Genomic DNA, 230686 nt, shown 5'->3' with positions numbered 1-230686 from the left:
CCTGGAAGTGAGCGGGCTTGCACGATCAAAGTAAGATCAGTCAGGTGACCTCATGCCCTACGAGAAGAACCGGATCATAACGATTGCCAATCAAAAAGGGGGTGTCGGCAAGACGACGACCGCCATTAATCTAGCAACCGCATTGGCTGCGATTGGCGAAAGAGTATTGATTGTCGATCTCGATCCCCAAGGCAATGCAAGCACGGGTTTGGGAATTGACCGCCGTGACCGCAAATTGTCCTCCTATGATTTATTGATTGGAAGCCATAGCGTTTCCGAAACGGTTATCGATACTGCGGTGCCTAATCTGTCGATTGTACCCTCCACCCTCGATTTGCTAGGGCTTGAGATGGAAATCGCCCAGAAGGCTGACCGGGTGTTTCGCTTAAAGGCTGCTTTGCAGTCTCAGGATGGATTGGCCTATTCCTATGTGCTGGTCGATTGCCCTCCGTCTTTTAATTTGCTGACAATGAACGCCATGGCTGCGGCGCATTCTATTCTGGTGCCGCTGCAATGTGAGTTTTTTGCACTGGAAGGTCTTAGCCAATTGCTTGAGACGATTGGTCAGGTCAGGCGCAACGTTAATCCCACCTTGGATATCCAAGGCATTGTTCTGACAATGTTCGACTCCCGGAATAATCTCGCTCAGCAGGTGGTGACAGACGTCCGTAGCCATTTGGGTGAAAAGGTCTATCACACGCTCATTCCACGCAATGTCAGGGTCTCGGAAGCACCGTCTTATGGCAAGCCGGCTATTCTTTATGACCTGAAATGCGCAGGCAGCCAGGCTTATCTGCAATTGGCGTCAGAAGTTATCCAAAGGGAGCGGCAACGTCGCGCGGCTTAGATCGTCTATCCCGCGCCTATGGGTGTGGTTCTGGCGATTTGAATGATGTAGACGCGGCGAGTGGAAGCCTATTCCAGCGTGAAGAGTGAACGAAGAGGTTCGTGATGAACGACGATATTTCGAAACGGCGTCTTGGTCGTGGTTTGGCCGCCTTGATTGGCGAAATGGATCAACCTGTTCCTGTCGATGAAAGCAGAGCTGTGGTCTCCGCCGACCGGATGGTGCCGATTGAATTTGTGTCCCGTAATCCACGCAATCCTCGTCGTTACTTTGACGAAACGGTTCTTCAGGAACTTGCCGGCTCCATTCGCCAGCACGGCATTGTGCAGCCAGTCGTGGTGCGAACGATTGCAACGGGCCGTTACGAGATCATTGCTGGCGAACGTCGCTGGCGCGCAGCCCAGCTCGCGGGACTGGTGGAAATACCTGTCATCGTTCGCGATGTGGATGATCGCACTGCTCTGGAATTGGCAATTGTAGAAAACGTTCAACGTGCCGATCTCAATCCGCTCGAAGAGGCGATGGGATATGAACAACTGATTGCAGAACACGGATATACCCAGAATGATCTCGGGGAGATTATCGGCAAGAGCCGCAGCCATGTGGCCAACAGCCTGCGGCTTTTGAAGCTTCCTGATCCAGTGCGCGATATGCTTGCAGACGGTTCTCTGTCTGCCGGTCATGCTCGTGCTTTGGTCTCGACATCGGACCCGAATAGCTTGGCCCGCCAGATCGTGTCCAAGGGCATGTCGGTCCGAGATGCTGAACGTCTGGCGCAAAACGACATCAAGGGCCAAGGCCAGCCAAAGCCGCACGTGGCGCCTGCAAAGGATTCTGATACAGTCGCATTGGAGAGAAGCCTGTCGGATCGTTTGGGGTTGGATGTATCGATCAATCACAAAGGTGGCGGTGGCCAGCTTCGAATCAATTACAAAACCCTGGAGCAGCTCGAGGAAATTTGCCGGTTGCTTGAGGCGCGCTAACCTCTGAATGGACTTTTGCGCTGCCGTTTATCTTCCAAATAAAGCAGAAGACAATATTCTTTGCCATTTCCCGAACGTGAAATGGCAAGCAGGAGAAGTTACTGGCGGCTTCTCCTGGCCGATTGCAGGGTAATGGCCAGAAGGGTTTGAAGCGACAGGCTGTCTTCTAACGATGGCTGACGTCTGCTGGCGAGAATAGCGGCCTGTAATCGGCGCATCTCGACTGAAAGGGCGTCGGACGGCCAATTCTTTAAAGATTTTTCAAACAGGGGCTTTCGCTTGAAATGTATCTGACGGCCAAGCGTTTGCATGACTTGGCCAGCCTGTTGGCGTTTTTCATCCATCTCACTTCGCATAATGTCCAGCAACTGAAACTGTCGAAGGCACCCCTGAAGAACGAGGAATATGGGTGTTTTGGAGGTGGCAATTTTCTGGACGGCATGCAAGAGGGCGTCGGAATTGCCAGCAAGCACGGCATCTACCGCTTCGTCCGTCGAAACGGCGCTGGCATCGCCAATAATCTGCTCGACATGGGTTTCATCGACGAGATCGTCATGCAGACAATAGAGCAGCAGCTTGGATATCTCGTTGCGAGATGCGCGGCGGTCACCGCCTAGACTTTCACTGAGCAGTGAACGAGCCGCAGGCGTCAGTCTCTTTCCTGCGGCGCTGAATTCCGCGTCAATCAAGGCATTGATGGCGCGTGCATCGTCCTGGTAGCAGGGAATAACTGCGATATTGCGGGCTGGCTCGGCTATTTTTCGGGTCGCTGATCCCTTTTTGAGATCCCCAGCCTCCAAGATGAGACAACTGGAGTCTGGCGGATCTTTCGCAAGAATTTGCAGCCCATCCAACACACTCTTTTCATTGGCGATACCACGGATCCAGACAAGCCTGTCACCGCCGAATAGACCGAGGGCGTTCATTTCATCCAATAGTTTTCCCGGATCGCTCTGCAGGTCGCTGCTATCCAGCCGAATGACCGAGAAGGGATCGTCAAGCGCAACGCCAGTCGATTTGGCAAGGGCCGCTGCGCGTTCCGCCACAAGGCCAACATCCGGGCCATAGACCAGAAACATCTTGTAGTGGCGGACTGATTTTTGCAGAAAGCCATCGAATTCGTGTGACTTGACTTCAACCATGGCTTCAAGTCTCTCCGCTTGACCGTGTATCAGACAGGCAGTGCAGCAAATTTAAAGTGATAGGGCATCATGCATTTGATTAAACGCATGATGCCCTGGAGTTTGTCAGTGAAAGTAGAATCGGTTTTCCAAAGAGACAAGCGGATTGAGGGATGTCTATAGATTGTATGGTTCGATGTGATCCCAAACAACCTATAGCGCTGTGCCATTGCGATTTTAGGCAACCCCAATCAAAGATACCGGGGTCTTCGTGTTGGCAAAACCCACGTTTATTATTTGCGAACCAGCAGGCTAGCCAAATCTGCAGAGATCAACTCTGCCAATTCCCGCGCAGCGCGATTTTCAGCATCTCTTACAGCGCGAAGCTTGGCAAACTCCTGGGTCGGAAAATCAACCAGTGCGACGGACTGGCGATGGGCAATACGCATAACCGAAAGGTCGCTTGCCTTCTTCAATGTATAGTCTGCGCTGACTGTCACGCGACCGGCTGTCGCACGGTCGGTACTTTCGTTGATCAGAACTTCCGTCGTGTCGGTATGAACGACCAGGGTGACGAGATATTCAGGATGCGCCGGCTCGCCCTGCCCGCCCGCCGCGAGGAAGATCAATCGGTTGCGAACCTCCTGCCCCACCCTGTCCGTTGCTGGAGAGAAGCCAATGGAGGCCATCAGCTTACGGGTGCCAAGAGCCTCCCCATAGAGCGGCCTGACCTGGCAACCCGCAAGGGCGCCAAGCAGACCAACGGACGCGGCAAGAACCGCGCGACGGGATAGATTTACGCGTGAATCAGACGACAATGTTCACAATCCTCTGCGGAACCACAATGATTTTCTTAGGCGTTTGCCCTTGAAGAGCGGCTTTGACGGCATCCAGATCGAGCACCGCTTGGCTGACGGCATTCTGATCCGCATCGCGACCGATTGTCAATTCGGCCTTCTTCTTGCCGTTGATTTGCACCGGCATGACCACTTCGTTTTCTGCCACCAATTCAGCGTGGAAAACTGGCCAGTCTGCTTGCGCCACCATTCCGGAATGGCCCAGCACCGCCCAGCATTCTTCGGCCAGATGCGGCATCATCGGCGCAATGATCTGGATCAGTATTTCCGTGGCGTTGCGCACCGCAGCGACGACGCTGGTATCTGCGTTTCCAGATGCCACCTGCGTCAGCGGTGCTGCCAGCACATTGAGCAACTCGTAAATCCGCGCCACGGCCTTGTTGAAGGCCAGTTTGTCCAGATCGGCACCGACAGCCTGCAGGGTCTTGTGGGCAGCTTGAGAAACCGCCCTGCCCGCACCATCCTTAGCCGGAGCCGATGCAGACGTTCTCAGCACGTCGGCAGCCTCGGAAACCAGCCGCCAAAGCCGCTGGACGAAGCGATGCGAGCCTTCGATACCGGCTTCCGACCAGATCACGTCACGATCCGGTGGCGAGTCTGACAAAACGAAAAAGCGGGCGGTATCTGCGCCGTAGGAGCCCAGAATATCGTCGGGGTCGATGACGTTCTTTTTCGACTTCGACATTTTTTCGACGGAGCCGATCGTCACTTCCTCGCCGGAGGAGAGAAGGAAGGCGCGGCGTGTGCCATCGACATCCTCGACACGGATATCGGCAGGTGCCACCCATTGGCCATTCGCGCCACTGCCAAGGCGGTAGGTCTCGTGGACGACCATGCCTTGGGTAAACAGACCCTTGAAAGGCTCGCTGACGGCCACATGGCCGGTCTCGCGCATGGCGCGGGTGAAGAAGCGGGAATAGAGCAGGTGAAGGATCGCGTGCTCAATGCCGCCGATATATTGATCGACTGGCAGCCAATGATTGGCCACAGCCGGGTCGGTCGGCTTATCTTCCCATGGTGCCGTGAAACGGGTGTAATACCAGCTGGAATCGACAAACGTGTCCATCGTATCGGTTTCACGCCGGGCTGCCTTGCCACAGCACGGGCACGAAACGTTGCGCCAGGTTGGATGGCGATCCAGCGGGTTGCCGGGTACGTCGAAGGTGACGTCATCCGGCAGCTTGACCGGCAGATCCTGTTTCGGAACCGGAACAACACCGCAGTCATCACAGTGAATAACCGGGATCGGGCAGCCCCAATAGCGCTGGCGTGATACGCCCCAGTCGCGCAGGCGGAAATTCACCCGGCGCTCTGCGACAGGTTCATTGCCGAGCTGTGCAGCGGTGAGTTTGCCTGCGACGACATCAAAGGCTTCCTGTGTCGTCAAACCGTCCAGAAAGCGGGAGTTGATCATCACGCCATCGCCGTCATAGGCGGTATCGCCGACGGTAAAGCTTGCAGCGTCACCATCTCTCGGCATGACGACCGGCACGACCGGCAAACCGTATTTCCGGGCGAAATCCAGATCGCGCTGGTCTCCGGACGGGCAGGCGAAGATCGCGCCCGTGCCATAGTCCATCAGCACGAAATTGGCGATGTAGACCGGCAATTCCCAACTGGGATCAAGCGGATGCTTGACCTTGATGCCGGTGTCCAGGCCCTTTTTCTCGGCGGTTTCCAGCGCAGCCAGTGAGGTCCCTGCCCTGCGGCACTCGTCGCAGAAGGCAGCAATGTCGCTGGATGTTTCGGACAGCGCCTTGGCCAGTGGGTGATCAGCGGCGATTGCCAGGAAGCTTGCACCGAACAGCGTGTCAGGGCGCGTCGTATAGACCTGCACGTCGGTAAAGCCCTGCGGGCCGGTGCCAGCGGCGATCTCCCAGCGAATGGCCAGGCCTTCGGAACGACCGATCCAGTTCTTCTGCATCAGCCGAACTTTTTCCGGCCAATGATCCAGCGTGTCCAGCGCGTCCAGCAGATCCTGGGCGAAATCGGTGATCTTGAAGAACCATTGGGTCAGTTCGCGCTGCTCGACCAAAGCGCCGGAGCGCCAGCCGCGGCCATCGATCACCTGCTCATTGGCCAGAACCGTTTGATCGACCGGGTCCCAGTTGACCTTGGACTGCTTGCGATAGACCAGGCCCTTTTCCATCATGTCGAGGAAGAGATATTGCTGGCGTTGGTAATATTCGACATCGCAGGTGGCGAATTCACGCGACCAGTCCAGCGACAGGCCCATGGATTTCAGCTGGGCGCGCATGGAGGCGATGTTCTGATAGGTCCAGTCCTTGGGATGAACCTTGTTCTGCATGGCAGCGTTTTCGGCCGGCATCCCGAAAGCATCCCAACCCATCGGATGCAGGACATTATAGCCGCGCGCACGCTTGTAGCGAGCCACGACATCGCCCATGGCATAATTGCGCACATGGCCGATGTGGATGCGGCCAGACGGGTAGGGGAACATCTCAAGTACGTAGTATTTTTCGCGAGGATCGTTGTTGTCGGTCTCGAAGATTTTCGCCTCAGACCATTTTTCCTGCCAACGAGGTTCCGCATCGCGCGGATTGTAACGTTCTGTACTCATGGGATGCTACGTCCGGATTGCTTGAAAATTTGGGTGGACCTTCACCATGAAACAGCTCTAGCGTCAAGGTTTTGCGCCGGAATCGGGCCATCCTGGGACGCATTCCTTGCTGTGGTGCCTATAATGCGCTTGCAAGGCTCTTGCCTTTCGCGGCCAGTGCCGCGAAAACAGGCGGAATTTCAAAATACGGATTGCTGGCAATGACCATTGAAGAACGACTGGATGAGGTACGGACCCGGATCGCCGCTGCGGCCCACGAAGCCGATCGGACCCCGGAGGCGGTGACGCTGGTCGCCGTTTCCAAAACCTTCGATGCGGAGGCGATCCGCCCGGTCATCCTGCATGGCCAGCGGGTGTTTGGTGAAAACCGGGTGCAGGAATCACAAGGAAAATGGCCGGAGCTGAAAGCCGAAACACCTGGGATCGAGCTGCATTTGATCGGACCTTTGCAATCCAACAAGGCAGCGGAAGCCGTGGCGCTGTTCGATGTGATTGAGACGGTGGACCGGGAAAAGATCGCGCGCGCGCTGGCCGAGGAAATGGTCAAGCAGGGCCGGCAGCTGCGGCTTTATGTGCAGGTCAATACCGGCTTGGAGCCGCAAAAGGCGGGTATTGCCCCGCAGGAAACCAAGGCTTTTGTTGATCTTTGTCGCTCTGAACTCGGTCTGGAGATCGAGGGCTTGATGTGCATTCCGCCTGCGGAGGAAAATCCTGGTCCGCATTTCGCTCTTCTGGCAAAACTTGCCGGGGAATGCGGCGTTTCGCGCTTGTCGATGGGCATGTCCGGCGATTACGAAACCGCAATTGCTTTCGGCGCGACCAGCGTGCGGGTTGGATCGGCGATTTTCGGCCATCGCTGACAGCCCGTTCAATAATCGCCGCTGGCCGTCTGCAAATGGCAATTTCTCCGCTTCCGGTACTCACGTACCTTAAGTACGCTCCGTTCCGGTTCTCGAAATCACCATTTTCGCCAGGCCAGCAGCAATTCTTGAACAGACTGTAAGTGCTGGTGATTTCACCAATAAAACCCGCAGAATAAAACCCCGGGGCGGAGCCACCGGGGTTTGAATTTTCCACAATGAAAGCTGAGGATCAATACTGATCGTCTTCTTCTTCGGGAGTGGTCGATTTCAGCGATTGCAGCTTCTTGAACACGGCATTGGCGTCGATTTCCTTTTCCTCTTCCTGGGCGTAGAAATCGAGATGTTCGGTCTGCGAAGCCGATTGCAGGGTGGCGCCCAGCTCGGCAGCGGTCGGCAGAGGCCGGCCCTTCGAGGCCTTTTCCACTTCCATGTCCAGATCGATCTGGCTGCACAGGCCAAGCGTCACCGGGTCCATTGGGGCGAGATTGGCCGAATTCCAGTGGCTGCGGTCGCGGATCTGCTCGATCGTGCTCTTGGTGGTGCCGACCAGCCGGGAAATCTGCGCATCCTTCAGCTCAGGATGATTGCGCACCAGCCAGAGAATGGCGTTCGGGCGGTCCTGACGCTTGGAGACCGGCGTATAGCGGGGGCCACGGCGCTTCGAATCAGGCACGCGCACCTTCGGCTCGGAAATCTTCAACTTGTGGGCAATGTCTTTTTCGCCGCGCGCGATCTCGTCGCGGGAAAGCTGGCCGGTGGCAATGGGATCAAGACCCTTGATGCCTTGCGCGGCTTCGCCATCGGCAATGGCTTTTACCTCAAGCGGGTGCAGCTTGCAGAACTGGGCGATCTGCTCGAATGACAGCGCCGTATTGTCTACGAGCCATACGGCCGTTGCCTTTGGCATAAGCAGTGTCTGGGCCATGCAATTACAATCCTTCTGTAGGTACGCGCCGTCGGGCGCGAGCCGTGGATACAACCAGAATTTCCGGGAAATCACCGGCTATATACGCCGGTTGACGCAGAAATGCAATTCTTTGAAAGACAAATGACCTTTGTCTAATTGCCGCCATGTGGCGACCTGATAAGAATTGGCAGTATGACACCTATATCATGATGCAGAGCCACTGCACCGCATCATGCCAGGTCGCATGTTGAGAGAGGTGAGGAGCTCTCCGCAGCCTGTCATGGCTGCGTCACATCAGGAGGATTTCATGTCTGCGAAGACCTATCCCGTTTTAAAGGCCGCCAAGGCCCAGGCTTTGATCGATAACGACAAATACCTGAAATGGTACGAGGAAAGCATTGAGGAGCCGGAGAAATTCTGGTCCAAGCACGGCAAGCGGATCGATTGGTTCAAGCCCTATACCAAAGCCAAGAACACCAGTTTCAAAGGCAAGGTGCCGATCAAATGGTTCGAGGACGGGCTGACCAATGTCTCCTACAATTGTATCGACCGGCACCTGAAAACCCACGGTGAGCGCACGGCGATCATCTGGGAAGGGGATAATCCCTATATCGACAAGCGGATCACCTACAACCAGCTTTATGACAATGTTTGCCGGCTTGCCAATGTGCTGAAAGCGCATGGTGTCAAGAAGGGCGACCGCGTCACCATCTACATGCCGATGGTTCCGGAGGCGACCTATGCCATGCTGGCCTGCGCCCGCATCGGTGCGGTGCATTCGGTGGTGTTTGGCGGGTTTTCGCCTGAAGCGCTGGCTGGCCGGATCGTCGATTGCGAATCGACCTTCGTGATCACCTGCGACGAGGGGGTGCGCGGTGGCAAGCCGGTGGCCCTCAAGGAAAATACCGATGTCGCCATCGACATTGCCGCAAAACAGTATGTCATCGTCAACAAGGTGTTGGTGGTCCGCCGTACCGGCGGCAAGGTTGGCTGGGCTCCGGGGCGCGATCTCTGGTATCATCAGGAAATCGCCAAGGTGAAGCCGGATTGCCCACCGGTGAAGATGAAGGCGGAAGATCCGCTGTTCATTCTCTACACGTCCGGCTCCACCGGCAAGCCAAAGGGCGTGCTGCACACGACGGGTGGTTATCTCGTCTATGCGGCGATGACCCACGAATATGTGTTCGACTACAAGGATGGCGAGATATTCTGGTGCTCGGCGGATGTGGGCTGGGTGACGGGCCATTCCTACATCGTCTATGGGCCGCTGGCCAATTGCGCCACGACACTGATGTTCGAGGGCGTGCCCAATTTCCCTGATCAGGGACGATTCTGGGAAATCATCGACAAGCACAAGGTCAATATTTTCTATACCGCGCCCACCGCTATCCGCTCGCTGATGGGGGCCGGAGACGATTTCGTCAAGCGTTCCTCGCGCTCCAGCCTGCGGCTGCTTGGCTCGGTGGGTGAGCCGATCAATCCCGAGGCCTGGGAATGGTATTATAATGTGGTCGGCGATCAGCGCTGCCCGATTGTCGATACCTGGTGGCAGACCGAGACCGGTGGCATTCTCATTAGCCCCCTGCCCGGCGCCACGGATCTCAAGCCCGGTTCCGCGACCCGGCCGTTCTTCGGCGTCAAGCCGGAGCTGGTGGACAATGAAGGCAAGGTGCTGGAGGGGGCCGCCGATGGCAATCTCTGCCTGATCGACAGCTGGCCGGGCCAGGCACGGACGATTTACGGCGACCACAATCGCTTCGTCCAGACCTATTTTTCCACCTATAAGGGCAAGTATTTCACCGGCGACGGCTGCCGTCGTGACGAGGACGGTTATTACTGGATCACCGGTCGCGTCGATGACGTGCTGAATGTGTCCGGCCACCGTCTGGGAACTGCCGAGGTGGAATCGGCACTGGTCTCGCATCATCTGGTCTCGGAAGCCGCCGTGGTTGGTTATCCGCATGGCATCAAGGGTCAGGGCATCTATTGCTATGTGACACTGATGGCGGGCCATGAGGGCAATGAGGAATTGCGCCAGACGTTGATCAAGCATGTCCGTTCCGAAATCGGCCCGATTGCCTCTCCCGACAAGGTTCAGTTCGCTCCCGGCCTGCCGAAAACCCGCTCCGGCAAGATCATGCGCCGCATCCTGCGCAAGATTGCCGAGGATGATTTTGGTGCGCTCGGCGACACATCGACGCTCGCCGATCCTGGTGTTGTCGATGACCTGATTGCCAACCGGCAGAACAAAGCATCCGCCTGAGACTATTTTTCTTAGGTTTTGCAAAGGGGGCGGGGTCTCTCCGCCCTCTTCACCAAGTCGCCAAGATGCTCACGCATTCTCGTCTTGAACGAATAAGAAATATAAACTGTCGGCTTCAATGGCAGTTCATATTTTCCGCATTTTCAAGCGGAACTGGCCGGGTTTTGAATGGCACTCGTAAAGTGCAATTAAACAGACTATATGGGGGATCTTACTGCGGAACGACCCTTACCTGACCTTCGAGCCGGTCGGTGACAGGCCTCCACAGTCCATTCGAGTGTTATGGCGGGTGCGCGATGTCAGTCCTGCGCGGCGCTGTAGTAGGAGTTCCCATGGCCCGGGTAGACCAATCCGACGACTGGCGCGAAAAACACGCGCCGACAATCAGCACGTTCGAGTCGCTGGCGATCGAAGCTTTCGGCAATTTACCGAAGGAATTTCGGGACCTGACCGGAAACCTGATCATCGAGATTGCCGATTTTCCCACCGACGACGTGTTTGAAGACATGGCCCTCGAAACGCCTTTCGATCTGTTGGGCCTGTTCGAAGGGCGCGGCATTTCCGAGCGTTTCAGCATGGAAACCGGCGAGGTGCCCAATAAGATCACCCTCTATCGCCGCCCCATTCTCGATTATTGGGCTGAGAATGAAGAAACGCTGGGCGATATCGTCACCCATGTGCTGATCCATGAGATCGGTCATCATTTCGGCCTCTCCGATGATGATATGGAACGGATCGAGGAAAGTGTTGATGATGGAATGGCCGACCGGTCGTAACGTCTGCAAAATTTCGAAGAAAAAGTTTCCAAGATAAGGGCGGCGCATCCTGATGGGCGCGCCACCTCTCTACAGCGCCGTGCGTTTTATAAAACGCACGGCGCTGTAATACTTTGAATCTGCTACATAATTTTCTCCTTAAATCGATTCTGATTTAAGGAATTATGCAGTAGTTTGTTATGCCTCAAGGCCGATCAGCAGGTCCTTGGCGTCGATCTGGTCACCGGCTTTCACCAGCACTTCGGCAATCTTGCCATCGCGTTCGGCATGCAGCGCGGTTTCCATCTTCATCGCTTCGATGGACAGCAGCACGTCTCCGGCTTTCACGGCCTGTCCGGCCGCGACGAAGACCCGCGAGATGACACCAGGCATCGGTGCGCCGATATGTGCGGCATTGGCGGCCTCCGCCTTGCGGCGGGCGGCGGCCCCGGAGGCTCCATGGCTGCGGTCCGGCACCTTGATACGGCGCGGCTGACCGTTCAGCTCGAAAAACATCGTCACCAGACCCTGGGCATCGGGAGCACTGGCTGCCTGATTGACGATGACAAGTGTCTTGCCTTTTTCGATTTCGGCAAACAATTCCTCGCCATCGCCCATGCCGTAGAAATAGGAATGGGTCGGCAGGACCGAGACCGGGCCATAGGTATCGGAGGCCAGGGCGAAATCGGTGAACACCTTCGGATACATCAGGTAGGACGCGAATTCGAAATCACTGACACTGCGCTCCAGCTTGTCCTCGATGGTCTTGCGTTCGGCATCGAGATCGGCGGGCGGTAAAAGTGAGCCCGGCACAGCCGTATACGGCTTTTCGCCCTTCAATGCCTTCTTTTGCAAGCTCTGTGGCCAGCCGCCGGGTGGTTGGCCGAGATCACCCTTCAGCATCGAGACGACCGAATCGGGGAAGGCAATGTCCTTATCCGGATTCTCGACATCGTCCACCGTCAGATCTTGCGCCACCATCATCAGCGCCATGTCGCCCACCACCTTGGAAGACGGCGTGACTTTGACGATGTCACCGAACATCTGGTTGACGTCTGCATAGGTCTGCGCCACCTCGTGCCAGCGGGTTTCCAGCCCCAGCGAACGGGCCTGTTCCTTCAGGTTGGTGAACTGGCCGCCTGGCATTTCATGCAGATAGACTTCTGAGGCTGGTCCCTTGAGGTCGCTTTCGAAGGCCGCATATTGGCCGCGCACCGCTTCCCAATAGAAGGAAATGCGACGGATCCATTCCGGGTCGAGCCCCGGGTCGCGCTCGGTTCCGGCCAAGGCTTCGACAATTGAGCCCAGGCAGGGCTGGGACGTATTGCCCGACAGCGCATCCATGGCGGCATCCACGGCATCAACACCGGCATCAATGGCTGCCAGCACAGTGGCGGCTGAAATACCCGATGTGTCATGGGTGTGGAAATGGATCGGCAGGCTGGTCGCCTCACGCAACGCCTTGAACAAGACTTTCGCGGCAGCGGGCTTGAGCAATCCGGCCATATCCTTGACGGCAATGATATGGGCGCCTGCTTTTTCCAGTTCGGCGGCGAGAGCCGTATAATATTTCAGGTCGTATTTCGGTCGGGCGCTGTTCAGGAGATCGCCGGTATAGCAGATTGCGGCCTCGCACAGCTTGTTTTCTTCCTGCACGGCATCCATGGAGACGCGCATATTATCGACCCAGTTCAGGCAATCGAACACCCGGAACAGGTCGATGCCGCCCTTTGCCGCTTGGCGGACAAAATATTTGACGACATTGTCGGGGTAATTGGTATAGCCGACACCGTTTGCGCCGCGTAGCAGCATTTGCAGCAGCAGGTTGGGTGCGCCTTCGCGGATCAGTGCCAGCCTCTCCCACGGATCTTCTGTCAGGAACCGCATGGACACGTCAAAGGTCGCGCCGCCCCAGCATTCCAGCGAGAGTAGATTGGGCAGGGCGCGGGCGTAGACGCTGGCGATCCGGGCAATGTCATTTGTGCGCATCCGGGTGGCCAGCAGCGATTGATGGCCGTCGCGCATGGTCGTGTCGGTCAGCAGCACACGCGGTTCGTTGCGCATCCACTCGGCAAAGCCCTTTGGCCCCAGCGCATCAAGCTTCTGCTTGGTGCCATCGGTGATACCGGCATCGATATAGGGAATGACTGGCTTTGCCGCCTTGTCCGAGGGCTTGGGACGGCCCTTGGTTTCCGGGTGGCCGTTGACGGTGACGTCGGCCAGATAGGTCAGCAGCTTGGTTGCCCGGTCCTGGCGCTTGACCTGGGCGAACAGTTCCGGCGTGGTATCGATGAAGCGTGTCGTATAGGTATTGTTGCGAAATTTCGGATGGCCGATGATCGCTTCGAGGAAGGTGAGATTGGTGGCGACACCGCGGATACGGAATTCGCGCAGCGCCCGATCCATCCGGCTAATCGCTTCCTGTGGCGAAGCGCCAGCAGCTGTCACTTTCACCAACAGCGGATCATAAAAACGGGTGATGATCGCGCCGGTATAGGCGGTGCCGCCATCGAGCCGGATGCCGAAACCTGCCGCCGAGCGATAGGCGGTGATGCGGCCGTAATCGGGAATGAAATTATGCTCCGGGTCCTCGGTCGTGACCCGGCATTGCAGGGCATGGCCATGCAGGCGGATGTCTTCTTGGCGGGGAACACCCGATTCCGGCGTGCCGATCGCAAAGCCTTCCAGGATATGGATCTGCGCCTTGACGATGTCGATACCGGTCACCACTTCGGTGACGGTATGCTCCACCTGAATGCGCGGGTTGACCTCGATGAAGTAGAATTTTCCAGTATCGGCATCCATCAGATATTCGACGGTGCCGGCACCGATATAGCCGGTGGCTCTGGCAATTTTCAGCGAATAGGCGGCAAGTTCCTGGCGCTGCTCCTCGGAAAGATAGGGGGCGGGTGCCCGTTCCACGACTTTCTGGTTGCGGCGCTGCACCGAGCAATCGCGTTCAAACAGATGCACGGCATTGCCATGGGTATCGCCGAGGATCTGGCTTTCGACATGGCGGGCATTTTCCACCAGCTTTTCCAGATAGACTTCATCCTTGCCAAAGGCGGCCTTTGCCTCGCGCTTGGCCTCCGTGACTTCGCGGGCCAGATCGCTTTCGGAGCGGATCACCCGCATGCCGCGTCCGCCACCGCCCCAGGAGGCCTTGAGCATCAGCGGATAGCCAATCTCGCCCGCCATTTTGGCCACGGTGTCCATGTCATCAGGCAGCGGTTCGGTGGCGGGCACCACGGGAACGCCGACTTCGACCGCCAGATTGCGCGCGGCGACCTTATTGCCCAATTGCCGCATCGTATCGGAGGTCGGGCCGATGAAAATCAGACCTGCATCGTTACAGGCATCGACAAATTCAGGACTTTCGGACAGAAGGCCATAGCCCGGATGGATGGCGTCCGCGCCTGACAGTTTGGCGACACGGATGATTTCCTCAATGGAAAGATAGCTTTCGATCGGGCCGAGATCCCGCTTCAGATGCGGGCCGCGACCGACCTGATAGCTTTCGTCCGCCTTGAAGCGATGCAGGGAGAGCTTGTCCTCCTCAGCCCAGATGGCGACCGTTTTTATGCCGAGTTCATTGGCAGCCCGAAACACGCGGATGGCGATTTCGGAGCGATTGGCAACTAGGATCTTGGAAATAGACAAATGGGCCTCCTCTTCATCAGGCGCTCATTGTGCGCCTGCGAAGAGAATCCATAGCGGTTTGCAAGACATCGCGCAATTTAGGCAAGTCAGCAGAACGATGAAAATATCAGCTGATCAGGCCGAGTCGATAAGCGATTGCTACCATATGTTGCCGGTTCTTGGCGTTCAACTTATCCTGCAATTCGTTGACGTACCAATCGACGGTGTGGTTCGAAATCTCGAGCAACTTGCTCATCTCGTTCGAGGTCATGCCCTCCCCGAGATAATTGAGAATTTCAAGCTCGCGTCGGGTCAGGCGCACATCGACTTTTTGCACCATCGACAGCAGTTCGTCTTCGCCATTGATTTCCGCCAGCCGCCAGAAGGCGCATTTCGCCACCGTGTCGAACAGCATGATCTCAATCGGGGTCAGTTCCACCGGTCGTCCGCCAATGGTCATGTTGGCCAGCAATCCGCCCCGCCCGTGGATGGGGAAGATATAGCCTTCCTCGAGACCAAAGCGCTGGGCATCCATCATCATCCGCTGCATGCGTTTGAAATGTGGGTCCTGGCTGAATGCCGTCAGCGTTTCGCTCCAACGGAACGGCCGTTGCGCTTGCGCCAGATAGCGAATGGCAGGGTCGATCAGCACGAATTTTTTCGTGATATAGACCTGCGGCCATTTTTCCGGCCAGCGTCCTGCAAGCACCAGCGACATGGGGTTTTGGTCAGGTTTGGGACTGCGCACGAGGCCGTAATAATCGAATTTATAAAATTCGAGGAGTTTCTCCAATTCTAGGATCAGCTCCTCGCGACTTCGGCATCCCTGAGATACAGCCAAAAACTGTATGAGATGATTGACACTCACACGCACCCCCTAGGTCCAGCACCAGACTGAACATTAACATTCTCTAATTATTATCAAACACTATTTCTTAAAATACACGTTAAGCTTATGTGTTTGTTAATTCGGCTACCTGAAATTTTACCCATAGCAAGCATGGTGAAAAAGAGAATTCCAAAACCGGACTTTGCACAACATCTGCGGGTCTGTATAGGCAGCGTTCAGGTTCGTCTCCTTAAAATATCGTGATACGATGCCTCAACCGGCCAATTCGAAGCCGATCAGGAGAAACTGACGCCATGTCCCTGTTACAAATTTACTGGCGAGCCTTGCAATATCTTGCCGCTTACCGTCTGAAGGTAAGCATCGTGGTGGCAGCCAATATCATATTGGCGGTGATCACCATTGCCGAGCCGATCCTGTTTGGTTGGATCATTGACGCAATTTCCAGTGGCAAGCCAGTCAAGGATATTCTGTTCCTCTGGGGCGGCTTTGGCATATTCAACACCATTGCTTTCGTGCTTGTCGCCCGCGAAGCCGATCGGCTGGCGCATGGCCGTCGGGCCAGCCTGCTGACCGAAGCCTTTGGCCGGATCATTTCCATGCCGCTGTCCTGGCACCACCAGCGCGGCACGTCCAATGCGCTGCATACGCTGCTGCGCGCCAGCGAGACGCTGTTCGGCCTCTGGCTGGAATTCATGAGAACCCATTTGGCCACGGCAGTGGCGCTCGTGTTGCTGGTGCCGACCGCCTTTTCCATGGATGTACGCCTGACCCTGGTGCTGATCGTGCTTGGTCTGATCTATGTGGCGATCGGCAAGATGGTGATGGACAAGACCAAGGATGGTCAGGCCTCCGTCGAGAGCCACTACCACACGGTGTTTTCCCATGTCAGCGACACGATCAGCAACGTCTCGGTGGTGCATAGCTATAACCGTATCCAGGCCGAAACCTCGGCGCTGAAGACCTTTACCAGCAAGCTGCTCGATGCTCAGTATCCGGTGCTGGACTGGTGGGCGATTGCCAGCGGCCTCAATCGCATCGCCTCTACCGCTTCGATGCTGATCATCCTGATTATCGGCACGATGCTGGTGCAGAGCGGCGAGTTGCGGGTCGGCGACGTTATCGCCTTCATCGGCTTTGCCAATCTGCTGATCGCCCGTCTCGACCAGATGCGCCAGTTTTCGACGCAGATCTTCGAGGCGCGCGCCAAGCTTGAAGATTTCTACGTGCTGGAGGATTCCGTGCAGGATCGTGATGAGCCGGTCGGCAATCGCGACTTGCAGAGCGTGCGCGGCGATGTCGAATTCCGCCATGTCTCCTTCGATTTTGCCAATACGACACAGGGCGTCAAGGACGTTTCCTTTACGGTCAAGGCTGGGCAGACGATTGCCATCGTCGGGCCGACCGGTGCCGGCAAGACCACCTTGATCAACCTGCTGCAACGGGTGCATGAGCCGCAGCAGGGGCAGATCCTGATCGATGGCGCCGATATTTCCACCATTACCCGCCAGTCGCTGCGCAACTCGATTGCGACTGTGTTTCAGGATGCTGGCATTCTCAACCGGTCGATTGCCGATAACATCCGCATCGGGCGCGAAAATGCGACGGACGAGGATATCGTCAAGGCGGCTGAGGCTGCTGCGGCCACCGATTTCATCGAAAGCCGTCTGTCTGGCTTCGATACCGATGTCGGTGAGCGTGGCAACCGTCTGTCGGGCGGCGAGCGGCAGCGTATCGCCATTGCCCGTGCCATCCTGAAGGATGCGCCGATCCTGGTGCTGGACGAGGCAACCAGTGCGCTCGACGTCGAGACCGAAGAGCGGGTAAAATCCGCTATCGACCGGCTGCGCCAGAACCGCACGACCTTTATCATTGCCCACAGGCTATCGACTGTGCGTGAAGCCGACCAGGTGCTGTTCCTGGACCATGGCCGTATTGTCGAAATGGGTGGCTATGACGAATTGAGCGCCAAGGGTGGCCGTTTTGCAGCCTTGTTGCACACCAGCGGCCTGTTGAACGATGACGACAAGGTCGCGGTGAAGGCCTGATAAATCAATTATTCTATCTGTTGAAGATCGGCGCGGTTCCGCAGGGAGCCGCGCCTTTTGTTTGTCTGCATTATCGCCTTGAACAGAGCGTTTCTGAATATCCTTGGAATACCCTATTCCAGCTTCAGGCGGCTTTCCACCAGTTCCACCCAGAATGCCGTGCCGGTCGGGATGATATCGTCATTAAAATCATAGCGCGGATGATGGAGTGGCGGGTCGTTTTCGGTGCGTTTGGTGCCGAGGAAGAAGTAGGTGCCGGGCTTTTCCTGGAGCATATAGGCGAAATCCTCGCCGCCCATGGTCGGACGCGGCATATCGAAAACCTTGCCTTCGCCGGCAAAGCGTCTGGCAAGATCGCGCACGTAATCGGTTTCCGCCTTGTGATTGACGGTGGCCGGATAGCCCCGCTCATAGTCGATCTCCACGGTCATGCCGTAGCTTGCCGCCTGCCCCTCGGCAATGGCCCGAACGCGGCTTTCCAATTCATCGCGCACATGATCGTCGAAGCTGCGGATTGTCAGGACCATGTCCGCCCGCTCCGGTATCACATTGCTGGCGGCACCGGCATGAAAGGCCCCGACGGTGACGACGACGGGATCGAGCGGGTGGATATTGCGCGAGGCAATGGTTTGCAGCGCCATGATAATGCTGGCACCTGCAACGATGGGATCGCTGGTGCTTTGCGGCTCGGCACCGTGGCCGCCCCGACCGACCACGGTGATCTTGCATTCATCCACCGAGGCCATGATCGGCCCTTCCCGGAAGGCGAAATGGCCGAATGCAATGCCGGGGTCGTTATGCAGGCCAAACACTGCATCGCAGGGGAAGCGCTCGAACAACCCGTCTTCGATCATCAGCCGGGCGCCGCCGAAATTTTCTTCCGCCGGCTGGAAAATCAGATGCACGACGCCATCGAAATTGCGGCGTTCGGCCAGAATACCGGCCGCACCGAGCAGCATCGCCGTGTGACCGTCATGGCCGCAGGCATGCATCAGGCCGGGAGTGAGGCTGGCATAATCGAGGCCGGTCTCTTCAGTGATTGGCAGAGCATCGAAATCCGCGCGTAGTCCTAGGGAACGCTGACTGGTGCCATTGCGCAAGGTGGCGACGATGCCGGTGCGGGCCAAGCCCCTGGTGACCTCATAGCCCATGGCTTCCAGTTTTCCAGCCACATAATCGGAGGTGTGAAACTCCGATAGCCCTAGTTCCGGGTGCTGATGGAGGTAGCGCCTGATCTCGACGACATCTTTCATGGCATTGGAGAAAAAGAGAGACATAGTTAACCTAAAATGTGGATGGTCTGTTTCCGATTCGAAAAGTCCACCTCGGGCGGAGGGTCTTGGATTAGTCCTACGTGGATTTATAGAGGAAGACCCTAACACCCGTTCAGCTTCGGTTCAAACTGCGCATTGCAGGGTGGAAGGCTAGGATGAACAGTCGTGCCGACAAAATTGCCGGGAAGACATCATTTGCAAAGGACCGGCAGATGGATGAGCCCAAGCAAAGGAAGTGGTTATCGTCGTGAAACTCTGTTTAGAGCATCTCCACCCGTCTTCTTGCCGGATTGAAGGATTACCCGGCCTGACGAAGCCTTTTTTTAAGGCGCCTGTCATGGACGTATTGATTTTCCCGCAGCCGCGGGCCTTTCCCTAGGCCCCGTTGCGCATATGTAAGTGCTGCATCCTCCCAATGCAGCAGATTTCACTCTTGCTGGTAACAGATTCGAAAACATGTCCCCATCTATGACGCCGTCCACAGCGCCACGCGATACAGAAACCCGCAATATCGATCATAACGATTCGATCCGGGCCACCTATCTGACAATCGATGAGTTGCAGGAAAAATCCAGGGCTCTCGCCACTTCGGTGATGAGCACGCTTCCGGGTTTCTTCGATTTCGATTTCTTCGCCCGGCATAAGGAAAACGAGCGGGAAATCCTGCGCGTCTATCGCACCACTGCCGCCGATGTCGAAGCGGGAGCGACCATTACGCCTGCTGCCGAATGGCTGCTGGACAATCACTACATTATCGAAGAAGCGATCCAGGAAGTTCGCCGCGACTTTCCCAAGAAATTCTATCGGCAATTGCCGACGGTCAAGGTTGGCGACCGGATTATTCCCCGCGTCATGGCGCTGGCCTGGCTCTATGTAGCTCATACCCATTCCACGGTGACGCGCGAAAGCATGACGGCGCTGGCGGAAGGCTATCAGTCCGAGCATTCGCTTGAAATCGGCGAATTGTGGGCGCTGCCGTCCATGGTGCGCTTCGTGCTGGTGGAAAACCTGCGGCGCATTTCGACCCGGGTGGAAAAATCCAGGCAGATGCGGCGCAAAGCCAATGAAGTCGCCGACGAAATCGTCCGGCTGAACGACGAAGCCGCCTGCCGCGAATATTTGAAGCAGCTGGAATCACTCGCCGACGACAATACATTCGCCACCCAGTTTCTGTATCGCTTGCGCAACGGTTCGCAGACATCCGCCGTTGCCGTCAGCTGGCTGGAGCAGCGGTTGGAGGCCAATGGCCGCACCACCGAAGAGGCGATGGCCGCCGAGCATAACCGGCTTTCGTCCGGCAATGTCAGCATGGGCAGCATCATCAAGGGGCTGCGCACCATCGACGATACCGAATGGTCGGTCTGGGTCGAAGAGGTCAGCCATGTTGACAAGATTCTGCGCAGCCACAGCGATTACGAAGCGCTGGATTTCGGTTCGCGCAACAGCTACCGCAACACGATTGAAAAGCTGGCCCGCCGTTCCGACAAGAGCGAGCTGGAAATAGCCCAGATCGCCATCGATCTGTCGAAGGCCGCTGCATCGACCGGTGATCTCTCCGATGCGCCGTCCAATGTCGGCAGTGTATTGGTGGGCGCGCAGAAGGAAGCGCTGGAACGCGCGGTCGGTTATCGCGTGCCGGCGCATATTGCCGTCACCCGCAGCTTCAAGCGGTTGCACTGGCTGGCCATCGCCCTGCCCGTCCTGGCGCTGACGGCATTGGCGCTGGCGCTCGTTGCCTGGTACCTCTCTTACGCTGGCCTATCGGTGCCGCTGATCACCATTCTCGTCGTGCTGTTTGCCCTGCCGGCATCTGAAGGCGCGACCGGCCTGTTCAACACGCTGTCCACCTTTGTTCTGAAGCCCGCCCGTCTGGTCGGCTATGAGTTCAAGGAGGGCATTCCGGACGATGCGCGTACGCTGGTTGCCGTTCCCTGCATGATCTCCAAGCGCGACCATGTCGATGAATTGGTCCGCAATCTGGAAGTCCATTACCTCACCAATCCGCGTGGCGAAGTGTATTTTTCGCTGCTCAGCGACTGGCCGGATGCCAAGGTCGAAGAGACCGAAGCCGATCTCGAAGTGCTGGAATATGCCAAGCGGGAAATGGCTGTGCTAAACGCCCGCTACAACGAAGACGGCAAGACCCGTTTCTATTTCCTGCACCGCCGCCGTCTGTTCAATCCCCAGGAAGATTGCTGGATGGGTTGGGAGCGCAAGCGGGGTAAGCTGCATGAGTTGAACCTGCTGTTGCGCGGCGACAAGGATACATCCTACCTGCCGGGCGCCAATACGGTGCCGGATGGCGTGCAATATGTGATGACGCTGGACGCCGACACCCGGTTGATGCGCGATGCCGTGACCAAGATGGTCGGCAAGATGTATCATCCTATCAATCGGCCTGTGCATGACCCGGAAACCGGTCGTGTGGTCAGCGGGTATGGGATTCTTCAGCCGCGTGTCACCCCCTCGCTGACCACAGGCAAGGACGCCTCGGTGTTCCAGCGAGTGTTTTCGATCAATCGCGGTCTCGATCCTTACGTCTTTACCGTTTCTGACGTCTATCAGGACATTACCGGCGAAGGCAGCTTCACCGGCAAGGGCCTTTACCACGTCGATGCTTTCGAGCGGGCCATCAAGGGCCAGATCGACGAGAACACGGTTCTCAGCCACGACCTGCTCGAAGGCTCGTTCGCCCGCTGCGCGCTGGTGACCGATGTCGAACTGGTCGAGGATTTTCCGACCCGCTACGAAGTGGAAATTTCCCGCCAGCATCGCTGGGCGCGGGGCGACTGGCAGTTGCTGCCCTATATCCTCGATCCGAAGCGCGGTATTACCTCGCTTGGCCGCTGGAAAATGGTCGATAACCTGCGCCGGTCGCTGACCCCGATTGCCTGGTTCGCCGCGTCTGTCATCGGCTGGTTCGCCATGAGTCCGATCGACACGCTGATCTGGCAATTGCTGTTGATCTTCTCGCTGTTCGTTGCGCCGACAATCTCTCTGATCAACGCGCTTGTGCCACGTCAGACGGATATCGTGCCTAGCGCGCATTTCCAGTCGCTCTGGGCCGATTTGCGCGGTGCCAATGCGCAAGTGGCACTTCGTATCGTCTTCATCGCCGATATGGCCTGCATGATGGCCGATGCTATCGTTCGCTCGATGTATCGCCTGCTGGTCAGCCGCAAGCTGCTGCTGGAATGGCGCACTGCCGCCAGCATTCAGTCGGTGGCGCAAGGCAGTATTCCGACTTATTACCGCACGATGCGTTATGCACCGACGCTCGCCCTCGTCGCCTTCGGCCTTTCGGCCTATGAAGCTGGCTACGGCGCGTTGATCGGCCTGCCCTTCACGCTGATGTGGGTGCTGTCGCCGCTGGTTGCCTGGTATGTCAGCCAGTCCGCCGAGACGGAAGACCGGTTGCTGGTGCCGGAAGAAACCGTCATCGAACTGCGCCGCATCGCGCGCCGCACCTGGCGCTATTATGAGACCTTCGCCAATGCCGGCGAACATTTCCTGCCGCCGGACAATTTCCAGGAAACGCCGGAGCCAGTGGTGGCACGGCGTACCTCGCCGACCAATATCGGCGTCTATCTGTTGTCGATTGTCTCGGCCCGTCACTTCGGCTGGCTCGGTTTCGAGCAGACCATCGAAAAGCTGGAACAGACCATCGGCACTGTCGAGAAGATGGACAAGTTCCGGGGCCATCTTTACAACTGGTATCATACCGATACGCTGAAATCGCTCGGCAACCGTTATATCTCGGCGGTCGATAGCGGCAATCTTGCCGGCCATCTGATTGCGATTTCGTCTGCCTGCCGCCATTGGGCTGAAGCCCCGTCTGCCCATCTCCAGGGCAGCCTTGATGGCATCGGCGATGTCGGTGGCATCCTGATGGAAGCGCTGAAGGAACTGCCTGACGACCGCAAGACCGTGCGCCCGTTGCGCACTCGCCTCTATGAGCGGATCATCGGCTTCAACAATGCGCTGGCCTCGGTCAAGCGCGAGCATGAATTCGCCTCGATCCGGGTGATCAACCTCGCGGTTCTGGCGCGTGACATCCAGAAGCTGGCGGCCAATCTTCACCACGAGCTGCGCTCTGACAAGAGCACGGACCTGTTGCGTTGGAGTGAGGCACTGGTGGCGGTCTGCGAATCCCATATCGCCGATAGCGCCTTCGACCTGTCCAATATCGAGCCGCTGCGCCAGCGTTTGGCCAGCCTGCGTGACCGCAGCCGCGACCTCGCGTTTTCCATGGATTTCGCCTTCCTGTTCCGCAAGGAACGGCGTCTGCTTTCCATCGGGTATCGCGTCGAAACCATGGAACTGGACGAGGCCTGCTACGACCTTCTGGCCTCCGAAGCTCGTCTGACCTCGCTGTTTGCCATTGCCAAGGGCGATCTGCCCACCGAACATTGGTACAAGCTGGGACGTCAGGTCGTGCCGATTGGCTCACGTGCCGCGCTGGTCTCCTGGTCCGGTTCGATGTTCGAATATCTGATGCCACCGCTGGTCATGCAGGAACGGCAGGGCGGTATTCTGAACCAGACGAACAACCTGATCGTCAAGGAACAGATGAACCATGGCAAGCGCCTCAATATCCCCTGGGGTATTTCGGAAGCGGCCTTCAACGCCCGCGACCATGCGCTCGCCTATCAATATACCAATTTCGGCGTGCCCACTCTCGGCCTGAAACGGGGTCTCGGCCAGAACGCGGTTATCGCGCCTTATGCGTCGATTCTCGCCAGCCAGTATGATCCGAAGGCAGCGGCTGAAAACCTGAAAAAGCTGCGGGCGCTTGGCGCGCTTGGTGCCTATGGTTTCCATGACGCTGTCGATTTTACCCCGACCCGTGTGCCGAAGGGCAAGACCTGCGCAGTCGTCTACAATTACTATGCCCACCATCATGGCATGTCGATTGCGGCGATTGCCAACGTCACCTTCAACGGGTTGTTGCGCGAACTCTTCCACGCCGATCCGGTGATCGAGGCGGCAGAACTGCTGTTGCAGGAAAAGGCACCGCGCGAAATTCCTGTGATGAGCGCCAAATACGAGCCGCAGACCCCCGGCAAGGGCCAGGCCGACCTGCTGCGTCCGGAAATCCGCACCATTACCGATCCGCTCTCCAAGGACCGCGAACTGGTATTGCTGTCGAACGGCCATTATTCGGTGATGCTGACGGCTACCGGCTCCGGCTTCTCCCGCTGGAACGGCCTGTCCGTTTCCCGCTGGAAGGCCGATCCGACCGAAGACCGCAACGGCACCTTTATCTTCCTACGCGATACGGCGTCGGGCGAATGGTGGTCAACAACCGCTGCCCCGCGCCGGGCCGCCGAGGAAAAGACCCGTGTGGTGTTCAGCGACGACAAGGCCGAATTTACCAAGACCGTCGGCGATATCACCTCGACTGTCGAATGCGTGGTTGCCACCGAACATGACGCCGAAGGCCGCCGTGTCACCCTTCTCAATACCGGCACCGAGGATCGCTTCATCGAAGTGACCTCCTATATGGAGCCGGTTCTGTCGAGCGACGACAATGACAATGCGCATCCGGTCTTCTCGCGGATGTTCGTGAAAACCGAGCTTGGCCGCAAGGGTGACGTGATCCGCATCGAGCGCAACAAGCGCTCGCCGAGCGATCCTGATATCTGCGTGGCGCACCTGGTCTCCGACACATCGGGACCGGGCCGCAATACTGAATTCGAGACTGACCGCTACAAGTTCATCGGTCGGGGTCGCACCTTGGCCGAGGCTGCGGCCTTCGATCCAAATGCGGTTCTGTCGGGTTCCGACGGGTTTACGCTCGATCCAATCGCCAGCTTCCGCCGCGTGCTGCGCGTTCCCGCCGGCAAAAAGGTCAGCGTGGTCTATTGGACCATTGCCGCCCCGAGCCGCCAGGAAGTCGATGTGGCCATCGAGCGCTATCGTCATCCCGATGCGTTCAACCATGAAATGCTGCATGCCTGGACCCGTACCCAGGTCGAGATGCGCCATATCGGCATCACCTCGCAGCAGGCGGCAGCCTTCCAGCAGCTTGGTCGCTATCTGGTCTATCCCGACATGCATCTGCGGGCCGATCCGGAAACCGTGCGCGCCGGTCTCGCCTCGCAATCGGCGCTGTGGCCAAACTCGATCTCCGGCGACTACCCGATCTTCGCGGTGCGCATTAATGATGAGATGGACACCGAAGTGGTCCGCGAAGCTTTGAGCGCACAGGATTATCTGCAACGCCACGGCGTGGTCACCGATGTGGTGATCCTCAACGAGCGGGCCGCATCCTATGCGCAGGATATGCAGCATGCTCTGGAACAGTTGGCTGAGGGCATGCGCACCAAGCAGGCCGAAGGCGGCCAGCAGCATGTGTTTGCGGTGCGCCGCGACCTGATGGACGAGAGCGGCTGGAATGCCGTGCTTGCCGCAGCCCGCGTCGTGCTCCATGCCCGCAATGGCAAGATCACCGATCAGGTGACGCATGCCGCCGAGCTGTTTGCAGCACCGCGCGGTGTGGATGCCATTGACGCCGATTGGTGTCCGCCGGTGCCAGTCATGGCTGGCCGTGCTGATCTTGTTGCTCCAATCATTGATGGCAGCGATCTGGAATTCTGGAACGGTTACGGTGGTTTTGCCGCCGACGGTGCCGAATATGTGGTGCGGCTTGGCCCCGGCCAATCGACGCCGCAGCCGTGGATCAACGTGATCTCCAACGACAATTTCGGCTTCCATATCGCAGCCGAAGGCTCGGGCTTCACCTGGAGCCGCAATTCACGCGACTATCAGCTGACGCCATGGTCGAACGACGCCGTTACCAACCGCACCGGCGAGGCCTTCTATGTGGCCGATCTCGACAGCGGTGAGGTGGTCAGCCCGATCTCTGCTGCCAGCAACCGGCAGGACGTCGTCTATGAGACCCGTCACGGCCTTGGCTATTCGGTGTTCTCCACCGAGGCTGCTGGACTTGCCGTCGAACTGACGGTCACAGTCGATCAGGTTGAGCCGGTCCGCTTTACCCGGCTTACGATCCGCAATACCGGCGATAGCGCTCGTCGTCTGCGCAGCTACGGTTATGTCGAATGGATTCTCGGCAACAATCCGCAGAAGACGGCTGCCTTTGTGCTGCCGTCCCATGACGCGGAAACCGGGGCGCTGATGGCGACCAACCCCTATAGCATCGACTATTCGGGACGCTTCGCCTTCCTGACCGCCGTGGAAACGGCGTCGGGCTTTGCCTCCAGCCGCCGCGAATTCATCGGTCGGCATGGCGATATCAAGATGCCACAGGCCGTGGCCAAGGGCTCGCCTCTCTCCGGCTCCATCGATCCGGAAGGCGACCCCTGCGCGGCGCTGGCCTTCGACATCACCTTGCAGCCCGGCGAAGAAGCGTCAATCACCTTCCTCTTGGGCGATTCTGAAAGCATCGAACAGGCGCGCAGCGTCATTGCGGCTGCCAAAGCCAAGGGCTTTGACGGCGCGCTTTCCGAGGCCAAGTCCTTCTGGGGTGATTTCACCGGCCACATCAAGGTGAAGACTGGCGATAAGGCCTTCGACCATATGGTCAATCACTGGCTGCCCTATCAGACGCTGGCCTGCCGCATCAAGGCACGCGCTGGTTTCTATCAGGCATCGGGCGCCTATGGTTTCCGCGACCAGTTGCAGGATAGCCTCGCCTTCCTGCTCTACAGGCCGGAACTTGCCCGCGACCAGATCCTCAACGCTGCTTCACGGCAGTTCAAAGAAGGTGACGTCCAGCATTGGTGGTTGCCGCAAAACGGTGCCGGCATTCGCAGCACGATCTCCGATGACGTGGTCTGGCTGGCCTATGCCGTCCATTCCTATGTCACTGCGACCGGCGACAAGGCGATCCTGGATACAGACGTTAGCTTCCTCGATGGTCCGACGCTGGCCCTTGGTCGCCATGACGCCTTCTTCAAGCCGGAAATTTCCGCTGAGAAAGCACCGCTCTACGAACACGCGGCCCGGGCGCTCGATCTTGCCATCACCCGCACCGGCACCAACGGCCTGCCGCTGATCCTTGGTGGCGACTGGAACGACGGCATGAACCGGGTCGGTGTTGCCGGACGCGGCGAAAGCGTCTGGCTCGGCTGGTTCCTGGCCAATGCGTTGACGGTGTTCACGCCCTTTGCCGAGGAGCGCAAGGACAGCGCCCGCGTCAAGGCCTGGGCGAAATACCTCAAGAGCCTGAAGGCCGCGATGGAAAAAGCCGGTTGGGATGGCGATCACTATCGCCGTGGCTATTTTGATGATGGCGATCCATTGGGTTCTGACCAGTCGGACGAATGCCGGATCGACGCCATCGCGCAGTCCTGGTCGGTTCTGTCTGGCTTTGCCGAGCCGGAGCGCCAGCAGCAGGCTATGAACTCCGTGGTCGGACGGCTGATCGATGACGAAGTGGGAATCGTTCGCCTCTTCACCCCGCCGTTCGAAAAGAGCCGTCTGGACCCGGGCTATATCAAGTCCTATCCGCCGGGCGTGCGCGAAAACGGCGGTCAATATACCCATGCGGCAATCTGGACGGGTCTGGCTCTTTCCAAGCTTGGCCGCAACGATGAGGCCTGGAAAGTGTTCTCGATGCTGAACCCGGTTCATCATGCCGAGACCACGGATGAAGCCGATCGTTACCGGGTCGAGCCCTATGTCGTGGCAGCCGATGTCTATGGCGGCCCCGGCTATGAAGGACGCGGCGGCTGGACCTGGTATACCGGCTCTGCTGGTTGGCTCTACCGCTTCGCGCTTGAAGGCTTCCTCGGCATCCACCGCCAGGGTGAGGGCATCAGCCTGAAGCCTGCCTTGCCATCCAGCCTTTCCTTCTACGAGGCAGAGGTCAGCATTGGCGGCAAGGCCGTGGCCATCACCGCTAGCCGCAAGGCTGATGGTTCTGGTTACGACGTCACGGCCAATGGCGCAGCGGTGACTGAAAAGGACGGGGCTTTCGCCATTAGCTTGTAAAAGCTTCATTATCTGACACAAGAAAACCGGCTGAGAGTGTTCTCAGCCGGTTTTTTTATGCAGAATTCAGATTTGATGCTGGATTTTCAGCTCTTCTTATTCGCCGGGTAGGGCGTCGCCAGCAGCAGGACCAGCCCAACACCGAGAAAGATGACCAAACTCGCCATGCCCGCCCGTGACGAACCGGTGGCGGTGGTGATCAGCGAAAACGACAAGGTCGCCATGAAACTGGTGGCGCGGCCTGATAGCGCGTAGATGCCGAAATAACGACCTGCTTCCTCAGGGGCGATGCTGCGGGCGAGATAGGAGCGGGACGAGGCCTGAACCGGGCCGAAGGCAAGGCCGATCAGGATGCCGTAGAGGATATAGACTTTCTCCGCTGCCGTGCCGAACAGGCTGCCGGTACTATCAGGCGAAAGCGGTATCAGGCCGAAGGCGGTGAAGCTGGGGCCGGTGGAAATAATGCCGAATGTGGCCGCCAAAAGCAGGATCAGACTGATGACTACCATGGTTTTCGAGCCAAGCGCCGCATCCAGCCGGCTTGCAAGGGCGCAGCCGAAAATGGCGACGACATTGAGAATAATGCCGTAAATGCCGATTTCCATCGTTGACCAGCCGAACATGCCAGCGGCAAACACCCCGCCGAGGATCAGCAGGCCGTTGACGCCGTCCTGGTAGATCATCCGGGCAATAAGGAACCTCAAAATGCCAGCCCGGTGCCGCACCTCGCGTAGCGTGGCCTTGAGGTCAGTAAGCCCGGCTCTCACCGCCTTGCCAAACGTATCGCCCTTCTTCTGGTCGGGCGTGAAGAAGAACATCGGCAGGATGAACAGTAGATACCAGAGCGCCGAGACCGGCCCGGTGACGCGGGCATCCTCGCCCGTTGCGGGATCAAGCCCGAACAGCGGCGTGCTGCCTAAAATGGTCTTGCCCGTGTCGGGATTGGCCGCAACGAACAGCACGACGGCAATCAGCACGATCATCCCGCCGAGATAGCCGAGCCCCCAGGCCATATTGGAAATCCGGCCGACATCCTTGGCGCTCACTAGCCGTGGCATCATCGAATCGTTGAAGACGATGGAAAATTCGGCGGCGATCGAGGCAAGGCTGAACAGAACCAGCGGAAAAATCACCGGTGAGCCGGGAACAGCTTGCCAGAGCAGCAGAAGACAGGTGATCTTGATGACCGCAAAAAAGGCGATCCAGGGCTTGCGTGAGCCGCTGCGGTCGGCAATGGCACCCAGAACGGGTGAGAGCAGGGCGATCACCACCGAGGCGACGGTGGCGGCATTGCTCCAGGCGGCCTGTGCGCTGACCGGATCGCTGGTGAAGCGGGAGACGAAATAGGGACCGAAAATAAAGGTCGTGACCACGGTGAAGAAGGGCTGGGCGGCCCAGTCGAACAGCATCCAGCCCCATATGCCGGATCTGCTGGTCTGCCTTGTCTGTGTCTCTGATTGCATTGTCGTGCCTGTCGCCACCGATGATCTCGGCGGCGACACTGGCATTATCTCATGACAGCTTCAATGGGGCTGGTTTCCAACCCCATTGAAGCAATGCGCCAATCACAAAAGCGCCTTTCACGCAGCGCCTTGGGCGATGTCCGTCAGCAGGCTGGCGGCAACGGTGAGGCGCGACAAGCTCGGATCACCTTCCGTGAGCGCGATCAACTCACTACCCAGCCTGTTGATCCGTATCGCATCCGCAGACCGCCAGGCGGCAACCGGATCGCGGCTGTCCCCGTGCTGGGTCAGGGCCTGGACGATGATATTGCGCCGCGCCTTCAGCACCAGATCCAGGCTGCGCAGCCGGGCCAGGCTGTCGTAATGGTCGCTGGTCGGGATTTTTTCGACCGAGGACAGCAGCCTGCCAATCCGGAAGATTTCGCTGACCTTGTAATAGCCTTCCGTTGCCTTTTGCAGGCTGGCATCGGCCCGAAGTGCGACGGAAATCACCTCCGGGGTGACCGTGAGGCTCCACAATTCGGCGAGGTCCTCGGCCAGATCTTCCGGCACGCCGGCAGCGGTCATGGCCCTGGTCTCGGCACCGATCTGCGCCGAGAAATCGGCTGGGGTGACCGAGCGGCTGAAGCCTTTGAAGGATTTGATCGCGCTTTTCAACTTGCGCACCACATCCGACAGGTCACCGGCGGCCAATCGTGTATCAATCGCCAGTTTGGTGAAGACGCGGTAGACCGTGGCGACCCGCTGGTAGAGATCGTTCTGCGCTTCGCCGGAAATTTCCCCGTCCAGCGCGTCGATCCGGTCCCAATAGGCCCGCAGATCCAGCCCATCGCGGGTGAGAAGGGCGGCTCTGGCAATATCCTCTGCTGTACCGCCAGTCGCGTCGCTCATCCACGCCATGAAGCCTGGGCCGCCACGGTTGATAATGTGGTTGGCGAGCACAGTCGCAATGATTTCGCGGTGCAGCCGATGCGTGGCAATGTCATCGGCGTAAGGCTTGCGCATTTTCTTCGGGAAGTAATTGCTGAGAATGCTGGCGCAATAGGGATCGTCCGGCAGGCTGGTTTCGACCAGATCATCGAACAGCGAGATCTTGGCATAGGACAGAAGCACGCCGATTTCCGGGCGGGTCAGGGATTGACCGCCTGCATAGCGCTCGGCCAGCGCCGCATCATCCGGCAGGGTTTCCACCTTGCGGTTCAGCCTGCCAGAAGCCTCTAATACGGTCATCAGTCGCGATAGCTCATCGCGATTACCGCTGCCCTGACGCGCCACCAGCGAAATCGCCAGGGATTGGAGATAGTTGTTGCGCAATACCAGTTCGCCGACTTCCTCGGTCATCGAGGCCAGCAGTTTGTTGCGGGCCGGGAGATCGAGGCGACCGCTTGATACCGCCGTTGACAGGGCAATCTTGATATTGACCTCGACGTCGGAGGAATTGACGCCCGCCGAATTGTCGATGGCGTCAGAATTGCAGCGTCCGCCCTTCAGCGAAAAGCCGATGCGGCCCTTCTGGGTGACGCCGAGATTGGCGCCTTCGCCGATCACCTTGGCGCCAACCTCATCCGCCGTAATGCGGATCGGGTCATTGGCGCGGTCGCCGACCTCGGCATCGGTTTCCGACAGCGCCTTGATATAGGTGCCGATGCCACCGAACCACAACAGATCGACCGGCGCCTTCAGGATCGCGGTCATGATTTCAAACGGTGTCGCCACTTTCTTGGCAAGGCCGATTGCCTCGGCGGCTTGCGGGGTCAATGTGACGGACTTTTCCGTCCGTGAAATGATCATCCCGCCCTTGGATAGCAAGGTCTTATCGTAATCCTGCCAGCTGGAGCGGGCGAGGCCGAACATCCGCTTGCGCTCCTGGAAGGATTTTTCCATGTCTGGATCGGGGTCGATAAAGATATCGCGATGGTCGAAGGCGCCAATCAGCCGGATCTTGCGTGACAGCAGCATGCCATTGCCGAACACGTCGCCCGACATGTCACCGACGCCTGCGACCGTGAAGGGCGTCTTCTGGATATCGACGCCTATTTCGCGGAAATGCCGCTTGGCAGCTTCCCAGGCGCCGCGGGCGGTAATGCCCATTTTCTTGTGGTCATAGCCAGCGGATCCGCCGGACGCGAAGGCATCGTCCAGCCAGAACCCGGCCTCGCGGGCCAATCCGTTGGCCGTATCGGAAAAGGTTGCCGTGCCTTTGTCGGCGGCGACGACGAAATAGGGATCGTCTCCATCCAGCCGCACCGTATCGGCGGGGGCGACGACCGCGCCATCCTTGATATTATCGGTGATCGACAGCAGCGTGCGGATATAGGTCATATAGGCTTCCCGGCCCATCCGCAGGTAGTCTTCCCGGTTGGCGGGGCTTGGCAATTGCCGGGGAAAGAAGCCGCCCTTGGCGCCGACAGGCACGATCACCGCATTCTTCACCTGCTGCGCCTTGACGAGGCCGAGCACTTCGGTGCGGTAATCCTGGGCGCGGTCCGACCAACGCAAGCCGCCACGGGCAACCTTGCCGAAGCGCAGATGCACGCCCTCGACCTCTACCCCATAGACAAACATTTCCCGGAACGGGCGCGGTTGCGGCAGGCCGTCCAGTTGCTGGGGGTCGAATTTGAAAGCCAGCATCGGCTTGACATTGCTGCTGCTGTTTTTCTGCGAAGAGAGGCTTTTCTGGAAATAATTGGTGCGAAGGGTCGAATCCACAGCGTTCTGGTAACGCCGCAGGATACGGTCCTCATCCAGGCTCGGCACGGAGGCGAGTGCTGTCTCGATGCCGTCGCGCAGTTCCGCCAGTTTGCGCGGACGCGATTTTTCAGAAAGCTTCGGATCGAAAGACTGGTGGAACAGGGTGAAGAGATCGGCGGTGATCTCAGGATATTTGTTCAGTGTTTCGGCAATATAGGTGAGGGAATAGACCAGGCCCGCCTGGCGCAGATAGGCCGCATAGGCGCGCAGAACAGCCACTTCGCCGACATTCAGCCCAGTGCTCAACACCAACCGGTTGAAGGCATCGTTGTCGACCACGCCGTTGAAGACGGCAAGGAACGTGGCCTCCACACGTGCGCCGTGCCGGGCAATGTCGAAATCCTGGCCAGCGCGAACCGCCAGTTCCATGTCATGCAGAACGACCAGCTGATCTCCGGTCTTGTCGGCTCCTTTGACCGAGATGTCAAAGGTTCGTTCGCTGACGACGCTGAAGCCGAGATTTTCAAGCAGCGGCACGCGCCGCGACAGTGGCAGGTGATGACCGGCGTGGAACACCTTGAGATAAAGCGTCTGGCCTTCCGCCGTCTGGCGATTGTGGAAGGCGATAGAGGCTTTCGCGCCGGACAGGCAGGTCTGGATATGGCTGAGATCGGCGACAGTCTCTTCCGGTGAAAACGCATCCTCGAAAGCGCGGCTGACGACCAGTTGCGGCGATTTCGGCGGAGCAAGGCTGGCGAAGCGGTCATCCCATCGGGCGGTAATGGCCTTGACCGCCTCTTCCAGTTTGTTCTGGGCGATGCGCGGTGTCTTGCCTTCCGAACGGCCGATGATGAAATGCACCCGCGCCACGCCACCTTCCGGGAAAGCCGGATAATATGCCGAGAGGCGGCCATCGTAGACCTTGGTGAAATAGTCGCCGATCTTCTCGCGCACCAGTGAATTATATTCCTCACGCGGCACGAAGACCAGCAGTGAGACGAACCGGTCGAAATGGTCGATCCGTTGCAGCACACGCACCCTTGGCCGTTCGCTCAGATCCATGATCTGCTCGCAGAAGCGCGAAAGCGTTTCGGTATCGATCTGGAACAGGTCGTCGCGTGGGTAGGATTCCAGCGTGTTCTGCAATATCCGTCCGGAGTGGCTCAAAGGGTCGAAATTGAACTGGTCGGTGACCTTCTCGACCTTGGCGCGCAGCAGGGGAATGTGATTGACGGAATGGGTATAGGCGGTGGCTGTGAATAGCCCGACGACCCGCAACTCACCGACAACCTTGCCCGCAGCATCGAAGCGCTTGATACCGATGTAATCCATATAGGCGCGGCGATGCACCACGGATTTGACATTGGCCTTGGTGACGATCAGGTCATCCGGCCCCTGAAGAAAGGCCAGGATTTCCGGCGTGGTCGTCACCGCATTGCGGCCCTGGCGCAACACCAGAACATCGGGATTGGAGAGGATGCCCAGTCCACGGCCCTTGTCGCGCTCCAGTTTGGCGTTCGCGCCATCACCGGAATAAAGATATTCGCGCATGCCGAGGAAGGTGAAATTGTCGTCGCGCAGCCATTCCAGAAAGGCGATGGCTTCGGCTCGTTCTGTCTTGCGCTTGACATTGGACTGCTCGGTCAATTCGGCCATGACGCTGTCGAGCAGCGAGATCATCGGCTGCCAGTCACTGGCAACGGTGCCGACCTGGGCAACGACGGATTGTAGCCGTTCCGCAAGGCCCTTGGCTTGATCCTCGTTCAAGGGCGCCAGATGCAGTTGGATATAGCTCACGCGGTCGCTGGTCTCGGTCTGGGTGTCGGCGAGTGCCCAGCGGCCCTCCGCCTGGACCAGAATCGGATGGATGGTGAGATGAATATCACGAAACTGGCTTGTGACCTCGCCCATGACCGAATCATAGAGAAACGGCTTGTTGCGATCGACGATGGACAGCACGCTGAGGCTTGCGCCATCGGCGGCGATGCCTTCGACGGGGGCAATGCGCACTTGTGCTCCCTTGCCCTGCCAGTCTTGCAGGTCCTGGCTGGCGCGAAGGGCCGCAGCTCGAAGCATCGCGGCATCGTAATGCTGGAGATCGTCATCGCTGGCGCGTCCGAAAAGGGCGCCCGGATCGATGAGGCCAGGCTGGTTTTCTCCGGCTGTGGATCTGGCAAGCTCAAAGAGCTGGTCCCGTTTTACCCGTTTTGCTGCAACCACGACTTTCCTCCAAGGCATTTTGCTGCGGTATCTTCGTCACTATGCACTACCAGTGATTTCAGAATCATATCTGTGAGGGCAAATGTGGGTTCCACAAGCCGAATTTTTGTTTTTTTCATTTTTTTGGAGACAAAATCCCAAAAAGCGGTCGAATTTTCGCCGCTAGCCATCAAAATTTGACAAAACAGCCTCAAAAGCGTCGAGTAGGATCACACGTTCACGAGGTTTCATCCGTCTATGTCCGAAAGCCCAGCCGGTGCCGTCATCGCCATTTCCAGCCATGTCATTCGCGGATCGGTCGGCAATCGCGCCGCCGTCTTCGCGCTTGAAAGTCTTGGCTTCCCGGTCTGGTCGATGCCAACTGTGGTTTTGCCCTGGCATCCGGGCCACGGCCCTTCCACCCGCATGAGCTTTCCCGACGATGTTTTCGATGCGGCCATCGATGACCTGATCCGGGCACCCTGGCTTTCCGAGGTTAAGGCTGTGATGACGGGCTATTTCGGCAGCGCACGCCAGCCATTGGCTGTGGCCCGGCTGGTTCAGGCGTTGAAGCAGCATAATCCCGATCTCGTTTATCTCTGCGACCCTGTCATCGGCGATCTGCAGGGCCTCTACGTGCCGGAGGCAACGGCGGTTGCGATCCGCGATCACTTGATCCCGCTGGCCGATATCGCCACGCCCAACCGCTATGAACTGGCCTGGATGGCCGGTGCAGAGCTGGACACCAATGCCGCGATCATCGATGCGGCCCTGTCGCTCGGGCCGTCGCTGATGGCCGTTACCTCAGCGGTGCCGATGATGGCGGGCAGTATCGGTAACCTGCTCCTGTCGAACCGCAATGCGCTGCTGGCTGAACACCGGGCGATGGACGGGGTGCCGAATGGGTTGGGCGATCTGTTTTCGGCGCTGCTTCTGGCCAGACTTCTCCAGCAGCATAGCGAGGAGAAGGCCCTGCAACTGGCGACAGCCAGCGTATACGAGGTCCTGGCACGATCACTGAAACGCCAGAGTGACGAACTGACCTTGGAACAGGACCAATCGAGCCTGATCACGCCGATGGCGCTGGTGCAGATTCGCAGGCTGCTGCATCCGGCCAGCCGACCGGTTCGCTCATGACGTGTAAAGGTGGCGGGCACTGGTGGTTTTCCTTGCTTGTCAACCGTGCTGCATCGCGATAATCCAAAGCCATGACAGATTTTCCAGCTTCCCTTCTCGCCGGTTACAGCAACTTCATGAACGGCCGCTATAGCGACGAGCGGGACCGGTATCGTGCCTTGGCCGAGCAGGGCCAGAACCCCAAAACCATGATTGTCGCCTGTTGCGATTCCCGATCAGCTCCGGAAACCATTTTCGACTGTGGCCCGGGTGAATTGTTCGTGGTGCGTAATGTCGCCAATATGGTGCCGCCCTATGAGCCGGACGGCCAGTATCACTCGACCTCTGCGGCGCTTGAATTTGCCGTTCAGGCATTGAAGGTCGAGAACATCATCGTCATGGGCCATGGGCGCTGCGGTGGTATCCGCGCTGCATTGGACCCGGATTCCGAGCCGCTGTCTCCCGGTGATTTCATTGGAAAATGGATGAACCTGATCAAGCCCGCTGCCGAGCAGATCCAGAATGCCTCTGTCATGACCGATGCCGAGCGCCAGACGGCCATGGAGCGGATCTCGATCCGCAACTCCATTGAAAACCTGCGCACCTTTCCCAATGTCCGGGCTTTGGAAGACGAGGGCAAACTGGCCATCCATGGTGCCTGGTTCGATATCTCCAATGGAGAATTATGGGTGATGGACCCCGAAAGCCGTGATTTTCTGCGGTTGGACCCGTAATTTTGGTCAGAAAAGCTTCGCCTATCGTCAATGTGTTGAAGGCCTGAGAGCCTCTTCTATGCAACGGGACCGGATAAACCGGTCCCGTTGTTTGTTTGCTGTGGCGTAATTTATTACAGTGTCTTGAGATATTCGAGCAGTGCGGCCTTGTCATTGTCGGACAGATCGGTGCCGAACTCATGGCCACAGCGGCTATTGCCGGAATTTCGCTGGCTGCAATCCGTCGTCTGTGTGACCGTATTCAATCCGGTCTGGGTGGCGGCGATACCGACCAGCTTCGGATCGTAATCGGCGCCGACAGCGAATTTCTGCGGTCTCTGGTCGGTCGATTTCAACAGATCCGCAAGGGTTGGAACCGAACCATTGTGCAGATAGGGCGCCGTCGCCCAGATGCCGTAGAGAACCCGGGACTCGTATTTGAATTCGGTGGTCGGAGAATTCGACGAGTCCGGTGCCTGGCCAGCCGTGGTTCCGGTCGCTTTGAGCGCGGCATTTGCCCTTGCGGTGGAGATTTTTGCCTGGACCGCAGCCAATGTCTGACCCTGCGAGCGCGGGAAGGCATTCTGCAATTCCTTGAGATCCGAGGACAGGTTTAGCTCTGGCAGCTTCGACTCGAAGGCATCGTCGATGGCGCTCTGCAACAACGGAAATTTCAGGTCGCGCAGATCGAAAATGCTCTCGGCATAATGCTGTAGAATGCTGCCTTCGACCGCAACGGTCAGAATATCGATGGACGGCGAGGTTGCGGCGAGTTTGTCGTTGGCGAAGGGAATGCGGGCGCCCGTCATTACACCGGGTGATGCTGTCCAGTTCATGACATTATATTCACGGCTGTCAGTTCCAACATCCACCAGGGGCGTGGCCCAGGTGGCATTACCAAGCGAGGGCGTGCCGGGCTTCTGTCCATGACAATCGAAACAACTGTTGCCGCTTCCATTGGTGCCGCGCCAAGTGTTGAAAAGTGTCTCGCCTTTGCTGGCAAGCGTCGCATCGACGGGAAAGGGGTATTTGGGAGGCCCCATCTGCTTGATCAGATCCTCCAAGGTGCTGAGCCCTTCAAAGTTGAGGGAGTTACCCTTCAAATAATCATAGCCGAGTAGTGACCACTTTTCCTTGGTGGGTTCGAAAACACCGAACACCCCATAGACTTCACCCACATTGCGCGCCAAGCCCAGAATATCGCTGCCATTGGCGGCAAAGCCCGGCCATTGGGTCCGGTCCTGGATGGCAGCATTCCACAGGAACGGATACCGGACCGGCGCATCAGCGGGCTGGATATTGGCTACGATCAACCGTGATGGCGGTGGGCCGAGATCAAGGCCCGTGAGCCGGTTAAAGATCATCCCCACTGCATCCAGTCGACCGACACCCCAACTTTCATGGGGAACGCCCTTGCTGACGATCGCATGGTAGCGTTGCGTCCAAAGCGTAAAGTCCACCTGTAATTGCGCGCGGCTGCTGGGATCTTGATAGTCCGTTCCCAGCACCGTCTTGGTAAAACGATCAAAGGCGGCGGGATCGACGACGAGTTTCTGGGTGGATGCATCCAGATCCAGCAGAAAGCTATGGAAATCCGAGAGCGCTGGCCCACCATCAATGCGGTATCGGATGTTGGAAACGGCAATTTCCCGCGTGTGGCAGGCGGCGCAAGTCATGCCCACCTCCTTGCGGGAATCCGGGCCCGTCACGGTAAAGCCAACCGGAAGCCCGTTGTTCGGGCCATCCATTGTCAGATAGCCATAGCGCGTCAGATTGTCGGCGAGAAACGGTGTGCCATCCGGCAAGGTGAGCGCCTGCATCCAGGAAAGCGGCATCAGGCGCGATCCCTGGTCCTGGGTGTAATAGATCGCTCGATCCATGGCAGACCAATTGGTGCCCTGATCCGTATAGACAAGGCTCTGGGCGCTGGCCGAGCCAGCGACAAGACAGAGTGCTGCGACTAACGATGCCACGACTTTGATATTTTTCACGAAGCCCCCCTCGATCATATCAACCTAAATTTGAAATTTAGAGGGTATTAATGCACGTAATAACTGAAATTACAACCAATAAGGTAATGTCAAATTAGTACACTTCCAAAGAAAAGGGCGGTGCATTTTTCAATGCTCCGCCCTTCATTCATGGATTGTTCTAATTTATAGAAACGAAGCGAAAACCATGCTGGTTTTCTCTACGGTGCTGTAGGTCTCAGGGAGCGTCGATCTGCTTGCCGATATAGGCAATCGCCTGCTGGTAGACCGTTGCCGCATTCCAGCCGCCGATGGCGGAGAAATTCGGCTCGCCCGGCTGATAGCCAAGGCCGGGCTGCCAGCCATGACCCCTCAGGAAATTGGCCGTGGACGACAGGGCGTCGGCGCGGGAATGGATGAGGTCGATATGGCGGTCACCGTCGCCATCGACGCCGTAGAGCGTGACATTTTTCGGCAGGAACTGCGTCTGGCCGATTTCGCCATGGGCGGCACCACGGGAGTTTACGTCCAGATCGCCATCGGCCACCAGTTTCAAGGCGGCGTAAAGCTGCTCCCGGAAATAATCGCTGCGGCGACAATCGTACGTCAGGGTCGAGACAGCAGACAGCGTGTGTTCATTGCCCATGTAGCTGCCAAACCCGGTTTCCATGCCCCAGATGGCAATGATCGGGCCAGCCGGAACGCCGAAACGCCGCTCGATGCTGGCGAAAAGCGGGGCATTGGCCCTTTTCATCGACTTGCCGCGGCTGATGATGGTTTGCCCACCGCGCTTTTTCATGAATTCATCGAAGGAGAGCCTGAAGCTCTTCTGGCCGCGATCGGCTCGGATGGTCGGGACATTGTAGCGGACATTGGCAAAGGAGCGGTCGAGAACCGATTGGCTGATGCCACGGCCGACGGCTTCCCGCTTGAAGCCTTCCACCCATTGCTCGAAACCGGCGGACGTATTGCCGCATTGGGCGGCATTTGCAGCCTGTGCTGTCGCCAGTGTGGCAAGAGCCGTGAAAGCTATGGCAAAAAACGTCCTGGTTCGCATCGATACCTCGTCTGGAAAAGGGAAGGGGGGCAGCCGCCTTTCGGCTGCGTCCGGCTTATCTGCATTCAAGTCGGGCAAGGCAAAACGGCTGAGCGCGATTGCGTCCAGCCGTTGCCGAAATCCTGTCTTCAGGCTGCCAGGGCCTTTGGCTTGATCAAACCGCGGTTGACCAGCAATTCCGCGATCTGAACGGCATTGAGAGCCGCGCCCTTGCGCAGATTGTCGGAAACGACCCAGATATTCAGGCCGTTTTCAACCGTGGCGTCCTCGCGGATCCGGGAAATATAGGTGGCATCTTCGCCAGCGCATTCGACGGGGGTGATGTAGCCGCCGTTCTCGTGCTTGTCGATCACCAGGCAACCGGGTGCTTCACGCAGGATATCGCGGGCCTGGTCGGGAGAAATTTCCCGCTCGAACTCGATATTGACCGATTCCGAATGACCGATGAAGACGGGAACGCGCACGGCTGTGCAGGTCACGCGGATCTTCGGATCGAGCATCTTCTTGGTTTCGGCCAGGACCTTCCACTCTTCCTTGGTATAGCCATCTTCCATAAAACTATCGATATGGGGGATGACGTTGAAGGCGATCCGCTTGGTGAACTTCTTGGATTCGACCGGATCGGCGACGAAGACGGCGCGGGTCTGGGTGAACAGCTCGTCCATGCCTTCCTTGCCGGCGCCGGATACCGACTGATAGGTGGAAATGACGACGCGCTTGATGGTGGCGAAATCATGCAGCGGCTTCAAGGCCACGACCAGCTGGGCCGTCGAGCAATTGGGATTGGCGATGATGTTGCGGTTCTTGAAGGCGGTGATGGCATCCGGGTTTACTTCCGGCACGATCAGCGGCACATCCGAATCGTAGCGCCAGGCTGAGGAATTATCGATGACCACGCAGCCCTGGGCACCGATCTTCGGGGACCACTTCTGTGAAATCGTGCCGCCCGCCGACATCAGGCAAAGATCGGTATCGGAAAAATTATAATTTTCCAGATTTTGGACCTTCAGAACCTTGTCGCCATAGGACACTTCCGTGCCTTGCGAACGGGACGAGGCCAAAGCCACGACTTCGCTGACCGGAAAACCGCGTTCGACGAGGATGTTGAGAATTTCGCGACCGACATTGCCGGTGGCGCCTACGACTGCAACTTTGAAACCCATTTTCCTGCTCTCTTTCTGTCTCTCCTCGGTTTTTTGAGGGGGAAGGCGCGTGACCGCGTCTTCCTTGTCCCCGGCCGTGCCGGGGAGAGAGCGGAGGCCAGAGACGTCAGACGGTTTTGGTCGTCGTTTTGGCCTTGGTGGTTGAGGACATGGCAAACGCCATCATCGCCCGGGCAGATCCTGCCGGTTCCAGATGATCAGCACTGTAAAAGCCGAGTGCGCGCATTCCATGATCCTTTCGTCCTTGCCTTTACCGGGTTTTGTGCCGGTGTCAAGAAATTCACGCTGTAAATAGGGGACACATGCGTGCAAATTCAGGAACGGATTGTCCATTTGCATGCCGACGAACCGGTCATAACATTAGACGAAAGTCATAAGCCCAAAGCATGCCTCTCGATTTTCCCTGAATTCTGTCAGTCTGTTGGTAATTCGGAGCCGCGAATTGAGCCTTGGAGGAAGGTGCGCGGTCATCGGAGAACTCGTTCTGGAGGAACAGCAATGGCAAATGCCACAAGCCTGCACGCCGCGCCGCGCAGCATGACCAAGGAGGAGCGAAAGGTCATCTTCGCCTCTTCGCTCGGCACGGTTTTCGAATGGTATGATTTTTATCTCTACGGTTCGCTGGCGATTTATATCGGCGCGACCTTCTTTTCCCAATATCCTGAAACCACCCGCAATATTTTCACGCTGCTGGCTTTTGCCGCCGGCTTTCTGGTGCGGCCTTTCGGCGCGCTGGTGTTCGGACGGCTGGGCGATCTGGTCGGGCGAAAATATACGTTTCTGGTCACCATCCTGATCATGGGCGCCTCGACCTTTCTGGTCGGTATTCTACCAGGGTCAGCGACCATCGGCATCGCTGCTCCGATTATCCTGATCATATTGCGCATGTTGCAGGGCCTGGCGCTGGGCGGTGAATACGGCGGCGCTGCGACCTATGTGGCCGAACATGCGCCGCATGGCCGTCGCGGTTTCTATACGTCCTGGATCCAGACCACGGCAACGCTTGGCCTGTTCTTGTCGCTGCTGATCATTCTCGGTATCCAGACAGCCATGGGTAAGGAAGCCTTTGCTGCCTGGGGCTGGCGTCTTCCTTTCCTTTTATCGGTCATTCTGCTGGGGATTTCCGTCTGGATTCGTATGCAGATGAACGAATCGCCTGCCTTCAAGAAAATGAAGGAAGAGGGCACCCAGTCGAAAGCGCCGATTTCGGAAGCTTTCGGCCAGTGGAAGAATGCCAAGATTGCTATTCTCGCCCTGTTCGGTGCTGTCGCAGGCCAGGCAGTGGTCTGGTATTGCGGCCAGTTTTATGCGCTGTTCTTCTTGCAGAATGTTCTGAAGGTCGATCCACAGGCCGCCAATATCATGGTGGCGATCGCGCTGGCGTTCGGCACGCTGTTCTTCGTGGTCTTCGGCTGGCTTTCCGACAAGATCGGTCGCAAGCCGATCATCATGGCGGGGCTGCTTCTGGCTATGGTGACCTATTTCCCGCTGTTCAAGGCGATGACCTGGGCTGGCAATCCGGCTCTGGCACAGGCGCAGGATACGTTGAAGGCAACGGTTACTGCCGATCCCAAGGATTGCAATTTTCAGTTCAATCCGACCGGCACAGCAAAATTCACTACCTCTTGCGATATAGCCACGGCGCTTCTGACCAAGAATTCGGTGCCGTATGAAGTGGTACCCGGCCCGGCTGGCTCGGCTGCGACGGTAAAGCTTGGCGATAGCCAGATTGAAAGCTATGACGCCGTCAAGGCCGGCGCCAATGCCAAGGCTCTGGATGCCTCCCTGCAGAAAAAGATCAATGTCGCCCTGCAACAGAACGGTTATCCGCTGGTTCGCGCGCCGGTTCAGGTCCCCGATAGCAAGCTTGACGGCTTTATTGCCGCCAATGCGGAACTGGGTCTGAGTGCCGATACTGTCCGCACTGGGACCAAGACCATGGTGCCCACGACAAAGCTCGTCACTGACAAGTTGCTGACCCCGGAAGAGGCAACAGCTGCCGCTGCCCCTGAAATGGCGGTCTATACTGTTGCCAATGGCGGTGCATTCAGGATGGTGGCGGACCCTGCCCAGGTGAAATGGGTGCCGCTGATTGCCGTGCTGACGGTGCTGGTGATCTATGTCACCATGGTCTACGGGCCGATTGCCGCGATGCTGGTGGAGATGTTCCCGACCCGCATCCGCTACACGGGCATGTCGCTTCCCTATCATATCGGCAATGGCTGGTTTGGCGGCCTGCTGCCAGCAACGGCCTTCGCGATGAGCGCAGCCAAGGGCGATATTTATTACGGCCTCTGGTATCCGATCATTATCGCCGGGATGTCCTTCATTATCGGCATGATCTTCCTGAAGGAAACCAAGAACAACGATATCGACGGCTGATCCTCTTCCCGTCACACGTCAAGGCGCCCGGAAATCGACTTTCCGGGCGCCTTTCTTGTGCGCTAAGATCACGCCGCAGCCGCAGACAAGGACGGGTCCGGTTCCTGTTGGGGTGTCTGGGCCCTCTGCGGCATGTCATACCGTTGGCCACTATCCTGGATCAGCCTTTGCCGTAGAACGAGATTGCCATCGGAGGAGAGGCGGAAAACCAGTCCGCGACGGGCAAAGCCGAGCGCTGCGATCCAGGCGAACCAGGCTCCAAACCCCAGGCCAGCTACCACGTCGCTTGGATAATGCGCACCGACCATCACCCTTGTCATGCCGAGCCAGAGGGCGGCGATGGCAAAACCCAGCCGGTAGCGGGGGGCGATCAGGGCGGCAATCATCATCAGCGCTCCGATGGTGGTGGCATGGCCGGAAGGAAAGCTTTCAAAGCGCGCTGAATTGGCAAAAGGCAGGAAGTCGAAGGCGCCGGCATCGGTGAATTGATCTGGCCGGGCGCGACCGAGGGCGCGTTTCAACAGATTTGCCGCAAGACCTGAACCCGCGATGGTTACAAAGGCGTAGCAGCCAAGCATGGCGATAAACAGCGCCCGGAAGCGCTCCTCCACCGTATTGGCCAATCGCGATTTGGCCGCAGCCTGGACGGCGATCACAAAACTCGCCAAAAGACACCAGTCCGATTGGCCGATGCGGGTCAGAACGGTGGCAATCCGGTAAAAGACCGGGCAGGTCAGGCGGCCCGCATTGCCGATGGCGGTATCGAACAGCAGCGCCATCAACACAACCAAACTCGACCCCGCCAACAGACACAGGCGCGTCCGGCAATCCGGCACACGTCGCCGCCCGCTCTTGATCCTGGCAAGAATTGTCATCGCGACCCCCGTGCGCTGCGTCCCTTATCAGAGAACCAGCACATACAGGCGGATGTCTTCAACTATGTGACACTGTAATCCTGTTCCAGCGCAAGCCTGTGTCTTGCGCTGGAAATCCTTATCAATCCCGTCGATCAGTTCATCAGGGACTGGAATTCGGCGAGGATTGCATCGCCCATTTCGACAGTGCCGACCTGCTTGCAGCCGTCCGCCATGATGTCGCCGGTGCGAATTCCCTTGTCGAGCACGTTGGCAATGGCCTTTTCCAGCTTGTCGGCTTCATCAACCATGGCGAAGGAATAGCGAAGGCACATGGCAAACGAGGCGATCATTGCAATCGGGTTGGCAATGCCGCGGCCAGCGATATCCGGTGCTGAGCCGTGGACGGGCTCATACAGGGCCTTGCGCTTGCCGGTCTTGGCATCTGGTGCGCCAAGCGAAGCGGAAGGCAGCATGCCGAGCGAGCCGGTCAGCATGGCGGCCACGTCCGACAGCATGTCGCCGAACAGGTTGTCGGTGACGATGACGTCGAATTGCTTTGGTGCGCGCACCAATTGCATGCCGCCAGCATCGGCCAGCATATGCTCCAGCTTGACGTCGGAGAATTTGGCCTTGTGCAGCGCTGTTACCACCTGGTTCCACAGCACGCCTGATTTCATCACATTGCGCTTTTCCATCGAGCAGACCGCATTGCGGCGGGTGCGGGCCAGTTCGAAGGCCACGGCAGAAATCCGCTCGATTTCGTAGGTGTCGTAGACCTGGGTGTCGATGGCGCGCTTCTGGCCATTGCCGATGTCGGTAATGGTCTTCGGCTCACCGAAATAGACGCCACCGGTCAGTTCGCGGATGATCAGGATGTCGAGGCCTTCGACCAGTTCAGGCTTCAGCGAGGAAGCAGAGGCCAGCGCCGGATAGCAGATCGCCGGACGCAGGTTGGCGAACAGCTCGAGGTCCTTGCGCAGCCGCAGAAGACCGGCTTCCGGGCGAACGTCGTACTCGACGGCATCCCATTTCGGGCCACCGACGGCACCGAACAGCACGGCATCCGCCGCCATCGCCTTGGCCATGTCAGCCTCGGAAATTGCTGCCCCATGAGCGTCGTAGGCGCAACCACCCACCAGACCTTCATCGGTCTCGAAACCGGCACCCAGCGCGGAATTCATATAGGAAACGATCTTGCGAACTTCGTTCATGGCTTCAGGCCCAATGCCATCGCCAGGAAGAAGGAAGAGTGTGCGAACTGTCATGAGCCGACCTCGTTTGAAACAGGAGTGCGGCGGTTTTATCGGGCGATCAAGGGCAATTCAAGGACGCCAGCGCTGCTAACGGTACGGTTTGGCCATGCGACATGGCAAAGAAAAAGGCGGAACCTGCGTTCCGCCTAAGCTATGACTGCCACGGGTTGTGGCGAATGACTTCAGATCAGGCCCAGGGGCGCGATGCGGCGTTGGACGTCTCGAACGAAGCAATCGCGCTGGATTTTTCCATGGTAAGGCCGATGTCATCGAGGCCGTTCAGCATGCAATGGCGCTTGAACTCATCGATTTCGAAGCTGATGCTGCCACCATCCGGGCCGGTGATTTCCTGGGTTTCCAGATCGACGGTCACCACGGCGTTGGAGCCGCGCTGCGCGTCATCCATCAGCTTTTCCAGGTTTTCCTGGCTGACGACGATCGGCAGAATGCCGTTCTTGAAACAGTTATTGTAGAAGATATCGGCAAAGCTGGTGGAGATCACGCAACGGATGCCGAAGTCGAGCAAAGCCCACGGCGCATGTTCACGCGAGGAGCCGCAGCCAAAATTATCGCCAGCGACCAGGATCTTGGCGTTTTGATAGGCTGGTTTGTTGAGCACGAAATCCTGATTGATCGAGCCATCCTGATGATAGCGGGCTTCGGCAAACAGGCCTGTTCCAAGGCCAGTGCGCTTGATCGTCTTCAGGTAATCCTTCGGAATGATCATATCCGTATCGATATTGACGACCGGCAGCGGTGCCGCGACCCCGGTGAGCTTCGTGAACTTTTCCATAGACGTTACCTTCACTGGACCTGAATGAGATTGGCTCTTCGCATAACCGAAAAGCCTGTCGATTTGAAGGAGAATCTTGGAGCCACTTGCTTCATCGACGCATGGTCTCACGCGTATACGGCGACCTATTACATATCGATGATGGTGCCGCGCCCGTCATTCCAAATCCGCACTGGCTGTTGTTCTTCGGACTGACCTGGTTGGCGCTTGCGGGCGTGGACGGCAACCGGCTTCGGCTTGAGCGTCAAGGCGCGCCAAGCCAGCGTTCCCGTCAAAACGGCACCGAGCACAAGCGTCAGCGAGAAAGTCAATAAAGCTGCCGCAGTCAAGGCGATGACCCCAAGGCCGAGCAATCCAAGAGCACGAAGGTTCTGCATCATAGTGTTCCTTTCAATGGTTTGAAGGTGGGGCTTCTCCTGACGCTTTACAAGAGTTATTGAGGTCGCAACCCTTGTCGCAATAAATGTCAAACAACCGAAAGGCGAAGCGCCATGCAGACCAATCCGCCCAATCGCAGGCCGCGTTTTCGTCGCTCGTTGATCAGCGTTCCCGCTATCAACCTTCGTGCATTGGAAAAATCCCTGTCGCTTCCTTGCGATGGAATGATTTTCGATCTGGAGGATTCGGTTGCAGATGCTAGCAAGGCCGAGGCACGCGACACCCTGCGGCGGTTTCTACAACACGCGGATTTGAACGGTCGTGAAGCCATTATTCGCGTCAATAGCGGTGATACTCTTTGGTTTGCCGAGGATTTGGCCCTTGTCGAGGCGATCAAGCCGGATGCGGTTCTGCTGCCCAAGGCTGAACGGGTGGAAGACCTGCACCGGCTTCGCAGTGCAGCCGGGGTGGGGCCTGCCCTCTGGGCGATGATCGAGACACCGAAGGCCGTCCTGGCGGCGGTGGAGCTTGCCAGTGCGGGTGCGGCACTGGGGCTGGAATGCCTTGTGGTCGGGCTGAACGACTTGCGCAAGGAAACCCGGGTGCCACCGGGCCTTGGCCGTCAATATCTGGTTCCGTGGCTGATGCAGGTGGTCTTGGCTGCCCGTGCTTACGGACTTGAGGTTATCGATGCAGTTTCCAATGATTTTCGCGATCTTGACGGTTTTGCAGCCGAATGCAGCCAGGGCCGTTCGATGGGCTTTGATGGAAAGATGCTGATCCACCCGGCCCAGATCGAGGCGGCTAATCGGTATTTCGGCCCATCTGAAGCCGACATTGCCGAGGCGCGGGAGATTGTCGCGGCTTTTGCGGCGCCGGAGGCAGCGCATCTCAATGTCATCAATCTGGATGGCCGGATGATCGAGCGGCTGCATGTCGCCGAAGCCGAGCATCTTCTGTCCAAGCTGTCTCTTCTTGAACCACGACCATCATCTTCAATCCAGAAAGGATGATCCCCATGAAAGTCTATCGTTTTCTCACCGGTCCCGACGACGCCACCTTCTGTCACCGGGTGACCGATGCCCTTAACAAGGGCTGGGAACTGCACGGCTCGCCCAGCCTGACATTCAACCCTGCCGTCAACCAGACCTTTTGCGGCCAGGCGGTGGTGAAGACCGTCGAGGGCAAGACCTATGATCCGTCCATGAAACTGGGTGAACAATAAGCGTTTAAGTCGCTGGCCGGATGCGAAAATGCATCCGGCTGGAAGGCTGCCTTGAAGGATTGTCGTTATCTCGAATTCGATACGAATGTTTTGCAGAATTTACCTGTCATTCTTGAATTGGAGCTAATGTGCCGAAATATCGCTCTTGTGAGGTGTATTCGTGCGACCAGTTTTCAAGGCCCATTCGACCGGCAATTCCCACTCCGATTTTGAGGTGAAGCTTGCCTCCGCCCATTCGCGGATCGAGAAGTCCTTTCTCGATGGCGGCGCCGTACTGGTATCGGTGATGGATAATCTCGGCAGTCTGGTGGATAGCCTCGACCAGTTGACCGGCGTTTTGGATGGCAAGACGACGACAGATACCGTCCAGGGTCTTCGCAAGACGGTTTCCGATCTCGCCTTGCTGCCCGCACGGGCATCGGCGCGCCAGGACTCCTTCAGCCAGATCTCCGATCAATGTGCCTCGACATATTCCCATGTCGAGGAAATGCGTGAGACCATTCGCTACCTGCGCACATTCGCCATCACCGTGAAGATAACCGGGGCGGGGCTTGCCGAGTTTTCGGGCTTTGCCGATGAAATCCGTGAACGTATCCAGTCCGGTGCCGAGGAAATCGACCGGTTTGCCGAGCAATTGGCGGGTATGCGCGGCCAGCTAGACACGGCACGGGCGTTTTCCGATGGCATCTTGTCGGATTTCAGCAACACCATTCCCACCATTGTCAGCTCGCTGACCCTAAGCTCCGACCAGTTGGCAACCCAGCACAAGACGATGGCTGGCATTGCCAATGATGTGAAAGGGCTCACCCGCGCCATTCAGGGCAAGATCGCCAACGTGCTCTCGGCCTTGCAAATTGGTGACATTACCCGTCAGCGCATTGAGCATATCCAGAGTAGCCTGGATTATCTGGAGGAATTTTTTGCGGCTGGCGGATTGCGTGACCCGGCTGAAAAAGAGGCGCTTCGTCAGGCTGTTCTGCATCTTGCCCACGCGCAATTGCAGGAATCCCTGGATGATTTCCGGCAGAAATGCACATCGATTGCCGCCAATATGTCGAGCTTTACCAGCGATGCTGCCCGCGTTCTGGCGCTGCGTGACGAATTGAACCAATCGGGCGGTGACAATGACCGCAGCCTGCTACGCAAGATGGAAAGCGATATCAGCCATGCCTGCGCGCTTTCGGCGCGGGTACAGGACCGCAGCCATGAATCGGATGCTGTCGTCAGTTCCGTTACCCAGTCCGCTCAGGCGCTCCAGGAAGGCATTGAGACGATCCGGTCGATCAAGACCGATATTCACTATATGGCGCTGAATTCCAATCTTCGCTGCTCCCGTCTTGGTGATGCCGGCCGGTCCGTCAATGTCGTCAGTGGTGAATTGCGCACCTTTGCCGCCAAGCTGGAAACCCCAGCCGATGCTATTGTCGAGGACATGCGCTGTGTCGAAGAGGCGACGGCGTCGCTGACCCGCGACGACAATGACGACATCAACCATATTCATGAGCCGCTGAACCTGGCGCTGGATAAGATCCGCGTTGTTGCGACGGATATGGAAAAGGGTCTTGAGGCCTTTGGGGCTGAGGGTCAGCTGGTGTTCAGCCGGATCAGCGCGGCGGTGACCAAGCTTGATTTCGATGGCGAATTGGGTGGCCTGCTGCTGGATTGCCTGGCAATCGCCGACCGCGCCCGCGGGCATATGCCGTCGCTATCGGCTATTCCCGCTGCTGCGCTGCCGCTCAGCCAGAAAATCTTCGCCATCTACACGATGGCGCAGGAGCGCGATATTCATCAGCGTTTCCTGCCCTTGCAGGCTGGCTTTGACATGGTCGTAGATCAGGCCGAGGTTTTTGAAGACGACGAACAGTTGTTTGCCGGAGCATTGTTTTAGCGTTTGCCTGAGGAAAAGTTGAACCCGATTTTCCCGAAAAGACAAACAAAAACAAGAGAGTTTAGCCTCTGTCTGGTTCAATATGAACCTGACAGACTCTAGAGCATCACACCGAAAGCTGGACATTGGGTTTCGGAAGATCGGCTGTAAAAACCAAAGCCAAATCATCCATGGATGTGCAGAAGACATAAAAAAACCCGGCAATGCCGGGCTTTTTTATGTTGGAGTGAGCAAGCTTACGCTGCTTCTTCCTGAGTTTCGTCTTCTTCCACGGACTTGCCGCGCTTCGGGCCTTTGGCAAGATTGACTTCCACCAGCCGGACGGCTTCGGTTTCAGACATCTTGTTGACGGCGGCGATTTCACGCGCCATGCGATCCAGTGCGGCTTCATAGAGCTGACGCTCGGAATAGGACTGTTCCGGCTGGTGCTCGGCACGGAAAAGGTCGCGTACCACTTCGGCAATGGAAATCAGGTCGCCGGAATTGATTTTCGCATCATATTCCTGTGCCCGGCGTGACCACATGGTCCGCTTGACACGTGCCTTGCCCTGAACGACTTTCAAAGCCCGATCAACAAAATCGGTTTCCGAAAGCTTGCGCATTCCGATGGTGACAGCCTTGGTGACCGGCACTTTCAAACGCATTTTATCTTTATCGAAATCGATTACAAAAAGCTCAAGCTTCATGCCCGCGACTTCCTGCTCTTCAATGGCGGTAATCGTACCGACGCCATGGGCCGGATAAACGATCGCCTCACCTGTCTTGAAGCCCTGACGCGTCGAGGATTTTTTCTGCTGGGTCGTCATTCGCTCTAAAAACTCCCTGTTACTGTATCGGCGACAGCCGACCCCAGGCCGAAAGACCCGGATGAGACGGGGGAACCGTCGGGTGACTCCATGCTGATCCAGTTACGATCAAACGAATAAAAGCACATCAGCGACAGAACCGGCGAGGTTTACATGTCACAAACATAACTTTCGTGGATTTTTCGGCTTTCGCGGTAGGTTTGGGCACACAAATGCCCTCACGTGTGGATCAGTTCTATAGGCTTAACATAAAAAAGTGAGGAAATCAATATTTTGCTGCCTTGCGACAGCTTGACGGCGGAAACTGTTCTTCTTTATGGGTGCGGTTTGACCTGTCATTGGCCAGCCTCGCCAAGGTAAAATAAAATATCTTTTAACCTATTGATTTTTTTAGAAATTCAGAAAATCGTCAAGCTGCGGTAACGATTCCTTTTGCGCGTTGACGCCGCCCCGGTCTCGTCAATTCGTTCACAATGACACGCAATTGCATGGCTGCTGTCATAAAAAACAGAAGCTGCTATGCAGTTTTATCCCAAGTCTTAAACAGGTGAAGCGGAAGGCGTTTCAAATATCTCAAATGCGGCAAGGGCTTGAGACATTTGAAAAGGAATAGGACGATGTGATCGTCAACAGGCAGCCCATCGTCCATTGCCGCCCAATGGGCGGCACCAGGGGGGGCGGCACCGGGGGCGGCATCCGGAATCGGGTGAGACCGCGTCGCAACTCGCCAATCAGTCGCCCGTCCCAGGCTTTTCCGAGAAATAAAGCTCGAACTTGCCTTCGACGCCATCCATTTCCTTGGCTTCCGGCAAAGCATCACGCTTGGTGGTGATATTTGGCCAGATCTGGGCAAACTCCGCATTGATTTTCAGCCACTTATCGAGACCCGGTTCCGTGTCCGGCTTGATGGCTTCCGCTGGACATTCCGGCTCGCATACACCGCAATCGATGCATTCATCGGGATTGATGGCCAGAAAATTCTCACCTTCGTAAAAACAGTCGACCGGGCATACTTCCACGCAATCGGTATATTTGCAGCGTATGCAGTTGTCAGTCACGATATACGTCATGCGGTACTCCAGAGATCTCTCGATGGCGAGTGCGACGCCGCGTCTTGCAGGAACGGATTAGGCAAGGAAAAATCGACTGTCCCATATCATGCACAGCTTTTTCCACAAGGGCAGTGAGCTACTGCTTTCCAGAACTGTTAGCAAGGATAAATCATCCCTATCTCGCTGCGATAGAGGTCGATTTTCCTAGTGTCCGTCAGGCGCTTCCCAAACCAGACCGCCCAGCTCTGATACCAGGCATGAAGATACGGCGTATCCTTGCCTTCCGCAGATTTCGAATATCTCCAATGCATCAAAGGCTTGAGATATTCGAAAATGGAAAATGGCCGGCTATTTTCGGTGGCCCTTCGTGTCAATCGTCGCCATCCATCAGGCGGTCCACTTGCCGGCGTTCGCGCTTGGTCGGACGACCGGAGCCGGGAAGTCTTTGTGCCTGTTCGAAAGCGGTCATGGCGTCACGGGGCGGGCGCGGTGGTGACTGGTCTTCATAGAGCAGTTTCGCCTGCTCGTAAGGGCCGCGATGCGTGCCGGGCTGGCGAACGACAAGTTTCATGTCGTGATTTGGAAGGGTGATATCCAGCACGTCGCCGGGCCGGACAATGATGCTGGGCTGCTTGGCGGATTTGCCATTGACCCGTACCCGGCCCGAGACGATCTGTTGCTGGGCTAGCGTTCGGGATTTGAAAATTCGCGCAAAAAACAGCCACTTGTCGATCCGTTGAGAGGGTCCGGCGAGTGGCTGTTGTTCGCTCATGGCTTACTTCTTCATCTGCTCCTTCAAGGCAGCCAGTTTGGCGAAAGGAGAATCCGGGTCGATCGGCTTTTCCTTGCGCGGCGGCTTTGCCTCGAAACGCTGCGGCTGGGTTGATTTTGTATCCCTGTCGCGGTCCTTACGCGGACCGCGATCATCGCGGTCGCCCCGGTTTGCGTGCTTGTCGCGGTTGCCGTCCCGGTCGCGGGGCTTGCCGTGATGGCCACCCTCGCGGCGCTTGTCATCGCGGTCACGGCCACCTTCTGTACGGGCACCTTCGGGACGAGCGTCCGGTTTCTGCTCGCCCTGCTGCGGGGCGCGCTTTGCACCCTGCGGACGGCGGTCGCCCTGTTGTGGACGTCCGGCCTGGCGCTGGTTGTCGTTGCGTCCACCAGGACGCCACAGCAGAACCGGCTTGGGTTCCGTTGGTCCTTCCGGATTGGCAAGAAGGTCAGCGGATGGAGCCTCGGTCGCTGCAACTTCGGCCTCTTTGACCTCCGCTGGTGCTTCTAGCGTTGTTTCGGCGCTGATCTCAGCACTTGGGACGGTCTCGAGCGCTGCCGGTTCAGCAGCGACAGTTTCCGTCGCTGTGGATTCGCCATGCTGATCCGCATCGTCTTCGTCGGTTTTTTCGACGCTTTCGGCTGTCTGCGTTGGTGCATTGGCGGCTGCGGCGGCAGGCTTGTCGTCCTGGGTGCCAAGGAAGGCCTGGGCCTCTTCTGCCTTGACGGCATCGGCACGGTAGCCGAGGCCTTTCAGGATTTCTTCCATGTCATCGGGTGTCGCACCGAGGATGGAGAGCATGGCCGTGGTGGTGGTGAAGCGGCGGCCATCGTAAGCGCCGTCCGGGCGCGGCGTGGTGCCTGGCTTCCATTGCAGCAGTGGACGGATCAGATCCGCCAATCGCTCCAGAATATCGATGCGCACGGCGCGCTTGCCCAGGAAGCGGAAACCGGCCAGCTTATAGAAATTGCGCTCAAAGCTCGGATCAGTCACCACTGAGGTGCGGCCTGCGGCCAGGACCGGGATGAGATCGCCATAGCCGGGCTTGTCCAACCCGTCATTCTTCAAGGCCCAGAGCAGGGTGATCAGCTCCGCCGGAGCGGGCTTCAACAGCGCTGGCATGAAGATGTGATAGGCACCGAAGCGCACGCCGTAGCGGCGCATGGAGGCGCGTGCATCCTGGTCCAGCGATTTCACCTCTTCGGTGACGTCGCGGCGGAACAGAATTCCAAGCCCTTCCACCAGCTGGAAGGCCAATCCCTTAGAGAGGCCCTGCAAGTCCTCGGCCCGCGACAGATCGTCGAGTGGCTTCAGAATGGTCGAGATATGATGATTGACGAAGCGCTCGATGCGGGCGACGACGTGATCGCGGGCATTGCCGCTCAACGGTTCGTCCGCCAGCAGCAGAATGCGGGGGCGCATGATGTGATCCGAGCCGGTCAGCCGGGCGACGGGATCACCCAGCCACCGGACGAGACCGTCGGAACTGAGCGCCAGATCCCCATTGCCCGAAGCATGCAATCTTGCAGCCCGCGCTTCGAATTCCAGGCCAAGCGCCTTTTGGGCAGCAGTTTGCACCGCCTTGGCGTCCGGCCCCTCGGTTCCAGAGATCGGCGTAAACCGGAATCCGGAGAGTTGGCCCACGTGATGTCCTTCGACGAAGACATCACCGTTCACACTGATTTCAGCTTCCAGCATCCCATTCTCTCTCAAGCGCTTCATAAGCACAGATGTCCTGCGATCAACAAAGCGTTTCGTCAACCTTTCATGTAACGCGTCAGACAATCGATCTTCGATTTCCCGCGTCTTTTCTTGCCAGTGTGTCGGATCGGCAAGCCAACCTGGCCGGTTCGACACATACGTCCAAGTTCGGATCTGCGCAATGCGCGCAGAAAGAGTATCTATCTCGCCGTCTGTCCGGTCGGAGCGATGCACCTGCTCTGCCATGAAATCTTCATTCACACTACCGTGCCGGGCAAGGTCGGAATAGAGGGTAAGAATCAGATCGGCATGTTGTGCCGGGGTAATTCGCCGATAATCCGGTAATGCGCAGGCATCCCACAGCAGCGAGACCCGATTTGGCGACGAAGCCAGGTCCTGGACTTCCGGATAGCGGGCCAGATAATCCAGCGCCTGCTGATCGATTGCTGGCAGCGCCCGCACCAGTCCCGCCACCTTAGGGGCGGCATCCAGGCTGCGGCGCAGGTTGGCAATCGAGGAAAAATCGAATTGGGCGGTGCGCCATTGCAGCACCTTGACCGGATCGAAATGATGGCTTTGCAGCCGTTCCACCAGTTCTGGCTCAAAGGGATCGACCCGTCCTGTGACGCCGAAAGTACCATCCTTCAGATGGCGTCCGGCGCGCCCAGCAATCTGGCCCAGTTCTCCGGGGTTGAGATTGCGGAACTGATAGCCATCGAATTTGCGGTCCTGGGCAAACGCAACATGATCGACATCGAGGTTGAGGCCCATGCCGATCGCATCGGTTGCGACAAGATATTCGACATCGCCGGATTGATAGAGGCCGACCTGGGCATTGCGGGTGCGCGGGCTGAGTGCGCCGAGCACCACAGCGGCCCCGCCGCGCTGGCGACGGATCAATTCAGCAATGGAATAGACCTCGTCGGCGGAGAAGGCGACGATTGCCGTGCGTTGCGGCAGCCGGGTGATTTTCTTTTCGCCGGCATAAAACAGCTGCGACAGGCGTGGACGCTCAACGACAGTAACACCCGGCAGCAGATGCTGAAGGATCGGCTTCATGGTCGCCGAGCCAAGCAGCAGGGTTTCCTCGCGTCCGCGCAAATGCAAGAGCCGGTCGGTAAAGATATGGCCACGCTCGAGATCGCCCGCCAACTGGATTTCATCAATGGCAACGAAAGCGACTTTGGTCTCGCGTGGCAGCGCTTCAACGGTGCAGACAGAAAACCTTGCATTGGGCGGGGTGATTTTTTCCTCGCCCGTAATGAGGGCGACATGCGCCGCGCCGACCCGCTCGACCACCCGCGTATAAACTTCGCGCGCCAGCAACCGCAAAGGCAGGCCGATCATACCCGACCCATGGGCAACCATGCGCTCGATGGCATAATGGGTCTTGCCCGTATTGGTCGGCCCCAGCACAGCAATCACGCTGCGGCCGCTCAGGATCATGGGTTGCGAAGTCAAATCGTCGCTCCGGACTGCACTGTCAAAAGAGGATGGCAACAGCCTATCTTCCTTCGCGACCACACATGGCGATGCCTTGGAGCAAAGGCAAGAAAAGAATTGCCCTGGAGCTGCTTTTCCGGTTCCAGAGGCGAATAGGAGGGAAATAACCTCCGGTTGTGGTGGATTTTGGTTGTTTTGCGCACCGGGCTTTGATTCGGAACAGCTAAAGAACGAATCGGCGACGAATCACTGACTCCTCCTCTTTCATGTTTTGTTCCAAGCTTCATCTTGTGGGTCATTGGCCTGAGGAGAGCAAGATGATGGAGGCCACTTACAACCGGAACCGTTGCCGGTCTCCGTAATGCGAAGCGATGAGATGAAAGGGCAGGCCGGGCGGAACAATACGGTGTCTGGATCATTATAGGGACACATGAATTAAGACATGCTGAAAAGTAAAGGGAAACACCATGCTAGGCACAATTCTCGTCATCATCCTCATATTGTTGCTGCTTGGGGCGCTTCCGACTTGGGGTCATAGCCGCAACTGGGGCTACGGTCCGTCCGGCGGCTTGGGTTTGGTTGTGGTCATCATCATTATTCTGCTGCTTATGGGCCGTATCTGACGGTTATCCAGGCCAGGAAGAAGAGGAAGTTTTCATGAAAAAGACAGTGATTGCAGTCGCCATGCTCTTGCCGATGATTGCGTCTTGTACGCCGACGGAGCGCGGTGCCTCGATTGGTGCAGCATCCGGCGCGGTCATCGGTGGCGTTGCTACCAATTCGGTTGGTGGTGCTGCGGTGGGTGCCGTCGGCGGTGGTGTGATTGGCGCTTTGATTGGCCAATCAACAGAGCGTCGTGGCTACTGCGTTTACCGTGACCGTTACGGTCGCCAATACGAGCGCCGTTGCCGTTAAGCGGCATAGATTTGAATGTGAAAAGCCGCCGGATCGCTCCGGCGGCTTTTGTTTGTTGGGATAAGGCAATAGCGGGTGGAGCAAAGCCGATGCAGTCAGACGAAGAATTGGCCACCATTGGCGGAAATCGTTGAGCCGGTGATGAAACCGGCGTCATCGGAAGCGAGAAACACCACGATACGGGCAATTTCCTCCGGTTCGCCGAGGCGTCCGACCGGAATTTGCGGAATGATCCGCTCGTTCAAGACTTTTTCCGGGATCGCCCGGACCATTTCCGTGCCGATATAGCCCGGGCAAATGGCGTTGACGGTAATATTCTTCGCCGCACCTTCCTGGGCAAGCGCCTTGGTAAAGCCGAGATCGCCAGCCTTGGCGGCAGAATAATTGGCTTGGCCCATCTGGCCCTTCTGGCCGTTGATGGAGGAAATGTTGATGACGCGGCCAAAGCTGCGGTCGCGCATGCCCGTCCAGACCGGGTGGGTGACATTGAACAGACCACTCAGATTGGTGCCGATCACATCGTTCCACTGTTCAGGCGTCATTTTATGGAACATGGCATCACGGGTAATGCCAGCGTTGTTGACAAGGATTTCAACCGGCCCGAGGGCCGCCTCGACTGCGGAAATGCCCTGCTTGCAAGCCTCGTAGGAGGAGACGTCCCATTTAAAGACTGGAATGCCGGTTTCGGCTTCAAATGCCTTTGCGGCCTCGTCATTGCCAGCATAATTGGCGGCTACCGTATATCCAGCTGCCTTCAATGCCGTTGAAATTGCTGCGCCGATGCCACGTGTTCCGCCGGTTACCAAAGCTACCCTGCTCATTCCAGTCTCCTCTCAATAAGTGTTTTCTTGTGTTACGTCTCTCCGTTACCCTAGGGGGCAAGGAGTGACATCCCCCAATTCAATGGGTGTTTCTGCGAAATACACAGAGAACGCCAGTCACTACGGTTTGACGCCGGAAACATTGAACTGGAATGATGCAGGTAAAATATGGCCGGATCGGTTCCCGGCTCGTTTATTGTCTTGGCGGTGCGGATGCGGTCCGCTGCTGAAACCAGTTCCGTTGATTCCATCCGGTAAAAGAAAAGGGTGGCGATCAGGCGATACCCTCGCCGTTTACGATATCAAAGCCCGATGGTTTCCCATCGGGCTTCTGGCTCGATAGGTCTCAGAGACCTTCGATGCACATGGCAACGCCCATGCCACCACCGATGCACAGGGTCGCCAGACCCTTCTTTGCGCCGCGCCGTTTCATTTCAAACAGCAGGGTGTTGAGAATACGGGCGCCGGATGCGCCGACCGGGTGGCCGATGGCAATGGCGCCGCCATTGACATTGACGATTGACGTATCCCAGCCAAGATCCTTGTTGACGGCGCAGGCCTGGGCGGCAAAGGCTTCGTTGGCCTCGACGAGATCGAGATCGTTCACGCTCCAGCCAGCCTTTTCAAGCGCCTTGCGGGATGCGGGGATCGGACCTGTGCCCATGATCTTCGGATCGACGCCAGCTGTGGCCCAGGAGGCGATGCGCGCCAATGGCTGGATGCCGCGACGGACGGCTTCAGCTTCGGTCATCAGCAGGGCGGCGGCGGCTCCGTCATTGATGCCAGATGCATTCCCGGCGGTGACGGTGCCTTCCTTGTCGAAAGCGGGACGCAGCTTGGTCATGCTGTCCAGGGTTGCACCTACGCGGATATATTCATCCGCATCGACGATCACATCGCCCTTGCGGCCTGGCACAGTGACCGGGACGATTTCGTCCTTGAACCGGCCTGCTGCCTGGGCGGCTTCGGCCTTGTTTTGCGAGGCAACCGCAAAGGCGTCCTGCTCGTCGCGGGTCAACTGCCACTGGCGGGCAACATTTTCGGCGGTGACACCCATGTGATAGCCGTAGAAGGCATCGGTCAGGCCGTCCTTGATCATGGTGTCGATCATTTTCATGTCGCCCATCTTGGTGCCAGCACGCAAATGGGCGCAGTGGGGAGCAAGCGACATGGATTCCTGGCCGCCAGCAATGATGATGGAGGCGTCGCCGGTGGCGATCTGCTGCATGCCGAGTGCCACGGCGCGCAAGCCGGAGCCGCAGAGCTGGTTTAGGCCCCAGGCAGTTTTTTCCTGCGGAATGCCGGCCTTCATGGCGGCCTGGCGGGCGGGGTTCTGGCCCTGGCCGGCGGTCAGGATCTGGCCGAGGATCACTTCGTCGACTTCGGCTGCCTCGATGCCTGCGCGTTCCAGCACGGCCTTGATCGCGGTCGCACCCAGATCATGCGCGGCAACGTTGGCAAATGCCCCGTTGAAAGAGCCAACTGCCGTTCGAGCCGCGCTGGCAATGACGATGGAAGGCGTAGACATGGGTATCTCCTCGATAGTGTTCTTTGCTGCGGCTGAGACTGTCAAAGCTTCCCTGAGAAGTCAAACTCAAAGCATTGGGAAATTTCAGTCTTTGGTTGCATTTCAGCGGATGGCTATCGCTGCTTTCGATAGCGCAATCCCGCGACGCACAAAGAGATTGTCACGCCCGTCGATTTGCGATTACACTTCCCTCTCAGGGAAGAGCAATAATAACGACATAAGCCGGGTTAGGAGACACAATGGCCAAGACCGATGGCGAAATCATCATTAAGAAATATGCCAATCGCCGCCTCTACAACACGGGGACCAGTACCTATGTAACGCTGGAAGATCTGGCCAAGATGGTAAAAAAGGGCGAGGAGTTCACCGTGCAGGATGCAAAATCCGGCGAGGATATTACCCATTCCGTCCTGACCCAGATTATTTTCGAGCAGGAAGCCAAGACCACCAATACGTTGCTGCCGATTTCTTTCCTGCGCCAGTTGATCAGCTATTATGGCGATCAGATGCAGATGGTGGTGCCGAGCTTTCTCGAACATTCGATGAAAGCCTTTACCGAGCAGCAATCCCAGATGCGCGACCAGATGACCCGCGCTTTTGGTGAGACACCGCTTGCTAAGAATTTACAGGCACCGATCCAGCTGATGGAGGAGCAGGTCAAGCGCAATACCGAGATGTTCCATCAGGCCATGCAGATGTTTTCGCCCTTCATGACGCCGACGCCAGCACGCGAGACGAAGCGGCCGGAAACCAAGGATATCGACGATCTGAAGGAGCAGTTGCGCAATCTGCAAACCAAGCTCGATAAACTCTGACAACTGGTGCCGCAACGGCGTTGTGCAGGGGTGTTTTCCTGCACCGCGCGGTTTGTAATATCTGTAGAGGACGCTACAAGCAGGCGGTTTAATCAAAAAATGGCAAAGAAAAAGGCCGGAAAACCGGCCTTTTTATATAGTCATATAGAAAACGCTTATGCGCTTTCCTTCGGTGTCAGAACCTGACGGCCGCGATACATGCCGGTCTTCAGATCGATGTGATGCGGACGGCGCAGTTCGCCGGAATTCTTGTCTTCGACATAGGTCGGAGCCTTCAGACCGTCGGCAGAACGGCGCATACCGCGCTTGGACGGGCTTGTTTTTCTTTTTGGTACAGCCATTTTAATTACTCCACGTGACGGTCGAAAACCGATGAACCGGCCCTTTTGGAGCCGAACAATCACTCATCCGATCTTCGAATTTGGCGGCCTTATACATGCCGCCCAGGGGTTTGACCAGTCCCCGGTGGGATTTTTTTGACATCGTGCGGTCGCAAAACGTCGCCTCTGCCCGGCCTTTGCAGGCATCGAGCAATCGGTTCAGGCTTCGTCCTCCGGCACGATCCAGGGTTCAGCCAGGGCAGCATCGCGCCATTTGATCCAGGCGGAATGGGCCTGCATGCGATCCATATAGGCAAGACTAACCGGATCGACGGTCAGTTGATAGGCTGAAAAACGGTTGACCACAGGTGCATACATGGCATCCGCTGCGCTGAAGGCGCCAAACAGGAAAGGACCGCCGGAGCGAGCCAATTGCTCGTGCCAGATGGTTTCGATGCGGGAGACATCCGCCATCACCGCTGCCTTTGTCTCAGGGCTGAAGGCAAGCGCCTGTGGCGGGCGACGGAAATTCATCGGGCAGGCATTGCGCAAGGCCCGGAAGCCAGCCAGCATTTCGAGCGAAATTGCTCGAGCAACAGCCCGGTCCGACTGCGCCGATGGCCAGATACCGCCATTGGGGAAAAGCTCGGCGGCATATTCAATAATGGCCAGCGATTCCCAGACCTTCACATCCCCATGCACGAGGACTGGCACCTGGCCGGTCGGAGATATGGCTTTGATGCCGGGATTGCCAGCCGGAAAGTCGAAGCGGATCAGCACCTCTTTGAAGTCGATCCCGGCTGCGGTCAGAGCGATCCAGGGCCGGAACGACCAGGAGGAATAATTCTTATTGGCAATATAGAGTGTTAGGTCCGTCATTGGTTTTGTCTCCTGAAATGTCCGCAATCCTAACAGGCGCATACGGCTCAAAGCCAATGCCAAGTTTTGACATCACTTATCAATGCAGCTGATATATGGATCGGCGCCCCGGGCGCGGCGCTCCACCATGGCGGCGAGCCGCCGTAGACCGGGGCCAGGCTTGCCAGCATTGCGGTCGATAGGATTTGGCAGCGAAACGGCGAGCAGGGCAGCCTGGCGGGCTGAAAGCCGGGCGGCCGGGATTTTGAAATGGTGGAGTGCTGCGGCCTCTGCACCGTAAATGCCTGGTCCCCATTCAGCGATATTGAGGTAAATTTCCATCGTCCGGCGTTTCGACCAGACCTTGTCGGCGGTGAGAGCCAGGGGGATTTCCATGCCCTTGCGGATGAAGGACCGGCTGTTCCACAAAAACAGGTTTTTCACTGTCTGCATGGTGATGGTGCTGGCGCCACGGGTTTCCTCGCCGTCTAAGGCATCGTCGATCACCGAGCGCATCTGCACCCAGTCAACGCCGCTATGGCTACAGAATTGCCCGTCCTCCGACATCATCACGGCGCGGATCAGATTGGGCGATATGCGCTCCAGCGGCACCCATTGCCGGTCATAGCCACGAAACAGGACGAGATCGGCCAGCATCAATGTGGACGGCGGGTGAATGAAGGGCAGCAGATAGAGCGCCATCAGTGCGAAAGGCAAAAGGGCAACAGCAAGCAGTGCCTTGGCTATTCGATGCAGCACCAGCCGCCGGTCTCCTTTTTCGCCCTCCTGGTCGAGGTGCTCGTCTTGTCCGGGCACAGTCGCGTCCAGAGGGTCGATAGCATCAGGTGCGTTGTCCGTCGTCAATCCTGTCACCTGCCCCGACGCCTGCTTGATTTGCGCATTTGTTTTCTTAGCCGTGAATAAGGCTAAGCGCCAGACCAAGGTACTTTGGCGGGCCGATACCCCACAGATAGTCCCCAATAGTCATTGTATCTTGCGCCTTCTGAAGGCGCATGGCAAAGAGCAGCCGGCAAACCTGAGGCATGCGATGTTTGACGATCATCTCCGCGATACAGCCGCGCGCGTCCAGGCGCTGCTGACCGAGCTTTTGCAGCCTGAGCCTCTATCGGATGAAATCGCCAGGCCCGGTCAATTGCTGGCGGCAATGCGCCATGCCGTGCTGAACGGCGGCAAGCGGCTACGGCCATTTCTGGTGGTGGAAAGCGCCCGGCTGTTTCGCGGCCAGGACGATGCCGCCCTGCGGGTCGGGGCGGCGCTGGAATGCCTGCATTGCTACTCTCTCGTGCATGATGATCTGCCCGCCATGGATGACGACGATATGCGTCGTGGCCAGCCAACTGTGCATATCGCCTTTGACGAGGCGACGGCCATTCTGGCCGGTGACAGCCTGCTGACTTTTGCCTTTGAGATCATTGCCGCACCACAAACCACACTGCCGGACGCTGCCAAGACCGCGCTGGTTCTGGCGTTGGCGCGGGCTGCCGGGCTTGGCGGCATGGCGGGCGGGCAGGCGCTGGATCTGGCTGCCGAGAAACACGCTCCAGATGAGACCGGCATCGTCACATTGCAGGCGATGAAAACCGGCGCGCTGTTGCGCTTTGCCTGCGAGGCTGGACCAGTGATTGCCGGGGCATCGGACGAGGACCGGCAGCGGTTGCGCCAGTTCGGCGAGTTGATCGGCCGGGCCTTCCAGCTTGCCGACGATCTCCTCGATTTGACGGCTGATGCTGCGACCATGGGCAAGGCGACAGGCAAGGATGCCGGGCGCGGCAAGGGGACACTCGTCGCCCTCAAGGGCCAGACCTGGGCGGAGGCCGAGCTGGATCGGCTGGTCGATCAGGCGGTCGCGTTGCTGTCTCCCTATGGCGAACGCGCCGCAGTGTTGATGGCTGCCGCCCGTTTTGTCGCCAATCGCAAGAATTGAATTGCCACTGTGACAGGTTTTTAGGTGCGGACTCTGGTTTGATGTTTTATACGGACGACCATTGAAAATGACCGTTCGTATTCCATTTGCAAATATCTCAAGCGGTGCAAGCATTTGAGATATTTGCAATGCCTTCAAGGCGAGGATGCGTGAGCATGTCAGAGCCTGGGTATGACCAGTCACTGACCGTTATTCTCTCCTGAAAGCGCCTGACATGATTGCCGATCATTTTGCGCCGTTTTTCTCCGCCTATCTCGTCTATCTGGTGGCGGTGATCAGCCCCGGCCCGGCCAATATGGCGATTATCTCGACGGCCATATCGCAAGGGCGCAAGGCTGGTCTGGTGATTGCGCTTGGCATATTTGCAGGTTCTTTTACCTGGGCCATGGCTGCATCCTTTGGCCTTGCCGCGTTGCTGCATCATTACGGCCAGGCCCTCATCCTGCTGAAAATCGCAGGCGGGCTTTATCTTTTCTACCTCGCCATCAAGGCGGGATTGTCTGCTTTGCGAAAACAACAGCCTGCCGGGGAGCAGGTCGGGGCGGTCAAGCGGGGCCGTTATGGGTCAATCTTTTTGCGCGGCTATCTCATTCACTTGACCAATCCGAAAGCGATTTTCGGCTGGCTGGCGATTATTTCGCTAGGCGTGCCAGTGGATGCCTCACTGGGGTCCGTGGTGCTCGTGGTCGGTGGATGTCTGGTGACCGGGTTTTCAGTCTTCTGCGGCTATGCTCTGGTGTTTTCGACCGCCCAGGCCGTGCATGTCTACAGGGCCAGCAGGCGCTATGTGGATGGCGTTCTGGCGCTTCTGTTCGGGGCGGCGGGCGTGAAAATGCTGACAACCAGCTTGTGATAGGCCAGCTTATAACAAGAAAGCCGCCTTTCGGCGGCTTTCTTTGTTTTTGAATGGACTGCGGCCTTGGCTGCGATCAATTGTCCTTGAGCGGCGAAATCGCCACTTCGACGCGACGGTTCTGAGCGCGGCCTTGTGGCGTGGCATTGGTGGCAATCGGCTGGCTGGGGCCAAAGCCCATGGCCGACATGCGGCGCGGATCGACGCCCTGCGAGCCGAGATAGTTCAGCACCGAATCGGCGCGGCGCTGCGATAGATCCTGATTGTGCTGCAAGCCGCCGGTCGAGTCGGTATGGCCGTTGACGTCGACCAGGGTGCGGTTGAACTTCTTCAGCACGATGGCGACCGAGTTCAGCGTCGGGTAGAATGGCGGCAACACCTGGTCCTGATCGGTCGGGAAGGTGATGTTGGACGGCATATTGAGGATGATCCGGTCGCCCTGACGGGTGACGGACACGCCGGTGCCTTGAAGCTGGGCGCGCAGTTCGGCTTCCTGATTGTCCATGTAACTGCCGATGGCACCGCCTGCCAGCGCACCGATGCCAGCGCCGATCAGGGCGGCATTGCGCTTGCCATGGCCGCCGCCGCCAACCGCCAGGCCGCCGAGCGCGCCGAGGCCCGCGCCAATCATCGCACCACCGGCGGTGTTCGACATTTTCTGTTCGCCCGTATAGGGATCGGTGGTGGTGCAGGCACTCAGATAGGTGGCAGTCAGGGCAAGAAGGACGAATTTCTTCAGCATCGGGATAGGACTCCGTAGGTTCATTTCATCCTGAACAGAGCAATTGCGGCAATATGAAGAAAACATCCCACCTGCTACAGAACTGCTTGCTGACAGAACGGCTCTCTTACTCTGCCGCCGACCGCTGACCGTAGCGTTTTTCGATATAGTCGATCACCAGAGCCTCGAAATCCTCGGCGATTTTCGGACCACGCAAGGTCAACGCCTTCTCACCGTCGATAAACACCGGTGCCGCCGGGTTTTCGCCGGTGCCGGGCAGGGAAATGCCGATATCGGCATGCTTGCTTTCCCCCGGGCCATTGACGATGCAGCCCATGACCGCGACATTCAGCCCTTCAACACCAGGATATTTTTCCCGCCAGACCGGCATGTTCTTGCGGATATCGCTCTGGATCTTCTGCGCCAGCTCCTGGAACACCGTAGAGGTGGTGCGCCCGCAGCCCGGACAGGCAGCAACGACCGGGATGAACTGGCGAAAGCCCATGACCTGCAACAGTTCTTGTGCCACCTGCACTTCGCGGGTCCGGTCGCCGTTCGGCTCTGGCGTCAGCGAAACGCGGATCGTGTCGCCGATGCCCTGTTGCAGCACATAGCCCATGGCCGCTGATGAGGCGACAATGCCTTTCGAGCCCATGCCCGCTTCGGTCAGGCCCAGATGCAGCGCATGGTCGGAGCGCGAGGCCAGCATGGAGTAGACAGCGATCAGATCCTGAACCTGGCTGACCTTGGCCGACAGGATGATGCGGTTGCGCGAAAGGCCGATCTCTTCGGCCAGTTCGGCAGACAGAAGCGCCGATTGGCAGATCGCTTCACGTGTTACCTGCCGGGCCGAGAGCGGAAATCCCTTGGCCTGGTTCTCGTCCATCAACTGGGTCAGCAATTCCTGGTCGAGCGAGCCCCAATTGACGCCGATGCGCACCGGCTTGTCATAGCGGATCGCCATCTCAATGATATCGGCAAACTGCTTGTCTTTCTTGTCCTTGAAGCCGACATTGCCCGGATTGATCCGGTATTTGGCCAGCGCCTCGGCACAGGCTGGATGATCGGCCAGAAGCTTGTGGCCGATATAGTGAAAGTCGCCGATCAGAGGGACATCAAGGCCGAGCCGCTCCAGACGGTCGCGGATTTTCGGCACGGCAGCCGCACTCTCGTCGCGGTCCACGGTGATGCGGACGATTTCCGATCCGGCTTTATGCAGGGCTGCGACCTGCGCCACCGTGCCGTCAATATCGGCGGTATCGGTATTGGTCATCGACTGGACGACGACAGGCGCGCCGCCCCCGACAATGACGCCGCCGACATCGACGGCCACGGATGCGCGGCGTGGTTTCGGGTCAAAGTCTTCGGCTGGCGCCATGGTGGTCATCCCGATCTTGCGGATAATTCGCTTTCAGGTGGATCAATCATGTTCGCTTGTCAACATCGTGACAGCGGCTTGTGTCGATCAAACTTGGGGCCGGTCGGCATGCCGGGCAAGGCCGGAGAGCAGCAGGGCAACCAGGATCAGCACTGGGAGCACGCGAAACACCAGCGCCAGCGACGTATGCTCGGCGACAAAACCGATCAGCGATGGGGCCACCAGAATACCGGAATAGCCCATGGCACTGACCACCGACAGGCCGACGCCTGGTGCCATGCCCGGCAGGTTGCCAGCGGCGGAAAAGGCGATGGGAACCAGGTTGGAAATGCCGATGCCCATGATGGCAAAGCCGATGACGGCGGTCCATGGATCGGCAGCAAAACCAGCAATAGCCGTGCCGATCATGGCGATCAGGGCGCAAATCCGCATGGTTGTCACCGCCCCCAGCCTGTCGCGGACGATGTCGCCGGCAAAGCGCATGATTGCCATGGTCAAGGAGAAGCCGGCATAAGCATAGCTTGAGGTGGCAATGGAGCCGCCCAGTTCATTGCGCAGATAAAAAGCACCCCAATCAAGCACCGCACCTTCCGGGATCATGCAAAACAGCGCGACGAGGCCGAGAAGCCAGGGCAGCGGCGTCATCGGCAGGCGCGCCCTGCGATGCTCGGCATCGGGATGGGGCTGGTCGCGAAGGGTGATCGGCCAGGCAGCAAACAGCATCAGGGCGGCGAGGACCGTGGCGACAAGGCTATGCACCGTCGATCCGGCCATGGCCAGCAGCGGTCCGCCTATGCTGGCGCCAATCAGGCCGCCGAGGCTCCAGAAGGCATGGCAGGACGACATGATCGAGCGCCCCATCTGTCTTTCTGTCTCGACCGCATTGGCATTCATCGCCACATCCATGGCACCCATGAAGCCGCCAAACAGGAAAATCGCCAGGGCCGCCAAGGGAATATTGGGCGCAACCGTCAGCAGGAGCAGCGTCGGTAGAAATATCAGCGCGCAGGCGAGCGTGACCCGGCGTGAGCCGTAGCGGGCGATCTGGGCACCAGCCACCGGCATGCAGGCGAGCGAGCCGAGTCCCAGAACGAGGATCATCAGACCAAGCTGTGCTTCGCTCAGGTCGAGATTGCGGGCAAATTCAGGGACTTTGGGCGCCCAGGAGCCGATAATGAAGCCGTTCATCAGGAACAGAAGTGAAACGGCCAGACGTTCCCTGGTGAAAAATCCTTGCTGCATGTCTGCACTCCTCCGAATGCGCGAAAACTCTCTTAAATCGATTAGAGTTGCAAGCGCAGACCGGGTTTGCGCTGTCACGAATCGTATCGTCCTGTTGGGAATGTTTGTTCAGGTGGGTGTTGATACCGACATTGCAATTTGGCGGCGTCCTTTCAAAGGTCTAAAACCGCCATCCTTTTTGTCAAGAAACGACGAAATCGTCCATGAGGACAAAGGCACGAACGGTATCGGATAACCTGCTCATTTTAAGAGGAAATTCGGAACGGGCATGTGGGTTTTCGCTCTCATATCCGGCAGGATCGAAGTGGTTTGCGGGGCGGGTTTCTCTCTGGCTGCCACGTCTCATCAGGTTAAAAAAATCGTTCTACGCCATAAGTTTCCGGCGTTTTTCTTTCATGAGGCGGAGGCCTGCCTATGTGAATCCTGATTGACGCCCCTATGTCGCTTCTCTAAGTGAAGGATAATTATATCTGAGGACATCTGAAAGGCTATCAGACCTCGCTAAACTGTTGAGATCCGTACGAATAGATGACAGTAGAGATTATAGGGCGTGCCTGCGTGGCACCGGGGGCAAGATCTCCCGAAGAGTTGTTTGATCTTTTGCGTGCCGGCGCATGCACTGTCTCGACCTTGCCCGGGGATCGTTGGGATATTGCGCGCTACTGGCATCCCGAAATCGGCACGCCTGGAAAATATTACACTTTCGCTGCCGGTGTGATGGATGGAATCTATCAGTTCGATCCCGCCCTGTTTGGCATGTCACGGCGCGAGGCGGCTTTTATGGACCCGCAGCAGCGCATCCTGCTGGAATTGACCTGGCGGGCGCTGGAAGACGCCAATATCCCCGCTAACAGTTTGGCTGGCCAGAATGTCGCGGTCTATGTCGGCGCCTCCAGTTTCGACCATGCCAATCTGGCGGCGGAAGATCCGGCTGGTCCCGGTCCGCATTTCATGACCGGCAATACGCTATCGGTGGTCTCCAACCGTATCTCGCATGTCTTCGGCCTGAATGGTCCGAGCATGACGGTCGATACGGCCTGTTCGTCATCGCTGGTCGCACTCGATCACGCGGTGCGCGCGATTGCGTCTGGCGAGGTTGACACAGCGATTGTTGCCGGTGTCAACGTGCTGGTCCATCCCCTGCCTTTCGTCGGCTTCGCGCAGGCGCGGATGCTGTCGATAGACGGTTTGTGCAAGGCCTATGCCAATGACGGTATTGGCTATGTTCGCGCCGAAGGCGGTGCCGTGCTGGTGCTGCGCTCTAGCGATAAGGCCCGGCGCGAAGGCGACCGCAGCCACGCGACTATTGTTGCCAGCGGCACCAATGCGGCCGGGCGCACGAATGGTATTTCGCTGCCGTCGCGCGAAGCGCAGGCCGTTCTGTTGCACGCCGTCTATGACGGCAATGGTCTCGACCCGGATCGGCTGGCCTTTATCGAAGGGCATGGCACCGGCACCAAGGTCGGCGATCCCGCGGAAGTCTGGTCGCTTGGCACGGTCATCGGCCAGCGCCGCAAGGAGCCGGTGTGGATCGGCTCGATCAAAACCAATATCGGTCATACCGAACCCGCATCCGGCCTGCTTGGTGTGCTGAAGGCGATGATGGCCTTGCAGCACGATCTGCTGCCAGCCTCGCTGCATTTCAACGAGCCAAATGACACAATTGATTTCGATGGCCTGAATGTCCGTGTTGCCTCCCAAGCCGTTGCACTGGAGCGAGATGGCTTGCCGCGCCTTGCCGGTATTAATTCCTTTGGCTTTGGCGGCGCCAATGCGCATGTGGTGATTGCCGATCCGCAGAGACCTGATTTGGTGCAAGACGCGGCTAACCCAGCCGGTGCCGGTCGTCTGTTCATGGCCAGCGCCCATTCTCAGGAAAGCCTGAAAGCGTTGTTGGACAGTTACGACAAGGCCTTTGCTGCGGCTGGCAGCGATGGTGATCTGGAAGACCTGATCTCGACTGCCGCTTCAAACCGTGCGCCGCTCCGGCACCGCTTCGTTGCCAGTGGCAGCGCGGATGCCATCGTCAAGGCGGTGCAGGAACGGCTTGCCACAGCGAAGACCGGCGGCGAAATCGGTGAAGCCTCGTCGCGCAACGGTAAGCTCGCGTTTGTGTTTTCCGGCAATGGCGCTCAATGGGCGGGCATGGGCCTCGATGCCTACCGGGCAAATGCCCGATTCCGCGAGAGCTATGAGCGGATCGCCGCGCTGTTTACGGCGCATTCGGCTCTTGATCTCGTTGCGGCACTGACCGATCCGGATCTGGAAGCCCGATTGAAAGATACCAGGCTTGCCCAGCCCATGCTGTTTGCCATCCAGGCCTCGCTGTCGGATGCGCTGCAACTTGCCGGTCTGGTGCCGGATGCTGTTTACGGTCATTCGGTCGGTGAAGTTGCTGCCGCCTATGTATCGGGTGCGCTGTCGCTGAAGGATGCCGTCTGTGTGATCGCCAAACGGTCGCAGCATCAGGCGGTGTTGGCCGGTGAAGGCACGATGGCGGCCCTGAAGCTTGGCGAGGCCGATGCGCGCGCCATGCTGGCCGAGCTTGGCTTTGATGACCTGACGATTGCCGCGATCAATGCACCCAATTCGGTGACCGTGTCTGGTCGTGAAGACGCGGTCCGGGCACTGAGAGAACATGCCCGCAAGCAGCGAGTGCCAGCCCAGGTGCTGGACATTGATTATCCCTTCCATCATCCGCTGATCGATAAGGCGAAGGCTGCTTTTTCGGCCGATCCGCCGCTGATTACCCCGCGCCAGACCACCCTTCCATTCATCTCCACGGTGACGGGCGAGCAACTGGAGGGCACCGCGCTAACCTCGGACTACTGGTGGAAGAATGTCCGCCAGCCGGTGCAGTTCCAAGGGGCGACGGAAGCGGCCATCGCGCTTGGTTGCAGTGTATTCGTTGAAATTTCTCCGCGTGCGATCCTTGGCGGCTATGTGTCGGAAACGGCGCAGCATGTGTCGTCGACGGTTGCCGTCAGTGCCAGCCTTAGCCGTGAGGCTCTGGATGAGACGGTCGACCCGGTGGCGCGGGCTTTGGCGCGCGCTGTCGCCAGTGGCGCCAAGGTGGATGAGGCTAAGGTCTTCGGTCCGCGCCGCGCCGATATCGTCCTGCCGGGCGTGCCTTTCGAGCGGGCAGATCTGCGGCCGGAGCCGACCAGCGACCGCGTCGATCTCTATGGCCGGTTCGGCCAGACGGCCTATCGGTTAAGCGGCTGGCGAGTCGATTTGAATGGCGGGCATTGGAAAAACCATCTCGACGCGCATCTATTTCCGGATCTGGCCGAACATGTGGTCGATGGCCGCGCTATTTTGCCGGGCAGTGGTTTTGTGGAAATTGCCATTTCGGCGGCGCAGGCGCATTTCGGCTCCGACCAGCTTGAGATCAGCAATGTTGAGATCATGCGACCGCTGGAATTGAGCGACAGCCGGATCGTCGAACTTTCCACGCTGATTTCCGCCGCGACCGGCGATCTTCAGATCCGCTCACGTGAGCGTTTGAGCGATGACGACTGGACGGTCAATGCGGTTGCCCGGGTTCGCAAACTCACGGCCTCCGAACTGGACGATGCGGTTGATTTCGACCTGTCCAGCCCGACATCGGAGCTGGATAAATCTGCCGCCTACCGGACGGCGCGCAATTTCGGCCTGGATTACGGGCCGCGCTTCCAATTGCTGGAAAAAGCGATCTGCCATGGCGAACGGCTTGTCGAAGTGTTCCTGAAGCCGGCAGCCGCGCCGGGTCACCCGTTGCTGCGCTATAATCTCAACCCGATGTCGGTTGATGCGATGTTCCACGGGTTGGTGGCGCTGTTTGGCCGCTTCAGCGGCGAGCAGGGCGGAGCGCCTTATATTCCCGTGCGTTTCGGACGTGTCCGCACGCGTGTTCTCGGTGCTCCGGTCCATCGGGCGGTGATCGAGATCGAGCGGATCAGTGATAGTTCGATCAAAGCCAATTTTCATCTCTATGGTGAGACGGGCGAGCGGATCGCCAGCTTGAGCGATAGTCGGTTCCGACGCACCTATCTGAAGCAGCACAAGACGCTCGATGGACTTGCCTATCATTATGAAACCATCGCGCTACCCCTGGTGAAAGATCAGGGTGTGGCCCTGGTTGCACCGTTGGGCGATGTTTTCGCCTGTCAGGAACGTGAGCTGGACAATGCCACGGTGCTGATCCAGGCCTGCGTGCTCAGCGCCTTCTATGCGCTGGCCGAGCGCCTTGCCGGTCAAGATCGGCGCGTGTCGCTGGTCGATCTGCCGGGCGATGTGCGGTTGCGGCGGTTCCTGACCAATGCCCTGCACAGTCTGACCGATAGCGGCTTTGCCCAGTATGCGGATGGCAGCTGGACGCTTGAAGATGGCAGCGATCTTCCGCCCGCTTTCGAGCTGATCCGGGAACTTTACCGGGATTTCCCGGAACGCACCGTTGAACTGGTGATGATCAATGACGTGCTGACAGCCGTTAATGCAAAGCTCGATCAACCTGCAGGTGTTGTGGACGAGGTTCCGGATTGGGACGGGGTGATCAGCGAAGCGACGCTGGACCATTTCGCCGTTCATTCCACGCTCGCCACCGAGAGTCATAGGGTGTTGTTGAAGGCGGTGGTCGACTGTCTCTCGACGCTGGATGCCGATGCGCCGCCGCTGGTGGTCGAGCTTGGCGCCAGCTCGCTTCATCTCAGCCGCAAGCTCGCCGATCTGGTTCGTGCGGCTGGCGGCAATCTGGTGATTTACGAGCCTGAGGCAGGCCTGCGCCGTAATCTGGAACTGTCTTTCGAGGCTGATCCGCGCGTCACTGTCGTGGACGCAAAGGGATTGGACCAACTTTCTCTGCTGAAAGCGCCGGTCGATCTAATTGCCAGCGCCCATGCCGATCTTTGCCGCTTGCTGGATGGTGAAATGCTGGCACGGCTCAGTCATGGCGCCTTGGCCTCGGCCCGTCGCCTTGTCGCCGTGCAACCAGCGCCCGGCCTATTGCATGATTTCGCCTTCGGTCTGCTAGATGGCTGGTTCGACAGGACGGTTTCGGAGGAATTTCCGCTCGGCCGATTTGGCGGTAGCGAAGATTGGATGAAATCCCTGCAACAGGCCGGTTTTGCTGCGGCCCATGCCCGGCAAGTGCAGGTGGATGGCGGTAGCCTTATCGTGGCGGAAGCCCAGGGCCGGGCTGACGTGGCTGAGCCATATGATGCGACGCGTCAGGACGGTGGGTCGGTGGACGAGGTTGTGGCCAGCGGGCCGGTGATCATCGTTCATGAAAAAACTGCGGATCTTGCCCGGCTTTCGGCGGCAGCAAGAGCACTGGGCGGCTCCCAGGTTTCTTTGCTGTGTCTGTCAGGCAGCTTTGAAACGGACCGGTCGATGCTGGCCGACGCAGTGGGCAAGGCTGGATCAGCCTTGGGCGGAATGGTCTGGCTGATGCCGGATACCGATGCGGCTGTGGATGGATCGTTGCTGTTGCAGGACCGGGTCGGCGCTCTTAGTGCGCTGGCCATGGCGCTTGGCGACGTTGCGGCATCAACGTCTGATGCTGTGAGGGCGCTTCCGGTCACTCTGGTTCTGCCCGGCGGTGCGCCCGTCACCGGCATTACCGGCAAGGACTTGACCCGCTCCAGTCACGCCGGGCCTGTCAATGCAGGCCTTTGGGCCTTTGCCCGTGTGTTGCGCAATGAGTTCGACCTGTTCGACATGCAGGTCGTCGATACCGGACCCTCCAGCAATACGCTGGAAATCATGCTGGACTGGGGCATGCGCTTGCTGGCCGCCAAGAGCGACAACCGCGAATGGCTGGTGGAGCCGGAAACCGGGCGGATGGCCGAGATTCGCGCCGTGCCTGGTCCGGCCCAGCTGACGGCGCAGCGTACCGATGCTTTTGAGGCGGCGGTCATTCGCCAGCAGGTGCCGTCGCAGGTCGCCAGTATTCGCTGGGAAAGCTGCCCGGTCCCCGTCATCGGCCCGACCGAGGTGCTGGTGAAGACCGCAGCGACAGGCTTGAATTTCCGCGACGTGATGTGGGCCATGGGCTTGCTGCCGGAAGAGGCGCTTGAGGACGGCTTTGCCGGGGCTTCGATCGGCATGGAATTTGCCGGTGAGGTGGTCGCTGTCGGCGCAAAGGTGAGCGACCTTGCCCTCGGGGACAAGGTGATGGCGATTGCCGCAGCGGCTTTCGGCACCCATGTCAAGGTTGAGCGGGCTGGCGTGGCCAAGTTGCCGGATGGCGTGGACCCGGTATCGGCGGCGACCATTCCGGTGGTCTTCCTGACCGCCTATTATGCCATCCATGAGCTTGGGCAGGTACGTCCGGGCGAAACCATCCTTATTCACGGTGCCGCTGGCGGCGTCGGGCTTGCGGCTTTGCAGGTCGCCCGGCATTTCGGCGCCAAGATCATTGCCACGGCAGGCACCGTCGAAAAGCGGCGCTTCCTGGAAACGCTGGGGGCGGACCATGTGTTCGATAGCCGCTCGCTCGGTTTTGTCGGCGATGTGCTTGACGTGACCGGCGGTGAAGGTGTCGATCTGGTGTTGAACTCGCTGTTTGGCGAGGCGATGGAGAAATCCCTGTCGCTGGTCAAGCCGTTCGGGCGCTTCCTGGAGCTTGGCAAGCGCGATTATTACGCCGACAGCAAGATCGGCCTGCGGCCATTCCGTCGCAATGTCAGCTATTTCGGCATCGACGCCGACCAATTGCTGGTCCTGCATCCCGATCTGTCGCGCCGTATGCTGGCCGAAATCGGTGGCTTGTTCGAGCAGGGCGTGTTCACGCCGCTGCCGTTCCGCGCCTTCGAACACGATGAGATTGGCGATGCCTTCCGGCTGATGCAGAATGCTGGCCATATCGGCAAGATTGTCGTGCTGCCGCCGGTTGCGGGACGCGACCGCGTGGCGGTAAAGTCGGCACGCCGGATGGTGGTCGATGCGGATGGCATGCATCTGGTTGTCGGCGGTATCGGCGGTTTCGGCCTTGCCGCGGCCGATTGGCTGGTAGAGCAGGGCGCGCGCCATATCGCCTTGTCGACGCGGCGCGGGCTTGTTGATGCCGAGACGCAAACCGTGATCGACCGTTGGGCCAAGCAGGGCGTGACGGCCTATATTCGCGGCTGCGACGTGACCAGTGAAGCGGCCTTGTCAGCGCTTTTGGCCGAGCTGCGCACTATTGCGCCGTTGAAGACTATCATCCATGCGGCGATGGTGCTGGATGATGCCTTCATCTCCAACCTGACGCGCGTGCGCAACCAGCCGGTGATCGACGTCAAGGCCAAGGGTGCATCCCTTCTGGACCGGTTGACCCGGCAGGATGGCATCGACAATTTCATTCTGTTTTCCTCGATCACCACCTATGTCGGCAATCCCGGCCAGGGCAATTATGTCGCTGCCAACGGCTTCCTGGAAGGCTTGGCGCGGGCGCGCCGCGCCGAGGGGCTGGCTGGTCTTGCCGTCGGCTTCGGGGCAATCGGCGATGCCGGTTATCTGGCCCGTAATGCGCAGGTTAATGAACGGCTTGGACGCCGGATTGGCAAGACGGCGCTGGATGCCCGCGATGCGCTGTCGGCGGTCGGGCGCTATATCGCTGCCGATACCGGCTCCGTCGATGCAGCTGTGGTGATGATTTCCGAATTCGACTGGGCTGCTGCGCATTCGCTTGCCGTGGTCAACGAACCCTTGTTTTCGCTGATCATGCGCCGCAGCAACCAGCATGTTGGCAGCGGTGAGGGTGGCGAGATTGATTTGGTGGCGCTGATCGACGGCAAGGCACCGGCTGCGGCCCAGGATGTGCTGTTTTCGGTGCTTGCCGGTGAAATTGCCGATACATTGCGGGTGCCCAAGGAAAGCATCGGGCTGAACAGCGTGCTGAAGGATATCGGGCTGGACAGTTTGATGGCTGTCGAGCTGGGGATGAATTTCGAGCAGAATACCGGCTTTGACATTCCCCTCAGCAGTCTTGCCGACAATGCCACTGTCGGCGATCTGACGCGCCGCCTCTATGAGAAGGTCAGCCTGCGCGGACGGACGGGCGACAAGGACGAGGCGATACCGCAAGACAGTAAGATCATGGACGATCTGCATCGTCGCCACAGTGGGCAGGACCAGTAAAACTGGCCCAGTTTTTGCCGTCCGTTACGCCGTTGTTCATGTTTGTGTTGATAAACATCGTTCTGTTCGGCATAGGTGATAGACGATTGACTAAAATTCTAGGGTTTTCTGCGGATGAATGAGAACAAGCGTCAGGATCTGCTGGCCCGTATGCGTGGCGTACAAAAGGATGTGGACCGGAGCCGGGCCAGCCGCAGCCAGCAGAGCGTGTCGCGCAGCCAGCCTGGTTTTGCCGAACTGCCTGAATATAAGCAGGTGGTGATGCAGAAGCTTGTCAGCGAGCAGCTGAATATGCCCAATCCGTTTTACCGGGCGCATGAGAGCGCCTCCGGGGCAACGGCTGATATCGACGGGCGCGCCTATGACAATTTTGCCTCCTATGACTATCTCGGTTTGAACAGCGATCCGCGCATTCGCGACGCTGCCATGGCAGCCATCGACCAGTTTGGTATCTCGGCCTCCGCCAGCCGGCTTGTTGCCGGTGAGCGCACCATTCATGCTGAGCTGGAAAAGGCCTTTGCCAAAAATTACCAGACCGAGGACGCCATCTGTTTCGTCAGCGGCTATCTCACCAATGTCACCACCATCGGCAGCCTGATGGGGCCGAAAGACCTGGTGATCCATGACGAGTTCATTCACAACAGCGCCCTGACGGGCATCAAGCTGTCGGGCGCCAATCGCCGCTTCTTCAAGCATAATGACATGGCGGATCTGGACCGTATCCTGGCCAGCCTTGCGCCCCTGCATGAACGGATCCTGGTGATATCAGAGGGCATTTTCTCCATGGATGGGGATGTGGCCGATCTGCCGGGCCTTCTTGCCTTGAAAAAACAGTATAATTTCTGGCTGATGATGGACGAGGCCCATTCGTTGGGCGTACTTGGACAGCGTGGCCACGGCATTTTCGAACATTTCAATCTCGATCCCGCCGATGTCGATATCTGGATGGGGACGCTGTCGAAAACCACCTGTAGCTGCGGCGGCTATGTTGCCGGCAGCGAGGCGCTGATCACGCTGTTGAAGGCGCAGGCCGGTGGTTTCGTTTATAGTGTCGGTCTGGCGCCTGCGCTGGCGGCGGCAGCCATCGCCAGCCTGTCGGTGCTGGACGAGGAGCCGGACCGGGTAGAGGCTTTGCGTCGCAACAGCCAGCTTTTCCTGGAGCAAGCAAAGCTGCGGGGGCTTGATACCGGTCTTAGCGAAGGTTTTTCGGTGGTGCCCGTGATCGTTGCGGATTCGGTGCGCGCTGTGCAGCTTTCCAATGAATTGTTCGAGGCAGGCATCAATGCGCTGCCGATCATCTATCCCGCAGTGCCGGAAGGGCTGGCGCGCCTGCGGTTCTTCATCACCAGTGCCCATACGCCGGAACAGATTACCCGCAGCGTCGATAAAGTGGCTGACATTCTGGATCGGCTGAAGGCCGAGAATTTCGGCATGGGCTCGATGGATGTCCAGAAGGTCATGCTGCAATTGGCGCAGCGCTGAAGGACAAGAGCATGAACAGCCGCAACCCGCCGCGTCATGTGATCATTACCGGCGGATCGAGCGGGATCGGGCTGGCCTTGGCGAAAGCCTATCTGTTGGCGGGGTCAAAGGTCAGTCTTGTTGCTCGCTCGCTGGTGCGACTTGAGACGGCACGTGACAGCCTGCCACAATCCTGTTTTTCACATATTGGACTTCATGCAGCGGATGTGACGGATTATCACGCCCTGTCAGCGGCCTTGCTGGCGGCTGAAGACAGTTTCGGACCCTGCGATCTGCTGATCACCTGTGCCGGCATCGTGCATCCGGCCAGCATGGAGGCCATGGACGTGGCCGATGCGCGCCAGCAACTCGACATCAATGTGATGGGAACGATCCATGCCGTTAAGGCCCTATGGGCGGGGATGAGCGTACGGGGCGGCACCATGCTGTTGGTTTCCTCCGGGGCCGCATTCATTGGTCTGCATGGCTATGGTCCCTATTGCGCCTCCAAGGCGGCGCTGGTGGGGCTGGCCGATTCGCTGCGCATGGAAGCGGTTGGCACCAAGCTGACGGTGGCGATCTGTTTTCCACCCGATACCGATACGCCGCAACTGGCTGCAGAATTGCCCATGCGCTCGCCCCAGGCACAGCGCGTTATGGGGACCGTTAAGCCCTGGAATGCAGATGCTGTGGCGGCACGCATCATTCGTCAGCTGCAAAAAGGCCGTCGCGAGATTTTTTTCGGGATGACGCTGCTGTTGCTCGCCCGCTTCGGCTCGCTGGTGCGGCCGGTTTTATATTGGTGGTACAGCCGCCGTTGACGGCTTGCAGTCACTGCGCGCCAATCTCGTCCTTGAGCACCTGAACTCGTCCGGCGCTGATGTCAACGATCATGCCGAGGGTTGCTTCTAGCCGTTCCTCCGGGATGGCGAGGGTCAGTTCAGCACCGGTATCGGTAAAGATTTCCTGGACGATAAGCAGATCTGCGACCGTGGTCAGCCGCGCCTTGACCAATGCCAGATCGGAAAAGCCGACGCGGATGCTCCTTGTCGCCCGCAGGATGATTTCCACCTTCTCGGCTTGTCGTAGGCATTGCGCCGCCGTGCCGCCATAGGCCCGGATCAGGCCACCGCTTCCCAGAAGAATGCCACCGAACCAGCGGGTAACGATGACCAGCACGCCATCCAGCGTCTGGCCATCAATGGCTTGCAGGATCGGTTTTCCCGCAGTGCCGGAAGGCTCACCATCGTCGTTGAAGCGATAGGTCTGCCCCAGCCGCCACGCCCAGCAATTGTGGTTGGCGCTAGCATCGGATTGGCCCTCCAGAAGGGGGCGGATGTCATTTTCATGAGAGATCGGAAAAGCGGTGGCGCGAAACCGGCTCTTCTTGATCTCCTGTTCATAGCTGTGTAGGCCGGGAAGGGTAAACATCGCCTTTTGTGACGTGATTTGAGTCGCAAGAAAAGACCGATCGTTGCCGCGATAGCGGCTCATCAGAGAAAAGGAGACGATCCAGTTCCACGCAAGCGAAGGCTTCTAGGGTTATCAGGGAGAGCTTGGAGATCCGGCTCGGGTTTTGGGCTTTGATCCGGCAGTTTGACTGCCTGCCTTGGCCGGCCTGATCGAACTCCTTGGAAAATGACAGTGTTGCGGCGTCTTTTCGCGTCATGAGGACGTTGGTCGCCGCCAACGGAAAGCCGGGATGATCCCGGGGAAACAGGATAGGCCTATGTCTGACGATTTCGAACCGGAAGCGACCATCGAAACCTCCAATCTGGCGGCTCTGGTTCTGAGCCAGGAAATCGACTCGCTCACCGATGTCCTCGTCAAGGCGCTTTACGAAGTCTATCGCATTCTCGACGACAGCCATCAGCAGCCCGGCACCGTGCACTGACGGGCAGGGTCGGCAAGACAAAACCGTTACCGCCCATATTCCTTGACCGCCTGCATGACGACGAAGGTCGATGTGCTCGCCACATGCGGCAGGCTGGAGATCTTCTCGCCTAGAACCTGCCGATAGCGACGGATATCGCCGGTGCGCACCTTCAACAGATAGTCGAAGGCGCCGGCGATCATATGACATTCCTCAACTTCCCGGATTTTGCGGACCGCTGTGTTGAATTCCGTCAATGCCGTTTCGCGGGTGTCGGACAGTTTCACCTCGGCGAAGGCGATGTGGTCGAGGCCGAATTTGCGGGCATCCAGCACGGCGCGGAAGCCGAGAATATAGCCCTCATCCATCAGCCGTTTCAGGCGCACCTGGCAGGGTGTTTTCGATAGTCCGACACGCTCCGACAAGTCGGTAATCGACATCCGGCCATCCTGCGAGAGGGCCTCGACAATTTTCATGTCGAATTGGTCGATCCCACTGTCCGATTCCATTTTGGCCATCATATCTCCTGAAAACCTGCAATTTTTTAGAGAATTTACCTAGATTGTCCATGAATTCAAGTTCGCTGATTTTACTGGCCCCATGGTATGATCCGGTCATCGCCCAAATCTCCGTCGAGCCAGGATAACAGTGATGAACCAGACCGTTTCCGTCGCATCGCAGGCCGTTTCATCCTCTCCAGATCCAATCTTTGCCGCTTTCGCGCCGCCGCTGCGTCAGCCAAGCCCTTTGCGCCAGGCGATTACGGGGGCTTATCGCCGCCCGGAGCCGGAATGCCTCTCACCGCTGCTGGAGGCGGCCCGCTTGCCGGATGCGATGCGCAGCGCCGTTGAGGGCACCGCCCGCACATTGATCGAAGCCCTGCGCGCCAAGCACAGCGGCAGCGGCGTTGAAGGGCTGGTGCATGAATATTCGCTGTCCAGCCAGGAAGGCGTGGCGCTGATGTGCCTGGCCGAAGCGCTGCTGCGCATTCCCGACCACGCCACCCGCGATGCGCTGATCCGCGACAAGATAGCCGAGGGGGATTGGAAAGCCCATCTCGGCGGTGGCCGGTCGCTGTTCGTCAATGCCGCCACCTGGGGACTGGTGGTGACTGGCAAGCTGACCTCGACCGTCAATGATCGTGGTCTGTCTGCGGCATTGACCCGGTTGATAGCCCGTTGCGGCGAGCCGGTCATTCGCCGAGGCGTCGATATGGCCATGCGGATGATGGGGGAGCAATTCGTCACCGGCGAAACCATCGAGGAGGCATTGAAACGCGCCCGCCCGCTGGAAGCCAGGGGCTTTCGCTATTCCTACGATATGCTGGGCGAGGCGGCGACCACGGCTGGCGATGCGGCGCGGTATTTTCGGGATTACCAGCAGGCCATTCATGCCATCGGCAAGGTTTCGGCGGGACGCGGCATTTATGACGGTCCCGGCATTTCCATCAAGCTGTCGGCCCTGCATCCGCGCTACAGCCGCACCAAGGCTGAGCGGGTGATGGGTGAATTGCTGCCGCAGGTCAAGGCGCTGGCGCTGCTGGCCAAGCAGTATGATATTGGCCTCAATATCGATGCCGAAGAGGCCGACCGGCTGGAACTGTCGCTGGATCTGCTGGAAGACCTGTGCCTCGATCCAGCCTTGTCGGGCTGGAACGGCATGGGCTTCGTGGTGCAGGCCTATGGCAAGCGCTGCCCCTTCGTGCTGGATTTCATCATCGATCTTGCTCACCGCGCAGAGCGCCGGATCATGGTGCGGCTGGTCAAGGGGGCCTATTGGGATGCCGAGATCAAGCGGGCGCAGGTCGATGGGCTGGAGGATTTTCCGGTCTATACCCGCAAGGTTCACACCGACGTCTCCTATATCGCCTGCGCCAAAAAGCTGCTGGCGGCGCGGGATGTGATCTTTCCGCAATTTGCCACCCACAATGCCCAGACGCTGGCGGCGATCTATCATCTGGCCGGACCGGATTTCAAAACCGGCTCCTACGAGTTTCAGTGCCTGCATGGCATGGGCGAACCGCTCTATGACGAAGTGGTGGGCAAGGCGAAGCTGGATCGTCCCTGCCGGATCTACGCGCCTGTGGGTACGCATGAGACGCTGCTGGCCTATCTGGTGCGGCGCCTGTTGGAAAACGGCGCCAATTCTTCCTTTGTCAACCGGATCGCCGATCCGGCTGTCTCAGTGGATGCGTTGATTGCCGATCCGACTGAAACCGTGCTCGCCATGGCGCAGCCGGGTGCAAAGCATGACAAGATTGCTTTGCCCGCCGATCTTTTCGAAGGCCGCAAAAATTCCGCGGGCCTTGATCTTACCAATGAAGCGGTGTTGCAGGCGCTTGGCGAGACCTTGCGCCAGACCAACAGCGGGTCTTGGGATGCAGCGCCCGCTTTGATTGGGGGGACAAGTGCCGGGCCTGTCCGTCCTGTCCTCAATCCCGGCGACCACCGTGATGTGGTTGGCAGTATCAGGGAAGCAACCGAGGAAGAGTCGCGCCAGGCCGTGGCCGATGCCGCGCTTCATGCGCTGACCTGGGCGAAGACGGCACCTTTGGAGCGGGCCCGGATGCTGGACGAGGCTGCCGACCTGATGCAGGCGCGGTTGCCGGTTCTACTGGGGCTGATCATGCGCGAGGCGGGCAAATCGGCGGCCAATGCCATTGCCGAAGTGCGCGAGGCCATCGACTTTCTGCGCTATTACGCCGAGCAGGCGCGTCGCACCTTAGGGCCGGTACATGCGCCATTGGGGCCGATCGTCTGCATCAGCCCCTGGAATTTTCCGCTGGCGATTTTCACTGGACAGGTGGCGGCAGCACTGGTGGCAGGCAATCCGGTTCTGGCCAAGCCCGCCGAGGAAACACCGCTGATCGCCGCTGAGGCCGTGCGCCTCCTGCATCAGGCGGGCGTCCCCGGTGCCGCCCTCCAACTTCTGCCCGGTGACGGGCGGATCGGGGCGGCATTGGTCGCCTCGCCGCAGGTGGCGGGCGTGATGTTTACCGGCTCGACCGAGGTTGCCAAGCTGATCCAGAGGGAGCTTGCCGCGCGTCTGCTGGCCAATGGCAGGCCGATCCCGCTGATTGCCGAGACCGGTGGCCAGAATGCGATGATCGTTGATTCCTCGGCGCTTGCCGAACAGGTGGTGGCGGATGTGATTGCCTCGGCCTTCGACAGCGCCGGTCAGCGTTGTTCAGCGCTCAGGGTTCTGTGCCTTCAGGACGAGGTGGCGGATCGCATTCTTGCCATGCTGAAAGGCGCGCTGCATGAACTGACCTTGGGCCGCACCGACCGGCTGTCTACCGATATCGGCCCGGTGATTACCGCCGAGGCCAAGGGCGTGATCGAGGCACATATTGCTGCCATGCGCGCCAAGGGCAAGGCGGTGGAGCAGATCGGTGCGGGTGATGGCACTGAGCACGGCACCTTCGTTGCACCGACCATCATCGAGATCGGTGCATTGTCTGATCTTAAGCGGGAAGTATTTGGCCCGGTCCTGCATGTGCTGCGCTACCGGCGCAACGATCTCGATCGCCTGATCGACCAGATCAATGCCACCGGCTATGGCCTGACCTTCGGCCTGCATACACGGCTGGATGAGACCATCGCCCATGTGACATCGAGGGTGAAGGCGGGCAATCTCTACATCAACCGCAATGTGATTGGTGCGGTGGTCGGCGTGCAGCCGTTCGGTGGCCGTGGCCTGTCCGGCACCGGGCCGAAGGCTGGCGGGCCGCTCTATCTGGGCCGCTTGGTTGAAAAGCCGCCGGTGCCGCCGCAGCATAGTTCGGTTCATGTCGATCCGGGCCTGCTGGATTTTGCTAAATGGCTTGACGAGCAGGGTGAAACGGCAGCGGCTGAGGCAGCGCGCAACCTCGGCAGCCTTTCGGCGGTCGGTTTGGTTCAGGATCTGCCTGGGCCAGTCGGCGAGCGCAATCTGTATGCCCTGCATCCGCGCGGCAACATTCTGCTGCTGCCCTGCACCAGGCAGGGGCTTTACCGGCAAGTGGCCAGCGCGCTGGCGACGGGCAACAGCATGGTCATCGACACAAGCGCCGGTCTCCAGGAAACGCTGGCGGGCTTGCCAGATGGCGTGCTTGCCCGTGTCCATTTCGTCCAAGCGTCAGGCTGGGCTGAGGCCGGTCCTTTCGCAGGCGCATTGCTGGAAGGCGAGGGGGAGCAGATTATCGAGCAGGCAAGAGCCATTGCCGCCCTGTCCGGTCCACTGGTCCTGACCCAGGTGGCTTCCAGTGATAAGCTGGCTAAGAAAATTGGTGTTGATGATGCCTACTGCCTGAACTGGCTGGTGGAGGAGGTTTCGGTGTCCACCAATACGGCTGCTGCCGGAGGCAATGCCAGCCTGATGGCCATCGGCTGAGGGTTCCGCTTGCTTTTAACCTGTGCTTTGCCCAAAAACGCCTGATAGTCGAACGCAAGGCACGGGCATGACAGGCAAGACGGTTGCGATCATCGGTGGGGGGCCAGCGGGGCTGATGGCGGCGGATAGTCTGTCGCGGGCTGGTCTGACCGTGACGATCTATGAGGCTATGCCGACACTGGCCCGGAAATTTCTTTTGGCCGGGAAATCGGGCCTGAATATCACCCATTCCGAAGAGTATGCGCGGTTTTCGAGCCGCTTCGGGAAGGCAGGAAGCCATTTAAAGGCAGCTCTCGATGATTTTACGCCGGATGATGTGCGTGCTTGGGCGGCTGACCTTGGAACGGAGACCTTCATCGGCTCCTCAGGCCGGGTCTTTCCAAAGGCGATGAAGGCCTCGCCACTGCTTCGGGCCTGGATCAAGGCATTGCAGGATCGGGGCGTGATGATCCGCACCCGCCACCGTTGGACCGGCTTTTCGGAAAATGGCTATCGGTTTGCAACGCCGGATGGCGATGTCACTGTTATGGCAGATGCGGTGGTTTTGGCGCTGGGCGGGGCGAGTTGGCCGCGTCTGGGCTCGGACGCCGCCTGGGTGCCGTGGCTGCGCGGCACCGGCGTTGCAGTCACGGATTTCAAGCCTGCCAATTGCGGCTTCGACGTCGCCTGGAGCGATGTGTTCCGTGAAAGGTTTGCCGGCCAGCCGATCAAATCGGTTGTCGCCACGTCTAGGTCGGGTCAGAGTCAGGGCGAATTCGTCATTTCCCGGCATGGGATCGAGGGTAGCCTGGTCTATGCCCATGCGGCAGCCCTGCGCGATGATCTTCGCCATCATGGCAAGGCAGAGCTTCTGCTCGATCTTGCACCCGGCAAGCGGCTTGAAAAACTGGCGGAGGATCTCACCCGTCAACCCGCAAAGGCCAGTCTCTCGACAAGGCTTCGTAAGGCAGCCTCTCTGGATGGCGTCAAGGCAGCGCTGTTGCGGGAGGTCGCACCCGATATCGCCACCCGGGATGCCACATCGCTTGCGGGTCTCATCAAGGCTTTGCCGGTGCCGCTGCTGCGGCCAAGACCGCTGGCGGAAGCGATTTCCTCGGCAGGTGGTGTCAACTGGAGTGGGATCGACAGCAATTACATGCTGGTGGATCGGCCTGGCCTGTTCCTGGCCGGAGAAATGCTGGATTGGGAAGCGCCAACCGGCGGCTATCTGTTGACCGTTTGCTTTGCCACCGGCCGGGCGGCGGCTGTTGGCGTGATTCGCTGGCTCACCGATGATGCAGGTGGTTGAGGCAAAGTATGGTATGCCACAATTGGCGGGTCTGATCCTGTCTGTTTTCGGGGCATGTGATCCGTCGACGTCAGGAAGTTTTTTACGCCCATTGGTTGTTTTTTGTCAAAAAAATATGGGATGAATCAACGAAAACAACGCGTTAATAAACCCCAAAATCCTATGGCTTATTAGAGCTATCAATTAAATATAGTTGTGGCCTAACAGTGTTAGCTCTATCTTAACTTACTAACGTGAGAATTCGATTCAGAAATCTGGAAATATTTAGGGCTCTGCCACAATGTTCCGGAATTCGCTCCCCGCATGATGCGGAATGGTCCCAAAAAATTCACAGATATTAACAGTGCTTGAGATGGCTTGTCGCATCGCATGGGAACATGCGCATGTCACCGTGCCTGCCCAAGCCGTCATGGCGGAATGGAGCTTCCCTTGCATGCCGTTGTGATAGACGACAGCCGATCCACATTGCTGGCACTGCGTCTGGAACTCCTTGAAATTACAGGTCTGGAGGTGGAAACTTTCGCCGATCCAGAGGAAGCCATTCGCGTTTGTGAGACCCGGCAATTCGACCTGGTGCTGGTGGATTACAATATGCCGAAGCGCTCCGGTCTCGAGGTGATTACCGCTTTGCGTGCCATGCCGACCTATGAGCTGGTGCCAATTTTGATGATCACTTCGGAAACTGAAACGGCAGTCTGCTTGAATGCGCTGGAAGCTGGGGCGACGGATTTTCTGCGGAAATCCGCCGATCCGGTCGAGTTGAAGGCCCGTGCGCGGAACCTTTTGAGCCTGCGGCGTGCCCAGGTGGAACTGTCGTTGCGGGCTGATGGCCTTGCTGCTGCCGTGACGGCGAAATCCGCGGCACTTGTTGCCAGCGAAGAGGAACTGATCTGGCGTCTGGCCCGAGCCATGGAATATCGCGACGGGGAAACTGGTGATCATGTCTCGCGTGTGGCGCAGATCTCCAGGCTGCTGGCGCAGGATCTTGGGCTCGATGAGGACCGGCAGCGCAAGATCTATCTGGCGGCTCCGCTGCACGATGTCGGCAAGATCGGCATTCCCGATGGTGTCCTGTCCAAGCCCGGTCGGTTGACCGACAGCGAACGGGACATGATGCGCAGGCATGTCGATATCGGCGTGAAGATCCTGGAGAACGGGACCTCCGATCTGTTGCGGGTCGCCGAGCGGATTGCTGGCGGGCATCATGAGAAATGGGATGGAACCGGCTATCCCAAGGGATTGTCTGGACGGGACATTCCGCTGGAAGCGCGCATTGTCGCGCTCGCGGATGTGTTCGACGCTTTGTGTTCGCCCCGTGCCTACAAGCCAGCCTGGTCGCTGCAAGACGCGCTGGATCACATCAGGTGCGAAAAGGGTCGTCATTTCGATCCGGACTGCGTCGAAGCGTTTGAGCGGCAATGGTCAAAAATTGCCTCAGTCATGGGAGCGCGTGAGACAGATATGAGGATCCATATGAAAGGGGCGCCGTCGCTAGATGCCGCCCATCCTGAAAACGCCCTTTGCCTCCAGAGGCAGACGAAATACCGATCAACACCCCAGCCAGCAGGACGGGAATGACGATGATAACGCAAACATTGCCGCATGAGACCATTGCCTTGCCACAGGCGCTGACCATTCGCACTGTGCAGACCACCCGGGATCAGCTCCTGACAGGCCTTTCGACTGGTCAGGCCGTCGTTATCGATATCCCCGCAGACGCGGAGGTTGACCTGAGTTTTATTCAATTGATTGAAGCGGCACGCATGTCTGCGCAAACGAATGGCCAGGACCTCACGCTGCAAAGCGCTGCGGCTGGTGGTGTTCTGTCCACGCTGGAGCGTAGCGGCTTCTTGACCGACATGGATCCGTCGGCTCGATTTTTCTGGTTACATGAAAGGTAATGCCATGAGTGCCCATATTCTCACCGTTGACGATTCCGCCAGCATCCGCATGACAACGAAGATCGCCTTGACCAATGCCGGCTACAAGGTGACCGAAGCCGTCGATGGATTGGATGGTCTGAACAAGGCCAAGTCATCGCAGTTCGATCTGATCGTTACCGACCTCAACATGCCCAACATGAACGGTTTGGCGATGATCGAGGCTCTGCGCCGGTCTCCGGCCCATACGGGTATTCCGATCATCTTCCTGACAACCGAATCCGACGCCGACATGAAAAACAGGGCCAAGGCCGCTGGTGCGACCGGCTGGATCACCAAGCCGTTCGATGCCGAACAGCTGGTGAAAATTGCTAGAAAGGTTCTCGGCAAATGACCAATCTGGATCCCATTCAGGTTTTCAGGACAGAAGCAGCAGAGCTGTTCGAGCAGATCGAAAATGGCCTGCTCGACCTCTTGCATGACCTGTCCAATCAAGATCAGATCGATTCGGTGTTCCGCGGTCTTCATACCCTGAAGGGATCCGGAGCCATGTTTGGCTTCGAGGCTCTGGCCGCTTTCACCCACCATTGCGAAACCGCTTTCGACCGCGTCCGCAAGGGTGAAGTACCGGCAACCGCCGAGCTTGTTGCAGCCGTTCTCGACGCCCAGGACCATATGAAGGCTTTGGTTGCCACACCCAATGGCGATCATGAAGCCGCTGGAGAGCGGCTGCTGGCCAAGTTGCAGGACGCGGTCGGCGACCATGGTGGCAATGCGCATGCGGTGCCGGCTGCAAAGCCCGGCAATGGCGGAGCCGCCAAGCCGCAGCCGGCAGCCCGGTCGGCAACGACGACATGGCGGATGAAATTCCGCCTGCCAGCCAATTCCATGGTCAATGGCACCAATCCACTCGGCCTTCTGAATGAGCTTCGCGACCTTGGAAAATGCACCGTTAAAGCGGATTTGAGCGCTATCCCGGGTCTTGAAGAGATTTCACCTGCCGATCTTTATATCGGCTGGAGCGTGGAGCTTGTTACCGAAAAGCCGAAGTCGGATATCGAGGATGTCTTCATCTTCGTCATGGATGACATGGATCTCGAACTGACTGAGGATGCGACCGCTGTCTCTTCCGAGACCATTGCCGCCGATGATCCAGTCGAACAGGCCGTTGCCGTGCCGGTGGCATCTGACAACAAGCAGCCGCCAAGCCAGGCTCAGGCCGCTCCACCTGCCGCTGCTCAGACTGGTTCCAATGACGCCAAGCATGGCCGTGCCGCCGAAAATGTCCGCGTTCCGGCTGAGCGGCTTGACGAATTGATGGACAGGGTCGGTGAGCTGGTGATTGCTCAGTCCCGCCTGTCGCAGCTGGCCAATACCAGCGCCGACATCATGCTGCGATCCGTTTCGGAAGACGTTGAGCGGCTCTCCGGGGAGTTGCGCGATACGATGATGGTGCTGCGCATGGTGCCGGTTGGCAGCCTGTTCACCCGCTTCCGTCGCCTTGTCCACGATCTTGCTCGCGAGACCGGCAAGGTCATCGAACTGGAGACGGAAGGCGAAACCACGGAAGTGGACAAGACCGTTATCGAGCGGCTGGCCGATCCACTGGTGCATCTGGTGCGCAATTCCATCGACCACGGGCTCGAGCCGCCGGAAGAACGATTGGCGGCTGGTAAGAACAAGGCGGGCAAGGTGGTGCTGTCGGCCCATCAATCCGGCGGCGAAGTGATCATCACCATCAAGGACGATGGCCGTGGCATCAACCGTGACCGGGTCCGGGCCAAGGCGGAATCCTCGGGGCTGATCCAGCCGGGCCAGCAGCTGATGGACCAGGAATTGTTGCAGCTGATCTTCCAGCCGGGCTTTTCCACCGCCCAGACGATCACCAATCTTTCCGGACGTGGCGTCGGCATGGATGTGGTGAAGAAAACCGTCGAGGCCCTGCGCGGGGTGATCGACATCCGCAGTGAAAACGGCAAGGGCTCGGAAGTCTCCCTGCGCATTCCGCTGACGCTGGCGATCATTGACGGTCTTTTGGTGCGCGTCGGTACCGGGTGCTACGTCATTCCGCTGTCGGCGGTTGAGGAATGCCTGGAACTGTCGATCGAGGACGATCTGCGCTCCAGGGGCCGCAGTTTCATTTCGCTGCGCGACAGTCTGGTTCCTTTCCTACGGCTCAGGGATCTGTTCCGCACGGGAACGCAGCCTGATCCGTTCCAGAAGGTCGTGGTGATTTCGACCGGCGATGAGCGCGTCGGCCTGGTGGTCGACCAGATCATTGGCGATCACCAGACCGTCATCAAATCCATGTCCAAGCTTCACCACGACGTCGTGACTTTCTCGGGTGCGACCATTCTGGGTGACGGCAGTGTCGCGCTGATCCTGGATGTGACGCATCTGGTCAACGCAGGCCAACAGCAGGAGGCGCAATTGCGTGTAGCAGGATGAGCATCGTACCCGGCAAACATGATTTCCAGCATTTCTGGGCGGACCGCGACGAAGTCGCCGTGCTGACGTTCAATCTGAACGGTGAGACGTTTGCGATTGAGGCCATCACCGTGCAGGAGATTATCGATCTCCTGCCGGAAACCAAAGTGCCCGGCGCAAAGCCTTTCGTCTCCAGCGTCATCAACTTCCGCGGCAAGGTCATTCCGCTGGCCGATATCCGGCTGGCCTTCGGCATGGAAGCGACGGAGCCGACCATCGACAGCCGTATCATCGTCATCGAGCTTGATCTCGATGGCGAAACCACCCTGACCGGCATTCGCACGGACCGGGTGTTCGAAGTCACGACATTGGCGCACTCCGCCAGCGAACCGCCCCCCAGCGTCGGCATGCGTTGGCGTCCCGACTTCATTGAATGCCTGGTCAAACGGGATGGAGAGTTCATCATTCTCCCCAATCTCCAGGCAATTTTCTCCAGCACCAGTGACCGGATCGCCGCTTCAGCGACTGGTCTGGCAACAAATTGAGGTCTGTTATGCGGTTTACAATAAAAATGAAGCTGGGGTTGGCTTTCGGCATCGTCGTCACGTTGCTGATTGCCAGTTCGGTTCTCGGAATTCAAAGTCTGGGCTCGATGAACGATGCCATGGGCAATACGCTTGAAGGTCCTGTGGAACGGTTGCGCTTGGCTCAACAGCTCCAGATGGAGCAACTTCAGCAATTGCGTCAGCAAAAGAATGTTCAGCTGGCGCAATCCGAGGACGAAATAAAATCCAGTATCGTCAAGGCCAATGCGTCGCGTGCCGAATTCGACCAGGCTTTTGCAGCCGTCATGGCCAAGGCGACGGAAGAAGGCAAGGTATTCTGGAACAAGCTTGCCGTCGTGGAAGCCGACTTCCGAAAGACCGACGACCAGATCAAGGCTTTGACAATCGCTGGCGATACTGCGGGCGCACTGAAAGTCTCGACGGGTGAAAACCGCAAGGCTGTCAATGAAATCGACGATCTCCTGTCGCAAGTCGTCAGCCTGGAACAGTCCCGCCTGCGCGATGCTGACGCTGCCGGCGATGCCGAATATGCCAGCACCCGGTTGATGCTTTTGTCCCTGTCGATTGCCGCCTCCGTTATTGCCGTTATGGCAGCGGTCTGGATTGTCATCAGCGTCACCGGCGGTATCAATCGTGCGGTTGTGGCTGTGCGCAAGGTTGCCGATGGCGACCTGACGGAGTTTGCCCAAATCCGCTCGCGCGATGAAATCGGTGACATGCTGCAATATGTCAACACGATGATCGAGCGTCTTCGCGGCGTGGTTGGCGATGCGCTGTCAGCATCCGACAATGTGTCTTCGGGTAGCCAGCAGCTATCGTCTGCCTCCGAGCAGGTCAGCCAGGGCGCAACGGAACAGGCGTCATCTGCCGAAGAAGCTTCTGCCTCGATGGAAGAGATGGCGGCCAATATCAAGCAGAATGCTGACAATGCGGCCCAGACTGAAAAGATCGCCCGCCAGTCCTCCAAGGATGCAGAAACCTCTGGCGAAGCGGTCAACCGTGCGGTTGGTGCGATGCGCACGATTGCCGAGAAGATCTCGATCGTCCAGGAAATCGCTCGTCAGACCGATCTTCTGGCCTTGAATGCGGCGGTTGAAGCCGCCCGTGCGGGTGAGCATGGCAAGGGCTTTGCAGTAGTTGCCTCTGAAGTGCGCAAGCTTGCCGAACGCAGCCAGGCAGCAGCGGCTGAAATCAGCACGCTATCGGGCCAGACGGTACAGGTGGCAACGGAAGCCGGTGAAATGCTGACGCGGCTTGTTCCTGACATCAGAAAGACGGCGGAACTGATTTCCGAGATTTCGGCGGCTTGCCGTGAGCAGGATATCGGGGCCAGCCAGATCAACGAAGCGATCCAGCAGCTCGACAAGGTGACGCAGCAGAATGCGGGTGCCTCGGAAGAAATGTCGGCAACCTCTGAAGAACTGGCTGCTCAGGCCGAGGAACTGCAAACCTCCATCGCCTTCTTCAAGGTCGATGGTGCGCATCAGAAGAAGCCTGCACCACAGACCCGGACTGTTGCTGCTCGCGCAGCGCCAGCCCGGACGGCTGCACCGGCAAAACCCCGCACACCGATGTCGTCTCAGACGGTTGCTGCCCAGCAGGCGAGAGCCAAGGGCTTTGCCCTCGATCTCTCCATGGGCGGTCCGGATGAGGAGGATCTGGATTTTCGTCAGTCGGCATGACCTAGGCTCCTATTCGATTTCGCATCGGGCCGATTAGCGGCCCGATGGCACCCGACAGGCATGTATGTGCGCCGAGCCGGACCTTACCCGCTTTGAACGAATGATGTTGTTCGGCCCGGGCTTGCTTCTCAAATTAATTTAGGGATGACGCACATGCGCTTCACAATAAAACTCAAACTTGCGTTGGCTTTCGGGCTTATGATCGCCATGCTGATTGCGGTCGCATTGTATGGCATCTCCAGCATCGGGACGATCAACCAGGCTGCGTCTGATATTATCGCCGGACCGGCTAAACGGCTCGAATACGCATTGTCGGCTTCCAGCAAAATGTCAGAAGCCATTCGCGCCCAGAAAAATGCCCTGCTTTCCAAGGATGATGCGGAAGCCAAGGCATATTATCTGGCATCCGACACCAACATCAAAGATATGATCGGCTTGGGACAGGCAGGTCTTGCGATTGCAAGTCAGCAGGGCAAACCCTACTGGGAGTCCGTGATCAAGAATGCTCTGGATTTCAGAGAATCTGCGGCTCGTCTTCCAGATATCCAGGCGGCCGGCAAAGTGAATGATGCCATAGCGCTTTCGAATGGCGACCTGCGAGCTTTGGCGACCAATATGGCTGAAGCCATTACAAAACTGGTCGAAATTCAGAAGCAGGGCATGGCCAAAGCGGATGAGGATACAGATACTCTCTATGCCGAGACGAGGACCATGGTTCTCGTTGTCGCGGGGATTGCTACGCTTCTCGCAATTGCGGCTGCCTTGTGGATTGCTTTTGGCATCAGCGCCGGGCTTCGCAAGATCGAAACTGTTGCCAATGCCGTTTCCATCGGCGATCTGGACCAGACCGTTGAAGTGAAAACCAATGACGAGATCAAGGATCTTGTCACGACGATTAACGGGATGACGGAAAATCTGCGAGCAACTGCCGCTTTGGCAAACCGCATCTCCGAAGGTGATTTGTCTCAGGATATCACGCCCCTCTCGAGCAAGGATTCATTGGGCATCGCTATGCGATCCATGACCGTCAATCTGCGTGAAACGGCAGCTACTGCCGATAAGATTGCCAATGGTGATTTGACGGTGACGACGACGCCGCGCTCCAATGTCGACACGCTGGGCCTTGCCTTGCAGAGCATGGTGGAGCGTCTTCGGGGTGTTGTTGCCGATGCCTTGTCGGCGTCTGACAACGTCTCTTCCGGCAGCCAGGAACTGTCCTCAAGCTCCGAACAGCTGTCGCAGGGCGCAACGGAACAGGCGTCGTCTGCTGAAGAAGCTTCCGCCTCGATGGAAGAGATGGCGGCCAATATCAAGCAGAATGCTGACAATGCGGCCCAGACTGAAAAGATTGCCCGCCAGTCCTCCAAGGATGCGGAAGCATCCGGCGAAGCTGTGAACCGGGCTGTCGGTGCGATGCGCACGATTGCCGAGAAGATCTCGATCGTCCAGGAAATCGCCCGTCAGACCGATCTTCTGGCCTTGAATGCCGCGGTTGAAGCCGCCCGTGCCGGTGAGCATGGCAAGGGCTTTGCAGTCGTTGCCTCTGAAGTGCGCAAGCTTGCCGAACGCAGCCAGGCAGCAGCAGCTGAAATCAGCACACTGTCGGGCCAGACGGTACAGGTGGCAACGGAAGCCGGTGAAATGCTCGGCCGGTTGGTTCCTGACATCAGAAAGACGGCGGACCTGATTTCCGAGATTTCGGCTGCTTGCCGTGAGCAGGATATCGGCGCCAGCCAGATCAACGAAGCGATCCAGCAGCTCGACAAGGTGACGCAGCAGAATGCGGGGGCTTCGGAAGAAATGTCTGCAACCTCTGAAGAACTGGCCGCCCAGGCCGAGGAGCTCCAGGCTTCCATCGCCTTCTTCAAGGTTGATGGACTGAAGGCGCAGAAGAAGGCGGCCCAAAACTATACGTCGCAGCCTGCAAGACCGGCCAAAATCACGACAGCGGCGGCTGTTGTGCGCAGGCCTTCGGCAGCACAGACCGTTTCCGCTCAGCAGGCGAGAGCCAAGGGTTTTGCCCTCGACCTCTCCATGGGCGGACCGGATGACGAAGATCACGATTTCCGCCAGCACGCGTGAAATCGGCCTACAACAAAGACCGGGACAGGCGAGAAATTGGCTGTCCTACCACGCTTAAATACGCGGAAATATCTGGGGGACTACCATGCGATTCACGATCAAACTGAAACTGGCCGTAACGTTCGGCTTAATGATCATTATGCTAGGAGTGATGGCATTCTATGGCATAACGAGTCTTTCGACAATCAATCAGGCCAGTACGGATATTATCGCGGGTCCGGCCAAGCGCCTAGAATATGCGCTTACCGCTTCAAATGAAATGTCGGAAACAATCCGCGCCCAGAAAAATGCCCTGCTGTCTAAAAGCGTGGATGAGGCGACAAAGTATTATCAGGCGGCAGCGCAAAATATTGAGGATATGCTTCAGCTTGCTGAATCTGGAAAGACTATTGCCAGTGTTGAAGGCAAACCATACTGGGAGGCTTTGATTGCGACCGGCGCTGTTTTCAAGGAAGCTTCGAACCGTCTTCCCTCTGTGCAAGCTGCGGGCGATTTAGATGCTGCGATCGCATTGTCTAACGGATCAATCCGTGAGAGTGCAGCAAAAATGGGAGAAGCTGTCGCAAAGCTTATCGATATCCAGAAAAAGGCCATGGCTAAGGCCGATAGCGACACAGACATTCTTTATGACCAGACGAAGACCTTGATGATATCCATCGCCTCAGTGGCAATGCTTGTGGCGTTTATCGCGGCCATCTGGATCGCCTTGAGCATCAGCTCGGGCCTGAAAAAGATCAAGTCCGTTGCAGATGCCGTTGCCATTGGCGATCTGGATCAGGATATCGACATCAGAACCAATGATGAAATCCGCGATGTCGTTGAAAGCGTCAAGGTGATGACCGGCAATCTCAGGGAAACGGCAGCTATTGCCAATCAGATTGCCGATGGCAATTTGACGGTGGCGCCGAAATCCCTGTCCGACAAGGACACTCTTGGCCAGTCTCTTCAGTTGATGGTTGAGCGCCTTCGCGGCGTGGTCGCTGATGCCTTGTCGGCGTCCGACAATGTGTCTTCGGGTAGCCAGCAGCTATCGTCTGCCTCCGAGCAGGTCAGCCAGGGCGCAACGGAACAGGCGTCATCTGCCGAAGAAGCTTCTGCCTCGATGGAAGAGATGGCGGCCAATATCAAGCAGAATGCTGACAATGCGGCCCAGACTGAAAAGATCGCCCGCCAGTCCTCCAAGGATGCAGAAACCTCTGGCGAAGCGGTCAACCGTGCGGTTGGTGCGATGCGCACGATTGCCGAGAAGATCTCGATCGTCCAGGAAATCGCTCGTCAGACCGATCTTCTGGCCTTGAATGCGGCGGTTGAAGCCGCCCGTGCGGGTGAGCATGGCAAGGGCTTTGCAGTAGTTGCCTCTGAAGTGCGCAAGCTTGCCGAACGCAGCCAGGCAGCAGCGGCTGAAATCAGCACGCTATCGGGCCAGACGGTACAGGTGGCAACGGAAGCCGGTGAAATGCTGACGCGGCTTGTTCCTGACATCAGAAAGACGGCGGAACTGATTTCCGAGATTTCGGCGGCTTGCCGTGAGCAGGATATCGGGGCCAGCCAGATCAACGAAGCGATCCAGCAGCTCGACAAGGTGACGCAGCAGAATGCGGGTGCCTCGGAAGAAATGTCGGCAACCTCTGAAGAACTGGCTGCTCAGGCCGAGGAACTGCAAACCTCCATCGCCTTCTTCAAGGTCGATGGTGCGCATCAGAAGAAGCCTGCACCACAGACCCGGACTGTTGCTGCTCGCGCAGCGCCAGCCCGGACGGCTGCACCGGCAAAACCCCGTACACCGACGTCGTCTCAGACGGTTGCTGCCCAGCAGGCGAGAGCCAAGGGCTTCGCCCTCGATCTCTCCATGGGCGGTCCGGATGAGGAGGATCGCCTCTTTCAGGAAAGCGCGTAACATGAGTGGACAATCGTCAGAATCGCAATTTGTCACCTTCAGCCTTGGTGAAGAAGTGTTTGCCGTGCCCGTTACCGTGGTCCGGGAAATTCTCGATCACGAGGATCCGTTCAAGATCCCGCATGGACCGGATTATCTTCTGGGCCTGCGGGATGTCCGGGGCCAGGGCGTGCCGGTCATCGATCTTCGTCTGCGGCTCGGCATGTCGCGCACGGTGAAGACGCCGCACACCCGGATTCTGGTGATGGATGTGCCACTTTCCGATCGCAGTCTTGCGGTCGGGGTGGTGGCCGACAAGGTCTTCGAGGTCATTCCCTTCCGGCATGCCGACATCGAGCAGGCGCCCGATATCGGCATCCGCTGGCGCTCAGATTATATCCAGGGCGTGGTGCGCCGTGAGGCGGGCTTTGTGGTGATCATTGATCTGGCGCGGTTGTTTTCGGGCGATGAAACTGCCCTTGCCTCTTCTTCTGCACCGGCTTTTGCCGTCGCGTGAAAAACCATTACAGGGAGGCCGCCAGCGTGAATGCATTGGCAGAAGCAGTTGTTGGAGACCACAGAATCAGCCCGAAAAATTTCAGGCGTCTGTCGAACTACATTTTTGAATATAGCGGCATCAAGATGCCGGAAACCAAGACGACGATGCTGGAAGGCCGGTTGCGCAGGCGCTTGCGCGCCACCGGCTTTACGGACTTCGACAGCTATTGCCATTATATCTTCGAAGAGGGCGGCCTTGCGACCGAATCCGTCCATCTGATCGATGCGGTTACCACCAACAAGACGGACTTTTTCCGCGAGCCCAACCATTTCGACTATTTGACGCAAAAGGCCTTGCCGGATCTGGAGGCCAGGGGCGTGCGTCGGGTTCGCATCTGGAGTTCGGCCTGTTCGATCGGTGCGGAGCCCTATACGCTTGCCATGGTGCTGGCGGAATATATGGAACGCCGCAGCGGGATGGACTATCATATTCTGGCAACAGATCTGTCGACCGACGTGCTGCAGAAGGCTCGCCGGGGTGTCTACCCTGCCGAAATGCTGGAGCCGGTGCCGCGCACCATGGCGGCACGATACGTGATGCACGCGCGTGACAAACAGCGGAACGAGGTACGGATCGCGGCGGCACTTCGCACCCATGTCGGTTTCGCCCGGCTCAACCTGATGGACGACAGCTATCAGGTGGGGGAGCCGATGGATATTATATTCTGCCGTAATGTATTGATTTATTTTGATAAAAAGACGCAGTTCAATGTGCTGCGACGCCTATGCGATTGCCTTGGCCAAGGGGGCTATATGTTCATAGGCCATTCCGAATCAATTACTGGGTTGGATCTTCCGCTCAAGCAATTGGCCAATACGGTTTTCAGGAAGGTATGATTGTCAGATGCCGAAGAAAATTCGCGTCCTTATTGTCGATGATTCAGCCAGTGTCCGGCAAATCCTGACAAATGTCCTGCAATCCGATCCGGACATCGAGGTGATCGGAGCGGCTTCCGACCCCTTCGTCGCCGCCCGGCGCATTGCCGAGGAAATTCCGGATGTGATCACGCTGGATGTGGAAATGCCGCGAATGGATGGCATCACCTTCCTGCGCAAGCTGATGTCGCAGCGCCCCATTCCGGTGGTGATGTGCTCCTCCCTGACGGAGGCCGGCAGCGAAACTCTGATGCAGGCCATGGAGGCGGGCGCGGTCGACATCATTCTCAAGCCGAAAATTGCCGCGGCGGATCACTTGGCTGAGCAGGCCGAACGGATTTGCCAGGTGGTGAAAAGTGCGGCCCAGGCGCGGCTCGGGACGCGAAAGTCGATTGTCACGGATCGTGCCTCCGCCAGCGGTGAGCCAGCAAAGAAACTGACTGCGGATGCCATGCTGCCACCACCGTCAGGCCGTGCCATGGCCAAAACCACTGAAATGGTGGTCTGTGTGGGGGCATCGACCGGCGGCACCGAGGCGCTTCGGGAATTCCTGGAAAAAATGCCCGCCAACGCCCCGGGCATCGTCATCGTGCAGCATATGCCGGAAAAATTTACGGCGGCTTTTGCCAAGCGACTAAACGGCCTGTGCGAAATGGAAATCAAGGAAGCCGAAAACGGCGATCCGGTGCTGCGCGGCCATGTGCTGATTGCGCCCGGGGATCGCCATATGATGCTGGAGCGCCAAGGGGCGCGGTATCATGTGTCGGTCAAATCAGGCCCGTTGGTGTCGCGCCATCGTCCGTCGGTGGATGTGCTATTTCGCTCGGCGGCCCGCTCGGCAGGCGCCAATGCCATGGGCGTTATCATGACCGGCATGGGGGATGACGGCGCGCGCGGCATGCTGGAAATGCACCAAGCCGGAGCCTTCACGCTTGCCCAGGATGAGGCAAGCTGCATTGTTTTCGGCATGCCCAAGGAAGCCATCGCCCATGGCGGCGTGGACCGTACCGTGCCGCTGCACCAGATTGCGCCGGAAATTTTGGCGGAGGACCGGAGGCGCTAGAGTTGGTCTTCGGACAATTGGCGACCGGTTTTCCCGATAAGACAAACGAAAACAGAAAGCTATAGCATCGGACTTTTTCAGTTTTCATAGTATACGACGCAACTTGATCAATTGGCTTCGCCCCCCCTCATCCCCCTGCCGGGGACTTCTCCCCGTTGGGGAGAAGAGGTCAACACGACAACACTGAGCCTCATCTTAAGGCTGCGGACAAAGGAGTTTATCGGCCTTTGCTGCGCATAGAAGGCACAAGAGGATGCCGCAGGTTTCTTCTCCCCATCGGGGAGAAGGTGGCGGCAGAGGCAAGAGGGGGCGGCAAAGCCGAGAACCGTTTGTGTCGTGTACTCTAGAGTCCGATTTTCTGCACGATACAATCGCTCACGGTGCCGGGGCGTTCCGCTCGGTATCATGATCCAGGAAGACCTGTCGCGCACTATGCAGCGCTTCTTCCGGGGGGCGGTTGTTGCGGTATTTTTCGACAATGATCTGGTGAATTTGGCTGCGGATCTCTTCATTGTCTCTGGCTGCGGGAGGCAACGAGGGTATGAGAGCGTGTCCGCTTTTCATTGAGCCGCCCAAATTCTCCCTCTCTTTGTTTTCAGGCATTTCCGAACGCAAAATCGCTTCACACTTGTCCTGGAAATGCTTCAGATCCGGGTGCTGGAGTGCTTGCTTTGCCTCCTCCAGCCGGGCTTGCAAATCCATCAGCGAATTCAGCAGGAGCATGTCGACTGTTTCAGCGGCGATGCTGTCTCCAGTCGGCTGCTCCTTCATCCACTGATAATGGCCTGACAAGGGCGGCTCTGTTTGCAACCGCGCCCGGTGGCGCAGCAGCAGCCCCAACACGCCCAATCCGAAAGCAGGCGGGGTGATAATCAGCAAAGCCTTGATCCAATTGGATGAGGATTGCCATGTATCGAAAAGATCAGCCCAGAGATTGTAATCGGTCATTGTCCATCCTCCCGCACCTGGAAACCGATCGACCACCGGAGGCGTGAGCCTCTGGTGGCCGGGGAGCTAGAAAAATCGCGTACAAACGACCGCCCCGACCTTTAAGCCGAAGCTCTGGACATACATCGAGGCCTCCCCGACCATAAAGAATGGTGGGAAGTGGACCTTATAGACACAGGCCCACCGCCTCAGCCACAAACCTATGGCTGAGGGGTGTCATTTAACGGCCGACACCGGCCGTTGCACGAGGAGTTTTCTAGGCTCCGGGATTGGCCCCGTTCCGACCAATCCTGATGCAACCATAGGGTATTGTTGACGGGAGGGGAACAGGGAATTTTGGGGGGCGGACGTAAAACAATGCAGTCGAGTTTGAAGTGCTCGACGAGGTTAAGGAGCCTGCACGATGCGACCGCTGCCGTTGATTTCTGAACGCCGCAATGTCGGGTGACCGGAGAGATCAACATTGCCGCTCCCGGAAATCGACACATCCGCATCTTTCAGCGCGGTCATGTCTGCGTTCCCGCTGCCAAGGATCACGATCCGTGCGGACTGAGCCGTCAGCCTCCTGAGCTGGGCGGTACCCGACCCTGAAATGTCCACATCAACCGTGTCGGCAGCTCCCGTCGCCGAAACGTTGCCGCTCCCTTTGATATCCAGTCGCAATTGAGGCTGGTTGATGTGCGATAGGGATAGGTTGCCGCTTCCAAGCAATTTCCAGTCTGTTATCGCAGGTCCCGACACGCTGATATCGAGTTTTGATTGCGACCAGCCCAGATGGCAATCCAGGCTCAGCCGATGGCCATCCATTCGAACATGCCCAACCAGGGTAGGGTCGCCACTAACGATGACTTCCGCCTTATCACCTGGCTGATAGCGGACCGAAGCCGGCAAATCGATGGTGAGACTGTCGCTGGCGGTAAAGGGCAGCGTGACCTGCTGGCTGGTGGATTGGCCCGATCCGCAGGTGGAGGAGGTTGTTGCCCACAATTGCCGGGCTCCACCCCAATTTTCTCCTGAAATCCCGATACCCAATGTTAGAAAAACCACTGCACCAATCAGTCCCGTCGTTGCAACGAATGCCAATTTTCTCGTCATTGTCCGTTCCTTCAATGAGGTGTCAGGGAAAGTTCAAGCGTGATCCGGGCTTAATTGAGCCAGGCGAAAATGCAGCCGCGCATAGTGGCCGAGTATGCGGATACCGGTGCCTAGCCCCATCAACAACAACGCGCCACCGCCCAGGAACCCGCTGACAAGGCCCGCGCCGATCAGCAGTTGCGACAGTGTTTCTGTTGTTGGTCCATCAAGCTGAAACAGCATCGTGGTAATGATGATCTTCACGCCCGCCGCTCCGATGGCCGTGACCGCAATCCCAAGGCCGAACACGGTAAAGAACGCAGCGGTGAGCAGCGGTAGTAAAAACAGGATATCAACGATGGCGAGCCCCGCCAGCGCCATCATGGCCGCCAGCATGTTCGACAGGCTCCAATGGGATTCGAAACGGCGCAGCCCCATTTCGGCTCTGAGTTCCCTGGCAATTCTGGCCGGATTGCCCAAAGCCACCGCAACCTCCTGTTCACTGCGACCGGAGGCGGCTGATTCGGCAAAATGAGCTTGATAATCGGCGACGATGTCGTCCACTTCTTGAGCAGGCAACCCGGCCAGCCCCAGTCTCAGCATGCGTAAGAAGGCATCCTTGGTCATGGCAAATCCTCAAGAAGTGTATCGACGGCGCTTGCAAAGGAGCGCCAGTCGCGGCGATGAGCTTCGAAAATTGTTCGGCCCTGTTCCGTGAGCCGATAATATTTGCGCGGTGGCCCATTGCTGGACTCAACGATGCGGGTGGCCACCAATCCGTCATTCTGCATTCGACGCATCAGCGGATAGATCGTGCCTTCTCCCATGCCGACGGCGCTGACCAATGTACTGGCGATTTCATAGCCATAGCTTTCGCCGTGAGACAGCACAGCCAGGACGCAGAGGTCGAGGGCACCTTTCCGCAATTGAACCTGGATCGAGTCAGTCATGGGCACCTCAGCTTTGTATTTTGAATATAACAAGCTATCTGCTTATGCAAGGTAGTGGTTTACGTTTTTTGGCGAGGATGCGTGCGTAAAGGATAGGGGCTTATGGCTGGAAACGAACTTGGCGCGCTCCGGTCTGTCGTCGCATTTTGTCTAATAAATAACCTCCGGTTAACCATGTCGCGTCACAATGGATCTGCCCGATGCGAATGGGTTGCCCGATGTGTTTGGGCCTTGGGGAGCGATGCCTGGCTCCATTACGGCTGACCGAGGTTTCTCATGCCCATCATTACCTTCGCCAATACCAAGGGCGGTGCCGGAAAGACCACGGCGGTTCTGTTGCTTGCGACGGAACTGGTGCGCCGGGGTTATAGGGTCTCGGTGATCGATACCGATCCGCAGCGCTGGATTTCCCGCTGGTTTGAGGGCGCGGACGGTCATGCGGGCAATATGCGTGTCGCTACCTATATCTCCGTCAATGCCTTGGCACGCACCATCGAGGCTTACCGTGGCAGCTCCGATTATGTGATCGTCGATCTGCCCGGCGCGCAATCACCCTTGCTGGCGACGGCGCTTGGTCTTTCCGATCATGTGCTGATCCCCATCCAGGGCAGTGCCATGGATGCCCAGGGCGGCGCGCAGGTGATCGAACTGCTGCAATATCTCTACAGCAAGGGCAATATTCGCATTCCCCATTCCGTGGTTCTGTCACGGGTCAATTCGCTGGTCACCACCCGCGCGCTTCGCGCCGTCAAACTGCTTCTGGCGGAACGGTCGGTGCGGGTTCTGGCGACGCCGATCATCGAGCGCGCCGCCTATCGCGATATGTTTGAATATCGCACCAGCCTGCACCGCCTGGACCCGGAGCGGGTCAGCAATCTCGACAAGGCCATCGCCAATGCCGAGCGCTATTGCGACGAGGTGGAAATGCTGGTGCCGACCATCCGCATGCCGGTTGCCGATAACCTGACGAATAGCCGGGCCGATAACGGCAATCGCGGCTTTATGGAAATGCCGCTGTTGCGAGCCGCCTACTGATAACCGTCAGGCATTGGCAGGGGAAAGATGCCGGAAGGCGGCGACCACCTGTTCGTAGACACCGCGTTTGAACGGCACAATCAGGTCCGGCAATTCCGCCATTGGCTTCCAGTGCCATTCATCGAATTCGGCATGCTGGCTGGTCGGCGGCGGATTGATCTGGATTTCGCTTTCGTCGCCCTCGAAGCGAAACGCAAACCAACGCTGCGTCTGGCCGCGAAATTTGCCGCGCAGACCGATGCCGATCAGGGCTGGCGGCAGGTCGTAATTGATCCAGTTCGGCGCTTCAGCCAGCAGAGTGACGGTTTTCATGCCGGTTTCTTCGTAAAGCTCGCGATAGGCCGCCTCTTTCGGGTCTTCACCCGGGTCAATCCCGCCCTGCGGCATCTGCCAGAGCTGCGGCGAGCCATCATATTCGGAATTGAGCAGCGGAATGCGGCGGCCAGCCCAGACCAGTCCTTGCGCATTCAGCACCATGATGCCGACGCAGGGGCGATAGGGCAGATCCTCGGCTTTGACGGTGGTCTGGGTCATGGTGTCCTCATTGGGGGTATTGTGTGACTGTAAAAATCACTGTTGCGCTTCCATGGCAAGGGCGGAAACGCCGACGATTTCGATGCCGCGCCCCTTGGCGCCTTCCGCCCATTTGGCAATGGCATTGACGCTTTCATCAAACGCCGAGGCAACACCGATGGCAGAGCCATTGCGCCGGGCAATCCGCTCCAGCTCGTCCAGCCGTTTCAGGATGGCCTGTTCCTGTATCTGGTCGTCCAATTGCAGATCGGCGACGGAAAACGGCATGTTCATCGCCTTGGCAAACGTCGCTGTCAGGGATCTTGCCGAGGAGCCGTCATCGAGAAACAGCAGGCCCCGCGCCGCAATATCACGCATGACAGGGTCCATCGCGCCGCTATCGGACAAGAAGCGCCCGCCCATGTAATTCATCAGCCCGGTATAATTGGTTATACTGGCCATGGCCCTATGCAGGTCACGCAGATTGTCGGTGGCAGCGCGCCCAACCTGCAATGTGCCTCGGCCCGGATCGTTTGCCGGATAACCAACCGGCTCCAACGGCACCTGCAACAGGATCTCATGGCCGCCGCGCCGTGCCTCCTGCATCCAGCGCGACAGGCTGTTGCCGCTGGCGGCAAAGGCTAGTGTCACTTGTTCCGGCAGGTGCTTGATCGCCCGTTGCGTGCCGGTTTGGCTGAGGCCGAGGCCGCTGACGACGATGGCCACTCGCGTTCCATGCGCGCCGGACCAGGGCCGTGCATATTGCTCGACGGGTCGAAGTCCATCGCGGCCCGTCACCGGGATTTGCCCTTCTGGAGTGTTTTCCAGAAGGTCCGGATTGGGCGTGGCCGCCACACGCGGGTCCTGGCCCACATGCGGAGTGGTGACCAGGGCCGGGCCGGAGCCGTCCCGGCTGGCGGGTGAATATTTGGTGACAACCGAACCGTCCGGCAGGGTCGAGCGCTCGACTGTAGCGCCAGAGGTCGGGGCGCGGGCTTCCATGCTGCGCGACGGGCCAGGCGCTTTCGCGGCTGGCTCCTCGGCAGGGACGGCAGCCGCCACCGGTGGGGTGGTGGCGAGCGGTAGCGGATTGCGCAGCGGAAGCGGCGTGAGTGTTGTGTAAACGGACAGGCCGAGAAGAGCGACCGAGCTTGACGCTGTCAGTGCCTTGAAGGGAGAGATTTTCGGACCGCCCGTGCGGCGCTTCTTGCGGTTCTGGCCCAAAGCTGCGTGCAGATCAGCGCTCAATGTCATGTCCTTCGACACATTGGATTGGACTGTCCTCTCCATGCCGCGAATCACTTCGCCATGTCGATGACCATGCCTTTCCCTTCCATACGGTTCAAGCTTTGCCTGCGTGCAACGGGAAGGGCGCTGTAAACGAAAAATGCCGGCCATGAGGCCGGCATTTCGAGGACCGTCAACCGATCCTTACTTCTTCTTGGCGCTTTCCAGCACGGCCTTGCTTGGGTCGGGCGGGAAGGACGGGTCTGTCTTGGCGCCGCGCAGCAGGTCGAGTGCGTAGTTAAGCTGCACGTCATCCTTCGGATCCGGCGGCACATAGGCAACCGAGCCGGAGCCTTCTTCCGTCTCGCTCTGGCCCTGGATATGGCCCGGCAGCGAGGATTCGCCCTCGGTGCGCAGCTTGCCCTGCAGATCGGCGGGCAGCGGCTCTTCCACCTTGATATCAGGATGGATGCCAGTCCCCTGGATCGACTTGCCTGATGGCGTGTAATAGAGCGCCGTCGTCAGGCGCAGCGCGCCCTTGTCGCCCATCGGGATGATGGTCTGCACGGAACCCTTGCCGAAGCTGCGGGTGCCGACCACTGTTGCCCGCTTCAGATCCTGAAGCGCGCCAGCGACGATTTCAGATGCCGAGGCCGAACCACCATTGACCAGCACGATCAGCGGCTTGCCATCGGTCAGATCGCCAGCGGTGGCATTGAAGCGGCGGGTATCTTCCGGATCGCGCGAGCGGGTGGAGACGATTTCGCCCTTCTGCAGGAAGGCGTCGGAGACGTAAATCGCCTGATCGAGCAGACCGCCCGGATTGAGGCGCAGGTCGAGAACGAAGCCCTTCAGCTTATCGGCTGGCACTTCCTTCTTGATCTTGTTGATCGCGGCTTCCAGGTCGTCATAGGTCTTTTCGGTGAAGGAAATCACCCTGACATAGCCGACATCGCCATCGACGCGAGACTTGACGGCGCGGATCGGGATGATTTCGCGCATGACGCTCATCTCGATCGGCTTGTCAGCACCCTTGCGCAAAATGGTCAGCTTGATCGGGGTATTGACCGCGCCGCGCATCTTTTCAACAGCGTCATTCAGCTGCATGCCGCGCACGGGGGTGCCATTGATCTCGGAGATCATGTCGCCAGCCAGAATGCCGGCCTTGGCGCCGGGTGTGTCATCGATAGGCGCGATGACCTTAACCAGGTCGTTTTCCATCGTCACTTCGATACCGATGCCACCAAATTCACCCTTGGTCTGGGTCTGCATGTCCGCCGCTTCCTGGGCGTTCATGTAGCTGGAATGGGGATCGAGAGAGCTCAACATGCCATTGATGGCGGCTTCGACCAGCTTTTTCTCGTCAGGAGGCGTGACATACTGAGCGCGGACACGCTCGAACACGTCTCCAAAAATCGCCAGTTCCTTGTAAGTGGAATTGCCTGCCGCCTGGGCAGGAACGCCAGCCGAATAAACAACGCTCATCGCCGTCGCGCCCATCAGCGCGCCAACCAGCATTATAGAAGCCCTACGTATCATTGCGAACCTTTCCGGCGTCCTTCGCCCACCATGGTCGGGAATCAACCGAGTTACCGTCTTTTCTGAATTCTATGTAAAGGGTTGGGCGATCTGTTTCCAGCGCGAAAGCAGCTGCGCTGACGACTCTCTTTTCACCCATAGCACCAATCGGCTCGCCGGACAGCACGAATTGTCCGGCATGCACGTTGACACGGTCCATGCCGGACAAAACTATGTGATATCCGTTGCCTGTGTTGAGGATGGCCATTTTCCCGTAACTGCGGAACTGTCCCGCATACACCACCGTGCCGTCGGCGGGCGCAATCACCACGGCTGCCGGCGCGGTGGCAAGAACGATCCCCTTGGCCTCGTGACCGGTGCCGTCGGGATCGCCGAATTGCCGCAATACATCGCCCACAGCCGGAAGTTCCAGCTTCGCTTTCAGCTCTTCAAAGGAAAATGCCGGGGCAATACGGTTTTTATCGGGCGGCGTAGTCTGGGCCTGAAGGCGGGCCTGATCCCGTTGCGCATCGGTCATCTGACGGCGCTTTTCCTCTTCCAGCTTTGCCTGGTCGGTAGCCTGCCGCACAGAGGCAATTTCGTTTTCCAGGCTGCCGATCAGGCCCTGGAGCGATGAGGATTTCTGCGCAAGCTCCTGCGAGCGCGCCAGTTCTTCTTGCAATTGGGCGTTATTCTGTTGGCTCAGGCGGGCGTTTTCAGCCAGAAGCATGTCCATGCGGGCTTCTTCTTCCTGGCGGCTCTTCAGGCTGGCGACCATGTTTTCGCGCTCATCGATGCTTGCCTTGCGCAGGTTGGTCAGTTCCTGCAAGTCACTGGCGAGCTTCTCGGTTTCCTTGCGCATGCCAGGCACGACAGCGCCCAGCAGAATGGCGGTGCGCACCGCTCCCAAGGCATCTTCCGGCGTGACCAGCAGAGCTGGCGGCGGATTGCGGCCCATGCGCTCCAGTGCACCCAGCACCTCGGCCAACACGGCGCGCCGCGCCCGGAAGGACTTATGAATGACGTCTTGGCGGACACCGTAGTCCGCCAGCTTCTTTTCGCCATCGGCGATCTTTTGCTCCAGATCCTTGCGTCGTGCGGCAGAATCGATCAGCGCCTGGCGCAGGCTGGTGCTGCTCTTGTCCAGCGCGTCGATGCTCTTGCGCAACTCCTCGGATTTTTCCGAGGAAAGCTGCATGGATTGCGACAGATCCTGCAACTGACGGGAAACATCCTCGCGCTTGGCCCGCAAGGCCCCGGCGGGATCGTCGGGGACGGGAGTAGCAGGATTGCCCGGCGCGGGCGTATCGCCATTTGCAGCCGGTGCCACGTTGATGTCCGGTTTCCCGGCACCCTGCTGGCTAATGGCAGGCGGTGTCGAGGCCGGATTCTCCGGGGCGGGTGCTGGCAATTGCTGGGCTGTGGCAGAGGAAAGAGCGCTGACCCAAATGATTGCGATTGTCCCGCACCACATTGCTCTAGCGGCCAGAGGCCCGGATGCGAAGGAGTGGGATGTCATCGCTCTCTTTATCGTGCCTCTGCATGTTTGCCCTGCCGCTGTTTTTATCGGGTGCGGGAAGGGCTCTCTTTTCCCCGGACGCTTTCGGAATGTCTCAAGCGACAAACCAAACTAACCGATTTACGGTTGGGCGAAAAGGACAGGTGTTTCAATAAAAATAAGGCCTGCGTGTAATATCCACGCGCAGGCCTCAAAATAATGGGCCATGCGTGTCATCACGCATGGCCCATGGCAGTGTAGAGCCCGTGTAAATTCTGCGCTCGATCCCGTAGGATTTCAGCAGCTACAGCCAGCCTTTATCTTTCATCATTAACGGCAGACCCGCACCCTCTTGACGATTTTTTCGCCATGGTGCCAGCGCACGACTTTGCGAACCTTGCAATGCGGCGGCGGTGGCGGCGGGCGCTGCATATGGTGAGGCGGACCACGACGATCATCGTCCGGTGGGGGCATTCTCGGCGATTGCGCCTGAGCAGGGACGATATTGGCGATAATCGTCGTCAATGCAAACGCCGTAGCAAGAACAATTTTCTTCATAGTCTACCTCTGACACTTCCTAAGTTCCGCTCGATAAACGCAGACTATGGCAAAATGTTTCATGAAATAATTGTTTCACAAAGATGTGAGTGGTGGCAGGATCGCACGCTTGGAGCAAACGCACTCGTGGAATGAATTTGACATTTGATTCCCCCTTGCTGCACCCTCGAGGATCAAATGTCGGAATCGGACCACTAGAAATCGATGGCGCGGCCGTTGATTTCCCAATCACCAAACCGGGCCGGGTCCGCGCCGCCGCGTCCGCCGACTTCCGGCGCCGGTTTTTGGGCCTGCTCGGCCTTGCGCCGCTCCTCGGCTTCGGCCAGCGCGCGGGCTGCGGCAGGCGACAGCGTTTTCAGTGCGGCGTCGGTGCCGTCACTGTTTGCCGTGCCGGGGTCTTGTCGGTCGTTCTGGTGCTCGTCCATTCGGCATCCATCCTGTAGCAATTGAAAATGATCGATGGTCTTTACATATGTAGGACATCGCAGCGAGCTGGAAAACCCTCTCCGTTGCCGGACCCTTTTGGAGGACCCGATGAATATCATGCGCACCGCCATGCTTCTGGCTTTCATGACAGCCCTGTTCATGGGCGTCGGCTTCCTGATCGGCGGCAAGGGCGGGATGATGATCGCGCTGGTCATCGCTGGGGCGATGAACCTGTTTTCCTATTGGAATTCCGACCGAATGGTGTTGTCGGCCTATCAAGCCCAGGAGGTTGATCCGCGCAATGCGCCGGAATTTTATGAGATCGTTCGTGGTCTCACCCAAAATGCCGGTCTGCCGATGCCCAAGGTCTATATTTTCGACAATCCGCAGCCCAATGCCTTTGCCACGGGCCGCAATCCGCAAAACGCTGCGGTGGCCGCCTCGACCGGCCTGTTGCAGGCGTTGACGCCGGAAGAAGTGGCGGGCGTCATGGCCCATGAGCTTGCCCATGTCGAGCACCGGGACACGCTGACCATGACGATCACCGCGACGCTGGCCGGGGCGATTTCGATGCTGGGCAATTTTGCCTTCTTCTTCGGCGGTCGCCGCGACGAAAACGGCAATGGCGGTGGCATTATCGGTCCGCTCGTGGCGATGATTGTCGCGCCCTTTGCCGCCATGCTGGTGCAGATGGCCATCAGCCGAACCCGCGAATATGCCGCTGACCGGCGTGGTGCGGAAATCTGTGGCAATCCGCTGTGGCTGGCCTCGGCACTGGCCAAGATCGCCGGGGCGCATCAGCCCAATTATCAGGCCGAGCGCAATCCGGCCACCGCCCATATGTTCATTATCAATCCGTTGTCGGGCCAGAAGATGGACAGCCTGTTTTCCACCCATCCCGATACCGGCAACCGGATTGCAGCGCTGCAAGCCTTGGCGCAGGAGATGGGCGCGCGTCAGCAAAATGTCTACCGCCCGCAGCATAGCAAGCCTGCTGCTTCAGGCCCCTGGGGCAGCAGTGCGGAAAGATCGACGGATGATCCCTGGGGTGTTAAGGGAGGCGCAAGCACGCGCTCCGTTCCCAAAATCGGGCGGCGCGGCACGGATAATGACGCCCCGAAGGGACCATGGAATTGAACGAAAGACGCGGCAAACCTCCAACCGATACACCATCTTCCAGCCATCGGGAGTCCAGCCTGGGGACCCCTGGCAAACACGATGGCCAATCCAGGCAAAAATCCGATAGACCACGCCGACCGGCGCATGACGACAAGCCAGGGTTGGAAGCGCGCATGGCCGCGAGCCGCCTGCTGGCGGCGGTGATCGACCGCAAGACCTCGCTGGATGGCATGATGGATGGCGACCATGGCAATCCGGCCTATGCCGCCCTGTCGGAGGCCGATCGTGGTCTGGTGCGCGCCATTCTCAACACCTCCTTACGCTTTCTGCCCCGCATCGAGGCCATGCTGGCTCGGTTGCTGGATGCGCCTTTGCCTGACGGTGCGCGTGCGCTCTATCATTCGCTGATCGTTGCCGCCGCGCAAATGGTCTATCTCGATGTCCCCGATCATTCCGCCGTCGATCTTGCCGTCGAACAGGCCAATCGCGATCCGCGCAGCCGCCGGTTTGCCAAGCTGGTCAATGCCGTTTTGCGCAGGCTGGGCCGTGAAAAACAGGCACTCTTGGCGGATGTCGAAGATGTTATCTGCATGCCTGACTGGTTCTTTGAACGGCTGATCGCAGTCTATGGGGAGGAGGAAGCGCGGCGGATCGCGCAGGCCCAATTGACCCCGGCTGCCATCGACCTGACCGTCAAGGCCGATCCGGCCGTTTGGGCCGAAAAGCTCAACGGTGTGGTGTTGCCGACCGGCAGCATCCGGCTGGCAAGCTTTGCCGGTGCCGTCTCTGCGCTTCCCGGCTTTGAAGAGGGCGCCTGGTGGGTCCAGGATGCGGCGGCTGCCCTTCCCGTGCGGATGTTCGGGTCCCTTGAAGGCAAGCGGGCCGTGGACCTCTGTGCCGCGCCCGGAGGCAAGACGGCGCAATTGGCTGCCGCGGGCGCGGTGGTGACGGCGGTCGAGCAATCGGCCAACCGGCTGAAGCGGCTGGATGGCAACCTGCAACGGCTGGGGTTTTCAGCAGAACTGGTTCACCGTGACCTGATGGAGTTCAATCTGGACGACGACCGTCCGGGCTTTGACGCCGTGCTGCTGGATGCCCCCTGTTCTTCCACCGGCACGACGCGTCGGCACCCGGACGTGTTTTATACCAAGGGTCCGCAGGATATCGTCAAGCTGGCGGGCGTGCAGGAACGGTTGCTGCGCCACGCCGTGACGCTGCTGGCGCCGGGCGGCTCTATCGTATTTTCCAATTGCTCGCTCGATCCGCAGGAGGGTGAGGATGTTGTGGCTCGGGTTCTTGCCGATCATCCGGAACTGGAGCGGGTTGCGATGCAGGTCGCCGACTGGCCGGGGCTGGAAGACGCGATCACGCCGCTTGGCGAATTTCGCACCACACCTGCTATGTTACCGGGGCCTGCTATGTTACCGGGCGGCGATAGCCATGCGGGCGGGCTGGATGGCTTTTATGCCTGCCTTTTACGCCGGGTTTAAATAAATCTTTACACAATTGGCGGCTGATAAACTGACATCCTTCGATTTCGGTTTATCAGCCTCATAGTTTTATCGCGCAAGGCCAAAGTGGGATTGCGCGCGCAACGGAATGTCGAATGCCACAGAGACAGGGCCAGAGTTTGCCGGTGCTCTACGTCCGCGAAGGCTGGCGGCGATGGAAGCGGCGCGGCTGGTTGCCTGTGCGCGCTGCTTTTTCGCGGCTGCATCGTCGGCAGGTGCGCCTGCTGGTAGCGCCGACCGATCTGCGGGTCGTGGATTCCCATGTGGCGACAGAGATTTTTGAGGGGCGCTTTCCGCTCGCAGGACGCTTGCTGGAATGCGGACGCGCCTCGCCCTTCACCCTGGAACTGCCGTCGCAGGTATTTGCCGCCAAGCTCCATTCCTTTTCCTGGCTCAGGCATATCCGCGCCAACAAGACGCCGGAAGCATCGGCCCATGCCCGCGCCATTGTCGATAGCTGGATCAAGCTGAACGGCAAGCGGGTCGGGATCGGCTGGGAGGCTGGGATACTGGGTCAGAGGATAATTGCCTGGCTGTCCCATTCGCCGGTTGTGCTTCAGGATTGCGAGAGCGGGTTTTACCGGCGTTTCCTGAAAAGCCTCAGCCGTCAAGTTGCCTATGCCGGACTGATCGCTGACCTTGCCCCTGACGGAGTGGACCGGCTGAGACTGCGTATCGCTCTGGCCATGGCCTCGATTGCCATGTCGGCCTCGGCGCGCCAGATCCGCAAGGCGGCCCATTTCCTCGACCTGGAACTGGAGCGGCAGGTGCTGGCCGATGGCGGGCATATCTCCCGCAATCCGCAGGCAGCACTCGACATCCTGTTCGATTTGCTGCCGCTACGGCAGACCTATGTCAATCTTGGTCATGACGTGCCGATCAAGCTGATTTCCACCATTGATCGGATGTTTCCCGCCATAAGGTTTTTCCGTCACAGCAATGGCGATCTTGCACTGTTCAATGGCGCCACGGCAACGCTTGCCAATGATCTGATGTCGGTGCTGCGCTATGACGAGAGCGGTGGCCAGCCTTTCCGGGCCTTGCCGCACAGCCATTACCAACGGCTGGCGGCGGGCGGTGCCGTTGTTCTGGTCGATACCGGCGTGCCTGCGCAAGGCGATATCAGCCGTAGCGCCCATGCGGGTTGCCTGTCTTTCGAGCTGTCCTGTGGGCGCCATCGGTTGGTGGTCAATTCCGGCACGCCACGTTTTGCCGGCGAGCGATACCGGCAGATGGCGCGGGCAACGGCGGCCCATTCGACCCTTGTCATCGCCGATCAATCCTCTTGCCGTATCTCGACCTCGCAGTTTCTGGGGCCGGTCATTGTCGGCGGCGTCTCTTCGGTGGAGGTGATGCGCAGGGCCGGTGACGATGGCAGCGACCATCTGACCGCGCGCCATGACGGCTATCTCAAGGGTTTCGGCATTCTTCACGAGCGGGATCTGCGTCTTAATGCGGCGGGCACCAAGCTGGTGGGGCATGACCGGCTGCTCTCGGACAAGGAACAGCCGCTGGCCGTTATGCCGAAGGGCGGGACGATCATTCGTTTTCATATTCACCCCTCGGTGCGCCTCACCCAGGAGGATGACCATAATATCCGGCTGACCGCCAATGGCGGTAGTGAGACCTGGGTGTTTTCCTCACCGACCGGCTTTCCTGTCATTGCCGAGGACGTGTTTTTCGCGGGCCTTTCCGGCATTCAGGCTTCCGAGCAGATCGAGCTTGTCCTGGAGACGCCGGAAATCTGGTGGTTTTTTTCAAAGCTGGGATAAGGCTGTTTCCTCCATGAACGGGCTGTGCTAGGCGGGCAGGCATCATGCTTGCCGCCGGTCTGCGGGCTGTCTCGGCTATTTTTGTTCACGCAATTCCACCTCTGGGATGCTTTTGAAGTCCATCCAGGAATTGCTCTTTCGGAGTGAAGGCCATGGCTGTTGTCTCGAAGAAAATTCCTGTTCCGGACAGAGTGCAGGTTCGCACCGCCCTGCTGTCGGTGTTCGACAAGAGCGGCATTGTCGATCTTGCCCGGGCCTTGAACGATATGGGTGTGCGGCTGCTCTCAACCGGCGGCACCTACAAGGCGCTGATCGAGGCAGGCCTGCCCGCCACCGACGTGTCAGAAGTGACCGGCTTTCCGGAAATCATGGATGGTCGGGTGAAGACCCTGCACCCTTCCGTGCATGGCGGCCTTCTTGCCATCCGCGATGATGAAGACCATGTGAAGGCTATGCAGGCCCATAAGATCGAGGCCATCGATCTCGCCGTCATCAATCTTTACCCGTTTGAGGCGGTTCTGGCGGCGGGCGGTGACTATCCGACCACGGTCGAAAATATCGATATCGGTGGCCCGGCGATGATCCGCGCCTCTGCGAAGAACCACGCTTATGTCACCGTGGTGACGGACCCTGTCGATTACGCCCAGCTTCTCGAAGCTCTGAAAGCGGACGATTGTCATACGCCTTATGCCCTGCGCCAGCAATTTGCCGCCCGCGCCTATGCCCGTACCGCCGCTTATGATGCAACGATTTCCAACTGGTTTGCCGAGGCGCTTGCCATCGAGACGCCGCGCCACCGGGTGATCGGTGGCAGCCTGCGCGAGGAAATGCGCTATGGCGAGAACCCGCACCAGAAAGCAGGCTTCTACGTCAATGGCGATCAGCGTCCCGGCGTTGCAACAGCCACGCTTTTGCAGGGCAAGCAGCTTTCCTACAACAATATCAATGATACGGATGCCGCCTTCGAACTGGTCTCGGAATTCCTGCCTGAAAACGGCCCGGCCTGCGCCATCATCAAACACGCCAATCCATGCGGTGTCGCGGTCGGCAAGACCCTGGCCGATGCCTATCGCCGGGCGCTGGCCTGCGACAGCGTTTCGGCTTTCGGCGGTATTATCGCGCTGAACCAGACGCTGGATGCGGAAACCGCCGAAGAAATCGTCAAGCTGTTTACCGAGGTGATCATCGCCCCTGACGTCACGGAAGAGGCAAAGGCCATCATTGCCCGCAAGGCCAATCTCCGGCTGTTGACCACCGGCGGCCTGGCCGACCCACGCGCGCCTGGCCTGACGGCCAAAACGGTATCGGGTGGCCTGCTGGTGCAAAGCCGCGACAATCTGGTGGTAGAAGATCTGGACCTGAAGGTCGTCACCAAGCGCGCACCGACCGCAGCCGAGCTGGAAGACATGAAGCTGGCCTTTAAGATCGCCAAGCATGTGAAATCCAACGCTGTCATCTATGCCAAGGACGGCCAGGCTGTCGGCATTGGCGCAGGCCAGATGAGCCGGGTGGATTCCGCCCGGATCGCCGCGATGAAAGCCGAAGATGCTGCCAAGGCCATGGGATTGGCCGAGCCGCTGACCCGTGGCTCTGCCGTCGCCTCCGAAGCCTTCTATCCCTTTGCCGATGGATTGCTGGCCGCAATCGCCGCCGGTGCGACGGCGGTGATTCAGCCGGGCGGTTCCATGCGTGATGCCGAGGTGATTGCCGCTGCCGACGAGCACAACGTCGCCATGGTCTTTACCGGCGTGCGCCACTTCCGGCACTGATTGGCCGTTGTTGGTCAAAAAAGGGCGCGGAGTTTTTCACTCCGCGCCTTTTTTTATGAAGTCCTTGTTTTATGAAGGATTAGCGAATTCAGCGGATTGGGCCGGACCGCGCATAGGTCATATCAGGCACCGCCGCGTCTTCTTCCCAATCGAGTTCGACGGGTCTTCCCAGAACCGTCAGGATACCCTTGGGCGAGGTAAGCCGCGGTGGCGGATCGATGAAGGCGTCGGGCATGTTGACCGTTCCCTCTATAACCCGCTGCACCATGGCGCCAATGGCCGCCTGACGGCCTGCCTTGTTGAAGAAGTCGCCCTTGATCTGAATGGTCGCGGCCATGGCTTTGACGAGATCGCGCATCAACTCCGGATCGACCGGCTCCGGCCGCTTCCAGAAATCATCCAGCCGGCCCTGATGGGTCAGCCCCGGCACGTCAAACACCGCGCAGCCTAGCACGATGGTTGGCTTTTGGGCGCGCAGGCTGTGAAGGCCAACCGTCGAATTGACGATGACAACGCCCGCCGTCTTTTCCAGAATATCATGCAGGTCGCCTTCTTCGATAAAGACGACGCGGTCCTCGATCTTGAACTCACGGGCGATATGGCGAAGCACCTTGTGCCAACGCTCCAGGCCATTGTCGAGCGGATGCTGCTTGAACAGCAGCTTGCTACCCGCTGGCGCATTTTTGACGAAGGAGGCGATCACCTGCCGCATCATGTCGCGCAGATGCCGATAGGGTGAATTGGCTCGGATCTGATAATCGCTCTGCAATTGCAGGGCGACGAGATAGAAAGGCGACTGCCCGTCCTCCAGAAATCCCTCCGGCAGGCGGGCAGGCTTGACGCCCGCTTTGAGCAGCCAGGGCAGATAATCCACCAGAGCGGAATAATATTTGTCGGCGTTATAGAGCGGATAGAAGGGCCTGCCGAAGAAATTCAGCAGGTTATAGATCACCTCGTTGAAGGCTTCTTGGCCAAACGTATGCGGATATTTCACCGCGATATCCGGTTCTTCCACCTTGGCGGCAATGGCGCGAATAGCCTTCGGATCGTTGGGAAAATGCGAGAAGCGCCCCATGCCATCACGCTCGAAGGTCAGCCAGTCCGGCCGCAGATACCCCCATTCAACCGCGTGACAGCGGACACCAAGCTCCTCACCAATCTCGGCGGCTTTGGCGTGATAGGGCAGGCGGTCCGCATAATAGACGATATCGGTAATTCCCTTTTCGGCAATCAACCGCCGCAGATAGGCTGGCCATTTGGAAAAGGAACCGCGATAATTTTTAGCGCCACGTTTGCGCCAGAACAGAAAATCGCCCAGCGTAAAATTCACATGGTGGGTTTTTACACCCGCTTGTTCAAAAGCTCTTGCAAATTCCGTCCAGAGAATGGAGGGAGGCCCCTGAAGGAACAATACAGCCTTTGTCGGCTCAACTGATGTCATTGCGGACGCGACCCCTCGTCTCAATTTCCACGCAAGTTTTTCAATTCAACGGCCCTTATAGGCCATGTTATAAATTTGTCGTATGACTTAAACACCACAGAAGGCAGGGATTCGTTAGAGAATCGTTTATATCGAGTGACAAAGCGACGCACATTTCTGTTTCTCCAAGGCCCGGCCTCGCCGTTTCTCCCAGCGCTCGCAAGAGCATTGGAAACGCGCGACGTAGCCGTGCGTAAGGTCAATTTTTGTTCAGGTGATGTCCTTTTTTGGCAAAAATGGCCTTTTGATTTTTTTCGTGGCCGGGATGATGCCTGGCCCGGCTTTCTTGAACGGCTCATTCTGCGCCACGGCATTACCGATGTGTTGATGCTGGGCGATGGCCGCCCCAAACATGCCGCCGCCGTTGCGCTATGCACCAGGCTTGGCCTGCGCGCCCATATTTTCGAACATGGCTATCTGCGGCCCGACTGGCTGACGCTGGAGCCATTCGGCATGTCCAGCCAGTCGCGGTTTCCAGTCGATCCGCAGGCAATTGTGGCGTTGGCGCAGGGCGTCGAGGCTCCTCAGCCGCGCAGTCCCTATCCCTCCAGCTTTCTTACCTATGCGCTTTATGACCTGATCTATCATATCCCGAATGTCGCGCTCGGCTGGTTGCTGCATCCGCATTACAAGGCGCATGGTCCTGTCCATCCCGTCGTGGAATATAGTGGCTGGATCATTAAGGGCCTGACCGCACGCAGGCGAAAGGCGCAAGCAGTGCGCCTGCAACAGCGCTATCTGGCGACGGACAGAGAGTTCGACTTCTATCTTTTTCCCCTGCAATTGCCGGGGGACTATCAGATCCGCCGCCATGCGCCGATGGGCGACCTGTTTCGCATCCTGCAAGCCGTGATCCGTTCCTTTGCCGACCGTGCGCCATCCGGCAGCAGACTGCTGTTCAAGACCCATCCAATCGACAATGGCCTGCGCGACTGGTCATCAGACATCGCCCGCATGGCGGAGCGCTGTGGTATCGCCCATCAGGTGGATGTGATCGATGGCGGTGACCTGACGACCCTGATAGGGGCCAGCCGCGGCTTGGTGACGGTAAACTCCACGGTCGGCCTGACGGCGCTGCAACAAGCCATCCCGGTCATGGCGCTCGCACCGGCAATCTACGACGTACCCGGCCTCACGCACCAACAAAGCCTCGCCAGCTTCTGGCAGGCACCCGAATTGCCTGACGCCTCCCTGCTCAATCACCTGATCCACGCCATGGCCGCCACCATCCAACTCCCCGGCGGCTTCATCGGCAAGCAGGCGATTACCGACGGTGCCACGGCAATGGCCGACAGACTGCTGGCCGAAACAAAACCACTTGCCCACGAACCTTCACCCGAACGCAGCCGTTTTCGGTATGAGAGTGAGCTTTTGGAACTGGAAGCAGGGGACTGAGGTAATATGGCGGAGAGGGTGGGATTCGAACCCACGATACGGTTGCCCGTATGCCGCATTTCGAGTGCGGTGCTTTCGACCACTCAGCCACCTCTCCGCGGGTCTGGTCGGCGCTTGTGTAGCGCGGGCTGTCTCATAGCGGCGATTGAGGGGGCTGGCAAGAGCGAAAAAAGCATAATTCCCTGCTGCGTGGTGGAACGCCCGGATGGATCGTCTGCGAGGCTTTGCCGCCCGTCTGTTGCAGGAAAGACAATAGGTGACGTGATTTGATGCGCGGGTGGTCTATCGTCAGGAATTCTCTTTGTGTTTATGGGGTGTTCGCCTTGACAGGTTGGGGCTTCTCACGTATGCGACGTGCGACTTTAGATATGGGTGATCCCTATTTGTGGATTCTCAAGTCTATAATCGCTTCTCGCTTTGCCGAGAGGTTTCCACCGGCAGATCTCAAGATCTGCTCTCCGACTGACAAAAAGACGGTCGTCCGGCATTTGCCGGTCAGAACCGGTAACGAACATGGAAGGATAAAATATGTTCGCAGTCATCAAGACCGGCGGTAAGCAGTACCGCGTAGCCGCCAACGACGTGCTGACCATCGAAAAGCTGGAAGCCGAAGCTGGTGCTATCGTTGAATTCACCGAAATTCTCGTTGTTGGCGTTGGTGCCGACGCGACGATTGGTGCGCCTTTTGTTGCTGGTGCAACCGTGAAGGCTGAAGTTGTCGAGCATAACCGTGGCAAGAAGGTCATCGCGTTCAAGAAGCGCCGTCGCCAGAATTCCAAGCGGTCGCGCGGCCATCGCCAGCACCACACAGTCGTTCGCATCACCGACATCGTCGCTGCGTAATCGGTCAACGGGAAACCAGGTTTTAAAGGAGAACTCCAATGGCACATAAAAAAGCTGGCGGTTCGTCGCGCAACGGTCGCGATTCCGAGTCCAAGCGCCTTGGCGTGAAGAAGTTCGGCGGCGAAGTCGTCATTCCAGGCAATATTATCGTTCGTCAGCGCGGCACGCAGTGGCATCCGGGCGCAAACGTCGGCATGGGCAAGGACCATACGATCTTTGCACTCACCACCGGCAATGTCACCTACCGTACGAAGTCCAACGGTCGCGTCTTCGTGTCCGTCATGCCGAAAACGGCGGAAGCCGCAGAATAAAAGCCGGTCGCTTATCAACAGCCGGCGTCTCATCGACCCGGCTGAGCGAACAGGTTCAGTCAGACAAAAAGGGAAGATGAGGCGCCACCTCTCTTCCCTTTTTTCTTACCTCCAAAGGAGACTGAGCCATGGAACGCTTATTACTGAGGGATGACCAATTACGGTCACCCGACGATCGGTTGAGGCCGGATCGGTTAAGGCAAAGTTGCCCTGTCCTCTTATCGCAGCGGCTGGTTATGCGCGCTCCGCATGTAGAAGACATTGACGCCCTTACCCATCTCGCCAATAACGCCGCCGTTGCGACCATGGTGTCGCGCATGCCACATCCTTACACGGCAGCCGATGCCGCCGATTTTGTGCGACGTTCCAATCTCGGCGAGATCGGTAAATGCGTCTATGCGATTACAAAAGGCGAAAACGGCGAATTCCTCGGGTGCTGCGCGCTGGAGCCGCATACGGATCTGGAGACGCTTGAAATCGGCTATTGGCTGGGCGAACCCTATTGGAACAACGGCTATGCGACGGAAGCAGCCCATGCCCTGATCGATATGGCCTTCCGGACCCGTGACATCGCCTTTATCGATGCCCGTTGCCGCGTCACCAATGTGGCTGCGCGCCGCGTTATCCAGAAATGCGGTTTTCAGTTCCAGGGCTCCGGCATGGTCGGCCATCTGGCTGCCCGTGGCATGGTGCCGGTGGAATGGTACCGGCTGGATCGCAAGACCTGGATGTCGCTGAAGAGCTGGGGGGAGATGCGGTGATGGCTGCTCTTGAAAAGCCCCGGCTGCAAACGCGGTTCCCCTCGCTTGGGCCTTGCCTGGTGATTGAAACGCCACGATTGGTCCTGCGTCCGCATCGGCTTTCCGATGCGGACGCCATTGCCGCCTCGCTGAACGACTGGCAGGTGACGCGGATGCTAAGCCGGGTACCAATGCCCTATGACCGGCAGGATGCTTGCGACTGGCTGAATCGCATCGGTGCCGGTGTCATGCCGGATTGGCACCTCGCTATCACGTCGGGCGATGATGTCCACATCGGCATGGTCGGCCTGGAGCTGCGCCATGGGCTTTGGCATCTCGGCTATTGGCTCAACCGCTTCTATTGGGGGCAGGGGTTGATGAGCGAGGCGGCCCAGGCTGCGGTGGAACGGTTCTTCCGGCGGATGCCGGAGGCGGTGCTACATTCCGGTGCCTTTGCCGATAATGCCGCATCCTTGAAGATCCAGGAGAAGCTGGGCTTCACCCTGACGCGCTGCGCCGATCTCTACAGCCTGTCGCGCAATGCTATGGCACCGCATATTGAAACCCGCCTGACGCAGGACGGGTTTCAGAGAGCGAAAGCGTTTTAAAGACAGGTGCGGCGGCCGGACAGGGCCGCCGCACCCTCAATCCAATTCCACCCAGACCGGAAAATGGTCTGAGCCGACCGCATCGGTATCGACGCTTGCCGCTTTCAGGCGGTGAGCCAGAGAGCCGCTTAGGAAACAGTAATCGAGATGCATGCGCATATCCGGCTTGCCGACCTCTTCCCAGCTGTAACTGCCGGCATTGAGTTTGCCGAGCCGGGCCAATGCGTCCAGAGGGGCGTCGGCGCGGGCGGTGCGACCGTAATAAGCGTCGATGGTTCCGACCATCTCCCGATATTCCGGCGATTCCGGCTGCATGTTGAAATCGCCCATCAGCAGAAAATCCTCCGGCAGCGGCGGTTGCGGCAGGGCAAATTCCTGTCCACCGGTCATTGCGCCGCCTTCCTGGATGAAGTTGATGGCGCGGTCCTTCAGAAACCGGATCTGGGCGATGCGTTCGTCCGGTGCGACATGGTCGAGATGGACGGAATAGACCCGGAGCGCCCCGCCGGGCGCATCGATCACCGCTTCGGTGGCGGCGCGCTGATTGTTGAGCTTTTCGAAGGTTCGGGTGCGCGGCAACAGCAGCAGCCGGTTGGCCAGGATCGGCCAGCGCGACAGCACCATATTGCCGAACTGGAAGCGCTTGTCGACCCGGCGGCCCTTGATCAGCGCCGAAGAGGCGTGCAGGTCGCAGGCGGGTCCATAAACCCAATGGTATTCGGGAAAATGGTTGGCGAAAATCTCCGGCAGGTCGGCCCCGCCATTGGCGGGATAGCCACGGGTGACTTCCTGGAGGGCGATCACATCGGCGCCCTCGAGGTTTTTGGCGATCCTGATCGGGTCGAATTTGCCGTCCAGGCCGATCCCGTATTGAATATTGTAACTGACGAAACGCACGATACTCTTTGACCTCCGCGTCAAGCGGCGATAACGATGGCCGCATATATGATATGAGTATCCTGACACAGGAAGTATGGCAGCGACATGAAATTTCTCGACGAGGCAAAGGTCTATATTCGATCAGGTGACGGCGGCGCAGGTGCTGTCTCGTTCCGCCGCGAGAAGTTCATCGAGTTCGGCGGGCCGGATGGTGGCGATGGCGGGCGCGGTGGCGATGTTTGGGTGGAGGCCGTCAATGGTCTCAACACCCTGATCGATTTTCGGTTCCAGCAGCATTTCAAGGCCACGGTCGGCACCCATGGCATGGGGCGCAACCGCACCGGTGCCAATGGCGAGCATGTGACGCTGAAAGTGCCTGTCGGCACCCAGATCTTCGAAGAAGACGCCGAAACGCTGATTGTCGATATGGTCACCGAGGGCCAGCGCTTCCGGCTGGCGGCGGGCGGCAATGGCGGCTTTGGCAATGCGCATTTCAAATCGGCCACCAACCAGGCGCCCGATTGGGCCAATCCTGGCCTGGAAGGCGAAGAAAAGACCATCTGGCTGCGGCTGAAATTGATTGCCGATGCCGGTCTGGTCGGCCTGCCGAATGCCGGAAAATCCACCTTCCTGGCGGCGGTGACGCGGGCTCGCCCGAAAATCGCCAATTATCCCTTCACCACCCTGCATCCCAATCTGGGCGTGGCGACCGTGGATGAGCGCGAGTTCATTCTGGCCGACATTCCCGGCCTGATCGAAGGTGCCCATGAAGGGGTTGGCATTGGCGACCGCTTCCTCGGCCATGTCGAGCGCACGCGGGTGCTGCTGCATCTGGTCTCCGCCCAGGAAGACGATGTCGCCAAGGCCTACACCACGGTTGCCCATGAGCTGGAAGCCTATGATGGCGGCTTGGAAGATAAGCCTGAAATCGTCGCCCTGTCGCAGATCGATGTGCTGGACGAGGATGAGCTGAAAAAGAAGCTCAAGGCCCTGCAAAAGGCCTGCGGCAAGAAGCCAATGATGATTTCGGCGATTACCGGCAAGGGAATGCTCGAAGTTCTGCGGGCGTTGCGCGACGTGATTGTTGAAAATCGCAGCTATGACGATGAGACGATTTCGCAGCGGCCGAAGAAACATCGCCACAAGCTGGAAGATCGGCCCCAACACGAAAATGAACCAGAGGAGAGTGAGGAGGGCGAGGAATGAGCGCGCCGCTTGCCTCTCTCTCGCAGTATAAGCGCATCGTCATCAAGATCGGCTCGGCCCTGCTGGTGGACCGGGGTTCCGGCCTGAAACATGCTTGGCTCGATGCCGTCTGTGACGATATCGCCGCCCTGCGCGCCAGGGGGGTCGAGGTGCTGGTCGTGTCGTCTGGCGCCATTGCGCTTGGCCGCACGGTGCTGAACCTACCAGCCGGTGCCTTGAAGCTGGAGGAAAGCCAGGCGGCGGCCGCCGTGGGGCAAATTGCTCTGGCGCGGCATTGGTCGGAAAGCCTGTCGCGGTCATCCATTGTTGCAGGCCAGATCCTGCTGACGCTGGGTGATACGGAGGAGCGTCGCCGCTATCTCAATGCGCGCGCCACGATCAGCCAGTTGCTGAAGCTTGGGGCGGTGCCGATCATCAACGAAAACGACACGGTGGCGACCACCGAAATCCGCTATGGCGATAATGATCGGCTGGCGGCCCGGGTGGCAACGATGACCGGTGCCGATCTGCTGATCCTGCTCTCCGATATCGATGGTCTTTATACCGCACCACCACATCTCGATCCTGACGCGAAACTTCTGCCTGTCATTGCCGAAATCACCCCGGAAATCGAGGCGATGGCGGGCGGTGCGGCGTCGGAATTTTCGCGCGGCGGCATGCGCACCAAGATCGACGCGGGCAAGATTGCCACAAGTGCCGGGTGTGCGATGATTATCACATCGGGCAAGCTGCTCAATCCGTTACGCGGCATCGATGAGGGGGCGGCCCATTCCTGGTTTGCTCCGTCTGCCATGCCGGTGACGGCCCGTAAGACCTGGATTGCCGGACAATTGCAACCCGCCGGTATTCTGAGCGTCGATGCGGGTGCTGAAACAGCCCTTCGGGCTGGCAAGAGCCTGTTGCCCGCAGGCGTGCGCGAGGTCTCCGGCCACTTTCATCGTGGTGACACGATTTCGGTTGTTGGGCTTGAGGGACGGGAAATTGCCCGTGGCCTGGCGGGTTACGATGCCGATGAGGCGCGCCGCATTGCCGGGCATAAATCGGCGGAGATCGAGGCGCTGCTCGGCTATGCCGGACGCTCGGCGATGATCCACCGGGACGATCTGGTGATGACGGAACAGACCGGCAGGAAAGCCGGCAAGAGTATAAAGAAGAAGGACGAGGCCCATGCTTGACACAGTCGCCAAGGCGGATGGTATTGACGCACTGATGCTGGACATCGGCGCCAAGGCCAAGGCTGCTGCGCGACCGTTGGCCATTGCCTCGGCTGACCAGAAAAATGCCGCGCTGATGGCGATGAGTGAGGCGATCCTGACCGGGAAAAGCCAGATCATCGCCGCCAATGCCATTGATCTCAAGGCTGCCGAAACGGCAGGGCTGGCGGCCTCCTTCATCGACCGGCTCACGCTGAATGAAGAGCGGATCACCGCGATGGCCAAGGGCCTGCGCGAGGTGGCCGAGTTGAAAGACCCGGTCAGTGAAGTCATCGCGGCCTGGGAGCGTCCGAATGGTTTGAAGATCGAGCGGGTCCGCACCCCTCTTGGCGTGATCGGGGTGATTTATGAAAGCCGTCCGAATGTGACGGCGGATGCGGGGGCGCTTTGCCTGAAATCCGGCAATGCAGTGATCCTGCGCGGCGGCTCGGACTCAGTCAATTCCTCGCGCGCCATTCATGCCTGCCTGGTGGCTGGGCTTGTGGCCGCCGGGCTGCCGGACCATGCCATCCAGCTGGTGCCGGTTACGGATCGCGCTGCGGTTGGCGCGATGCTGACCGGGCTGAACGGCACGATTGACGTGATCGTGCCGCGTGGCGGCAAGAGCCTGGTGGCGCGGGTGCAATCGGATGCCCGGGTTCCGGTCTTTGCCCATCTGGAAGGTCTCTGCCACGTTTATGTCGATGGCTCCGCCAATCTCGACATGGCGAAAAACATTGTCGTCAATGCCAAGATGCGCCGGACCGGCGTTTGCGGCTCGGCGGAAACCCTGCTTGTCGATAGTGCTGCCATCGGCAGTCATTTGATGCCGCTCCTCGAAGCCCTGACCGAGGCCGGTTGTGAGATTCGCGCCTCGGCGACTGTGTTGAAAGTCTTTCCCGGCCTGAAGGCTGCTGTGGACGAGGATTGGCGTACCGAATATCTCGATGCGATCATCTCGGTTGCCGTTGTCGATGGCATCGGTGGGGCCATCGACCATATCGCCCGCTATTCTTCCAACCATACCGAAGCGGTGATTGCTGAAGATCCTGCTGTGGTCGAGCGGTTTTTCAATGAAGTGGATTCGGCTATCCTGTTGCACAATGCCTCAACCCAATTTGCCGATGGCGGCGAATTCGGCATGGGCGGGGAAATCGGCATTGCCACCGGCAAGATGCATGCGCGCGGGCCGGTTGGCGTCGAGCAATTGACCTCATTCAAATACCGGGTGCATGGCACCGGGCAGATCCGGCCCTGACGTGAGCCATTCCGGGGTCGCGGCACACTATCTGCGCATGCCGCATACCGAGCGCGGTATGGTGGTGGGCCTGTTCGGCGGATCGTTCAATCCGCCGCATCAGGGGCATGTGCTGGTGGCTGAGATTGCCCTTCGCCGGCTGGGCCTGGATCAGCTGTGGTGGATGGTGACACCCGGAAATCCGCTGAAGAATCACAGTCAGCTGGCACCTTTGGCCGAGCGGCTGGCGCTTTGCGAAGGCTTGGCGCAGGACCCACGCCTGAAGATCACCGCCTTTGAGGCGGAGCTGGGGACGAGCTATACCGCGCGCACGCTGGATCATGTGAAGCGGCTGAACCCGCATGTACATTTCATCTGGATCATGGGTGCGGATAATCTTCGCTCCTTTCACCATTGGCAGGATTGGCAGAAGATCGCCATGACCTTTCCGATTGCGGTGATTGATCGGCCCGGTGCGACCCTGTCTTATCTGTCATCGAAAATGGCGCAGCGGTTTGACTTTGCCCGGGTTGATGAAAGCGATGCCGGTGTGCTGTGGCGCAGGCAGGCACCCGCCTGGACCTTCATTCACGGACCGCGTTCAATGCTGAGTTCGACGGCGCTTCGCACAGGGCCTGTCTTGAAAGATTAACTATTCAGTGCCACCTTATTATTGGCTCACTGGCAATGGGTGCCTCTGAGTCGTTTTCGTGCTGTTACCGACGGAAAGGACAAACTCTGACAACAGTACACACCAAGGGCCGCGCCACTGTCGCGATCCCGCAAAGCCCGGAACGTGGCGTCGATGCCGCAGCCCGCGCGCTTGAGCTGGTCCTCACAAGCCTTGAGGACTCGAAAGCAGAAGATATCGTCTCTATCGACATTGCCGGAAAATCGGCGCTGGGCGACTACATGGTGGTCGTGTCCGGTCGCTCGTCCCGTCACGTCGTGGCGATCTGCGAACATCTCGTTTCCGATCTGAAGGATGAAGGCTTTGGCGCCCCGCGCGTCGAGGGTCTTGAGACCGGCGATTGGGTACTGATCGACGCAGGAGACATTATCATACATGTCTTCCGCCCTGAAATCCGCGAGTTCTACAACATCGAAAAGATGTGGGCCGCTCCGGATATCGAGGAAAGCCGACTGCACTAACCCTCACAGGCGGTATATTTGCCGGTCTGGAGATGGTATCGAGCCCGATAAAGGCAATGATCGTCGCGTGTTTTCGACGGGATGATCCTTGTCTGCCAAGAAAGCGAGCGGGTTTCCGTTCAGCTGGTGTTGGTTTTGCGGATCGAACCCTCAAGAGGATGGGATGCGGATAGGCATTGTTGCCGTTGGCCGGTTGAAAGCCGGGCCAGAGAAAGATCTTGTGTCACGCTATCTGGACCGCTTTGCCAAGGCCGGTCCGGCGAGCGGGCTAGAATTTTCTCGTGTCAACGAGCTGCCGGAAAGCAGAGCCTCGAATTCGGCCACCCGCAAGCGGGAAGAGGCGGTGCAGATTGAAAAATCCCTGCCGGACAATCCTCTTGTCGTGGCGCTGGATGAGCGCGGCAAAAGCTGGGACAGCCAGGAATTCGCAGCCTATGTCGGCGACCACAAGGATCGCGGTCGTCGTGACATGGTCATCGTTATCGGTGGGGCCGACGGGCTTGACCCGGATTTTCGCGACCGGGCCGATCTAGTGCTGAATCTTGGAAAGATGACGTGGCCGCATCAGCTGGTGCGCATCATGCTGGCCGAACAGCTCTACCGCGCCGTTACCATTCTCTCCGGCCATCCCTATCATCGTTCCTGACGCATTTCATGCGCATAAAACAACTTCCCTGTGATCGGTATGTTTTTTCTTGACAGATAGCCTCTTATTTAGCCATAAAACGAGAGAGTAGATGTCATGTTTGTTTGACGGGCTGAAGCCGATGCTGGTGTGCAGTTGCAATTTCATCACCGAGAAAGAAATCCGCGATACGATCACGGAATTTCTTGAGCAGGACTGTTGGCAGTTGATCGTGCCTGCAAAGGTCTATCACGCCATGGAAAAGCGTGGTCGCTGTTGTGGGTGCTTCCCGAATGTCGTGGATATCATCGTCTCGACGACCAAGGCCTTTCACGCTCAGCGCAATAGCGATGGCGAAAACCTCGTGAATTTCATGGAGCGCCTGAAGCGTTTCCAGGAAGAGCAGAAGAACGAACTCATCGAACGCCGCAATCGTATCAGTCGGACAGCCTAACGGGCGTCTGATCTGGGGGGCGGACTTATTGCATAATTTCCTGCTGAAATCGGAATTCATTTAAGACATTATCGAGCAGATATAAAGAGCGACATTGAGCCTTTATGCGCCATATATGGCGCAACGGGCCGCGGCTATTGCCCCAATTAACTTCGTTGCAGCGTGAACCTTGCCTTTTCAACCCCGCGCGTGCGGGGTTTTTCGTTTGTGCGGAACGCATGACCGGTTCGGTGGAATCTGAGCTTTCTTCAATCTTTTTGGAATCATTCTAAGATAGCGCTCGACTTGACGGTACAATCCTGCTTTTATCATGACATTACCGGTGCAAATCGCGAGAGCGAGGCGCAGTGGATTGTAATCTATCAGGCTGCATGGATAATTCTGGTGATCATCCAAGATCTCGGCAATTCTCTGTGCCGGTCACTGTCAAAATAGGGGTCCGCCGATGAAGGGCGATGCAAAAGTTATTGAACGTTTGAACCAGGCTTTGTTTCTGGAGCTGGGTGCCGTCAACCAGTATTGGCTGCACTACCGTCTTCTTGAAGATTGGGGCTATACCAAGCTTGCCAAGAAGGAACGGGCGGAATCCATCGAAGAAATGCAGCATGCCGACAAGCTGGTCGAGCGCATTATTTTCCTGGAAGGCCACCCCAATCTTCAGACGCTGGCGCCCTTGCGCATTGGCCAGACGGTCAAGGAAGTTCTGGAGGCCGATCTGGCTGGCGAATACGAAGCCCGCACGGCTTACAAGGAATCCCGCGACATCTGTTATCAGGCTGGTGACTATGTCACCATGAAGCTGTTCGAACAGCTGCTGATGGATGAGGAAGGCCATATCGACTTCCTCGAAACTCAGCTCGAGCTGTTCTCCAAGCTTGGCGCCGAAAAATACGGCCAGCTCAACGCTGATTCCGCCGACGCTTCGGAATAATCTTCCTTCATCAAAAAAGGCCCGGTTTGCAGATGCGAACCGGGCCTTTTTTCGTTAGTCTTCACTTATCAGGCGCGAAGCGCCTTTTCGAACAGCCGTCCCATGCGCTCCGCAAAGGCCCGGGCGTCGGCTGGCTTTTCACCATCAAGAATACGGGCCTGATCATACAGCAGATGGATCGCGTCATTTTGCAGGGCAGGCGTATGCTGGGCACCCGCCATGGCCTTCACCAGCGCGTGATCTGCATTCAGCTCCAGCACCGGCTTGGAGGTCGAGGCAAGCTGGCCTGCTCCGGCCAATATTTTCTCCAGTTGACGGTCATAACCGCTTTCCGGCGCAACGAGGCAGGCGGGGCTTTCCGTCAGCCGGTCTGAGGCGCGGACATCGGCAACCAGATCTTTCAACTGTTCCTTGGCGAGCGCCAGAAAGCCGGCAATATCGGCTTTTGCCTGGTCGTTGCTATCCTGTTCGCTATCAGCACCGGCGTCGGCCTTGGCGAATTTTGCAAGGTCGGCTGCCCCCTGGCTAACGGATTTGAAGGTCTTGCCCTCAAACTCCGGAGCATTCATCACCCAGAAACTGTCGATCTGGTCTGAGAGCAGTAGAACCTCGATGCCACGAGCGCGAAAACCTTCCAGCTGCGGCGAGGCTCTCAGCTGTTCGATGTTGCTCCCGGCCAGGTAATAAATGCTGTCCTGTTCCGGCTTGAGGTCCTTGAGATAGTCGGCAAGGCTACGCTGGTCGTCGCCTGATGTCGTGGTGCGAAAACGGGTAAGTCCCAGCAATTGGCTGCGCCGTTCGAAATCCTCATAGAGCCCTTCTTTCAGCACTGCGCCGAAATTTTCCCAGAGCGTCTTGTAGGTTTCCGGCTCGTTCTGGGCCAGTTTTTCCACGGAGGTCAGGATGCGATTGGTCACGCCCTTGCGAATGGCCGACAGGATCGGGCTTTCCTGGATCATTTCACGCGATACGTTCAGCGGCAAGTCGGCGGTATCGACCAGCCCGCGCACGAAGCGCAGGTAACGCGGCAGAAGTTCGGCATCGTCGGTGATGAAGACCCGCTTCACATAGAGCTTGATGCGGCCTTTGCGGTCGGGATCAAACAGGTCGAAAGGGGGTGTGCCGGGCACGAAGGCAAGGGCGGTATATTCATGCCGGCCTTCGGCGCGGAAATGCACCGTCAAGGCCGGTTCGTCATATTGACCGGAAATGCCGCGATAAAAATCGGCGTAGTCCTCTGTGCTGATCTCCGTTTTAGGGCGGGTCCAGAGTGCAGTGCCTTCGGTGATCCGGGTTGGTTCGTCGCCGGGCTTTTCAACCAGGGTGATCGCAACCGGGACATGGCCTGACTGCTGCTTGACGATCCGCTCGACGCGGGCGCGGGTAGCATAGTCCTTGGCATCCTCCATCAAATGCAGAGTGATGCGAGTGCCACGGGCTGGCGCGTCGTCGGCATTGATCTCGCTGATGGAATAGCTGCCCTTGCCGTCGGAGGACCAGATCCAGGCCTGCGTCTCACCGGCACGGCGTGTTGCCACATCCACCTTATCCGCCACCATGAAGCAGGAATAGAAGCCGACACCAAACTGGCCGATCAGCTGGGCATCCTCGCCGGTCTTGCCAGCGTCCGCCTTGCTGGCCTCGATCCGCTCCATGAAGGCACGGGTTCCTGAGCGGGCAATCGTCCCCAGGGCTTCGATCAACTCGGCCCGGCTCATGCCGATACCATTGTCTTCGAGGATCAATTGCCTGTTATCGGCATCGAGCCGTAGCTGAATGCGGGGATCGGTATCGGTGGTGAGAAGGCCCGGCGTGGTAATTGCTTCATAGCGTAGTTTCTCGCAGGCATCAGCGGCATTGGAAACCAGTTCCCGCAGGAACACATCCTTGTCCGAATAAACCGAATGCACCATCATATGCAGAAGGCGCGCCACATCGGCTTCGAACACATGTGATTCTGGCGTAGTTTCGCCCGGCTTTTCGGCTGTTTCTGTCGACATTGTAACTCCCGTATCACGTCAGGCAGCATGCCTGGACGGGCACTGCGACCTGTCCCTCAGCATGCGGCAAAAAGAGTATTTTGCTGGCGTCGCAAAGGGTGTCCCACCTGCGGCCCGCAACCGCCTTCAGGTGGCGAAAGATCAGGTGAAATTCAAGAGCTGAGATGTTGGCGAGATGATCGACATTCGCTTTTTTGCGCTGCGCAGACCCATTGATGCGTGCGGATGCGGGTATCTTGGGCGCGCAACAGAATTTGTCCAGCCCTATAGCTGGAACATTCCGCAGCTTTAAGCGTTACAGCGACGTTGGTACGGGCAAAACACCATCTCATGACTGAGAACATTAGTTAAATCTACAAAAGATATGTCGCGCAGTGATCCGTTTGGCAAGTCCCATCGTAAAAGAATGAAACATTCATTGCCGTGGTTTGAACCTTTAAATTGCTCTCGACGCGGCGCGTGGTGCCGCGCGAATGGAGGTCGTAATGAATTCCCTGCAGGCCGATAAGAAGCTCATCAGGATTGCAATGGCCGCACCGTATCTGGAGCGCCAGGAGGAGCATGATCTGGCGGTACGCTGGAAACACGGCAACGATCAGGTGGCCCGAAACCAGATTGCCCATGCCCATATGCGGCTGGTGATTGCCATGGCTTCCAAGTTCCGTGGCTTCGGCCTGCCACTCGGCGATCTCATTCAAGAAGGCTATATAGGGCTGTTGGAAGCTGCGGCAAGGTTTGAGCCGACCCGCGATGTGCGTTTTTCGACCTATGCCGGCTGGTGGATTCGCGCGTCCATGCAGGATTATATCCTGCGCAACTGGTCCATCGTGCGCGGCGGCACCAGTTCCTCCCAGAAGGCACTATTTTTCAACCTGCGCCGGTTGCGGGCAAAGCTGGCTCAAGGCGATCAGCGCTTGACCGATCAGGCCATCCACCAGGAAATCGCCACCGCGCTTGGTGTCAGCCTTGCCGATGTCCAGTCGATGGACGCCCGGCTCTCTTCCAATGATACCTCCCTGCAAGCACCGATTTCCAACAATGGTGAAGAGGGTGCCGAACGGCTGGATATGCTGGCCAGCGATGAACCGACACCGGACGAGCAGGTGACGGATATGATCGATACCGAGCGTCGTCTGGATTGGCTACGTGGCGCCATGGCCCATCTGAATGAGCGTGAAATGCGCATCATTCGTGCACGGCGACTTTCGGAGGATGGCGCGACACTTGAGGAACTGGGCTGTGAGCTCGGTATTTCCAAGGAGCGGGTGCGCCAGATTGAGACCCGGGCGATGGAAAAGCTGAAGGTCGCGCTGGTTCAGGCCAATCCGCAGATGGTGGCCTGACCAGACCCAATAGATCGAACCAAATCTCTACAGCGTCCTTTGTGCGTTTTATAAAACGCACAAAGGACGCTGTAACGCTTTAAATCTGCTGCATAATTTCTCCTTAAATCGATTCCGATTTAAGGAGAAATTATGCATAGGTTATTCCGAGACGATCTTGACCCGGCTGCCGAGCGCCGGGCTTTGGCCGGCGGGAATGGCATTCAACACCTTGAACAATTCCAGCTTTCGATCCGTTCCCATCATCCTGGCTGACAGGCTGGCCAGCGTGTCGCCTTGTCCAACGGTGACGACCCGGACGCGCAGTGGTTTTAGCGTCTTGGCTTCCTCGGGTGTGATGCGGCGGAAGGTTTGGCGCAGAAGATCGGATGTCGGCGCCAGCTGGCCGCTGCCTTTGGGAACGGCGGTCAGGAAGCGGAAAATCTGGTTGCCCAGCCGCACCACGGTGACGTCGAAATCCCAGCGATCCGCAGACGCCCTGGCGGTCGCAGCCTCCATGCCATTGATCTTGGTTTCGTGAATGCTGTCCGGCAACAGGCCGGTGACCCAGCCGCTGGAAATATAGTTTGTCAGGCTGCGGTTCTGAGTATCGGCCACGCCGTCGAAGCGGATGGCGACATCGCCCGGCCCGGTGGCCATGACCGCCTCCACCTTGTTGTCGATCTGAAAACCGTCCGGCACGTCGAAGCGAATGCCGAGGCCGCCATGCAGGAACGTGTGGCCACGGACATAGCCCTCCTGCGGGCTGTCGCCATACAGCATGCCATCGATGCCATCGAAAAAGTAATCGCGGCCCTTGTCGCCGGTCGATCCATCAGGCCCAAAGGCGCGGGCATGGTCGCGCGCCAATTCCACCCGCTGCGGTGTGCTGGGGTGACTGGACAGGAAGTCCATGCTCTGGTCGGCATTCGGGTCGGATGAGCTGTAATGCTGGTAGGCGGCCATGGAATCCAGGAAGCGCGCCGCCGCATAGGGATCGTAACCCGCTTCGCCCAGCGTCCGCACCCCGATCGTATCGGCCTGTAATTCCTGCTGGCGTGAGAAGGCGGCCAGCCGCAGCTTGCCGCGGGCCAAGGCCTGCTTGCCGGCCAGATCGCTGGACAGGACTTCGGCCACCACCCGGCTGGCAATGACCTCGGCTTCTTCGCGCCGCTGGCGCTCGATGCCATGATTGGCGGTGACATGGGCCATTTCATGCGACAGCACGGCGGCGACTTCCGAAGCGTCATTGGCCAGCGCCAGCAGGCCACGGGTGACATAGAGATAGCCGCCCGGCAGGGCAAAGGCATTGATAGCCGGAGAATTCAGAATGGTGATGCGATAGGACTGCTGCGGGTTTTCAGACACCACCGTCAGGGCACCGGCAATTTTCGCCACCAGCCGCTCGGTTTTCTCGTCGTGATATTCGCCGCCATAGCTTGCCACGATGCGGGGATGCTCGCGCGCACCCATCTGGGCGCGGGGATCATCCTTCTGCACTTCCTGAACGATCTGCGGCGAAGACGAGGGCGAGATATTTGGCTGGTAGGACTGCTCAACCATCGACTGGCAGCCGGCAAGCGACAGGGCTGCAACAAGGCCGAGGCTGGCTTTTAATCCAGGGCGCATTTTTCCCACCACCATTCGCGTGGTTTGCCAGGTGCCTTGCTGTGCAGGGGCCATCAGGATCATATTGCAGCGCATCCTAGAAACGTCTTCGTCCCCTTACCTGTTCAGTCACACCCGCCATTTCGCTGATATTGCGATGCGGGACGTCTCACGATTTTCATCCAAATCCTTAACAGCATATTATTGATTTGGATAAAACTGCGCATCGCACAAGATCAGCCAATTGGATAAGAAAATGTTAATGATCGCATTGATTTGTGCTTTGTATGCATCACGCCATGCCAGCTGGTCGCGTCGAAATCATGGCCTCAAAGCCGGTCACGATCATGAAAGGGACCGAGGAAGGTCTTGAGTGCCGCCGGGCCTTCGCCGGAAAGGAAGGTTTTTGTGTCGCAATGCAGTGAAATCCGGCCTTGATCCAGAAACAGCACATCATCAGCCAGACGGCGCACATCCTGGGGATCGTGGCTGACGATCAACACGCTCTGGCCGGTTTCGCGGTGCAGGTCCAGCAGCAGATCAGCCATGCTGGCGCGCAGGCCGGGATCGAGGGCGGCAAAAGGCTCGTCCAGCAACAACACCGGCTTGCGCCGCACCAGCGCACGGGCAAAGGCGGCGCGCTGTTTTTCGCCGCCGGAAAGCGTGGCGGGTTTGCGTCGGTCATAGCCGCCAAGCCCCACTCTTTTCAAAGCTTGGCTCACCGCCAGCCGATCCTCTGCGCCAAGCCGCAGAGACGGATCGATGCCAAGGCCGATATTGGTGGCGAGATCGAGATGGGCAAACAGGTTATGGTCCTGGAACACCAGGGAGACCGGACGTTTGGCGGGTGGCAGATCGGTGATGTCTTCCGAGCCAATCCGGATGCGGCCCTGATCGGGTGCCTCGAACCCGGCAATCAGGTTCAGCAGGGTGGATTTGCCTGAGCCCGACATGCCGGTGATCGCGGTGATCTTTCCGGACGCGATCTGATCGTTGAACTCAAAACTCTGGTTTCCCAGACGCAGTTGCACCGTGTCGAGGACAATTGAGGCAACGGGTGCGGCATCCGGAATATTGGCCGTCTCGCTCAAGGTCGCTCCTCCGGTTTGCTGGTGCTTGAGCCGCCCGCCGTTCCAATCATGGTCAGCACAAGGCAGACAAGGCCGAGCAGCAGCGCCAGGCCATCCGCATCGGCGGTGCGGTAGCTGCCCATCCGGCTATAAATCAGCCATGGCAAAGTCGCCAGATTATTAGCCCCGAACAGGGCCACCGCCCCAAGGTCTCCAAGCGATAGCGCCATGGCAAAGGACAGGGCCGTCAAGATCGGACGGCGCAGGCCCGGCCAGTCGATATGGCGGATCTTGGCCAGTCCGCCAAGGCCGAGGCTTGCTGAAAGGCGTGCCGTGCGGTGGCGATGGGTGGTGATGGCCGGTGCCAAGACCCGCATGGTAAACGGCAGTGCCATGATCGCGTTGATCGCCACCACCACCGGCCCGGCAAACCCCGCTGCATTGCCCATCTGGCGCAGCAGTAGGAACCAGCCAGTGGCAAGCACGATCACTGGCACCAGCAGAACCAGCGAGGATGTTGCACCAATCAGCCGGGACAGAGTGGTTGCGGTCAGGGTTTTTTGCCGCAGGCCGGATAGTGCTGTCCGGGCATTGATGAAGACGAGGCTGAGGCCCAGTGCCATTAGAGCGGCGGGAAAGGCGATGGCAAGGCTAAGACCGGCAGCCCGCCAGACCGAGGGATCATCCAGCAGTTTCAGGAGATCGGCTTTGACGCCGGCAAAAGCGATATTGGCAAGGGGCGTGACCAGGAAGAGCAGAGCGAGCAGCAGCACGGCGCCATCCCAGGCCCGCGCTGCCAGTCCCTTGCCATCGAGCCGCAGCACAGGTCTTTCATCCGGCAATGCCTGGTCGTCCGGTGCCGGAAACAGCGCCAAAAGGCCAAGCAACAAGGCCGTGACAACCAGTTGTAGCGTGGCTAGGGACACAGCAAGGGGCGGGTCGAAATCAAAGCGCAAGGCCTGATAGATCGCCACTTCCAGCGTGGTCGCGCCCGGTCCGCCGCCCAGTGTCAGTACCAGCGTGAAACTGGTGGCGCAGAGCATGAAGATCAGCCCGGCGATGCCGGGAAGTAAGCCGCTGAGGGCGGGCCATTCGATCATCCGAAAAATCGCAATCGGACCCATGCCAAGACTGGCCGCCATGCGCCAATAATCCGGTGGCACTCGTTCCAGCCCGGCAAGCAGCAGGCGGCATGCCAAGGGCATGTTGAAAAACACATGGGCGATGAGAATGCCGGTCAGTCCGTAAATGCTGACCGGTGTCTGACGGCCGAGCAGCGCCAGCAGATCATTGGCAAGCCCGTTGCGACCCCAGATACCGATCAGGCCCAGCGCTCCGATCAGCACCGGCAGACCCATGGGCAGCGCCATGAGCCGGATCAGCCAGCGACGGCCCCAGAAATGCCTTTGCCGCGCCAGGGCCAGAGCCACAGGCAGGGCAAAGGTAATGGACAGCAAAGTCGATAGCCCGGCCTGCACCAGGGTGAAGCGCAGGATGGACAGGGTGTAACTGTCCAGTGCCAGCGGCACGTTGCCGCCGGTTGTGAGCAGCAGGGCGAAGACGGCCAATCCGATAAAAGCAAAAAGCCCGGCAAGGCCGATGACCCCGCCAGCAATCGGCATCAGGTTTTGCCGTTTTAGAGCCATGGTGAGCCTTACTTTGCCGCCATCGCCGCCTGCCATTCCGCGATCCAGGCCTTGCGGTTGGCGGCAACCTCCTGCGGGCTCATCAGGAAGGTCTTGGCTGGCTTGACCAGACGGTCGAAAGCCTCTGGCAGCGGGGTCGAGGTCTTGGTAACCGGCATCATCCAATTGTTGGTTGGGATCTCATCCTGGAAGCCGGACGTCAGCATGAATTTCAGGAAATCCTCGGCCAATTGCTTGTGCTTGGCACCTTTCAACACTCCTGCCACTTCAATCTGGATGTAATGCCCTTCCGAAAAGGAAGCGGCTTGATAGCGCTCGGTGTTCTCAGAGACCATGTGATAGGCGGGTGAGGTCGTATAGGAAAACACCATCGGCACTTCGCCCTTGGTAAACAGGCCATAGGCCTCCGACCAGCCGGGAGTGACGGTCAGCACCCGGTCTTTCAATTTTGCCCAGGCGGCGGGCGCGTCCTTGCCATAGACGGATTTAACCCAGAGCAGCAGGCCGAGCCCCGGCGTCGAAGTGCGTGGGTCTTCGATGACGATCTTCTGGGCAGGGTCGCCTTCCACCAGTTCCTTCAGGCTTTTGGGTGGGTTTTTGATGGTCTGGGTGTCGTAGACGACGGCGAAATGTCCGTAATCATAGGGCACGAACATATCGTCCTTGAAGCCGCCAGGCACCTGGGCCGTCGACGCATCGATGCCGTGGGGCGCAAAAAGCCCGGTCTGCCTGGCTTCCTCGGTGAGATTGGTGTCCAGCCCCAGCGCCAGATCCGCCTCGCTGGAAACGCCTTCCAGCTTCAGGCGGTTCAGCAGTGCCACGCCATCTTCCAGCCCGACGAACTTGACGGTGCAGCCGCAGGTCTTTTCAAACGTGGCTTTCACCTTCGGCCCCGGCCCCCATTCAGAGACGAAGCTTTCATAGGTGTAAATGGTCAGCACCTTGTCTTCGGCCTGCGCGGCGTGCATGCTTATGGTCATAAGCGCGGTTGCCAGGATTGACAAGAATATGCGTGGTGGCAGGGCAGCCATGGCTTTTCCTCTTCAATTTCAATAGTGCGCGAGACGGGAAAAGGCGGTATGGCAGCCGCGCATCTAATCCCTCCGCCGGTGTTAGCCGGATCAGGTTCCGCGGGTTGGCGGCGTCGCCTCTCAGCAATGGCAGACACCATTGCACCCCGTTAGATCTCTAGGAGGTTTAGCGGTGGGGAATGAAACTGACAAGGGGTGATTGGGTGGGACGGTGAGTGACCCTTCATTGATCTTGGAGGGTCAGTGGATTTCAATCGTCACGGATCAGTATCGTCATTCATATTGCGCCGAATTTGACGCAAATGAGATATTTTGTTGACGCCATGTCTAGCCTTCTGGTTTACTGCGGCTCTTAAGCTTCGAGAATTATACGCTTGCTTGCCTTGGTTGATGGAGGAACATCGCATGCCATTGGAAAAAAGTGATATTGATTTTGTCTGCAACAGTGTGCGGTTTACCGGAAAATACACAGACCATGGTCAGACATGGTCTGACCTGCAGATCATGACGCTTGCCAAGGCAAGAACCATGGATAAAGGCGGTCGGGCAGAACAGTTCCTCAATCACTATCTGGCGGGCTCGGGTGAGCCGATCCATTTTTCGCTTCGGACATTGATGGAAGAGGACCCGGGGGTACGTGCTCGCATCTTTGGTGCAATCAATGCGGCGCGGGCGCCGTTGAAAAATTCAAAGGGGGAAAATTCAAGGACTGCGCCAATCCTGTCCCCGTCATCTCACCCTGCCTCTTCCGGCATCGTGGATATTCCGCAAACCAATTTTCGAAATCACGATTGGCAGTTTGCGACGGGCTCATTGAATGTGAACTGGCAGTTTATTGAAGAAATCAATCGCAATGGCGTGATTATGATGAAAGTCGAGGTCTGGACGACCAACATCTACCGGTGGCATCCAGAGGATGATCGACGGACACAATGCGTGCATGAGGCGGCCGCCAACCTTCAACATCCCAAGCAGGAAAGCTATTTTCCGATTGATGATCGTATCCACGGATCTGGAATGCTTCCTGGCATGGTGACGCCGAATTATTCCAAGAAGAAGACCACGAACTATAAGCCAGCCAAGGATTTTCTGATGGTGGCCAAACCCGAAGCCGTGCTTATTCCCAAGGTGGCGCCTCCGCGTTGATCTTGTGCGGTTCAGCGGACGGGGATTTCTCTAAGGCTTTTTATGGTTGGGGAGTAGCACAACAGCGCTATCGCGGGCATGATGGGAAGCAGAACTTCTTTTCATGGCCGATCACCACTGATGACCGCATCCAAGACCACACTTCCGGACAACGAACCCGCCGCGCCGGACCTGACATTTGCCGAACAGATGCGCATGGCTGGCCAATCCTTCTGGTCCAGCCATGTCCGAGGGCGTATTCTGCTGCTGGCGCTTTCGCTGCTTGCCGTCATTCTGCTTCTGACCTATGGCCAGATATTGCTCAATCGCTGGAACCAGCCATTCTACAACGCCTTGGAAAATCGTGATCTCCAGGCTTTCTGGCGTGAATTGCGCAATTTCTTTTTCATTGCCGCTTTTCTGCTGGTCATCAATGTGGCGCAGACCTTTTTTAGCCAGATGACCGCGCTTTACATGCGCGAGGGATTGGCCCGCGATATGGTCGATCAATGGCTGAAAGGCAGGCGCGCCTATCGGCTGTCGGTGTCCAGCCCGCTTGGCGTCAATCCAGACCAGCGCCTGCATGAAGATGCGCGCAAGCTGGCGGAATCGACGACGTCGCTCACCGTCGGTCTGGTGCAATCCACCATTCTGCTCGTCAGTTTCATCAGCGTGCTCTGGAAATTGTCCGGGGATTTCTCGCTGACCCTGTTTGGTCATCAGATCGCTATTCCCGGCTATATGGTTTGGGCGGCGCTGATCTATGCTGGCGGCGCGGCGGTGGCCAGCAATCTGGTCGGCGCCACGCTGACCCGTCTCAATGCCACCCGCTATGCCCGCGAGGCCGAGCTTCGCGCTGCCCTGATGCGCAGCAACGAGCATCTGGAGCCGATTGCGCTGGCGCGGGGTGAGGATGTCGAGCGCGGCCAGATCCATGCCACCATCGACCGAGTGCTGGCGATTATTTCCAAGCTGGCGCTGGCGCTGACCAATCTGACCTGGGTGTCGGCGGCCTTTGGCTGGCTGGCGTTGATCGTGCCGGTGCTGATCGCTTCGCCAGCCTATTTTGGCGGGACGATGACCTTCGGCGGCCTGATGATGGCGGCTTCTGCTTTCACGCAGGTCTATACGGCCTTGCGCTGGTATGTCGATAATTTCGGGGCGATTGCCGATTGGAAGGCAACGCTGCTGCGGGTGATGGTGCTGCGCGCCGCTCTGATCGAACCGGCGCTGACCGAGACGGTGGAGGGCCAGATCCGGGTCGAGGCCGGAAAGCCGGGCGAGCTGGCTTTCGAGGATGTCTATATCCGCACGCCCGTCGAGGCGGAGGCCCATTGGGGCGGTTATCATCTGAAAGAGGACAATCCCGTCATCCTTGCCGGTGAACATGTGATGGTCAACGGTGATCCCGGCATCAACCGGCGGCAATTCTTCAATGCCATCGCTGGACTCTGGCCCTATGGCGAGGGCCTGATCCGCCTGCCGCAGGAAGATCATATCCTGTTCGTGCCGCAGACCCCCTATCTGCCGGAGGGGCGGTTGCGGGACATCCTGGCCTATCCCGAGGATGCCTCCACCTATGGTGACGAGGCGATGACGCTGGCACTGAAGACGGTCAAGCTCAGCCGCCTTGCTAGCGCGCTGGACGAGCGGCAGCGTTGGGACCGGGTGCTGGACAAGGATGAGCAGATGGCGCTGGCTTTTGCCCATATCCTGTTGCGCAAGCCTCATTGGGTGGTGTTCAACGATGTGCTTGATGGGTTGGAGCCGGAAACGGCGACGATCCTGACCAGCGTGATGACGCAGTTACAAGAGGCGACGCTGATCTATATCGGTCGCGCCCAAGGCTTTATCGATGCGGTATCGCCGCGCATCCTGCATCTGGAGCGGATGGACGTGCCGGTGCCGGAATAGACCTTCTCGACGGCTTAAGGCCTGAAAGCGGGCATCATGTCGTCCGATTTAAGGAATTATCCAGTAGACTCTCTGCCCGCAGAAGCTTACTGCATAATCTTTAAACCAGATATGGATTAAAAAAGCGAAATTGCGCGCCAAGCAGACTGTGACATCGCCCTTGGGGCGCTCTGCACAGGCGCTCGCAATATCAGAATTCATTGGGCCGTTTTCCGCGTGCCGCCGCATCATGCCAATAGCCGTTAACAATGGCAGTCGGTATTCCGTTGCGACTATCTCAAGCCTTTAAGGCACTTGGGATGGTCGTTTTTTTTTCAAGGCAGGGATGCATGTGCGTCTTCGGGCCTTGCTATAACACAAAAGAGACAGAGCATTTCCTGGAGCGTCCTTGGCGCTGGAAATGGTCCCACTAGAGGCTGGATATGATCGAATTGACACCCACGCAGATCCGCGGATTAAAGCTTGCCAAGGAAGGCGATCTGTATCCCCAGCCGCTGAAGAAATGGACGCATCTGAACGCAGAGGTGACCTATTCCCGGACCGACCGTTTCAAGGAACGGCCGCAGAAGATCAAGTTTCTCACCACCACGACCGTGACGGAACTGACGGACCTGGGCCTGCTGGAACGGTGCAATACCGCAGAAGAAGCCGAGCAAGATTCGCGCCGGATTACGATGGCCGGCAAGATGTGGCTGCTCAAAACCAAATAATGGTTACTGCATCATTCTTTAAACCGGAATCTGTTTAAAGAGAAAATTATGCAAAAAATATAAAGAGCGACGGTGAACCTTTGTGCGCCATATAGAGCATGTCGCGCAAAAGTGTGCAGCGGTTTTGCGGTAACGACATGCGTAAAAACAAAAACTTAAAGCGTGTTGCTTGAGGCTGATAAGCCGCAACACGCTTTAGAGTTTGTCAGGGAAAAGTGGAATCCGGTTTTCCCGAAAAGACAAACGAAAACAAGAGAATCTAGAGTCTGTCTGGTTCAATCTGAACCTGACAGACTCTAGGGCGCACGGCGCTGTAGTGATGCCAATGCCTGGAGATGTCTTTGCGCATCCAGGCATTGGGAATGCACGGCTTCATGCCACACATGTAAAGCGCTACAGCGATCTTTGCGCAGGCTGCTATAGAGCGCTTGGGTTACCCCTCCAGTTCTTCGCGCAGCATTTCCAGCTCCAGCCATTCCTCTTCCATGCGGGTGATGGACTGACGTAGCGCTTCCATTTCGGCGGCGAGCTTGTTGAACGTGGCGGGGTCCTTCACGAACAGATTGGGATCGGCCATTTTTGTCTCGCGCAGCGCGATCTCTTTCTCGGCCTTTTCCATTTCCTTCGGCAGGTTTTCCAGCGCAAATTTCTGCTTGAAGGACAGTTTTCCCTTGTTCTTCGGCGCCGTATCACCGCTTTTGCCGCCACCCTCCTGCGTTTTGGCTTTTTCCGCCTTTTCCACGCGCTTGCGCTCGTCTTCCACACCCCGGCGCTGCGCCAGCATGTCGGAATAGCCGCCGGCATATTCGATCCAGTGGCCATTGGGGGCTTCCGGATTGGCGGGGGCGATGGTCGAGGTCACGGTGCGGTCGAGGAAATCACGGTCATGGCTGACGAGGATGACGGTGCCGGAATATCCGGTGACGATTTCCTGAAGCAGGTCCAGCGTCTCGATATCGAGGTCGTTGGTCGGCTCGTCGAGGATCAGCAGGTTGGAGGGTTTCGCCATGATCCGCGCCAGCATCAACCGGGCGCGCTCACCGCCGGACAGGTTGCGGATCGGGGTGCGAGCCTGTTCGGGCTGAAACAGGAATTCCTTCATATAGCCGGTGACATGTTTCTGTTCGCCATTAACCAGTAGGTTCTCGCCGCGCCCATCCGTCAGGTAATTGGCCAGCGTGTCATCAGGGTTCAGGTCCTCGCGCTTCTGGTCAAGCGTGGCAATTTCCAGATTGGTGCCGAGCTTGATCGTGCCTTCATCGGGCGAAAGTTGGCCGGTCAGCATTTTCAACAGCGTGGTTTTGCCAGCACCGTTCGGGCCGACCAGGCCGATACAGTCGCCGCGATGCACGCGGATTGAAAACGGCGCGATAATCGTCCTCTCACCATAGGCCTTGGTGATCTTCTCGGCCTCGATCACCAGCTTGCCGCTTTCCTTGCCCTCGGTGGCACTGGCAAGGATCGTTCCCTGCGGACCTTTATGGCCGCGATAGTCGGCGCGCAGGGTCTGGAGGTTGCCAAGCCGGCGCATATTGCGCTTGCGCCGTGCCGTTACGCCGTAGCGCAGCCAATGTTCTTCACGCTCGATGGCTTTGCCGAGCTTATGCTGTTCGATCTCCTCTTCTTCCAGCACCTTGTCGCGCCATTCCTCGAAATGTCCAAAGCCGCGCGCCAGTCGGCGCGACAGGCCGCGATCCAGCCAGACGGTGGCGGTCGAGCATTTCTCCAGAAAGCGACGGTCATGGGAGATGAGGACAAGGGCGCTGCGGGTCTTGCGCAACTCTTCTTCCAGCCATTCGATGGTCGGCAGGTCGAGATGGTTGGTCGGCTCATCCAGCATCAGGATGTCGGGTTCCGGTGCCAGCACCCGGGCGAGGGCTGCGCGGCGCGCTTCCCCGCCCGACAGGCTTTTCGGATCTTCCTGGCCGCTCAGGCCCAGATGTTCCAGCAGATACGTAACCCGGTAGGGGTCGTCGCCGGGGCCAAGCCCTGCCTCGGCATAGGCCTGCACGGTGGCGTGGCTGCCGAAATCCGGGGCCTGTTCGAGATAGCGGATGGTGGCCGAGGGATGGCGGAACACTTCGCCCGACTGGGCCTCGACCAGACCCGCAGCGATCTTCATCAGGGTGGACTTGCCAGAGCCGTTGCGGCCGACAAGGCAGATTCGGTCGCCCGGTTCGACTTGCAGGCCAGCGCCATTCAGCAGCGGTGCGCCGCCGAAGGACAGGAAGATATTGTCAAGTTTCAGGATTGGCGGTGCCAAGGGTCACGCTCCGGTCATGTCATAAGGGCGGGCAAGGATCACGGCGTCGCCGCTGCCAAGCGACAGCGTTACCGGACCTTCGGCCACATTGGAAATAGTGCGGGACGATCCGAACGGCAGATCGAAACCCTGCAATGGATAGCGGGCACCGACGATGGTCAACCCGGTCAGCGCGGAAAAGCCGAGAATGGAAAACAACGAACCCTGCGGCAGGTCCAGTGTCATGGTTTTACCCGGCAGAAGCGGCCATGCTTCCTCCTCACCGGATGTGAGGTGCAGATCAAATCCCTGGGCCGCCAGCGCCACCGCCAGCAGCAGATGCATCAGCGCATGGTCGGATCGCTCTCCCCCAAGCGCGCCAGCCAGCAGAAGGGATGTCGCGCCGCGCTTGCGGGCTTCTTCTATGGCGATTTCGCCATCGGTGAGGTTCTTGCGGGCCGGATAGGGAAGGCGCGGGATATTCGGAAACCGGTCTGCGGGCAGATCGTCGGAACTGTCGAAATCACCCACCCAAAGCTCAGGTGTCAGTCTCAGCGGTTCGGCATGGCGCATGCCGCCATCGGCGGCAATGGCGCGGGTTCCTGCAACAGTGCCGAGCAGCCGGGGCGTGATGGCGAGGGGACCGCCGAGCAGAATGGTGAAGGTGCTTTCCGTCATGGCCATGCCATAACGCATCTGAGGCCAAATGCAAAAGGCGTTCCGTGATCAACGGAACGCCTGCGGCATTTTCCAGTCCGATTGCCCGAGGCATAATTGCCTGGAACATAATTGCCTGGAACAAGGGATTCGAGACCTGCACGGATTTGCCCGGTCTCGATTTTATGGCGAAGGGCGATGTGTCCCTTGCCCTTCGGCCCTTACCCTTGGGCGCGCGGTGCAAAAACTTTTTTCTTCGGCGCAGGCAGAAGGCCCTCGCGCTGAAGCTTCTTGCGGGCCAGCTTGCGGGTGCGGCGCACGGCCTCGGCCTTTTCGCGGGTCTTCTTTTCCGACGGCTTTTCATAGGCCGAACGGGCCTTCATTTCACGAAACAGGCCTTCGCGCTGCATTTTCTTCTTCAGCACGCGCAATGCCTGCTCAACATTGTTATCCCTGACGAGTACCTGCACTGTCTCTCCTTTGATGGTTGAGGATGATAATCTGGTTATTTCGAATTGACTGGCGTTGCCCAGGCCCCGCCGGCCTTTTGTATTTTTGAGGCGGTGCCGGACCGTGGCGAACGGCTGACATCGATCTCGTCCTCGGCAATCGACCGGTCGAACGTTTCGCTTTCGAAGCGAACCCGATACCGGCGTGCGCCCTGGGATTCCGGCAGGGTGGCAAGCACCTTGCAGACGCCGACCGACCGGGAGAGCCTGACGGGACCGTCTTTCAGGACGACCATGTCGCCTGTCTTGTATAAATGCGCCGTCATGCCGGTCTCCTTGCAGGATTACTGCTCGCGGATCAAATGCCGAAACGAAAATGCGCCGGGAAACCGCTTTGGTTTCGCCAGGGCGAAAAGATGCGGACAACAGTGCGAACGGCGCGGTGCAGATTTTTGTAGCGCTGTGCGCCCAAACCGGCGCTCACGTGTCGCTGCAAAAACGGATAGTCCCTGCCCAATACTGCCATCAAACCGCACCCGGTTCAGCGGCACAGACAAAAAACCGGAACGTCCGGCCTTGCAGTTCAGTCAGGCAGAGGAAAGTTTAACTCATGCCCATTCGGGGCCAAAGCGCTTTCCTGCCGGAAAAGGTGACCCCATCCTGAATGGTCGAGCAGGATGTGGGGGCCAAACTGGCAGATTTCAAACAAAATACAAGCTTTATTTGTGAAGAGATTGGCCTGCACCGGCTTGTCGCTGGCTGTGCCGCTGATTACTTTCACCGAAATTGACGATGAATTGGAGAGATCATGCCATTTACCGGGCAATTCACCGGAAGCGCCGATTATATCGCCGACAAGGATCTGACGGTGGCCGTCAATGCGGCTATTGCGCTGGAACGGCCGCTGCTGGTCAAGGGTGAGCCGGGTACCGGCAAGACCGAACTGGCCCGTCAGGTTGCCGCGGCTCTTGGTCTCGACATGATCGAATGGACGATCAAATCCACCACCAAGGCGCAGCAGGGGCTTTACGAATATGATGCCGTGTCGCGCCTGCGCGATAGCCAGCTGGGCGATCCGCGTGTCAGCGATATCGGCAATTATATAAGGCGCGGCAAGCTCTGGGAAGCCTTTGCCGCAGGCCGGAAAACCGTGTTGCTGATCGACGAGATCGACAAGGCCGATATCGAGTTTCCCAACGATTTGTTGCAGGAACTGGATCGGATGGAGTTTCACGTTTATGAGACCGGTGAGCGGGTGAAGGCGCAGGTGCGCCCGATCGTCATCATCACCTCCAACAATGAGAAAGAGCTGCCCGATGCCTTCCTGCGTCGCTGTTTCTTCCATTATATCCGCTTTCCGGATGCCGAGACGCTGGCGCGGATCGTTGAGGTTCACTATCCCGGCATCAAGCAGCAGTTGCTCCAGGCGGCCTTGACCCGGTTTTACGAGATCCGCGAAACGCCGGGCGTGAAAAAACGTCCATCGACCTCGGAAGCCCTGGACTGGATCCGCCTGTTGGTGGCCGATGAGGTCGATCCCGCCGATCTGCGCAGCGATGCCGCCAATGCCCTGCCGAAACTGCATGGCGCGCTTTTGAAGAATGAGCAGGATGTGCATCTGTTCGAGCGGCTGGCCTTCATGGCCCGCCGGGATGGAGCGCGGGACGGGCGCTGATCCTTGCTGCGGTGCAGCTTATGTTTTCATTGATTCGTAACGGGTGAAGGCGTAAATAACCGTCTTATACGAAGGTTCATTGAAAATGATTCTTCGTATTCCTTTTGAAAATATCTCAAGCCTTTGACGCATTTGAGATATTTTCAATGTTTCAAGTCGAGGATGCGTCAGCATCTTCGAGACTTGGTATTATCGTGGTGATTTGGCCGGCCGGCTTGCAGCCACGTAAAATAAATTGCTAAAGGGCCGAGGCAAGTTATCCAAGACTTTCCGAGGCCGATGGCGATAGCAAAGCTGCCGCACCGTGCCGTGACAGGAAAGTTTAAAGCCGATGCCGATCAAGATTCCCGATACGCTCCCCGCCTTCGACGCCCTTGTACATGAGGGTGTGCGGGTGATGACGGAAACCGCAGCGATCCGTCAGGATATTCGCCCGTTGCAGATCGCCCTGCTCAATCTCATGCCCAATAAGATCAAGACCGAGGTGCAGTTTGCCCGGCTGATCGGCGCATCGCCATTGCAGGTGGAACTGACCCTGGTGCGGATCGGCGGGCATAAGGCCAAGAACACGCCCGAAGAGCATCTCCTGTCCTTCTACCAGACCTGGGAAGAGGTGAAGCACCGCAAGTTCGACGGACTGATCATTACCGGTGCGCCGGTGGAAACGCTGCCCTTCGAAGACGTCACCTATTGGAGCGAGATGCAGCAGATTTTCGACTGGACGCAAACCAATGTCCACACGACAATGAATGTCTGCTGGGGGGCGATGGCGGCGATCTATCACTTCCACAAGGTGCCGAAACATGGGCTGAAGGAAAAAGCCTTCGGCGTGTTCCGCCACCGCAATCTGGCGCCGTCCTCCATCTATCTCAACGGTTTCTCGGATGATTTTCAGGTGCCGGTCTCACGCTGGACCGAAGTACGCCGCGCCGATATCGAAAAAGTGCCGAACCTGAACATCCTGATGGAATCCGATGAAATGGGTGTCTGCCTGGTGCAGGAGGACAAGGGCAATCGGCTCTATATGTTCAATCACGTCGAATATGATTCCACCTCGCTGGCGGATGAATATTTCCGCGACGTCAGCGCCGGCATCCCGATCCGCCTGCCATATGATTACTTTCCCCATAACGATGATACACTGACGCCGCTCAACCGCTGGCGCAGCCATGCGCATCTGCTGTTTGGAAACTGGATCAACGAGATGTATCAGACCACCAGCTATGATTTGAATGATATCGGCAAGGGGCGCGGCATATGAGCAGCGATCTTCTGGTCCGTCCTTTGACTAATGACGACGAGGCAGACTGGCGCCGCCTGTGGCGCGCCTATCTCGCCTTTTACGAAACGGAACTGCCCGAAGAGATCTATGCGACCACCTTTGCCCGGCTGACGGGGCAGGGAGCTGGCGAATTTCGCGGGTTTCTGGCTGTGGCCGGAGGGAAGGCTGTCGGCCTCAGCCATTATGTCTTTCATCGGTCCTGCTGGTATATTGCCGATGTCTGCTACCTTCAGGATCTCTATGTCGATCCTGAGGTGCGTGGGCTTGGCATCGGTCGGGCGCTGATTGCAGCGGTCAATGCGGCGGCGGCGGAAGCAGGCGCAGGTAAGGTCTATTGGATGACCCAGGAGTTTAACAGCACGGCCCGGCGCCTCTATGATCAGGTGGCGGACAAGACACCCTTCATCATCTACCAGCAACCGCTCTGAGTGCCGATGTTCCTGCCCTTCTTCCTCAAGCTCAAACAAGAAAAAGTCCCGGTCTCCCTCGGGGAATATCTGGCCTTGCTGGAAGGGGTGGAGCGCGGCCTTGTCGATTTCGACATTGAGGCTTTCTACTATCTGGCGCGCACGACGCTGATCAAGGATGAGCGGCATATCGACCGTTTCGATCTGGCCTTTGCCGAATGTTTTAGGGGGTTGGAAGCGACTGGTGGGCCGCAGGCGGGTGTGTCTGAGACCGCTCTGCCGGAAGAATGGCTGCGCAAGCTGACCGAAAAACACCTGTCCGAGGAAGACAAGAAACTGATCGAAGCCATGGGTGGTTTCGACAGGCTGATGGAAACGCTGAAACAGCGGCTGGCCGAGCAAAAGGAGCGCCATCAGGGCGGCTCGAAATGGATCGGCACGGCGGGGACCTCGCCCTTCGGGGCCTATGGCTACAATCCTGAAGGGGTGAGGATCGGTCAGGACGGATCGCGCCATCGCCGCGCCGTGAAGGTGTGGGACCAGCGGGAATTTCGCAATCTCGACGATTCCGTCGCGCTTGGCACCCGCAACATCAAAGTTGCCCTGCGCCGGTTGCGGCGGTTCGTGCGGCAGGGTGCCCCGGACGAGTTTGATTTGAGTGGCACGATCCGCGCGACGGCAGAGCATGGCTATCTTGACATTAAGACCCAGGCGGAACGGCGAAATGCCGTCAAGCTGCTGATGTTCTTCGATATCGGTGGCTCCATGGACGATCACGTCAAAGGCGTGGAGGAGTTGTTTTCGGCAGCCCGGTCGGAATTTCGGCATATGGAGCATTTCTACTTCCACAATTGCCTTTATGAGCGGGTGTGGAAAGACAATCGCCGCCGCCGGACCGATGTCATCCCGACGGAAGAGATTATCCGCACCTATGGGCCGGATTACCGGGTGATCTTCGTCGGAGATGCGGCGATGAGCCCCTATGAGATCACCATGATCGGCGGATCGGTAGAGCATTGGAATGGCGAACCCGGTGCCGTCTGGCTTTCGCGCATCACGGCGCATTTTCGCAAATGTCTGTGGCTGAACCCGATGCAGCAGGAGCATTGGGACTATACCCATTCCATCGGTTTGATTTCGCGTCTCATGGGAGGACGAATGCATCCTCTGACGCTTGGCGGGTTGGAGGATGCGGCACGCGAGCTGTCGCGCTAATCCGGCCTGCATCGTCTATGGTGCGTTGATGTTTGCTGTAACGCCTTATGGTTGCTGGATATTTTATCTCTAATCGATTTCGGTTTGAGGAATTATGCAATAAACCTATGTGACACGGCAGAAACGATGACGCGCCCGCCTCAGGCAGGCACCGTCGATGCAAGGGTGAGGAAGCATATGCAGCGTCTGGAATTTGGCACGACCACCAAGGGTGAAACAGTAGAGCAGGTCACGCTGCATGGCGGTGGCCTGAAGGCCAAGGTGCTGACCTGGGGAGCGGTGATCCAGGATCTCAGGATGGAAGGCCATGTGGCACCGCTGGTGCTGGGTTTCGAGCGGTTCGAGGATTATGCGATCCATTCACCCTATTTCGGAGCGACGCCCGGGCGGTTGGCCAATCGCATCGCCAACGGACGTTTTACCCTTGATGGTGAAGACTATCAGCTGGAATGCAACGAGCGCGGCCTTACCCATCTGCATGGCGGCAGCGATGGTATAGGCAGGCGCAATTGGACGATTGCCGATCTTGAGCGTGACCGGGTGGTGCTTGAGATCACCGATCCGGCGGGCCGGGCGGGCTATCCCGGCAATGCCTACATCCGGGCGACCTATCACCTCCAGGATGACGGTGTGCTGTCGGTGGTCTATGAAACCACCACGGACGCGCCGACCCTCGCCAATCTCTGCCAGCATTCCTATTTCAACCTGGATGATTCGCCTGACATGCTGGATCATGAGTTGATGATTGCCGCCGACCACTACCTGCCTGTCGATGACCGTCTGATCCCGACCGGAGAGCAGCGCCCGGTGATCGGCACGCCGTTTGATTTCCGGCAGATGGGTGTCATGCGCCGGACAGAGGACGGCGTTCAGGTGCCCTTCGACAACAATTTCTGTCTATCGCAGACACGGGTGGCCAAGCGCAGCGTCGCCATGGCTCGCAGCCTGAAATCCGGCGTTTCCATGGAAGTGCGCACCACGGAGCCTGGCGTTCAATTCTACGCGGGCGTCTATCTCAATATTCCGGTTTCCGGTCTTGAGGGCCGTCGCTATGGCGCTTATGCCGGTTTCTGTTTGGAAACCCAGATCTGGCCGGATGCCATCAACCAGGCCGGTTTCTCAAGTGCTGTCCTGCGGCCCGGTGAAACCCTGCGGCAGGAAACAGACTACGTGTTTTCAGTGAGTTGATCCTCTTCTGAGCGCATTTATCTAAAGTTGTTCTTGGAACAATCAAGGCGTAATCATGTTTATATCACCCGTCCCCCGCAGCAGCTGGCGGGGAGGGGACGGTTGTGGGAGGACATGACTTGGTTTCCGAAAAAGCACTGATTTCAAAAATCACCCGGCGGCTGATGCCGTTTCTGGGGCTTCTCTACCTGATTGCCTATATTGATCGGCAGAATGTCAGTTACGCCAAATTGCAAATGGTCGATGCGCTGGGCCTGAGCGAATATGCCTATGGGCTTGGGGCGTCGCTGTTCTTTATTGGCTATTTTCTATTTGAAGTGCCGAGCAATCTCTTTCTCGAACGGTTCGGCGCCAGCCGGTGGTTTGCCCGCATTCTGGTGTCCTGGGGCGCTGTCACCATTGCGCTTGCCTATACCCAGAACGCGACGATGTTCTACATCCTGCGCTTTCTGCTGGGCGTCTGCGAGGCGGGGTTCTTTCCGGGCGTGCTCTATCTGCTGACGCTGTGGTTCCCAAGGGATTATCGTGGCCGGATGGTTGGCCTGTTCATGATTTTCAGCGCCCTTGCCAATGCCATTGGTGCGCCCTTGGGCGGCGTATTGCTCGATCTCGATGGGTTCCTGGGCTATCAGGGTTGGGAGTGGGTGTTTCTAGCGACCGGTATTCCCGCGGTTCTGGCTGGTATCGTCACATGGTTTTATCTCGCCGATACGCCAGCCAAGGCACATTTTTTGACGGATGCGGAAAAAGCCTGGCTTCAGGCCCGGCTGGATGCCGAAAACACCGGAATGGACGCCAATGCCGACAATGGCTTCAAGGCATTGATCAATCCGCGCGTGTTGCTGATGTCGCTCTGCTATGTCGGCTTTCCACTCGCCGCTTATGGCTTGAGCTATTGGCTGCCGACCATCGTCAAGGGGTTTGGCGTGTCGAATACGGTGAATGGCCTGATCAACATCATCCCTTGGGTTGTGGTGGCCATTGCACTCTATGTCGTGCCGTCTGCTGCTGACCGGACCGAAAACAAGACGCCTTATATCGTCATCCCGGCCTTTGTTGGGGCTTTCAGCCTGGTGATGTCGGCAGTGCTGACAGACCAGGTGTTGCAATTTGCGTTTCTGTGCCTTGCCGCCGCCGGGATCTTCGCTGGCCAGCCAGTATTCTGGAGCCTGCCATCGCGCTTCCTGAAAGGGGCCGGTGCCGCCGCAGGTCTGGCCGCCATCAATTCGGTCGGCAATCTCGGCGGTTTCGTTGCCCAGAATGTCGTGCCATTGATCCGCGACCAAACGGGCAGCACGATTGCTCCGATGTTCTTTCTGGCGGCCTGCCTCGCCATTGCCGGCGTGCTGGTGATTGTTATCGGTAGGGTGATGGGACATAAGCCGATACGGGCGACCTGACGCAGCATTCCTGGGTCGCCATTCGGAGCGCGTTTGGCGACGCCAATTTGCTAAAGGCACATTTTAAGAGCTTATCAGGGAAGGGTTTAACGCAGTCGGTTTTGCAGCCCAAACCACGCAGCCGGACACGGAAAATAGAGATCTCCCTTTCGGGAAATCATATATTTATCTTTGGAAAATTGGAGCGGGCGAAGGGATTCGAACCCTCGACCCCAACCTTGGCAAGGTTGTGCTCTACCCCTGAGCTACGCCCGCTCATATTCCATCGGTCCGGGGTAGTACGCTGAACCGTGGGTCGCTGTGTTGCGGCGACGGGCGGTATATGGCCCAACTGCTTTTCGATTGCAACAGGGAAATGACGGCAGCTCCAAGATTTTTTCCAATCTCGGCCTAAGCTATTCTGCGACAATGAAAATTTTGAACGTTTGATGAGAGGGCACGATAAGGGTTTGTCGAGGGACATTTGAATATCCGATTGGCGCACAAAACAGTTGAAGGATATCCCTTGATATCGTTTAACCGCAGCGTCGCCGAGACTTTATTCTGAAGCAGGACCATGATGACAGAGATTGTGCCGAAATCGCCCGCAGACCTGTTTGCATGCCTCGATAGCCTGGGTATCGAGCACCGGACAGTGTCACATCCGCCAGTCTTTACCGTGGCAGAATCGGTCTCCCTACGCGATGAGATCCCTGGCGGTCATACCAAGAACCTGTTCGTCAAGGACAAGAAGGATCAGTTCTTCCTGCTGGTGGTCGAGGAAAACGCCATTGTCGATTTGAAGACCGTCCATACGCTGATCGGTGCAGCCAGCAAGGTTTCCTTTGGCAAACCGGAAAAGCTGATGGAGTATCTGGGGGTTGTCCCGGGATCGGTAACTGCTTTCGGCGCAATGAACGATACGGGCAACAAGGTGACATTCGTTCTGGATGCAGACCTGATGCAGCATGAGATCATCAATTGCCATCCGCTGTCGAATGACGCTACAACCTCGATTGGCCGCGACGACCTCTTGCGCTTTCTGATGGCGACTGGACATGAGGCAATCGTCTTGAAAGTCACGGCTTGAGGCACGATTTAAACGCTTGCAGGGTTCATTGAAATCCAAGGAACCCTGTAAAGATCATGTGGCCGGGACAAGGGCTGCGATATCTGTTGCGGTATGAAACGGAACTTGCGGACGGTGGAAATAAGGCGGCACCTGGAATGCGTTTGCAAAACGCCCGGGCTGTCATGAACAGGCGGGAGATGGTGATGAGCAATTCTGGTAATCCATATGGCGGCTCCTATGGCGGGCAGATGACGGCGAATGCGCAATTTGGCGCAGCACCTGCTGCGGCAGCGCCAGTGTCTGCAGGAGCATCGCCCGCTGGTGGTCTGATCAAGGATACGACGACCCAGGGCTTTGCCAAGGATGTGCTGGAAGAATCCCGCCGCCAGCCGGTTCTGGTGGATTTCTGGGCGCCCTGGTGTGGCCCTTGCCGCCAGTTGACGCCGATCATCGAAAAGGCGGTCAATGAGGCAAAGGGCAAGGTCAAGCTGGTCAAGATGAATATCGACGACCATCCGGCCATTGCCGGTCAGCTTGGTATCCAGTCCATTCCTGCCGTCGTCGCTTTTGTCGATGGCCGTCCTGCCGACGGCTTCATGGGCGCGCTGCCGGAAAGCCAGGTCAAGCAGTTCATCGACAAGCTGGGTGGACCAGACGGCGGTGCCGATCAGGCGGCGGAAATCGAAGCGGTGCTGGAAGAGGCCAAGGGGCTTTACGATGGCGGCGATTTCGATGGCGCGGCCCAGCTCTATGCGGCGGTCATGCAGGCCGATCCGGAAAATGCCAAGGCGGTCGCCGGCATTGCCGAATGCATGCTGGCCCTCAACCAGCATGAACGGGTGCGCCAGATTATCGATGGCCTGCCCGAAGAATTGGCTAAAGCCGCTGAAATCCAGGCTGTGGCCAAAAAGCTGGAGCAAATCGAAGAGGCCCGCAAGCTGGGCGATCCGGTGGCGTTGGAACAGCAGCTGTCGCTTAACCCTGACGATCACGAGGCGCGGCTGAAGCTTGCCAAAATTCGTAATGTCGAGGGCAAGCGTGAAGACGCAGCCGATCATCTGCTGTTGATCATGAAAAAAGACCGGACCTTCGACGATGATGGTGCCCGCCGTCAGCTGGTCGAGTTTTTCGAGGTCTGGGGCCCGAAAGACCCCGCCACCATTCAGGCCCGTCGCAAGCTGTCTTCGATCCTGTTTTCGTAACGGGCTTGAAGGCAGAGAATGGGACGAGCCCTGTTCAAGGACTGAACCCTATACGTTCGGACGGGCGGAAGTTGTGTTCTGTGGCAGGCGCATCTTGAGATTTGCCGGGCGCATGCCACATTATAAGGAATTAAAGAGCGACAGGGCATTGGCTCGGTGCTCTTTCAGGAGGGTGGAATGCAGGTCGGCAATGCGCGATATCTGACGGCGGCTGATTTTCCGGAGACATTGCCGGTTTTTCCGCTGGCAGGAGCTCTTCTGCTGCCCGGTGGGCAATTGCCACTGAATATATTCGAGCCGCGCTATCTGGAAATGTTCGATGCCGCGCTGCGCAGCAATCGGCTGATCGGCATGATTCAACCGGCATTGACCGAGCCGTATGAGATTGCTACCGGCATTCCGGCCCTCTGCAGCATGGGATGTATCGGTCGGATCACCTCTTTCGCCGAGACAGGCGATGGCCGCTATATTCTGTCGCTGGGTGGAATCTGCCGTTTCCGGCTGAGCGAAGAGCTGAAAACCACCCATCCATTCCGCACGGTACGAATTTCGCCGTTCATGGCCGATCTGGCGGCTGAAGGCCAGGAAAACAACGTGGATCGGGAGCGCTTGCTCGCCGTGTTCCGAGCCTATCTCGATGCCAACAAGCTGGAAGCGGATTGGGAGAGCGTCCAGCGCGCCAGCAATCTGACCCTGGTCAATTCTTTGTCGATGATGTCGCCTTTCACACCTGCTGAAAAACAGGCCTTGCTGGAGGCTACCGATCTGCATAGCCGCACGGAAACGCTGATTGCCATTACCGAAATTTATCTGGCACGCGGTTTCGGTGATGTGGAGCCGGTTTTACAGTAACGGTGAATGGGCAAAGAGTGAAGGAGCGCAGCCATGGATCAGCGGATGAACGGTGTCGATCCGAAAATGCTGGAATTGCTGGTCTGCCCGCTGACCAATGGCCGTTTGACCCTTAACCGGGAAAACAACGAGTTGGTTTCGGAAAAGGCAAGGCTTGCCTATCCCATTCGTGATGGTATTCCGATCATGCTGGTCTCGGAAGCCCGCAAGATCGAAGACTGAAGGCGCTGGTTAGGGCCATTTGTCTGCCAAACCGGCCTCTTGATCCTTTGTCAGATCGACTGACCGGTCAGAAGTTTCGGGCCGCCCTTCACCGATGTTCCGGCAGCCTCGGAAATGAAATAGCTTTTCAGTTTCGGCAACCGTTCCACCAGGCCCAGCCCGAAATCCCGGGCGATTCTTACCGGCGTAATATCGTTGGAAAACAGCCGGTTCAACACGTCGGTGGTAACACCCATCCGGAACGTGTCGAAGCGCCGCCAGGTCTGGTAGCGTTCCAGAACCGTGAGGTCGCCGATATCGAGGCCGAGGCGATCGGCATCGACGATTGTTTCTGCCAGCGCCGCCACATCCTTGAAACCAAGATTGAGGCCCTGGCCGGAAATTGGATGAATACCATGGGCCGCGTCGCCTGCCAGCGCCAGTCTTGGCCCAATGAAAGAGCGGGCCAGCGTCAGTCCCAGCGGAAAGGCCCGGCGGTCGCCGGTGGCACGGATTGCACCGAGTTTGTGGCCGAAACGGCGCTCCAGTTCGGTTTCGAACATCAGATCGTCCTCGGCGACCAGCCGGTCCGCATCCTCGCTGCGCTCGGTCCAGACCAGCGATGAGCGATTGCCGGTCAAGGGCAGGATAGCGAAGGGTCCGGCTGGCAGGAAATGTTCCTCTGCCACCCCTTCATGCGGACGCTCGTGTTCGACCGTGGTGACAATCCCGGACTGGCCATAGGCCCAGGTGACGGTCTTGATCCCCGCCATGTCCCTGACGCGCGAGCGTACGCCGTCACAGGCAACAACCAGACGGCAGTCAAGGGTTGTGCCATCGGAAAGCGCGACTTCGGCCTTATGGCCTTTCACGGAGAAGCCTGCGGCTTTCACGCCATGGCGGATGGAAATTCCCGCCACACCGGCAGCATCGAGAAGCGCGCCGACCATGGCGACATTGGGCACCATATAGGCGAAGGGCTTGCCCTCCTCGACATTGCCGTCAAAGGTCAGGTAGACGGGCCGGACCGGATCGCTGGTGCGCGAATCGGTAACGATCATCCGGTTGATCGGCTGAGACTGCGGTTCGATCGTGCTCCAGACGCCGAAAACCTCCAGCATTTTGGTGGCTGCCGCAATCACCGCCGAGGCCCGTGGGTCCTTGCGCCACTGGCCTTCGGGGGCTGCTTCGATTACCGTCACGTCCAGATGCGGCGCGGCGCGCTTGACGGCGAGCGCCGCCGAGAGACCGACATATCCGCCTCCGACTACAACCAGATCCGCCATCATCTACTCCCTTACAGCTTGTATCGTGCTTCGGGTCTTATATAGATCAGTTGGACCCGACTTCCTACCGCCGGAGCTTTTCCAAAATGCCGCAGACAGAAAATTCCGCCACACCGATGGAAAAACTGATCGAAACGCTGAACCTGGAGGCATTGGAAGTCAATTTGTTCCGAGGCACCAGCCCGCAGGTCGGATGGCAGAGGGTATTCGGCGGCCAGGTCATCGCTCAGGCCTTGATGGCAGCCCAGCGCTGTGTCGATGGCGAGCGGTATGTTCACTCCTTGCATGCCTATTTCTTGCGTCCCGGCGATCCGACGGTGCCAATCCTCTATCAGGTCGAGCGGACCCGTGACGGCGCCAGCTTTTCGACGCGCCGGGTCGTTGCTATCCAGCACGGCCAGATGATATTTTCGATGTCGGCCTCTTTCCAGCAAGAAGAAGAAGGCTTTTCCCACCAGCTCGTCATGCCGAATGTGACGCCGCCGGAAGGGTTGATGGGCGAGCGGGAATTTCGCGAAATGTTTTTGTCGCAAGCGCCCGCCCATATCCGGGCCTATTGGGCAAGAGAGCGGCCGGTGGAATTTCGCCCCACCTCCTTCCTGCATTATCTGACAAAGGACAAGCTGGAACCAAAGGCCGATATCTGGGTGCGTATGACCGGTGTTGTGCCGGATGATCGCCGCTTGCAAGCCGCCGTGCTGGCCTATCTCTCGGACATGACGCTGCTGGATGTCGCGCTCTATGCCCACGGAGTGTCCGTCTTCGACCAGCGGATCCAGGCCGCCAGCCTCGACCACGCCATGTGGTTCCATCAGCCCACCAAGCTGGATGACTGGCTGCTCTATTCACAGGACAGCCCCAGCGCGTCGGGTGGCCGGGGAATGACCAGAGGCTCAATTTATACGCGGACGGGCCAGCTGGTTGTTTCCGTTGCCCAGGAGGGCTTGATTCGGAAAAAGGCAAATGATTAAATTTTGTGCTGTTTTTTGATTTTGCACAAAAAAAACCATGTTTTCGCCCATTCCGGTGCCTTTTTTTTGGCGCTCTCCATTATAACCCTTGTATTTCAATATCTTAAATGCCGCTTGAAACTTGGCACACGGTTTGAATGTAGGATGACAGTCGCTGCCCCCTGTCGTAGGTCGGCGTCGAGGAGAGACGGCGTTATTCGCCGAGGATAAACCAGAGGATGGGAAACCAGATGAAGATTGTGATGGCCATTATCAAGCCGTTCAAGCTGGACGAAGTGCGCGAAGCACTGACGGCTGTCGGTATCCAAGGCCTGACCGTCACGGAGGTCAAGGGATATGGGCGGCAGAAGGGGCACACGGAAATCTATCGCGGCACGGAATATGCCGTGAGCTTCCTGCCCAAGCTGAAGATCGAGGTCGCAGTGGCGACGGATGTTGCCGACAAGGCGGTGGAAGCGATCGCCTCGGCTGCCAAGACCGGTCAGATCGGCGATGGAAAGATTTTCGTCTACGGAATCGATCAGGCGGTGCGTATCCGCACCGGTGAAACCAATACCGAAGCCTTGTAAGACCGGCCGTCAAGGGGAGTTCATATACATGTCGTTTTCCACATTCAAATCTCAAGCCTTGCGCCTCGGGGCTGCATCGGCGGCCTTGATGGCGCCAGCGATCGCCTTTGCGCAGGATGCAGCGCCAGCCGTTGCGGCGGCAGCTGCTCCGGTTCCCGACAAGGGCGATACCGCCTTCATGTTCCTGTCCACCATCCTCGTTCTGTTCATGGCCGTTCCCGGCCTTGGCCTGTTCTACGGCGGCCTGGTGCGCGCCAAGAACATGCTGTCCGTGCTGATGCAGTGCACCGTCATTGCCGCCATGGTGATGATCGTCTGGGTCATCTATGGCTATTCCTTCGCCTTCGGTGGCGGCGAAAGCCCGTTCTTCGGCGGCTTTGCCAAGATGTTCCTGGCTGGCGTCGACACCACAACAACGGCTGCTACTTTCAGCAAGGGCGTCGTCATTCCTGAATATATCTTCATGCTGTTCCAGATGACCTTCGCGGCCATCACGCCTGCCCTGATCATCGGCGCCTTCGCGGAACGCATCAAGTTCTCGGCTGCGATCCTGTTCTGCCTGCTGTGGGTTACCTTCGTCTATTTCCCGGTCGCCCATATGGTCTGGGATGCCAAGGGCTATCTCTTCGGCCTCGGCGCCCTTGATTTTGCCGGCGGCACGGTCGTTCACATCAATGCCGGTGTTGCCGGCCTGGTTGGTGCGATCCTGGTCGGCAAGCGTACCGGTTATGGCAAGGACATGATGGCCCCGCATTCCATGACGCTCACCTATGTCGGTGCCGCCATGCTCTGGGTCGGCTGGTTCGGCTTCAATGCTGGCTCCAACCTCGAAGCCTCCGGTGGTGCGATGCTCGCAACCGTCAACACCTTTATTGCCACGGCTGCGGCTATCCTGTCCTGGTGCGTGGTTGAATCCTTCACCCGCGGCAAGGCCTCGATGCTGGGCGCTGCCTCCGGTATGATTGCTGGCCTCGTTGCCATCACGCCTGCCGCCGGTATTGTCGGCCCGATGGGCGCAATCGTCATGGGTGTGATCGTTTCGCCGCTCTGCTACTTCTTCGTCTCTGTCGTGAAGAACAAGTTCGGCTATGACGACACGGCTGACGTGTTCGGCGTCCACGGCATTGGCGGCATGTTCGGCGCTATTTCCACCGGCATTTTCGCCAGCGCTTCGCTGGGTGGCGTCGGCTATGTCGGCGAACAGACGATGGGCGGCCAGGTCATGGTACAGCTTCAGGCCGTGGTCATCACGGTCCTGTGGACCGGTATCGGCTCTGCGATCCTCTACAAGATCGTCGATGTGATCGTTGGTCTGCGCGTCCCTGTTGAAGCCGAGCGCGAAGGTCTCGACCTCGCTTCTCACGGTGAAGCTGCTTATCACTCCTGATCCCTGTTGCTCCCCTTCGGGGGGCCGATCAAGGTGCTTCGTTATCAGAAAACCAACCCGGGCCTCGTGTCCGGGTTTTTTGATTCTGGAAAATCGCGCTCTATATACCCTCACAGCAAAAGACTGGTTGCACCAGGTTGGCAATGCTGGCTTTCGCCCGGATGGGTTATCCATGGTTAAAGGAGCGTTAACCCGTGTTCTGGTAATCTCACTTTTCGCAAGCCGGTTCGGGTCCTGCCCGGCGTATCCGGTTTCCAAGTTTTGTTGAAATTGCACTGGCAGGCGAACACCTATGAGCAGAAGCACGCTGGCAATATTGGAAGAGCGGTCGCCTCGGATGATCGTGATGGGTTTCATCATGCGGCAATGCCTGGCTCTGCTAGGCTTTGCCCTTTTCCTTGGGCTGGTGGCGGCCATTGCCGCGCTGGCCACCTGGAATGTTGCCGATCCCAGCTTTTCCTATGCGACAAGCCGCGCGCCCACCAATATTCTCGGTTATCCCGGTGCCGTCTTTGCCGATCTTGCCATGCAGTTTTTCGGACTGGCTTCGGTTGCAGCACTTTTACCCATTCTGGCCTGGTGTCTTTCGCTGATCTCCGGCCGTAAGATCACCCGCCTGCCACGTCGGCTTGCCGCCTGGGGTACCGGTGCTGTTGCCGGTGCTGCCGTGTTCGGCTGTTTTCCGCCGCCCGGCACCTGGCCCATTCCCAACGGGATCGGTGGGGTGATCGGCGACATGATCCTGCGCTTTCCCGCACTGTTTGTCGGAGCCTATCCGACCGGAACCTTTGCCATGGTGCTGGGGGTGATCTTCATCGCCCCGATGCTATGGCTGATGCTGTTTGCCGCCGGTATCATCGGCAATGAAGAGGATGATTTCGAAGCGGAAATTCTGGCTGCCCGTGCAAGCTCACAGGCGGGGTCTCGCAAGAGCAAGGCCGTGCCTATCGTCGATGAGGATGACGACGATGATGACCGCACCGGGCCTTTTGCGCTTGCTGCCGGTGCGCTCGCCCATGTCTGGTATACCGGTCAGGCCCGGATGCGGCGTCTCGCCGGTCTGAAGCCAAAAAGGCGCGAGCGGTCGGATTTCGACCAGCCCTATGACTTCAATGATGATGAGGTTATGCCGGTTCAGGCTGGACGCCCGGACCACCGCGCCGACCCGTCCTTTGAGCCGGGTGAGCGGAGTGCGGGCCGTCGCCGTATCGCGCCGCCGCCGGTGTCGCCGGATGACGCGCATGACGAGCCACCCTTTGACCTGCGCACCCGTGGTCGCTCGGCTGATGACATCCTATTCGACGATGAAGACGAAGACCGCGCTGCAAAGTCGTCTGCCCGCCGTGTTACCCCTGCCGCAGAGCGTCCGCGCCCGGCGCCGGTCGCTGGTCCAAGGGGTGCGCGCGGCTTTCAACTGCCGTCGGTTCAGCTTCTGGCCGAACCACGTGCGGTTGCCAAGGATGCCAGCCTGTCGGCTGACCAGCTTGAACACAATGCCCGGACGCTGGAAGGCGTGCTGGAAGATTTCGGCGTCAAGGGTGATATTATCGAAGTGCGTCCCGGCCCGGTCGTCACACTTTACGAGCTGGAGCCAGCGCCAGGGATCAAATCGTCCCGCGTTATCGGTCTTGCCGACGATATTGCCCGCTCGATGAGCGCCATTGCCGCCCGTGTCGCCGTGGTGCCGGGTCGCAATGCCATTGGCATCGAATTGCCGAACCGCACCCGCGAGACCGTGTATTTGCGGGAAATGATCGGTAGCCGCGACTTCAACGGCTCGACAGCCAAGCTGCCGATGGCGCTGGGCAAGACCATTGGCGGTGAACCTGTGATTGCCGACCTCGCCAAGATGCCGCATCTGCTGGTCGCTGGTACGACCGGGTCGGGCAAGTCGGTGGCGATCAACACCATGATCCTGTCGCTGGTCTACCGTTTGCCGCCGGAAAAATGCCGGTTGATCATGATCGATCCGAAAATGCTGGAATTGTCGATCTATGACGGCATTCCGCATTTGCTCTCGCCTGTTGTCACCGATCCGAAAAAGGCCGTTGTCGCCTTGAAATGGACGGTGCGCGAGATGGAAGAGCGCTACAAGAAGATGTCGAAAATCGGCGTGCGCAATATCGACGGCTTCAACAGCCGCGTAGAGCAGGCCATTGAAAAGGGCGAAGTGCTGACCCGCACCGTGCAAACCGGCTTCGACCGGCAGACCGGCGAGGCCATGTACGAGACCGAGACCTTCGATTTGCAGCCCATGCCCTATATCGTTGTTATCATCGATGAGATGGCCGACCTGATGATGGTGGCGGGCAAGGATATCGAAGGCGCGGTGCAGCGCCTGGCGCAGATGGCACGCGCGGCGGGCATCCACGTCATCATGGCGACGCAGCGGCCTTCTGTCGATGTCATCACCGGTACCATCAAGGCAAACTTCCCGACCCGGATTTCCTTCCAGGTTACGTCCAAGATCGACAGCCGTACTATTCTGGGCGAGCAGGGCGCTGAACAGTTGCTGGGCATGGGCGACATGCTCTACATGGCTGGCGGCGGGCGCATCCAGCGCGTCCATGGTCCGTTTGTTTCGGATAATGAGGTCGAAGACATCGTTGCCTATCTGAAAACCCAGGGCGCGCCGGATTATCTTGATGCCGTGACTATTGACGAGGACGACGACGAAGGTGGCGGACCGGCAGGAACCGGCAATCTGGCCGAATCGGACGATCCTTACGACCAAGCCGTCGCCGTCGTGCTTCGGGATGGAAAAGCCTCAACCTCCTATGTTCAACGTCGGCTGGGCATCGGCTATAACCGCGCCGCATCGCTGATCGAACGCATGGAGCAGGAAGGCATTATCGGCCCGGCCAACCACGCGGGCAAACGCGAAATCCTCGTTCCGACGGAAGCTGACATCGAGCGGTGACGGCGACAGGCTGGTGTGGAACGTCCAGACGCCTGCAAGCGTTTTGGCGTTCACGATCCGGTGTGTGTCACCATGGCGCCCGGTTTGCGCCTTATGGAACAGGGGCAAAAGGAGAAAAGAATGCAAAAGAAGACGTTTGCCCCGGCAGGCATGACAGGGATGATGAGCCGCCGGGGATTTATCAGCCTGGCGGCTGCGGGGATCGCTGTTGCGGCCATGGGCGCGACATTATCGCCCGCATACGCTCAGGCCCAGGCCAGCGCCGCGCAGAGGATCGCCGATCATTTTGCCTCGGTGAAAACCATGATGGGCGAGTTCGTGCAGTTTGGCCCGCGCGGTGAACAGACAGCCGGAAAATTCTATATCGAACGACCCGGCAAGCTGCGCTTCAACTATGAGCAGCCCTCACCGATGCGGGTGATTTCCGATGGCCGTAACGTGGCAATCGGCAACCTGAAAATGAAGACCTGGGATGTCTATCCACTGTCGAAGACGCCGCTGAGCCTGCTTCTGTCCGACCGCATCGATCTCGGCCACCAGATGGTGCGGCAGGTCAAGGAAGAGCAGGACCTGACCACCATCGTGCTGGGTGACAAATCGATTTTTGGCGACCAGACCATCACCCTGATGTTTGATCCGAAGACCTTTGAGCTGCGGCAATGGACCGTCACCGATGCGCAGGGCAAGGACACGTCGGTAATGATCTTCAACGTCCAGCAGGGCGTCAATTTCGATGAAAAAGTCTTCGAAGTTCCCTATGACGACATCCGCAATCGCGGCTGAGCGGCGGTTGATTGACCTTTACCGGATCGAGGCTCGAAATCTGGAGATTTCGGGCCTTTTCACTGTCAAAATTCTGCGAGTTTGCATAAAGGGATGAGCAATGCCGGATCTGTTCGGCGCTGAAGGATCTCGTCATGACTTTTTCCCTGACCACCTGGAATATCAATTCGGTTCGGCTGCGCATGCCGATTGTCGAGCATTTTCTCAAACTGCGTCAGCCGGATATTCTCTGCCTTCAGGAAATCAAATGCCAGAACCATGAGTTTCCGTTGGAGGCGTTTCAGGCGCTGGGCTATCCCTATGCCATTCTGCATGGCCAGAAGGGTTATCACGGCGTTGCCACCGTCTCGAAATTTCCTTTGACCGAAGACCACCGGCAGGATTTCTGCGGCGTCGGTGACAGCCGCCATATCTCGGCGATTTTCGAGTGGAACGGGCGGCGCATCCGCCTGCATAATTTCTATGTACCCGCCGGAGGCGACGAGCCCAACCGGGACATCAATCCAAAATTCGGCCACAAGCTGGACTTTGTCGAGGAGATGAAGGCGCTGTCGGCCAGTGCCGAGCCGGAGACTTCGGCCATTCTGGTCGGCGACCTGAATATCGCGCCGCTGGAGCATGATGTCTGGTCGCACAAGCAGCTGTTGAAGATCGTGTCCCATACGCCGGTGGAAACCGCAGGCCTGCTTGAGGTGATCGATCGGGGTGGCTGGGTGGATCTGATGCGGGAACTGGTCGATCCATCGCAAAAACTCTATACGTGGTGGAGCTACCGGGCCAAGGACTGGGACAGCGCCGACAAGGGCCGTCGCCTCGACCATATCTGGTCGTCACCGGATCTGTTACCGTCGCTGAAAACAATCGAGATTTTGCGCGAAGCACGCGGCTGGGAAAAGCCGTCCGACCACGTGCCGGTAACAGTGCAGTTCGCGCTTTGATGTCGATTTGAGGTGAACGGAGGGGTGGATGGATCAGGACCGGCTCAATCATCTGCCCGCCCGCAAGCAGCGCGAGCTGGAGCGGGTGGTCCGCATTCTCTTCGACGAGTTCGAAGCCGCACAAAAGGGCAGGCTATCCGATAAAAACAAGGGCGGTCGTATCCTTAAGTTGATCCTGTTCGGCTCCTATGCCCGTGGCGACTGGGTCGAGGATCATGCCAGCGGCTATTATTCCGATTATGACCTGCTGGTGGTGGTCAATACCGAGGTTTTTGCCGAAGAGGATAAGTTCTGGCGCGGCGCGCAGGAATATCTGATACGGGAGGAAATCGCCACCAAGCGCTTGAAAACCCCTGTCAATTTCATTGTCCACTCCCTTGATGATCTGAACAATCGACTGGCTCGCGGCCTGCCTTTCTTCATTGATATCGCCCGTGACGGCATCCCGCTTTATGAAGCGCCGGGCTTTCCGCTCACCACGGCCAAACCGCTGGCTCCAGAGGAGAGGCAAGCTCAGGCGAAGACTTATTTTGAGGATTGGTTTTCGAGTGCCGAGGCCTTTCAGGCCGCAGCCGGATTTTTGATTGAGCGTGGTAATTTTAATGAAGCCGCCTTCCAGCTTCATCAAACGGTTGAGCGGCTTTACCACTGCGTTCTGTTGGTGCTGACGCTCTATAGCCCGCGGTTGCACAATTTGCGAAAATTGCGACCGCTGGCCGAAAATTTGGATACCCGTCTGATTGATGCGTGGCCGAGGAAAAACCGCCTTGCCCGTCGTTGTTTCGACCGCCTGCACCGCGCCTATGTCGAGGCTCGTTATTCATCAGAATATGAGATTACCGCCGAGGAATTGGCGTGGCTGGTGGAGCATATCAAACAGTTGCAGGATGCTGTCGAACTGGTCTGCAAGGAGCGGCTGGAGAACCACGATCTATAAAAGTGTCAGTAAACCGCTATGATTGATTGGCGACGGTACATAATATTATCGCTTTGATATGCCGTTTACCCCCTCTGTCCTGCCGGACATCTCCCCCTCAAGGGGGGAGATCGGATAGACGTAGCCGCTCATTCTTCGGATAGGTTGGCGACTTTCGTCGCTGTGTACAGATGACGTGAATCGAGCGGCCAACTCCGGTTCGATCTCCCCCCTTGAGGGGGAGATGCCTGGCAAGGCAGAGGGGGGTGAGCCTCACAGTAAAACGATGATGCAATCTTGCCGCCCAACCGGACAACGCGGTAAGCGTTACCGAAACCGCTCTTCCATGCCTTTTGCCCCGGTCGCCAGTGCGACAAGGTTTTGCCGGATGCGCTCCTGCATGACAAGGCCGAGCTTTGGATATTCCTCCAGCAGCCGGTGGAACAGCGGGCGGGGAATGCGCAGCACTTCGGCATCCTCCAGGGCGATGGCGGTGTATTTGCGCTCCACCATGGTGGCCAGCGCCAGTTCCGACAGCATGGTGCCGGGACCGGCAACAGCGGCGACTTGCGGCTTGCCATCGCGGCCTGTGTTGGAAAGCTCGAACCGGCCCCGCACCACCACATAGGCGCATTCAGCCGGGGAGTGTTCCCGAAATAGTGGCTGGCCCTGGCCGATGGGCCTGTGTTCAGCACCAAAGGCAATCAGCCGCAATTGGTCCGGCTCCAGCCCCTGAAACAGCGCCAGAGATGAAAGCAGTTGCATGTCATCGCTCAGCGCCATCGAGAATGCTCCGGTTCAGGGTCCGTTCAATGTCCGTTTAGGGAATAATCTTGTAACCGCCGTTTTCCGTGACCAGAATTTCGGCGTTGGACGGGTCCCGTTCTATCTTCTGGCGCAGGCGATAGACATGGGTTTCCAGCGTATGGGTGGTGACGCCGGAGTTGTATCCCCAGACTTCTTCCAGCAGCACGTCGCGGGTGACGACTTTCTGCCCGGCGCGGTAGAGATAGCGGATGATGGCCGCTTCCTTTTCCGTCAGCCGGATTTTCTTGCCGTCCTCGGTGGTCAGCAGCTTCTGGCTCGGCTTGAACAGATAGGGACCGACGGTAAACGTGGCGTCCTCGCTCTGCTCGTGCTGGCGCAACTGCGCACGGATGCGGGCGAGCAGAACGGCAAAGCGGAATGGCTTGGTAACATAGTCGTTCGCACCGGCCTCAAGCCCCAGAATGGTGTCGGAATCGGTATCGTGACCGGTCAGCATGATGACGGGGGCCTTGAAGCCGCCCTTGCGCAGCAGTTTCACGGCTTCGCGGCCATCCATGTCCGGCAGGCCCACATCCATGATCATCAGGTCCACCTGGCCATTGCGGGCCGCCTGCACGCCCTTGGTGGCGTTGGATTCCTGCTGGATCGAAAACTCCTCGTAAAGGGAAAGTTGTTCCACCAGCGTTTCGCGCAGGTCATCGTCGTCATCGACCAGAAGGATCGTCCGAGCAGCCATACCTGATATACTCCCAAGCAGCGAACAGGCCAGATTGCACTGTTCTTGAAATCATTGTCTTATCTAGCCAACTCACTCTACAAGAAAAGTGTTCGACAAAGCAAAACTCCGTGAGCGAAATGCCAAACTCACTTTCCAGAGCCGGGTCTCAACCGCGCCAAGGTCTTCGCAGTATTGTGGTGCGCCGCAAGCCCGGTTGCAAGAGCCAGGCCATCGTTCAGGCTGGACCGCTTCGGTTTCCCGCCGCCATCGGACGGTCGGGCATCACGGCTTTCAAGCGTGAGGGCGATGGCGCAACCCCACGGGCATCGATGCGGTTGCTTTGCGGCTACTTTCGGGCGGAGCCTCGTGCGGCCATAGGCTCGCGCCTGCCCTTGAGGTCGATTCGTGCTGACATGCTGTGGTGCGATGCACCGGGCCATCCGGCCTATAACCGTCCGGTCAAGGCGCCGTTTACTGCCAGTCATGAGCGATTGCAGCGACAGGACCGGCTCTATGATATCTGCCTGGTGATGGACTGGAACATCACCTGCCGCAAACAAGGCAGGGGTTCAGCGATCTTTTTCCATATCGCCCGCCCGGACTATGCCCCGACGGAAGGCTGCGTGGCGATCAGCCCCGCCGACATGCGTCGCCTGCTGGCGGTTGTTTCACAGACCACCATTGTCACGGTTTTGTGAAGACATACCTCCCTGATACAAACACCGGGCTGCCGGGGTGGGAAACACATTGCCCCTGCCTATCTATAGACCCGGCATTATGGAATGCGCCTTCTCAAGGTCGTCGCGGTTCTTGCCCGATCTTAAACCTCGATCTCGAATGGGAGACCCTTACGTGGCAGATCAATCCTACATTTCCTTTTCCGACGGCAACAGCATCCCGCAGGTGGGTCTCGGCGTCTGGCAAACACCCAATAGCGAAGCGGCACCTGCGGTACGGTCCGCGCTGTCGGCGGGTTATCGCCATATCGATACGGCTGCTGTCTATGAAAACGAGGAGGGTGTCGGCGAAGGCATCCGCTCGTCCGGCATCGACCGTGGCGATATTTTCCTGACCACCAAGCTGTGGAACAATGAGCAGGGCTTTGACAATACCCTCAAGGCCTTCGATGCCAGCCTGAAGCGGCTTGGCACCGATTATGTCGATCTCTACCTGATCCATTGGCCATCGCCGCATCGCGGCCTGTTTGTCGAGACCTGGAAGGCCTTTATTCAATTGAAGGAGGAGGGCAGGGCGCGCTCCATCGGCGTGTCGAATTTCTATCCGGAGCATCTGAAGACGATCATCGATGAAACCGGCGTGGTGCCGGTCATCAACCAGATCGAACTGCATCCGGATTTCCAGCAGAAGCAAGCCCGCGAATTCCACCAGGCCCACAATATCGTGACCCAGTCCTGGAGCCCACTTGGTCAGGGCAAGCTGTTGGACAATCCGGTGATCGATAAGATCGCTACCAAGCATGGCCGCACGGCAGCCCAGATCATCATCCGCTGGCATATCGAAAGCGGGCTGGTGGTGATCCCGAAATCCGTCACGCCGTCGCGCATCGAGGAGAATTTCAAGGTGTTCGATTTCAGCCTTGATCCACAAGACATGACTGAGATCGCTGCGCTCGACAGCTCATCGACCCGCATTGGACCCGATCCGATGACCGCCAGCTTCTGATTTCACGTGAATCATTGAGTGAAAACAAGAAAGGCGGCTCTTGAGCCGCCCTTCTGATCAAAAGTTCGAGACTATCTCACTTCCACTCGCGGATATCGACGAAGTGGCCGGCAATGGCAGCAGCAGCGGCCATGGCGGGGGACACGAGGTGGGTGCGGCCCTTATAGCCCTGGCGGCCTTCGAAATTGCGGTTCGAGGTCGAGGCGCAGCGTTCCTCCGGCTTCAGGCGGTCGTCGTTCATCGCCAGGCACATAGAACAGCCCGGCTCACGCCATTCGCAACCGGCATCCAGGAAGATCTTGTCGAGACCTTCGGCTTCCGCCTGTTCCTTGACGAGGCCAGACCCCGGAACCACCATGGCAGAAACCGTCGATGCCACCTTGCGGTCCTTCAGCACGGCGGCTGCGGCGCGCAGGTCTTCGATGCGGCCATTGGTGCAGGAGCCGATAAACACACGGTCGATGGCGATATCGGTGATCTTGGTGCCGGGCTTCAGGCCCATATAGTCGAGCGCCCGCCACTTCGACGTCCGCTTGTTTTCATCAGCGATATCGTCCGGGTTCGGCACGACGCCCTGAACCGAAATCACATCTTCCGGCGAAGAGCCCCAGGAGACGATGGGCGGCAGGTTGGCGGCATCCAGCACGACGGTGCGGTCGAAATGCGCGCCTTCATCGGTATGCAGCGTCTTCCAGTATTGAAGCGCCATCTCCAGCTCTTCACCCTTCGGCGCGCGGGGCTTGCCCTTGATATATTCGAAGGTCTTTTCGTCAGGCGCAATCAGGCCAGCGCGGGCGCCGCCTTCGATCGTCATGTTGCAGACGGTCATGCGGCCTTCCATCGACAGGGCCTCGATAGCCTCACCGGCAAATTCGATGACATGACCGGTACCACCAGCGGTGCCGATTTCACCGATGATGGCCAGAATGATGTCCTTGGCGGTGACGCCCGCAGGCAGCTTGCCATCGACACGCACCAGCATGTTCTTGGCTTTCTTCTGGATCAAGGTCTGGGTGGCCAGAACATGTTCCACTTCCGACGTGCCGATACCATGCGCCAAAGCACCAAAGGCTCCGTGGGTCGAGGTATGGCTGTCGCCGCAGACAATGGTCATGCCGGGCAGGGTGAAACCCTGTTCAGGGCCGACGATATGCACGATGCCCTGGCGCTTGTCTTTTTCGGAATAATATTCGACGCCGAAGTCAGCGGCATTCTTGGCCAAGGCCTCGACCTGGATGCGGCTTTCCTCGTTCTTGATCCCTTCGGCCCGATCCGGCGTGGTCGGCACGTTATGGTCAACAACGGCCAGAGTGCGGGTTGGTGCATGCACCTTTCGGCCAGCCATGCGCAGACCTTCAAAGGCCTGCGGGCTTGTCACCTCGTGCACGAGGTGGCGATCGATATAGAGAAGACAGGTGCCGTCATCCTGGCGATCCACCAGATGGTCATCGAAAATCTTGTCGTAGAGGGTACGGGGTGCGCTCATGGCTGTTCATCCGTCGAAGGGTTGAAAAGGGATTGGGTCATATGACCGTGTCAAAGAATGTTTGCAAGACTATCGCAGTTGCAGGCCGCACCGCGAGGAGCGACTTAAGTCAGCTGATTGCCAAGCGCTCCGGCAACGCGCGCAAAGAAACGTGCCGGAAGACGCTTGTGGTCTTGCAGCACGAATATGTCAGGCGCGAGACATCCGAATTTAGATCCCATGGCGGTCTGTTACCAGTTTTCAAGCGAAACAGCAATTCAAAGATTGAAGGCTTCGCCTTGGGTTTCAGGAAGGACGCCAGCAACGTTTAGAGGACTGGAACTGAAAAATCCTGCGGCTCAAGGCCCGTTGCGGCCCGCGCTGCCATGGTGTGATAGGCGGCTTCCAAGTGGCGGATAAAGCCTGTGATATCAAACAGAGGCGATCTTGGACACTGTGCGCGAATAGTCTGTTTCAAGGCGTTGCGGGCGCTCTTATCGCGGGCCAGATCGATACACAGAGCCACATAGGCATCGGCGTCTCGGGCAATCAGCTTTTCTAGCCCACAAGCCTGCAATAGGCTTGCCGTGACACGACTGGCGAAATTTCCGCCCGAAAAAGTTGGCACGGGTAAACCGGCCTGCAAGGCGGCAAGCGTCGAAAATCCGTCGTTATAAGGGAAAGAATCGAGGGCGATGTCGGCGAGGGTCATCCAGCCAACTTGCTCCATGGGCCTGGCGGGGTTGCGAAAAACCAATCGGTTTTCGGCTATGCCCTGACGGTTCATCCAGGTGCTGAAATTGTTTCGGGCGTAATTGCCGCAGGATATCCATAGCAGGCTATTTTCCGTCTGCCGCAGAATATCGACCCAGAGATCGGCGGTTCGTGGAGATATCTGTTCGGTGGGATGAAAAGCCGCGAAGATCACTCGGTCTTCGGGCAGCCCGAGTTGTCGGCGCGACAGCGAAGGCGGCTGTTGCATGGGAGAACTGACGAGAAAAGTCTCCGGCAGATGGCAGATCGCCCGGCCATGGAGGCGGAGGTCGTCCTTCGGCAGAACTGCGGTGTTTGCGAGCATATAGTCGCATATAAGCCCGGCTCTTGCCCCCGGGTGACCGGCCATTGCTACATACAGCGGCGCGATCCGGTGCCGCAGCAGATCAGGACGGGCGGCGTCGCTATGGCCAAGCGGATCGATCAGGATATCGATGTCAGCGGCGCGCAGAGCGGCCACGGCCGTGTCCTCACAGAGATCCTTGAGGCCGAGAGCCTTTATGTCTGCATTCAATTCGTCCGGTCCCGGCGGCTCGTTGCAAATCAGCAGAACGTCGAAATCGGTCGGGTTGTGTCGGGCGGCAAGCGACAGGGTAAGCCTGCGAAGTGGGTCGTCGCTTGGCCCATCGGCAAGCAGATAGGCGAGTTTGAGTGTCTCGCCAGCCGGTTTTTTCCACTCTTGCGAAGCCGAGATAGGAGCTGGCAAGTCATTGTTCCAGCGGCTGTTCAAGGTCTCGTCATCGCACCAGCTCAGATGCACGGTTTGGCTATCGACCGAATAATAGTTCTCCTCCTGCCGGTTCAACCGGTCCCGAACCGCCTGGTCGCTCATGCGCATTTCGTCGATATTGAGCGTGTGCCTCAAAGCCGTCCGATAGGTTCGCCAGGATTGGACATCAAACGGACCGGAGCGAATAGCCCGCCTGGATGTTTCGAGGGTCTGGATTTCCTGCGCACTTGCCTTTTCAATCCCGGACCGTTCCATTTTTTCCGCGAGTGTGACCAGGGTGAGAGCTTGAGCAGGGATGATCTTGGCTGCCTGCCGGTAAAACACGGCGGCTTCGGTGAAATGGTCGAGCTTGGCACAGCACTGGGCCATGACCAGCAGGGCTTTCGGTCCCGGAGCGGGGTCTTTGGCCAGGGCGCTTTTCAAGGCGGCATAAGTGCCCGCCAGGTTTCCAGAGGCGTAAAGCGCCAATGCTGCGGCAAGATTGTCGGACATTGCGTCTGCTGTCACTCCTGTTGATCGCTCGGCGATATACCGTTGGTCTGGCGCAGGGCTTGTCTTTCGTTCAGGCTTGCAGCATCGGACTGCAAAGGGGCAGCTAGTTTTCTGCATGGTGCGGCGTACAAGCCATCCAGCCTGGGGAAACACTGCTTCTCTATGCGAATACAAAGTCTCGAAGATGCTAATGCATCCTCTCTTGTAAAATTCTGCTGCCCTGTTTTCGGAAAATCCTGCATGTCCCAGCTTTCAATTGTTGTTCCAAGCCGCCGGTCGCTGGAGAAGAGCCGATTTTCCCTGGAAAGTGCGTTGATCTATGCGGAAAAGCTGGATGCCGTGCTGATCGTGTCCGACAATTCCGGCGATCCGGCCAAGGCGGAATGGCTGCAAAGCCTAGGCGCGCGCGTCCGTTACCTGCATTCCACCGCAGAAGATGCCGTCGCCAATCTGGTCAACGCGCTCAACCACGTGGAAACACCGTTTCTCATGCCGTTTGCTGATGATGACACGATTTATGTTCTCGACGGCCTGCCGGTGGCGGATCTTTCCTCTCTGCCGCAGGATGTGATCGGTGTGCGACCGCAAACGATGATATGGCGCGACGATGCGGGTGTGGCCGATGTGGTCACGACCAATCTGGATGCGGAGACGCCATCGGGGCGGATACAGCAGTATGTCAATAAGACCGGTGGCAATAATGCGCTTTATTACAGCATTTTTCGCACTAGGCTATTTACAGGGGTCCTGAAGACTTTCAATGCGCATCATCCGACGCGGGGCGCCTATTGCGACTGGAGTTTCGTCGCTACGTTTCTGTGTTGTGGCAAGGTGTTGTATGATCCGGCTTTGATCTATTGCTATGATCTCGGGCAATGGAAGTCTGCCGCAGGTTTGGACACCTCGTTTGACACGCTGCTGTTGCAAGTCGGTCTGCCGGAAACGGCGCGCTATTATCATGAATTTCTGTTGTTTCTGGATATGCATAGCCTGTTTGGCTGGCGCGACCTGCCTTTGGCCGCCGCCGACCGTGCTGATGCGGTCAGCGCCAATATCCGGTTCAATTTGCAGGTATTCTGCAATCGAGTCGCCCGCCAGCCGGATCTTTATCCGCAAGCGGTCAAGGATGCTGTGGCAGCACTTGGCACTATCGCCGATCCGGAAACGCTCTTTGCGACGATCCTGCCGGTGGCCGACAGTCTGAGACCTGGTCTTGCCGAGGAGTATCGCCGGTATCGGGCGGTGATTGGCGACATCTAGAGTTTGCCATAGGAAAAACGGAAACTCAGCACATCGTACGGTCGGGGCCTTCGGCAGCTCTCACGCAATACGTTCAAGAGTCGCAACTTTAAGGTTTTTTAAAGTGAGGCAATTGCAACCAATTGGTAAGTTTGAAGCATTAGCAATCGATCGCTTGCGCTTCCATAAAGGGCCAGAGAGTATTGGACTTACTGAAGATATTTATAGAATATTAGGAATTTAAAAAATGAACGATGCGCTTCAAACATTGAAATATTGGTTTGATGTTGAGGCGCTGACGGCACCGGATGCCGAAGAGGACGATGACAAAAGTGAAAACCACTTTGTCACCTATGTCAGGGACAATGTGTATCCTTGGGAGCCGCATTTTCCATCCCCAAAACAAGATCAACAGGAGCGGCAGTACAAGCACTTTGTGCGCTTTGGTATTCTTGCCAGAGCATCCTATGATCAGGAGCTTCTGGCGACATTACGAACAGAAGCGGCACCGGATTACGATTCAGGTGGCCGACAAAATACCAGTGCTTTCACCTTCTTGGGCGTGTTTGAAGTGAGCACAGGGGGTTATGTGCAAGCCAAAACACTGAAAATGGCGTCTTTCGCGCAAGCCTTCTCTGAGTTGAAGAACAATCAAGCGCTTGAATTTGCCGACTATAGCGCCACGCTAATAGAATATTTCGACAAAGAAGCAGGACGATTGGCAGAGGAGCAGTTTCCCGCATCAGGCCTCTTTATCCAGACATTGCAGGAAAAAGCCATTCAGTTGCTAAAGTGGGTGCCTGTTGGCATCGATCAAGGGCCGCAAGCGATTGTCGTTAGCAAGGCGACCGTTGGAAAAGACGAAAAACCTCTCACCCCGCGTATCCCGCCAATAAACAGCTTTTTTCTGGACGATATTGAAGCTGCGATCAACAGTGTGAAAAACAAGCAACCTGCGGGCCTTGTGCTTCCTTATCTGGTTGAGCCGAGCGAAAGCGGTCGGGTTGACTCGACAAGCATTGAGGCAATCGACAAGAAACTCTCGCTGGACCTGCTGCCAGATGGTCGTTGGCCATCACAATTTTCGCTCACCCTCATGCAACAGGTCGCAGTCAATGAGGGATTGCGCGCCCTGCATTCTGGCGGATTGTTCTCTCTTAATGGGCCGCCGGGAACAGGAAAAACAACATTGCTGATGGATGTGGTTGCCGCTATTCTTGTTGAACGGGCAAAAATTCTCACCACGTTCTCCACACCCAACAAAGCGTTCACCAGATACACAGATCATGAGGTGAAATACCCAAACCAGCCCCATTCAGCCAATATTTATAAGCTGGACGCGCGTTTGCATGGCTTTACCATGGTCGTCACCAGCGCCAACAATGGCGCGGTCGAGAATGTGACGCGAGAATTTCCAAACCAATCCAAAATTGATCCGCAATATCATAGCATTGCCGAGTATTTCTCTCCAACAGCCACGGCTTTATTGAAGAAAGGCAGTGATGATGAGGAGAGCGAAGACACCACTGGTGAGCACGACACTGCAAAAGCCTGGGGATTGATTTCCGCCGTGCTCGGCAACGCCAAGAACATGAATAGATTCGATTCCATATTGAAGGCAAAAACAAAAGACGATAAAGAAGATTTCAGCAATATATTTCGTCAGTTGAAAGACAAGAGCGAAGCGGTGGACTGGGCGACTGCCCGTCGGGATTTTGACGACGCGCTCGCAACGGTTTCTCGTCTTAAAGGCGAGATGAAACAGGTTGACGCTATTTCCCGCGAGGTTTATCGCCTCAAGAAGCTCGCGGACGTTTGTGAGCAAAAATACATCAAAGCGCAACAAACCGTCGAAGAGGCAAAAAAGAACATCCCTCAGGCAGCCATCACTCTGAAGGATGCTGAGGATGATCTTCGTTCGGCTGATAAGAACGCGGAGCTGCTCCAACCTGGAAAATGGACAGGCTTTTGGGCAATGTTGCCCGCATCCTGGGCGATTTGCCGTTCCGCACGAAGCCGGATTTCCTTGTTTGAGGCGGCTGTCAAACACCGGGCACAGTGCGATATTTTGAGAACCAGCGCCCGTACCAACCTTCGGGCATTGGAAGCGCTTGTTGAAACAAACACGAAGGTTATGGAAGAGGCGCAACAAGAGAGAGATCACGCGCGCCAGGCCCTGTCGATCAAAAGCGCCCAGCTCGAAACCTTGAGGTCCAAACGATCAGGTCTGGTGAGTTTCGAGGATGCGCTCGTGGCAACAGACGCGGACCGCCAGCAGATGTTGCCACGCATGTGCGATGCGCTGAATGACGCCCGCGCCATGCTGTTTATCAAGGCAATGGTCCTGCATCGCGCCTTTTTGCAAGGGGCCGGAAAGGTCTTCTCTCAAAATTTGAGCCGTGCGCTCGGAATGTTAACGAGAGATCCCTATTTAACGCCTGTCATCAAAGATGTCGGCATCGATCTTTGGGCAACCTTATCCCTGCTTGTTCCGGTGGTGTCGTCCACATTTGCCTCCTTTGCCCGCTGTTTCGAGCATATGCCAACTGGCGGCATCGGTTGGCTGTTCGTTGATGAAGCCGGTCAGGCCGCACCACAACAGGCCGTTGGGGCTTTGGCGCGGGCCAAAAGAGCCTTTATCGTCGGTGATCCGCTGCAAGTGGAGCCTGTGGTCACACTGGATAAAAACGTTGATGCGAAATTGCTTGAGCGCCACAAGGCCCCGATCAGACATCTCGCAACAGCAACCTCTTTGCAGGTCATTGCTGATCAGCACAATACATTCGGCTCCTATCTCATTTCGCACCAGAATGAGCCGGTGTGGGTGGGTTCACCTCTGAAAGTGCATCGGCGCTGCGTGGAGCCAATGTTCTCCATTTGCAACAAAATTGCCTATAATCAAACCATGGTGCTTGGGCGCGGCAAGGTCGAGCAGGAAAGCAAAATCACGACAGGAAGCGAAACCGCACCGCCGAGACCTTTGCTCGGTCCAAGTTGCTGGATCGATATGCCGGGAACGGAAGGATGTGAAAAACACCATATTCCGGCACAGGCCCATTTGGCGCTCGATCTGGTGAAGAGCTACATGCAAAATGGCTGGGTTAACCCACACACGGAATTGCCTGACCTTTACATCATTTCACCGTTCAAGACGGCGGCCGCAGGAATGCGAGAGCTGCTGAAGAAGACCCAGAGGGATTGGGCCGATCATATCACTGTGAAAAACCTCACAAAGTGGGTGAATCAGTCTGTTGGAACGGTTCACACGTTCCAGGGCAAAGAGGCAGAGAGCGTTATTTTCTTGTTGGGCGGCTCCACGTCCGGCGCAATAGAATGGGCCGCTTCGACGCCCAATATTCTCAATGTCGGTGTCAGTCGCGCCCAGCGACGTCTTTACATTATAGGTGATTGGAACGCGTGGAGAAAACATGATCTGGTGCGGAACACCATGGGTATAGAAGGCTGGCCGCTGTCTCGAGATGCGGCCCTTAAGCGGTTGAATGTCCGCTAGAGACGAAACCACTTCCATCAAATGCAGGGACTGAACATCTAGGTTCGCTGGCCATCGCGGGACCGCATCCGTTTTTCCAAGCGCCGCAGGATGAGGGACAGGCCGATGGTGAGGATCAGATAAATATAGGCGACGATGGAATAGGTCTCGAAAAACCGGAAGGACCCGGAGGCATAGATCTTTCCTGCCTGGCTGATATCGGCGACGCCCAGCACCGAGACCAGCGATGAATCCTTGACCATGGCGACAAAGTCGTTGGAGAGCGGCGGGAAAATCACCCGTATGGCTTGAGGCAGTATCACCAGGCGAAACCGCTGCGTCCGGTTCAGTCCCAGCGATTTGGCGGCCTCGATCTGTCCCTTGTCGATGGATTCGATGCCGGCTCTGAAGATTTCGGCGATGAAGGCCGAATAACCGATGCAAAGCGCAAAAATCGTCCGCCACATCAGCGAGACATCGCGCACTTGAAGCGGTTCCAGCGAACCGGTGGAAACAAGCGGGGCGGTGAGGGTATTATAGAGAGCAACGAAGCCGGGCGCGCCGACGAAGGCCACGTAAAACAGCAGGACCAGGACCGGAATGCCCCTGACGATCTCGATATAGAATCGCGCGGCCTGACGCAGCACGATGCTATCGGCCATGCCCGCCAGCGCAATTAGCAGGCCAAGCATGGAGGCGAGCGCAAAACCGGTCAGCGTCACGAAAACGGTGACGCCGATACCGCGTGAGACGGTTTCGAACACCTGCCTATAGAGGTCGTTGACGGCGATGGTGATGGCCAGCGCCAGCGCCAGCAGGCCAAGCGCCACCAGCCACCAGGGGAAATCCTGCTTGCTACCGTTCGGAAGGGTCTGAAAGGCCATGGAAAGACGCCTGGCCGTCAATCACCCAGCTTGTAATCGAGGAACCATTTCTTGTTCAGGGCGTCGAACGTGCCATCGGCCTTCAGGGCAGCGATGGCGGCATTGATCGGCTTGACCAGATCCGAACCCTTTGGAAAGATGAAGCCGAAATCTTCCGTACCCAGCGGTTCGCCGATGATTTTCAAGGCGCCACCGGAGGCATCGACATAGCCTTTGCCCGCCGTGCTGTCGGTGAGCACCAGATCGACATCGCCGGTTTTCAAGGCCTGTACGGTCGCGCCAAAGGTTTCGAACAGTTTGATACGTGGGTTCTGTTCGTTGCCGTCAAGCACTTCATAGACGGCGGTGTAGAACGGGCTTGTGCCTGGCTGCGCGGCGATCAGGCCCTTGTCGAAGGCTTTGAAGCTCTTGGCGTCGGTAAAGCGGGCTTCATCGCCGCGCACCAGCATCAATTGCTGCGAGCGCATATAGGGATCGGAGAAATCGACCTTTTCCTTGCGGTCTTCCTTGATGGTGATGCCGGTCATGCCAATATTATATTGGCCGTCGGAAACCGCCTGGATCATCGCGTCCCAGGACGTGTTCTGATATTCAACTTTGAAATTCAGCCGCTTGGCGATCTCGTTCATGGCGTCGTATTCCCAACCGATCGCCTTGCCACTCTTCGGGTCGACGAATTGCAGTGGCGGATAGGCATTTTCCGTGACGACGACAACGGTCTTGCCACCCAGATCCGGCAGGTCGGCGGCAATAGCGGCGAAGGGGGCAAGGAAAAGCGCGGAAAGACCGGCAAGGATGGCGCGGCGCAAAGACATGAAATATCTCCTGGATCGGGTTGGCAAGACACTGTCACAGGTGATCCATGCATTTCAAGGGATTACAGCATGACCTCTGTCCTGGGAGTGTTGCAATTGCGCCGTTATCCAGGCGGCATCGTTCCAAAGGCGGATACCAGTGCCACGGCGATCAGGCCAAGCGCGCATTCCGCCAGCGTGCCAATCTTGATGGCCCGTACGGCCTGAACCGGGCTTCGATGCAGTTGCGGCACGAAAACATAACGGTTGACGACGGCAATCGTCACCATCGCAGCGACGGCGGCTATCTTCAGGGCCAGCCATTGTTGATAGGGTGCCGCCATGTCGAGTGACAGACCAGTGATCAGCCAGACATTCAGCATCCCGCTGACCAGCGTCAGTGCCACGGCGACATGGCCGATGGTGGAAAATCGCATCAACGCAGTCAGGGCCGGTGTCCGGGTTCGAGGATCCTGCATGGCGTTTAATAGCAACAGAACGGGCGGTAAGGCACCAAGCCACAGGCTTGCGGATAGCAGATGCAGGCTATGATTGGCGCGGTGCAGCAGGCCGATCAAGCCTCCTTGCGCCACCGCATGGCCGCTGAGGCTAAGGCTCATCAACAGGGGTGCACCCAGCAGCGTTACGACAGGCCCACGATGGCGGGGTAATGTATAATAGCCAAGGACCAGCACCAGGGCGAGCCCGGCCTGAAGCCCGAACGCCCTGCCGCTTTGCGTGGCTGTTAGCAGGTCAATCATCAATGTCGAGGTCACGCTCTGCCAACCATCACCGAGCATGGCACTCTGGGCGGCGATCTTGCCAGTTCCGGCTATTGCCAGCAACCAGAGGGCAGGCTGATAAAACCGGGCAAGGTGCTGCGCGATGCCTGCCGAAAGGTTTTTCGGCACGGCGAGCCACAGAAAACCATGCGCGCCCCAGAGGAAGAGCGCGCAGGCGTCGAACACCAGGCGGCAGAGGATGTTGACCTGTTCGGGTGTCACGGCTTGACGGTAAAGCTGGTCGTACCGTTGGACTTATGACCATCGACCGACAGAACATGCCATTCGACACTATAGGCGCCAGGAGCAAGCGGCTCACTGAGCGGAACGCTCAGGCCCTTGCCGTCCTTGCTGACCACGGCTTCACCGGTCTTGATCTTTTGCTGTTGCGGGCCGGTGATATCGACGCCGGAAAATTTCGGCTCAAGCCCTTCGGTAAAGCTGAGGTCGATGGTTTTCGGAGCGCTGGCAATGGTCGCCTTGTCCGCCGGGGCGACGGTGGCCAGATGAGCGTGGGCGAAGGCTTGGCCTGCCAGGGCCAGGGCGCCGAAGAGGGCAAATGTGGCTAGTGTTCTGGATGTGACAGTCATGATCATGTCCTTTGGTTTTGGGTGGGATGGATTGCTGGCGGCTTTCGATGCGCCGCCTTTGAGTGTCGGTTTAGCTCAATGCCCTTTTCAACGGCCTGATCCGGCGGATCAGCACCATATCGAGCAGGAGTACAGCCAGCAGCGCCGCGCCCGTCAGCGGAAACAGCAGGGAGGTGAGCAGCATGACGATCGCTCCGGTTTTCCAGAGGCGCATGTCGGATGGATAGGCAGGCGCCATCAGCCGTGACGCGCCTTTCGGACGGCGTATCCACCACATGACGATGCCGCTGACGCTGAGGAAAATCACCGCCAGACAGTAAACGGTGACCAGTGCCAGATTCCACAGGCCAATCGTGCCCATGTGAAAGGAAACGCCCACGGCCATGGCCTTGCCAGCCAGACCATAGTTTTCATATTTGATATCGGCCAGCACCTTGCCGCTATAGCGGTCGATATGCACGGTGCGGTCCAACAGCGGGTTGGTGCTGTCATTGCTCATCGTATCGCGCGAAATACTCCAGACGCCGGTTTCGTCCTTGGGGAAATTCAGCTGGAAGCGGTGATCGAAGCCGATGGCGCGGGCAAAGGCGATGACATTGTCCAGCGTCACCGTCTGTCCACCCGGCAGGCCGGCATGACCGGCGGCGGAGCCGGACATCGGCATGGGGGCCTGTTCCAGCGTCCAGGGAACATCCTTGATACTGCCATGGTTCATGGTGGCGTGGGTCGCATCGGATAATGGGGCATCGCTCCATTTGCCAATCGGGAAGGTGCTCCAGGCCTGAGTGAATTTTTCGCCCCAGATGCCTGCCCAACTCAAACCCGAGACCAGAAAGACCAGAAGCAGGATCGAAGCATAAAAGCCGATGGTGCGGTGCAGGGATTTCCACAGCTGGCGACCCTTTTCGGCAAAGCTTGGAATGAGCAGGCGCAAATAGCTCTCGCCTTGACGCGGCCACCACATGTAAAGCCCGGTGATGATCAGCACCACGCCGAACCCGGCGGCGATTTCGATCAGCCGGTCGCCGAGCGTGCCAATCAGCAGGTCGCCGTGAATGCTTTCGGCCAGGTCGTAGAGCGCGGTGCGGCGGCTCCATTGACCCAGCACTTGCGCGTCATAAGGATTGATGGCGACCATCATAGACTCTTGGCCCCGGTTAACCCGGAAAACCGCCACACTCTCTGGCGTGGCTGGTGCGATATATTGAGCGATAACCCCGCCTGGAATGGCGGAAAGTGCGGCGTCTGCCTGTTGTGAGACAAGCGTCTGGGCAGATGTGGGGGTGACGGTGAAAGCCTTTTCTCCGTCGCGTCCGACCAGGGTAGCGCTCCACATCATGATCAGCCCGGTCACGGCCAGCACAATCAGGAAAGGAGCGACGTAGAGCCCGGCATAGAAATGCCAGCGCCAGGCGGCAAAATAAAATCCTTTGGTTGAGACTGCTACCGGCTTTTCGACCGGCAGGGATGTGATGGTGGACATGGTTGAAACCTTGGAAGGATGCCTGATGGCTTGGCTTGCTGGACATGCAACGGGCGGACCTGCAAACGCATGTGATCCGGCAAAGCCCGCAGGGCCATAGGCATGAAATCTGATGGAGCTGAGCGTCAGTCGAAGGAAAAACCCTGTTTGACCAAACCCTGCTGCCGATGATGACCATGCGTTCCTCGCCCTGCTGCAAGAGAGGCAGGGCGCAACAGAAGCATGGCCGGATCAGATGTTAGCCAAGGGGTGGGGCGCGGGGCGCGCTATTGGGGGGAAAGATCCGGGCGATAACCGGTTCTTGTACAGGCGGACTTGCCGTTTCAAGACTGGCTCGGGCCGTCACGCCAATCGTATCCGCAGGCATGGGCAACAGAATGGAGGCGCCGATACGGCAGGCTTCGCAGCCGCTTTGGGATAGATGCCCGTGGGCTTTGCCGTGATCTTCAGGCGCAAAGGAGGTTTGGCTGGAGATGCACAGGACCGGTAGCGAACCATCCGGCAGGGTATAGGCGGCAAATTCCGTTGGGATTTGCGGTGTTGCAAAAGCCTGAGGGGCTTTATGGGCAAAGCCAATGGCGACAACAGCGATCATGCACCAGACGTGCACCGCCATTTGCCATGTCATTCGCCTTGCGCGCATCCGCTTTCCCTTGATCGTGCCGGTTCTTGCCGAACCGCCACAGCCTGATCAGCAGTAAGGGGGAGACCGCAATGTTTCAAGATCAATGTCTGGCAACGGCCCTGCGTCGCGTGGCCGCAGGGTTATTCCTGTGCTGCCCCTGTGTTGCCAATGTGTTGAATGAGCGGATGGCAACAAAAAAGGCGGCCCGAAGACCGCCTTTTTCAGAAAGACTATGCCAGACTTATTCAGCCGAACCTTCGGCAGCCTTTGCTGCTTCGGCTTCAGCGGCGGCAGCCTTTTCGGCGGCTTCTGCTGCGGCCTTTTCAGCGGCGAGAGCCTGTGCTGCTGCAACCTTTTCAGCTTCCAGGCGGGCCTTTTCCTCGGCCAGTGCTGCGCGCTCGGAGTCGTTCAGCTTGCGGGCGCGGGTGCCGGTGTTTTCAACGATACGGGCAGATTTGCCGCGACGGTCGCGCAGGTAGTAAAGCTTGGCGCGACGGACCTTACCGCGACGGACCACTTCGACGCTTTCGACCAGCGGCGAATAGACCGGGAAAACGCGCTCGACGCCTTCGCCGTAGGAAATCTTGCGAACGGTGAAGCTTTCGTTGATGCTGCCGCCGGAGCGGGCAATGCAAACGCCTTCATAGGCCTGTACGCGGGTACGGTTGCCTTCCGTGACGCGGACGTTGACGCGCAGCGTATCGCCAGGAGAAAATTCCGGCAGGGTGCGCTTGGCTTCGATCTTGGCGGCCTGTTCGGCTTCCAGCTGCTGAATGATGTTCATCGGTTTAACCTTTTCAAGTTCTTCTGAAACAGCCAGAGCGCTCATCACTCATCCCTGGGTCATAGCCTCGGGATGACGCCTTGCGGCGGGAGCGGTTTCGCAGTTCTTTGTTTTCGGTCTTTTCAGTCTCGTCGACGGGATTACACCCGTTTCTGCGCCTGCCCTTATACCAATCGGTCCGGCTTGTCATCCCTTGCTCCCAAGAATTTTGCTCGGGTGATCGGCTTGCGCGGGCCGCAGCCTCTTGCAATAACGGCGCGGGGGGAGCCATTCATGTCAATCGAAATCATCAGTCTGATGTTTGTCGCCGGGTTTTTCTCGGCGGTGGTCAATGCCATTGCCGGTGGCGGCACGTTTCTGACCTTCGGGGTGCTGACTTTGGCGGGCCTGCCATCGGTCACGGCCAATGCAACCTCCTCCATCATCCAGTTTCCCGGCTATATCACCTCGACGCTCGCCTATCGGCGTGAAATCGCTGCCCATTGGAAAAGTGCTGCGCTACTGTCGTTCATCTCAGCCGTTGGTTCGCTGGTCGGCGCGTTGATCCTGATCTCCCTCTCCAATCCCACCTTTAGCCGCTTGGTACCATGGTTGTTGCTGATGGCAACGCTGGTGTTTGCGCTTGGTCCCCGGCTGAGGCGCAAGGCTGATCAGCAGCACCCCGCCAACCTGCTCGGATTGCTGTTGCAGGGCATCACCTCCGTCTATGGCGGATTTTTCGGGGCGGGCATGGGCATTATGATGCTGGCCTCGCTGCAATTTGCCAGCGGCGGCGATTACCACCACCTGAACGCGCTGAAGAACCTGCTGGCTATTGTCATCGCCGCGATTGCCATCCTGGTGTTTGCAACGGCTGGCGCGGTGTCGTGGCTGCATGCGGGCATCATGCTGCCTGCGGCGGCATTGGGTGGCTATGCTGGCGTGCACATGGCCAAGCGCGCACCGCAGACATTGCTGCACTGGCTGGTGATCGCCGCTGGCTTGTCGCTGGCGATCTACTACTTTTTTAAAGGCTGATTGGCCTGGGGTTGATTTGCTGAGGGCTGAGAAAGCAAATCGGGCCGCCGCTCGCGGGTCAGATTTATAGATTGCTCCTGGCGCCAGGTCTCGATGGCACCGTGATTGCCCGAGGTCAGCACCGCCGGGATCTCGCGTCCCTCAAAGACTTGCGGACGGGTATAATGCGGATGTTCCAGCAATCCGCCCTCGAAGCTTTCATGCAGGCCGGACAGGTCATTGCCCATCACGCCGGGGATGATGCGCACCACGGCATCCAGAAGCGTCAGGGCCGCTGGCTCTCCGCCTGAGAGAATATAATCGCCGATGGAGACTTCCTCCAGATTGCGGGCCTCGATGACCCGCTGGTCGACACCCTCAAACCGTCCGCAGACGATCACCACGCCGCTACCGCCAGCGATTTCGCGGACCCGTTTCTGGGTGAGCGGCCTGCCCCGTGGGCTCATCAGCAGGCGGGGGCGCTCATCGTTTCCCAGACTGTCGATCGCTCTGGCCAACACATCCGGCTTCAGCACCATGCCTGCACCGCCGCCTGCAGGCGTATCATCAACGCTGCGGTGCTTGTCACTGGCGAAATCGCGGATCTGCACCGCCTCCATGGCCCATTGGCCGCGTTCCAGCGCCCGGCCTGCCAGCGACACGCCGAGGTGGCCCGGAAACATCTCCGGGTAGAGGGTCAGCACGGTTGCCTGAAAGGTCATATCAACGGCCGCCGCTCTTCGGCTTGCCGTCGGCGCTGAATGGTTCCTCGCTCCCGTCGTCCTTCAGGCCCGCGGCCTCCGGATCGATCAACAGCTTGCCTTCCTCCAGATCGATTTGCAGCACGGCGGCCTCGGAAAACGGCACAAGAACGGGGCGTTTGCCCGGTCCTTTTACTTCCAGCAGATCGCCTGCGCCGAAATCGAACACTGCCGTCACGGTGCCATAGCTATTGCCTTCGGCATCCACCACCGCCAGACCCTCCAGATCGGCATAGTAGAATTCGTCATCATCAAGTTCTTCATCGGGCAGGGCGCTTCGCTCGATAAACAGTTCCAGCCCGTTCAAGGCCTCGGCGGCATTGCGGTCATTGACGCCGCGAAAGCGCACCACGACAACGGTTTTCGCCTCACGAATATCCAGCACCTCAAAGACCCGGCCATCACCGGCATGCAGTTTGCCGTAATCGCCAAGCGCCATCGGATCGGCGGTGAAGGACTTCACCCGCACTTCGCCACGGAGGCCCTGGGCGGCACCGATAACGGCCATCAGCACGGGATTTTCAAGCTTGGTCATGGCGGATGAAGGTCCTTGGCGACAGTCTGGGGCTGTTTGAAAATGGGTAGACGCGGAGGAAGAATAAACGACAAACGGGCGACATGAAACCATGCCGCCCGTCGGTCAAATCATTTCAAACCGATTATTCAGCGGCTTCGGCAGTGGCAGCAGCCAGGGCATCAGCCTTCTGCTTCTTTTCAGCCAGACGCTCGACAGCGCGCTTGCCGGGCTTTGCCTTTTCAGGGTTGCTGCGTGCAGCGCGTTCAGCCAGGCCAGCTTCTGCGAGGAACTTCAGAACGCGGTCGGTCGGCTGTGCGCCCTTGGCAATCCATTCCTTGATACGGTCGGCGTTCAGTTCAACGCGCTTTTCATTGTCCTTGCCGAGCATCGGGTTCCAGGAACCAACCTTTTCCAGGAAACGGCCATCGCGTGGGCTGCGGGCGTCGGCGATGACGATCTGGTAGTAAGGACGCTTCTTGGAACCGCCGCGGGCGAGACGAATCTTGAGGGACATGGGTATACTCCTTGGTTTTTAACCGGCGCGGTCTGTGGCGTCCGGTCTGTTGTTGAGGCCGCCGTCAGGCGGTCTGTTCCGTTTGACTGCTATGTTCAGCCGCAATGGCTTCATGATGCCGGATAACTTCCTTGATGATGAAATTCAGGAAAGTCTCGGCAAAATCCGGGTCGAGTTGGGCGTCCTTGGCAAGTTGCCGCAAACGTTCAATCTGGTATTCCTCCCGCGCCGGATCGGCGGCCGGAAGGTCGTATTTGGCTTTCAGCACGCCGACTGCCTGTGTGCAGCGGAAGCGTTCGGCCAGCATATGCACCAGTGCCGCGTCGATATTGTCAATCGACTGGCGGTAACCGGCAAGTTCCTGTCTGATGGCGGTATCAAACACGGGAAGGGACATCGGCAGCTATCCTCACTTCTTCTTTGGGAGACCGGGAAGACCGGGAAAGCCTCCACCAAGTCCGGGCAATTTTCCACCACCCAGGCCGGGAAGGCCGCCACCCATGCTACCACCAAGGCCCGGCGGGGGCTTGATGCCGGCGGCTTCAGCCTGGCGCGCCAGCGCTTCGAGCTGCTTGGGGTCCATGGAGCTGAGATCCGGCATGCCACCCATGCCGCCCATTCCACCCATGCCCATCTTGCCGGCCAGACCGCCCATCAGCTGCTTCATCATGCCGCCGCCCTTCTTGCCGCCCATCATTTTCATCATGTCGGCCATCTGGCGATGCATTTTCAAAAGCTTGTTGATCTCGGACGCATCGGTGCCGGAGCCCTTGGCAATGCGCTTCTTGCGGGAATGCTTGAGAATGTCGGGATTGGTGCGCTCGGCCTTGGTCATCGACGAGATGATGGCGATCTGGCGACCGAACATCTTGTCGTCCATGCCTGAGGCGGCCATCTTGTCCTTCATTCCGGCCATGCCGGGCATCAGGCCCATAATGCCGCCCATGCCGCCCATTTTCTGCATCTGGCGCAGCTGGTCGGCGAGGTCGTCGAGATCGAACTTGCCCTTGGCCATCTTGGCGGCCATGGCGGCGGCCTTTTCGGCGTCAATATTTTCAGCGGCCTTTTCGACCAGCGAAACGATATCGCCCATGCCGAGAATGCGGTCGGCGATCCGGCGTGGATGAAATTCATCCAGCTCCGTCATCTTTTCGCCGACGCCGATCAGCTTGATCGGCTTGCCGGTGACGGCGCGCATGGACAGGGCCGCGCCGCCACGGCCATCGCCGTCCATGCGGGTCAGGACCAAGCCGGTAATGCCGACGCGCTCATCGAAATTGCGGGCGAGATTGACGGCGTCCTGACCGGTCAGCGCATCGGCGACCAGCAGAATTTCGTGCGGCTTGGCATTCTTCTTGATGTCGGCCATTTCGACCATCAAGGGCTCGTCGATATGCGTACGGCCTGCGGTATCGAGGATGACGACGTCATGCCCGCCGAGCTTGGCCGCCTGCACGGCGCGGCTGGCAATATCGGTCGGTGACTGGCCTACAATGATTGGCAGCGTGTCGACGCCGGTCTGCACGCCCAATTGCCGCAATTGTTCCTGTGCGGCTGGACGGCGGGTGTCCAGCGAGGCCATCAGGACCTTTTTGCGATCGCGGTCGGTCAACCGCTTGGCGATCTTGCCGGTCGTCGTGGTCTTGCCCGAGCCCTGGAGGCCGACCATCATGATGACAACCGGGGCCGGTGCGTGCAGATCGATGGACACGCCCTCAGCACCCAGCATGTCCACCAATTCGTCATGGACGATCTTGACGACCATCTGGCCGGGCTTGATGGCTTTCAGAACGGCGGCACCAACCGCCTTTTCCCGCACCTTGTCGGTAAAGCTGCGCACCACTTCCAAGGCGACGTCGGCTTCCAGCAGGGCGCGGCGAACCTCCCGCAGGGCGGCGGAAACATCGGCTTCCGACAACGCGCCACGGCCGGTCAGTCCATTCAAGATGGAGCCAAGGCGGTCCTGCAGGTTCTCAAACATCGCATCATCCTCATGGGTTGGGTTGCCCCAAACCTCGGGTTTTCCTGTGCCGAAAACAAGACGCAAAGCCAAAAATCACCCGAGGGCGCATCGCGCTGTCGGGTGTTGACCTCCGGGAACTCTTTATACCTTTACGGGTCCCGGTCGGCGGCTCGGAGTCATGTCTCGTCGCAGATTTGGGAGCGGTAAACAGCAAAATGCCGCAGGAGTCAAGAATGCTTTGCCTTGAGCAGTGCGGATGAGGGCTTCGGGAGGGTATGCCTCACGGTTTTGCATAACCCTTGCTGTATTCTTCTTCATAGAAGGCCAGCCTGTCGTGCCACTGCATGATCGACTGGCCATCGCCACCGGCTTTTGCCTGGGCTGCGAGCTTTTGAACCCATTGTCCGGCTTCCTGCGAGAATTCGTAGACGGTAAGGCCGTGTTCCTCGAGAACCTTCTGTGGGTCGATGCCGAATTTGACAGCCGCTTGCAGGTGGCCTTGAACTCTCGCATAGTCTTCAAAGGTCGTAAGCCTGCCTTTCTGTGCCACCTGCATCGGGGCCTTGGCAAATCGACCGCTGTTGGGATTGGCAAATGCCTCGCCATAGAGACGGGAGAATTCGCGTTGCGGGTCGGGCGATTCTTTCCATGCCTTGGTAAAGCCAGCATCGACCTCCTGAAATTGCGTTTCGGTCACGCCCAGTATGTTCTCAACCTCGCTTTTGTCCATATTGTTGGCGATACGGGCGTTAGCGGCTGCCCATTCTTCAAAGGTCACGCCGTGAATGGGGGCGGGGATATTTTGCGCCCATGTCGGCGGGGCAAAAACAAAAGCCCAGGACGTAATCAGTACCGCTATTTTTATCAAATACATCCATATGTCCTATTTGCCAAAAAACGGTTGTAATCCATATCTAGGTGATCGTGACTTTCTGGGAAGTCATCGATTTTAACAATTGAAGATGTCATGACAAAAAATCCCTATTATCGCGGTCCCGTTTCCGACCATTTTGATGGAACCCGTTTTTTCAATCCTGGCGGTATCGCGCCCTTTGGCTTTAACTCCGTGATGCGCTGGAAGCTCAAAGGGCAGCGTGCTCGCTGGCCCAAGCAGGTCGAGTTGCCGGAAGGGCAGGCTCGGCCACTGCCGCGTGTCGAGGGTAAAGATCTGCGGGTGACGATGATCGGCCATGCCTCGATGCTGATCCAGGTTGGCGGGCTTAATATTCTGACCGATCCCGTCTGGTCCGACCGGGCCAGCCCGGTGGCATTTGCCGGGCCGAAGCGAGCGATCGCTCCGGGAATTCGGCTGAACGACTTGCCGACCATCGATGTGGTGCTGATCACCCATAATCATTACGACCATCTCGATGGAAAGACGCTGGCGCGCCTGCATCACGCATTTGCGCCGCATTTCGTCACGCCATTGGGCAATGATGTCACCATTCGCCGTGCCGTGCCTCTGGCTCATGTCAGCGTGCTGGATTGGGGTCAGCATCTGGCGGTCAGCGCCGATACCCGTGTCACCGCAGAACCCTGCCATCACTGGTCGGCGCGCGGGGCAAGGGATCGGCGCATGGCGCTGTGGGCTGCTTTTGTGCTCGAAACGCCTGCCGGCAAGATCTACCATATCGGCGATACCGGCTTTCACAATGGCATCAATTACCGGGCTGCAGCACGGAAATATGGAGGGTTCCGGCTGGCTAACCTGCCAATTGGCGCCTATGAGCCGCGCTGGTTCATGCGCGGCCAGCATCAGAACCCGCAGGAAGCGGTGGAGGGTTTTACGCTCTGCAATGCCTCTTTTGCCGTTGGCCATCATTTCGGAACGTTCCAACTGACCGACGAGCCGATCACGGAGCCGGTGGACCATCTGGCCGCCGCGTTGGAAGCGGCGGGCATTGCGCCCGAACGGTTCCGGCCTTTGCGGGCTGGCCAGGTGTTTGATGTGCCCGTTGGTTGAACCGCGCCGCCACTGGTAATTCCAGTGAAATTGCGCCATATAGCGCTCAACAACCGCAGGACAGGAAGGCTATGGGCAATCGGGTCGAATTCGCGAAGATGAACGGGCTTGGCAACAAGATCCTTGTCGTCGACATGCGCGGTCGCACCGACCGGGTCACGCCGCAGGCGGCCATTGCGCTGGCGGGTGATACTGAAACCCATTTCGACCAGATCATGGCGATCCATGATCCCAAGCTGACGGGTACTTTTGCCTATATCGACATTATCAATTGCGATGGCACGCTGGCGCAGGCCTGTGGCAACGGTACGCGCTGTGTGGTGCAGGCGCTGTCGGCGGAAACCGGCCTGAAGGCTTTCACCTTCCAGACGCTGGCCGGTATTCTCAATGCTGTCGAGCATGACGATGGGACGGTGTCCGTCGATATGGGCTCACCCGTGTTCGACTGGAACCGCATCCCGCTGTCGGAAGAATTTCACGATACCAGCCGGATCGAATTGCAGATCGGGCCGATTGATGCGCCGGTGCTGCATTCGCCTGCCGTGATGTCGATGGGCAATCCGCATGCGGTGTTCTGGGTGGACCGTGATCCGATGTCCTATGATCTGGAACGGTTCGGGCCGCTGCTCGAAAACCATCCGTTGTTTCCCGAAAAGGCCAATATTACTTTGGCGCAGGTGACATCCAGGACTGCGATGACGACCCGCACCTGGGAGCGCGGCGCTGGGCTGACGCTGGCCTGCGGTTCCGCCGCTTGTGCTGCGGGCGTTTCCGCTGCGCGCACCGGGCGCACCGAGCGCAAAGTGACGATCACCGTCGCCTCCAGCCCCAACCGCCAGGCCCTCGACATCGAATGGCGCGAGCGGGACGGGCATGTGATCATGACCGGTGCGGCAGAATGGGAATGGGCTGGACAGCTCGATCCGCAGACCGGCGACTGGCAGCGCGAGCAACAGGCTGGCCAAGAGGCTTCGGTCTCGTGAGCGACATAAACGTCATCACCTTCGGCTGCCGTCTCAATACCTACGAATCGGAAGTGATGAAGGCGGAGGCCGAAAAGGCGGGCCTTGATCAGGCCATTCTAGTCAATACCTGTGCGGTGACGGGCGAGGCGGTGCGTCAGGCCCGCCAAGCCATTCGCCGGGCTCGGCGTGAAAACCCGCAAGCGCGGATTATCGTCACCGGCTGTGCCGCCCAGACCGATGCCGCAGGCTTTGCCGCCATGCCGGAAGTGGATCTGGTGCTGGGCAATGAGGAAAAGCTGAAGGCCGAACATTACCGCGCCTTGCCGGATTTCGGCGTGGCAGCGGCGGAAAAGCTGCGCGTTAACGACATCATGAGCGTGACGGAGACCGCGCCGCAGATGGTCAGTCATATCGACGGCCATGTGCGTGGTTTCCTTCAGGTGCAGAACGGCTGCGACCATCGCTGCACCTTCTGCATCATCCCCTATGGACGCGGCAATTCGCGCTCCGTGCCGATGGGGGCCGTGGTGGATCAGGCGCGCAAGCTGGTGGAAAACGGCTACCGCGAAGTGGTGCTGACCGGCGTGGATGCCACCAGCTACGGCGCTGATCTGCCCGGCCAGCCCAGCCTTGGCCTGCTGGCAAAGACGCTGTTGAAACAGGTGCCTGACATTCTGCGCCTGCGGCTGTCGTCCATCGATAGCATCGAGGTTGACCGCCACTTGCTCGACCTGATCGCCGAAGAGCCGCGTTTCATGCCGCATCTGCACCTGTCGTTGCAGCATGGTGACGATATGATCCTGAAGCGGATGAAGCGCCGTCATTCAAGGGCGGATGCTTTGGCGTTTGCGACACAGGTCCGCGCCCTGCGGCCCGATTTCAGCTTTGGTGCGGACATGATTGCCGGTTTTCCGACCGAAACCGAGGAGATGGCGGCAAATTCCGCCCGGTTGGCGCAAGAGATCGGCATCGCCCATCTGCATGTCTTTCCCTATAGCCCACGGCCCGGCACACCGGCTGCCCGGATGCCGCAACTGGACCGCGCCTTGGTAAAAGCGCGTGCCGCCAGCCTTCGCGCGGTTGCCGAACAGTTGCATCATGCCCATCTTGAACACTTGGTTGGCTCACAGCAAAAGCTGCTGGTGGAGCGCAACGAAATGGCGCATACGCAGGACTTCACCCTCGTGGCCGCTCCGGGCCATCTGCCGGGTGCCCTTGTGGATGCGGTAATCGGCGGTCACAATGGGCGTCACCTGATTATGGAACAGACAGCCGCCGCTGCGGCCTGAACGTCGAAAAGCAAAGAACATCATGGCGCTTGGATTCATCAAAAAAGTCTTCACCTTTGGCAAGGACAAGCCAAGCGAACCAGGTGTGCCAAGCGAAACAGGTATACCAAGCGAAACAGGTGTCGATGCCGGGCTTTCCGCCGAGGAAAAAGCTGCCATTGCCGCCGAGAGCGAGCCGCATGACCGTGTGGAGCAATTGCCGCTCGCCGAAGATCCTGTTCTCGCCGAGGAGGTCGATACGGCGGGCGGGCCTTCCGATGATCTGACTGAGGATCAGGCTGATGAAGACGATGTGACGGCGGATGATCTGAGCCTGTTGCCACTCTCGCTGCTGGAAGCGGAAGAGGCTGCCGATGAGCACCCCTCTGACGCGACGCCTTCCTTCGACGAGTTGCTCGACGAGGCGGAAGGTGCTGCGCCCGGCACTGAGATCGCGCTGCCCAGGGGGTTTTCGACCGTGGTCGAGCCTCAGCCCGAGCCGGAAACGCCTGAGGTGAAACAGAGCTGGTTCCAGCGCCTCAAAGCCGGGCTGTTTCGCACCTCCTCGCAGCTCACCGGCCAGATCTCAGCGCTGTTCACCAAGCGCAAGCTGGACGAGGAGACACTGGAAGAGCTTGAAGATCTGCTGATCCAGGCCGATCTCGGCGTCGAGACTGCTATGCGTGTCACCGCCACCCTGTCGTCTGAGCGCTATGGCAAGGATGTGACCGGCGAGGACGTGACGCGGATCATGGCGGCCGAAATCGTCAAGGTGTTGAAGCCGGTGGCCAAGCCGCTGGCACTGGATCTCAATCACAAGCCGCATGTCATTCTCGTTGTCGGTGTCAACGGTACGGGCAAGACCACGACCATCGGCAAGCTGGCCGCCAAACTATCCGGCTCCGGCTTGAAAGTGATGCTGGCGGCGGGCGATACCTTTCGGGCGGCGGCCATCGAGCAGTTGAAAATCTGGGCGGATCGCACCGGCTCCACCTTTATCGGCACCAAGCTGGGCGCCGATGCTGCGGGGCTGGCCTATGATGCTTTCGAGAAGGCCAAGGCGGAGAAATCCGACGTGCTGATTATCGATACAGCCGGTCGCTTGCAGAACAAGACCGAATTGATGGATGAGCTGGAAAAGATCGTCCGGGTTCTCTCCAAGCTTGACCCGGATGCGCCGCATACCGTGTTGCAGACGCTGGATGCGACCACCGGCCAGAACGCCATGAACCAGGTGGAGATTTTCCGCAATGTCGCCGGTGTCAACGGCCTGATCATGACCAAGCTGGATGGCACAGCGCGCGGCGGTATTCTGGTCGCCATCGCCGCCAAGCACAAATTGCCGGTCTATTTCATTGGCGTTGGCGAAGGCGTGGATGATCTCGAACCCTTCGAGGCCGAGGATTTTGCCCGCGCCATTGCCGGTTTCGGCCCCTCAAGCTAAAGCACCCACCTTTAAATTCGACGCAATTTCACGTTAATCACCGTATTGAGCCCAAAGAGCAAAGCAGGATACCATGACAGCAGGAAACGCAGACCAGCAACCAAGTGCGGCAGAACAGCATCACCCCTTGCTGAAGCTGGCTTTGGAGCTTGGGCCGCTGCTGGTGTTCTTCTTCGGCAATCTGCGCGGCGAATGGCTGGCGGCGCATTTTCCGGCCCTGACCGCCATCGGCGGGCCGCTGCTGATTGCGACGGCGCTGTTCATGGTCGCCACCGTGGTGGCGCTGGTGGTGTCCAAGATCGTCTTCAAGCATTTGCCGGTCATGCCTTTTGTATCCGGCGTGGTGGTGCTGGTGTTCGGATCGCTGTCGATTTGGCTCCAGGACGACACATTCATCAAGATGAAGCCGACCATCGTCAACGCGCTGTTCGGCCTGGTGCTGCTTGGTGGATTACTGTTTGGCAAATCCTTGCTCGGCTATGTCTTCAACGCCGCCTTTCAGCTCGATGACGAGGGCTGGCGCAAGTTGACCCTGCGATGGGGTATTTTCTTCCTGTTCCTGTCGGTGTTGAACGAGGTGGTCTGGCGCAATTTCACCAATGATGTCTGGGTGAATTTCAAGGTCTGGGGAACGATGCCGATCACCATCCTGTTCACGCTGGCGCAGATGCCGCTGATCATGCGCCATTCCCTGGAAAATAAGGCGGAAGAGGGCGGCAAGTGAAGGCTGTAGCGGGAGCGCCGAAAACCCATCATGCCGCCTCGTTCTGGCTGGTCGTTCCCGTCATCATTCTGGCCGTGCAGATCTTGGCCGAGCATTTTATGGGCAGGATCTGGATCTGCTCCTGCGGCTATGTGAAGCTGTTCGAGGCGGGCGTGAATACATCGGGCAATTCCCAACACTTGGCTGATTGGTACACGCCCTCGCATATCATCCACGGATTCCTGTTTTATGGTCTCGGCTGGCTGGTGCTGCGGCGCGGGTCGTTCGGTCAGCGCCTGACGCTGGCAACCTTGATTGAGGCCGGTTGGGAATTGCTGGAAAATTCCCCCATCATCATCAATCGTTACCGTGCTGCGACCATGGCGGTTGGCTATGAAGGCGACAGCATCCTGAATTCGGCGATGGATACCGTGTTCATGGCGCTCGGCTTCCTGTTTGCAGCCCGTGTGCCGGTGTGGCTAACGATTGTCGTTGCCGTATTTTTCGAGTTGCTGACGGGGTATTTGATCCGCGACAATCTGACCCTGAATGTCATCATGCTGGTCTGGCCGGTGGATGCGATCAAGGCCTGGCAGGCGGCTTTGTAATGGCTTTGACGGCAAGCGCCCTATCGATAGCCGGATAAAGACCCTTTTCAATCGACTGCGCATCAAAAGGCCCGACCCGCTTATAAACAATCGTGCCATCCGGGGCGACAAGATAGCTTTCCGGGATACCGTACACGCCCCAATCAATCGCCGCCTTGCCGTTCGGGTCGATGCCGATGGCCTTGTAGGGATTGCCAAGCTCGCCCAAAAACCTGAGCGCGTTGTCGCTCTTGTCCTTGTAGTTGATGGCGACGATCTGGATGCGGGGGTCATTGCTCAACTGTTTCAGCAGCGGATGCTCATCCCGGCAGGGGACACACCAGGACGCAAACACATTGACCAGTGTCAGCTTGCCCGTGATGGCGGAAGAGGTCAGCGCCGGAAGGTTGGAGCCCTCCAGCGGTGGCAGGTTCAGGGGGGGCGCTTTGGTGCCGATCAGTGCGGAGGGAATATCGCTGACATTCTTGCCGTTGAAATCCTGATTATAGAGCATTTTTCCGGCAGTACCGGCGATCAGCGCAAAAACCGCAAGCGGAATGGCCGCCAGCAGGTAACGGGAGAGCCCGCGTTTTTCAGCGGTTTCCAGCCTGTTCTCAGCCATCAGAGCGCCTTTTCTGTCGATGGATCGGAACGACGGCGGATGCCGGAGGCTTCCAATGCCTTCAATTCTTTCTGACGGGCGCGGCCCTCCAGCCAGATCCAGAAGACCATGAACAGGATGGCAGCAGCGGTCAGCCCGTAGGCGGTGCCGATATAGAAAGCATATTTCATGATGTGCTCTCCTGCGAGGCGACCCGGGCGGCAAGACGGCGCTGGGCCATGATTCGCCGCCGCCAGATCTCGTTACGCATCGCCATCAAATGCAGAGTGAAGAACAGCAGCGTGAAGGCCAGCGCCATGATCAGCAAGGGCCGCAGAAACTCCGGATCGACGCTTGGACCGCCAAGCTTCATGATGCTGGCGGGCTGGTGCAGCGTATTCCACCATTCCACGGAAAATTTGATGATCGGAATATTGACGAAGCCGACCAGGATCAGCACCGAACTGATCCGTGCCGATTTTGACGGATCGTCCATGGCCCGGTTGAGGGCGATCAGGCCCAAATACATCAGGAATAGAATGAACACTGAGGTCAGGCGGGCATCGCCCCAGGCCCACCATGTTCCCCACATGGGCCGACCCCAGAGCGAGCCGGTGACCAGCGCGATGAAGGTGAAGGCTGCCCCCAGCGGTGCCGCGGCCCGATGGCTGACATCGGCCAGCGGATGACGCCAGACCAGCGTGCCGATGGCGGAAATCGCCATGACCGAATAGCACATCATCGCCAGCCAGGCGGCGGGCACATGAATATACATGATCCGCACCGTATCGCCCTGCTGGTAGTCGCCCTCTGTGGTGAAGGCCAGCGTCAGGCCGATGGCCAGCAGAATAACGGTTATTCCTGCCATCCATGGCAGGACACGCGCTACCAGTGCCAGAAACCGGGTCGGATTGGCCAGCGTATTTAATCGGGCAGTAAGCTTGGTCGAAGCAAGGCTATTGTCGGTCATGCTGCTTTCTACCCTGAGGATGGTGTTGCTGCAATTGATCGCAATCAATTGCAGGGGATCAAGAACGATCAATCCGCTGTGTTTCTAAGCGCCAATGCGGCTGCCGATGGCCCGATGACAGCGAAGAATAAAGTAAGTGCCGATAAAAACAGAAAGGGCGGCAGAAAAGGGGCCGGGTCTTCCACAGCCGCATAGGAGGCGCTGACACCGAAAATCAGCACCGGAATGGCCAGCGGCAGAACCAGGATCGATACCAGCAGCCCGCCGCGCGGCAGGGCCACGGCGACGGCTGCCCCGGCAGCGCCGATGAAGGTGAGCGCAGGAGAGCCGACCAGCAGCGTCAACATCACCGCCCCGATGGCCATTTCGCTCATATTCATGAACAGGCCCAGCAGCGGCGAAGCGATCACCAGCGGCAGGCTGGTCGCCGTCCAATGGGCCAAGCATTTAACGAAGACGGTCAGCACCAGCGGCGTTTCCTGCATCAGAAGCAGATCCAGCGAGCCGTCATCACGGTCGGCCTGAAACAGCCGGTCGAGGCCAAGCAGCGCCGACAGCAGCGCGCCGATCCAGACAATGGCAGGACCAATGCGGGCCAGCAGGTTCATATCCGGGCCAACGCCGAAGGGAATGACGGCCACCACGGTCAGGAAGAACAGCACACCGATCAGCGCGCCGCCGCCCGCCCTGACCGACAGTTTCAAGTCGCGCAGAAAAAGAGCGATCACGCCGCATCCTCCAGATCGCCGTAGTCGAAGCCCTTCATTTCCAACTGTTTCGGGCTTTCCAGGCCCAGTGGCTGGTGGGTGGCGGCCAGCACCATGCCGCCTTGGGCCAGATGGGCGCGGATCAGGCTTGAAAACATCTCATCGGCCTTCAAGTCCAGCGCAGCTGTCGGTTCATCGAGAATCCAGATTGGGCGGTAGGATACCAGTAGCCGGGCCATGGCGAAGCGCCGCTGCTGCCCGGCGGACAGATAGCCATAGGGCAGGTGGGTGATGCCGCCCAGCCCGACCTGATCGGCGGCCTCTTCGATGGAGATGCCCGAACCGCCTTGGGCCTGTCCGAGAAATGCCTTCCAGAATTGCAGATTTTCGACCACCGTCAGTTCCGCCTTCATGCCGTTGCGGTGGCCGAGGTAGTGGCTGATCTCGCGTGGTGGTCGTGGTTCTGTGCCGGGTGATTCGAACAGGACGGAGCCGCGCTCTGGCCGGATGAAGCCGGCGATGACCCGCAGCAAGGTGGATTTTCCCGATCCGTTGCGACCGGTCAGGATCAGCGCTTCGCCAGATGACAGCGTGAAGGAGACGTTGCGAAACAGCAGATCTTCCCCGCGTTTTGCGGCCAGTTCCAGGGCATTTAGCCGGGTGATTTCCCCTTTGTTTAGCAAAGCTTATCGCCTTTAAAAAATTGTGCCATTTGGCCTTCTACACTCTGGAACAGTTCTTGGAAATTCTCTATAAGACCTGCAACCACGCCAGCGACCGGCGTGTCCATCATCCTAGCGCCGAACTTGAATGTTGCGTAAAGCGATTTTCACGGGCGGACAGCGGAAATGGTCGCACCCGCATCCTGATGTGCATGTAGTGCATAGGCGTCCGCACGTATGTGTTGGCTATCAGTATCAGCGGGGTTCTATCCGTGTCCAAATCGCTTGACAGTTTCAATTGCCGGTCGACGCTTTCCGTCGATGGCAAGGATTATGTCTATTACAGTATCCCCAAGGCCGAGGCCAATGGCCTGACCGGCGTCTCCAAGCTGCCCTATTCCATGAAGGTGCTGCTGGAAAACCTGCTGCGCAACGAAGACGGCCGCTCCGTCACCAAGGCCGACATTGAAAACGTCGCCGCCTGGCTGGTTGACAAGGGCACGGCTGAAAACGAAATCGCCTATCGTCCGGCCCGCGTGCTGATGCAGGACTTCACCGGCGTTCCCGCCGTGGTCGATCTGGCTGCCATGCGCGATGCCATGGTGTCGCTGGGTGGTGATCCGGAAAAGATCAACCCGCTGGTTCCTGTCGACCTCGTCATCGACCACTCGGTCATCGTGGACGAGTTCGGCACGCCAACCGCTTTTGCCCGCAACGTTGAGCTGGAATATGAGCGCAACGGCGAGCGTTACCGCTTCCTCAAGTGGGGTCAGCAGGCGTTTAAAAACTTCCGCGTTGTTCCTCCGGGCACTGGCATCTGTCACCAAGTCAACCTTGAATATCTCGGCCAGACAGTCTGGACCAAGGATGAAGACGGCGAAACCACTGCCTATCCTGACACCTGCGTTGGCACAGACAGCCACACCACCATGATCAACGGTCTGGGTGTTCTGGGCTGGGGCGTGGGTGGTATCGAAGCGGAAGCGGCCATGCTTGGCCAGCCGGTTTCCATGCTTCTGCCAGAAGTTATCGGCTTCAAGCTGACTGGCAAGGTCAAGGAAGGCGTCACCGCCACCGACCTCGTGCTGACCGTTGTTCAGATGCTGCGCAAGAAGGGCGTTGTGTCCAAGTTCGTTGAATTCTTCGGCCCCGGTCTGGATTCGATGTCTTTGGCCGACCGCGCCACCATTGGCAACATGGGCCCAGAATACGGCGCGACCTGCGGTTTCTTCCCGGTTGACGGCGAAACCATCAACTACCTGACGATGTCGGGCCGCACCAAGGACCGGATTGCACTGGTCGAAGCCTATTCCAAGGCGCAGGGCATGTGGCGTGATGGTGACGGTTCCGAACTGGTGTTCACCGACACGCTGGAACTCGATCTCGGCGACGTTGTGCCGTCGATGGCCGGTCCAAAGCGTCCGGAAGGCCGTCTTGCCTTGGAAACGATTGCGCCAAACTTCGCAACGGCTCTGGAAGGCGACTATAAGAAGCCTGGCCAGTTGACCAATCGCTACGCTGTTGAGGGCACTGACTTCGACCTCGGTCATGGCGATGTGGCCATTGCCGCTATCACCTCCTGCACCAACACCTCCAACCCGAGCGTGTTGATTGCGGCTGGCCTTCTGGCCCGCAATGCTGTTGCCAAGGGTCTGAAGTCCAAGCCTTGGGTCAAGACCTCGCTGGCACCTGGAAGCCAGGTTGTTGGTGAATACCTGTCCAAGTCTGGTCTGCAAGTGTCTCTGGATGCACTCGGCTTCAACCTCGTTGGTTTCGGCTGCACCACCTGCATCGGCAACTCTGGCCCGCTGCCAGCGCCGATTTCCAAGACCATTAACGACAAGGGCCTGATCACCGCTGGCGTGTTGTCGGGCAACCGTAACTTCGAAGGCCGTATCTCGCCGGACGTTCAGGCCAACTATCTGGCCTCTCCGCCACTGGTTGTGGCTTACGCGCTGGCCGGTTCGGTCCAGAAGGATCTGACCACCGAGCCTCTGGGCGAAGATCAGGACGGCAATCCGGTTTTCCTCAGGGACATCTGGCCGACCTCGAAGGAAATCCAGGAATTCATCCTGAAATACGTCACCCGCGAACTATACGAAAGCAAATATGCCGACGTGTTCAAGGGCGATGAAAACTGGCAGGCCGTTCAGATTCCGGCTGGCCAGACCTATGCCTGGGACGACAACTCCACCTATGTTCAAAACCCGCCTTACTTCGTGGGCATGGGCAAGAGCGGCTCCGGTCTGAAGAACATCACCAATGCGCGCGTTCTTGGCCTGTTCGGCGACAAGATCACCACCGACCATATCTCGCCAGCTGGCTCCATCAAGGCGGCGTCGCCTGCAGGTGCCTATCTGCTGGATCACGGCGTTGGCGTGGCGGACTTCAACCAGTACGGCACCCGTCGCGGCAATCACGAAGTGATGATGCGCGGTACCTTCGCCAATATCCGTATCCGCAACCACATGCTCGGCCCGAACGGCAAGGAAGGTGGCTACACCATCCATTATCCGTCCAAGGAAGAGATGTCGATCTACGATGCGGCCATGCAGTACAAGGCCGAGGGCGTTCCGCTGGTGATCTTTGCAGGCGTCGAATACGGCAACGGTTCCTCGCGTGACTGGGCTGCCAAGGGCACCAACCTGCTCGGCGTACGCGCCGTGGTCGCCCAGTCGTTCGAGCGTATTCACCGCTCCAACCTGGTCGGTATGGGCATCGTGCCTTTCGTGTTTGAGGACGGCACCACCTGGGCCAGCCTCAACCTGAAGGGCGACGAAACTGTCACCATCGAAGGCCTCGAAGGCGAGATCAAGCCACGCGAGAAGAAGATCGCCAAGATCACCTATGCCGATGGCACGGTAAAGGATCTGCCGCTGATCTGCCGCATCGATACGCTTGACGAAGTGACCTATGTGAATAACGGTGGCATCTTGCAGACCGTTCTGCGCGATCTGGCCGCTTAATCCGGTCGATTCCTATTGAAAATACCAGCCGCCGGCGCAAATGCCGGCGGCTTTTTTGTTTTCTCTTCGCTTTCAGGTTGTTCTCACCCCAACGTGACTTGGTGTTGAAGTAGGTCCTGTTTATCCTCTCGACCATGAGCAGACAGATCGATGGTGTGGCGGGGCTTAAGACCAGGTTCATGTGACCGGTTTAAACTGCTTTGACATGTTTATGCAGTATGGACAGCGTAAGCCGGGCTGGCTTCGATGACCGGCTGCAAAGGGGGGGCGGGTCCGAGCAGCATCGGATTGGCGGCTCGAGACGCTTAGACTGCGATTATCGGCGCGATGCCGTGCTATCGTGGCCGGGCTTTAAGGGTTGAATAAAGGGGAGGGTTGAAGAATGGGGCAGTATCGGTGGTTTCGATGAAGGTTACGGCAATCCCTGGAAAAGGCCTCCTTATGGGCCTGATGTTGTGCTTGGCGGGTGCCTCGGTCGTCAAGGCTGAGGACGCGCGTTCGCCGAAGGGGGTTGTCGAGCTTTTTACGTCGCAGGGCTGTGTGTCCTGCCCACCCGCCGACCGTGCCTTTGAAGCGCTCGCCAAACAACCTGATGTGATCGCACTGGCCTACCATGTCGATTACTGGAACTACCGTGGCTGGACCGATACGCTCGGGTCCCCTGGCAATACCGCTCGCCAATATGCCTATGCACGAAGCTTCGGCAGGAGCGGGGTCTATACGCCCCAGGCTGTGGTCAATGGAACGATGCAGATGAAGGGTACCGATGCGGCGACGCTTTCGGGAAAACTGGATGGGCTGCGGGCCAGCGGCAATGGATTGTCGGTCAAGGTTGACGCGGCCATTCAAGGCGACGCACTGTCGGTGTCGATCGGTAGTGGGCAAGGCCGCGCTGATGTGATCGTCGTCTATTTCAAGCGACGAAAAGATGTCGAGGTCCTGAAGGGTGAAAACAAGGGTCAGCGCATGACCTATTGGAACAGCGTCAGCGACATTCAATCTGTCGGCATGTGGCATGGCGATAGTTTGAAGCTGACCCTGCCATCCAAGGTTCTGCGCAGCAATGATTGCGATGGATTTGCAGTCTTGCTTCAGTCTTCGACGCAAAATGGAGAGCCTGGCCGTATCGTCGGCGCAGCGATGGTAATGGCTCAATCCGTAGGAAATGAGAGCGCTAAGCAGCTCAATCCCTGATTGGAAAACAGTCTGCGCATGGCGCGCCGACAGGTCTCACATACAATATTATGTCTTCAGCGGGTCCGGCCGGGAACATTGGGGGGCTGGGGGTAAGGGGTCAATGCGCCAGACCGGACCCTTGACGCTGACGCGTCAACTGAAGACGGTGCAATCTCGTCTGCAATTGGGGCGCTGTTTTGACCGAAATACGGCGAAGGAAAAAAACCTTCCGAAATGGTGCAGGTTGCGCTTTTTGGCGCAAACCGCTTACGCAGTTACGCTCTTGCAATTTGATGCCTGTCAGGCAAACTGTCACCGGCTTGTCATGAAAAGCACGAAGGAGCCCCAATGACCGATCAGCCGGATTTACCTCGCGAAGTCCCGCCCGTCACTCCTGAAACTGGCCAGCGCCCAGGCAACAGACCCGCTCCCGTGGTGGATCTGAGGGATTACAAGCAGAATCTCGATCCGCTGCCGGTCACTTTTCATCGTACGGAATTGGACGCGATCTTATGGGTCTATGGCCGGATGGTCGGGGAAGGGGAGTGGCGGGATTACGCGCTCGACCACCTGAAAGACAAGGCGGTGTTTTCCGTTTTCAAGCGCTCCGGCGAAATGCCTTTGTACCGGATCGAGAAAAATCCGAAGCTCGCGGCAAAGCAAGGGGCCTTTTCGGTGGTCAATACCCATGGCATGATCCTGAAACGCGGCCATGACCTGCGCCAGGTGCTGAAAGTGTTCGACAAGGTTTTGAAACTGGTCGAATAGAGCATCCTTATCCTTTAAACAGGCTGCCTGGATAGGATTTTTCATCGGGGAGGGTTTGGTTGCCCTCGCCGAGCGCGCGTTGCATGAAAACGGTATCGAGCCAGGTTTCGTGCTTGAAGCCGGAGCCGTTGATACCTCCGGCATGGGAAAATCCCAGGCTGCGATGGACGCCGATTGACGCGGGATTAGCGCCGCCGATTACCGCGATCATCTGCCGGAAACCCAGTGCTGTGCATTGCGCCACCAGATCGGTCAGCAGCGCCTTGCCGATCCCCTTGCCTTGGGCTGCCTCTGCCAGATAAATCGAATCCTCCACCAGAAAGCGATAGGCGGGCCGAGTGCGGAAGGCCGAGGCATAGGCATAGCCGAGCAGACTGCCATCATCATCCTCAGCGACGATATAGGGATAGGATTGAGAGGTGATCGTTTCCATCCGGTGCGCCATCTCGGCCTCGTCAGGCGGCGTGATCTCATAGCTGGCCGTGCCGGTCAGAACCGAATGGCGGTAAATCACGGTTATGCGGGGGATATCGGCTGGGGTGGCGGCGCGAATTTGCACGGGCATGGGACTTTCTACGCTGAGAAACAGTGTAGATTTCGTCTTGCATAGCCAGACGCTTACGGCAAGACGGCGCATGAAAAAGGGCGACCTGAAGGCCGCCCTGATGTGATCCTGTTGCTCTGTTCCGGATTAGCGGCGGTCGCCCATGAAGCGAAGCATGAACAGGAACAGGTTGATGAAGTCGAGGTAAAGGGTCAGCGCACCCAGGATGGCCTTGCGGCCAGCCGTATCGGCACCATCCTGCTCGAAATACATTTCCTTGATCTTCTGCGTGTCGTAGGCGGTCAGGCCTGCGAAGATCACAACACCGATAGCCGAAACAGCAAAGGCCAGCGCTGAAGACTGAAGGAAAATATTGACCAGCGAAGCGATGATCAGGCCGAACAGACCCATGATCAAGAACGAACCCATCGCGCTCAGGCTACGCTTGGTGGTGTAACCGTAGAGCGACAGGGCACCGAACGAGGCAGCCGTAACGAAGAAGGTCTGCACCACGCTCTGGCCGGTATAGATCAGCAGGATCGACGACAGCGACAGGCCCACCAGACCGGCATAGACCAGGAAGGTGGTGCGGGCTGCCGATACGCTCATCGACTGGATCTTGAAGCTCAGGAAAAATACCAGGCCGATAGGAGCCAGCATTATCACCCATTTCAGCGGGCTACCGTAAATGGCAGCGCCAAGGCTGGTCAGCATGATGCCGTTGCCGAACTGTCCGACAGCCTGGGATGGGTCGGTCGTGGTGGCAAGCATGGCGATCACGTAAGCCGCAACGCCGGTAATCGCCAGTCCAAGACCCATCAGGTTATAGACCTTCAGCATGTAGCTGCGCAGGCCCTGGTCGATCATCTCGGCCGAGCCTACCCCAGTACGCGCCTGATAATTGCGAAAATCAGACATGGTTTCCTCTCATTAAGCCCCGGATTGTTCACGGTGCGGGACAATGTCCCAAGCGCCGCTGCGGGGCTCCAGCATGCGTAGCGTCAATATGGGAGCAATAACGCTATAGAACAAGGGCTTTTGCGTTAAACCTCGGTAATGTGGCCTCTGGTCATTCAGTTCGGTTAACGGCCAAGGCCACATCCCTGTCAGAGTTCCCGCAGAACCGGCGCTGCCTTCTGACCCAGAACCCGCCATGTTCCGGCAAGACCGATGCCGATCGTCGTCACCAGCGCCAGCGCGACGGTGGAAACGGCGACTCCGGGCAGGAAGCTGGCGGGCAGTTTCATGATCTGGCTGACCACATACCAACCGGCAACGCTTCCGGCCAGCAGCGCAAAAATCGCCGTGGCAAGGCCAAGCAGCAGATATTCATAGGTGAAGGCGCGGATCAGCATCGGGCGGGTCGCCCCAAGCGTTTTCAGCACCACCGCATCATGGGTGCGACCCCGATTGCCTGCCGCAAGCGCACCCGACAGCACCAGAACGGAGGAAATCAGGGCGATGGCGGCGGCGGCCCTAATGGCGACAGCCAATTGGCCGACCAGCGAATTGACCATGTCCAATGCATCCTTGACCCGAACGCTGGTAATGGTGGGATAGGCCTTGGTGACGGCACGCAGGATGCTGGCTTCCTGCTGCGGGCTGGCGGATGGCTCGGTCAGGGTGGCGATCCAGGCATGGGGGGCGCCAGCAAAGGTATTGGGCGAAAACACCATGACGAAATTGATCGACAGGGATTGCCAATCCACCTTGCGGAAATTGGCGATTTTCGCGGTGATGGTGCGGCCCAGCACATTGACAGTTACCGTATCGCCCAGCTTCAGGCCCAGTTCGCTGGCTTCCTGGGCTGAGAAAGACACCAGCGGTTCACCCTTGTAATCCGGTGTCCACCATTGCCCCTCGGTCACTGTGGCATTTTTCGGCAAGTCGGTCGCATAGGTAATACCCCGGTCGCCGCGCAGGACCCATCGGCCCTGCGGCGGCACGTTCATCTTGGCAACGTCCTGACCATTGAAAGCGGTGATTCGTCCGCGCAACATCGGCACTTCAACGACCTGTCCCTCTGGAGCCTCACGGGTAATGATCTGACGGAAACTGTCGAGCTGGTCGCGCTGGATATCGACGAAAAAGAAATTCGGGGCTTTTTCAGACAGCGTTCCAGTGAGATTGCGCCGCAGATTACCGTCGATCATCGACAGCGTCACCAGAAGTGCTAAGCCAAGGCCAAGCGACAGAATGACCGAGGGCGTCAGCGCGCCTGGCCGATGGATATTGCCGACCGCCAGACGAAGTGCAGGGGAAGGAAGCCGAGGGCTTTTGCGGGCAAGTGCGGCAACGCCATAAGCGACCAGCCGCAGCACCACAAAGCTGGCGGCCATGGCAATCAGGAAGAATATCGCCAGCCGCCGATCATAGGCAGTCAGAATGGCCAGCGCGGCAAGGGCGAGGATAGCCAGCGCCGCCACCAGCACGTAAGGCCAGGAGGGCAGGCGGCGGGTCTCAAAACCCTGCTCGCGAAACAGCGCAGTAGCCGGCACTTGCCGCGCGTGGCCGAGCGGCATGACGGCGAAAGCCAGCGTGGTCAGCCCGCCAAACAGCAGGGCGAGCAGCAGCGAGCGTGGGTAAATGGCGAAATCCGCCTGGATCGGCAGGAATTGCGCGAGATAATAGCTGGCGATCCAGGGCGCGATGGCCCCAATGGCGAGCCCCAGCGCAATACCGATGCTGGCGACCATCAGGATCTGGAACAGATAGACCATAACGACGACGGAGGCCGGTGCGCCCAGGCATTTCAACGTGGCGATGACGCTGCGTTTGCTGTCAAGAAAGGCGCGCACCGCATTGGCGACGCCGACACCGCCGACAATCAACGCCGTCAGCCCGACAAGTGTCAGGAATTGCGAAAACCGGGTGATATTTTCGGTCAGGTTGGGGGCTGCCCGGTCGCTGGTGCGGATTGACCAGCCCGCATCAGGGAATTGCTGTTTAGCCTGATCCTGAATGGCCGCGAGCGACGGGCTGCCGGGTTTCAGCTTGATTTTGTAGACCTGTTCGACCAGGCTGCCGGTCTGGATCAGGCCGGAGGCGGCAAGCGCTTCGCGGCTGGTGATGATGCGCGGTGCAAAGCCGAAGCCTTCGGAAATGGCATCGGGCTCGGTGGTGATGGTGCCGGTGATCACCAGCCGGACGGAGCCGACCAGCAGGCTATCGCCGATCTTTATCCCCAGCCGATCGAGCAACAAAGGGGCTGCCACTGCGCCATAAGCGTCACCGGTTTTTGTCAATAGGTCAGCCAAGGGCTGGTCCGGCGTGGCGACGAAAGTACCATAGAGCGGATAGGCGCTATCGACCGCCTTGATTTCGGCCAGAGACTGATCGGACCCATCCGGCAACCGCGCCATGGAGCGCAGGCCAGTGGAGGCTGAGACGGTGCCGAGCCCCTGGAGGAAGGCACTCTCCGCCGCATTGGCCTCCCGGTTGTTCAGCTCAAACCGGATGTCGCCGCCCAAAAGCGATTGCCCCTGGCTGGCGATGGACCGGGTAATCGATGTGGAGACGGAATTGACGGCGGCAATCGCTGCCGTGCCGAGGGCAATGCATGCCAGGAAAATATAAAATCCGCCAAACCCGCCGCGCATTTCGCGGGCGCTGAGACGCAAGGCGGTTCTGAGACGTTGCAAAAATCCGCTCATGCCGAAACGGTCTCGTCGGCAAGTGTTTTGCCCGCTTCATCGCCCGACTCGATCTGGCCTGAGCGGACGCGGACCTGTCTTGAGCAGCGACCGGCCAGCGCGGTATCGTGGGTGACAAGAACCAATGTGGTCTTTCGCTCGGCCTGTTTGGCAAACAGAAGATCGGCAATCTGGCGTCCGGTCGCGCCATCCAGGTTGCCGGTCGGCTCATCGGCAATCACCACGGCGGGCGAGGGGGCAAGGGCGCGGGCAATGGCGACCCGCTGCTGTTCGCCGCCAGACAATTGGCCGGGATAATGGCTGAGCCGCTCGCCTAGGCCGACGGCGCGCAATTCCCGGGCGGCAATGTCGAAAGGATTTTTGATATTGGCCAGTTCCAGCGGCACGGCGACATTTTCCAGCGCCGTCATATTGGCGATCAGGTGGAAAGACTGAAAGACGATGCCGATATTGCGGCCGCGAAAATCGGCGAGCGCATCTTCGCTCAAGCCATGCAGCGCGGTGCCGTTGATGTGGATTTCGCCGCTGTCCAGCCGTTCCAGCCCGGCCAGCACCATCAGCAGCGTCGATTTGCCCGAACCGGATGGACCGACGATGCCGATTGATTCGCCTTCTGAAATATCCAGGTCCATACCCTTGAGGACGTGGACCGAGGCTGCGGCATTGCCAAGGGTGAGATCGGCTTTTCTGAGCTGAATGATGGTTTGTCTCACGCGGTTTTCGTCCTATATGAGGTTCAAGGGCTTTAACGCCTTGGCGATGTCCGGTCGGGCATCATGATCGTCTACGCGAATTTAGGAAAGCCATCATGGGTTTTAAACCTGTCCCCCTTCAATTCGCCGTCATAGTGGTGGCTAGCCTGCTCGCAGGCGGTAGTTTTGCCCTGCCGAGCGGCGCTCAGGAACAGGCTCCGCAAGGCCAGCCAGCGGAACAGTCCATGCCTGACCAGCCTCCCGCGGACCAGTCCATGCCAGAGGATGCAACGGGGGATACGCCGGTGGCGGAAGCGCAAGTACAATTGATCGGGCTCGGCGACAGCCTGATGGCCGGCTATCAGCTTCAGGGCGACGAGGCCTTGACGAGCCAGCTGGAAAAAGCCCTGCATGACAAGGGTATGAATGTCAGCATCGGCAATGCTGGCGTGTCCGGCGATACCACGGAAGGCGGGCTGGCGCGCGTTGACTGGTCGGTGCCTGACGGTACGCAGGGCGTTATCCTGGAGCTTGGCGCCAATGATGCGCTGCGCGGTATCGCGCCGGAAGAGAGCGAAAAGAACTTATCTGCGATCATCGAAAAATTGCAGGCCCGCAAGATTGGCGTGCTGCTGGTGGGCATGATCGCGCCACCCAATATGGGCGCAGATTACGCCAAAAGGTTCAATCCGATCTATCAGCGCCTGGCTGAAAAATATAAAATTCCGCTCTATCCCTTTATCCTTGAGGGCGTCGTGACTGATGCCACGTTGAAACTGGGCGATGGCATGCATCCCAACGCCAAGGGCGTGGGGGTGATGGTCGAGCATATGCTGCCCGCCGTCCAGAGTTTCGCGAAAGGTTTGGAGGATAAGGTCAATTAACGACTTGCTTACCCTTTGCAAGCATGATTCGTTGTTAGCATCTGCAAAAGATTCGGGGAGCTCTCCATGCCGAGATTGTTCACTGCCCTCGAAATTCCGCGCAACGTGGCCTTGAGCCTGTCTTTGCTGCGCGGCGGGCTTCCGGGAGCCCGATGGATCGATGTGGAAAATTACCACATCACCCTTCGGTTCATAGGCGATATCGACGGGCGAACCGCCGATGAGATCGTCGATAGGCTGGATCGCATCGACCGGCCGGAATTCCAGCTCAGTCTGAACGGCATCGGGTCCTTCGGGTCGAAGAAACCGCATTCCATCTGGGCAGGTGTTACGCCACATCCGCAGATGACGGCGCTTCAGGGCGAAATAGAGCGGATCTGCCAACGCGTGGGGCTGCCACCCGACCCCCGAAAGTTTATGCCGCATGTGACACTGGCGCGGCTGAAGTCATCGAGACTGGATGACGTTGTTCATTATTTATCAGGGCGCGGTAATTTCCAGACCGCGCCCTTTTTCGTTCCAAGATTCGTGCTGATGTCCTCCAAGGAATCGGTGGGGGGTGGCCCTTATCTGAAGGAGGAAATCTTCCCCCTCTATGAAGAGCGCTCAGAGGTCAGTTTTTCAGAACATGCCGAGCATTCGCTGAACGGATAAGCCCAATCTGAAAACGGACTTCAAAGGAACTTTTTGCGCTCGAATGGCTTGTCTCACGAGCGCTCCTCGTCATGTGGGCGAGTGATATGCTGCGGCGGTCAGATTGGAATTGATCATGCGATATGAACGACTTGCGCCGGAGGCGATTCCCGGCGCTCTGCGCGACCTGGATGGGTGGAGCCTGTCTGAACAGGGCGACGCGATCACCAAGGAATTTTCCTTCGACGATTTTGCCCAAGCCTTCGGCTTCATGACGGAATGCGCCATCATTGCCGAAAAAATGGGCCATCATCCGGAATGGTTCAATGTTTACAGGCGTGTCGATGTGCGGTTGACCACCCATGATGTCGGTGGATTGACCGGGCATGATCTGAAGCTGGCAGCTGCCATGGACCAGGTCGCAAAGCGGCGCGTTTGACAGAAACACTCGCCATTCCCATATCAGGGTCCACAACCCACGTTGGAGAGTGAGAAAGAGGCAGGTCATGGTCGAGGCGAAACTGGACGATGTGAAGATTGGTGAAATTCTTCTGCCGGGCGATGAAGCCGAACAGCAAAAGCAGGAGCAAAAGCTGAGCCGCACCTTCTGGCCGAAGATGCGCAAAGCCATTCGCCACATCCCGTTTTCCCGGGATGTGATTGCCGCCTTCTACTGCGCGACGGATCGGCAGACGCCGCTTAGGGTGCGGGGCATCCTGCTGGCGGCGCTTGGCTATTTCGTCCTGCCGTTTGATGCCATTCCCGACATGCTGGCCTTTGTCGGCTTTACCGACGACATTGCCGTGCTGACGACTGCGCTGGCGATGATCAACGGCCACATCAAGGAACGTCATTACGATGCAGCCGATGCCGTTTTGGCCGATGACGGCGATCCGGTGCAAGGTGGGGAAAAAAGCGCACCACATGGGCAGGCTGAGCGGGGCTGATTGCGACATTTTCAACTATGGCGCCAGTCTCTTGCGCCATAGTCCAATTCCTGCCTGATTCCTTGTGTTCTACCAGAGGGCCGGTTGATCTGCCGGTGCCTTCAATCTGTACCATTTTCGGAAAAGGACTGACTGGAAGCATGGATTTGTCGGCTATAAGCTGTGCATTTCATGTCTCGTTGACGGTTTGGTAACCAAAATTAAGTCAAATTGAATGAGGTTTCGAGGCTGGACACGAGACTGTTTGTCTTGGCGTCCGACGAAAAAGCGGCAGGAAGAAAATGTTTGTAAAAAGAATCGCAACCGCAGTCGCAATCATGCTGGCATTCGCTGATGTGGCCGCAGCGCAATCGCCAAGCCCGACGCGGATCGAGCAGTTCAAGGCTTGGGGTGCTTATTCCTACAAGTCCGGCAATAGCACGGTCTGCTATGTGCTGTCGGTGCCGACCACGAAGGAACCGCCCTCTGTCAATCACGGCGATATTTTCTTCATCGTCTCGCAGCGTCCCGGCCAGAACATTTCCTACGAGCCGCAGGCGATGATGGGCTACACGCTGAAGACCGGTTCCAAGGTGACGGTGAAGATCGACGCCAAGAGCTTTACGATGTTTACCAAAGACAGTGCTGCCTGGGTGGAAAACGCCGCGGAAGAGCCAGCTTTGGTCGCCGCGATGAAGGTCGGCAAGACCATGAGCGTCCAGGCCGTTTCCGGTCGTGGCACGCCAACCAATTACGCCTATTCGCTTCAGGGTATTTCCGATGCCTTGAAACGCATTGAAAAGTGCAAATAATATTTGCTTCATGATGCGACGAAGGCCGGGTCTCCCGGCCTTTTTGCGTTTTGGGATGACGTCGCGGCATTTTGATGATAAAGGCCCGGCAAATGCGGTCTTGAAGGCTGCCGCGCCGTTGTCTGCTGATGATGGGGCGTTATCGATTTCTTGCACACAGCAAAGTTGAAAAATAGAGTGCGAAGGCCCGCGTCATTTTATGGCTGCTAGGCTGTCGATCACTTGGTTTTGATGAGGTTAAGCGATGGCTGCCACGGAAATTATCATTGAGCGGACGCCCCAGGCGCGGCCCGCCGCCATGACAGGCGCTACCAAGCCGACCCTGATCGGCCAGACCCGTGAGGAAATGGGCGAGATGCTGCGCGAGATCGGCGTGGCCGACAAGCAGGTGCGGATGCGCGTCGCCCAGTTGTGGAACTGGATCTATGTGCGCGGCGTCTCCGATTTCGACCAGATGACCAATGTCGCCAAGGACATGCGCGAGAAGCTCAAGGCGCATTTCACCATTGCCCGGCCTGAAATCGTTGAGGAACAGGTCTCCAATGACGGCACCCGCAAGTGGTTGCTGCGCTATCCGCCGCGCGGTGCCGGGCGTCCGGTGGAGGTGGAATGCGTCTATATTCCGGAAGAGGGCCGGGGGACGCTCTGCGTTTCCAGCCAGGTGGGCTGCACGCTGACCTGCACCTTCTGTCACACCGGTACGCAAAAGCTGGTGCGCAACCTGACGGCGGAAGAAGTGCTGTCGCAACTGTTGCTGGCCCGCGACCGGCTGGGCGATTTTCCCGACCGCGATGCGCCTGTCGGCGCGATGGTGCCGAATGAGGGCCGCAAGATCACCAATATGGTGATGATGGGCATGGGCGAGCCGCTTTATAATTTCGAGGAAGTGAAAAAGGCGCTGCTGATTGCCTCGGATGGCGATGGGTTGTCGCTTTCCAAGCGCCGCATCACGCTTTCGACCTCCGGCGTCGTGCCGGAAATCTACCGCACCGGCGATGAAATCGGCGTGATGCTGGCGATTTCACTGCATGCGGTGCGTGACGAATTGCGCGACCTGCTGGTGCCGATCAACAAGAAATATCCGCTGAAGGACCTGATCGAAGCCTGTCGCAATTATCCGGGCCTGTCCAATGCCCGGCGCATTACCTTCGAATATGTGATGCTGAAGGATGTCAACGACAGTCTTGAGGATGCCAAGGGCCTGATTCAGCTGTTGAAGGGCATTCCGTCCAAGATCAATCTCATTCCCTTCAATCCCTGGCCGGGCACCAACTACCAGTGTTCCGACTGGGACCAGATCATGAAATTTGCCGATTTCATCAATTCGGCAGGCTATGCCTCACCGATCCGCACGCCGCGCGGCCGCGATATTCTGGCTGCTTGCGGACAGTTGAAGTCGGAATCGGAACGGATGCGCAAGACCGAGCGTCTGGCCTATGAGGCGATGATGATCGTTGGCCATGGCGAGGATGATTAAGGTGAGGACGATTGATGGAAATTGCCGTTCGCAATGAACGAACCAAGCTAACGGCAACCTATATCAATGGCGTTGCTATCGCGATTTTTGCCGTTGGCGGTTTTGCGCCCGTGATCTCGACGGTCAATAGCGGCCATGGTCCGAACGGAAATCTCGCTCTTGTCTGTTCCATTTGCATTTTAGCGTCTGTGGCATTACATTTGTTAGCGCGGAAGATATTGAAAGGTCTGAAGCCATGAGCACAGAGCAATTTCTGACAATGTTGATCATGCCCGTCGGTGGATTGATGATTGGCTTTTTCATGCTCTTCATCACCCGCAAGGATCGTATTGACGCGGAAAAATCGCGCAAACACGTTCATTGATCTGCGTTATCGGGCTTTTATAATCCCGGCCCCTGTTGTCGCGGCCTATGTCATCGCGCCTGGGTCATGAGGATCTTGGCGGCAAAGACTGAAAACACGCCTGCAAAGGTGTAATCCATTCCCCTCAGCACTTTCGGATTGCGTTGCAGCCAGCCAGCCAGTTTGTCGGCGGCCAGCACGATGGCGACCGTGACCGGGAGCGATACCAGCATGAACCAGAAACCGAGGAAGATCAGCTTGCCGGTGACATCAGGGTCATGGGCGGTGACGAATTGCGGCAGGAAGGTCATGAAGAAAATGATGACCTTCGGATTGAGCAGATTGACCCAGATTCCGTTGAGAAACGCCGCCTTCACGCTGCCCTTTGCGCCCGCTTCAGGCGTGGCGACGAATTTTGAGCCGTGGCGGATTGCCTGGAAGGCGAGCCAGGCCAGATAAGCCGCTCCACCGCTTTTCAGGATCAGAAAGGCCGTCGGTGAAGCGACGATCAGGGCCGAGACCCCGAAAGCCACCAGCATCGTATGGACCGCAATCCCGAGATTGGTGCCGATCAGCACGGCAAGACCCGCCGCCTTGCCATCGCGCAACGCACGGCTGATCGAGAGTGTCATATCCGGCCCCGGCGTCGCCGCCAGCAACAGGCAGGCGGCTGTGAAGGCTAGAAGGGTCGGTAGGCCCGGAATGAAGGTCATGACTATCTCGCATAGCATATGAAGAGGGTTCGCGGGTCATGTTACGATCCGCGCTCCCTTTTCAGCAAGCGGATGCGAGGCTTATTTTTGCTCTCTGGTGGGGTCCAGCTGTGATGGATGAACCAGTTTCACCCGTTTTTCGGGGTTAATGCCGAAGACTTTTTCAAAATCGGTTGCTCCGAGAAGGTCCGCGGCCTGATCCAACATGTGCTGGTTACGCGCGTTGATCAGCTCAATCGAAGGCGCTGCCGTGCCTGGCAGGTCCATTGCCATGTAGGATGCGACCGTGTCTCGCAAGTCCAGCAGCTTTTGCAGTTTTTCGGGCTGGTCGCCGAGTGTCTGGCGGGCATGGTCGAGAAAATCATCTGGCAGGTCGCTCATCGCATCCTCTTCCCGGATCGCTCCGCTGGTCTCACCCGCTGTGCAGGTGGCGATCTTCTTTGCCCATGCGGCTTTACGGGTGCCATAGGTACCATAGAGAAAGGTACTCAAGGCATATCCGGCGGCGCCCTTGACCGTCAAAGGCGCTGTCGTTGCCGTTTTCGTCGCATACAGCACCTGGTTGGCAATCTGATGGCAAACGCCATTCACACCATAGACCAGAATGGTTCCGTTCGGGGGCGAATTGGAAAGCGATCCCTCGACATTGGGTTCGACAAGGCAGGTGGCAACAGCGGTGTTGCCGTCCTGCTGGGCAAGCAGGCCGTTTGGATAATCATCGGTGGAGCCGGTGGCGTGAAAATCACCCCAGCAATACCAATAGGTTTGTCCGGCCTGTGTCACTGCATCGATTGTCGCATAGGGGGTAACCCTGTTGTCATAGGTCGTGACCCAGGTGTGATCGAGAGGATTGCCTTCGAAAAATGCGGGATTAACCCAGGCGTAAAAAATTGTCATGAAACACCTCCATAAGAATGGAGATATTTATGCACGCATAACGAGAAATTTAAATAGAATTCTCGTAAATTTAGCCAGGCCGTGGCAGATGTCGAGAGCCACCTGTCACAGCCTGACGCTTAACATATAAAGGCCATTCAGCCTTTCAGATGTGTCTTGAAGGCCTCTTCATAATCCGGGTGCCAGCGTGACAGCGGTGGACGGTTTTCGATGATGTCACCGGCAGCCCAGGCGATACGCTTCTCATCCGTCGCCCGTGCGACATCGTTGTCAGGGCAGAGAATGTAGAAATCGCCGCGTTTGAGGCTGTCCAGCATGAAATCCACCGTCTGTTCCGGCGTCCAGGCCGCGTCGGGCTTTGTCGTCCGCTCGCCAGCCGTGAGACCGGTGAAGACGAAGCCGGGGATCAGCAGATGGGCGCTGACATTACAGTCCGGCGTGTTGCGCAGTTCATGCTGCAAGGCCTCGGTGAACGCTTTGACGCCTGCTTTGGCAACATTATAGGCGGGATCGCCCGGCGGGGTGGTGATGCCCTGCTTGGAGCCGGTATTGATGATGATGGCCGGGTCCCTGTGGGCGATCATATCAGGCCCGAATACCCTGGTGCCATGGATGACGCCCATCAGGTTGACGGCAAACACGTTGTCCCAGTTGACCTGTGGCCCGAACAGGCTGCTGCCTGGCTGGATGCCAGCATTGTTCATCAGCAGGTGGACGCGCCCGAAGCGTTGAAGCACGGCGCGCTCCAGGGCTTCCAACTCATCCAGCTTGCTGACATCTGTCTCGATGGCGACGATATCGCTCTCGGGATTTTCCGAGACTGTTGCGACTTCGCTGCGTGCATTGGCAAGCGCGTCCCCACCGAGATCGGCGAGCACGACGCACATGCCCTGGCTGGCGAAAGCCTTGGCGGCGGCAAGGCCGATGCCTGAGGCTGCCCCGGTGACGACCGCGACCTTGCCCTTGGCAATTACCGATTGAATGTCGGTCATGTCTTGCTCCTTTGATGGCTCGGAAAGGCCCATGCTGGAAGAGCATGAACCTTTCCAATTCTATCGTTTCTATGCAATTCCTGGCTGAAATGCTTGAATCTACCCGTGGAATTGTCGCATTCACGACATTCGGCATATGGGACAGAGGGCCTCCAAGTCAAATCACGCCCGGTTTTTTGATCTGCCTCCTGCCTTTCCTCTACCCGCATCGACAATGTCCGGTGGCTTCACCCTTGCATGGCGCGCCAATCCGGCTAAAAGTGCCTCCAACCCGAGGAGGCCCGGTTCAGTGGCCTCGCCCAGACACACGGACTTCGCACTCATGGTACTTCCGAAAGACGTCAAAAAGGTCGTTCTCGCCTATTCCGGCGGTCTCGATACCTCGATCATCCTGAAATGGCTCCAGACCGAACTCGGTGCTGAAGTCGTGACCTTCACTGCCGATCTCGGCCAGGGCGAAGAACTGGAACCGGCCCGCAAGAAAGCGGAAATGCTGGGCATCAAGGAAATCTTCATCGAGGATGTCCGCGAGGAATTCGTCCGCGATTTCGTCTTCCCGATGTTCCGCGCCAATGCCGTCTATGAAGGCGTCTACCTGCTCGGCACGTCGATTGCCCGCCCGCTGATTTCCAAGCATCTGATCGAGATTGCCAAGAAGACCGGCGCCGATGCTATCGCTCATGGCGCGACCGGCAAGGGCAATGACCAGGTCCGCTTCGAGCTTTCGGCCTACGCGCTGAACCCTGATATCAAGATCATCGCCCCTTGGCGCGATTGGGCTTTCAAGAGCCGCACCGATTTGCTGGCCTTTGCTGAAGCAAACCAAATCCCGGTCGCCAAGGATAAGAAGGGTGAAGCGCCGTTCTCCGTCGATGCCAACCTGTTGCATTCCTCTTCCGAGGGCAAGGTTCTGGAAGACCCGTCCCAGGAAGCGCCGGAATATGTGCATATGCGCACGATTTCGCCGGAAGCCGCTCCCGATAAGGCGACCGTCATCAAGGTCGGTTTTGAAAAGGGCGATGCCGTGTCGATCAACGGCGTGCGGATGAGCCCGGCGACGCTGCTGGCCGAACTCAACACCTATGGCCGTGACAACGGCATTGGCCGTCTGGACCTGGTTGAAAACCGCTTCGTCGGCATGAAGAGCCGTGGCGTTTACGAAACCCCCGGCGGCACCATCCTGTTGACGGCCCACCGCGCTATCGAATCGATCACGCTGGATCGTGGCGCTGCCCATCTCAAGGATGAGCTGATGCCGCGTTATGCTGAGCTGATCTATTACGGCTTCTGGTTCTCGCCGGAGCGGGAAATGTTGCAGGCGATGATCGACAAGAGCCAGGAACATGTCGAAGGCGAAGTGACGCTGAAGCTCTACAAGGGCAATGTCATGGTCATCGGCCGCGAATCGCCAAAGTCGCTCTATTCCGACCAGCTCGTCACCTTCGAAGACGACCAGGGCGCCTATGACCAGAAGGATGCAGCGGGCTTCATCAAGCTCAATGCACTCCGTCTGCGCACGCTGGCCAAGCGCAACCTCGGCAAGTAAATATTCGCTTTGAAAGATTTGAAACCGCCGCCGGGAAACTGGCGGCGGTTTTTTATTGGACCTGTTTCCATGCGTGAAGGAAGCCGACATAGGCGACAATCGCCATCCATTCCATCAGCGGAATGATGGTGCCGAAGGCGGTGAGCGGATCGCCGAGCCAGGAAGCGGCAAGCCCGCCCAGGAAACCGCAGCTCATCTGCACGAACCCCATCAGGGCCGCCGCCGACCCCGCCAGTTTTGGATGTGGCAACAGACCTGCGGTGGAGATGTCGGGAATGACGAAGGCCATGCCGAAAGAGCAGACGGCGACCGGTCCCATGATGGACAGATAAGTCGGGGTCAGCAGATGGGTGGACAAAAAGATCAGCAATCCGCCGTAACCAGCCAGCGTCAGCCCGAAGCGCAGCGCCTGACCGGGCCGCAAACGGCTCGATACCAGCCGCAGCGCCACTGAACCGGCGAAATAGGAGCCGGTCTGCATCAACATGCCAAGGCCGAATTGCGCTGGCGACAACCCGACCTTGTTGATCAAAACGAAAGGTAGCATGGTCGATTGCGCATAAAGCGCGCCGACACAGCCGCCCAGAACCAGGGCCGAGCATAGCACCCGCCGGTCGGCAATCAGGGTTGCGTAAGAGGCGATGAGCCGTGCCGGGCGGATCATCTGCCGGTCCGGCACCGCCGTTTCCGCCATTAGCATAGCGACCGTGACGATACTGATCGCCCCGAACCCGACCATCAGCAGAAACACCGATTGCCAGCCGAAGGCGACAAGCGCCAATCCGCCGACGGTCGGCCCCATGGCGGGTCCGATGGCCAGCATAATGCCGATCATATTGACGATCCGCGACGCCTGCTCCCCGACGAACTGGTCGCGGACCATGGCGCGCGACACCGTGACCCCGACGGATGCGCCGATGCCCTGAATGATGCGCCCGGCCAGCAGCAACTCGACAGAGGGCGCAAAGGCGGCGGCCAGGCTGCCGAGGAGGTAGATGCCAAGAAAGCCCAGCGTTGCATGGCGTCGTCCGAACGCATCCGAACACGGGCCGGACAGCAATTGCGCGCAGGCAAAACCCGCGAAATAGAGTGACAGGCTAAGTTTGATGGCCGCATCCGTGGTGGAAAAGGCATGGACCAATTGCGGCATGGCGGGCGTGTAGATCGCCATGGACAGCGGCCCGATCATGGTCAACAGCGCACCAAGCAGGGAGGTGCGGTTCTCGCTCATCCGGGACGGCGGGGTGGCGGATCTCGTCATGGGGCGGGGGCATATTCAACGGGCATGGGTCATTGCTAAGCCAGCCGGGGTACAATTGAAATGAAAAATTCTTCAGACCGCTGCGGTCATTGCCATCGGCGATCCCATTGATGCCCACACCCGCGCAACAGAGGGGTGGCATAGGGGTGACAATAGCGGGAGTGATCGCCTATATCTTTGTCATTGATGAGAAGGATTGCTTCGTGATGACATCTCCAGACCGTAATCTTGGCCCCAACGGCGCCTTTGCCACCGTCACCGAATGGAATGGGCCGCATGGCCTGCCGAATTTCACCGCCATCGCCGATGAGGATTTTGCCCCGGCTTTCGACATGGCGCTGGCTGAACACGACGCTGATATCGACACCATCGCCCATTATCCGTCAGAGCCGACATTCGACAACACCATCGTTGCGCTGGAGATCGCCGGGGATGGCCTGTCGCGGGTCTCGGCGCTGTTCTGGAACAAGGCCGGTGCCGATACCAATAAGGTCATCCAGGCGCTGGAGCGCGAAATTGCACCGAAAATGTCGCGCCACTATTCAAAGATCAGCATGAATGCGGCGCTGTTTGCCCGCGTCGATGCCTTGTGGGAAAAGCGCGACAGCCTGGGCCTGACGCTGGAGCAGACCCGGGTGCTGGAGCGGCACTGGAAAGGCTTCGTCAAGGCTGGTGCCAAGCTCGCCAAGCCCGAACAGGAGCGGTTGGCGGCGATCAATGAGCGGCTGGCCAGCCTTGGCGCCAATTTCGGCCAGAATGTGCTGGGCGATGAGACCGATTGGGCATTGCCGCTGACCAGCGATGACGAGCTGGCGGGCATTCCCGATTTTCTGAAGGATGCGATGGCCTCTGCCGCGCAAGCCCGTGGCAAGGGGGAAGCCTATGCCGTGACGCTGTCGCGCTCGGTCATCGTCCCCTTCCTGACCTTTTCCGAACGACGGGACCTGCGCGAAACAGCCTTCAAGGCCTGGGTGGCGCGTGGTGAAAACGGTGGTGAACGTGACAACCGCGCCATCGTCACCGAAACCCTGACGCTTCGGGCGGAAAAGGCCAAGCTGTTGGGCTATAAGAATTTTGCCGCCCTGAAGCTCGACAATACCATGGCCAAGACCCCGGAAGCGGTCAACGGCCTGCTGATGCAGGTCTGGGAACGCGCTGTCGCCCAGGCGGCCATCGAAGAGCAGGAATTGGCGGAGCTGATTGCCAAGGATGGCAAGAACCACGCTGTTGCGCCATGGGATTGGCGTTTCTATGCCGAGAAGCTGCGCTCCGACCGGTTCAATTTTTCGGAAGCTGAACTGAAGCCCTATCTGCAACTGGAAAAAATTATCGAAGCCTGCTTTGCCGTGGCGCAAAAGCTGTTCGGCATCACTGCTGTTCCACTGAAAGATGTGAAGGGCTATCACCCGGATGTGCGGGTGTTTGAAATCCGCCAGGCCGATGGCACGTTGAAGGCGCTGTTCCTTGGCGATTATTTCGCCCGGTCCTCGAAGCGCTCCGGTGCCTGGATGAGTTCCTTCCAATCGCAGCACAAGCTGCCGCTGAAGAACGGTGCGCAGGGCGAATTGCCGATCATCTACAATGTCTGCAATTTCGCCAAGCCTGCCGATGGCAAGCCAGCTCTGCTGTCGCTGGACGATGCCCGCACGCTGTTTCACGAATTCGGCCATGCCCTGCATGGGATGCTGTCGGACGTGACCTATCCGTCCGTGTCGGGTACCGCCGTATCGCGTGATTTTGTGGAACTGCCCTCGCAGCTCTATGAACATTGGCTGACGGTGCCGGATATCCTGAAAACCTATGCCGTGCATTACCAGACCGGTGAGGCCATGCCACAGGCCTTGCTCGACAAGGTTCTGGCAGCACAGACCTTCAATGCCGGGTTCGATACGGTCGAATTCACCTCTTCGGCGCTGGTCGATATGGCGTTTCACACCCGGGAGGATCGAGTGGCCGATCCGATGGCGGTGCAGGCCGAGATTCTCCAAAACATCGGCATGCCGTCCTCCATCGTCATGCGTCATGCCACGCCGCATTTCCAGCATGTGTTTTCCGGCGATGGCTATTCGGCTGGCTATTATTCCTACATGTGGTCGGAAGTGCTGGATGCCGACGCCTTCGAGGCTTTCGAGGAAACCGGCAATGCCTTCGATCCTGATATGGCCGAGCGCCTGAAGGACAATATCTACGCCATCGGCGGTGCAGTGGACCCGGAAGAAACCTACAAGGCCTTCCGTGGTCGGTTGCCGAGCCCGGAAGCGATGTTGAAGAAGCGCGGGCTTGCGGCATAAGCCCTTCGGCTGCTGTTGCAGGAAATTTAACGAAACTGTCACGGTGCAGTTAAGCGCATGACATGTCTCTCTGTTTGGCTCCGACGTCGGTTCGATGCAACCGGCGTCGTTTTCCAAGGAGAGGTTTGATGTCCACATCCTTCAAGGCGCTGAGCCGCCGTTCGTTTCTGCTCGGCACCAGTGCTGCCGGGCTTGCTGCCGGGTCCGGCCTGGCGCTGCCGTTTTATGCCCGGGCGGCGGACCGCCCTGTTTTCACCCACGGCGTCCAATCCGGTGATGTCGATTTGAATTCCGGGATGATCTGGACGCGGGTAGACCGCCCTTCGCGGATCATGATGGAATATTCCACCACCGAAAGCTTTGCCAATCCGGTGCGTCTCACCGCCCTCAATGCCCTGCCGGACAGCGATTATGCCGTGAAGCGGCTGCTGGCCGACCTGCCTGCCGACCAGGAGATTTTCTATCGGTTCACGGCTGCTGATCTTTCCCATATCAACAGTGTTTCCGAGCCGATTACCGGACGGTTCCGCACCGCACCCGCCTCCAGGCGCAATGTCCGATTCGTCTGGTCGGGCGACACGGTGGGCCAGGGCTGGGGCATCGATGAAACCGGCATGAAGACCTATGCCACGATGGCCAAGCATCAGCCGGACTTCTTCCTGCATTCCGGCGACACCATTTATGCGGATGGTCCCCTCAAGGAAGAGGTCGATCTGAAGGACGGCACCAAATGGAAAAATGTCGTGGTCACTGATGAAAAGCGCAAGGTGGCCGAAACGCTGGACGAATATCGCGGCCAGTGGAAATACAATATGATGGACAAGAACTTGCTGGAACTGTCGGCGATTTGTCCAACCCATTACCAGTGGGACGATCATGAAGTGCTGAACAACTGGTCGTCGGGCAAGGATTTGACCGCCGACAATCGCTATAGCGAAAAATCCATCGCTCTTCTGTCGGCGCGTGCCGCCCGTGCCTTCCATGAAATGACGCCGATCCGCTACACGCCTGCCGAGCCGGGCCGGGTTTATCGCAAGATTTCCCACGGTCCGCTGGTCGATGTGTTTTTCCTCGATATGCGTAGCTATCGTGGTTCCAATCACGACGGCATGGAAACGGTCCAGACGCCGGAATCGCGCATCCTCGGGGCCGAGCAAGTGGCCTGGCTGAAGCGGGAGCTGACCAATTCCAAGGCGACCTGGAAGATTATCGCCGCCGACATGCCTTTGGGCCTGATCGTCTGGGACGACTTTCTCAACAAGAAAGGCACGGAAGCCGTGGCCCAGGGCCATAATGGCGAGCCGCGTGGCCGCGAGCTGGAAATTGCCGAACTGCTGCGGCATATGAAGATGACAGGCATCCGCAACACCGTCTGGCTGACAGCGGATGTGCATTATACCGCTGCCCATTATTACAATCCCTACAAGGCGGCTTTCCAGGATTTTGACCCGTTCTGGGAGTTTGTCTCCGGTCCCCTGCATGCGGGCACGTTCGGACCGAGTGATCTCGATATGACATTCGGGCCGGAGCTTAAATTCGTCAAGGCACCGACGGCAGAGCAGGGCCAGAACCTGCCGCCATCCGCGGGGCTTCAGTTCTTCGGCATCGTCGATGTCGATGGCGTGAGCGAACAACTCAGCGTGCGGCTGATGGACCGGGACGATAATGAGCTTTACAAGGTCGTGCTCGATCCGGTGCGCAGCGCCTGATTCTGCGGTGAAAATGCGGCAGAGCGTCATCAAGACGCTTTGCCTCTTTCGCAAATGCAAAAAACAGGGTATGAGCGCCCCAAAGTAACAGGCGCGGTCTTTGGTTTCATCAACGGCACCGGCATGGACTTCGCGCCAGAGCCATCAGAGATCCTAATCATGAAGATTCGCAATATCGCGATCATCGCGCACGTTGACCATGGGAAAACTACCCTCGTTGACGAACTTCTGAAACAGTCCGGTTCGTTCCGCGAAAACCAGCGCGTTGCAGAGCGCGTCATGGACAGCAACGATCTGGAAAAAGAGCGCGGCATCACCATTCTCGCCAAGGCAACCTCGGTTGAATGGAAGGGCGTTCGCGTCAACATCGTCGATACCCCCGGCCACGCCGACTTCGGCGGCGAAGTCGAGCGTATCCTGTCGATGGTGGACGGTGCTATCGTTCTCGTCGACTCCTCGGAAGGCCCGATGCCGCAGACCAAATTCGTGGTCGGCAAGGCACTCAAGGTTGGTCTTCGCCCAATCGTTGCGATCAACAAGATCGACCGTCCCGATGGCCGCCATGAAGAAGTTATCAACGAAGTCTTCGACCTGTTCGCCAGCCTCGACGCCACCGATGAGCAGCTCGACTTCCCAATCCTCTACGGTTCCGGTCGTGATGGCTGGATGAATATCGCCCCTGAAGGCCCGAAGGATCAGGGCCTTGCCCCGTTGCTGGACCTCGTTTTGCAGCATGTTCCTGAGCCAAGCGTTGGTGACGAAGACGGCGCGTTCCGCATGATCGGCACGCTGCTGGAAGCCAACCCCTTCCTTGGCCGCGTCATCACCGGCCGTATCCATTCCGGCTCGATCAAGCCGAACCAGTCGGTCAAGGTTCTGAGCCAGGACGGCAAGGTCATCGAAACCGGCCGTATTTCCAAGATTCTCGCGTTCCGCGGCATCGAGCGCACCGCGATTGATGAAGCCCATGCTGGCGACATCGTGGCGATTGCCGGTCTGTCCAAGGGTACGGTTGCCGATACATTCTGCGATCCGTCCGTGACCGAAGCGCTGGAAGCCCAGCCAATCGATCCGCCGACCGTCACCATGTCTTTCCTGGTCAATGACAGCCCGCTGGCTGGCACCGAAGGCGACAAGGTCACGAGCCGCGTTATCCGTGACCGCCTGTTCAAGGAAGCCGAAGGCAACGTTGCCCTGAAGATTGAAGAATCGGAAGGCAAGGATTCGTTCTTCGTGTCTGGCCGCGGCGAATTGCAGCTGGCCGTTCTGATCGAAACCATGCGCCGCGAAGGCTTCGAGCTGGCCGTGTCGCGTCCGCGCGTCGTGATGCACAAGGACGAGAACGGCACCCTGATGGAGCCGATCGAAGAAGTCGTTATCGACGTTGATGAAGAGCATTCCGGCGTCGTCGTGCAGAAAATGTCCGAGCGCAAGGCTGAAATGACCGAGCTGCGGCCTTCCGGCGGCAATCGCGTTCGTCTGGTGTTCTATGCGCCCACCCGTGGCCTGATCGGCTACCAGTCGGAACTGCTGACGGATACCCGTGGTACGGCGATCATGAACCGCCTGTTCCATAACTACCAGCCGTTCAAGGGCGAAATCTCTGGCCGTAACAACGGCGTTCTGTTGTCCAACCAGTCCGGTGAAGCCGTGGCCTACGCCATGTTCAACCTGGAAGATCGCGGCCCGATGATTATCGAGCCAGGCGAAAAGGTTTATGCAGGCATGATCGTCGGCATTCACTCGCGCGACAACGATCTGGAAGTCAACGTTCTCAAGGGCAAGCAGCTGACCAACATCCGCTCTGCCGGCAAGGACGAAGCCGTCAAGCTGACCCCGCCGATCCGCATGACGCTGGACCGCGCGCTCTCCTGGATCCAGGACGATGAGCTGATGGAAGTGACGCCGAAGTCGATCCGTCTGCGCAAGTTCTACCTGGACGCCAACGACCGCAAGCGCTTCGGCAAGGCCCGCGTCGCCCAGGCTTAATTGCCACTTCTGCTCTTTCATTTCTGAGAGATCATCAACCCCGGCCTGTTGGCCGGGGTTTTTTTGTGCATAGGCCTTTAAGACGATTCTGATCCTCGGAATTTTACAAGGACCACTCTTGCCTGATTGTTTAAGAAAGCGTTAATCTCCGCTGTGGCTATGAGGCAAGTACGGGGAGGGGGCGGACTTGCTGGCGGGAATGATCCCGCACTGATTGTCATCACCCCAGTCGGATGAGAGTGACGTTATGAAGACGTTATCGATTGATGTACGTCCGGCTGCGCCGGATGATGGGAGAGCGCTTTCCGAGGCGCATCGGGAAGCCTGGCAGTCCACCTATAGCGGTCTTATCCCGCATCAAGCTTTGATCCGGATGATGGAACGCCGTGGCGAGACATGGTGGCGCAAGGCCACCAATGGACCGGCGACAGTGCTGGTGGTCGATATCGGCGGGGTGATTGCCGGATATGCGACGCTCGGCCTCAACCGGGCCAGGGGCCTTCCTTATGATGGCGAGATCTACGAGATCTATATGCGGCCGGCATACCAGGGCGTTGGCCTGGGTTTCACGCTGTTTACCGAATGCCGCCGCCTGCTCAAATCGCTTGGTTGCAGGGGACTGGTGGTCTGGTGCCTGGAGGACTGTGCGGGCGCCGTCAATTTCTTCCGCTCGAATGGCGGCACGGACAGTGTGGAGGGCATGGAGGATTTCGACGCTGTCAGTTTGAAAAAGCTAGGCTTTGTCTGGGCCTGATCGGCTCTGGTGGCAGGCCCGCAATGTTTACCTTGATTGCGTCCTTTATTGGGGCCGCCTGTCGCAAATGGTTGCTTTGGTTTAAGAAACCCTTTACGACACCCGGGATTTCAACCATCCCATGGGGTTAGACATGCGTATTGATGCGATTGCGATCGGCAAGAATCCGCCGGAAGATATCAACGTCATCGTTGAGGTGCCGGTCGGTGGCCAGCCGATCAAGTATGAGATGGACAAGGAAGCCGGTACGCTGATCGTCGACCGCTTTCTCTATACGCCGATGCATTATCCCGGCAATTACGGTTTCGTGCCGCATACGCTGTGCCTGGATGGCGACCCGCTGGACGTGTTGATCTGCAATACCCGTCCGCTGGTGCCCGGCTGCGTCATCAATGTCCGCCCAATCGGCGTGATGATGATGGAAGATGATGGCGGCATGGACGAAAAGATCCTGGCCGTGCCGGTTCCCAAGCTGACCCGTCGTTATGACAAGGTGCAGAATTATACCGATCTGCCGGAAATCACACTGGCTCAAATCAAGCATTTCTTCGAGCATTACAAGGATCTGGAGCCCGGCAAATGGGTGAAGATCGGCGATTGGGGCGATGTCAATGTTGCCAAGAAGCTGATTGTCGAATCGATTGAGCGCGCCAAGAAAGAAGCGTGATTTGCCTCATGCGGCAGTGATCGTTTCCAGCCTACCAATCAAATCCTCCGGGTCGCCATCGATCCGGAGGATTTTTTGTCTGGCGGTATCTCCTGATATCAGGCTGACGGCGGATTTAGCGATGCCGAGGCGCTTGGCCAGAAGGGCGATCAATGCCTTGTTGGCACGGCCCTTTTCCGGCACGTCGCTGACCCGCACTTTCAGGTGGGCTTCGCCATTCGCATTGACGTCGACACCATCAATCCCGTCGCGCCCGCCATTCGGCGTCAGCCGGACGGCAAGGCGGATGTGATCATCGAAACGCCGATAGCAATGGCTCACAGCAGCATGGGGGCAATCGTGTTCCACATCAGCGAGCGGATGAAGAAGATGATCAGCAGCAGGATGATCGGCGAAATGTCGATGCCGCCAAGATTGGGCATGATACGGCGGATGGGGCGTAGCGCCGGTTCCGTGACGTTGAACAGAAACAGGCCGATCTGGTTGACGAAGCGGTTGCTGGAATTGATCACGTTAAAGGCATAGAGCCACGAGAAGATCGCGCTGGCGATCAGGATCCAGGTATAAAGATTGAGGGCGAGATCAATCGTCTGCAACAGGGCAAGCATGTCTGTCTCCATTTGTCAGTTGACAGACATGTAGACATTGAGGCCGAAACGGGCAAGTGTCGCCTTGCCAGCTATCGCCATTCATGTTTAACGCAAGTTGCGCAGAGAATGCCGGACCCATCCGGCCAGGAAAATAGCTGATGTCCATTTCCCAGTCCGAAGATCGTTTCGCCGCCTTTCGCCATTCCGCCTATACGAAATTCTTCTTCGCACGCTTCCTGGCCGCTTTTGCCATGCAGATCGTCAGCGTGGCGGTGGGTTGGCAGATGTATGAGGTCACTGGCAATGCGCTCTATCTCGGGCTGATCGGGCTGGTGCAGTTTCTTCCAGCGCTGTTGCTGGTGCTTGTGACGGGGACGGTCGCGGACCATTTCAATCGACGGATGATCGTCGCAATTTGTTTGGGTGTGAGCGCGGCCTGTGTCGCCCTGTTGTTGGTTATGACGATCAACAGCGCTTTTGCGCCCCTTCCTGTTTTGATCATCATGACGATTTTTGGCATTGAGCGGGCTTTTATGGGCCCCGCAGTGCAATCCCTGGCGGCCAATATGGTGCCTGAAAAGGACCTCGCCAATTCCTTTGCCTGGAATGCATCCTCCTGGCAGATAGCGTCCATCCTGGGGCCGGTCGCAGGCGGTTTGCTTTATGGGTTTGGGGCGAATGTTGCTTATGGCGTGTCACTTGCGTTCATGGCAGCAGGTCTGGTGTTTATTATATTGGTGCCAAAGTCTGCGAAAAAAACATCCAATGAGCCAAAGACCCTGACGTATCTGCTGGCTGGATTTAAGTTCATCCGCCATGAGAAAGTGGTTTTGGGGGCAATTTCACTGGATCTTTTCGCAGTCCTGTTGGGCGGTGCGCTGGCGCTGATGCCGATCTATGCATCTGACATCCTGACCATGGGACCTCTCGGGCTTGGAATTTTGCGCTCTGCTCCCGGTATCGGTGGGATCTTGATGGCAACTTTCCTCGCGACCTTTCCTATTCGCCACAAGGCTGGACTGCTGATGTTCGTCGGGGTGGCGATTTTCGGCATCGCAACGATTGTTTTCGGTGTTTCCAAAGTCTGGTGGATTTCAGCCATAGCCCTTGCCGTGCTTGGTGCGGGCGACATGATTTCGGTCTATGTGCGCGAAACGCTGCTGGCGCTCTGGACGCCGGATCAGGTGCGTGGCCGGGTCAATGCCGTCAATTCGGTGTTCATCGGCGCATCCAACGAACTGGGCGAGTTTCGGGCCGGTACCATGGCCCATCTGATTGGACCGGTCGGAGCGGTGGTTGTCGGCGGCGTCGGAACGCTGGCCGTCTCGATCATCTGGGCGCTGACCTTTCCGAAACTGCGCACCATCGACACGCTGGAAGCCCCGGACAAGACCTGATTACGATCAGGCTGGTTCTTTATCAGTCTTTTGACGCTGATTGGCGGACTGAGCTTCCTCAGCAAAGACCAGATCAAGAAAATCCGACAGCCAGGCCTTGAGCGGGGCATCGAACAGCATGCGTCCTTCCAGATGGTCGCGGCCAGCCTGGGCATTGGGCATGGAAAAGCGCGACGCGCCATGCACCACCCAGCGCTGCATCATCGCTCGGGTCAGTTCTGCATGAAATTGGATGCCGAAGGCCTTTTCGCCGTAGCGGATTGCCTGGTTGGGATAGACGTCGCCGGTGGCCAGCAACGTTGCGCCATGCGGCAGGTCGAAACCTTCGCGGTGAAAATGATAGACCATTTTCGGCCATTTCATCAGCAAGCGGCCATGGGTGGTCGGCTGGATCGGATACCAGCCGATCTCGACCAGTTCCCGGTCATGACCCCTGACCTTGGCGCCCAGATGCCGGGCCAGCATTTGCGCACCGAGACAAATGCCGAGATAGGGCCGATTCTCCTTGAGCGGCACGGATAGCCAGTCGATTTCGTCATGCACGAAACGATCAGGATCATTGGCACTCATCGGCCCGCCGAACACGACGGCACCGCTGTGACCGCTCAGCGAGTCGGGTAGGGGATCGCCAAGGGCCGGGCGACGGATGTCGAGGGGGAAGCCTTTTTCCACCAGCAATTGGCCGACACGACCGGCGCTTGATCGCTCCTGATGCAGGACGACTAGGACAGGACGCTGCGCAGGCCGTATTCGTGTCGGATCATCAAGCATCCGCATCTCCGGCGACTGCTTCATCTCCGGCCTGGCCATCCGTATTTTGTCCGGCCCGCTCCGCCGCCTTTTGTCTGGCGAGAATTCGATCCCGGTCCGAGACGCCAAGCAGGTCGGCGACCCGCCAAAGGATATGATCTTCCATCTCGTTGCGCATGCCATCGGCATACACGATGTCCCAGAGTACGCTGACCAGTTCCAGCCGCTGGTTTTCATCAAGACGGCGCTTCAATTCCGAGGTGAAGCGGTAATAGTCCACCGCTTCGCTTTCCGCCTGCTGACCGGCCTCCAGCAAGGCGTCGATCTTGCTGCGGTCCAAATCGTAGTGAGCCTTGATGCTTTTCTTCAAGCTTTTCCGTTCGGCGGCACTGATGGTTCCGTCGGCTTCCATCACCTGGAAACACAGGGCGACAATCAGCACCCTCGTGTCGTTGCCGTCGAATTCATTGTCCTGTTCGCCAGCGATAAAGCTTTGGAAAAAGGTATTGAGGCGCTCCAGCATGAATGGTCCTTAAAACAGGTTGAGCCGGGTTTTCTCGTCCGAACTACGGCTGGCATCGCGCACGCCCGGATCATCCGGTGGGCCGCCGAAGAATGGCTCCGGCTCGTGGTTTTTCGGTGCTGGCTTCGGCGATGTGGATGGCTGGCTGGGCGTGGCTGCTGCGGCCTCAGGTTGTTCCGGCAGCGTGTCGATCTTGCGTGCCGGAAGGGAGGATGCGTGTTTCTCGCCCTGTCCAAGCGGCGGCAATTCGGCCAAGGCGGCAGCACCGCTGATCACTGTGCCGTCTTCGACGGGTCCAGAGAGCTGGGCGTAGGGGATCTTCCATTCGAAGGCGTCGAGCCTGCCGCTGACGGGCGAATAGGGCAGCCATTTTTCCGAGACCTGGCCATCGGCCACCCAGGAGGGATCGCGGGGGGCTTTGAGAGCCTGCGCCATCCAGTAGCGGATGCGGGCCTGGTCGCCGGTTTCGGCATCCTCGATATCGGCCAGCAGCAGGAAAACCCGTTCGCTGGCCTGCATCCGGGCTGCCGCTTCAGCCTTGGCGCGTGCCTTGGTGAAGTCCCGCGCCTCAAGCGCCATTTCCGCAACCACCAGCAGCGAATAGACATTGTTGGGCTTGACCTGTTCCAGCCGCTCGGCCCGCTTCAAGCGGTCAACCGCGCCGTCACCACCCCGTGCCCGCACATAGAGGCTGGCGATGTCTGGATGGGGAGCAAGCTTCCAGGCGGTTTCCAGCACCGAGCCCGCCTTGCGCAGATTATCCTCCCGCAGCAGGGCGCGGGCGGCGGTTACGGAGGCAGGCACGAGATCCTTGGCGAGTTTCAGCGCATTCATGGCATTGTCGCGGGCCGCTGCCGGATCGCCGTCCAGCTGGTCCATGGCCTTTGCGGTCAGCAGCACGGCTTTCAGCCGGTCGGCTTCCGCCCGGGCCAGCACGCCTGCGACGCGCTGCTGATCCAGAAGATGAATGGCCTCGTTCCAGGCACTGGTCTGGCATCGATATTCCAAAGCAGCCTTGGCGGCCCAGGGCAGATAGGGCGCATCCTCGGCGGCCCGTTCGGCATATTGCCGCGCAGCCTCGTGGGCACCCAGCCGCGTTGCCTCCACATAGAGGCCGCGCAGGCCAAGCTCACGAGTTTCGGGATCGGCGACCATCTGCTCATAGATCCGCCGTGCATCGTCATGCTTGCCCTCGATCAGGGCGGCTTGGGCCTCCAGCACCATGATCAGCGGTTCCTGATCGGCACGCACCAGGCCACGGGCGCGGGCGCTCATCCGCCGGGCCAGTGCGGCATTGCCAGCGCCTGCGGCGATCAGGCCGGTCGAGATTGCCTGATAGCCTCTGTCACGCTTGCGGGCGCGGAAATAGCGGCGCATCGAATGCGGTGAGGTCCAGAGCGTGCGCACCAGCCACCAGCCGATCATCACCACCGCAACGATGGCAACGATCATGGTGGCCGCCGCTGTCAGGCTCATTTCGATCAGCTGGCCCTGCCAGACGATCTGCAACTCACCCGGACGATCGGCAAGCCAGGAAAAACCGAAGCCAAGCGCCAGGACGATCAGGATATAGACGATGATACGGATCATGATGCTTATCCTTGCCGTCCGGCGACGGCACGGGCCAGCGCGTCGGAAACCTGGTTTTCAACGGTAATACGGGCGTCGAGCGCCTTCTTGAACTCGGCAGAGACGTTGCGCCCGGCCTCAGGCAGGCTGTCCCATTCGGCTGCCGCACCCTTCAGGTCGCCATTGCGGATCTTGTCTTCAATACGGGCGACGATGGCCGAGGCGCTGTCACCTTCGACATTGCCAACTGGCCGGACCTTGACCACCGACATGGCGCTGGCCCAGAGACGTTCGCCGATATTGGCGCTTTCCGCAGGCGCATTGATGGTCGAGAGGATTTTGTCGGCAACCGGCCCGAATTGCCGTTGCAGCTCGATACGGGAGGTGACGCCCGTGGTCGCATAGGGCTCCAGAGCGGCAATGGCGGTGTCTTCCGGTGCGATGCTGCCCAGCGTGCGCAACTCGGCCAGGAACGGCCCGCCCCGGTCTGCGGCGGTCTTCAAAGCCGAGGCGGCAATGGCGCGGGCGACTTCGATGTCGTCACGCGGCTTGTTGATCTTGGTTTCAATGGCGCTCACCTTGTCGGAAACTTCCGTCTGGTTTTCGGTGAGCTTTTCCACCCGACCGGCAAGATCCGATTTCAGCTGGTCGATTGCCTGGTTGGCGCTGGCAAGCTTTGCCTGCAAGTCGCTGACGGCGGCAGGGTCCACGGCGGTTTGCTGCTGGCCTGCTTCCAGCTGTGACAACCGATTTTCGAGACCGGAAAGATCTGCCGGGACTGCACCATTCGCGCTGCCTGCCTTGAGGCTCTCGACCTCGGCGGCAAGGGTTGCGACCTGTTTGCTGACCGCACTGTCGTCCTTTGCTGAACCGGTCGAGGGGATCACGCCAGCATATTGCAGGGCGCCCGCGCCGACCAGCGCGATCAGCCCGCCAACAATGCCTGCGGCCACGAAACCTGACATGGTGGGAGAGGAGGCGCGTGGGGGTGGCGCGGATGCCTCGCCCTCAGCGGATGCTTCCATCAGCGGTGGTTCCGGCTCGTCCGGCGGGGGTGGTGAAAAGGCCGAGGTCTCACCGCCAAAATGGGCGTCCTCAGGTTTGCCCGGCCAGACCTTTGCTCCGTCCGCGTTGATATCCTCCCGCCTCAGGTCCTCGGCCTGCGAGATCGGCGCGCTTTCCGGCTCTGCCACGGGATCGACAGGATTTTCCTTGGGTTGGTCTACCTTGTCCAGCGATTGCTCGTGATCGGGCGATTGCGTGTGATCCGAGCTGACGGCCTGTTCCTCCGGTTTGTCACCCGGCACCAGCGGTTTGCCGATTTCAGGCGCTTGAACGGGCGTTGCCGTCAGGTCGATGGTCACCGGCTCTTCGGTCGTTTTTGAGCGGCGTGGGGGTTTTCCGGAAACCATGGCAACCTCGTTTTCAATGGGTGTGGAATGAAATTAGTCAGGGATCGTCTGGAAGGAAAGGGGCTTGCCCGCATTTGCCGCATGCCTTGTGGTTTTACAGGAGAGAAAGCAGATCGTCCTCACGAGGCTGAGGGGCAATGGATACCCTGTTCCTGAACGGTTTTGCCACGTTTTCGGCAATGTCCGCGCTCAGGCAGAAAATGTGTGCGGATGCGAAAAGAGTGGCGGCTTTACCGGAAAGAGGCAGGGCAAAAAACCGTCTGGCGGTCTCGGCGGAATACAACAGCACAGCGTCCACCGCCTTTTGCTCGAGCCGAGCACAGATGTCGTCCTCATGATAAGTCAGCCCCTGCATAGTATAGGCGTCCACAACGCGAAAGGGAATGGAGGACTGGCGCAACCCGTGTTCCAGGCTCTGCTTGCGAGGCTGCCCGGCCAGATAAAGCAGGGGATTTGCCCAGGCGATTGGGGCGGCGGCAATCTGTTCAGCCAAGGCGGCGCCATCGCCTCGGGCGCTCAGAACCTTGCGAAAACCAAGCGCTCGTGCGGTGCTGGCGCTCGCCTTACCCACGGCGAACAGCGGGGTTTCGAAATGGCCCCGAAGCGCCTCGCGATGAGATGCGAGGCTTCTGATCGCCTCGCTGCTGGTGACTGCCAGGGCTGCATGCGGTTGGGAAAGGGCAGAAAGTGTATCATCGACGTGGTGTATGGCGTGGGCCAGCGGCAGAACCACGGGTTCGTGACCCAGGGCGCGGAGACGGTCTGCCGTTTTGCGGCTTGCGGTCTCGGTCCGGGTCAGCAGAACGCGCATGGTGTCAGGTCCATCCCTCGAAAAAGCCGGGTCCGGCCTTGTCTCTTACCTTTTCGCCCGCCGACCAGCCGAGCGCAAGGCCATCGGCGCAGCGGCCCTCAGCCTCGACCGAATGAGAGACCTGGCCGTCCGGGGTCAGGATCGTCCCGGTCAGACGGATCATTTCGCCATCCGATATCGCATAGCCGGCAATCGGCGTGCGGCAGGAACCGTCGAGCGCGGCCAGAAAGGCACGCTCACAGGAAACCGCGTCAAAAGTCGGGCGATGATTGATCGGAGCCAGAAGATCCTGGATGCGCCGGTCATCGACCCTGGCCTCGATGCAGATTGCGCCCTGGGCCGGTGCAGGCGGAAAGCTTTCGAGGTCGAGATATTGGGTAATCACGGTTTCTTTGTCCAGCCGCTTCAGGCCGGCCACGGCCAGCAGCGTGGCATCCACCTCGCCTGCGGCCAGCTTGCGTAGCCGGGTCTCCACCGCGCCGCGATAGGTAATGACCTTGAGGTCGGGCCGAAGCCTGCGAATCAGCGCTTGACGCCGGAGCGAGGCCGAGCCGATCACCGCGCCCTCGGCAAGCTCCAGCAGTTTCGGTGCTGTGCGGCCAATAAAGGCATCGCGCATGTCTTCTCGTGGCAGATAGGCGGAAATCTCCAATCCATCGGGAAGGGCCGTTGGCATGTCCTTGGAGGAATGCACGGCAAAATCCAGCCCGCCGGACAGCAATTGCTGCTCTAGCTCCAGGGTGAACAGGCCTTTGCCGCCGATTTCCGCCAAAGACCGGTCGGTGATACGGTCGCCGGTGGTCGACAGGACAACGATCTCGAACATATCAGGCGAAAGGCCGTGGGCCTCGGCCAGACGCTCGCGGGTTTCATGGGCCTGGGCCAGTGCTAAAGGGCTGCCGCGTGTGCCGATGCGGAAAGGTTTCGTTTGCATCCGAAGTCATCCATTGTTACCGGAGGTTCTCGTAACCATGTTTGCTCTTCATCGCAATCAATCAAATCGACGCAACTCAGCCTCCATGACAGGTCCTTTGAAGATTCTCGGCATCGAAACCAGCTGCGATGAAACCGCAGCCGCTATCGTTCTGCGCCATGATGATGGGCGCGGCGAAATCGTGTCCGATGTGGTGTTGAGCCAGCTGGACGAACACAGCGTCTATGGCGGCGTCGTGCCGGAAATCGCCGCCCGCGCCCATGTCGAGGCACTCGATACGCTGGTGGAAGAGGCCCTGGCCAAGGCCGATATGCGGTTGAGCGATATCGATGCCGTTGCGGCCACCGCCGGACCCGGCCTGATCGGCGGGTTGATCGTCGGGTTGATGACCGGCAAGGCGATTGCCCGGGCGGCGGGAAAGCCGCTTTTTGCTATCAATCATCTGGAAGGCCATGCGCTGACGGCGCGGCTGACGGACAATGTTGCCTTTCCCTATCTGATGCTGCTGGTCTCCGGTGGTCATACCCAACTGGTTCTGGTGCGCGGCGTCGGCGATTACCAGCGCTGGGGCACTACCATCGACGATGCGCTGGGTGAGGCGTTTGACAAGACTGCCAAGCTGCTTGGCCTGCCCTATCCGGGCGGTCCGGCGGTGGAGCGCGCCGCCCTTCATGGCAATGAAAATCGCTTCAATTTTCCGCGACCGCTGGTGGGTGAGGCGCGGCTGGATTTTTCCTTTTCTGGCTTGAAGACCGCGGTGCGGCAGGCGGCGCAGGCGGCAGCGCCGGTTAGCCAAGCGGATATCGCCGATATCTGCGCCTCTTTCCAACGCGCCATCGCCCGCACCATGGACGACCGGATCGGCCGGGGGCTGGAGCGGTTCAATACGGAATATCCGGGCCTTGAGACCAAGCCAGCTCTGGTGGTGGCGGGCGGTGTCGCCGCCAATCAGGCGCTGCGTGGTGCCTTGCAGACACTCTGCGACCGGCATGGGTTTCGCTTCATCGCCCCACCGCATCATCTTTGTACCGACAATGCGGCAATGATCGCCTGGGCCGGGCTGGAGCGGCTGGCTCAGGGCTTCCCGGCTGATGACCTGTCGGTCTCGCCACGCGCCCGATGGCCTCTTGATGGCAATGCGGCGACCTTGCTTGGCTCCGGCAAAAGGGGCGCGAAAGCATGAGTGGACATCATCACATTGCGGTCATCGGCGCAGGAGCCTTCGGCACCGCGCTTGCTTCTGTCATGGCGTTGGAAGGACGGTCCAAAGTAACCTTGCTGGGCCGTGATCCCTCCTTGATGGCCGATCTCAGGACCGAAGGCATGCATGATGCGGCTCTGCCGGGTGTCGCCTTGCCTTTCGGGCTGGAATTCGCCTTCGAGCCGGATGTGCTGGCCGATGCCGATATCGTGTTGTTTGCCATGCCCTCGCAGGCGCAGGCCGATGCCGCATTGACCTATGGTCCCTATCTTTCCGCCGAGGCCATGGTGGTGACCTGTGCCAAGGGCATCGACCGGGCCAGCTCCCGGCTGCTGACCGAGTTGCTGGAAGAGAAATTGCCACATCATCCCGTCGCGGTTCTGTCGGGACCGGGCTTTGCCATGGATATCGCCCGTGGCCTGCCGACGGCGATGGCACTGGCGGCCGACAATCTTGACATGGCCGAGGAACTCGCCCGCACGCTGTCCACCCGGACATTCCGGCTTTATGCCGCCGACGACCGGATTGGCG

Annotated in this window: 196 protein-coding genes, 2 tRNA genes, 3 pseudogenes and 2 riboswitches (2 of these 203 running past the window's edge); of the genes and pseudogenes, 108 read left to right on the top strand and 93 right to left on the bottom strand. The window is 58.3% G+C overall.

From position 1 onward, the window contains the following. From rsmG to AVCG78_RS15655, 3 genes are all read left to right on the top strand, one after another. A protein-coding gene (gene rsmG, locus AVCG78_RS15665) for a 16S rRNA (guanine(527)-N(7))-methyltransferase RsmG (RefSeq protein ID WP_071205368.1) crosses the window boundary here: on the top strand, nt 1–34 show its final stretch. Its footprint begins 602 nt before the window's first position; the window shows 34 of its 636 coding nt (coding positions 603–636); its start codon lies off the left edge, out of view; its stop codon occupies nt 32–34. Nucleotides 35–52: 18 nt separating this feature from the next. Then, complete coding sequence (locus AVCG78_RS15660) at nt 53–847, top strand: ParA family protein (RefSeq protein WP_015917598.1); 795 nt, start codon at nt 53–55, stop codon at nt 845–847. A gap of 104 nt (nt 848–951) precedes the next feature. After that, nucleotides 952–1830 carry a ParB/RepB/Spo0J family partition protein gene (locus tag AVCG78_RS15655; RefSeq protein ID WP_015917597.1) on the top strand — a complete coding sequence of 293 codons (879 nt, stop codon included), beginning with the start codon at nt 952–954 and terminating at the stop codon, nt 1828–1830. A 98-nt stretch (nt 1831–1928) separates the two neighbouring features. On the opposite strand, the gene holA is transcribed toward AVCG78_RS15655, so the two are convergent. From holA to leuS, 3 genes are all read right to left on the bottom strand, one after another. After that, complete coding sequence (holA, locus tag AVCG78_RS15650) at nt 1929–2972, bottom strand: DNA polymerase III subunit delta (protein WP_071203195.1); 1044 nt, start codon at nt 2970–2972, stop codon at nt 1929–1931. A 272-nt stretch (nt 2973–3244) separates the two neighbouring features. Then, complete coding sequence (gene lptE / locus AVCG78_RS15645; protein ID WP_015917595.1) at nt 3245–3769, bottom strand: LPS assembly lipoprotein LptE; 525 nt, start codon at nt 3767–3769, stop codon at nt 3245–3247. Further along, complete coding sequence (gene leuS, locus AVCG78_RS15640; protein ID WP_071203193.1) at nt 3759–6389, bottom strand: leucine--tRNA ligase; 2631 nt, start codon at nt 6387–6389, stop codon at nt 3759–3761. Before leuS ends, lptE begins: the two co-directional genes overlap by 11 nt. Nucleotides 6390–6589: 200 nt before the next feature. Between leuS and AVCG78_RS15635 the strand changes: the two genes are divergently transcribed. Then, entirely contained in the window at nt 6590–7249 is a 660-nt protein-coding gene (locus AVCG78_RS15635) for a YggS family pyridoxal phosphate-dependent enzyme (RefSeq protein WP_071205369.1), read from the top strand. 232 nt (nt 7250–7481) lie between these two features. Here the strand turns inward: AVCG78_RS15635 and AVCG78_RS15630 are convergent, their stop codons facing one another. Beyond that, complete coding sequence (locus tag AVCG78_RS15630) at nt 7482–8177, bottom strand: DUF1013 domain-containing protein (RefSeq protein WP_015917592.1); 696 nt, start codon at nt 8175–8177, stop codon at nt 7482–7484. A gap of 289 nt (nt 8178–8466) precedes the next feature. Between AVCG78_RS15630 and acs the strand changes: the two genes are divergently transcribed. Next, complete coding sequence (gene acs, locus AVCG78_RS15625) at nt 8467–10422, top strand: acetate--CoA ligase (RefSeq protein ID WP_071205370.1); 1956 nt, start codon at nt 8467–8469, stop codon at nt 10420–10422. Nucleotides 10423–10754: 332 nt separating this feature from the next. Beyond that, a complete protein-coding gene (locus tag AVCG78_RS15620; RefSeq protein WP_015917590.1) occupies nt 10755–11198 on the top strand; it encodes a metallopeptidase family protein in 444 nt (147 codons plus the stop codon). A 177-nt stretch (nt 11199–11375) separates the two neighbouring features. On the opposite strand, the gene pyc is transcribed toward AVCG78_RS15620, so the two are convergent. Next, nucleotides 11376–14837, bottom strand: a complete 3462-nt coding sequence (gene pyc / locus AVCG78_RS15615) for a pyruvate carboxylase (RefSeq protein ID WP_071203191.1) — start codon at nt 14835–14837, stop codon at nt 11376–11378. Nucleotides 14838–14943: 106 nt separating this feature from the next. Further along, entirely contained in the window at nt 14944–15684 is a 741-nt protein-coding gene (locus AVCG78_RS15610; protein ID WP_015917588.1) for a helix-turn-helix transcriptional regulator, read from the bottom strand. Nucleotides 15685–15959: 275 nt separating this feature from the next. Between AVCG78_RS15610 and AVCG78_RS15605 the strand changes: the two genes are divergently transcribed. Beyond that, nucleotides 15960–17711 carry a glucan ABC transporter ATP-binding protein/ permease gene (locus tag AVCG78_RS15605; RefSeq protein ID WP_015917587.1) on the top strand — a complete coding sequence of 584 codons (1752 nt, stop codon included), beginning with the start codon at nt 15960–15962 and terminating at the stop codon, nt 17709–17711. Between the two features lie 113 nt (nt 17712–17824). On the opposite strand, the gene AVCG78_RS15600 is transcribed toward AVCG78_RS15605, so the two are convergent. Next, the gene (locus AVCG78_RS15600) at nt 17825–18964 is read right to left on the bottom strand and encodes a M20 aminoacylase family protein (protein ID WP_071205371.1); all 1140 of its coding nucleotides are present in this window, start codon (nt 18962–18964) and stop codon (nt 17825–17827) included. A gap of 477 nt (nt 18965–19441) precedes the next feature. Here AVCG78_RS15600 and AVCG78_RS15595 point away from each other — a divergent pair, with 477 nt between their 5' ends. Continuing rightward, nucleotides 19442–27943: a GH36-type glycosyl hydrolase domain-containing protein gene (locus tag AVCG78_RS15595; RefSeq protein WP_071203189.1), complete on the top strand. Its 8502-nt coding sequence runs from the start codon at nt 19442–19444 to the stop codon at nt 27941–27943. Between the two features lie 86 nt (nt 27944–28029). On the opposite strand, the gene AVCG78_RS15590 is transcribed toward AVCG78_RS15595, so the two are convergent. After that, nucleotides 28030–29406 (bottom strand): MFS transporter, encoded by a 1377-nt coding sequence (locus AVCG78_RS15590; RefSeq protein WP_071203187.1) that lies wholly within the window; start codon nt 29404–29406, stop codon nt 28030–28032. Between the two features lie 117 nt (nt 29407–29523). Further along, on the bottom strand, nt 29524–34317 hold the full coding sequence (locus AVCG78_RS15585) for an NAD-glutamate dehydrogenase (protein ID WP_174089724.1): 4794 nt from the start codon (nt 34315–34317) through the stop codon (nt 29524–29526). Nucleotides 34318–34554: 237 nt separating this feature from the next. On the opposite strand from AVCG78_RS15585, the gene pdxY reads away from it, so the two are divergent. Beyond that, nucleotides 34555–35433, top strand: coding sequence for a pyridoxal kinase PdxY (gene pdxY / locus AVCG78_RS15580; RefSeq protein ID WP_015917582.1), 879 nt, complete (start codon nt 34555–34557; stop codon nt 35431–35433). A gap of 71 nt (nt 35434–35504) precedes the next feature. Beyond that, on the top strand, nt 35505–36146 hold the full coding sequence (locus AVCG78_RS15575; protein ID WP_071203183.1) for a carbonic anhydrase: 642 nt from the start codon (nt 35505–35507) through the stop codon (nt 36144–36146). A 113-nt stretch (nt 36147–36259) separates the two neighbouring features. On the opposite strand, the gene AVCG78_RS15570 is transcribed toward AVCG78_RS15575, so the two are convergent. From AVCG78_RS15570 to AVCG78_RS15560, 3 genes are all read right to left on the bottom strand, one after another. Continuing rightward, complete coding sequence (locus tag AVCG78_RS15570; protein WP_322267433.1) at nt 36260–38116, bottom strand: di-heme-cytochrome C peroxidase; 1857 nt, start codon at nt 38114–38116, stop codon at nt 36260–36262. Between the two features lie 217 nt (nt 38117–38333). Then, nucleotides 38334–39152 carry a lytic murein transglycosylase gene (locus AVCG78_RS15565; protein ID WP_071203178.1) on the bottom strand — a complete coding sequence of 273 codons (819 nt, stop codon included), beginning with the start codon at nt 39150–39152 and terminating at the stop codon, nt 38334–38336. Nucleotides 39153–39280: 128 nt separating this feature from the next. Then, a complete protein-coding gene (locus AVCG78_RS15560; RefSeq protein ID WP_015917578.1) occupies nt 39281–40315 on the bottom strand; it encodes an aspartate-semialdehyde dehydrogenase in 1035 nt (344 codons plus the stop codon). A gap of 498 nt (nt 40316–40813) precedes the next feature. On the opposite strand from AVCG78_RS15560, the gene AVCG78_RS15555 reads away from it, so the two are divergent. Further along, nucleotides 40814–42697: an MFS transporter gene (locus tag AVCG78_RS15555; protein ID WP_071203177.1), complete on the top strand. Its 1884-nt coding sequence runs from the start codon at nt 40814–40816 to the stop codon at nt 42695–42697. Between the two features lie 68 nt (nt 42698–42765). Here AVCG78_RS15555 and AVCG78_RS15550 read toward each other — a convergent pair whose 3' ends face one another. The 4 genes from AVCG78_RS15550 to AVCG78_RS15535 form a co-directional block, all read right to left on the bottom strand. Further along, complete coding sequence (locus AVCG78_RS15550; RefSeq protein WP_071203175.1) at nt 42766–43572, bottom strand: phosphatase PAP2 family protein; 807 nt, start codon at nt 43570–43572, stop codon at nt 42766–42768. A 134-nt stretch (nt 43573–43706) separates the two neighbouring features. Further along, nucleotides 43707–44819, bottom strand: coding sequence for a 3-isopropylmalate dehydrogenase (gene leuB, locus AVCG78_RS15545; RefSeq protein WP_015917575.1), 1113 nt, complete (start codon nt 44817–44819; stop codon nt 43707–43709). A 175-nt stretch (nt 44820–44994) separates the two neighbouring features. Further along, the gene (gene leuD, locus AVCG78_RS15540) at nt 44995–45600 is read right to left on the bottom strand and encodes a 3-isopropylmalate dehydratase small subunit (protein ID WP_071203173.1); all 606 of its coding nucleotides are present in this window, start codon (nt 45598–45600) and stop codon (nt 44995–44997) included. A gap of 128 nt (nt 45601–45728) precedes the next feature. Then, a complete protein-coding gene (locus tag AVCG78_RS15535; protein ID WP_041698289.1) occupies nt 45729–45977 on the bottom strand; it encodes a hypothetical protein in 249 nt (82 codons plus the stop codon). Between the two features lie 114 nt (nt 45978–46091). On the opposite strand from AVCG78_RS15535, the gene AVCG78_RS15530 reads away from it, so the two are divergent. The 3 genes from AVCG78_RS15530 (at nt 46092) to AVCG78_RS15520 (ending at nt 49091) form a co-directional block, all read left to right on the top strand. Further along, complete coding sequence (locus tag AVCG78_RS15530) at nt 46092–46991, top strand: HpcH/HpaI aldolase/citrate lyase family protein (protein ID WP_071203172.1); 900 nt, start codon at nt 46092–46094, stop codon at nt 46989–46991. 5 nt (nt 46992–46996) lie between these two features. Next, nucleotides 46997–47203: a DUF1737 domain-containing protein gene (locus AVCG78_RS15525; protein WP_071203170.1), complete on the top strand. Its 207-nt coding sequence runs from the start codon at nt 46997–46999 to the stop codon at nt 47201–47203. A 160-nt stretch (nt 47204–47363) separates the two neighbouring features. Next, entirely contained in the window at nt 47364–49091 is a 1728-nt protein-coding gene (locus AVCG78_RS15520; protein WP_015917570.1) for a methyl-accepting chemotaxis protein, read from the top strand. A gap of 236 nt (nt 49092–49327) precedes the next feature. Here the strand turns inward: AVCG78_RS15520 and AVCG78_RS15515 are convergent, their stop codons facing one another. From AVCG78_RS15515 to AVCG78_RS15500, 4 genes are all read right to left on the bottom strand, one after another. After that, nucleotides 49328–49897 (bottom strand): CarD family transcriptional regulator, encoded by a 570-nt coding sequence (locus tag AVCG78_RS15515; RefSeq protein WP_041697279.1) that lies wholly within the window; start codon nt 49895–49897, stop codon nt 49328–49330. Nucleotides 49898–50628: 731 nt separating this feature from the next. Next, nucleotides 50629–50967 (bottom strand): ferredoxin FdxA, encoded by a 339-nt coding sequence (gene fdxA / locus AVCG78_RS15510; RefSeq protein WP_070166230.1) that lies wholly within the window; start codon nt 50965–50967, stop codon nt 50629–50631. A 352-nt stretch (nt 50968–51319) separates the two neighbouring features. After that, on the bottom strand, nt 51320–51721 hold the full coding sequence (locus AVCG78_RS15505) for an RNA-binding S4 domain-containing protein (RefSeq protein ID WP_071203166.1): 402 nt from the start codon (nt 51719–51721) through the stop codon (nt 51320–51322). 3 nt (nt 51722–51724) lie between these two features. Beyond that, nucleotides 51725–54868: a helicase-related protein gene (locus tag AVCG78_RS15500; RefSeq protein WP_071203164.1), complete on the bottom strand. Its 3144-nt coding sequence runs from the start codon at nt 54866–54868 to the stop codon at nt 51725–51727. A gap of 464 nt (nt 54869–55332) precedes the next feature. On the opposite strand from AVCG78_RS15500, the gene AVCG78_RS15495 reads away from it, so the two are divergent. Both AVCG78_RS15495 and AVCG78_RS15490 read left to right on the top strand, forming a co-directional pair. Continuing rightward, nucleotides 55333–55488 carry a DUF3309 family protein gene (locus AVCG78_RS15495; RefSeq protein WP_015917565.1) on the top strand — a complete coding sequence of 52 codons (156 nt, stop codon included), beginning with the start codon at nt 55333–55335 and terminating at the stop codon, nt 55486–55488. 34 nt (nt 55489–55522) lie between these two features. Continuing rightward, nucleotides 55523–55780, top strand: a complete 258-nt coding sequence (locus AVCG78_RS15490) for a YMGG-like glycine zipper-containing protein (RefSeq protein WP_041697274.1) — start codon at nt 55523–55525, stop codon at nt 55778–55780. 95 nt (nt 55781–55875) lie between these two features. Here AVCG78_RS15490 and phbB read toward each other — a convergent pair whose 3' ends face one another. Continuing rightward, nucleotides 55876–56601 (bottom strand): beta-ketoacyl-ACP reductase, encoded by a 726-nt coding sequence (gene phbB, locus AVCG78_RS15485; RefSeq protein ID WP_071203162.1) that lies wholly within the window; start codon nt 56599–56601, stop codon nt 55876–55878. Nucleotides 56602–56947: 346 nt separating this feature from the next. After that, on the bottom strand, nt 56948–58129 hold the full coding sequence (locus AVCG78_RS15480; RefSeq protein ID WP_071203161.1) for an acetyl-CoA C-acetyltransferase: 1182 nt from the start codon (nt 58127–58129) through the stop codon (nt 56948–56950). Between the two features lie 239 nt (nt 58130–58368). Here AVCG78_RS15480 and phaR point away from each other — a divergent pair, with 239 nt between their 5' ends. Further along, nucleotides 58369–58944 (top strand): polyhydroxyalkanoate synthesis repressor PhaR, encoded by a 576-nt coding sequence (gene phaR, locus AVCG78_RS15475; protein WP_015917562.1) that lies wholly within the window; start codon nt 58369–58371, stop codon nt 58942–58944. A 155-nt stretch (nt 58945–59099) separates the two neighbouring features. Here phaR and rpmF read toward each other — a convergent pair whose 3' ends face one another. The 3 genes from rpmF to mtgA all read right to left on the bottom strand — a co-directional run bounded on the left by rpmF (nt 59100) and on the right by mtgA (nt 60884). Continuing rightward, nucleotides 59100–59285: a 50S ribosomal protein L32 gene (rpmF, locus tag AVCG78_RS15470; RefSeq protein ID WP_007604390.1), complete on the bottom strand. Its 186-nt coding sequence runs from the start codon at nt 59283–59285 to the stop codon at nt 59100–59102. Nucleotides 59286–59483: 198 nt separating this feature from the next. Beyond that, on the bottom strand, nt 59484–60143 hold the full coding sequence (locus tag AVCG78_RS15465; protein WP_071203159.1) for a glutathione S-transferase family protein: 660 nt from the start codon (nt 60141–60143) through the stop codon (nt 59484–59486). A 72-nt stretch (nt 60144–60215) separates the two neighbouring features. After that, on the bottom strand, nt 60216–60884 hold the full coding sequence (mtgA, locus tag AVCG78_RS15460; RefSeq protein ID WP_156531876.1) for a monofunctional biosynthetic peptidoglycan transglycosylase: 669 nt from the start codon (nt 60882–60884) through the stop codon (nt 60216–60218). 286 nt (nt 60885–61170) lie between these two features. On the opposite strand from mtgA, the gene AVCG78_RS15455 reads away from it, so the two are divergent. Both AVCG78_RS15455 and AVCG78_RS15450 read left to right on the top strand, forming a co-directional pair. After that, on the top strand, nt 61171–62067 hold the full coding sequence (locus tag AVCG78_RS15455) for a polyprenyl synthetase family protein (protein ID WP_071203157.1): 897 nt from the start codon (nt 61171–61173) through the stop codon (nt 62065–62067). A 214-nt stretch (nt 62068–62281) separates the two neighbouring features. Beyond that, entirely contained in the window at nt 62282–62920 is a 639-nt protein-coding gene (locus AVCG78_RS15450) for a LysE family translocator (protein WP_071203155.1), read from the top strand. A gap of 76 nt (nt 62921–62996) precedes the next feature. On the opposite strand, the gene AVCG78_RS15445 is transcribed toward AVCG78_RS15450, so the two are convergent. The 3 genes from AVCG78_RS15445 to AVCG78_RS15435 all read right to left on the bottom strand — a co-directional run bounded on the left by AVCG78_RS15445 (nt 62997) and on the right by AVCG78_RS15435 (nt 66261). Next, the gene (locus AVCG78_RS15445; RefSeq protein WP_071203153.1) at nt 62997–63662 is read right to left on the bottom strand and encodes an OmpA family protein; all 666 of its coding nucleotides are present in this window, start codon (nt 63660–63662) and stop codon (nt 62997–62999) included. A gap of 106 nt (nt 63663–63768) precedes the next feature. Next, a complete protein-coding gene (gene ispG / locus AVCG78_RS15440) occupies nt 63769–65019 on the bottom strand; it encodes a flavodoxin-dependent (E)-4-hydroxy-3-methylbut-2-enyl-diphosphate synthase (RefSeq protein ID WP_015917556.1) in 1251 nt (416 codons plus the stop codon). Between the two features lie 87 nt (nt 65020–65106). After that, nucleotides 65107–66261, bottom strand: a complete 1155-nt coding sequence (locus AVCG78_RS15435; protein ID WP_071203151.1) for an MFS transporter — start codon at nt 66259–66261, stop codon at nt 65107–65109. 528 nt (nt 66262–66789) lie between these two features. Here AVCG78_RS15435 and AVCG78_RS15430 point away from each other — a divergent pair. From AVCG78_RS15430 to AVCG78_RS15420, 3 genes are all read left to right on the top strand, one after another. Next, nucleotides 66790–74361 carry a type I polyketide synthase gene (locus tag AVCG78_RS15430; protein WP_071203146.1) on the top strand — a complete coding sequence of 2524 codons (7572 nt, stop codon included), beginning with the start codon at nt 66790–66792 and terminating at the stop codon, nt 74359–74361. Between the two features lie 114 nt (nt 74362–74475). Then, a complete protein-coding gene (locus tag AVCG78_RS15425) occupies nt 74476–75843 on the top strand; it encodes an aminotransferase class I/II-fold pyridoxal phosphate-dependent enzyme (RefSeq protein WP_071203144.1) in 1368 nt (455 codons plus the stop codon). A gap of 11 nt (nt 75844–75854) precedes the next feature. Then, nucleotides 75855–76643 (top strand): SDR family NAD(P)-dependent oxidoreductase, encoded by a 789-nt coding sequence (locus AVCG78_RS15420; protein ID WP_071203142.1) that lies wholly within the window; start codon nt 75855–75857, stop codon nt 76641–76643. Between the two features lie 10 nt (nt 76644–76653). Here the strand turns inward: AVCG78_RS15420 and AVCG78_RS15415 are convergent, their stop codons facing one another. Beyond that, nucleotides 76654–77253 carry an IMPACT family protein gene (locus tag AVCG78_RS15415; protein ID WP_071205373.1) on the bottom strand — a complete coding sequence of 200 codons (600 nt, stop codon included), beginning with the start codon at nt 77251–77253 and terminating at the stop codon, nt 76654–76656. Between the two features lie 298 nt (nt 77254–77551). Between AVCG78_RS15415 and AVCG78_RS15410 the strand changes: the two genes are divergently transcribed. Beyond that, entirely contained in the window at nt 77552–77716 is a 165-nt protein-coding gene (locus AVCG78_RS15410; RefSeq protein WP_087729479.1) for a hypothetical protein, read from the top strand. Between the two features lie 26 nt (nt 77717–77742). On the opposite strand, the gene AVCG78_RS15405 is transcribed toward AVCG78_RS15410, so the two are convergent. Then, on the bottom strand, nt 77743–78204 hold the full coding sequence (locus tag AVCG78_RS15405; RefSeq protein ID WP_409065464.1) for an Lrp/AsnC family transcriptional regulator: 462 nt from the start codon (nt 78202–78204) through the stop codon (nt 77743–77745). Nucleotides 78205–78346: 142 nt separating this feature from the next. Here AVCG78_RS15405 and putA point away from each other — a divergent pair, with 142 nt between their 5' ends. The 14 genes and pseudogenes from putA (at nt 78347) to AVCG78_RS15340 (ending at nt 96364) form a co-directional block, all read left to right on the top strand. Next, nucleotides 78347–82066 (top strand): trifunctional transcriptional regulator/proline dehydrogenase/L-glutamate gamma-semialdehyde dehydrogenase, encoded by a 3720-nt coding sequence (putA, locus tag AVCG78_RS15400; RefSeq protein WP_081355247.1) that lies wholly within the window; start codon nt 78347–78349, stop codon nt 82064–82066. A gap of 67 nt (nt 82067–82133) precedes the next feature. Further along, nucleotides 82134–83354, top strand: a complete 1221-nt coding sequence (locus AVCG78_RS15395) for a TIGR03862 family flavoprotein (protein WP_071203139.1) — start codon at nt 82134–82136, stop codon at nt 83352–83354. Between the two features lie 429 nt (nt 83355–83783). Next, on the top strand, nt 83784–84932 hold the full coding sequence (locus tag AVCG78_RS15390) for an HD domain-containing phosphohydrolase (RefSeq protein WP_071205376.1): 1149 nt from the start codon (nt 83784–83786) through the stop codon (nt 84930–84932). Further along, on the top strand, nt 84929–85255 hold the full coding sequence (locus tag AVCG78_RS15385) for an STAS domain-containing protein (RefSeq protein WP_081355245.1): 327 nt from the start codon (nt 84929–84931) through the stop codon (nt 85253–85255). Before AVCG78_RS15390 ends, AVCG78_RS15385 begins: the two co-directional genes overlap by 4 nt. 4 nt (nt 85256–85259) lie before the next feature. Beyond that, entirely contained in the window at nt 85260–85628 is a 369-nt protein-coding gene (locus tag AVCG78_RS15380; RefSeq protein ID WP_015917544.1) for a response regulator, read from the top strand. After that, nucleotides 85625–87682, top strand: coding sequence for a chemotaxis protein CheA (locus tag AVCG78_RS15375; RefSeq protein WP_071203137.1), 2058 nt, complete (start codon nt 85625–85627; stop codon nt 87680–87682). Before AVCG78_RS15380 ends, AVCG78_RS15375 begins: the two co-directional genes overlap by 4 nt. Further along, nucleotides 87679–88206: a chemotaxis protein CheW gene (locus tag AVCG78_RS15370; protein ID WP_071205340.1), complete on the top strand. Its 528-nt coding sequence runs from the start codon at nt 87679–87681 to the stop codon at nt 88204–88206. Before AVCG78_RS15375 ends, AVCG78_RS15370 begins: the two co-directional genes overlap by 4 nt. An 8-nt stretch (nt 88207–88214) precedes the next feature. After that, complete coding sequence (locus tag AVCG78_RS15365) at nt 88215–89909, top strand: methyl-accepting chemotaxis protein (protein WP_071205341.1); 1695 nt, start codon at nt 88215–88217, stop codon at nt 89907–89909. A gap of 144 nt (nt 89910–90053) precedes the next feature. Continuing rightward, nucleotides 90054–90545: pseudogene (locus AVCG78_RS27325) on the top strand (MCP four helix bundle domain-containing protein); the annotation flags it as partial. Nucleotides 90546–90635: 90 nt separating this feature from the next. Continuing rightward, nucleotides 90636–91991: pseudogene (locus tag AVCG78_RS15360) on the top strand (methyl-accepting chemotaxis protein); the annotation flags it as partial. An 85-nt stretch (nt 91992–92076) separates the two neighbouring features. After that, on the top strand, nt 92077–93888 hold the full coding sequence (locus AVCG78_RS15355; protein ID WP_071203130.1) for a methyl-accepting chemotaxis protein: 1812 nt from the start codon (nt 92077–92079) through the stop codon (nt 93886–93888). A gap of 1 nt (nt 93889) precedes the next feature. Then, on the top strand, nt 93890–94384 hold the full coding sequence (locus AVCG78_RS15350) for a chemotaxis protein CheW (RefSeq protein ID WP_015917538.1): 495 nt from the start codon (nt 93890–93892) through the stop codon (nt 94382–94384). 26 nt (nt 94385–94410) lie between these two features. After that, nucleotides 94411–95262 carry a CheR family methyltransferase gene (locus AVCG78_RS15345; RefSeq protein ID WP_049777252.1) on the top strand — a complete coding sequence of 284 codons (852 nt, stop codon included), beginning with the start codon at nt 94411–94413 and terminating at the stop codon, nt 95260–95262. Between the two features lie 7 nt (nt 95263–95269). Then, nucleotides 95270–96364, top strand: a complete 1095-nt coding sequence (locus AVCG78_RS15340; RefSeq protein WP_015917536.1) for a protein-glutamate methylesterase/protein-glutamine glutaminase — start codon at nt 95270–95272, stop codon at nt 96362–96364. A gap of 375 nt (nt 96365–96739) precedes the next feature. Here the strand turns inward: AVCG78_RS15340 and AVCG78_RS15335 are convergent, their stop codons facing one another. The 4 genes from AVCG78_RS15335 to AVCG78_RS15320 all read right to left on the bottom strand — a co-directional run bounded on the left by AVCG78_RS15335 (nt 96740) and on the right by AVCG78_RS15320 (nt 99336). After that, a complete protein-coding gene (locus AVCG78_RS15335) occupies nt 96740–97243 on the bottom strand; it encodes a hypothetical protein (RefSeq protein ID WP_139191484.1) in 504 nt (167 codons plus the stop codon). A 456-nt stretch (nt 97244–97699) separates the two neighbouring features. Beyond that, entirely contained in the window at nt 97700–98407 is a 708-nt protein-coding gene (locus AVCG78_RS15330) for a GIN domain-containing protein (RefSeq protein WP_071203127.1), read from the bottom strand. A 33-nt stretch (nt 98408–98440) separates the two neighbouring features. Continuing rightward, nucleotides 98441–99013 (bottom strand): DUF1700 domain-containing protein, encoded by a 573-nt coding sequence (locus AVCG78_RS15325; RefSeq protein WP_071203125.1) that lies wholly within the window; start codon nt 99011–99013, stop codon nt 98441–98443. Then, complete coding sequence (locus tag AVCG78_RS15320; RefSeq protein ID WP_041697252.1) at nt 99010–99336, bottom strand: PadR family transcriptional regulator; 327 nt, start codon at nt 99334–99336, stop codon at nt 99010–99012. Before AVCG78_RS15320 ends, AVCG78_RS15325 begins: the two co-directional genes overlap by 4 nt. Nucleotides 99337–99612: 276 nt before the next feature. Between AVCG78_RS15320 and AVCG78_RS15315 the strand changes: the two genes are divergently transcribed. After that, nucleotides 99613–100371 (top strand): ParA family protein, encoded by a 759-nt coding sequence (locus AVCG78_RS15315; RefSeq protein WP_071203123.1) that lies wholly within the window; start codon nt 99613–99615, stop codon nt 100369–100371. Between the two features lie 6 nt (nt 100372–100377). Here AVCG78_RS15315 and AVCG78_RS15310 read toward each other — a convergent pair whose 3' ends face one another. From AVCG78_RS15310 to AVCG78_RS15285, 6 genes are all read right to left on the bottom strand, one after another. Next, nucleotides 100378–100905 carry an RNA pyrophosphohydrolase gene (locus AVCG78_RS15310; protein WP_071203121.1) on the bottom strand — a complete coding sequence of 176 codons (528 nt, stop codon included), beginning with the start codon at nt 100903–100905 and terminating at the stop codon, nt 100378–100380. A gap of 36 nt (nt 100906–100941) precedes the next feature. Next, nucleotides 100942–102132 carry a divergent polysaccharide deacetylase family protein gene (locus tag AVCG78_RS15305; RefSeq protein WP_143049359.1) on the bottom strand — a complete coding sequence of 397 codons (1191 nt, stop codon included), beginning with the start codon at nt 102130–102132 and terminating at the stop codon, nt 100942–100944. Nucleotides 102133–102315: 183 nt separating this feature from the next. Next, a complete protein-coding gene (locus AVCG78_RS15300) occupies nt 102316–103650 on the bottom strand; it encodes a S41 family peptidase (protein WP_071203119.1) in 1335 nt (444 codons plus the stop codon). Next, on the bottom strand, nt 103640–105148 hold the full coding sequence (locus tag AVCG78_RS15295; protein ID WP_071203117.1) for a murein hydrolase activator EnvC family protein: 1509 nt from the start codon (nt 105146–105148) through the stop codon (nt 103640–103642). The genes AVCG78_RS15300 and AVCG78_RS15295 overlap by 11 nt, the downstream gene beginning before the upstream one ends. A gap of 309 nt (nt 105149–105457) precedes the next feature. Continuing rightward, nucleotides 105458–105685, bottom strand: a complete 228-nt coding sequence (locus AVCG78_RS15290; RefSeq protein WP_015917526.1) for a hypothetical protein — start codon at nt 105683–105685, stop codon at nt 105458–105460. 194 nt (nt 105686–105879) lie between these two features. Then, the gene (locus tag AVCG78_RS15285) at nt 105880–106110 is read right to left on the bottom strand and encodes a DUF1674 domain-containing protein (RefSeq protein ID WP_071203115.1); all 231 of its coding nucleotides are present in this window, start codon (nt 106108–106110) and stop codon (nt 105880–105882) included. Between the two features lie 109 nt (nt 106111–106219). Between AVCG78_RS15285 and htpX the strand changes: the two are divergent. From htpX to purH, 4 genes and pseudogenes are all read left to right on the top strand, one after another. Further along, nucleotides 106220–107098: pseudogene (gene htpX / locus AVCG78_RS15280) on the top strand (zinc metalloprotease HtpX); the annotation flags it as partial. Nucleotides 107099–107238: 140 nt separating this feature from the next. Beyond that, a complete protein-coding gene (locus AVCG78_RS15275; protein ID WP_174089723.1) occupies nt 107239–108720 on the top strand; it encodes an RsmB/NOP family class I SAM-dependent RNA methyltransferase in 1482 nt (493 codons plus the stop codon). A gap of 116 nt (nt 108721–108836) precedes the next feature. Then, complete coding sequence (locus AVCG78_RS15270; RefSeq protein ID WP_071203111.1) at nt 108837–110513, top strand: heparinase II/III family protein; 1677 nt, start codon at nt 108837–108839, stop codon at nt 110511–110513. Nucleotides 110514–110665: 152 nt separating this feature from the next. Further along, nucleotides 110666–112282, top strand: a complete 1617-nt coding sequence (purH, locus tag AVCG78_RS15265) for a bifunctional phosphoribosylaminoimidazolecarboxamide formyltransferase/IMP cyclohydrolase (protein ID WP_071203109.1) — start codon at nt 110666–110668, stop codon at nt 112280–112282. Nucleotides 112283–112370: 88 nt separating this feature from the next. Here purH and AVCG78_RS15260 read toward each other — a convergent pair whose 3' ends face one another. Further along, entirely contained in the window at nt 112371–113723 is a 1353-nt protein-coding gene (locus AVCG78_RS15260) for a capsule biosynthesis protein (RefSeq protein ID WP_071203108.1), read from the bottom strand. 228 nt (nt 113724–113951) lie between these two features. Between AVCG78_RS15260 and AVCG78_RS15255 the strand changes: the two genes are divergently transcribed. Beyond that, complete coding sequence (locus AVCG78_RS15255; RefSeq protein WP_235694953.1) at nt 113952–115157, top strand: capsular biosynthesis protein; 1206 nt, start codon at nt 113952–113954, stop codon at nt 115155–115157. A 7-nt stretch (nt 115158–115164) separates the two neighbouring features. On the opposite strand, the gene AVCG78_RS15250 is transcribed toward AVCG78_RS15255, so the two are convergent. Further along, nucleotides 115165–115254, bottom strand: a tRNA-Ser gene (locus tag AVCG78_RS15250). 431 nt (nt 115255–115685) lie between these two features. On the opposite strand from AVCG78_RS15250, the gene rplU reads away from it, so the two are divergent. From rplU to AVCG78_RS15230, 4 genes are all read left to right on the top strand, one after another. Next, the gene (rplU, locus tag AVCG78_RS15245; RefSeq protein ID WP_015917518.1) at nt 115686–116000 is read left to right on the top strand and encodes a 50S ribosomal protein L21; all 315 of its coding nucleotides are present in this window, start codon (nt 115686–115688) and stop codon (nt 115998–116000) included. Nucleotides 116001–116038: 38 nt separating this feature from the next. Next, nucleotides 116039–116311 (top strand): 50S ribosomal protein L27, encoded by a 273-nt coding sequence (rpmA, locus tag AVCG78_RS15240; protein ID WP_015917517.1) that lies wholly within the window; start codon nt 116039–116041, stop codon nt 116309–116311. Between the two features lie 128 nt (nt 116312–116439). Further along, on the top strand, nt 116440–117072 hold the full coding sequence (locus AVCG78_RS15235) for a GNAT family N-acetyltransferase (RefSeq protein WP_015917516.1): 633 nt from the start codon (nt 116440–116442) through the stop codon (nt 117070–117072). Then, entirely contained in the window at nt 117072–117659 is a 588-nt protein-coding gene (locus AVCG78_RS15230) for a GNAT family N-acetyltransferase (RefSeq protein ID WP_071203105.1), read from the top strand. The genes AVCG78_RS15235 and AVCG78_RS15230 overlap by 1 nt, the downstream gene beginning before the upstream one ends. Nucleotides 117660–117695: 36 nt before the next feature. Here the strand turns inward: AVCG78_RS15230 and AVCG78_RS15225 are convergent, their stop codons facing one another. Then, the gene (locus tag AVCG78_RS15225) at nt 117696–118556 is read right to left on the bottom strand and encodes an endonuclease/exonuclease/phosphatase family protein (protein WP_071203103.1); all 861 of its coding nucleotides are present in this window, start codon (nt 118554–118556) and stop codon (nt 117696–117698) included. An 87-nt stretch (nt 118557–118643) separates the two neighbouring features. Between AVCG78_RS15225 and obgE the strand changes: the two genes are divergently transcribed. The 8 genes from obgE (at nt 118644) to bfr (ending at nt 125336) form a co-directional block, all read left to right on the top strand. After that, entirely contained in the window at nt 118644–119744 is a 1101-nt protein-coding gene (gene obgE / locus AVCG78_RS15220; protein WP_071203101.1) for a GTPase ObgE, read from the top strand. Further along, entirely contained in the window at nt 119741–120919 is a 1179-nt protein-coding gene (gene proB / locus AVCG78_RS15215; protein WP_071203099.1) for a glutamate 5-kinase, read from the top strand. Before obgE ends, proB begins: the two co-directional genes overlap by 4 nt. Beyond that, nucleotides 120912–122195 carry a glutamate-5-semialdehyde dehydrogenase gene (locus AVCG78_RS15210; RefSeq protein WP_071203098.1) on the top strand — a complete coding sequence of 428 codons (1284 nt, stop codon included), beginning with the start codon at nt 120912–120914 and terminating at the stop codon, nt 122193–122195. Before proB ends, AVCG78_RS15210 begins: the two co-directional genes overlap by 8 nt. Then, nucleotides 122170–122826, top strand: coding sequence for a nicotinate-nucleotide adenylyltransferase (locus tag AVCG78_RS15205; protein WP_015917510.1), 657 nt, complete (start codon nt 122170–122172; stop codon nt 122824–122826). Before AVCG78_RS15210 ends, AVCG78_RS15205 begins: the two co-directional genes overlap by 26 nt. Nucleotides 122827–122861: 35 nt before the next feature. After that, nucleotides 122862–123326 (top strand): ribosome silencing factor, encoded by a 465-nt coding sequence (gene rsfS / locus AVCG78_RS15200; RefSeq protein ID WP_041697243.1) that lies wholly within the window; start codon nt 122862–122864, stop codon nt 123324–123326. Nucleotides 123327–123489: 163 nt separating this feature from the next. Continuing rightward, entirely contained in the window at nt 123490–123972 is a 483-nt protein-coding gene (gene rlmH / locus AVCG78_RS15195) for a 23S rRNA (pseudouridine(1915)-N(3))-methyltransferase RlmH (protein ID WP_071203096.1), read from the top strand. Nucleotides 123973–124093: 121 nt separating this feature from the next. Next, entirely contained in the window at nt 124094–124405 is a 312-nt protein-coding gene (locus tag AVCG78_RS15190) for a (2Fe-2S)-binding protein (protein ID WP_071205380.1), read from the top strand. Between the two features lie 445 nt (nt 124406–124850). Then, nucleotides 124851–125336 carry a bacterioferritin gene (bfr, locus tag AVCG78_RS15185; protein WP_015917506.1) on the top strand — a complete coding sequence of 162 codons (486 nt, stop codon included), beginning with the start codon at nt 124851–124853 and terminating at the stop codon, nt 125334–125336. A 68-nt stretch (nt 125337–125404) separates the two neighbouring features. Here bfr and htpG read toward each other — a convergent pair whose 3' ends face one another. Next, the gene (gene htpG / locus AVCG78_RS15180; RefSeq protein ID WP_071203094.1) at nt 125405–127336 is read right to left on the bottom strand and encodes a molecular chaperone HtpG; all 1932 of its coding nucleotides are present in this window, start codon (nt 127334–127336) and stop codon (nt 125405–125407) included. A 485-nt stretch (nt 127337–127821) separates the two neighbouring features. On the opposite strand from htpG, the gene AVCG78_RS15175 reads away from it, so the two are divergent. Continuing rightward, on the top strand, nt 127822–128679 hold the full coding sequence (locus AVCG78_RS15175) for an RNA polymerase factor sigma-32 (protein ID WP_015917504.1): 858 nt from the start codon (nt 127822–127824) through the stop codon (nt 128677–128679). A 141-nt stretch (nt 128680–128820) separates the two neighbouring features. On the opposite strand, the gene AVCG78_RS15170 is transcribed toward AVCG78_RS15175, so the two are convergent. From AVCG78_RS15170 to thiB, 4 genes are all read right to left on the bottom strand, one after another. After that, nucleotides 128821–130302, bottom strand: a complete 1482-nt coding sequence (locus AVCG78_RS15170; protein ID WP_174089727.1) for a M48 family metalloprotease — start codon at nt 130300–130302, stop codon at nt 128821–128823. A 293-nt stretch (nt 130303–130595) separates the two neighbouring features. Further along, complete coding sequence (locus AVCG78_RS15165) at nt 130596–131357, bottom strand: thiamine ABC transporter ATP-binding protein (protein ID WP_081355244.1); 762 nt, start codon at nt 131355–131357, stop codon at nt 130596–130598. Further along, nucleotides 131354–132982 (bottom strand): thiamine/thiamine pyrophosphate ABC transporter permease ThiP, encoded by a 1629-nt coding sequence (gene thiP / locus AVCG78_RS15160; RefSeq protein ID WP_071584374.1) that lies wholly within the window; start codon nt 132980–132982, stop codon nt 131354–131356. The genes AVCG78_RS15165 and thiP overlap by 4 nt, the downstream gene beginning before the upstream one ends. An 8-nt stretch (nt 132983–132990) precedes the next feature. After that, complete coding sequence (gene thiB, locus AVCG78_RS15155) at nt 132991–133962, bottom strand: thiamine ABC transporter substrate binding subunit (RefSeq protein ID WP_139191487.1); 972 nt, start codon at nt 133960–133962, stop codon at nt 132991–132993. A gap of 101 nt (nt 133963–134063) precedes the next feature. Next, nucleotides 134064–134172, bottom strand: a riboswitch (TPP riboswitch). 246 nt (nt 134173–134418) lie between these two features. On the opposite strand from thiB, the gene AVCG78_RS15150 reads away from it, so the two are divergent. From AVCG78_RS15150 to AVCG78_RS15140, 3 genes are all read left to right on the top strand, one after another. Further along, nucleotides 134419–135159, top strand: a complete 741-nt coding sequence (locus tag AVCG78_RS15150; RefSeq protein WP_071203091.1) for a hypothetical protein — start codon at nt 134419–134421, stop codon at nt 135157–135159. A gap of 120 nt (nt 135160–135279) precedes the next feature. Continuing rightward, nucleotides 135280–137052, top strand: a complete 1773-nt coding sequence (locus AVCG78_RS15145; RefSeq protein ID WP_071203089.1) for an ABC transporter ATP-binding protein/permease — start codon at nt 135280–135282, stop codon at nt 137050–137052. A 422-nt stretch (nt 137053–137474) separates the two neighbouring features. Further along, a complete protein-coding gene (locus AVCG78_RS15140; RefSeq protein ID WP_015917497.1) occupies nt 137475–137762 on the top strand; it encodes a hypothetical protein in 288 nt (95 codons plus the stop codon). A gap of 433 nt (nt 137763–138195) precedes the next feature. Here AVCG78_RS15140 and AVCG78_RS15135 read toward each other — a convergent pair whose 3' ends face one another. From AVCG78_RS15135 to AVCG78_RS15115, 5 genes are all read right to left on the bottom strand, one after another. Next, the gene (locus tag AVCG78_RS15135) at nt 138196–140025 is read right to left on the bottom strand and encodes an ABC-F family ATP-binding cassette domain-containing protein (RefSeq protein WP_071203087.1); all 1830 of its coding nucleotides are present in this window, start codon (nt 140023–140025) and stop codon (nt 138196–138198) included. Between the two features lie 3 nt (nt 140026–140028). Beyond that, nucleotides 140029–140688 (bottom strand): thiamine diphosphokinase, encoded by a 660-nt coding sequence (locus tag AVCG78_RS15130; RefSeq protein ID WP_143049358.1) that lies wholly within the window; start codon nt 140686–140688, stop codon nt 140029–140031. 194 nt (nt 140689–140882) lie between these two features. After that, nucleotides 140883–141131 (bottom strand): 30S ribosomal protein S21, encoded by a 249-nt coding sequence (gene rpsU / locus AVCG78_RS15125; protein ID WP_015917494.1) that lies wholly within the window; start codon nt 141129–141131, stop codon nt 140883–140885. A 35-nt stretch (nt 141132–141166) separates the two neighbouring features. Then, complete coding sequence (locus AVCG78_RS15120) at nt 141167–141436, bottom strand: cold-shock protein (RefSeq protein WP_071203085.1); 270 nt, start codon at nt 141434–141436, stop codon at nt 141167–141169. A 32-nt stretch (nt 141437–141468) separates the two neighbouring features. Next, nucleotides 141469–141636: a hypothetical protein gene (locus AVCG78_RS15115; protein WP_156582686.1), complete on the bottom strand. Its 168-nt coding sequence runs from the start codon at nt 141634–141636 to the stop codon at nt 141469–141471. A 138-nt stretch (nt 141637–141774) separates the two neighbouring features. Here AVCG78_RS15115 and AVCG78_RS27215 point away from each other — a divergent pair, with 138 nt between their 5' ends. The 7 genes from AVCG78_RS27215 to AVCG78_RS15085 all read left to right on the top strand — a co-directional run bounded on the left by AVCG78_RS27215 (nt 141775) and on the right by AVCG78_RS15085 (nt 148277). Then, the gene (locus tag AVCG78_RS27215) at nt 141775–141900 is read left to right on the top strand and encodes a hypothetical protein (RefSeq protein ID WP_267889529.1); all 126 of its coding nucleotides are present in this window, start codon (nt 141775–141777) and stop codon (nt 141898–141900) included. An 18-nt stretch (nt 141901–141918) separates the two neighbouring features. After that, nucleotides 141919–142785: an AAA family ATPase gene (locus AVCG78_RS15110; protein ID WP_071203084.1), complete on the top strand. Its 867-nt coding sequence runs from the start codon at nt 141919–141921 to the stop codon at nt 142783–142785. 184 nt (nt 142786–142969) lie between these two features. Further along, a riboswitch (SAM riboswitch) is annotated at nt 142970–143047 on the top strand. A 69-nt stretch (nt 143048–143116) separates the two neighbouring features. Further along, nucleotides 143117–144046 carry a homoserine O-acetyltransferase MetA gene (gene metA, locus AVCG78_RS15105; RefSeq protein WP_071203081.1) on the top strand — a complete coding sequence of 310 codons (930 nt, stop codon included), beginning with the start codon at nt 143117–143119 and terminating at the stop codon, nt 144044–144046. After that, nucleotides 144043–144495: a GNAT family N-acetyltransferase gene (locus AVCG78_RS15100; protein WP_071203079.1), complete on the top strand. Its 453-nt coding sequence runs from the start codon at nt 144043–144045 to the stop codon at nt 144493–144495. The genes metA and AVCG78_RS15100 overlap by 4 nt, the downstream gene beginning before the upstream one ends. A gap of 6 nt (nt 144496–144501) precedes the next feature. Then, entirely contained in the window at nt 144502–145689 is a 1188-nt protein-coding gene (locus tag AVCG78_RS15095; RefSeq protein ID WP_071205345.1) for a vWA domain-containing protein, read from the top strand. A 177-nt stretch (nt 145690–145866) separates the two neighbouring features. Next, on the top strand, nt 145867–146877 hold the full coding sequence (locus AVCG78_RS15090) for an aldose epimerase family protein (protein ID WP_071205346.1): 1011 nt from the start codon (nt 145867–145869) through the stop codon (nt 146875–146877). 119 nt (nt 146878–146996) lie between these two features. Continuing rightward, complete coding sequence (locus AVCG78_RS15085) at nt 146997–148277, top strand: MFS transporter (RefSeq protein ID WP_071203076.1); 1281 nt, start codon at nt 146997–146999, stop codon at nt 148275–148277. A 180-nt stretch (nt 148278–148457) separates the two neighbouring features. Here AVCG78_RS15085 and AVCG78_RS15080 read toward each other — a convergent pair. Continuing rightward, a tRNA-Gly gene (locus tag AVCG78_RS15080) sits at nt 148458–148532 on the bottom strand. 304 nt (nt 148533–148836) lie between these two features. Here AVCG78_RS15080 and AVCG78_RS15075 point away from each other — a divergent pair. The 4 genes from AVCG78_RS15075 (at nt 148837) to AVCG78_RS15060 (ending at nt 151604) form a co-directional block, all read left to right on the top strand. After that, complete coding sequence (locus AVCG78_RS15075) at nt 148837–149346, top strand: prolyl-tRNA synthetase associated domain-containing protein (RefSeq protein ID WP_081355250.1); 510 nt, start codon at nt 148837–148839, stop codon at nt 149344–149346. A gap of 185 nt (nt 149347–149531) precedes the next feature. Beyond that, nucleotides 149532–150530 (top strand): thioredoxin, encoded by a 999-nt coding sequence (gene trxA / locus AVCG78_RS15070; protein ID WP_071205385.1) that lies wholly within the window; start codon nt 149532–149534, stop codon nt 150528–150530. Nucleotides 150531–150707: 177 nt separating this feature from the next. Beyond that, complete coding sequence (locus AVCG78_RS15065; protein WP_071203071.1) at nt 150708–151382, top strand: LON peptidase substrate-binding domain-containing protein; 675 nt, start codon at nt 150708–150710, stop codon at nt 151380–151382. 33 nt (nt 151383–151415) lie between these two features. Beyond that, the gene (locus tag AVCG78_RS15060; protein WP_015917483.1) at nt 151416–151604 is read left to right on the top strand and encodes a Trm112 family protein; all 189 of its coding nucleotides are present in this window, start codon (nt 151416–151418) and stop codon (nt 151602–151604) included. Nucleotides 151605–151654: 50 nt separating this feature from the next. Here AVCG78_RS15060 and AVCG78_RS15055 read toward each other — a convergent pair whose 3' ends face one another. Next, nucleotides 151655–152869, bottom strand: a complete 1215-nt coding sequence (locus tag AVCG78_RS15055; RefSeq protein WP_071203069.1) for a ubiquinone biosynthesis hydroxylase — start codon at nt 152867–152869, stop codon at nt 151655–151657. Nucleotides 152870–152955: 86 nt separating this feature from the next. Between AVCG78_RS15055 and tesB the strand changes: the two genes are divergently transcribed. The 7 genes from tesB to AVCG78_RS15020 all read left to right on the top strand — a co-directional run bounded on the left by tesB (nt 152956) and on the right by AVCG78_RS15020 (nt 161374). Beyond that, nucleotides 152956–153840, top strand: a complete 885-nt coding sequence (gene tesB, locus AVCG78_RS15050; RefSeq protein WP_071203067.1) for an acyl-CoA thioesterase II — start codon at nt 152956–152958, stop codon at nt 153838–153840. A 218-nt stretch (nt 153841–154058) separates the two neighbouring features. After that, on the top strand, nt 154059–154409 hold the full coding sequence (locus tag AVCG78_RS15045) for a P-II family nitrogen regulator (protein ID WP_015917480.1): 351 nt from the start codon (nt 154059–154061) through the stop codon (nt 154407–154409). A gap of 28 nt (nt 154410–154437) precedes the next feature. Beyond that, nucleotides 154438–155796, top strand: a complete 1359-nt coding sequence (locus AVCG78_RS15040; RefSeq protein ID WP_015917479.1) for an ammonium transporter — start codon at nt 154438–154440, stop codon at nt 155794–155796. Between the two features lie 292 nt (nt 155797–156088). Further along, complete coding sequence (locus AVCG78_RS15035; protein WP_071203066.1) at nt 156089–158716, top strand: DNA translocase FtsK; 2628 nt, start codon at nt 156089–156091, stop codon at nt 158714–158716. A gap of 120 nt (nt 158717–158836) precedes the next feature. Then, nucleotides 158837–159499, top strand: coding sequence for an outer membrane lipoprotein carrier protein LolA (locus AVCG78_RS15030; RefSeq protein ID WP_071203063.1), 663 nt, complete (start codon nt 158837–158839; stop codon nt 159497–159499). Nucleotides 159500–159633: 134 nt separating this feature from the next. Then, entirely contained in the window at nt 159634–160437 is an 804-nt protein-coding gene (locus tag AVCG78_RS15025) for an exodeoxyribonuclease III (protein ID WP_071205349.1), read from the top strand. Between the two features lie 28 nt (nt 160438–160465). Beyond that, on the top strand, nt 160466–161374 hold the full coding sequence (locus AVCG78_RS15020; RefSeq protein ID WP_071203059.1) for a HEPN domain-containing protein: 909 nt from the start codon (nt 160466–160468) through the stop codon (nt 161372–161374). Between the two features lie 306 nt (nt 161375–161680). Here the strand turns inward: AVCG78_RS15020 and AVCG78_RS15015 are convergent, their stop codons facing one another. Further along, complete coding sequence (locus tag AVCG78_RS15015; RefSeq protein WP_071203057.1) at nt 161681–162136, bottom strand: cyclic nucleotide-binding domain-containing protein; 456 nt, start codon at nt 162134–162136, stop codon at nt 161681–161683. Between the two features lie 37 nt (nt 162137–162173). Beyond that, nucleotides 162174–162857, bottom strand: coding sequence for a response regulator transcription factor (locus AVCG78_RS15010; RefSeq protein WP_015917473.1), 684 nt, complete (start codon nt 162855–162857; stop codon nt 162174–162176). Nucleotides 162858–162976: 119 nt separating this feature from the next. Between AVCG78_RS15010 and AVCG78_RS15005 the strand changes: the two genes are divergently transcribed. Both AVCG78_RS15005 and AVCG78_RS15000 read left to right on the top strand, forming a co-directional pair. After that, nucleotides 162977–163537 (top strand): L,D-transpeptidase family protein, encoded by a 561-nt coding sequence (locus AVCG78_RS15005; RefSeq protein ID WP_071203054.1) that lies wholly within the window; start codon nt 162977–162979, stop codon nt 163535–163537. Between the two features lie 154 nt (nt 163538–163691). After that, a complete protein-coding gene (locus AVCG78_RS15000; RefSeq protein ID WP_071205351.1) occupies nt 163692–164522 on the top strand; it encodes an aldo/keto reductase in 831 nt (276 codons plus the stop codon). A gap of 76 nt (nt 164523–164598) precedes the next feature. Here the strand turns inward: AVCG78_RS15000 and leuC are convergent, their stop codons facing one another. Both leuC and AVCG78_RS14990 read right to left on the bottom strand, forming a co-directional pair. Beyond that, nucleotides 164599–166008: a 3-isopropylmalate dehydratase large subunit gene (gene leuC / locus AVCG78_RS14995; RefSeq protein WP_071203051.1), complete on the bottom strand. Its 1410-nt coding sequence runs from the start codon at nt 166006–166008 to the stop codon at nt 164599–164601. 307 nt (nt 166009–166315) lie between these two features. Continuing rightward, nucleotides 166316–167983: an O-linked N-acetylglucosamine transferase, SPINDLY family protein gene (locus tag AVCG78_RS14990; RefSeq protein ID WP_071203047.1), complete on the bottom strand. Its 1668-nt coding sequence runs from the start codon at nt 167981–167983 to the stop codon at nt 166316–166318. A gap of 240 nt (nt 167984–168223) precedes the next feature. Here AVCG78_RS14990 and AVCG78_RS14985 point away from each other — a divergent pair, with 240 nt between their 5' ends. Beyond that, a complete protein-coding gene (locus tag AVCG78_RS14985; protein WP_071203045.1) occupies nt 168224–169243 on the top strand; it encodes a glycosyltransferase family protein in 1020 nt (339 codons plus the stop codon). Nucleotides 169244–169469: 226 nt separating this feature from the next. Next, nucleotides 169470–172733 carry an AAA domain-containing protein gene (locus AVCG78_RS14980; RefSeq protein ID WP_071203043.1) on the top strand — a complete coding sequence of 1088 codons (3264 nt, stop codon included), beginning with the start codon at nt 169470–169472 and terminating at the stop codon, nt 172731–172733. Nucleotides 172734–172771: 38 nt separating this feature from the next. Here the strand turns inward: AVCG78_RS14980 and AVCG78_RS14975 are convergent, their stop codons facing one another. The 7 genes from AVCG78_RS14975 to rplS all read right to left on the bottom strand — a co-directional run bounded on the left by AVCG78_RS14975 (nt 172772) and on the right by rplS (nt 178654). Beyond that, the gene (locus AVCG78_RS14975; protein WP_156601692.1) at nt 172772–173596 is read right to left on the bottom strand and encodes an amino acid ABC transporter permease; all 825 of its coding nucleotides are present in this window, start codon (nt 173594–173596) and stop codon (nt 172772–172774) included. 17 nt (nt 173597–173613) lie between these two features. Continuing rightward, entirely contained in the window at nt 173614–174411 is a 798-nt protein-coding gene (locus AVCG78_RS14970) for a transporter substrate-binding domain-containing protein (protein WP_071203041.1), read from the bottom strand. A 104-nt stretch (nt 174412–174515) separates the two neighbouring features. Then, nucleotides 174516–175394 carry a copper homeostasis membrane protein CopD gene (copD, locus tag AVCG78_RS14965; protein ID WP_071203039.1) on the bottom strand — a complete coding sequence of 293 codons (879 nt, stop codon included), beginning with the start codon at nt 175392–175394 and terminating at the stop codon, nt 174516–174518. Further along, on the bottom strand, nt 175391–175768 hold the full coding sequence (gene copC, locus AVCG78_RS14960; protein ID WP_081355241.1) for a copper homeostasis periplasmic binding protein CopC: 378 nt from the start codon (nt 175766–175768) through the stop codon (nt 175391–175393). Before copC ends, copD begins: the two co-directional genes overlap by 4 nt. 64 nt (nt 175769–175832) lie before the next feature. After that, the gene (locus tag AVCG78_RS14955; RefSeq protein WP_071203037.1) at nt 175833–177245 is read right to left on the bottom strand and encodes a PepSY-associated TM helix domain-containing protein; all 1413 of its coding nucleotides are present in this window, start codon (nt 177243–177245) and stop codon (nt 175833–175835) included. A gap of 238 nt (nt 177246–177483) precedes the next feature. After that, a complete protein-coding gene (locus tag AVCG78_RS14950; protein WP_234627054.1) occupies nt 177484–177861 on the bottom strand; it encodes a hypothetical protein in 378 nt (125 codons plus the stop codon). A 250-nt stretch (nt 177862–178111) separates the two neighbouring features. Next, the gene (gene rplS, locus AVCG78_RS14945; RefSeq protein WP_070153199.1) at nt 178112–178654 is read right to left on the bottom strand and encodes a 50S ribosomal protein L19; all 543 of its coding nucleotides are present in this window, start codon (nt 178652–178654) and stop codon (nt 178112–178114) included. Between the two features lie 273 nt (nt 178655–178927). On the opposite strand from rplS, the gene AVCG78_RS14940 reads away from it, so the two are divergent. Further along, the gene (locus tag AVCG78_RS14940; RefSeq protein ID WP_071203033.1) at nt 178928–179671 is read left to right on the top strand and encodes a sulfite exporter TauE/SafE family protein; all 744 of its coding nucleotides are present in this window, start codon (nt 178928–178930) and stop codon (nt 179669–179671) included. Here AVCG78_RS14940 and trmD read toward each other — a convergent pair. The 6 genes from trmD to AVCG78_RS14910 form a co-directional block, all read right to left on the bottom strand. Then, nucleotides 179653–180372 (bottom strand): tRNA (guanosine(37)-N1)-methyltransferase TrmD, encoded by a 720-nt coding sequence (gene trmD / locus AVCG78_RS14935; protein WP_071203032.1) that lies wholly within the window; start codon nt 180370–180372, stop codon nt 179653–179655. The genes AVCG78_RS14940 and trmD overlap by 19 nt on opposite strands. Nucleotide 180373: 1 nt before the next feature. Then, a complete protein-coding gene (rimM, locus tag AVCG78_RS14930) occupies nt 180374–180946 on the bottom strand; it encodes a ribosome maturation factor RimM (RefSeq protein WP_041697211.1) in 573 nt (190 codons plus the stop codon). Nucleotides 180947–181070: 124 nt separating this feature from the next. Then, a complete protein-coding gene (rpsP, locus tag AVCG78_RS14925) occupies nt 181071–181442 on the bottom strand; it encodes a 30S ribosomal protein S16 (protein WP_015917458.1) in 372 nt (123 codons plus the stop codon). A 64-nt stretch (nt 181443–181506) separates the two neighbouring features. Then, a complete protein-coding gene (locus tag AVCG78_RS14920; RefSeq protein WP_015917457.1) occupies nt 181507–181839 on the bottom strand; it encodes a chorismate mutase in 333 nt (110 codons plus the stop codon). A gap of 12 nt (nt 181840–181851) precedes the next feature. Then, the gene (ffh, locus tag AVCG78_RS14915; RefSeq protein WP_071203028.1) at nt 181852–183423 is read right to left on the bottom strand and encodes a signal recognition particle protein; all 1572 of its coding nucleotides are present in this window, start codon (nt 183421–183423) and stop codon (nt 181852–181854) included. 262 nt (nt 183424–183685) lie between these two features. Continuing rightward, nucleotides 183686–184279: a hypothetical protein gene (locus AVCG78_RS14910; RefSeq protein WP_071203026.1), complete on the bottom strand. Its 594-nt coding sequence runs from the start codon at nt 184277–184279 to the stop codon at nt 183686–183688. 93 nt (nt 184280–184372) lie between these two features. Between AVCG78_RS14910 and AVCG78_RS14905 the strand changes: the two genes are divergently transcribed. The 6 genes from AVCG78_RS14905 (at nt 184373) to AVCG78_RS14880 (ending at nt 190356) form a co-directional block, all read left to right on the top strand. After that, entirely contained in the window at nt 184373–185368 is a 996-nt protein-coding gene (locus AVCG78_RS14905) for an MBL fold metallo-hydrolase (RefSeq protein WP_071203025.1), read from the top strand. A 71-nt stretch (nt 185369–185439) separates the two neighbouring features. Further along, the gene (dapF, locus tag AVCG78_RS14900) at nt 185440–186351 is read left to right on the top strand and encodes a diaminopimelate epimerase (RefSeq protein WP_071203024.1); all 912 of its coding nucleotides are present in this window, start codon (nt 185440–185442) and stop codon (nt 186349–186351) included. Then, complete coding sequence (gene mtaB / locus AVCG78_RS14895) at nt 186348–187622, top strand: tRNA (N(6)-L-threonylcarbamoyladenosine(37)-C(2))-methylthiotransferase MtaB (protein WP_071203023.1); 1275 nt, start codon at nt 186348–186350, stop codon at nt 187620–187622. The genes dapF and mtaB overlap by 4 nt, the downstream gene beginning before the upstream one ends. Nucleotides 187623–187644: 22 nt before the next feature. Then, nucleotides 187645–189045 (top strand): signal recognition particle-docking protein FtsY, encoded by a 1401-nt coding sequence (gene ftsY, locus AVCG78_RS14890; protein WP_071203022.1) that lies wholly within the window; start codon nt 187645–187647, stop codon nt 189043–189045. 73 nt (nt 189046–189118) lie between these two features. Beyond that, complete coding sequence (locus tag AVCG78_RS14885) at nt 189119–189769, top strand: septation protein A (RefSeq protein WP_015917450.1); 651 nt, start codon at nt 189119–189121, stop codon at nt 189767–189769. Then, nucleotides 189766–190356 carry a DUF2585 domain-containing protein gene (locus AVCG78_RS14880; protein WP_081355239.1) on the top strand — a complete coding sequence of 197 codons (591 nt, stop codon included), beginning with the start codon at nt 189766–189768 and terminating at the stop codon, nt 190354–190356. The genes AVCG78_RS14885 and AVCG78_RS14880 overlap by 4 nt, the downstream gene beginning before the upstream one ends. Here the strand turns inward: AVCG78_RS14880 and AVCG78_RS14875 are convergent. From AVCG78_RS14875 to ccmA, 5 genes are all read right to left on the bottom strand, one after another. Continuing rightward, a complete protein-coding gene (locus AVCG78_RS14875) occupies nt 190331–190957 on the bottom strand; it encodes a DsbE family thiol:disulfide interchange protein (RefSeq protein ID WP_071203021.1) in 627 nt (208 codons plus the stop codon). The genes AVCG78_RS14880 and AVCG78_RS14875 overlap by 26 nt on opposite strands. After that, nucleotides 190957–191127 (bottom strand): heme exporter protein CcmD, encoded by a 171-nt coding sequence (ccmD, locus tag AVCG78_RS14870; protein WP_071203020.1) that lies wholly within the window; start codon nt 191125–191127, stop codon nt 190957–190959. Before ccmD ends, AVCG78_RS14875 begins: the two co-directional genes overlap by 1 nt. Continuing rightward, entirely contained in the window at nt 191124–191906 is a 783-nt protein-coding gene (locus AVCG78_RS14865; RefSeq protein ID WP_071205388.1) for a heme ABC transporter permease, read from the bottom strand. The genes ccmD and AVCG78_RS14865 overlap by 4 nt, the downstream gene beginning before the upstream one ends. A gap of 68 nt (nt 191907–191974) precedes the next feature. Beyond that, on the bottom strand, nt 191975–192634 hold the full coding sequence (gene ccmB / locus AVCG78_RS14860; protein WP_060718704.1) for a heme exporter protein CcmB: 660 nt from the start codon (nt 192632–192634) through the stop codon (nt 191975–191977). Then, nucleotides 192631–193296 (bottom strand): heme ABC exporter ATP-binding protein CcmA, encoded by a 666-nt coding sequence (gene ccmA, locus AVCG78_RS14855; protein WP_081355238.1) that lies wholly within the window; start codon nt 193294–193296, stop codon nt 192631–192633. The genes ccmB and ccmA overlap by 4 nt, the downstream gene beginning before the upstream one ends. A gap of 251 nt (nt 193297–193547) precedes the next feature. On the opposite strand from ccmA, the gene acnA reads away from it, so the two are divergent. The 3 genes from acnA to AVCG78_RS14840 all read left to right on the top strand — a co-directional run bounded on the left by acnA (nt 193548) and on the right by AVCG78_RS14840 (nt 198185). Continuing rightward, complete coding sequence (gene acnA / locus AVCG78_RS14850) at nt 193548–196241, top strand: aconitate hydratase AcnA (RefSeq protein ID WP_071203016.1); 2694 nt, start codon at nt 193548–193550, stop codon at nt 196239–196241. Nucleotides 196242–196682: 441 nt separating this feature from the next. Then, a complete protein-coding gene (locus AVCG78_RS14845) occupies nt 196683–197435 on the top strand; it encodes a DUF1223 domain-containing protein (RefSeq protein WP_139191494.1) in 753 nt (250 codons plus the stop codon). 330 nt (nt 197436–197765) lie between these two features. Beyond that, nucleotides 197766–198185, top strand: a complete 420-nt coding sequence (locus tag AVCG78_RS14840; protein ID WP_015917441.1) for a DUF2794 domain-containing protein — start codon at nt 197766–197768, stop codon at nt 198183–198185. Between the two features lie 7 nt (nt 198186–198192). Here the strand turns inward: AVCG78_RS14840 and AVCG78_RS14835 are convergent, their stop codons facing one another. From AVCG78_RS14835 to AVCG78_RS14820, 4 genes are all read right to left on the bottom strand, one after another. Further along, complete coding sequence (locus tag AVCG78_RS14835) at nt 198193–198750, bottom strand: GNAT family N-acetyltransferase (protein WP_071203010.1); 558 nt, start codon at nt 198748–198750, stop codon at nt 198193–198195. A gap of 126 nt (nt 198751–198876) precedes the next feature. Next, nucleotides 198877–199647, bottom strand: coding sequence for a Bax inhibitor-1/YccA family protein (locus tag AVCG78_RS14830; protein ID WP_060718701.1), 771 nt, complete (start codon nt 199645–199647; stop codon nt 198877–198879). Between the two features lie 188 nt (nt 199648–199835). Beyond that, nucleotides 199836–202382, bottom strand: coding sequence for an ABC transporter permease (locus AVCG78_RS14825; RefSeq protein ID WP_071203008.1), 2547 nt, complete (start codon nt 202380–202382; stop codon nt 199836–199838). Then, nucleotides 202379–203095, bottom strand: a complete 717-nt coding sequence (locus tag AVCG78_RS14820; RefSeq protein ID WP_071203006.1) for an ABC transporter ATP-binding protein — start codon at nt 203093–203095, stop codon at nt 202379–202381. Before AVCG78_RS14820 ends, AVCG78_RS14825 begins: the two co-directional genes overlap by 4 nt. Nucleotides 203096–203349: 254 nt before the next feature. Here AVCG78_RS14820 and AVCG78_RS14815 point away from each other — a divergent pair, with 254 nt between their 5' ends. From AVCG78_RS14815 to AVCG78_RS27210, 8 genes are all read left to right on the top strand, one after another. Continuing rightward, nucleotides 203350–203958, top strand: coding sequence for an arylesterase (locus AVCG78_RS14815; RefSeq protein ID WP_071205390.1), 609 nt, complete (start codon nt 203350–203352; stop codon nt 203956–203958). A gap of 66 nt (nt 203959–204024) precedes the next feature. Beyond that, nucleotides 204025–204612, top strand: coding sequence for an RNA 2',3'-cyclic phosphodiesterase (thpR, locus tag AVCG78_RS14810; protein WP_015917435.1), 588 nt, complete (start codon nt 204025–204027; stop codon nt 204610–204612). Between the two features lie 115 nt (nt 204613–204727). Beyond that, nucleotides 204728–205030 (top strand): 4a-hydroxytetrahydrobiopterin dehydratase, encoded by a 303-nt coding sequence (locus AVCG78_RS14805; protein ID WP_015917434.1) that lies wholly within the window; start codon nt 204728–204730, stop codon nt 205028–205030. Between the two features lie 82 nt (nt 205031–205112). Further along, the gene (locus AVCG78_RS14800; RefSeq protein ID WP_049777323.1) at nt 205113–205538 is read left to right on the top strand and encodes a YkvA family protein; all 426 of its coding nucleotides are present in this window, start codon (nt 205113–205115) and stop codon (nt 205536–205538) included. 281 nt (nt 205539–205819) lie between these two features. After that, nucleotides 205820–206329: an invasion associated locus B family protein gene (locus tag AVCG78_RS14795; RefSeq protein WP_015917432.1), complete on the top strand. Its 510-nt coding sequence runs from the start codon at nt 205820–205822 to the stop codon at nt 206327–206329. A gap of 298 nt (nt 206330–206627) precedes the next feature. Continuing rightward, nucleotides 206628–207806, top strand: coding sequence for a 23S rRNA (adenine(2503)-C(2))-methyltransferase RlmN (gene rlmN / locus AVCG78_RS14790; protein ID WP_409065482.1), 1179 nt, complete (start codon nt 206628–206630; stop codon nt 207804–207806). Nucleotides 207807–207820: 14 nt separating this feature from the next. Continuing rightward, the gene (locus AVCG78_RS14785; protein WP_015917430.1) at nt 207821–208045 is read left to right on the top strand and encodes a hypothetical protein; all 225 of its coding nucleotides are present in this window, start codon (nt 207821–207823) and stop codon (nt 208043–208045) included. Beyond that, nucleotides 208042–208170 carry a hypothetical protein gene (locus AVCG78_RS27210; RefSeq protein ID WP_267889528.1) on the top strand — a complete coding sequence of 43 codons (129 nt, stop codon included), beginning with the start codon at nt 208042–208044 and terminating at the stop codon, nt 208168–208170. Before AVCG78_RS14785 ends, AVCG78_RS27210 begins: the two co-directional genes overlap by 4 nt. A gap of 50 nt (nt 208171–208220) precedes the next feature. Here the strand turns inward: AVCG78_RS27210 and AVCG78_RS14780 are convergent, their stop codons facing one another. The 3 genes from AVCG78_RS14780 to AVCG78_RS14770 all read right to left on the bottom strand — a co-directional run bounded on the left by AVCG78_RS14780 (nt 208221) and on the right by AVCG78_RS14770 (nt 210751). After that, nucleotides 208221–208862 (bottom strand): LysE family translocator, encoded by a 642-nt coding sequence (locus tag AVCG78_RS14780; protein ID WP_071203002.1) that lies wholly within the window; start codon nt 208860–208862, stop codon nt 208221–208223. Nucleotides 208863–208943: 81 nt separating this feature from the next. After that, complete coding sequence (locus tag AVCG78_RS14775; protein WP_071203000.1) at nt 208944–209759, bottom strand: hypothetical protein; 816 nt, start codon at nt 209757–209759, stop codon at nt 208944–208946. A 137-nt stretch (nt 209760–209896) separates the two neighbouring features. Then, a complete protein-coding gene (locus tag AVCG78_RS14770) occupies nt 209897–210751 on the bottom strand; it encodes an SDR family NAD(P)-dependent oxidoreductase (protein WP_071584370.1) in 855 nt (284 codons plus the stop codon). 322 nt (nt 210752–211073) lie between these two features. Between AVCG78_RS14770 and AVCG78_RS14765 the strand changes: the two genes are divergently transcribed. Beyond that, entirely contained in the window at nt 211074–212297 is a 1224-nt protein-coding gene (locus AVCG78_RS14765; RefSeq protein WP_071202998.1) for an argininosuccinate synthase, read from the top strand. A gap of 52 nt (nt 212298–212349) precedes the next feature. On the opposite strand, the gene AVCG78_RS14760 is transcribed toward AVCG78_RS14765, so the two are convergent. Continuing rightward, nucleotides 212350–213528: a multidrug effflux MFS transporter gene (locus AVCG78_RS14760; RefSeq protein ID WP_071202996.1), complete on the bottom strand. Its 1179-nt coding sequence runs from the start codon at nt 213526–213528 to the stop codon at nt 212350–212352. A 236-nt stretch (nt 213529–213764) separates the two neighbouring features. Between AVCG78_RS14760 and AVCG78_RS14755 the strand changes: the two genes are divergently transcribed. The 5 genes from AVCG78_RS14755 to ppa all read left to right on the top strand — a co-directional run bounded on the left by AVCG78_RS14755 (nt 213765) and on the right by ppa (nt 220968). Then, nucleotides 213765–215849 (top strand): M3 family metallopeptidase, encoded by a 2085-nt coding sequence (locus AVCG78_RS14755; RefSeq protein WP_071205392.1) that lies wholly within the window; start codon nt 213765–213767, stop codon nt 215847–215849. A 128-nt stretch (nt 215850–215977) separates the two neighbouring features. Beyond that, nucleotides 215978–217558 (top strand): alkaline phosphatase D family protein, encoded by a 1581-nt coding sequence (locus AVCG78_RS14750; RefSeq protein ID WP_071202994.1) that lies wholly within the window; start codon nt 215978–215980, stop codon nt 217556–217558. 159 nt (nt 217559–217717) lie between these two features. After that, on the top strand, nt 217718–219547 hold the full coding sequence (typA, locus tag AVCG78_RS14745) for a translational GTPase TypA (RefSeq protein WP_114386874.1): 1830 nt from the start codon (nt 217718–217720) through the stop codon (nt 219545–219547). 247 nt (nt 219548–219794) lie between these two features. Continuing rightward, nucleotides 219795–220301 (top strand): GNAT family N-acetyltransferase, encoded by a 507-nt coding sequence (locus tag AVCG78_RS14740; RefSeq protein ID WP_015917421.1) that lies wholly within the window; start codon nt 219795–219797, stop codon nt 220299–220301. Nucleotides 220302–220434: 133 nt separating this feature from the next. After that, nucleotides 220435–220968: an inorganic diphosphatase gene (ppa, locus tag AVCG78_RS14735; protein WP_015917420.1), complete on the top strand. Its 534-nt coding sequence runs from the start codon at nt 220435–220437 to the stop codon at nt 220966–220968. A gap of 6 nt (nt 220969–220974) precedes the next feature. Here ppa and AVCG78_RS14730 read toward each other — a convergent pair whose 3' ends face one another. Continuing rightward, nucleotides 220975–221289 carry a DUF167 domain-containing protein gene (locus AVCG78_RS14730; RefSeq protein WP_071202990.1) on the bottom strand — a complete coding sequence of 105 codons (315 nt, stop codon included), beginning with the start codon at nt 221287–221289 and terminating at the stop codon, nt 220975–220977. Then, nucleotides 221286–221576, bottom strand: a complete 291-nt coding sequence (locus AVCG78_RS14725) for a YggT family protein (RefSeq protein WP_015917418.1) — start codon at nt 221574–221576, stop codon at nt 221286–221288. Before AVCG78_RS14725 ends, AVCG78_RS14730 begins: the two co-directional genes overlap by 4 nt. A 140-nt stretch (nt 221577–221716) precedes the next feature. On the opposite strand from AVCG78_RS14725, the gene AVCG78_RS14720 reads away from it, so the two are divergent. Beyond that, nucleotides 221717–222955, top strand: a complete 1239-nt coding sequence (locus AVCG78_RS14720; protein ID WP_071205362.1) for an MFS transporter — start codon at nt 221717–221719, stop codon at nt 222953–222955. Between the two features lie 6 nt (nt 222956–222961). Here AVCG78_RS14720 and AVCG78_RS14715 read toward each other — a convergent pair whose 3' ends face one another. From AVCG78_RS14715 to hemC, 6 genes are all read right to left on the bottom strand, one after another. Continuing rightward, nucleotides 222962–223726 carry a glutamine amidotransferase gene (locus tag AVCG78_RS14715; RefSeq protein ID WP_071202987.1) on the bottom strand — a complete coding sequence of 255 codons (765 nt, stop codon included), beginning with the start codon at nt 223724–223726 and terminating at the stop codon, nt 222962–222964. After that, nucleotides 223719–224228: a tellurite resistance TerB family protein gene (locus tag AVCG78_RS14710; protein ID WP_071202986.1), complete on the bottom strand. Its 510-nt coding sequence runs from the start codon at nt 224226–224228 to the stop codon at nt 223719–223721. The genes AVCG78_RS14715 and AVCG78_RS14710 overlap by 8 nt, the downstream gene beginning before the upstream one ends. 9 nt (nt 224229–224237) lie before the next feature. Continuing rightward, complete coding sequence (locus AVCG78_RS14705) at nt 224238–225818, bottom strand: heme biosynthesis protein HemY (RefSeq protein WP_071202985.1); 1581 nt, start codon at nt 225816–225818, stop codon at nt 224238–224240. A 5-nt stretch (nt 225819–225823) separates the two neighbouring features. Further along, nucleotides 225824–227209: a COG4223 family protein gene (locus AVCG78_RS14700; RefSeq protein WP_071202983.1), complete on the bottom strand. Its 1386-nt coding sequence runs from the start codon at nt 227207–227209 to the stop codon at nt 225824–225826. Between the two features lie 94 nt (nt 227210–227303). Continuing rightward, a complete protein-coding gene (locus AVCG78_RS14695; RefSeq protein ID WP_071202981.1) occupies nt 227304–228020 on the bottom strand; it encodes a uroporphyrinogen-III synthase in 717 nt (238 codons plus the stop codon). Nucleotides 228021–228024: 4 nt separating this feature from the next. Beyond that, nucleotides 228025–228954, bottom strand: a complete 930-nt coding sequence (gene hemC / locus AVCG78_RS14690) for a hydroxymethylbilane synthase (protein WP_071202980.1) — start codon at nt 228952–228954, stop codon at nt 228025–228027. Nucleotides 228955–229039: 85 nt separating this feature from the next. On the opposite strand from hemC, the gene tsaD reads away from it, so the two are divergent. Next, a complete protein-coding gene (gene tsaD / locus AVCG78_RS14685) occupies nt 229040–230137 on the top strand; it encodes a tRNA (adenosine(37)-N6)-threonylcarbamoyltransferase complex transferase subunit TsaD (protein ID WP_156601691.1) in 1098 nt (365 codons plus the stop codon). Then, on the top strand, nt 230134–230686 hold the 5' portion of the coding sequence (locus tag AVCG78_RS14680; RefSeq protein ID WP_071202979.1) for an NAD(P)H-dependent glycerol-3-phosphate dehydrogenase. The gene runs 437 nt beyond the window's last position; the window shows 553 of its 990 coding nt (coding positions 1–553); its start codon is at nt 230134–230136; the stop codon falls past the right edge of the window. The genes tsaD and AVCG78_RS14680 overlap by 4 nt, the downstream gene beginning before the upstream one ends.

The organism is Gillisella vitis (assembly GCF_021559775.1).
GTDB lineage: Bacteria > Pseudomonadota > Alphaproteobacteria > Rhizobiales > Rhizobiaceae > Allorhizobium > Allorhizobium ampelinum.
The sequence above is the reverse complement of the archived record's forward strand: the minus strand, read 5'-3'. Positions and strand labels throughout refer to the sequence as shown.

Coding starts and splice junctions, on each gene's coding strand:
- AVCG78_RS15590 (WP_071203187.1), bottom strand. CDS start 29,406: ATGCAATCAGAGACACAGACAAGGCAGACCAGCAGATCCGGCATATGG.
- AVCG78_RS14705 (WP_071202985.1), bottom strand. CDS start 225,818: ATGATCCGTATCATCGTCTATATCCTGATCGTCCTGGCGCTTGGCTTC.
- AVCG78_RS15405 (WP_409065464.1), bottom strand. CDS start 78,204: ATGGAATCGGACAGTGGGATCGACCAATTCGACATGAAAATTGTCGAG.
- metA (WP_071203081.1), top strand. CDS start 143,117: ATGCCGATCAAGATTCCCGATACGCTCCCCGCCTTCGACGCCCTTGTA.
- AVCG78_RS15055 (WP_071203069.1), bottom strand. CDS start 152,869: ATGGCGGATCTGGTTGTAGTCGGAGGCGGATATGTCGGTCTCTCGGCG.
- AVCG78_RS14720 (WP_071205362.1), top strand. CDS start 221,717: ATGTCCATTTCCCAGTCCGAAGATCGTTTCGCCGCCTTTCGCCATTCC.
- AVCG78_RS15035 (WP_071203066.1), top strand. CDS start 156,089: ATGAGCAGAAGCACGCTGGCAATATTGGAAGAGCGGTCGCCTCGGATG.
- AVCG78_RS15235 (WP_015917516.1), top strand. CDS start 116,440: ATGGAACGCTTATTACTGAGGGATGACCAATTACGGTCACCCGACGAT.
- AVCG78_RS15420 (WP_071203142.1), top strand. CDS start 75,855: ATGAACAGCCGCAACCCGCCGCGTCATGTGATCATTACCGGCGGATCG.
- AVCG78_RS15430 (WP_071203146.1), top strand. CDS start 66,790: ATGACAGTAGAGATTATAGGGCGTGCCTGCGTGGCACCGGGGGCAAGA.
- AVCG78_RS15060 (WP_015917483.1), top strand. CDS start 151,416: ATGGATCAGCGGATGAACGGTGTCGATCCGAAAATGCTGGAATTGCTG.
- AVCG78_RS15555 (WP_071203177.1), top strand. CDS start 40,814: ATGGCAAATGCCACAAGCCTGCACGCCGCGCCGCGCAGCATGACCAAG.
- AVCG78_RS15655 (WP_015917597.1), top strand. CDS start 952: ATGAACGACGATATTTCGAAACGGCGTCTTGGTCGTGGTTTGGCCGCC.
- AVCG78_RS15150 (WP_071203091.1), top strand. CDS start 134,419: ATGCCATTGGAAAAAAGTGATATTGATTTTGTCTGCAACAGTGTGCGG.
- rplU (WP_015917518.1), top strand. CDS start 115,686: ATGTTCGCAGTCATCAAGACCGGCGGTAAGCAGTACCGCGTAGCCGCC.
- AVCG78_RS14760 (WP_071202996.1), bottom strand. CDS start 213,528: ATGAGCGAGAACCGCACCTCCCTGCTTGGTGCGCTGTTGACCATGATC.
- AVCG78_RS15490 (WP_041697274.1), top strand. CDS start 55,523: ATGAAAAAGACAGTGATTGCAGTCGCCATGCTCTTGCCGATGATTGCG.
- AVCG78_RS14910 (WP_071203026.1), bottom strand. CDS start 184,279: ATGTATTTGATAAAAATAGCGGTACTGATTACGTCCTGGGCTTTTGTT.
- AVCG78_RS14835 (WP_071203010.1), bottom strand. CDS start 198,750: ATGCCCGTGCAAATTCGCGCCGCCACCCCAGCCGATATCCCCCGCATA.
- AVCG78_RS15595 (WP_071203189.1), top strand. CDS start 19,442: ATGTCCCCATCTATGACGCCGTCCACAGCGCCACGCGATACAGAAACC.
- AVCG78_RS15310 (WP_071203121.1), bottom strand. CDS start 100,905: ATGACCCAGACCACCGTCAAAGCCGAGGATCTGCCCTATCGCCCCTGC.
- AVCG78_RS14955 (WP_071203037.1), bottom strand. CDS start 177,245: ATGTCCACCATCACATCCCTGCCGGTCGAAAAGCCGGTAGCAGTCTCA.
- AVCG78_RS14975 (WP_156601692.1), bottom strand. CDS start 173,596: ATGGCCTTTCAGACCCTTCCGAACGGTAGCAAGCAGGATTTCCCCTGG.
- AVCG78_RS15210 (WP_071203098.1), top strand. CDS start 120,912: ATGCTTGACACAGTCGCCAAGGCGGATGGTATTGACGCACTGATGCTG.
- AVCG78_RS14920 (WP_015917457.1), bottom strand. CDS start 181,839: ATGTCCCTTCCCGTGTTTGATACCGCCATCAGACAGGAACTTGCCGGT.
- rpsP (WP_015917458.1), bottom strand. CDS start 181,442: ATGTCCCTCAAGATTCGTCTCGCCCGCGGCGGTTCCAAGAAGCGTCCT.
- phaR (WP_015917562.1), top strand. CDS start 58,369: ATGGCCAAGACCGATGGCGAAATCATCATTAAGAAATATGCCAATCGC.
- AVCG78_RS15065 (WP_071203071.1), top strand. CDS start 150,708: ATGCAGGTCGGCAATGCGCGATATCTGACGGCGGCTGATTTTCCGGAG.
- AVCG78_RS15045 (WP_015917480.1), top strand. CDS start 154,059: ATGGGAAACCAGATGAAGATTGTGATGGCCATTATCAAGCCGTTCAAG.
- AVCG78_RS14750 (WP_071202994.1), top strand. CDS start 215,978: ATGTCCACATCCTTCAAGGCGCTGAGCCGCCGTTCGTTTCTGCTCGGC.
- thiP (WP_071584374.1), bottom strand. CDS start 132,982: ATGGCTCTAAAACGGCAAAACCTGATGCCGATTGCTGGCGGGGTCATC.
- AVCG78_RS15535 (WP_041698289.1), bottom strand. CDS start 45,977: ATGCAGAACCTTCGTGCTCTTGGATTGCTCGGCCTTGGGGTCATCGCC.
- AVCG78_RS15275 (WP_174089723.1), top strand. CDS start 107,239: ATGGAATTGAACGAAAGACGCGGCAAACCTCCAACCGATACACCATCT.
- AVCG78_RS15340 (WP_015917536.1), top strand. CDS start 95,270: ATGCCGAAGAAAATTCGCGTCCTTATTGTCGATGATTCAGCCAGTGTC.
- AVCG78_RS15530 (WP_071203172.1), top strand. CDS start 46,092: ATGCAGACCAATCCGCCCAATCGCAGGCCGCGTTTTCGTCGCTCGTTG.
- AVCG78_RS15315 (WP_071203123.1), top strand. CDS start 99,613: ATGCCCATCATTACCTTCGCCAATACCAAGGGCGGTGCCGGAAAGACC.
- holA (WP_071203195.1), bottom strand. CDS start 2,972: ATGGTTGAAGTCAAGTCACACGAATTCGATGGCTTTCTGCAAAAATCA.
- AVCG78_RS15505 (WP_071203166.1), bottom strand. CDS start 51,721: ATGAGCGAACAACAGCCACTCGCCGGACCCTCTCAACGGATCGACAAG.
- AVCG78_RS14795 (WP_015917432.1), top strand. CDS start 205,820: ATGTTTGTAAAAAGAATCGCAACCGCAGTCGCAATCATGCTGGCATTC.
- AVCG78_RS15355 (WP_071203130.1), top strand. CDS start 92,077: ATGCGATTCACGATCAAACTGAAACTGGCCGTAACGTTCGGCTTAATG.
- AVCG78_RS15480 (WP_071203161.1), bottom strand. CDS start 58,129: ATGTCTACGCCTTCCATCGTCATTGCCAGCGCGGCTCGAACGGCAGTT.
- AVCG78_RS15040 (WP_015917479.1), top strand. CDS start 154,438: ATGTCGTTTTCCACATTCAAATCTCAAGCCTTGCGCCTCGGGGCTGCA.
- AVCG78_RS27210 (WP_267889528.1), top strand. CDS start 208,042: ATGAGCACAGAGCAATTTCTGACAATGTTGATCATGCCCGTCGGTGGA.
- typA (WP_114386874.1), top strand. CDS start 217,718: ATGAAGATTCGCAATATCGCGATCATCGCGCACGTTGACCATGGGAAA.
- putA (WP_081355247.1), top strand. CDS start 78,347: ATGAACCAGACCGTTTCCGTCGCATCGCAGGCCGTTTCATCCTCTCCA.
- copC (WP_081355241.1), bottom strand. CDS start 175,768: ATGATCATGACTGTCACATCCAGAACACTAGCCACATTTGCCCTCTTC.
- AVCG78_RS15320 (WP_041697252.1), bottom strand. CDS start 99,336: ATGACTGACTCGATCCAGGTTCAATTGCGGAAAGGTGCCCTCGACCTC.
- AVCG78_RS15620 (WP_015917590.1), top strand. CDS start 10,755: ATGGCCCGGGTAGACCAATCCGACGACTGGCGCGAAAAACACGCGCCG.
- AVCG78_RS15560 (WP_015917578.1), bottom strand. CDS start 40,315: ATGGGTTTCAAAGTTGCAGTCGTAGGCGCCACCGGCAATGTCGGTCGC.
- leuB (WP_015917575.1), bottom strand. CDS start 44,819: ATGACAGTTCGCACACTCTTCCTTCTTCCTGGCGATGGCATTGGGCCT.
- AVCG78_RS15145 (WP_071203089.1), top strand. CDS start 135,280: ATGACCGCATCCAAGACCACACTTCCGGACAACGAACCCGCCGCGCCG.
- AVCG78_RS15495 (WP_015917565.1), top strand. CDS start 55,333: ATGCTAGGCACAATTCTCGTCATCATCCTCATATTGTTGCTGCTTGGG.
- AVCG78_RS15445 (WP_071203153.1), bottom strand. CDS start 63,662: ATGCTGAAGAAATTCGTCCTTCTTGCCCTGACTGCCACCTATCTGAGT.
- AVCG78_RS14980 (WP_071203043.1), top strand. CDS start 169,470: ATGAACGATGCGCTTCAAACATTGAAATATTGGTTTGATGTTGAGGCG.
- AVCG78_RS14715 (WP_071202987.1), bottom strand. CDS start 223,726: ATGCTTGATGATCCGACACGAATACGGCCTGCGCAGCGTCCTGTCCTA.
- AVCG78_RS15630 (WP_015917592.1), bottom strand. CDS start 8,177: ATGGCCCAGACACTGCTTATGCCAAAGGCAACGGCCGTATGGCTCGTA.
- AVCG78_RS15500 (WP_071203164.1), bottom strand. CDS start 54,868: ATGATCCTGAGCGGCCGCAGCGTGATTGCTGTGCTGGGGCCGACCAAT.
- trxA (WP_071205385.1), top strand. CDS start 149,532: ATGAGCAATTCTGGTAATCCATATGGCGGCTCCTATGGCGGGCAGATG.
- AVCG78_RS14950 (WP_234627054.1), bottom strand. CDS start 177,861: ATGGCGGTGCACGTCTGGTGCATGATCGCTGTTGTCGCCATTGGCTTT.
- rsfS (WP_041697243.1), top strand. CDS start 122,862: ATGGGTGCCTCTGAGTCGTTTTCGTGCTGTTACCGACGGAAAGGACAA.
- AVCG78_RS15395 (WP_071203139.1), top strand. CDS start 82,134: ATGACAGGCAAGACGGTTGCGATCATCGGTGGGGGGCCAGCGGGGCTG.
- AVCG78_RS14940 (WP_071203033.1), top strand. CDS start 178,928: ATGTCAATCGAAATCATCAGTCTGATGTTTGTCGCCGGGTTTTTCTCG.
- AVCG78_RS15465 (WP_071203159.1), bottom strand. CDS start 60,143: ATGACGGACCTAACACTCTATATTGCCAATAAGAATTATTCCTCCTGG.
- leuC (WP_071203051.1), bottom strand. CDS start 166,008: ATGAGCGCACCCCGTACCCTCTACGACAAGATTTTCGATGACCATCTG.
- AVCG78_RS15330 (WP_071203127.1), bottom strand. CDS start 98,407: ATGACGAGAAAATTGGCATTCGTTGCAACGACGGGACTGATTGGTGCA.
- AVCG78_RS14825 (WP_071203008.1), bottom strand. CDS start 202,382: ATGAGCGGATTTTTGCAACGTCTCAGAACCGCCTTGCGTCTCAGCGCC.
- AVCG78_RS15020 (WP_071203059.1), top strand. CDS start 160,466: ATGGATCAGGACCGGCTCAATCATCTGCCCGCCCGCAAGCAGCGCGAG.
- AVCG78_RS15300 (WP_071203119.1), bottom strand. CDS start 103,650: ATGATACGTAGGGCTTCTATAATGCTGGTTGGCGCGCTGATGGGCGCG.
- AVCG78_RS14695 (WP_071202981.1), bottom strand. CDS start 228,020: ATGCGCGTTCTGCTGACCCGGACCGAGACCGCAAGCCGCAAAACGGCA.
- AVCG78_RS15130 (WP_143049358.1), bottom strand. CDS start 140,688: ATGGCCATGACGGAAAGCACCTTCACCATTCTGCTCGGCGGTCCCCTC.
- AVCG78_RS15290 (WP_015917526.1), bottom strand. CDS start 105,685: ATGAAGAAAATTGTTCTTGCTACGGCGTTTGCATTGACGACGATTATC.
- AVCG78_RS15635 (WP_071205369.1), top strand. CDS start 6,590: ATGACCATTGAAGAACGACTGGATGAGGTACGGACCCGGATCGCCGCT.
- AVCG78_RS14840 (WP_015917441.1), top strand. CDS start 197,766: ATGACCGATCAGCCGGATTTACCTCGCGAAGTCCCGCCCGTCACTCCT.
- trmD (WP_071203032.1), bottom strand. CDS start 180,372: ATGACCTTTCAGGCAACCGTGCTGACCCTCTACCCGGAGATGTTTCCG.
- AVCG78_RS15100 (WP_071203079.1), top strand. CDS start 144,043: ATGAGCAGCGATCTTCTGGTCCGTCCTTTGACTAATGACGACGAGGCA.
- AVCG78_RS15175 (WP_015917504.1), top strand. CDS start 127,822: ATGAATTCCCTGCAGGCCGATAAGAAGCTCATCAGGATTGCAATGGCC.
- purH (WP_071203109.1), top strand. CDS start 110,666: ATGGCTGTTGTCTCGAAGAAAATTCCTGTTCCGGACAGAGTGCAGGTT.
- AVCG78_RS15425 (WP_071203144.1), top strand. CDS start 74,476: ATGAATGAGAACAAGCGTCAGGATCTGCTGGCCCGTATGCGTGGCGTA.
- rlmN (WP_409065482.1), top strand. CDS start 206,628: ATGACAGGCGCTACCAAGCCGACCCTGATCGGCCAGACCCGTGAGGAA.
- AVCG78_RS15005 (WP_071203054.1), top strand. CDS start 162,977: ATGCCAAACTCACTTTCCAGAGCCGGGTCTCAACCGCGCCAAGGTCTT.
- AVCG78_RS14905 (WP_071203025.1), top strand. CDS start 184,373: ATGACAAAAAATCCCTATTATCGCGGTCCCGTTTCCGACCATTTTGAT.
- hemC (WP_071202980.1), bottom strand. CDS start 228,954: ATGCAAACGAAACCTTTCCGCATCGGCACACGCGGCAGCCCTTTAGCA.
- ppa (WP_015917420.1), top strand. CDS start 220,435: ATGCGTATTGATGCGATTGCGATCGGCAAGAATCCGCCGGAAGATATC.
- AVCG78_RS15110 (WP_071203084.1), top strand. CDS start 141,919: ATGCCATTTACCGGGCAATTCACCGGAAGCGCCGATTATATCGCCGAC.
- AVCG78_RS14725 (WP_015917418.1), bottom strand. CDS start 221,576: ATGCTTGCCCTGTTGCAGACGATTGATCTCGCCCTCAATCTTTATACC.
- AVCG78_RS15455 (WP_071203157.1), top strand. CDS start 61,171: ATGTTTGACGATCATCTCCGCGATACAGCCGCGCGCGTCCAGGCGCTG.
- ftsY (WP_071203022.1), top strand. CDS start 187,645: ATGGCGCTTGGATTCATCAAAAAAGTCTTCACCTTTGGCAAGGACAAG.
- AVCG78_RS15120 (WP_071203085.1), bottom strand. CDS start 141,436: ATGACGGCGCATTTATACAAGACAGGCGACATGGTCGTCCTGAAAGAC.
- fdxA (WP_070166230.1), bottom strand. CDS start 50,967: ATGACGTATATCGTGACTGACAACTGCATACGCTGCAAATATACCGAT.
- AVCG78_RS15015 (WP_071203057.1), bottom strand. CDS start 162,136: ATGGCGCTGAGCGATGACATGCAACTGCTTTCATCTCTGGCGCTGTTT.
- AVCG78_RS14765 (WP_071202998.1), top strand. CDS start 211,074: ATGGTACTTCCGAAAGACGTCAAAAAGGTCGTTCTCGCCTATTCCGGC.
- AVCG78_RS15515 (WP_041697279.1), bottom strand. CDS start 49,897: ATGACGACCCAGCAGAAAAAATCCTCGACGCGTCAGGGCTTCAAGACA.
- htpG (WP_071203094.1), bottom strand. CDS start 127,336: ATGTCGACAGAAACAGCCGAAAAGCCGGGCGAAACTACGCCAGAATCA.
- AVCG78_RS15285 (WP_071203115.1), bottom strand. CDS start 106,110: ATGGACGAGCACCAGAACGACCGACAAGACCCCGGCACGGCAAACAGT.
- AVCG78_RS14805 (WP_015917434.1), top strand. CDS start 204,728: ATGCGATATGAACGACTTGCGCCGGAGGCGATTCCCGGCGCTCTGCGC.
- AVCG78_RS15660 (WP_015917598.1), top strand. CDS start 53: ATGCCCTACGAGAAGAACCGGATCATAACGATTGCCAATCAAAAAGGG.
- AVCG78_RS14985 (WP_071203045.1), top strand. CDS start 168,224: ATGTCCCAGCTTTCAATTGTTGTTCCAAGCCGCCGGTCGCTGGAGAAG.
- AVCG78_RS14775 (WP_071203000.1), bottom strand. CDS start 209,759: ATGACAATTTTTTACGCCTGGGTTAATCCCGCATTTTTCGAAGGCAAT.
- AVCG78_RS15260 (WP_071203108.1), bottom strand. CDS start 113,723: ATGACATCAGTTGAGCCGACAAAGGCTGTATTGTTCCTTCAGGGGCCT.
- thpR (WP_015917435.1), top strand. CDS start 204,025: ATGCCGAGATTGTTCACTGCCCTCGAAATTCCGCGCAACGTGGCCTTG.
- AVCG78_RS15140 (WP_015917497.1), top strand. CDS start 137,475: ATGATCGAATTGACACCCACGCAGATCCGCGGATTAAAGCTTGCCAAG.
- AVCG78_RS15030 (WP_071203063.1), top strand. CDS start 158,837: ATGCAAAAGAAGACGTTTGCCCCGGCAGGCATGACAGGGATGATGAGC.
- ispG (WP_015917556.1), bottom strand. CDS start 65,019: ATGGCGCCAGCCGAAGACTTTGACCCGAAACCACGCCGCGCATCCGTG.
- AVCG78_RS15415 (WP_071205373.1), bottom strand. CDS start 77,253: ATGTTTACCCTTCCCGGCCTACACAGCTATGAACAGGAGATCAAGAAG.
- AVCG78_RS15600 (WP_071205371.1), bottom strand. CDS start 18,964: ATGAAAGATGTCGTCGAGATCAGGCGCTACCTCCATCAGCACCCGGAA.
- AVCG78_RS15525 (WP_071203170.1), top strand. CDS start 46,997: ATGAAAGTCTATCGTTTTCTCACCGGTCCCGACGACGCCACCTTCTGT.
- AVCG78_RS15025 (WP_071205349.1), top strand. CDS start 159,634: ATGACTTTTTCCCTGACCACCTGGAATATCAATTCGGTTCGGCTGCGC.
- AVCG78_RS14845 (WP_139191494.1), top strand. CDS start 196,683: ATGGGCCTGATGTTGTGCTTGGCGGGTGCCTCGGTCGTCAAGGCTGAG.
- AVCG78_RS15115 (WP_156582686.1), bottom strand. CDS start 141,636: ATGGCAGTATTGGGCAGGGACTATCCGTTTTTGCAGCGACACGTGAGC.
- AVCG78_RS15565 (WP_071203178.1), bottom strand. CDS start 39,152: ATGCGAACCAGGACGTTTTTTGCCATAGCTTTCACGGCTCTTGCCACA.
- AVCG78_RS15295 (WP_071203117.1), bottom strand. CDS start 105,148: ATGACATCCCACTCCTTCGCATCCGGGCCTCTGGCCGCTAGAGCAATG.
- AVCG78_RS14865 (WP_071205388.1), bottom strand. CDS start 191,906: ATGACCGACAATAGCCTTGCTTCGACCAAGCTTACTGCCCGATTAAAT.
- rpmF (WP_007604390.1), bottom strand. CDS start 59,285: ATGGCTGTACCAAAAAGAAAAACAAGCCCGTCCAAGCGCGGTATGCGC.
- AVCG78_RS15385 (WP_081355245.1), top strand. CDS start 84,929: ATGACGATGATAACGCAAACATTGCCGCATGAGACCATTGCCTTGCCA.
- AVCG78_RS15270 (WP_071203111.1), top strand. CDS start 108,837: ATGCCACAGAGACAGGGCCAGAGTTTGCCGGTGCTCTACGTCCGCGAA.
- AVCG78_RS14990 (WP_071203047.1), bottom strand. CDS start 167,983: ATGTCCGACAATCTTGCCGCAGCATTGGCGCTTTACGCCTCTGGAAAC.
- AVCG78_RS15170 (WP_174089727.1), bottom strand. CDS start 130,302: ATGGTGGTGGGAAAAATGCGCCCTGGATTAAAAGCCAGCCTCGGCCTT.
- AVCG78_RS14770 (WP_071584370.1), bottom strand. CDS start 210,751: ATGACCGACATTCAATCGGTAATTGCCAAGGGCAAGGTCGCGGTCGTC.
- AVCG78_RS15550 (WP_071203175.1), bottom strand. CDS start 43,572: ATGACAATTCTTGCCAGGATCAAGAGCGGGCGGCGACGTGTGCCGGAT.
- AVCG78_RS14970 (WP_071203041.1), bottom strand. CDS start 174,411: ATGTCTTTGCGCCGCGCCATCCTTGCCGGTCTTTCCGCGCTTTTCCTT.
- ccmD (WP_071203020.1), bottom strand. CDS start 191,127: ATGAAATATGCTTTCTATATCGGCACCGCCTACGGGCTGACCGCTGCT.
- obgE (WP_071203101.1), top strand. CDS start 118,644: ATGAAATTTCTCGACGAGGCAAAGGTCTATATTCGATCAGGTGACGGC.
- AVCG78_RS15365 (WP_071205341.1), top strand. CDS start 88,215: ATGCGGTTTACAATAAAAATGAAGCTGGGGTTGGCTTTCGGCATCGTC.
- tsaD (WP_156601691.1), top strand. CDS start 229,040: ATGACAGGTCCTTTGAAGATTCTCGGCATCGAAACCAGCTGCGATGAA.
- AVCG78_RS14740 (WP_015917421.1), top strand. CDS start 219,795: ATGAAGACGTTATCGATTGATGTACGTCCGGCTGCGCCGGATGATGGG.
- AVCG78_RS15375 (WP_071203137.1), top strand. CDS start 85,625: ATGACCAATCTGGATCCCATTCAGGTTTTCAGGACAGAAGCAGCAGAG.
- leuD (WP_071203173.1), bottom strand. CDS start 45,600: ATGGAAAAGTTCACGAAGCTCACCGGGGTCGCGGCACCGCTGCCGGTC.
- AVCG78_RS14785 (WP_015917430.1), top strand. CDS start 207,821: ATGGAAATTGCCGTTCGCAATGAACGAACCAAGCTAACGGCAACCTAT.
- AVCG78_RS15450 (WP_071203155.1), top strand. CDS start 62,282: ATGATTGCCGATCATTTTGCGCCGTTTTTCTCCGCCTATCTCGTCTAT.
- AVCG78_RS15205 (WP_015917510.1), top strand. CDS start 122,170: ATGGCACCGGGCAGATCCGGCCCTGACGTGAGCCATTCCGGGGTCGCG.
- AVCG78_RS14875 (WP_071203021.1), bottom strand. CDS start 190,957: ATGGCTGAGAACAGGCTGGAAACCGCTGAAAAACGCGGGCTCTCCCGT.
- thiB (WP_139191487.1), bottom strand. CDS start 133,962: ATGACCATAAGCATGCACGCCGCGCAGGCCGAAGACAAGGTGCTGACC.
- ffh (WP_071203028.1), bottom strand. CDS start 183,423: ATGTTTGAGAACCTGCAGGACCGCCTTGGCTCCATCTTGAATGGACTG.
- dapF (WP_071203024.1), top strand. CDS start 185,440: ATGGGCAATCGGGTCGAATTCGCGAAGATGAACGGGCTTGGCAACAAG.
- rpmA (WP_015917517.1), top strand. CDS start 116,039: ATGGCACATAAAAAAGCTGGCGGTTCGTCGCGCAACGGTCGCGATTCC.
- AVCG78_RS15010 (WP_015917473.1), bottom strand. CDS start 162,857: ATGGCTGCTCGGACGATCCTTCTGGTCGATGACGACGATGACCTGCGC.
- AVCG78_RS15095 (WP_071205345.1), top strand. CDS start 144,502: ATGTTCCTGCCCTTCTTCCTCAAGCTCAAACAAGAAAAAGTCCCGGTC.
- AVCG78_RS15435 (WP_071203151.1), bottom strand. CDS start 66,261: ATGCAGCAAGGATTTTTCACCAGGGAACGTCTGGCCGTTTCACTTCTG.
- AVCG78_RS14830 (WP_060718701.1), bottom strand. CDS start 199,647: ATGTCTGATTTTCGCAATTATCAGGCGCGTACTGGGGTAGGCTCGGCC.
- AVCG78_RS15350 (WP_015917538.1), top strand. CDS start 93,890: ATGAGTGGACAATCGTCAGAATCGCAATTTGTCACCTTCAGCCTTGGT.
- phbB (WP_071203162.1), bottom strand. CDS start 56,601: ATGAGCAGGGTAGCTTTGGTAACCGGCGGAACACGTGGCATCGGCGCA.
- AVCG78_RS15575 (WP_071203183.1), top strand. CDS start 35,505: ATGACAGATTTTCCAGCTTCCCTTCTCGCCGGTTACAGCAACTTCATG.
- AVCG78_RS14700 (WP_071202983.1), bottom strand. CDS start 227,209: ATGGTTTCCGGAAAACCCCCACGCCGCTCAAAAACGACCGAAGAGCCG.
- AVCG78_RS15370 (WP_071205340.1), top strand. CDS start 87,679: ATGAGCATCGTACCCGGCAAACATGATTTCCAGCATTTCTGGGCGGAC.
- AVCG78_RS15410 (WP_087729479.1), top strand. CDS start 77,552: ATGTCTGACGATTTCGAACCGGAAGCGACCATCGAAACCTCCAATCTG.
- AVCG78_RS15075 (WP_081355250.1), top strand. CDS start 148,837: ATGACAGAGATTGTGCCGAAATCGCCCGCAGACCTGTTTGCATGCCTC.
- acs (WP_071205370.1), top strand. CDS start 8,467: ATGTCTGCGAAGACCTATCCCGTTTTAAAGGCCGCCAAGGCCCAGGCT.
- AVCG78_RS14885 (WP_015917450.1), top strand. CDS start 189,119: ATGACAGCAGGAAACGCAGACCAGCAACCAAGTGCGGCAGAACAGCAT.
- rlmH (WP_071203096.1), top strand. CDS start 123,490: ATGCGGATAGGCATTGTTGCCGTTGGCCGGTTGAAAGCCGGGCCAGAG.
- AVCG78_RS14815 (WP_071205390.1), top strand. CDS start 203,350: ATGCCAGAGGATGCAACGGGGGATACGCCGGTGGCGGAAGCGCAAGTA.
- proB (WP_071203099.1), top strand. CDS start 119,741: ATGAGCGCGCCGCTTGCCTCTCTCTCGCAGTATAAGCGCATCGTCATC.
- leuS (WP_071203193.1), bottom strand. CDS start 6,389: ATGAGTACAGAACGTTACAATCCGCGCGATGCGGAACCTCGTTGGCAG.
- tesB (WP_071203067.1), top strand. CDS start 152,956: ATGCCGCAGACAGAAAATTCCGCCACACCGATGGAAAAACTGATCGAA.
- AVCG78_RS14710 (WP_071202986.1), bottom strand. CDS start 224,228: ATGCTGGAGCGCCTCAATACCTTTTTCCAAAGCTTTATCGCTGGCGAA.
- rplS (WP_070153199.1), bottom strand. CDS start 178,654: ATGAACATCATTCAGCAGCTGGAAGCCGAACAGGCCGCCAAGATCGAA.
- AVCG78_RS14780 (WP_071203002.1), bottom strand. CDS start 208,862: ATGACCTTCATTCCGGGCCTACCGACCCTTCTAGCCTTCACAGCCGCC.
- AVCG78_RS15605 (WP_015917587.1), top strand. CDS start 15,960: ATGTCCCTGTTACAAATTTACTGGCGAGCCTTGCAATATCTTGCCGCT.
- AVCG78_RS15380 (WP_015917544.1), top strand. CDS start 85,260: ATGAGTGCCCATATTCTCACCGTTGACGATTCCGCCAGCATCCGCATG.
- rimM (WP_041697211.1), bottom strand. CDS start 180,946: ATGACCAAGCTTGAAAATCCCGTGCTGATGGCCGTTATCGGTGCCGCC.
- AVCG78_RS15090 (WP_071205346.1), top strand. CDS start 145,867: ATGCAGCGTCTGGAATTTGGCACGACCACCAAGGGTGAAACAGTAGAG.
- bfr (WP_015917506.1), top strand. CDS start 124,851: ATGAAGGGCGATGCAAAAGTTATTGAACGTTTGAACCAGGCTTTGTTT.
- AVCG78_RS27215 (WP_267889529.1), top strand. CDS start 141,775: ATGGTCGAGCAGGATGTGGGGGCCAAACTGGCAGATTTCAAACAAAAT.
- AVCG78_RS15230 (WP_071203105.1), top strand. CDS start 117,072: ATGGCTGCTCTTGAAAAGCCCCGGCTGCAAACGCGGTTCCCCTCGCTT.
- AVCG78_RS15190 (WP_071205380.1), top strand. CDS start 124,094: ATGCTGGTGTGCAGTTGCAATTTCATCACCGAGAAAGAAATCCGCGAT.
- pdxY (WP_015917582.1), top strand. CDS start 34,555: ATGTCCGAAAGCCCAGCCGGTGCCGTCATCGCCATTTCCAGCCATGTC.
- AVCG78_RS14755 (WP_071205392.1), top strand. CDS start 213,765: ATGACATCTCCAGACCGTAATCTTGGCCCCAACGGCGCCTTTGCCACC.
- AVCG78_RS15325 (WP_071203125.1), bottom strand. CDS start 99,013: ATGACCAAGGATGCCTTCTTACGCATGCTGAGACTGGGGCTGGCCGGG.